This window comes from Ochrobactrum quorumnocens, assembly GCF_002278035.1.
GTDB classification, from domain to species: Bacteria; Pseudomonadota; Alphaproteobacteria; order Rhizobiales; family Rhizobiaceae; genus Brucella; species Brucella quorumnocens.
Genome location: NZ_CP022604.1, coordinates 2,242,501 through 2,473,186, shown reverse-complemented (window position 1 = coordinate 2,473,186; position 230,686 = coordinate 2,242,501). Strand labels below are relative to the sequence as shown.

Here is a 230,686-nt window from a genome sequence, read left to right as displayed (position 1 = left end):
CACGCGAGGCAGCAGCGTTGAAATCCTCTTCGAAATCCGGCAGCAGCTTTTTGACAGCAGCCGAGCCCACATAGGAGCCGGATTTGGCTTCACCAGTGGCTTTGAGGAAAGCTGCACGCAGCACAGCTTCCTTGTCGAAACCGCTTTTCACCTTCTCATATTGCTTGAGCTGCAACGCAAAATCATGCGCACGCGCTGCACCCTTCTGGATCGACAAGATGAGATCGAGCGCATCATCGGAAAACTCCGGCACCGGCCACATCTCGTCAAGCAGATCGGATTCGCGTGTGCCTGGCCTGAAACCAAAATGCCGATGAAGGGTCTCGCTCCGCTCCCCCGCATTGCCAAGCGCGGCAATATATTGCTGCAAGCCGTGACGACGGTTCACGGCTTCATCGAGCAGTGATTGCAGCCCCATTTCGCCAGCCGCCTGCATGACGTCAGCAAAAGCGCTCGCAAGCAGCTCGTCGCCACCACCATGCGCAGTCTCAAGCAAAGTGCGCCTCGCCTCGCCGACCAGCGCCATTTGCATGAGATCGTCCATCATCTCGAAATGACCGGCGATATTCGCCTCAAGCGGGAACTGATGCAGGATCGCTTCGCAAAATGCGTGAATGGTCTGGATTTTCAGCCCACCCGGCGTTTCAAGCGCACGCGCAAAAAGCCGCCTTGCGACTTTCAAACGATGTTCGCCCGCGCGCCTGCCTTCAAGCTTCCATAACCGATCCGCCAGATCCTGATCAGGCAACATTGCCCATTCGGACAATCGCGCAAAGACGCGGTTCTGCATGACGGCTGCTGCCGCTTTGGTATAGGTCAGACACAGAATTTTCGACGGGTCAGTGCCTTCGAGCAGCAAACGAATGACGCGCTCGGTCAGAACGTGAGTCTTGCCCGAACCGGCATTGGCCGACACCCAGACAGAGGCCAGCGGATTGGCAGCACTGGCCTGCGCGTCGATTGTTTCCTTTGGAATAATCCGTTGCTTTTTCATTCGCCGCCGTCCCCGCCCGCATCACCACCAGCGGACCATTCCAGCACGCGTGCCAGATGATCATAATCGCCCGAAAGCTCGGTTTCTTTGAACGGCAGCGCACGGGAAAGATAACCCTTAGCCGGATTCTGATATTCAGTAAGCAACTGCGCCAGTCGCTGCCATGCCTCTTCGCCAAGGGCTGGGGCGGTCTTTTCAGATGGTGGCCGACCGATTTTCAAAATCGATTCCGGCTTCACCTCACCACCTGCCCGCAATCGCACATAGGTCAGATCAGAAGCTCGAACAGAACCCAGTTCGCGGAACGCACCGCGCACGAGAAGAGCTGCTTCCAGCGCCAACTGTGGCGACAACAGCACATGCGCCTGCTTGGGCGATGGTGTGGAGCCGGTCTTGTAATCGATCACTTCCGCAGTTCCGTCGCGCATCAGATCAATACGGTCGGCACGGCCCGACAAGGTAATGCCAAGGCTTTCAACCTCGCGCTTATCCGATGAAATTTCGGCAAATCGGGTCTGAACATTATAAGCGCGTTCCCGCTCCCATTCGAGGAATTGCGGAATAAGTGCGGTAAAACGGGGCCACCAGACCGCTTCGATCTCCACAGGCAGGTCCATGTCGGCAAAGAAGTGCCGGCCGAACTCTTCCAGTTGCTGGGCTGCATCAGGCGCAAGCGGATCGATGCCTTCTTCTGTAAAATGTCCCAGAATATCGTGAAAAAGTGTCCCACGTTCTGCTGCTGCCGGATCGCGGATGAGCGGTTCCAGCGGGCGCAGTTTGAGAATTTTCTTTGCAAAGATCGCATAGGGATCGCGGCGCAGGGTTTCGATTTCTGTAACCGAGAAATGCTTGGGCCGTGCGCTCACAGGCGGTGCCGGTTCTGGCCGTTTGACGAAGGGTACATCGGGTGCCTGATCAATTTCGCGCGCCCAATGGATGAAACGCGCACCACGAGCACGCATATCCTTGGTCACATCGGCACCAAGCACAGTTTCAAGCCGCTGTAACCAGCGCGACGGAATGGTCGGCGCGTTATCCGAACGCTGCGAGCGCGACAACACGACATGATCCATGCCGAGCGCCATCTGAAAATCGTGCGCTGCAAGACCAGTGCGCCGCTCCGGTGGATCGAGTGCGATCATCGCCTTCATCGGGCGCGACATGAACGGATCATTGCGTGTCTTGGCGGGCCATGTGCCTTCGTTGAGACCACCGATCACAAGCGTATCCATCGTCTGCAAACGCGCTTCCAGCGCACCCCAGATGAAGACGCGCGGATGACCACCCGGATGCGGCTTGACGGTTTCACCCGACATCAAGGCTTCGAGAATGGCGGGCCATTCAATAGCTTCAAAATCCAGTTCCGCTTCGCTCGATACAAGCTGACGCAGGAAGGAAGCCAGCTTCTCTCCATGTTCACCAGAATAATAGCGCGTGACACTGCCGCTTTCATCGCGCGCCAGATTTTCGAGCGCCTCAACAGTTGCGCAGGTGATTTCGCCTATTTCCGTTCGCCGGTTAATGACTGCATAGGGTGCCAGCGGTGCGACCGCTTCAGACAGGCTCACACAAAGCGCGCGTGCGGCATCGATCATGTCCTGCGTGACAGTTGAATGCCATGCAGGTTGCCAGGGCTGGTTTGCGCTTTCTTCCATGCGTTGGTCGAAAAATGCAGGCAGATCAATGATCGATGCGCGTCCCGTACCACCACGGAAAGCCACCAGCTCAAGCGTTTCCGCAGCCAGTCTCCGTTCAATACGCTTGCTGCCAAGCCGCAACATCGGATGCTTGACGAGCGCCAACAACGCTACCGGATCACCGGGATTAAACACCGTTTCGACCATCAGACGCATCAGCGTTGCAGTCTCGATATCGCGCAAATGACGACCACCGGAATCATCGGCATCGATACCAAAACGGGCAAGCTCGCCGACCACGCGACGCGCCAGATTACGATCCGCCGTTACCAGTGCCGCAGTCTTGTTTTCATCGCTGATGGCATCACGCAGCGCGAGTGCTACTGCCAGCGCTTCCTCGCGCTCATTGGCGGTTTCGATCAGATCAATCTTGTGTGCGGTCTTTCGAAGTTCTTCGGGTTGCATATCCGGGTCGCGACTGAGCTCGCTCCACGCGTCGGTGGTCTCAGCCGGACGCAGCGCCTGGCTCACCACGCGCTCCAGCACGCGCTTCTTCGTCGGCATATTCTCGATATGCTCGACATCCTCGCGCAGAATGCCAATGGCCTGCAACAGCTTATGAAGACCGTATTGCGGATGCCCGAATGTGGAGGGGTTATCATCCGAAGCCCCCAGCAGGTTCCACGCACCTTCATCGAGATCGCGGTCCAAACCGGGCAGCACAACTGCACCATTGGGTAGATTGGCGATCACAGAAACCAGCTCTGCGGTCGCAGGAATAGAGCCTGTAGAACCGGCAGCAATCACGGGGCCCAAAGGCGGATGATCGCGCAGCCGCCGCACCTCGCCCCAGATCAGTTCGTTGCGGTGTGCAGCCGGATTGGAAAGCTTGCGTTCTTCAAGAATATCCGGCCAGATTTTCGTAACAATATCGAGAAAGCCAAGCGTGACTTGCCACCAATCGGCCAGATCATCTGGGGCGATGCTCGCAAGCTCACTCCATTTGGCATTGTCGGTTTCGACCTGATCCATCAGACCGGCGAGATCGCGAGCAAGCCAGATTGCATCTGAGGTCGTGGCTGGAACCGACACATCCTCGACACCAAACAGTGCGCGCACATGCGCAGGCAGGGACTCCCGCCACGGACGAATAAGCCGCGCCAGCAATAACAGGCGCTCGGCCTTGCCGATCGGCGGATTGAGATCGAAAATTCCCGACGTGCTGGCATTGAAAAAAGCTGCATCCTCGTCCACGTCACCCAGCGGTCGTATCGTAGGCAGGATCGCACTCTTTTTTTCCCACGCATTTTCGGACGCGAAACCGGTTCCCACTTTTGTTGAAAATGCTTCTGCCGAGATCATATCGACCAGAATGGAGCGAAGTGCGCGCGCCGCGCGCCGTGTCGGCACATAGATGGTGGCATTCGCGAGCGCCAGCGGATCAGCCGCATTGCCCGGAAAACCTTCAACCAAACGACCTTCCAAAAGCGCTTTTGCAAAGGCTGGCAAAAAGGGTGTACCGGAAGGAATGGAAAACAGTTTTGGCGTTCTCATATCGATTCCTTCTTCACGCCAAAGCGCACCCCGAAAAATGTGAAGCTGTTTTCGGGAAAGATGCAGGCCACAAAATGCTTAGAGCGCCGATAGTACGGCCTCCGCCTCGCCAATTGCTTCTGGCGTTCCCACTGTCAGCCAATGCCCACGCATTGGCATACCATACAATCGACCTGATGCAATCGCCGCATCGAAATAGCGATTGAGCGATGAAACACCCGGTTCGCTATCTGCAAAAATCCGCGGATGAATGATTGCGGCACCTGCATAGATGACCGGATCCCCCGCAACATCACGCAGGCGGCGCAAGCGCCCCTCATCATCTGCAACAAAGTCACCCTTGCCTTCGAATCCCGTCGCCTGATCAAGCTTTGCGGTCATCAAAAGGATGTCCATGGAGGCGCCGTCCCATGCATCACGAAGCGCTGAGATATTCGGCTTCGCTTCATCACCAACCCAAAACGTATCTGCATTGAGTACGTAGAAAGGCTGGTTCTTGAGTTCAGGCAGCACATTGATGATACCACCAGCGGAATCGAGTAACAGCGCCCGCTCATCCGAAATCACGATTTCAGGTGAGATACGATCATTAAGATAGGATATGAGTTGGTCGGCTAAGTAATGAACATTGACGATTGTCTTTTCGACATCAGCATTTGCCAGCGCGTCAAGACCCCAATCAATGAGCGGCTTACCCGCAACCTTAACCAGCGGCTTGGGCATGGTTTCGGTGATGGGACGCATGCGCTTTCCAAGGCCTGCCGCGAGCATAACCGCTGTATCAGGAACTGTCATTGTTTCTCCAGCAAAGCGAGATCATCAAACCAGCGAGCGACGGGCGTCATCACCGGATGCTGTAACACGCGGCTAAGATAGTCGTGAATGCGGGGCAAATGGGCGAGATAATGCGGCTTACCATCCCGCTCATCAAGCCTCACGAACAGGCCTAACAGCTTTGCATTGCGCTGTGCGCCCATCGCTGCATATGCCTTGCGGAAATTCTCTTCGTCGAACACATGACCGAGCTTGTGGCGCTCGTCGCAATAGGCGTCCACCACTGCTTTTTCGAGATTTGGCGTGATCGTCACACGGGCATCGAGCGCCAGAGAAGCCACGTCATAAGCAGCAGGCCCGATCATCGCATCCTGAAAATCGATAGTGCCGATTTTGTCGGCACCTTCGGCATCTTCAAACCAGAACAGGTTTGGTGAGTGATAATCGCGCAGAAGCAGGCTTTTCTCACACTCAGCGATGTCGTTCAGAACTACGTCCCACGCCGCCTCATAGGCTGCGATTTCGGTGTCGGTGAGCTTGCGACCCATGATGCGTGGCGCATACCATTGCCCCACGAGACTCACTTCCATGATCATCGCGTCGCGGTCAAAGCTCGCGATGATATGATCAAGATGGCCTGGAACCGGCGCGTGATCTGGCCATTGAACACCGTGGAGATGCGCCAGAAACCGTCCTGCTGCCTCATAGCGTTCGGCGACAGGTTCACCCGAGGGCATGCGGATGCCTTCTGTTCCCAGATCTTCAAGGATCAGAAACCCCGCATCTATATCCATTGCGCGCATCTCGGGCACCCGCAAACCATGTGCAGCAAGCAGACCGTCAATCGCCACGAAAGCCTGTATATTCTCAGCAATATGCGCAAACTGGCGATAGGATTTTCCATTGCGCAGCGGCGGATCATACGGCATCGCAGGCGCATTCATCAGAACTTCAACACCATAGGCGCTTGTGACGATCTCATATTTGCGTGGAGATGCATCGCCCTGCAAGTAGCGCCGCTTGGCCCCTTTGCGATTGTTCGTTTCAAGAAAACTACGGATTTCAAGCGACCGCTCAAGGCGTGCAATCGCAGCTTCGAAACCCGCAATCGCAATGCGCCGCCCTACCCCTTCATGAGTAAGCTGAACAGCAAAAGCTGGTTCTGGCAGAAAACCTTCAGCCTGTTCAGGCCATTCAGACAGCACCACGCCATCTTCGAGAAATTCGACGAGTCCCAGTTCGTCCAATTCCTCGCCATGCGAAATCCGATAGAGATCTGCATGCGCGACGGGGATACGCAAAGCCTCGTAGCTTTGGACCAGTGTGAAAGTCGGGCTTGGAACTTCAAAATCCTCATCGTCGGCTATCGCGCGGATAATCGCGCGGGCAAGCGAGGATTTGCCTGCGCCAAGATCGCCGGACAAGGTGACGAGATCACCTTTCATGAGCGCAAGGGCGAAGTCCTCACCAAAGCGTTGCGTGGCGGCCTCATCTGGCAGGAAAAACTCAAGAGTATTGATCGGGCTACTGATTGGGGTGCTCATGCAGCACCATTTACCTTATTCGGCGGCAACACGGAAGCTGCGCGCCTCCGATGGGAAGCGACAAATAACCGTGGTTCCAATGTCCGCACCTGTTTCAATCTCGACCCTGCCACCATGCAGCTCGACAAAGCTTTTTACGATGGAAAGTCCCAAACCTACGCCGCGTTTGCGTCCGCCATTCTGATAGGCCTGAAAACGCTTGAAAACCGTATCGAGCACATCGCTTGGCATGCCCGGGCCGTCATCATGCACGGCAAAGACAATATCCGTGCCATCGCGCGCCACTTGAAGCGCGACCGTCGAGCCTTCCGGTGCATAATTGGACGCATTGGAAAGGAGATTGAACAGAACCTGCCTTACGCGGTTGGCATCGGCCCTGAAAGTTTCGACATCATCGGCAATATCGATATCGAGCCCGATATCATGCTCTTGCAGACGCTCGCTGACGCGCTTTGCAGCAGCGGAAATTTCATCAGTCACCGACACATCATCAATATCGAGTTGCATAATACCAGCATCGACCGTCGCAAGATCGAGGATGTCGTTGACGATGGTCAGAAGGACTGCCGACGACGTGCCAATATGATCGAGATATTCAAGTTGACGTTCGTTGAGTGAACCGAAGGTCGGCGTTTGCAGCAGTTCGGTAAAGCCGATGATATTGGTCAACGGCGAGCGCAACTCATAGGAAACATGCTGCACAAAATCGTTCTTGATCTGATCGGCCAGCGAAAGCGCTTCGTTCTTTTCCTTCAAAGCTCGTTCAACACGCACCGTATCGGTTACATCAATGAAGGTGAGCATGGTCTGCCCCTTGGGCAACGGTACGACGGCATATGAAAGGATAATGCCGTCATTAAGCTCCACCTGCCCCATGCGTCCGTTGCGCTCGTCGAGGAAGCCAGCCACCGAAGAGACAAAATCCTCCCAAAGGCCATCGCCGCCACGCTGGCCGCAAAGCTTGGAGATTGTGGAAATGTGCGTGCCTTCAACAGTAATGGCTGCAGGCAGCGACCAGAGATCGGCAAAAGATGGATTGGAAAGGCGCAACCGGCCGTCGGAGCCAAACACCGCAACCGCTTCCGCCAGATGGTCGAGCGTTTCGCCCTGAACCTTGATAAGCGTGTTGTAGCGACCTTCAAGCTCGAACTTTTCGGTCATGTTCTCGAAGAACCAGGTCACGCCGCCTTGCGGGTGCGGATTGGCGACAACGCGCATGATACGCGTGTCCGGCAAATGCCACATATGTTCTTCCGGCTCGACCGAACGGTAGGCGGAAAGCAGAGAATCCTTCCACTTGCGCCATTCCGGCTGCTCCGGCAGCTTGCCTTCAGAGCGCAGGCGATCAAAAAGCAGCGTATTGCTCGGATGTGTTTCGAGCCATGCGGTATCCAGCGACCAGAGCGAAACGAAAGCCTGATTGAAGAATTGAAGCTTCATATCCGGATCGAAAATAGCCACAGCGGTCGAAAGCTGGTCAAGCGTCTCGGCGTGACTCTTCAAGGTGCGGCTCAGTTCTTCGCGCACCTGTTCCACTTCACTTAAATCAAATCCGAGGCCAGCAGAGCCTGCCTCAGCACTCACATCGGTGACATCATAGATACGGCGGTCGCCGCGGACCACGGCAGGCATTTGCTCACGCATATCCGGCTCGGCAAAGCGGTCGCGCTCCAGACGCTGACGGGCCTGTGCGCCAAACAGCTCCCGGCCTTCCGAGCTTGCCTGCGTGCCGTCAGCGGCATCCACGGCGCGCGCGTAGGCACCATTGACCCATTCGATGCGCCCATCAGACCCACGCACCCAGACGGGCTGTTCGATCCGGTCAAGCAGATGGCGTAATAGTGCAAGCTTTTCAGAGAGTTCTCGGTTCTGCGACTGTAGTGCTGCGCGCTCCGCCTGTACACCCTGGAGGCTCAGGAAGCGCACGACGGCGAAACTGCCCGACGTGCGCCCATAAACGTCCAGAAGCGTGCCGTTGACGGTTTCAACTGTGAGATCAAAAGCATGAGCCTGCTCGCGCAAAGCCGAAACCGCGCGTTCAAGCTCGGTTACGGATTGCGGGCGCAGCCAGCGACCAAAGGCCAGAAAATGCGAACGGTCCTGCGGTGCACCGCAATCAAACGGCAATTGTCCGACGACATCAGCGCGTGCGCCGTGGGCATCCCAGACAACGATCCGCTGATCTTTGAGGTTAAGCAGTGCGTCATTGCGCTGTGCCGCCAGCCCCATATCGGACAGGCGCGAACGCAATTCGTTGTTTTCATTGGCGATCTTGGAACGATCGCGGATCAGCCAGCCAGCCGACAAAAGGGCAGCCCCCATGGCGCCCAGAAAAATCGAAAACTGGATGACATCGAAAGCACCAACGCTGCCACCAAATGGCAGATCTATGCGTGTGGAGTTTTCCGTGCTTTGTGCAAATGCCGGAGCCGCCGCAACCAGTGCGGCAAAGGAAACTTTTGCTTTGAGGATGACCCGTTTAAGAGGGCTGAAGCCGAACGAAAGCGAACCTTTCAGGTGTCTGCCTGCGCTGAATGCGGATTTGCTCCGCAAGCTCCCCGATGAGCCGACCACTGGCATATTTCCCTTGTCTCCGCCACCGGCAGCACCGCCCAAAAGCGAGGCTGCCATATTTCAAAACACAGCAACTGCAATTTCTGTCCCAACTCTCCCGCATCGCCACAATACAAAGAGCCCGGACCAGCAAAGCCAGACATGTTTCGAGGATGAATAAGCCGCCCGTCTTTTGCCCTAAACCGGCAAAACACGCCCAACGCAAACACCCGTCAAAACACATTGATTCGTCTTCACAATACCCTTACCGCGAATCCACGTGAAGCGTGTTACGTGTAAAAATAAAGACCGGGCAACCTGATGCTGCCCGGCCTACAACATGTAGCAGTATGGTTAACGGATACTTAATACCTGTAGTGTTCCGACTTGAATGGGCCCTGTGGAGTGACACCGATATAAGCGGCCTGTTCCTCAGAAAGCACAGTCAGCTTCGCGCCAAGCTTGTCGAGATGCAGACGAGCAACCTTTTCGTCGAGATGCTTAGGCAGGACATAGACCTCATTCTTGTACTGATCTGTACGCGTGAAGAGTTCAATCTGACCGAGCACCTGATTGGTGAAAGATGCGGACATAACGAAGCTTGGATGGCCCGTTGCGTTGCCGAGATTGAGCAGGCGCCCTTCCGAAAGAAGGATAATCCGCTTGCCATCCGGGAACTCAACCAGATCAACCTGTGGCTTTACGTTGGTCCACTTGAGATTACGAAGACCTGCAACCTGAATTTCATTGTCGAAGTGACCGATATTGCCAACAATGGCCATATCCTTCAGCTTACGCATATGATCAAGCGTGATGACGTCCTTGTTGCCGGTCGTCGAGATCACGATATCGGCTGTTGAAGCCGCATCATCGAGCGTTACAACCTCAAAGCCATCCATAGCGGCCTGAAGGGCGCAAATCGGATCGACTTCCGTGACCTTGACGCGAGCGCCAGCGCCTGCGAGCGAAGCTGCAGAGCCTTTGCCAACGTCGCCATAACCACAGACGACTGCGACCTTGCCGGCCATCATGACGTCAGTGCCGCGACGGATACCGTCAACCAGCGATTCCTTGCAGCCATACTTGTTGTCGAACTTCGACTTGGTGACGCTGTCATTGACGTTGATTGCCGGGAAGGGCAGGAGGCCCTTCTTCTGCAGCTGGTAAAGACGGTTGACGCCAGTGGTGGTTTCTTCCGTCACGCCCTTGATCGCATCGCGCTGTTTGGTGAAGAAGCCTGGCGTTTCAGCCATGCGCTTCTTGATCTGCGCGAACAGCACTTCTTCTTCTTCGCTTTCAGGCTTGGAAAGAACGTCTTCGCCAGCCTCAGCGCGCGCGCCGATCAGGATGTACATGGTGGCATCGCCACCATCATCGAGGATCATATTGGATGGCTGACCATCCGACCACTGGAAGATCTTGTCGGTGTAGGTCCAATATTCTTCAAGCGTTTCGCCCTTGATGGCGAAAACCGGTGTGCCAGTGGCTGCAATTGCTGCAGCGGCATGGTCTTGCGTAGAGAAAATATTGCAGGAAGCCCAGCGCACATCGGCACCCAGAGCCTTCAGCGTCTCAATCAAGACAGCCGTCTGGATCGTCATATGCAGCGAGCCGGAAATGCGAGCGCCCTTGAGTGGCTGTGATTTGCCGAACTCTTCGCGCGCAGCCATCAGGCCCGGCATTTCGGTTTCAGCAATATCGAGTTCCTTGCGGCCCCAGTCAGCGAGGCTTAAATCCTTGACGACAAAATCCTGACTTGCGGTCATCATCTGCTCCAATCAAATTTGTTTAGAAGCCCAAAATAATGCGAAAGGGCTTCGGCTGGCGTCCTGATTAGCAGATCAGCCCGGCCAGCACAACGCAACATAAAGAAATCTTTATGTGTCTATATCAATCAATTGAGAGGGAAGCCCGAAGCTTGATAAAACTCAGCATTCCTCGCCGAATTTATCGGCAATAAGCGCCTGAAGCGCATCAAGAACTGCATCGGCCTGTTCGCCCGATGCACGGACATCGATGCAGCAGCCGGGTGAGGCTGCTAGCATCATCAAGCCCATGATGGATGTACCGCCCACCGTCATACCGTCCTTGCTAACGCGAACATGGGCATCATAACTGTCCACAAGCTGAACGAATTTTGCCGATGCGCGGGCATGAAGCCCACGCTTGTTGACGATCTCAAAGGACCGGGACAGAGCGCTATCGGCATCGTATTCGCCAGTAACGGCCACGGTGGGATGCATGATTACTTTCCTGTGAGGACCTGGCTTGCGACGTTGATATATTTGCGCCCGGCATCCTGCGCTTCACGCAAGGCCGTCTTAATGTCGCCAGCAATGCGAACGCTCGAAAGCTTGATAAGCATTGGCAGGTTAACACCTGCAATGACCTCGATCTTGCCTTCCTCCATTACCGAAATCGCCAGATTGGACGGCGTGCCACCAAACATATCCGTCAGAACGATGACACCTCTGCCACTATCGGCGCGCTCGACAGCATCGACGATATCCCGACGACGCTGTTCCATGTCATCTTCCGCACCGATACATACGGTCTCGAAATTGTCTTGCGGGCCAACTACATGCTCAACAGCATGGAGAAACTCCTCGGCCAGCCTTCCGTGCGTAACAAGCACGAGTCCGATCATACTTTAAAAGCTCCTGTCGCGTGCCCGCCGCTTCAACCCGCCAAAGGCGCAGATGGCACTAAAACCCTGCCGGACCTTAACCGACGAGTTGTGCATCTTGGCAGGGCAAATCTTGATAGCAAGTGAAAAATTTCAGCATTGCCTTGAAAAAAGCAAAATGCCGCAGCGTTAAGCACGCTTTTTGGACGTGACTTACAAAAAACGCCGGTGCCAGCACTTACGGCCAGGGTTTTAAAAACAAAGTAGCCTCAATCGCCCGCGAAAGTGCATTAGAATCGCCATTCGATGAAAGGGCAGGGAGCAGCAGACATGGAACTTCGACACCTTCGAAATGCCAGTTTTCGCCACTCGGATAGCGCTCGGCCCCGTCGCGATCGACCAGCCTGACCACAAGATCGAGCGGCGTCTGTTCCACATAAGCAACAGTGAAAAGGCCCGCGCCGCGGATTTCGACACCGCCAGCCAATGTTTGCGGCACACGCGCAATCAGCTTCCCGCTTTCCGCATGCAATAAAGTGCGGTCGTCGGCGACAAGTGAAGCCTGTTCATTGCGAGCAATCGCACGTTCGACAAGCGTAAGGGCTAGTTCTGTCTTCCCCGCGCCAGACTTACCCATCAGCATGACACCACGGCCCTGCAACTGCACAGTCGTTGCATGAAGGCCGCTTTTTTCCTCTTCGGGTGTCATCTCGGGATCACGCGCTGGCCGGAAGATCGACGATAAAGCGCGCGCCTTTCATATGATCAGGATCGGCTGGGTCGATGATGTTTTCCGCGGTCAGCGTTCCGCCATGTGCCTCGATAATCTGACGGCTGATCGAAAGGCCAAGACCAGAATTCTGGCCAAAAGCCTCAGAAGCCGGGCGATCAGTATAGAAGCGCTCAAAGATACGCTCGATATTTTCGATCGGAATACCAGGCCCGTTATCTTCGACCAGCACCCGCAAACGACCACCTTCGCCGTTCAGAGTGACAACGATACGCCCTGTATCTTCGGGAACGAAGGAACGCGCGTTTTCGATAAGATTGCTGATGACCTGTCCCAGACGCAAATCATGACCAGCAACAAAGAAGCCCTTTTTGCCGGACGGCAATTTGCCGGTATTAAATACGATCTCGGTGCCGATTTTGTTGCGGCGCACTTCGCGCGCGGCAGCCACCAGACTGTTCAACAGCGTCTTCATATCAACGCGATCAGAATGTTCGCGCGCCAGTTCCGCATCCAGACGTGAAGCATCCGAAATATCGGTAATCAGGCGGTCGAGGCGGCGGACATCGTGCTGAATGACGTCGAGCAAGCGTTTGCGCGAATCATCATTTTTGGCAAGTGGCAGAGTTTCGACCGCGCTTCGAAGCGAGGTGAGGGGATTTTTCAGCTCGTGGCTCACGTCGGCCGCAAAGCTCTCAATCGCTTCAATACGGGTATAAAGCGCATCGGTCATCGCACGAATAGAGGTCGACAAATGGCCAACCTCGTCCTGGCGTTCTGAGAAATCCGGGATTTCCTCGCGGCTTTTTACACCAAGACGCACACGGTCGGCAGCAGCAGCCAGCTTTCTGAGCGGGCTTGCAATGGTGGACGCTAGAAACAGCGACAAGATCACCATGACGGCAGCAACAACACCGAACACACGGAAAACGGCCATGCGCTCGCCTTGAACGATTTTATCGATGTCGTCGCCTTCGGTCGAAAGCAGAAGGACACCCAGAATGGCGCGCGATTGCTGGATTGGCACCGCAACCGACACCACCAGTTCACCTTGCTGGTTACGGCGCTGTGCCGTTTGTGGCGAGCCCGTCAGTGCGCGAACGATTTCCTGATAGGCGAGACCATTGCCGCCGGGTTGCTCCTGATAAAGCGGCAGACCGCCACCATAGAAAAGACGGGAGAACCAGCCGGTGAAACGCTCCCAGGCACTTGGCGTATCTTCTTCGATGGCTGGCAGATCATAGCGGTATACCGGACCACCGGAAGCAAAAGCCGGTGCGTAAAGTGAGCGGGAATCGAGCAGCAGGTTTGCGTAATGATCGTAAATGCGGGCACGCGTACTGGTTGGTGAAATCAACTGACGCAAGAGCGGCGATACTTTTTCCGGATTAATCGGGAACTCCCAATTATCGGGCGAATCAGGCGATGGCGTGATGCTCTGCCCGGCTTGAAGCTCCAAAAGCTTTTCCGGATCGATCATCAGCGAGTTGGTATCGACCGTGGCTGATGACGAAATAGCAGCCGCGATAATCTTGCCTTGTGTGAGCAGGCTTTCGATCTTGGCGTCAATCAGCCCCTCACGGAACTGGTTCATATAGAGGATGCCAGAAACCAGCACAGCAAGGGCGGCAAGATTGAGGAACAGTATGCGGCGCGTCAGGCTCGAGAACAGAAACTGACCGAGAAACCGGCTGAAAGGCGCAAAAAGACGACGCAGGAAGAGCGAACGTTGCCGCCGCGCCCTACGTTCTCTCATGGTAACGGCACTGTCTTTCCGGGTTTCGGCGACCATGTCGCTTCATTCTTACTTTCTTAATGAGCGCCGGGTCTCAAAAAAAACCGGCGCTCTGATACCTATATATTACGCTTCACGGAAGCGATAACCGACGCCATAGAGCGTTTCGATCATCTCAAAGTCGTCATCGACCGACTTGAACTTCTTGCGCAGACGCTTGATGTGGCTGTCGATAGTTCGATCATCCACGTAGACCTGCTCATCATAGGCCGCATCCATCAGCGCGTCACGGCTTTTCACAACACCGGGGCGCTGTGCCAGCGAATGCAAGATGAGGAACTCCGTCACGGTCAGCGTTACCGGTTCACCCTTCCAGGTACAGGTGTGGCGTTCCTGATCCATGACCAGCTGACCGCGTTCCAGCGACTTTGCCTGCTGACCTGTCGGCTTTGCAGTGCCGTCGCGCGCTGCGACGCGGCGCAGAACTGCCTTCACTCGCTCGACCAGAAGGCGTTGCGAGAAAGGCTTGGTAATAAAATCGTCGGCACCCATTTTGAGGCCGAACAATTCGTCGATCTCATCATCCTTGGAAGTCAGGAAGATCACCGGGAGATCGGACTTCTGGCGCAAACGGCGCAAGAGTTCCATACCATCCATGCGCGGCATCTTGATATCGAAGATCGCGAGGTTCGGTGGGCGCGCCATCAGGCCATCCAATGCGGAAGCCCCATCGGTATAGGTCTCCACGCGATAGCCTTCCGACTCCAGAGCAATGGAAACGGAGGTCAGAATGTTACGGTCATCGTCGACCAGCGCAATTGTCTGCGTTGCCGAAGCTTCCTTCATGCGGACCTTCTCCTTTTTTAACCGCCCCGATCACATCAGCGGCAGAAATTACCGAACGCCTTCTGGCGTCTCGACTTTAAACCCTCTTTGTCATCTCACTGGAATGTTGGCCCAGCGTCCTGACAAATCAATATTATAATAGTCGTCCCGCTTGTGCAGTACAAATTAGGTACAAAATGTGGCAACAGCTCAACTTGCCATCAATGCCCCAAAGCGAAACGTTTTTGCCGCTTAACGCAATCGAGAATTGTTCCAGACTGGAAATACACGCGATAACGTAAAGATTAAACGATTTAAAAAAGTTTCAATTTTTTTAAATCGATTAAATATTTGATTTGATTTAATTAATCTGTTTCTGACTGCCATCCCGGATTAAAATGAAATCGGGCCAACGCATTTTTGAACCAGATGGCGGAGAGACCATGAAAGAGATCGGCATTCACAATACTGCCGCTTCCATTGCCACTTCAGGATTGAAGGAACTGTCCGCAGTCTTTTATAATTTTGGACCGGCCCGGCTTTATGAAGAGACTATTCGCCGTGGCGAAGCAGAGCTTTCCGCGCAAGGAGCCCTTGTTGCTAAAACGGGCCAGCACACAGGCCGTTCGCCAAAAGACAAGTTCGTCGTTCGTGATGCAAACACCGAAGATCAGGTCTGGTGGGACAACAACAAGCCCATGACGCCGGAGGCTTTCGAGCTGCTTTATGCCGATTTCATCGAGCACGCGAAGGGCAAGGAGCTTTTCGTACAGGACCTGATCGGCGGCGCTGACGAAGATAACAAGATCAATGCGCGCATTGTCACCGAATATGCATGGCACTCGCTGTTCATCCGCAACCTGCTGATCCGCCCGGAAGAAGCAGCCCTTGCGTCTTATATACCTGAAATGACGATTATCGATCTGCCTTCCTTCAAGGCTGATCCTGCACGTTATGGTGTACGCACCGAAACGGTGATAGCGGTCGATCTTACCCGCAAGATCGTGTTGATCGGCGGGACATCCTATGCCGGTGAAATGAAGAAGTCGGTCTTCACCGCGCTCAACTATCTGCTGCCTGCCAAGGGCGTCATGCCAATGCATTGCTCGGCCAATGAAGGCCCGAACGGCGATACGGCTGTATTCTTCGGTCTTTCCGGCACCGGCAAGACCACGCTTTCTGCAGATCCGAGCCGCACACTGATCGGTGACGACGAGCATGGCTGGGGCGAAGATGGCATCTTCAATTTTGAAGGTGGCTGCTATGCCAAGACCATCCGCCTTTCGGCAGAAGCCGAACCCGAAATCTTTGCGACCACGCAACGTTTTGGCACCGTTCTGGAAAATGTCGTGCTGGATGAAAACCGCCAGCCGGATTTCGACGATGGCTCGCTCACGGAAAACACCCGCTGCGCCTATCCGCTCGATTTTATTCCGAATGCATCTGCCTCGGGCAAGGGTGGCCAGCCGAAAAACATCATCATGCTAACCGCCGACGCTTTCGGCGTAATGCCTCCGATTGCCAAACTGACGCCGGCACAGGCCATGTATCACTTCCTGTCTGGCTACACCGCGAAGGTTGCAGGCACCGAAAAAGGCGTGACGGAACCGGAAGCAACGTTTTCGACCTGCTTTGGCGCGCCATTCATGCCACGCCATCCATCGGAATACGGCAATCTTCTGCGCAAGCTGATCGCTGAACACAAGGTCGATTGCTGGCTGGTCAATACCGGCTGGACAGGCGGCGCTTATGGCACTGGCAAGCGTATGCCGATCAAGGCAACGCGTGCGCTTTTGTCAGCAGCTCTCGACGGCTCGCTCAACAATGCCGAGTTCCGCACCGATCCGAATTTCGGCTTTGCCGTTCCGGTTGAAGTGCCTGGCGTGGATGCGTCCATTCTCGATCCGCGTTCCACCTGGGCCGACAAGGCTGCTTACGACGCACAGGCCAAAAAGCTTGTCGATATGTTCGTAAACAATTTCGAGAAATTCGAAAGCCATGTCGATCACGATGTGAAGGATGCCGCCCCGGCAACCCAGATCGCTGCGGAATAACTCGCTTTTACGCATGTCTTTATCCAAAAACCGGTTCCCACTTTTTGGAGACATGCTTTTAGTATCCTGAGGAGGAGGGAAAGCCCGGTCGAAAGGCCGGGTTTTTCTTTTGTCTAATGGATAAAAAGCGGTGTATCACTTCGCATCATGGAAGAAAGCCGCAACATCATCCGCATCACCAACCGCCTGACCATCCACGAGGATGATCTGGAGGAGAGTTTTATTCGCTCATCCGGTCCCGGCGGTCAGAACGTCAACAAGGTTTCCACCGCTGTACAGCTGCGTTTTCATGCGGCGCGCTCAGGCTTACCGGAAGATGTGCTTTCCCGACTTTTCAAGCTAGCCGGTCAAAAAGGCACCAAGGATGGGGACATCCTGATCGAGGCCAATCGTTTCCGCACGCAGGAACGCAATCGCGAAGATGCACGCGAGCGGATGATTGCACTGATCGCCAAAGCGGCTGAACCGCCGCCGCCGCCACGCCGGAAGACAAAGCCGACCAAAGGCTCGGTCGAACGCCGCCTCAAGGCCAAGTCCGGTCGCTCGGATATCAAGAAGGGCCGCGGTAAGGTTTCTTATGATTAGAGCGCATCCCGAAAAGTGTGAACCGCCTACGCGGGGAAATCAGTCTGCCCGACTGATTTCTGGTTCCACTTCGATCGGAAAAAGATGCACGTAAAAACGAACAGATAGAGCATTTGGGAACAGACGACATGACGATCAATTATCACGAGCTTGAAACCAGCCATGGCCGCATTGCAGTACGCGAAAGCGAAGGTGAGGGCGCGTCTCTTCTGATGATCCACGGCAATTCGAGTTCGGGTGCCATTTTTGCGCCGCAGCTCGAAGGTGAAATCGGCAAGAAGTGGCGCGTGATCGCACCCGATCTTCCGGGCCATGGCAAATCTTCCGATGCGATTGATCCTGATCGCAGCTATTCGATGGAAGGCTATGCGGACGCAATGACCGAAGTGATGCAAAAGCTCGGAATTGCCGACGCGGTTGTTTTCGGCTGGTCGCTCGGCGGCCATATCGGTATCGAGATGATTGCGCGCTATCCGGCGATGCGTGGCCTTATGATTACCGGAACGCCACCCGTGGCGCGCGAAGAAGTAGGGCAGGGGTTCAAGAGCGGTCCTGATATGGCACTCGCCGGACAGGAAATCTTTTCGGAACGCGATGTGGAATCCTACGCTCGCAGCACTTGCGGCGAACCGTTTGAAACTTCGCTTCTCGACATTGTTGCACGCACCGACGGACGCGCACGCCGCATCATGTTTGAAAAATTTGGCAATGGAACCGGGGGCAATCAGCGCGACATCGTAGCGGAAGCAAAACTTCCCATCGCTGTCGTCAATGGACGTGACGAGCCATTTGTGGAACTCGACTTCGTGTCCAAAGTGAAGTTCGGCAATCTGTGGGACGGCAAAACCCATGTCATCGACAATTCAGGACATGCACCATTCCGCGAAGCGCCTGCGGAATTTGATGCCTATCTCGCGCGCTTTATTGGCGACTGCACAAAATAACTGTCCCATGTCAAACGGCATCGAATGATGCCGTTTGACAGCTTCCCACATCTGCCCAGCGCCCTAAGTTATCCTTCAGGAATACAAGAGTATCTTTTTATTCTACGCGCATCTTAGCCCGAAAACCGGTTCCCACTTTCGGGATGCGCTCAAAAGGGTGAAATAACCATGGGTATGACTGTTGCGGATCTTCTGGCTCAAACCTTGGCCGAAGCGGGTGTTAAGCGTATCTGGGGCGTTACGGGCGACAGCCTCAACGGACTGAATGACAGCCTCAGAAGACTTGGCAAGATCGACTGGATGCATGTCCGGCATGAGGAAACTGCGGCCTTTGCGGCAGGGGCCGAAGCGGCCATCACCGGCGAACTGGCTGTTTGTGCCGGAAGTTGCGGTCCCGGCAATCTTCACCTGATCAATGGGCTGTTTGATTGCCATCGCAATCATGAGCCGGTGCTGGCCATTGCAGCGCATATTCCTTCATCGGAAATTGGCCTCGATTATTTTCAGGAAACGCATCCGCAGGAACTGTTCCGCGAATGCAGCCATTTTGTCGAGCTGGTTTCCAATCCTGCGCAAATGCCCGAAGTGCTGAACCGCGCCATGCGTGCAGCCATCGGCAAGCGCGGCGTAGCGGTAATCGTCATTCCGGGCGATGTAGCGCTCAAACAAGCCCCCGAAGGTTCCAAGCAAAGCTGGACACCGATCTCGCTTCCACGCGTCATCCCAGCCGATGAGGACGTGGCGAAACTCGCAGATATTCTCAATGGCTCAGAGAAAATTACCATTCTTGCAGGCAGTGGCTGCGCAGGCGCACATGATGCGTTGGTCTCATTGGCCGAACGGCTTGAGGCGCCCGTTGTTCATGCGCTTCGCGGCAAAGAACATGTCGAATGGGACAATCCGTTCGACGTCGGCATGACAGGCCTGATCGGCTTTTCATCCGGCTACCACGCCATGCTCAACTGCGACACGCTGTTAATGCTCGGCACCAGTTTCCCTTATCGAAACTTCTATCCCGACAAGGCCAAGATCGTTCAGATCGACAATGATCCTTCGCAGCTTGGTCGCCGTGCACCGCTGACTTTTGGCGCGACGGGCAACGTTTCTGAAACGATCACAGCGCTCCTGCCCAAGCTTAAATCGGGTCGCAACACGAAATTTCTTGATGCAGCCAAGACCCATTATACCAAGGCGCGCGAGGCACTTGATGATCTGGCAGCGCCATCAAAGCCCGGCCAGCCAATCCACCCGCAATATCTCACGCGTCTCATTGATGAGATTGCCGACGAGAATGCGATTTTCACCGCCGATGTCGGGACGCCAACCGTCTGGGCAGCACGCTACCTCACCATGAATGGCAGGCGCCGCCTGCTTGGTTCGTTCAATCATGGCTCAATGGCCAATGCCATGCTTCAGGCGCTTGGGGCGAAGGCTGCAGCGCCGGAACGACAGGTGGTTTCGCTGTCAGGCGATGGCGGCTTCACGATGATGATGGGCGATTTCCTTTCGCTCAAGCAGCTTAATCTGCCCGCAAAAATCATTGTTTATAACAACGGCTCTCTTGGCTTCGTGGCGATGGAAATGAAGGCTGGCGGCTATCTGACCTCTGGAACCGACCTTGAAAACCCGAATTTTGCAGCAATGGCCGAAGCCATAGGCATCAAAGGTTTCAGGGTGGAGGAATCCGCTGATCTGCCAAATGTTTTGAAGCAAGCCTTTGCCCATGACGGCCCGGTTCTGGTTGATGTGGTGACGGCCAAGCAGGAGCTTGTCATGCCACCAAAGATCAAGGCCGAGCAGGCCAAGGGTTTCAGCCTTTATATGCTCAAAGCCATCATCAGTGGCCGTGGCGATGAAATCGTTGAACTCGCCCGTACCAATCTTGGACGGTAAGACGTGTCTTTTCCAACGGTTTTGCTAATTAAGTGTCCGTACCTATTGAGCAATTTCCGGAAATTCCTGCCTTGACCAATTTGAAAGGGGCTGTACTTTGTACCCCATTGATTGGCCGCAAGAAGCGCTGGCTCATCTCTGGTTCTGATATTTGATTGCATGCATCAATAAGTTAGCAACAACAGGGAGACTTGCCCCATGGGAATTTTCGATTTCGTGAAGTCGGTTGGAACCAAGCTTGGTTTCGGTGAAAATGAGCCCAAAGCCGATGATCTCAAGAAGGAACTCGACTCGCATAATCTCGGCACCGATGGCGTGCAGGTGAGCGTGCAGGGCGACAAGGCCGTCCTGACCGGCAATGTGAAGGATCAGTCGGCTTTTGAAAAAGCTATTATCGCAGTCGGCAATTCGCTGGGTGTTTCCAAAGTGGAAGCCTCGGAACTAAAAGTGGAAGGCGCTGGAACAACCGGTGCCGAGCCAGTCTTCTATACGGTGAAGAAGGGCGACAATCTCTGGAAAATCGCTGAAGCCCAGTATGGCAAAGGCAAGGGCGCAAAGAATGACATTATCTTTGAAGCCAACAAGCCAATGCTAACCCATCCGGACAAAATCTATCCGGGTCAGGTACTGCGTATTCCACCGCTTGCTTGATTAAGAACGCATCCCGGTAAGCCGAAAGCAGGCTTCCGAAACCGATAGGGGCGTCGAAGATTTCGGCGCCCTTATTTTTTTTGCTCTCATTAGTAAGCAGCTTTCAGGGGTGAGCGGATTACGGGATATAAATCTCGGCTTTCATGAATGTGACGGCTTTACCGGTGAGCAAGACACGGCCGCCTTTCAGCTCACATCCCAAATGTCCGCCACGGGCTGAAGCCTGATAAGCGGACATTTTGTTTTTCCCGATCTTTTGAGCCCAATAGGGAACAAGCGTCGCATGGATAGATCCTGTAACCGGGTCTTCCGGGATACCCGATCCCGCCGCAAAATAACGCGAAACAAAGTCGTGCGACGAACCTCGCGCGGTGATCACCAGGCCGACTGATCCAAGTTTTTCAATCTGGATATGATCGGGAACGAAAGCCCTGACCGCAGCCTCATCCTCAAGCTGCACATAGATATTTTCGAAGTTCCTGAAGAACGTGGCTCCGCTCTCATTCTCAAACAGAGGCGCTATGAACGCGGGCAGTTCGGCAAGCCGGTCCGGAGCAATGGACGGGACATCAAGCACATAATCGTCGCCCGCGCGCGAAACACTGATCTTGCCTATGCGGGTGTGAAAATGCAGTTCACCATCAATCTTGTGGTGCCAAGCCAGAACATGCGCCGTTGCTAAAGTCGCATGGCCGCAGAAATCGACCTCAAGTGTCGGCGTAAACCATCTGAGCTTCCAGCCATCCTCTGCAGGGCATGCAAAAGCAGTTTCCGCCAGATTATTTTCCGCAGCGATTGCCTGCATGGTCGCATCGCTCAGCCAGTCTTTCAGGATCAGAACTGCCGCAGGATTTCCGGCAAAGACGCGGTTGGTGAACGCATCCACCTGATACATTTCCAGCACTTGCGGCATTCAGGGTCCTTGAAATCTAAATCTTACGCAGCGCCACTTCTTCGATCAGATGGTCGCTGCCTTTGCGTAGAATGAGATCGGCGCGCGGACGCGTGGGCAGAATGTTTTCAAGCAGGTTTCTCATATTGATGTTGTTCCATAGGCCTTCGCCGATGGAGCGTGCCGCATCTTCCGAAAGTTGCGAATAGCGATGGAAGAAGGACTGCGGATTGACGAAGGCCGTCTCACGCAGACGCATGAAGCGATCAATATACCATTTGTGGATCAGCTCTGGCTCCGCATCGATATAGATCGAGAAATCGAAGAAATCGGAGACGAAAGGCACCATCTTGCCGTCTTCTGGCAGATCACGCACCTGCAGCACATTGATGCCTTCGAAAATCAGGATGTCGGGCTTGTCGACAAGCTGATATTCGCCCGGAAGCACATCATAGCTCAAATGCGAATAAAGTGGCGCCTGCACCTGGCTCATACCTGCCTTGATCGCCGACAAAAAGCGCAAGACTGCACCCACGTCATAGCTTTCAGGAAAGCCCTTGCGCTCCATCATATTCTCGGAGCGCAGAACCGCATTGGGGTAGAGGAAACCGTCCGTCGTCACCAGATCAACCTTCGGACTTGAAGGCCAGCGTGCCAAGAGCTCTTTCAGAATACGGGCAGTCGTGGATTTCCCCACAGCCACAGAGCCTGCAATGCCGATGATGAAGGGTGTCTTGAAGCTCTCCTCCATATTGAGGAACTGCTGGCGCTGGCGGAACAAAAGCTGGCTGGCTTCCACATGTGCATAGAGCAGGCGGGACAGCGACAGATAAATGCGCCGCACTTCGTCAAGATCAATCGGATCGCCCAGCGAGCGCAGCCGCTTCACTTCTTCATAGGTGAGGGTGAGGGGGGTATCAGCACGAAAGCCCGCCCATTCCTCTGCCGAAAAGAAACGGTACGGCGAATAGCGTGACGGCGTCAGCTGGTCCACTTTTTCCCACATATTGTCGCTGCTCTCCCTCAACGCCAATTCACGTATATCCTGTTTAATATGCATTCAGAGCATTTCCATTTTAATGCAGAGAAAATGCTCTGATCACTTATTCTCACGCATGTCTTTATCCAAAAAACCGGTTCCGACTTTTTGCAGACATGCTTTACACCTTCGGACGACCGGCCTTTTCCTCAAGGCCTGTCTGTGCCGTACGGCGTTGCAACTCTTGAAGAACCTCATCAAGCGGCACGTCAGCAATCTTGAGAACCACCAGCAGATGATAAAGAAGATCAGCGCTTTCGGTGACCACTTCCGAGCGGTCGCCATTAACCGCTGCAATGACCGTTTCTACGGCTTCTTCACCGAGCTTTTTTGCCGCCCGCGTTTGTCCCTTGGCAACAAGACTTGCAGTATAGGACGATCCATCCGTCGAACTCGCACGTTCCGCAACGATGCGCTCAAGATCGGAAAGTGTGAACTCAGTCATCGGATTTCCTTAAATCTTGTTTTCAACGGACCGGGTCAAGCCGCATCGGAATGCCAGCTTCGGCCATATAGCGCTTGGCTTCGCCAATCGTATAGGTGCCAAAGTGGAAGATCGACGCTGCGAGAACTGCCGTTGCATGACCATCACGGATGCCTGCAACCATGTGATCGAGATTGCCAACGCCGCCCGATGCGATCACCGGAACGCGCACACTGTCGGCAACAGCACGGGTTAAAGCCACGTCGTAGCCAGCCTTGGTGCCATCACGATCCATCGAAGTCAGCAGGATTTCACCAGCGCCAAGGCCCACGACTTTCTGCGCGAATTCCACTGCATCAATGCCGGTTGTCTGGCGACCGCCATGGGTAAAGATTTCCCAGCGGTCGCTTTCGCCTTCCCCTGAAACCTTCTTCGCGTCAATCGCAACAACGATGCACTGATTGCCAAACTTGTCGGCGGCTTCCGCAACAAATTCCGGGTTCTTCACTGCAGCCGTGTTGATCGAAACCTTATCGGCACCGGCAAGCAACAGCTTGCGAATGTCAGCGACCTGACGCACGCCACCGCCAACGGTGAGCGGCATGAAGCACTGTTCCGCTGTACGGGCAATGACGTCAAAAATTGTCTCGCGATTGTCCGAAGACGCCGTGATGTCGAGGAAGCATAATTCGTCTGCGCCTGCCGCATCATAGGCACGCGCTGCTTCAACCGGATCACCGGCATCGATCAGATCGACAAAGTTAACGCCCTTAACAACGCGGCCGTCTTTAACGTCCAAACAAGGAATTACGCGTGCTTTCAAGGTCATGCGGGAGTCCTCAGGAGAGCCAGTGCTTCGGCCGGATCGATACGACCATCATAAAGTGCACGACCGGAAATCGCACCTTCGAGCTTACGCGCGTCAAGAGCGGCGAGGCGCTTGATGTCATCCATGGAGGCAAGTCCGCCCGATGCGATCACCGGAATGGAAACGCTATCCGCGAGGCTGAGGGTCGAATCCCAGTTGATGCCAGCCAGAACGCCGTCGCGGTCGATATCGGTATAGATGATGGCTGCAACGCCCGCGCCTTCAAACTTTTTAGCGAGTTCGACCACGCCAAGCTCAGACGCTTCGGCCCAGCCTTCAACAGCGACATAGCCGCCCTTAGCATCGATGCCGACAGCAACCTGTCCCGGAAATTCCTTGCAAGCTTCGATCACCAGCGCCGGATCACGCACGGCAACAGTACCGAGGATCACGCGGCGCAGACCCTTGGAAAGCCAGCTTTCAATATGGGCGAGCGTGCGAATACCGCCGCCGAGCTGGACCGGATTCTTTGTGGCTTTGAGAATGGCTTCAACAGCCTTGCCGTTGACGCTTTCGCCAACAAAAGCACCGTTGAGATCGACCACATGCAGCCATTCAAAGCCCTGATCCTCAAAAGCTTTGGCCTGTGCTGCGGGGTCTTCATTGTAAACGGTCGCCTGATCCATGTCGCCAAGCTTCAGGCGCACGCATTGACCGTCTTTCAAATCGATGGCGGGAAAAAGGATCATGTCTTCAAGGCTTCCATTTCAGGAAATTGGCAATGAGCGAAAGGCCAAGCAGCTGGCTCTTTTCAGGATGGAACTGCGTGCCGATCATGTTGTCGCGACCGACGGTTGCCGTGACATCGCCACCGTAATCGGTGACGGCCAGCACTTCGGCTTTGTTCTTGGCGTCGAACATATAGGAATGCACGAAATAGGCATGCAAGCCGTTCTCGCCGGTCTCGATACCGGCAAAGACCGGGTGTGAATGTTTCACGTGAATCCTGTTCCAGCCGATCTGCGGAATCTTGAGCGATGGGTCAGACGGAACCATTTCGCGCACGTCACCCTCAATCCAGCCAAGCCCCTCAGTCACTTGCTTTTCAAGCCCGCGCTCGGACATCAACTGCATGCCCACGCAGATGCCGAGGAATGGATGCGCCTTTTTGAGAACCACATCTTCCAGCGCCTCCACCATGCCGGGAACAGCATGAAGGCCGCGGCGGCAATCGGCATAGGCACCGACGCCCGGAAGCACGATACGATCAGCTGTTGCCACCCGATCAGCATCAGCGGTCAGTTCGATTTCAGCATTCACACCGCTCTCATGGGCGGCACGCTCAAAGGCCTTGGTGGCCGAGCGAAGATTGCCGGAACCATAGTCGATAATTGCAACACGCATTTTCAGTTTTCTCCGCGATGACCGACAAATCCGATCGTCGAGCCAAAAGAGGAATAAGTGGGACGAGGGGCCTGCCCGGCCCATTCGGGTGCAGGCGCTTCCGCAGGGGCTGTTGCAGGCTGGATAGCTTTTTCGATGCCATAGAAGTAGCGAATTTCCGCTTCTTCCAGGTCAGCCGCGTCGATGACGGCTTTCTCGATAAAACCCTGACGCTTAAGCTTTGCGATCTTCCAGTTGACGCCTTCCAGCGCCACAAACAGCGAAAACAACAAAGTGATCAGGGGAACCGCATTGGAGATGCCGAGCATGGAGCCAGCAAATCCAAGCAGGATCGTCACACCGAGAGCGGCAATGGCTTCAAACCAGAGCCGCTGCAACAAAAGCCACAGAACCGGCAGGACAAGTGCCAAGGTGTAGAATCCGTCACGCACGAAAACCGCTTTTTCGGAACGTTGAGATCCGGCTGGTTCAAGAACGACGAATTGCGCCATGACACGTCCTTTCGGGAAAGACTTATCCCTTCAGCGACCCCTTGGTCGAGGGAATTGCATCCTTCTGGCGCGGGTCGGTTTCGAGCGCTGTGCGCAGAACCCGGGCCACGGCCTTGAAGATTGATTCTGCAATATGGTGATTGTTGGCACCATAGTGATTGTTGATATGCAGCGTAATGCCTGCATTCATCGCAAAAGCCTGGAAGAACTCGCGCACCAGCTCAGTATCGAAGGTGCCGATCTTGGCCGTCGTGAAATTCACGTTCCAGACCAGAAAGGCACGGCCCGAAACATCGACCGCCGCACCCGTCAGCGTGTCGTCCATGGCGAGATCCATCGACGCATAACGCACGATACCGCGACGCTCACCAAGCGCTTTCGCCACAGCCTGACCCAGCGCAATGCCGGTATCTTCCACCGTATGGTGATCATCGATATGCAGATCGCCCTTGGCCATCACGCGCATGTCGATGAGCGAATGTCGGGAAAGCTGCTCCAGCATATGATCGAAGAAGCCGACACCTGTTGTAATGTCGAACTTGCCGTTGCCATCCAGATCGACAGAAACGGCGATGCTCGTTTCTTTCGTTGAACGTTCGATACTTGCTTTGCGGGCGCTTTCAGCCGTCATAGCATTTCCTCTGTTGAAATCTTTTCGCGTTCTAGAACAGCTGGCCGCTTTTGCCAATGCTTTTAGCGCATGCACCAATATTCTGACTTTTCTCAATGCGCATTTGATCCAAAAACCGCTTCACGCTTTTTAGAATGCGCTTTTTCCTCACGCGCATTTAATCCAAAAACCGATTCCCACTTTTTTGAATGCGCGTGAACCCATTTGCATTTTGCCAGACGCTTCTTAAATATTCACAACGAAACCCGATTCAGTTAGCTCTTGAGCCGACGAACCGAGGCTTCCCCCATATCGGGGCCCATATCAGGGGCTTATGCGTTTGCCAGATGGAAACGTACAGGTCGCCAAAGGAGTGATCCATGATCGAACACAATCCCACGACAATTTACGGCACGACCATTGTCACCGTTCGCAAGGGCGGCAAGGTTGTTATTGCTGGTGACGGGCAGGTCTCGCTCGGCAACACCGTAATGAAGGGCAATGCGCGCAAAGTGCGCCGCATCGGCAAAGGCAACGTCATTGCCGGCTTCGCCGGTGCCACAGCTGATGCCTTCACACTGCTTGAGCGTCTTGAAGCCAAGCTCGAACAATATCCTGACCAGCTGATGCGCGCCTCTGTCGAGCTCGCCAAGGACTGGCGCACCGACCGTTATTTACGCCGCCTCGAAGCGATGATGCTGGTTGCTGACAGCAAGGTTACGCTGGCGCTGACCGGGACAGGCGACGTGCTTGAACCAGAACATGGCGTCATGGCCATCGGCTCGGGCGGTAATTACGCACTGGCCGCAGCGCGTGCACTGATCGACACAGACAAGGATGCCGAGGAAATCGCCCGCAAGGCGATGGAGATTGCAGCCGATATCTGCATCTATACCAATCATAGCATTCTTGTTGAAAGCCTCGACGCCGAATGAGCTCAATAGCGCAAGCCTCAACTTCTAAAACACAACGTTGGGGCTTAGGTGCTCTGATCGTCCTTGCCATTCTCGCGATACAGGCCTCCTGGCTTTATCTCGATGGACGGATACCCATGTGCGAATGCGGCATCATAAAATTATGGTCCGGTTCGCTGATGTCTGAGAACTCGCAGCATATAGCCGACTGGTATACGCTCTCGCACATCATTCACGGTTTTCTGTTCTATTGGCTTCTGAGCGTCATCGCACCCAAAGCCCCGCTTGGCTTGAGGCTTGCCATGGCAGTCGGCGTTGAAGCCGTCTGGGAACTGGTCGAAAACTCGAATTTCATTATCGAGCGCTATCGCGCCAATACGTCCTCGGTGGACTATTTCGGCGATAGCATTGTGAATTCGGTTTCCGATACCATCGCTGCCCTGATCGGCTTTTTGCTTGCTGCAAAGCTGCCAACAAAAATCACCGTCGCTTTAGCGCTGTTCTTCGAAGTTCTTGCGCTGATTATCATCCGCGACAACCTTACGCTCAACGTGATCATGCTGCTGCATCCGTTCGAGTTCATCAAGCAGTGGCAAACCGGGTTATAATCATGAGTAATTTTTCTCCCCGTGAAATCGTCTCCGAGCTTGACCGCTTCATCATCGGCCAGAACGACGCCAAGCGCGCCGTGGCTATTGCACTTCGCAATCGCTGGCGCCGCCAGCAGCTGGAAGGCCAGATGCGCGAAGAGGTCATGCCAAAGAACATCCTGATGATCGGACCGACTGGCGTTGGTAAGACGGAAATCTCCCGTCGTCTGGCCAAGCTTGCCGGTGCCCCTTTCATCAAGGTTGAAGCCACCAAGTTCACCGAGGTCGGCTATGTCGGTCGCGATGTCGAACAGATCATCCGTGATCTGGTGGAAGCTGCGATTGGCCTCGTGCGTGAAAAGAAGCGCGAGGAAGTGAAGGCCAAGGCGCATATCAATGCCGAAGAGCGTGTGCTCGACGGTCTTGTCGGCAAAACGGCCAGCCCCGCCACGCGTGACAGCTTCCGCAAGAAACTGCGTGAAGGCGAGCTGGACGACAAGGAAATCGAGATCGAAGTTGCCGATACGGGTGCTGGTCAGAATTTCGAAATCCCAGGTATGCCGGGCGCCAATATTGGCATGATCAATATCGGCGATATTTTCGGCAAGGCCATGGGCGGACGCACCAAGACGCGCAAGACCACGGTCAAGGAATCCTATGCAATCCTGATCAACGACGAATCCGACAAGCTGCTCGATCAGGATCAGCTTATTCAGGAAGCCCTGCGTTCGACCGAAAATGACGGTATCGTTTTCCTCGACGAAATCGACAAAATCGCTTCGCGCGAAGGCGGAATGGGGGCAGGTGTATCACGCGAAGGCGTGCAACGCGATCTGCTGCCGCTCGTTGAAGGTACGACCGTTGCAACAAAATATGGTCCGGTGAAAACCGATCATATCCTGTTTATTGCATCGGGCGCTTTCCACGTTTCCAAGCCTTCAGACCTTCTGCCGGAACTTCAGGGTCGTTTGCCGATCCGTGTGGAATTGAACGCTCTGACGCGTGAAGATTTCCGCCGAATTCTCACCGAAACCGAAGTCAGCCTGATCAAGCAATATATTGCCCTGATGGCGACGGAAGAAGTGAAGCTTGATATTACCGATGACGCGATTGACGCTTTGGCCGATATTGCCGTCGATCTGAATTCGACGGTCGAGAATATCGGTGCACGTCGCTTGCAGACGGTGATGGAACGGGTCCTGGACGACATTTCCTATAATGCACCCGATAAATCCGGCTCTGCTTTCAAGGTGGATGGCGATTATGTCCGCAAAACCGTTGGCGATCTTGCCAAGAATACGGACCTGTCGCGTTTCATTCTCTAAAAGCAGAAAGTGACCAGAAAGCCACGCTCGGGTCCCATAATCCTGAAACACAAAAATCCCCTCGACTTCATCGAGGGGGTTTTTTATTTTGCGCCAACTTTTACATGCTACTGCATAGTTTGAACTGATAGAGCGACCTTTGTGCGCCCACTGGGGCGCACGGCGCTCTATTAACCATATTGGGGCCGTTACCGCGCAATGACCAGCCGATTGAACCGTATTGCAGGCATCTGCCTTGCTATCGCTTTCTCCTGCCAGAGCGCCTTCGCAGCTGTTAGCGTGCCGCCGGGAAACCGCAATGACGATCAGCCGCCCATTCCCGGCGCTTCGGCCAAGCGCACCAAGGAACTGAGCACGACCTATGAAGCCAAGTATCGCAAGATTTATAATCTTCTGAAAAAAGATGCTTCGCTGCGCTCGAAAATCAAATCGACCGCTTCGGCTTACGGCATTGATCCGATCCATATCGTCGGCGCCATCGTTGGCGAACACACCTATAATGTCGACGTTTATGACAGGCTACAGACCTATTACGTCAAGGCTATGTCCTATGTGAACCAGGGCGTGAGTTTTGGCTATGATGGCGAAAGCATCGGCCAGTTCGTGAAGCGCCCGGAGTTTTCGGAGTGCCTCAAGTTCAAAGACAGCTATTCGCTGTGGGGTTGCCGTGAGACGGTCTGGAACAAGCAGTTTCGTGGAAAGTCCCTGGGTGGCAAAGCCTATCCGAACAACCGTTTCAGTGCGGTCTTCTTCCAGCCTTTCTATGCAGGTCAGACATTCGGCCTTGGCCAGATCAATCCGCTGACTGCACTGCAGATGTCGGACATGGTCAATCGTGTATCCGGCCTGCCGAAGCTGAACGCCGAGAACGGAAATGTGGTCTACAAAACCATCATGGACCCCGATCTCACGCTGCCATACATCGCGGCAACGCTTAAGCAATCGATCACTGCCTATCGCCAGATTGCCGATTTCGACATTTCTAAGAATCCCGGCCTGACCGCAACCCTTTATAATACCGGCGGTGCAGAAGTCCGCGCCCGTGCGCTTGCCAATGAAAATGCTCAGCGCAAAGCGTCCGGTCAGGCACCATTGATGCCGCAGGAAAACTATTATGGCTGGCTGGTCAACACCAAGCTCGACGAGCTGAAAGCGCTATTTTAGAGCCGATGGGGCTAATGGCTTAAAGCCGCGGCGGCGTTTGCGCGCGGCTTCTATTTCTTCGCTTAAATGTTTGATCGTCTCGCGATCAATGATGCGAATGTTGCGGGCGAGGAGATTGGCAAGCTCGGTCGCCTGTGGCGATAGTCCTGAGGTGTCGATCACCACGCGGGGATGCGAAACCGCCGCCAGATTTTGCAGCTCTTCGGCCTCGTCCCAGATAATATTGAAATAGGTGATGATGCGTTGCAGCAGATCCCAGGTCGGCTGTCCACGCCGTCCATGTTCAAGCGCTGAAAGGTAGGCAGGCGAAACGCGTAAGGCTGCCGCCATTTCCTTTTGCGTCACATTGCGCTCGTCACGCAATTCGCGCAGACGTTTGCCAAAAGGGGTCATCGGATCAGACTCCCGTTCTGCGTCTGCTTGCGCAGACGCACATAAAGCGCGCCGTGACCGCCATGATGATGGGCTGCATCTTCATAGGCGCTCACCAGAAGCCGGAACAACGGCGTCGAGAACCAGTGCGGCACGGCCTGTTTCAGCACGCCTTCGCTGCCAAATGAGCGGCCTTTTCCGGTAATGACCATCACGTGCTTGAGCCCGCGGGCATGTGCGCTCAGCAAAAATCCGTAAAGCAGCTCATAGGCATCGTTCTGCGTGAGCCCATGCAGATCGATACGCGCTTCGATATCCACACGTCCCTTGGAAATCTTGCGGTGCGTCGGCCGATCAAAGCTATGGATCGGCATTTCCTTGAGAGAGGTAAGCTTCTTTTTCGGCGTCGCTGGCTCGCTCGAAGGCGAGGGTGTTTTTTGCGAAGGCTTTTTATCAACCTCCTGCGCCATCACAGCTTTGAAATCCGGAAACTCTTCCTCTACAGCGGACTTTTTGCCCACCAGCGGTTTGGCCGTTTTAGCAACGGTTTCCCAGAGGATGCGATCTTCTGGTCTCAGACAATCTTTCGCGGGCTTTTCGGTTTTGGGCGACATCGATCAGTCCCGCCCCATAGGGCCTCGTGCCTGCTTCCCTAAAATCGTATTCGATTTTAGGGCCGATGCACTGGCGCGCGGAATAAGCGCATAAAAATCGGCCTTGTTCTTGATGCCACCGGCGATCTCGCCTGCGGCATCCCCCGATCCCGCAAAGAGATCACCACGCGCCGGACCGACAATCGCCGTGCCGGTATCCTGCGCAATCATGAGGCGCGAGAATGGGGCATTATCGAACGCTGTAACGCTTGGTGCATCGACATAAAAGGGCGTCCCGAACGTGTGCAAAAATCTATCGACCGCAATTGAACGTCCAGCGGTCAGCGGGACTTTGGCCGCAGCGATTTGCCCCACATTCAGATCATCAACAGGTGCTTCGCGGAAGAAAATATAGGAGCGGTTCTGCCAGATGAGATCGTCGGCCCGATCCGGGTACTCTCTCAACCATTGGCGGATCGTTTGCATGGAGATTTCATCTGCAGAAATCTCGCCTTCCGCCACCAGAATACGTCCGATTCCTGTAAAAGGATGGCCGGTTTTGGCCGCATAGGTGATACGCATAAAACTGCCATCGGTGAGTTTTAACCGCGCAGCCCCCTGCACATGGGCGAAGAAGGCATCAACACGGTCAGCCACGTAGGCAAGTTCAAGCCCATGTTCTTTAAGACTGCCCTGTTCGATTGCCCGGCGATCATCGTATTCCTCAATGCCTTGTAGCGTTTTGCGCGCGAAAGCGAAGGAGGCATCAAGCCCGGCAGGGCGGTTCTCATCCGTAACTTTCACCAGATCGTCGGGTTTTTTGAGAAACGGCACTATGAAATGCGCATCTGGCTTACGCGAAGCTTCAATTTCCGGTTCATAGAAGGCCGTCACAAAACCTTCGGCATCAATACGGCACGGGACGAAATGCTCTTCAAAGAAAGCCCGCGCCTGCGCAGTATCGGGTTTATCAAGGGAACGGGCAGCAGCAAAAGCCGGTGCAAGCGCCTCGAAACTGATACCGAGGCTGCCGCTGTTATAGCGATTATGTTCCGCATAATCGGCTGAACGGCGAAAAGCCGAAAAGGCGAGTGCCTGATCGTCGTGATCCCAGCCCGGGCAATCTGAAAAACTGACCGGTCGTATGATGTTCGCCAGATTATGCACAAGCCGCATCCGTCACTAATTAAAAGGGCCGCTAACTCAGCATTTCCAGCAAAAGTGCGGAGCGGTTTTGCGTCGGATAATGCGCAAGGTAAAAAAGTGCGGCCCTGAATCGTCAACTCTCTTTAGTCTTCGGCTTCGGTCGCGACAAGCTTCCAGTTTGGATCGCGCGAACGTGTATCGCGGGCAAAGGTCCAGAGGTCGCGGATCTCGACGACGTTTTCCTGATCGCCTTCGACGAGATTACCGTCCTTGTCGAGTGTGGAAGAAATCATCTGGCTCACGATATTGAGCGTGACGTGCGCCTCCGAGCCCTTCATTTCGGCATTGGCGATTTCTGCCTTATCAATGCCTACAAAGGTTGAGCGTGTGCTTTCACCGCGTGCTTCGCGCTCATCGATTGCCGAGACAAAGCCCTCATAGACGTCCTTAGACAAAAGGTTTTTCAAAACCTTACGGTCGCCGTCGGCAAAAGACATCACGATCATTTCATAAGCGATCTTCACGCCATCAACGAAACTTGCGGGGTCGAAAGTTGGATCGGCTGCCTGAATGGCACGGAGCCCATCATTAATAGGCGTACCAGCAGGCGCGACCTTGTCGATTGCGGTAAAATCCTTTTCACCGGGACGCTGCGGCAGGGAAACGACATTGTCGGTTTCGCCACTTGCAGTCTGGGCATCGGTATTACGTGCGGAAGTATATGGATCTATTGGCGGTTTTTCATTTCCCGTACGGCGGCCAAGAACATTCCTCAACTGAAGAAAGATTACCACCGCCGCAATGAAGAAGAATATCGTGCCAAAATCAAAAAATTCCATACCGCCTGCCACCAATGGACGTTTCAGGATTACGAATCCGTCTCACGTCGTCAATTTCGTTACATATACATATAGATCGGCTTCACTGATCATTCAAATCCCGATCACGCATACCTATCTGATATTGTATGATAGAGAGTTTCAATTTCGTAAGAATGCGAAGCATTTTTGCATGTATGTCATGAATAGAACAAGCGAATGAAGTTTGCTTCATTACAAACGCAAATCAACATAAGGTCATAATCGACGTGTCCTCTTCCCTTGCACCCCTTGCCATACTGGCAATGCCATTCATCGAGATTGCAGGTTTTGTGATCGTCGGCAGCGAAATCGGTGTGTTTGCTACGCTTGGTCTCATTATCCTTAGCGCCATGCTCGGCTTTTTCCTGCTGCGTGTACAGGGCTTCGGGCTGCTGCAGCGCATCCGCGCCGAAAGTGCTGCAGGACGCGTGCCGGACCGCGAAATGATGCATGGAGCGATGATCGTTGTCGCCGCTATCATGCTGATCGTGCCCGGCTTTGTCACAAGCGCCATCGGACTTCTGCTTTTCGTTCCGTTTATTCGCAATCTTGTCTGGAACCGGTTTGTGCGCAATCGGCTGGTCGTCGCGACCGCCTCGACACGCTATTCCGAAGCCTATCGTCCGTATGAACCCAGAGAAAACTCATATGAGCCTAAAGAAAACAACGTGATCGATCTGGACCCGGAAGATTATACCGCAAAGCCGGATGAAAACTCACCATGGAATCCCGATCGCAAGGATCGCTAATCGCGCAAATACTAACTTAAAAACGGTTTCTTGCCTCATCTACGCACACATGCTAGCCAAGCATCACTGCTTTTTGGGCAACAAGATAAATTATTAAAGAGAAGGCATACCGATAATGAGCGATAAGGCCGCTGCGGGCGAAGTAAAGAACGGCAATGGCGCAACCGCCCAGCCGTCCCTCAACATTCTGGCCCAGTACATCAAGGATCTTTCCTTTGAAAGCCCAGGCGCGCCTCTGTCGCTGCGCCCACGCGAAAAGGCTCCTTCGATCAACATCAATGTGAACGTAAACGCCAATCCGCTGTCCGAAACAGATTTCGACGTTGTTCTCACGCTCGAAGCCAAAGCTGTTGACGGCAAGGACGTTCTGTTCAACACCGAGCTGGTTTATGGCGGCGTTTTCCGCATTCAGGGCATCGCACAGGAGCACATGCTTCCGCTGCTGTTCATCGAATGCCCACGTCTGCTGTTCCCGTTTGCTCGTCAGATCATCGCTGATGCGACGCGCAATGGTGGCTACCCACCACTGATGATCGATCCGATCGATTTTGCTCAGATGTTCCAGAGCCGTATGGCCGAAGAAGAAGCCAAGAACGCTGTAAAGAGCTAATCTCTACACGCATCAAAAAAACCCCGCTCTTGCGGGGTTTTTATTTAGACGTCAGCTTACGTATTTTTTCCAGATTGCCTTGTCGCCCATTTTCGCAACAAGAGCATCATGCGCAGCGCGTTCCTTTTCACTGATACGTGGCGCCAATGGTTTCGGACGCTGGCGCAAGACAATATTGCCGCCATTCTCAGAGCGGTCATCACTACCGGAACCACCGGAAGAACTGAGTCCAAGAGCGGTTTGTTTACCGCCAATCAGCTCGATATAGACTTCGGCGAGAATTTCAGAATCGAGCAATGCGCCGTGCAATGTGCGGTGCGAATTATCGATGCCATAACGCTTGCAAAGCGCATCAAGCGAATTGGGGCCCATCGGATTTCGACGGCGCGCAAGCGCAAGCGTATCGACGATGCGATCAACGGCTATTTCCGGCTTTCCCAAGCGGCCCAATTCCGCATTGATGAAACCAAGATCGAACATCGCATTATGCGCGACAAGTTTTGCACCATCGAAAAATTCCATGAATTCATCGAGAATGTCGGCAAAGCTTGGCTCGGTGAGCAATTGCTCGTCCGTAATACCATGGACCGCGAGTGCATCGGGATGAACCTTGCGCCCCTGTGGATTGATGAATTTGTGGAACGTGCGACCCGTGGGAAAGCGGTTGATCATTTCCACACCACCGATTTCGATCACGCGGTCCTCAAGCCGTTCAAGGCCAGTGGTTTCCGTATCGAAAACGATCTCACGCATGGAAAAACCTCTTAGAGAGCATCCCGAAAAGTGCGAAGCGGTTTTCGGATAAGATGCGCGTTTAAACAAAAGGGTTAGAGCCCGATCTGATTCAATCAGATCGAAACGGCTCTAAATGATTTGGTACTTTATAGCACGCTATGCCAGCTCTCAGGGCCAGCTCTCAGGACTGATTGACAGGCTTTCCACGCAATTCAGCGATGATGGCTTTGATCTGCGCCCGCGTTTCCTCAAAGTCGCCCGAAGAATCGATGACGAAATCCGCACGCGCACGCTTTTCGCTGTCCTTGATCTGTCGGGCTAGAATGGCCTCGAACTTCGCTTCCGTCATGCCTGCGCGGGAAAGAACGCGCTCACGCTGAATGTCGGCAGGCGCAGACACAACAGCCACTTTATCCACGCGGCTTTCACCGCCCGTTTCAAACAGCAAAGGAATATCAATGAGGGCAATTTCGGCGCCGCCGGCGCGCGCATTCGCAAGAAAGGCTTTTTCTTCTTCGTGCACCAGTGGATGAATGATGGATTCAAGCTTTTTAAGCGCTTCCGGCTTGCCAAGCACGGCTGCTGATAGTTTTGTCCGGTCGACCGTGCCATCGACAACCGTTCCGGGGAAGGCGGCTTCGATCAGGGGAGCCGCCCGACCCGAATAAAGCTGGTGAACAGCATCGTCCGCGCTATAGACCGGCACACCATTGTCGGCAAACATGTTTGCCGCAGTGGTTTTTCCCATGCCTATAGAGCCGGTCAGTCCGAGGATGATCATAAAGCACCAGCCTTTTTCATATCATCCAGAATATAATTACGAAGTGCTTCTGTCACTTCTGGTCTTTTGCCAAACCAGCGTTCAAAACCCGGGACCGCCTGATGCAGCAACATGCCAAGCCCATCGACAGTTTTAAGACCCGCTGCTTCAGCGCTGGTGAGAAACGGCGTCCTGAGCGGAATATAGACAATATCGGTGGCAACGGCTGATTTCTGCGCCTCACTCAGATCAAGCGGAAACTCTGTCGCCTCGCCCCCACTGGTCATATGTCCGCTCATGCCGAGTGAAGTGGTGTTGACGATCAGACCCGCTTCTTTGACAAGACGCTGCGCTGCATCCCATCCATGCGCTGAAACGCCTTGGCCAAAATGGCTTGCCAGTTCTTCGGCCCGGCTTAGCGTGCGATTGATGATTGCGATGCGCGAGAAACCGCGCGTCTGCAAAGCGTGGACAATAGCGCGTCCCGCGCCGCCTGCGCCCAGAACCAGTGCCGTATCCGCATTGTCCCAACCGGGTGCCAGCGCATCCAGATTGGCCGCGAAACCATAAGCGTCGGTATTGCCGCCGCAAAGCCTGCCGTTGTCGAGCCAGAGCGTGTTGACTGCGCCAATGGCATTGGCTGCTTCATCGCGGATTTCCACAGCCGCAAAAGCCACTTCCTTATGTGGGATTGTGACATTACCCCCGACAAAGCCGTTTTGTTCAAGCGAGGTGGCAAATTCTGCAAAATTTTCAGGCGCGACCTCAATGGCTTCATAAGAGCCTTCGAGACCCAGCTCCCTGAGCCAGAAGCCGTGAATGAGCGGCGAGCGCGAATGCTTTATTGGAAAGCCGGTCACAAATGCCTTTTTAGCCATCGATCAGATTTTCCTTCCTCAATTCATTGAGCAGTGGCAACAGGGGCAATCCGACGATGGTGAAATAATCGCCTTCGATTTCTTCAAAGAGCTGAATGCCCGGACCCTCGACCTGATAAGCGCCGACACTTGAAAGGGCAATATCGCCAACGCGACCAAGATAGCGTCCGACAAAGCCCGGATCGAGATTGCGCATGGTCATGCGCGCCACCGAAACATGCCGCCACAGGGTCTTGCCATTTTTGACCAGCACGACAGCGCTATTAAGCTGATGCGTCTTGCCCGAAAACTGCAAAAGCTGGCGGCGCGCTGCATCCATATCCACAGGCTTGTGGAAAATCTGATCGCCCAAGGAAAGCGTCTGATCGCAACCAATCACCACGACATCGGGATGATTTTCACTGACAGATAAGGCTTTTGCTTCGGCCAGAACCTGCGCTACCTCTTGCGGTGTTGCACCGCTTTTATAGAGAGGAGCCTCAACCGCACGTTCATCGATATCCGCACTTTCGGTCGAAAACACGATGCCGGCATTTTTTAAAATTGCCGAACGGAACGGACTCTTCGAGGCGAGAATAAGTTTCGTGGTCATGACTGATCTTCCTTCTTGCCATCGCGCAGCAAGGCCATGATAGCGGCTGCGGTTTCCTCAATCGACCGGCGCGACACATCAATAATCGGCCAACCGTGCCGGTTGCACAGGTTGCGGGCATAAGCCAGTTCTTCGGAAATTGAAACGCGGTCTGTATAAAGACCCGTATCAAGAGACGGTACATTGCCAAGCGGGCGGTTCTGTCTGATCTGGGAAATACGTTCCGCAGTTGCCACCAGACCGACAATCAAGGGTCGCTTTGCCGTAAAAAGAACCTCCGGCACCGGAATACCCAATACAATCGGCACATTCGTCGCCTTGATACCGCGATTCGCCATATAGATGCTGGTTGGCGTCTTCGATGTGCGGGAAATACCCACCAGAATGACATCCGCCTCTTCTATATCGAGCGGCAATTGGCCGTCATCATGCTCCATGGTGAAATTAAGCGCGTCGATCCGGCGAAAATAGTCGGCATTGAGCACATGCTGGGCGCTTGCACGGCGATGCGCTGGCGCTCCGAGATAAGACTGAAACGTGTTGAGCACCGGCTCAAGTACCGAAACGCTCGGCACACCCATTTCCGCACAGGTGTCGTCGATGATGGCAGCGAGCTTCTGATCGACGATTGTATAGAGAACGATGCCGGGTTCAGCGTCGATATTCTCAAGCACTTTTCGCAGCTGCTTCTCTGTGCGGATGAGCGGATAGATATGCTCAATTGCCCGCGCATTGGCATATTGAGCGGCCGCAGCGCGGCCAGCCGCCAGGAGAGTCTCTCCCGTCGCATCAGAAATCAGATGAAGATGAAAGTAAGAAAGCGGTCTGGTCACAGTTTTCTCCCGCCCCTGTTGACGAGTGTGCGTAAAACACAGGTTTCATCCACAAGCCATGGCAGGCAGTGGGAAACTTGGCAAGTCATCCACAGCGAGCCCACATGTGAGAAGCTTCAGAAAGCCACTGTGGACAAGACTCGTAACATTTGGAAATCACAACAATATACCCAGCTTGTCCACAAAGAGGCCGAAACTGCGTCAATTGGTAACCCCTTCTATTCAATGAAAGATTTTAGTTTTCATTGCTTTTGTCCGAGCGATCGGTGAATTATCGCACAGGCTGAGATGGCCAGAGCGGAACTGTGGGGAAAAGACGGACAAACCTTAATCCCCGATTCCAACAGACTCTAAGAATCAAAAGATTCCTGAATCATCCTTTCTTTATGAGAGCCGGACGGGAAAACTTTCACACAGAACCACGGAAACAGATCAGACAGGGTGGAATGTAATGAAACGCAAGGTCCTGAAAGTGATAGACGGTGAGACAGTCTTTCCACCTCCAATCTGGATGATGCGTCAGGCCGGACGATACCTTCCCGAATATCGCGAAGTGCGCAAGAAAGCCGGAAGCTTCCTCGACCTCTGCTATTCACCCGATCTGGCAGTCGAAGTGACACTTCAGCCAATCCGCCGTTATGGCTTTGATGCAGCCATTTTGTTTTCAGATATCCTGGTTGTTCCTCACGCCCTTGGACGAGACCTTCGCTTTGAAGAAGGCAAGGGACCATTGATGACACCGATTGATGCCGATGAGATATTCTGGCTTGAGACTGAAGGTGTCGCCAAAAGGCTGGAGCCGGTCTATGAGACGGTTCGGCTGCTCCGCGAGCAACTCCCCGACGAAACAACGCTGCTGGGCTTCTGTGGCGCTCCCTGGACCGTTGCGACCTATATGATCGCCGGTCACGGCACGCCTGATCAGGCTCCCGCTCGTTTGTTTGCCTATCGTTTCCCGGAAGCGTTCGAAAAGCTTTTGAATGATCTGGCGGATGTTTCAGCCGAATATCTCATCGAACAGCTCGATGCAGGCGCTGATGCCGTGCAGATTTTCGATTCCTGGTCTGGCGTTCTCGATGAAGATTGCTTTGAACGTTTCTGTATCCGTCCGGTCGCCCGGATCGTCCAGAAGGTGAGGGCGATTTATCCCGACGCACGTATCATCGGGTTTCCGAAAGGAGCCGGAATGCTTTATGCGGGCTACCGTGAAAAGACCGGTGTTGATGTGCTCGGCCTTGACTGGTCTGTTCCAAACTCATTTGCGCAGGAATTGCAGAAGGAAGGCGCCATTCAGGGTAATCTCGATCCGCTGCGCGTTGTCGCTGGTGGCGAGGCTCTGGACGAAGGGGTTGATGCAATCCTGAAAAATCTCGGGCAGGGCCCGCTGATCTTCAATCTTGGCCACGGAATTACGCCACAGGCGCCAATTGAAAACGTTCAGCGCATGATTGATCGCGTTCGTGGAGGCTGATGATGAGTGCCTCCGATAAAGCAAACAGCGGCAAAGCCGCTCTGATCCGTACCGTCGTCGGTCTTGCGGTTGTGGTACTTGGTTTATGGGGATTGTTTCACGTGAATCCAGCTGACGCTTATCTTTGGGTCAAATCGATCCATGTCATTGCCGTAATCGCCTGGATGGCAGGCATGCTCTATCTGCCGCGTCTTTTCGTCTATCATTGCGCGACAACACCCGGTTCAGAAACCTCGGAAACCTTCAAGGTGATGGAACGGCGGTTGCTTCGTTTCATCATTAATCCTGCCATGGTTGTGACATGGATAGCCGGTCTTTGGATGGCTTGGGAGATTTTCGGGTTTCGGGGTGGCTGGTTGCATGCCAAGCTTTTGCTGGTCGTTCTGTTGTCTGGCCTTCACGGTTATCTGTCAAAGGCAACACGGCTCTTCGCAGAAGATCGTAACACCAAATCAGCCAAACACTGGAGAATCATCAATGAAGTTCCGACACTACTGATGATCTTCATCGTTATTCTTGTGATCGTGAAGCCATTCTAATTCTCTATATTTTTCAAAGAAGCCCGATAGTTTTTTCGCGATTTTTTCGGGCTTCTACCTTTTTCCTATTGCACTAACTTCCAGCAATCCTTAACTGAGACTTGCTCTTCATGCCGCAAACCGGTATGAGTGAGTCCTCTTCCCACCATGACAGCAGGCCTTCGATGCCGGTCACACTCCACGTGACCACCTTTCCGAACAACTGCATTTTCTCCTTATATTTCAAAAGAGTTCCTCACCCATGCAGGAAATGAAACTACAAGAACTTAAAAACAAAACCCCGGTTGAGCTGCTGGCATTTGCCGAAACGCTTGAGGTCGAAAATGCGAGCGCAATGCGCAAGCAGGAACTGATGTTCGCGATTCTCAAGAGCCTTGCTGCTCAGGACGTCGAAATTATCGGCGAGGGAGTTGTTGAAGTGCTGCAGGACGGATTTGGCTTCCTGCGCTCTGCCGATGCCAACTATCTGCCAGGCCCGGACGATATTTATATTTCTCCTTCCCAGCTTCGCCGCTTCTCGTTGAAGACCGGCGATACGGTTGAAGGTCCGATCCGTGGTCCTAAGGAAGGCGAACGTTATTTCGCACTCCTCAAGGTCAACACGATCAATTTTGAAGATCCGGAAAAGATCCGCCACAAGGTTCATTTTGATAACCTGACGCCGCTCTATCCAAATGAGCGCTTCAAGATGGAGCTGGAAGTTCCAACCTCAAAGGATCTTTCGTCCCGCGTTATCGATCTGGTTGCGCCACTCGGCAAAGGCCAGCGCGGTCTGATCGTCGCTCCGCCACGTACCGGTAAGACTGTTCTGTTGCAGAACATTGCGCATTCGATCACTGCGAACCATCCTGAATGCTATCTGATCGTTCTTCTGATTGACGAACGTCCGGAAGAAGTGACCGACATGCAGCGTTCGGTTAAGGGCGAAGTTGTTTCTTCGACCTTCGACGAACCGGCATCACGTCACGTTCAGGTCGCTGAAATGGTCATCGAAAAGGCAAAGCGCCTTGTTGAACATGGCCGTGACGTTGTGATCCTTCTCGACTCCATCACCCGTCTTGGACGCGCTTACAACACCGTTGTGCCTTCATCCGGCAAGGTTTTGACCGGTGGTGTCGATGCAAACGCACTCCAGCGGCCGAAGCGCTTCTTCGGTGCAGCCCGTAACATTGAAGAAGGTGGCTCGCTCACCATCATCGCCACCGCGCTGATCGATACCGGTTCGCGTATGGACGAAGTGATCTTCGAAGAATTCAAGGGCACGGGTAACTCGGAAATCGTTCTTGATCGTAAGGTTGCCGACAAACGTATCTTCCCTGCCATGGACATTCTCAAGTCCGGCACACGTAAGGAAGACCTGTTGGTGCCACGCGCCGATCTCCAGAAGATTTTCGTACTTCGCCGCATTCTTGCACCGATGGGGACTACCGATGCGATCGAGTTCCTTATCGACAAGCTCAAGCAGACCAAGAGCAATGGCGAGTTCTTCGATTCTATGAATACGTAATTTCGGTTTATCCGTATCCAAACAAAACGCCGCGTTGAGACATCAGCGCGGCGTTTCTATTTTCTGGTCTCAGAAATCGGCAGGCTTAGCCTCTCAGCAGGATTTCGAGTGCGGCAGGGGTCTCGACAGGCGCTAGGCAGACTTGCCCCTTGCAGAGCCAGGCTGACGGTTTATTGGCATGTGCAATGCCACCTGTCGGGAGCTCAATTTCTTTGCCTGCTTCAAATTGAACGAATTTATCAAGCCGCCTTGGATCGGTAATTCTTTCTGCCGTGGCAGCGAGTTCACCATCAGCACCTTCATCAGCAATTACCAAAGACAGCGGTTCGGCTGCAAAGCGGCACGCATTCAATATGCCGATCTGGCCATATTGCTGGACAAGCGCACGACCCATGGCCTGTTCAACCAGACGTTCATTCTGGATATAAAGGTGCATATCGCCTGTTGCGAGAAACAGCCGTGTGAAAGCTTCAATGATCTGGCTGGTGGCATTGGGGATCGCTTCGTCATAATCGCCATAACTATGCAGAATTACGTCCTCCGCATCGAGTGCGGAAAGTCGGTGATTGCCTGACGCGTCGCAATTGTTTGCATCAAGCGCGTCTTTGAGCGCAACCGCATCGCGAATGAATGTTCTGTCACCAGTTGCTTCAAACAGTGAAAGTGCGGCATTCATCATCGCGGCGTAATCTGTCGAGAGGGCAGGGTAGACCAGCACGTCATACATTCGGCAATGTGCGATGCGCCCATCCTGAAACGATGAACCTATTGAACGATAGGCCGAAACGGCGTAGTCAACCCAATCTGATCGCTTGAAACAACGGCCGGCCTCCGCCAGCGCGCGGATCATAAGAGCGTTCCAGTCGGTAAGAGCTTTTTCGTCGCGCCCCGGTTGAACACGAGCATTGCGATAATGGAGAAGCTTGTCTCTGGCCGCCGCGATATTCGACGGTACTAAACCGTCTTCATTGACGGCATGAAGACGGTTGAGAATATTCATGCCTTCAAAATTACCCTCGGGTTTCACACCATAATAGGTTTTGAAGTTTCCCGCCTGATCACCGAGGACGTTATCGATTTCCGCCTCTGAAAAGATATAGAACTTTCCTTCTTCGCCTTCACTGTCCGCATCGAGGCTTGATGCAAAACTGCCATCCGGCAAACGCATTTCTCGTATCAACCAATTGACTATCTCTTCGATTCGGACACGGAACAATTCATCCTTAGTCTCGGCATAGGCATAAGTCGCGTGCCTAATGACTTGAGCATTGTCATAAAGCATCTTTTCAAAATGTGGCACGAGCCAGTCTGCATCGACGCTATAGCGACAAAGTCCGCCACCCAAATGATCATAGATGCCGCCTTGCAACATCGTCTTCAATGAAAGCAGAAACATATCGCGATGGGTCGCTTGCCGATTATAGAGCCAGGATAACCAGAGGGCATCCATGAACGGCGTGTTCGGAAACTTCGGTGCGCCATTGATGCCGCCTCGAACCGGATCGAACATTTCATATATGCGATCTGCAACATCATCGAAGCGTGCAATCTCGTTCGCGCTGGCATCGTTCTGCGCCGCCAGCCGTGCTTCCAGATGATTAAACACAGCCTCGGCATTATGGTTAATTTTTTCTTTATTTCCCTGCCAGAGATTACTGACTGCCTTGAGCACGTCCAAAAAACCCGGCAAGTTATGTCGAGCCTGAGGTGGAAAATATGTACCACCCCAGAATGGCTTGCCATCAGGACGCAGAAACATCGTAAGCGGCCACCCGCCTTGCTGTCCCATGGCACTCAGCGCAGCCATATAGATCTGATCGATATCGGGTCGTTCCTCGCGGTCGACCTTAACATTGACGAACAGCGTGTTCATGACGCTGGCAACTTCCGGGTCTTCGAAAGACTCATGCGCCATGACGTGGCACCAGTGGCAGGCAGCATAACCAATCGATAGCAGGATAGGGCGGTTCAGCTCCTGCGCTGCATCAAGTGCATCTTTGCCCCAGGGCTGCCAATGAACCGGATTATCGGCGTGCTGACGCAGATAAGCGCTTGGTGCGGCTCCGAGTCTGTTGCTGCTGATATTGGTCATAAGTCTTTTCTTTCGTGGAGCGAATGAATATGCACGTGCTTACCAATATAGAACGGGAAATCAAATGAGCGAGCGGCAGCATCTTCAGGACACTATTTTTGCCTTGTCGAGTGGGCGCCTTCCATCGGGTGTTGCGGTCGTCAGGATATCAGGCCCGCAAGTTCGATTCGTAGTCGAAACGATTATTGAAAAGATGATTGAGCCGCGTTATGCAGCTTACAAGACGTTCCGCGCGCGGAATGGAGACGCCATTGACCGTGGGTTAGCATTGTTTTTTCCCGGTCCTAACAGCTTTACCGGCGAAGATTGTGCGGAGTTCCATCTTCATGGTGGTATTGCTGTCGTCGAAAAGCTGCTTGAGGAGTTGGGCAGCTTCCCAAACTGCCGGATAGCTGAAGCTGGAGAATTTACGCGCCGAGCTTTTACGAACGGCAAGATGGATTTGACCATCGCCGAAGGTCTGGCTGATCTCATTGCAGCGGAAACGGAAGGCCAACGCCGTCTTGCTTTGCAGGTCGCTTCAGGTGCGCAGCGTCAACTTTATACGGAATGGCGCCAAAGGCTGGTGCGTGCCCGGGCTTTGATAGAAGCGGAGCTGGATTTCGCGGATGAAAGCGACGTACCGGGTTCCGTTTCGGGACAGGTATGGGAAGAACTCAGGTCACTAAGAACAGCAATTCTACGACATATTGAAAGCGGAAAGCGCGCGGCAATGCTGCGCGATGGACTGCATGTCGTTATCACTGGTGCACCCAACGCAGGAAAATCCAGTCTTCTGAATTTCCTGGCTGGTCGCGAGGTTGCAATCATTTCAGAAGAGGCAGGCACAACGCGCGATCTTTTGGAAGTCAAACTCAATCTTGCAGGCATTCCCGTCTATGTAACTGATACTGCTGGACTTCGAGAGACTACCAGCAAGGTTGAGAAGATCGGCATCGAACGTGCGCTAGAACGCGCGGCCGAAGCTGATCTGGTCCTGTTGCTGGAAGATATGCAAAACCCCATCGCTGTCTCTCTTGATGAGAGCGAAGCTGATGTCTGGACGGTTGGCACCAAAGTTGACCTTAGTAATTCTGAGACCGGTGGATGGAAATATCGTATTTCCACCAAGACCAATGCAGGCCTCGTCGAATTGCTCGCCGCGCTGCAAGTATTTGCGGAAAATCGCATTGGGCAGATCAATGACGCGGTTCCGACACGGCAGCGTCACATCAATCTCCTGCAATCAACGGTTTCGGAAATTGAAACCGCGGCTAATCGCGACGATCTTCCATTGGAGTTACGCGCTGAGAATATGCGTCATGCCTCACAGTATCTTGGACGCATTACCGGTGACGTGGATGTTGAAGAGATATTGGACGTGATCTTCTCGCAATTCTGTATCGGGAAATGAGTGATTCACGTGAAACAGTGACGCTGGAGCGTAGGGCGGCATGAAAATTGTTTCACGTGAAACATCTGTGGAATCTGCCAGTTCGTATTGACTCCCAAACTCTTCCGTGAGTCGAGTTTCGTATCAACTTTATCAAAGAGTTGATCGACCTTCGCTATACTGCCTCTTCCGTTGAGCCGACAAACATGTCAAAGAGACTGCTTTCCAGAGTAGCTCTGATTTGAATTGAATCGCCCGGGCCGCTTTGTTCTTTCTTTTATGCATTATCCGAGACGGAGGGCCCGCCCACTTTGCCGGAAATGCGCTGGAACGGATTTGGACGTATCAGGATGAACATTTCAGGTTCTTCAGAAGTCACAGCTTATGACGTGATCGTCATTGGTGGCGGACATGCTGGCTGCGAGGCGGCGGCAGCATCGGCGCGGGCAGGCGCTCGCACGGCTCTCGTCACACATCGTTTTGATACGATTGGCGTCATGTCCTGTAACCCGGCCATTGGCGGTCTGGGGAAGGGCCATCTTGTTCGCGAGATTGATGCGCTTGACGGTCTTATGGGTCGTGTTGCCGATAAGGCTGGCATCCAGTTTCGCCTGCTCAATCGTCGCAAGGGCCCGGCGGTCCGCGGTCCTCGCACGCAGGCTGATCGTAAGCTTTATCGGCTGGCGATGCAGGCGCTTATTTCTGCCCAGGAGAACCTTACTGTCGTTGAAGGTGGGGCTTCCGACATTCGCATCACAGATGGCAGCATTTCAGGGGTCGTTCTGGGCGATGGACGCGAGCTTGCCTGTGCTGCAGTTGTGCTGACCACCGGTACATTCCTGAATGGTCTTATCCATATTGGCGAGAAGAAAATCCCCGCTGGACGTATGGGCGAGAAGCCTGCGCTGGGCCTTTCTGATACTTTGCGTGGCCTTGGTTTTGCCGTCGGTCGGTTGAAAACCGGTACTCCGCCGCGTCTTGATGGCCGCACTATCGATTGGCAGAGCCTGGATATGCAGTCGGCGGACGAAGACCCTGTGCCGTTTTCGCTGATGACGGATAAGATCACGACGCCGCAAATAGATTGCGGTATTACCCGCACGACACCTGAAACTCATGCGATCATCCGCGCCAATCTTCATCGTTCCGCAATGTATTCGGGTTCGATCGAGGGAATAGGTCCGCGCTACTGCCCATCGGTGGAAGACAAGATCGTCAAGTTTGGCGACCGTGATGGACATCAGATATTTCTGGAACCTGAAGGGCTGGATGACCACACCGTTTATCCAAACGGCATCTCCACGTCACTGCCAGAAGAGGTTCAGCTTGCCTACCTCGCGACCATTCCGGGTCTGGAGAAGGCGGTGATGCTTCAGCCGGGATATGCAATTGAGTATGACTTTATTGATCCGCAAGAGTTGAAACGCAGCCTGGAGACACGACGCGTCACCGGGCTTTTCCTTGCAGGGCAGATCAATGGCACCACCGGTTATGAAGAGGCCGCAGCGCAAGGACTTCTCGCAGGCCTGAATGCCGCCAAGCGTGCAGGGGGCAGCGATCCTATTATCATACAACGAACGGAAGCTTATATTGGCGTCATGGTCGATGACCTGACTGCTCGCGGCGTCAGCGAACCTTATCGTATGTTTACATCACGTGCGGAGTTCCGTCTGTCATTGCGTGCTGATAACGCCGATCAGCGGTTGACGCCTTTGGCTGATCAACTGGGCATTCTTGGCAATGATCGCCGCGAAAAGTTTACAGCGCGTCAGGATGCATTGTCGACCGCGCGTATGATGACCCAAGAGCTGACTATCACGCCAAATCAGGCCAGCCGATATGACCTTCATCTCAATCAGGATGGGGTACGTCGCTCTGCCTATGATCTGTTGTCTTATCCGGATATCGATTTGCAGAAGCTTCAGGCTATCTGGCCAGAACTGAATTCTATTGATTCAGCCACTAAAGAAGCGCTGGAAATTGAAGCGCAGTACTCGGTTTATATGGACCGCCAGCAGAGCGATATAGCAGTGATGGAACGCGAGGAGCGACTTTTCATTCCAGTGACATTGGACTTTGATGCAATTTCTGGCCTTTCAAACGAACTTAAAGCCAAGCTGAAACAGCGTAAACCAGAGACGATTGCCGAAGCGCAACGCGTTGAAGGTATTACACCGGCAGCACTTGCGCTGCTTATTACGCATATAAAGAAGCATGGCGCGCGCGAACGTGCAGCCGCTGTACTGGACGCCGAGAAGGGCGTGGCATGACTGTGGATAGACGTTATTCGAGCTTGAAAACTATCGTTCCTAATGTTTCACGTGAAACAACGGACCGCTTGATTGCGTTTGAAGAACTGTTCCGCAAGTGGTCATCGGCCATAAATCTGGCATCTCCTTCGACACTCGCTGATCTTTGGAACCGCCATATTCTCGATAGCGCGCAGATATTTCCGCTCGCACCGGAAGCGACGCGCTGGCTCGATTTGGGTTCGGGTGGTGGTTTCCCTGGCATCGTAACAGCCTGTTTTCTGAAAGACATTCCGGGTGCTTCGATTGATCTTGTTGAAAGTGCGGGAAAAAAGGCAGCTTTTCTACGCACTGCCGCAGGGCATGTCGGTGTTCCGGCGCGTGTCCATGCGGCGCGCATCGAGGCAATGTGGGATAAAATTGAGACGCCGCAGGTCATTACAGCCCGCGCACTTGCATCGCTGAACGTTCTTTTTGAGCTTGCCGGACCCTGGTTGTGCAGTGGTTCAAAGGCGCTTTTTCAAAAAGGTCGGGATTACCAGAGAGAAATCGATGAAAGCCGTGTCGACTGGAGTTTCGATCTGGTACAACATGAAAGTGCTATCGATAATAACTCGGTGATACTTGAGATCAGCAATCTACGACGCATCTTAAGTTAATCCGCCCCAGTTATTTCGGAATCGATATGACAGAAAGCAGCAGGGCGACGGTAATGAGCAAAAGATCCAGGATCATAACCATTGCAAATCAGAAGGGTGGCGTTGGTAAGACAACGACAGCTATCAACCTTGCGACAGCACTCGCTGCTATTGGCGAAACTGTGCTAATCGTTGACCTCGACCCGCAGGGCAATGCCAGTACTGGCCTCGGAATTGATCGCCTCAACCGTCCGCTTTCGTCCTACGACGTGCTGACGCAGGCAGCATCAGCGAATGATGCCGCCATGCAGAGCGACGTTCCAAACCTTTATATCGTGCCTTCAACGCTCGATCTTCTCGGCATTGAGATGGAAATAGCACAGGCTCCTGATCGCACACGTCGCTTGCGTGATGCGTTGCGATTTGATTCTGCTGTTGCTGATAAATTCTCGTATATTTTGGTTGATTGCCCTCCATCGTTGAACTTGCTGACGTTGAACGCGATGGCGGCAGCAGATTCGGTCATGGTTCCCCTGCAGTGCGAGTTCTTCGCACTGGAAGGCCTGAGCCAGCTCCTGCAGACGGTCGACCAAGTACGTTCAACCATCAATCCCGATCTGACGATACAGGGCATTGTTTTGACCATGTTCGACAGTCGCAACAACCTTGCCTCTCAGGTGGTGGACGATGTTCGCGCATTCATGGGTGAGAAGGTTTATCGTACTGTCATCCCACGCAATGTGCGGGTGTCAGAAGCGCCATCCCATGGCAAGCCAGCTATTCTTTATGATTTGAAATGCGCTGGCAGCCAGGCTTATTTGCAGCTCGCATCGGAAGTTATCCAGCGGGAGCGGCAGCTTAAAGCCGCATAATTAGCGAGTGTCGCAATTGCGATGCTTTGATCGATTCGACTACGTAACAATTGCAGGAACTGCCGACGATGAACGACGATCCTTCAAAAAAGCGCCTTGGCCGCGGCTTGGCCGCACTGATTGGTGAAATCGACCGCCCGGCGGAAGAGCGCAAGGTGCCGATCAGCAGCGAGCGTAACGTTCCGATTGAGTTCGTCACGCGCAATCCGCGCAATCCGCGACGCATGTTCTCGGAAGTAGAACTGGAAGATCTGGCGCAGTCGATTAAAGAACACGGCGTTGTTCAGCCAATCGTCGTGCGTCCGGCACCGGGTGAACCTGATCGTTTCGAGCTGATCGCCGGTGAGCGTCGCTGGCGCGCATCGCAGCGTGCAGGCGTCGATACGATCCCGGTTATCATTCGCGATGTGGATGATCGCGTTGCGCTTGAGATCGCAATTGTTGAAAACGTTCAGCGTGCCGACCTGAATGCTGTCGAAGAAGCGATGGGATATCAACAGCTTATCGACAATCATGACTACACGCAGAACGATCTGGCACAGGTGATCGGCAAAAGCCGAAGCCATGTTGCCAATACGCTGCGCCTTTTGAAACTACCGCAGCGCGTGCAGGATTTCATCTCGGATGGCGCTTTGTCTGCAGGTCATGCACGTAGCCTGATCACCATGGATGACCCAACCGCGCTTGCGGAGCGCGTGGTCAAGGAAGGTCTGTCTGTTCGTCAGGTTGAAGCGCTGTCACAAGCGCGCAATGGTGCTGAACCAAAGCCGGGCAAGAGCGTGCCGATTGAGAAAGATGCCGATACAAAGGCGCTTGAAAAGCTGCTTTCCGACGTCACTGGCATGAAGGTCGAAATCAATCACCGCGAGCGTGGTGGCGAGGTCAAAGTTCGTTACAGCTCTCTTGAGCAGCTCGACGAAATCTGCCGTCGTCTGCAAAGCTAGTGGTGTGATTCCGACATTTGCTTAGAAGTCTGAATTTGAAGCCGTGGAACATTTGTTTCACGGCTTTTTCGTTTTATCGACCGCGCGCTTTGATCAGCGAAAAGACGATAATTATCATCAGGATGATACCGATGATAACGCCGACCGCACTTCCCCAGAAGGCGCCGTAATTGCCGCCGATCAGCCAACCAAACAATGCACCGAGCATGAGCAGAAGAATTGGAGGTATGCAGCCGATCATTCTTATATTCCAATGACTTATAGTAAAATGGGGGCTTGAAAACTTGGGGTTGTCATTTCAGTTATGAAATCGAACCATATGGAATATTGCTGAATGCGCCAACAAGCTCAAGGTTGAGCGAGGCTACTCACGTGCTCTTGATCAATTGCTGAATTATTGCAGCTGTCTAACACCCAACGCGGTTTCTGCCGGACTTTCGCTAATACCAAAGTTCATTGAGTAAGACTCATCGGACGTTGGTTAAGCCCGTGTGGCGATTGAACATTTTCGAGGCGTGCTGCATCAGCATCTTAGCGCTTTGGTATAAGTCTTATACTATTGAGATATTGCTTTTAGAACACCGCGCCGGGGAGATATTGTTTCATGGAAATGCTCACTCAAATCATAATTCATACACCGATCTATGTTTGGGGGCTGCTCGCTTATCTCGTCATACAAGGGGTGAAAGGGCGTGAAACAAGCACGGTTTCGGTCTGGAGACTGCTATTCGTCCCCGTGATCTTCATTGCCGTCGGTTTCATGCACTTTGATAGCGGTTCGGATGGATTCAGTTCATTCCTGATTGCGTGGTTTGCAGGACTGTTCGTGCTGGCACCTGTTGGTTATCTCACAGGCCCGCGTGTTCTCGCAGTTGATCATCAGAACAAAACGGTCGAGCGGGCTGGGACGATACTTCCGCTGATCCGCAATCTGATTTTCTTTTGCGCTCAGTATGTTCTGGCAGTGCTCAATGCGTTCTATCCACAGGAGCATTCCACATTGATGCTGGTGACAGCCGTCGTATCAGGCGCATCAACGGGCTATTTCACAGGCTGGCTTGTATCGCTGTGGTGGAGGTATCGAGAAAGCCCTAGGCTAAACCTTAGCCGGTAGAGCTTATCTGCGTGCCAGCTTGGCAGCTTCGACAGCAATAGCAAGCAAGCACTGACGAATGATAGGCACGGAGAGTACCGCATTCTGACGGCTTTCCAGCACAGCGCGTTGCAGGCGCTCCATAACGCGCACGAGGTTCTCTGCCTTCCAGCGGTCAACAGCATTTTCGATCAGTTTCTTGCGATTGAAAAAGATCGGCGGACGCGCAGAGGCGACAACCACGGAAGCACTTTTGCGCTCGGTATCGGCGATATGGCGCAGGGTCTGAATTTGTTGGAATTGCCTCATGGCAGTATTAAGCAGGAGGAATGGGGCTGTGCCGGATTTCACAACCCGGTCAAAAGATATTTCAAAACGGGGCAGGTCTGCCGTCAACACAGCATCAATGACTTCATCTGTTGAAAGACCTGCTACATCGCCGACCGCTTCACGCACATCGTCTATATCGATACGTTCTTTGCCGCGCACATAAAGGCAAAGCTTTTCCAGTTCGCCACGCGTCGCAAGCCGATCACCGCCAAGGCTCGCGCGCAGCAGCTGACGCCCGTCCATGGTGATCTGCATCTTCCATTCAGCCAAAACGTCGTCAATCACGCCGTCAATGCCGCGCGCGTCGTCCGCATAGCAGGGAAGGGCCATGCCAGCGGTCGCGTTCTCGACAGCGCTACGCAGGCCTGCACCTTTCTTGAGGTCGCCGGCTTCCACCAGAATATAAGTTTCACGCGGTGGCTCATTTGCCAAAAGTTTCACGGCGTCGGCAAGCTTCTTCTGCCCGGCTGCGTTCTTGATCCAGATTAGCCGTTCACCACCGAACATAGAGATTGTACGCGCTTCATCGGCGAGTTTTGCAGGATCCGCATCGATCTCATCGGCTTCCATGCGAATGACCGCAAAGGGATCATCCAGCGGCAGTTTGGTGGCCTTTGCATAGCGGCGCGCACGTTCGCTCACCAGCCCCTTGTCTGGGCCATAAAGAAGCACGACCGGAAACGAGCTGCTCGGCCTGCCAATGAACTGATCTACTTCGTGTGCTTTTTTCTGCGCCATAAGGGATTAAGTAGCGCAATTCGTTTTCAAACGAAACAGCCGCCGGTCAAACTGAACGGCGGCTGTGAAACAAAGCTGTTTGCAAAGCTTAGAGCGTGTCGCGCTTAGTCGTACCCACTGCGCTCGCTCTATTTTCTGGTTTTGCGCATGCCGTTATCGGAAAACCGGTTCCCACTTTTCCGCGACATGCTTATTCGATCAGCAAAGCGTCATCATCGAGCGTCTGCCCACGCACTTTGCGGAACATCTCGATGAGGTCTTCAACGCCCAGCGTCTTGCGCTTGTCGCCGGTAACATCAAGCAGGATCTTGCCGCCATGCAGCATGATGGTGCGGTCGCCATAATCGAGCGCCTGACGCATGGAATGCGTGACCATCAATGCTGTGAGCTTGTTTTCCGAGATCAGCGTGCGGGTCAGTTCCATGACGAACTCAGCCATGCCCGGATCAAGGGCTGCGGTATGTTCGTCGAGCAGCAGAACTTCGGAACCGGCGAGAGTGGCCATGATCAGCGAGAGCGCCTGACGCTGACCGCCGGAGAGAAGCTCCATGCGATCCTGCATGCGGTTTTCGAGGCCGAGGTTGAGGCTTGCCACACGTTCGCGGAACCATTCGCGGCGCTTGGAATTGAGCGCATGGGTGAGGCCACGGCGCGTACCACGCGATGCGGCCAGTGCAAGATTTTCTTCAATCGTCAGCGTCCCGCAGCTGCCTGCGAGCGGGTCCTGAAACACGCGGGCCACAAGACCGGCACGTTCGGCTGTGGATTTGCGCGTTACATCCTGTCCGCTGATCACAACCTTGCCAGCGGTTGGGATGACATCGCCTGCCAGAACGCCGAGCATGGTCGATTTACCGGCACCGTTGGAGCCGATCACGGTGACGAACGAGCCCTGATCCATCGTCAGATTGATCTTGTTGAGCACCTGCTTTTCGAGCGGTGTCCCACGACCGAAAATGACCTCGAGATTGGAAACTTCGATCATGATGATGCTCCTCCACGGCGCAGGCGCGGCAAGATCAGTGCGAAGGTGACGAGAAGCGCTGTAGCGATATTGAGGTCGGAAGCCTGAAGCCCGACGATACTGCCATTGGAAAGCGCAAGCTGGATGGCGATACGATAGATGATCGAACCCAGGACGCAACCGATGAGAATGACAAGGATGAGACGCGTGCGCAGCAGTGTTTCACCGATGATCACAGCGGCCAGACCGACAACGATCGTGCCAACGCCCGATGTTACGTCTGCAAAGCCGTTTGTCTGGGCGAATAACGAGCCGCCAAGCGCCACGAGCGCGTTGGAGAGGGCCATGCCCAGATAAATCTGACGGTCGGTGCGTACGCCCTGCGCACGGGCCATTTTCGGATTGGCACCGGTTGCGCGCATGGCAAGGCCCATGTCGCTTTCAAGGAAACGCCAGACGAGGAAAACCGTGACAGCAACAAGCACGAAAAGGAATGCCGGACGCACATAATATTCAGGAATGCCATGACCGAAGAACGGTGAGAGCATCGTGTCCTGATTAATCAGGGCGATATTCGGACGTCCCATGACGCGCAGATTGACTGAAAACAGCGCGATCATTGTGAGAATGGAGGCCAGAAGATTGAGAATCTTGAAGCGCACATTGAGCGTTGCTGTCACAAGTCCTGCAAGCGAGCCTGCAATCATCGAAACAGCAGCTGAAAGCCAGGGGTTCCACCCAGCAATGATCAGAACGCCAGTCACGGCAGCACCAAGCGGGAAGGAGCCGTCCACGGTCAGATCGGGGAAATCGAGCACGCGGAAAGCCAGATAGACGCCGATGGCGACGAAAGAGAAGACGAGGCCCAATTCGACCGCACCCCAGAAGGCGATCTGACTCACATTGAGATTCCTTGTTCTTTGCCGTGGCTGAAAATGAAGATGCACCATTCAAGGCACATAGATTCACTGGCTTTCGCACATTCAGGCATTTGCCTTTTCATGTCCGAAAGACCTGTTTCAATCACGACCGGTTTTGATTTGAGTTTGTTCCAAACACATTTGCCTTTGGAACCATTCCCCGGTTTTTCATGCGCAATTTTATTGCTTGCGATTGTTCTGGCTCTGTCTTTTTCCCGATACAACCCAAAAGCTCCAATAAGCAAGCATTATCGCTGCAAATGCGCCAAAAAGCACCAGTCTGTGCGCCTGTTACAACATCCAGCTCACTCGGTTCTGATCACACTTCGCCGCGTGCATGCCACAGCTCCCAGGCAAACCGCGCGCGCACGCCTATATCGAGGAAGGGGCGCTGCGGTAGCTCAGTTGGGCTGCCCAGTTTCAGCATGTCGTCGATCAGTGGATTATCAATGTCACAGGCCATATCGGCTGCGAGAATGCCGCCAATGGTTCCTTTGGTTATGCCGACACCGTTCTGGCAGAGTGAGGTGAAAACATTCTTGGCAATCTGGCCAAAGCCTGGCGCACCGTTGCGCGATAGGCAGATAAAGCCCGTCCATGTGTGCTGCATCTCGACATTGGGTAACATTGGGAAACGCTCGTCGAACAGCCGCTTATGTTCGCGCTTTACGGTTTGGCGCTGCCCATCCGACTGACGGAGCGATGGACAAAAATGCACATTCTGCCTCATCAGAATGCGCCGATCCGATGTCAAACGCATGGTGATCCCGGCAAAGGAGTTCGCGGGCGTAAGCCCCCACGGATCCACCTCACCAATCGCTTTGTATTCATCGTCGGTCAGCTGACGGCTGAGGCTTGCATGGGCAGCAAAGTTCAGGAGCTTTCGTCTGAAAAAGCCGAACTGCTCGCCAAAACCGTTGACCGTCAGGATCATGGCGGGTGCCTGAATGCTACCCTTTGGCGTGATAATGTGAATGTGGTCGCCATAATCGATTTTGGTCACGGCAGAATTTTCATACAGCGTGACATTGTCGGGCAGGCAGTCGGCAAGGCCGCGTACTAATGCAGCCGGGTTCAACAGCGAGGTGCCATAGGTGAAGACAGCGGCCTTGAAATGGTTTGTTCCGAGCCGTTTGGCCAGCGCATCGCCTTCGAGCCAGTCGAATGGTTCGTTAAGGCGTTCGAGTTCTTTGACTGTCGGTTCAAGAACCTCACGCACACCCTGATCGGAAACCGCTGCGTGAAACTTTCCGTCCTGTCGCCAGTCACAGTCAATGCCGTGCCGGTCAATTTGCTGTTTAAGGTGGTCGATTGCTGCACGCGCCAGTGCTCGGTAGCTGTGCGACTTAGCCAGCTCCTCCATCGAAGAACTGACATTGTGCGGAAGATCAATGGCAAAACCCGCAGCGCGCCCAGATGTGCCTTTTCCGACCTCTTGCGCATCGATCAGTGCAATCTGGTCGTTGGGCCGGTTCTCGGACAGCCTTCGGGCGGCGGCTAAGCCTGCATATCCAGCGCCCAGCACGATCCAGTCGGCTTTGATATCACCTTTGAGCGCTGTACGCGGCGTGCGCGCAGGCAATATCTTGCTCCAGCCATTGGTGTTGTCGTCAGCGGGAAGGATACGAATGACAGGCATTTAAAAAGCTCAAATGTTGGAAAGTAGCTTCAAAGAAAAGGGCGGGAGATCATCCCGCCCTTTCTAATTACAATCTTGAGACCGATTATTCGACCTTGCTGGTCGCGCGGTCGATTACTGCCTGTGGAAATTCGACGCCCATCTTCTTGGCTGCAGAAAGATTGATGACGAGGTCGGTTCCCTTGGCGATGTCGACAGCGATATCACCTGGCTTTTCACCGTTGAGGATCTTGACCACGACAGCACCAGTCTGCTTGCCAACGTCGTAATAGTTGAAGCCGAGAGCAGCCAGCGCACCGCGCTTGACCGAATCCGTATCAGCGGTGAAGAGCGGAAGCTTGCTTTCCTCAGCAACGCCAACGGCACTTTCAAGAGCCGAAACGATGGTGTTGTCGGTTGGAACATACATGGCGTCCGCACGGCCCACGAGGGCACGCGCTGCACCCTGAACTTCTGCCGACTTGGTTGCAGCCGATTCAACGATTTCGATGCCTTCTGCGGAAGCGGCTTCTTTCAGCGCTGCCAGAAGCGAGACCGAGTTGGTTTCACCGGAATTATAGAGATAGCCGAGTTTCTTGATATTCGGCATCACTTCCTTGATGAGCTTGATGTGCTCGACAACTGGCGACATATCGGAAAGACCGGTCACGTTACCGCCCGGCTTTGTCATGTCCTTGACGAGCTGTGCGCCGACAGGATCGGAAACAGCGGTAAAGACAATCGGAATATCACGCGTTGCAGAAACAACAGCCTGCGCCGAAGGTGTCGAGATCGGGACGATGACATCCGGAGCTTCACCAACAAACTGGCGTGCGATCTGGGCGGCCGTTGCCGGATTGCCCTGAGCGGACTGATAGACGAATTTAAGATTTTCGCCTTCCTTGAAACCGGCTTCAGCCAGCGCATCCTTCACGCCGTCGCGTGCGGCATCAAGTGCCGGATGTTCAACGATAGCAGTAACGGCGACCGTTACATCCTTGGCCTGTGCGTGAGTGGCGATAGCCGTTGCGGCCAGCAAGGCCAGAAGCATAGAACGCATAAAAATCTCCCCTGTTTTAGTGCGTTGCCTGTTTGGGCATTTCGTGGACATTGACCTTTCATCCAATCTCAAACTCTATGTTGGGCCCAAAATCTATGTTGGGATGGAAGGTCAATCCGCCTCATATCGAGGCTTAATCTGGTCTGTTTGGGCTGTCAACGTGTCGTCATCGCGTTGTCAGCACGTTGTCGGCATCGGGCAATACTTTGCCCGTTATATTCCGTTTCATGAACACTGTGTTCAGGGCCCTTTCAATGACTATCGCCTGCCGCCATATTCTGACAAAACTGATGAAAAGTGCCACTGCACAACGTTTGAAGCATAAGCCTGCCGGTCCGCGTTTGACGGTGGTTGGATTGTGCTCTGAGGAACATAGTCATGAAAAAGATAGGCTTTCTGTCATTCGGCCACTGGTCGCCTTCGCCACAGTCCGGCACTCGTTCTGCGGGCGATGCGCTTCTGCAATCGATAGACCTTGCTGTTGCGGCCGAAGAGCTTGGCGCAGATGGCGCGTATTTCCGCGTCCATCATTTTGCGCGCCAGCTTGCTTCACCGTTTCCGTTGCTTGCAGCCGTTGGTGCCAAAACCAGCAAGATCGAGATTGGCACCGCTGTCATCGATATGCGGTATGAAAACCCGCTTTATATGGTTGAAGATGCAGGTGCTGCCGATCTTATCTCCAAGGGTCGACTGCAGCTCGGCATCAGCCGCGGTTCACCTGAACAGGTGATCGATGGCTGGCGCTATTTCGGTTATGAGCCTGAAGAGGGCATGACCGATGCCGATATGGGCCGCAAGCATGGTGAAGTGTTCTTTGAAGCGCTGAAAGGCGAAGGCTTTGCCCAGCCCAACCCACGGCCAATGTTTCCGAACCCTCCAGGGCTTCTGAAGATCGAGCCGCATTCGGAAGGCCTTCGCGATCGTATCTGGTGGGGCGCTGCATCGGATGCCACAGCAATCTGGGCTGCAAAGCTTGGTATGAACTTGCAAAGTTCTACCCTGAAAAAGGATGAATCCGGCGAGCCTTTGCATATTCAGCAGGCCAAGCAGATCCGTGCTTATCGCGACGCGTGGAAAGAAGCCGGGCACACCCGCACGCCACGTGTTTCGGTCAGCCGCAGCATCTTCGCGCTGGTTGATGACCGTGATCGGGCATATTTTGGTGGCGGTAGCAGCGAGCAGGATTCGATCGGCTACATTGAAGAGGATTTGCGCGCCGTCTTTGGCCGGTCCTATGCGGCTGAACCGGATAAGCTCATCAAGCAACTCGAGAAGGATGAGGCTATTGCCGAAGCCGATACGTTGCTTCTTACCGTGCCAAACCAGCTGGGTGTCGACTACAATGCGCATGTCATTGAATCGATCCTGAAGCATGTTGCGCCAGCCCTTGGCTGGCGGTGATATTGCACCATACGACTTGAAAAGCCTCGCGGCATGTTGTGCGCGAGGCTTTTTATTTCTAGGTCAGAACTTTCCAGAAACACGGACCATGGCTCCGAACGCATTGTCGCGCGACACAGTTCGGGCGACATAGGGCGTCAGGGAAAGATCGACAGCATCATTGAAGGCATAGCTCAGACTCGTCCATGCGGAGCCTCTGATATGAGAAAAGTCTGAGTTGAGCTTTAGCGCGCCGATGTAATCAGCCGTCGCGTTAAAAACCGGGTCTTTATGTGCAAGATCCTGCTCGATTTCCAGATTGATCAACCACCGGATCTTGTCGGTCAGAGGCATGCTGTAATTAGCACCCGCATAGACAGTGGTCAGCGCGAACTTCATATCGCTATAGCTGAACGGGAACAGCGCATTGCTTTCGGTATAGCCGTCCATCGACAGATTGCTGTAACGCAGACCGCCATAATAGCCGAGGCGGGCATTATGGAAATTCAGATTGTCTTTTCGTCCCAGCTCCAGTGCAGTGCTCCAGCCTTGCAGCCTGCTTTCGCCGGTTCCGACTTAGGTATAGGGGAGAATGGGCCGGGTGATATCTGTATCGTAGCGATTGGCTGCGAGACTTGCTCGCACGTACCAGTCCCCAATGGCGGTTTTGTCTTTCCACTGTGCATAGAGACCGCCACCGAAATTGTCTCTTCCCGTGTCAAAACCGTCAGGCTGGTCGCGCCAGAATGAATGGGCGACAGTGACGCCTGCTGAAAAGTTGTCGGTAAACCCGTGACCGAGCGTAAAGCCTGAAAGCAAATCTTTTTGGCCACCAAACCCACTGATATCGGTAAACATCGAATAGCAGGTCTGGCGTGCGCGCTCGACATCGCAAAAATTCTGCAATTTGTTGAGTGTCAAACGCTGTGCTTCCATGGCGGAGAAACTGTTGTTCGCCAGCAAGAAGACTGTAGTTGCAGTGTGGTCGAGGTCTATGACCGCCGGCGAGGTTTCAGGCTCTTTTGCAGGCGGATTTTCCCCCGATGGCGTTTCTGGACTGGAGCCGGGGTTATAGCCCGTTCCGGGATTGGTTTCAGGCTCTGTCGGTGGTGTTCCGGTATCCGGTTTTGGGAACTTCCATAATGTCGCGTGAAGTGCACCGTCAGCGGTTTCTGCGGTCCCGGCTATAACGCTACCATCATTGGAAATATCCCACGCGATAGCATTATTGCCTCCGATGGTGCCCAAATCGATCATACCGTCGCTTGCTGTCCACCGGAAAGCACGAAGCGCCATGCTGTCCGTGTAACTGTAGCCAACCACAGCCGAGCCGTCGTCGGACATACTCAGAGCATGGGAAAGCCCGCCGCCAAGCGAGTTCAGGCTGATCATGCCGGTTTCCTGTGTCCATCGGAAAGCCTGATTATCGCTGCTATTGAAAATGGCCGAACCCACGATAACAGTGCCATCATAGGACACGAGATTGGCAAGGCTTTCGTGGACATTTGTATGCGTGTTGATGTCGACCATACCGGTTTCCAGAGTCCATCGAAACGCATGTTGCTGGCTTGCAGCGGTGTCGCTGGCGCCAACAATCACAGAACCATCTGCTGAAACGCCGCGCGCTGTCGAATTGTTGCCGCCCAGTGTCTGCAGGCTGACCATGCCGGTGCTTTCAGTCCAGCGGAAAGCGTTTGTTTCAGAGGTGGCCATAGTGCTGTAACCGACAATCGTGCTGCCATCGGCGGAAATCGCATGAGAGAACGACGATGGTCCACCGAGAGTTCCAAGACCGGTTATGCCATCCTGTAAGGTCCAGCGGAAAGCATTGGTCTTGGTGTTTCCGACGAGATAGCTATCGCCCGCAACAACAGTCCCATTCGCCGAAACCCCAGTGGTATAGGACGCATTTCCTCCCAGAGTACCAATGTCGTGCATGCCTGTTTCATGCGTCCACCAGAATGCGTGCGATTCAAGCGGACTGGCAGAACTTACACCTATTGCTGCAAGGCCATTCGCTGATATTGCCTGAAGCGAAGCTTCATCGGAATCGCTTAGCGAACCAATATCGCTTATGCCATCCTTGGTGATGACAAAAGATTTGTCGAAAGAGTCGTTCGAAGACTGACGCCTTACGCCAAATACCTTGCCGTCAGCGGATATACTCACAGCATCGGCCCGTATGCCCCCGAAAGAGCCGTGGACTTCATAAACAGGGGTTTCCGCCCAAGATTGAGATCCGTAAAATGAAAGTATTATCGAATTTATAAATAGATTATATTTTTTCATTAAAGTATTAACTTTCTATAGAGCTTTATAAATTTAGAATAAATATTCTCTATCTATTATATATTGATTCCAACTAAACGAGTATTGGAATTTTATGCATAAAATTGGATTATTATTGAATTCGAAGGAATAATTCTGGACCTGTTTCGATCAGAAAAGAGGCGCGTTAAAACATTTCCAGCAAAACCGCTTCGCATCTCTGGCTCAAACGCTGTCGTTCAGGGCTAGTTTAGAGCGCATCCCGAAAAGTGTGAAACGGTTTTCGGACAAAGATGCGCGTTAAAACAGATAATTAGAGCGCCGATCTGGTCCAATCAGATCGAAACGCGCTCTAAGCCATAGACCGCGAGAAGATGTTTCATACGGGCGGTAGCCAGTTCCGGCAGATCGAGAACATTTGCTTGATCAGCAAGGCGGAAAATATCTGCATAATGGAGAATACTACGGGCTGATTGCATTCCTGCTGGCGTCGTGAAATGGCTCTGGTGGCCGTTGAGCCAGGCAAGGAAAACCACGCCAGCCTTGTAATATTGCGTTGGTGCCTCAAAGATTTTCCGCGACAGAGGAACTGTCGGCTTGATGATCGTGCGGAAACGCTCCGTGTCTCCATTGGCAAGATGTGCCAATGCGCTGGAAGCCTGTGGTGCGACCGCGTCGAAAATACCAAGCAGTGCATGGCTGTGCTTGTCGCCGTCGCCTTCGATCAGCGGTGCATAATTGAAATCATCGCCCGTGAAACACAGCACGCCTTCTGGGAGGCGGTTGCGGAGTGCGATTTCATAGCGTTCTTCGAGTAGTGAAATCTTGATGCCTTCAACCTTGTGGCGGTTGGCTTCTATGATGTTGATGACGGTATCAAGCGCGTCTTCAAACTTGTCCGAACCCCAATAGCCTTTGAGTTGTGGGTCGAACATATCGCCCAGCCAGTGCAGCACCACTTTTTCGCGCGCGTTGGTGAGGATTTGGTTGTAAACCTTGACGTAATCTTCAGGAGAGCGGGCGATACGCGCTAAGGCGCGGCTGGCCATGAGAATGAAACGACCGCCGTGTTTTTCGATGAATTCAGCCTGTGTTTCATAGGCTCTAATCACGTCATCAAGGCTCTTTGCGTCTACTGGGTCGAGATGATCAGTTCCGGCGCCGCAGGCGAGATCGGCACCCGCAACAGTCTTGCTTTCTGCAATCGAGCGGCGGATCAGTTCCTGCGCACCGGCCCAGTTAAGCCCCATTCCGCGCTGCGATGTATCCATCGCTTCCGCAATCCGGAAACCAAGGCTCCAAAGGTGATGGCGGAAAGCCATTGTCGCATCCCAATCAATGGCTGGACCACTCTGGGGATGAATATCTTTGAGCGGGTCTGAAACCACATGCGCCGCAGCATAGGCAATACGGTTGAAGCGGGGTGGTGAGGTGGGTCTTGGTGTCGGTGTGCCGATCAAGCGATAGGGTTTTACGCTGCCGTCAGCGAATGGCAGGGTCAGCACGTTTTCCGATGATGCGCTCATGTCAGTCCTCCAACTCCACGTTGGCATGAATAATTTAGATCGTTCCAAATTTCAAGATATAGCTGTAAAGGGAGGCTTGATGCTCTATTTTTTCATTTTAGCACTGCGAAATGCATTAAGAATTACGGCAAACTGACGTCAAAAATATGGCCATTTCGTGAAAACCGAAAGGCGTTGACAAATTTGGATCGTTCCAATTAACTTAAGAGCGCAGGAGACAGATATGAGCAAGAGCAGCATTACGGTCATTGATATCGCACGCGAAGCAGGCGTGTCGAAATCGACCGTGTCGCTTGTTCTGCGTGACAGTCCGCTTGTTCATGCCGAGACCCGCGCCAAGGTTCAGGATGCGATTAAGAAGCTCGGCTATGTTTATAATCGCTCAGCCGCCAATCTCCGTCAGTCGAAATCCAAGATCATCGGGCTGGTGGTTAATGATCTGACCAACAGCTTCTTTGCCGAGCTTGCGGTGGGGGTTGATCGTGTCATGCAATCGGCCGGTTATGTGCAGTTTCTGGCCAATACGGCTGAAAGCATTGATCGTCAGCGCGAGGTGATTGCTTCGATGCGCGAGCATGGCATTGCGGGGCTGATCGTTTCGCCTGCGCGTGGCACCGAGGCTAGTGATCTAAAACCATTGGCAAAAAGCGGCCTGCCGGTTGTTCAAATGGTGCGCGATGTGCCGGGATCGGGGGTTTCTTCTATCCTGTCCGATAATCGCGGCGGCGTGGCAAAAGCGGTGGAGCATCTGGTTTCCCTGGGGCATCGGACAATCGCTTTCATGGGCGGCTATGCCGATACAGCTGTTTTTGCTGAAAGAGTTGCTGGCTATCGTGCGGGTCTTGAGCAGGCTCAAATTGTGTTTGATGATGCACTGGTTTTCACAAGTGCGCCTTCACGTGCGGGCGGTGTCGAGGCTCTTGAGCATATGTTGCGGCACGGCATGAAACCGACGGCTGCTGTGTGCTTCAATGATGCTGTGGCTTTCGGTGTCTGCGATGGTTTGCGCGCTGCAAATCTTGAGCCGGGCCGGGATTTCGGAGTGGTGGGTTTTGACGATGTGATCGAAGCCAAGACGGCTGTTCCGGCGCTGACGACTGTGGCTGTTGACCCGCAAGGTTTGGGAGAACGTGCGGCACAGCTTTTGCTGAAACAAATTAATTCGGAACGGGTGGAGGCGGAGGCGCAGCGCTTGGCGGTGCGTCTTGCGGTGCGTGCAAGTTGCGGTACGCAATCGAAAAAGGAGGAGAAATTCGAATGGCAAAGTGGGGCCTTATAGGCGCAAGCACCATTGCAAAAGAATGGGTCATCGGTGCCATTCGCGCGCCAAATAAGTCAATTGTCGGCGAAGTTGTGTCCGTTTACAGCACCAATGCTGAGCGTGGCGAAACCTATGCCCGCGAGAACGGGATTGCCCGCTCGGTGACAAGCCTTGATGCGCTGTTGTCCGATCCGGAAATCGACGCTGTCTATATCTCCACTACCAATGAACTGCACCGCGATCAGGCGATTGCTGCCGCCAAAGCAGGCAAGCATATTCTGTGCGAAAAGCCGCTGGCACTGACGATTGGTGATGCCCACGAAATGCTGAAAGCCGTGCGTGAAGCGGGCGTTGTGGCGGGCACCAATCATCACTTGCGCAATGCTGCAAGCCACCGCGCCATGCGTGATGCTATCGCTCAAGGCAAGATCGGCAAGGTGCTTGCCGCGCGGGTTTTTCACGCGGTTTATCTGCCGCCGCATTTGCAGGGCTGGCGCATCGAACGATCCGATGCCGGCGGCGGCGTCATTCTCGATATTACCGTGCATGATGCCGATACGTTGCGTTTTGTGCTGGGTGAAAATCCGGTTGAGGCGGTGGCTTTCAGCCAGCAAGGCGGCTTAAGCGGTAAAGGCATCGAAGACGGCGTGATGGGCGCACTGCGTTTTCCTTCCGGCGCGATTGCCCAGTTCCACGATGCCTTCACCACCAAATATGCGGAAACCGGCTTTGAAGTGCATGGCAGCGAAGGCTCGCTCATTGCACGCAATGTCATGACGCAGAAGCCGGTCGGGATCGTCACCCTGCGGGACAAGGACGGCGAGCGCGAATTGCCGCTTGATCATAAGAACCTCTACGAAACTGCTCTGCTGGCCTTCCACGAGGCTATGGCTGGCAAAGGGCAGCCTTCCGCTACATTGGTTGACGGCATCTGGTCGCTCGCAACGGGGCTTGCCGTCGCTGACGCCGCAAAGACCGGCAAGGCCACAGCCGTTCATTCAGGACTTTGAGAACTATGAACAAACATATTTCAGTTGCGCAAGCAGCCGCACTCATTCCCGACAACGCTGTCGTCTCAGTTTCTTCATCGAGCGGTCTTGGCTGTCCCGATCTGATGCTGAAAGCCATCGGACAGCGTTTCGACGAGACAGGCCATCCGCAAAATATCACCACGCTGCACCCGATTGCGGCAGGCGATATGAGCGGCATCAAGGGAGTCGATTACATCGCCAAAAAAGGTCTTCTCAAAAAGATCATTGGCGGTTCTTATCCGTCCGGACCATCGAGCGCGGAGCCGCCGCTGATCTGGCAGATGATCACCAATAACGAGATTCCGGCCTATAATATCCCATCGGGCATTCTGTTCGACATGCATCGTGAGGCAGCTGCCAAGCGTCCCGGCGTGCTCACCAAAGTGGGGCTTGATACCTTCGTAGACCCAAAGCGCCAGGGATCGGCAATGAACGATAAGGCGCGTGAGGAGCCAGTTGTCAAACAGGTCAGTTTTGAAGGCGAAGACTGGCTCTATTTTCCCAATATCGTGCCGCATGTGACGATCATCCGCGCCACCACTGCCGATGAACGCGGCAATCTCACCTATGAACATGAGGGCGCATATCTTGGTGGGCTGGATCAGGCGCTGGCTGCGCGCAACAATGGCGGCATCGTCATTGCGCAGGTCAAGCGCATCGCCAAGGAAGGTACGCTGAAACCGCATGATGTGCGCGTGCCGGGCGTTCTGGTTGACTATATTGTGGTTGATCCCGACCAGAAGCAGACAACGCAGACACTTTACGATCCGGCAATTTCCGGCGAGATTTTCCGTCCGCTCGATACATTCCGCTTGGCCGAATTCAATATTCAGAAGGCGATTGCGAGGCGTGTCGCACAGGAGTTGCAGGCAGGTAGTGCGGTCAATCTTGGCTTCGGCATTTCCGCCAATGTGCCGCGCATTCTGCTGGAAGAGGGTTTGCATGGCGCGGTTACTTGGGTGATCGAACAGGGTGCCGTTGGTGGCGTGCCGCTTCTCGACTTTGCCTTTGGCTGCGCGTCGAATGCCGATGCCTATATGCCGTCACCCTATCAGTTTACCTATTTTCAGGGGGCGGGCTTCGACGCCTCGCTTCTGTCCTTCCTTGAGATCGGTCGCGACGGTTCGGTCAATGTCTCGAAGCTGTCATTCCGTCCGCATGTGACTGCTGGTGCCGGTGGCTTTGTCGATATCACTGCAAGGGCAAAGAAGATTGTATTTTCCGGTATGTTTAATGCAGGGGCGAAATTGTCGGTCGCTGACGGCAAGCTGGTGATCGAGAAGGAAGGCAAGCTCAAGAAGCTCGTGAATGAGGTCGAGCATGTCACTTTCTCAGGTCCGCGTGGTGTCGAGCAGGGGCAGGATATTACCTATGTCACTGAACGCGCGGTCTTGAAGCTGACGCCGGAAGGGATTGTGCTGACCGAGATTGCGCCGGGTGTGGATTTGCAGACGCATATTCTCGATCAGGCTGAGTTCCCGTTGATTGTTTCGGATAAGCTCAAGATGATGGATGAGGCACTGTTCCGTGACCAGCCGATCGGGCTTGAATTGCCGCAAAAGCCTGCGCGAAAGCTGGAGGCTTAACATGGCTGAACGAATTGATATCAATGTCGAGAACCACATTGCGGTCGTGACGATCAGGCGGCCAGAAAAGCTCAATGCGTTTGATATTGAGCTTTTGCAGGAATTGTCTGCCGCCTGTGATCGGGTGGAAGCGGATAACAGTGTGCGGGTTGCGATCCTGACCGGCGAAGGCAAGGCTTTTTCCGCAGGCGGCGACATTAAGGCTTGGGGCAGCATGGAACCGGCAGAATTCGGCCATGCCTGGGTGCGCTACGGTCATCGCGTGTTCGAGCGGCTTGCGACTTTGCGTGTGCCGCTGATCGCAGCGATGAACGGCCATGCGCTGGGCGGTGGTCTGGAACTGGCAGGTGCCGCCGATATCCGCATTGTTGAACGACAAGCAAAAATCGGCTTGCCGGAAACATCGCTTGGCATGATCCCCGGATGGTCGGGCACGCAGCGCCTTGTGCGCCGTTTCGGTGCGCAGATTGTACGCCGCATGGTGCTGGGCGGTGAAATGTTCACAGCGGACGAAGCACTGTCGCACGGGCTGGTCGATCATGTGGTGGAGACGGGTGCAGCCCTGCAGGCGGCGCAGGACTATGCGGCGCGGGTGGCCAAGCGCGGACCGGCCGCGCTGGTAATTTCCAAACTGATGCTTTCCGTCGCCAATGGCGAGGATAATGGCACGGCAGTTGAGGCGCTGGGTTCCATTCTGGTCGCCAAGACCGGCGATCTGAAAGAGGGCGTGCGCTCGTTTACCGAAAAGCGCGAAGCAAATTTTGAAGGAAAATGGTGATGAGCGTAGTCGTAAAACCGCAGCCGCTGAATGGGCTTGAAGTTCGTGAATTCTCGATGCTGATTGATGGTAAATGGGTTGGAAGCCAAAGCGGCGAGACTATTGAACGCGTAGCGCCCGGCCATGGCGTCACGGTAAGCCGCTATCCTGCTGGCAACAAGGCCGATGTGGAACGCGCGGTTGCGAGCGCGCGTAAGGCTTTCGATGACGGGCGCTGGTCGTCTAAAACCGCATCGCAGCGTTCGTTGATTTTGCTGAAGGCCGCCGATCTGATTGAAGCACGGGCGGAAGAGCTTGCCTATCTCGATGCGATTGAAGCCGGCAAACCAATTTCTCAGGTGCGCGGCGAAATTGCCGGTTCCGTGGATATCTGGCGCTATGCGGCAGCGCTTGCGCGCGATCTGCATGGTGAAAGCTATAACAATCTGGGCGATGGTACGCTGGGCGTCGTGCTGCGCGAGGCAATTGGCGTTGTTTCCATCATTACGCCTTGGAATTTCCCTTTCTTGATCGTAGGCCAAAAGCTGCCATTTGCGCTTGCAGCGGGTTGTACGGCGGTGGTGAAGCCTTCGGAACTCACATCGGGTTCGACGTTGTTACTCGGCGAAATTCTGACTGAGGCAGGGCTGCCGGATGGTGTCGTCAATATCATCACCGGAACGGGTGCCGAGGTTGGCCAGCATATGAGCACGCATCCGGATGTGGACATGGTGTCGTTCACCGGTTCCACTGGCGTCGGCAAACTGACTATAGCCAATGCGGCGCAGACGCTGAAGAAAGTATCGCTGGAGCTTGGCGGCAAAAATCCGCAAATCCTGTTCCCGGATGCGGATATGGATGCCTTTATCGACGCTGCGGTGTTCGGCGCATGGTTCAATGCGGGCGAGTGCTGCAATGCCGGTTCGCGGTTGATCGTGCATCGCTCGATTGTCGATGAGATCGTGGGGCGCGTCGCCGATCTATCGAAAAAGGTGATCGTTGGTGATCCGCTCGATGTCAGCACGCAAGTCGGCGCGATCATCACGCCACAGCATCTTGAAAAGGTCGGTGCCTATGTCGATCAGGCTAAAAAGGCCGGTGCTGCAATTGCTCATGGCGGCGATGTGCTGGATCTCGGCCTTGGCCAATATATGGGACCGACCATCATTGCAGGCGTGAAAGCCGATATGGCCGTGGCGCGTGAAGAAGTGTTCGGGCCGGTTCTGTCGGTGCTGTCTTTTGATACGGTGGATGAGGCAATTTCGATTGCCAATGCGGTTGAATATGGCTTGTCGGCTGGCGTGTGGAGCCGCGATTTCGATACTTGCATGAACATTGGTCGCAAGGTGCGGGCTGGTACGGTCTGGATGAACACCTTCATGGACGGCACGCCGGAACTGCCTTTTGGTGGTTATCGACAATCGGGTCTGGGCCGCGAGCTGGGCCGTCATGCGGTGGAGGATTATACCGAAACCAAGACGCTCAACATGCATATCGGCGCGCGCACCGGCTGGTGGATGCCGCAGGCTAAGTAGGGAGTGACGGCTTTGGGAGGACAGCCGGATATTGTCATCATCGGATCAGGTATCGGCGGCGCAACAATGGCCGTCGGTCTTGCCGCATCAGGTGCGGACATTCTGATTTTGGAGGCTGGTGAGCGGCTTGCTGACAGGCCGGAAAACCGCGACCCACGCGCCATTTTCCAGCGTGGTTTCTTTCGCCCGAAAGAATTCTGGTATGAGACGGACGGCACGCCGTTCAATCCCGGAAATTATTACAATGTCGGCGGCAATTCCAAATTCTATGGCGCAGTGCTGGTGCGCTATCGGCGCGAAGATTTTGAGGAGCTTGCGCATCTTGAAGGCGTGTCTCCGGCATGGCCTTTTGGCTATGATGAACTTGAGCCCTGGTATTGCAAGGCGGAAGCGCTTTTTCAGGTGCGCGGCGAGCTTGGCGATGACCCAACCGAGCCGTATCATTCAAAGCCTTATTCTTATCCTGCAATCAATGATGAACATCCGATTGCCGATGTACGTGAGCGGTTGAAAAAGGCAGGGCTGCATCCGGCTTCCTTGCCACTGGGTGTTGATATCGAGCGCTGGCTGGCAAAGGCCAAAACGCCGTGGGATGCGCATCCCAACAGCAATGACGGCAAGATGGATGCGGAAACCTGTCCGTTAGCACTCGCACTCAAACATCCAAATGTCCGGCTTGAAACATCCGCGCGGGTAACGAAGCTGGAAGCCGGGCCCGACGGAAAGACCATCACGGCAGTTCATTATGTGAAGAACGGCGAGGCGCTGGTCCTGCGTCCCAAACTGGTCATTCTATCTGCCGGTGCCGTGCAATCGGCGGCACTTCTGCTGCGTTCAGGACTGGCGAACGGTTCGGATCAGGTCGGTCGCAATTTCATGAACCACAATGCCAGTGCGGTGATCGGGTTTGATCCGCGCTATCGCAATGACAGCGTTTACCAAAAAACGTTTGGCTTCAATGATTATTATCTCTCGGATGGGGCTGGCGGGCCGCCCCTTGGCAATGTGCAATTGCTGGGGAGGGTTTCAGGCGCGATCCTGAAATCGAATATGCAGCGAGTGCCGGAATGGCTTTTGAACCGCATTGCCGGACACACCATTGATTTTTACGCGATGAGTGAGGACCTGCCATCGCCAGAAAGCCGCGTGAGCGTGGATGGTGATCGCATCATTCTGCATTGGGTGCGTTCCAACTGGAAAGCGCATCTGATGCTGGTTGATAAGCTCAAATCCGCGCTCAGGCAGGCGGGCTTTCCAATTGTGCTGTCGCGGGCCTTTGACCGGCGTACACCATCGCATCAGTGCGGCACGGTGCGTATTGGCAATGATTGCGCGACGGCGCCACTTGATCCCTGGTGCCGTGCTTATGACCACCCTAATTTCTATGTGGTCGATGCGTCGTTTCTGCCGACCTCGGCTGCGGTTAATCCGGCGCTAACCATTGCGGCGCAGGCTCTGCGCGTATCCGACCACATTCAAAGCGAGGTGCTGGCATGAACCGTCAAAGACCTGTGGCACTGGTAACCGGCGGCTGTCGCGGCATCGGGCTTGGGATAGCGCGTGCGCTTGCCGCCAAGGGTTTTGATCTCGCCATTACCGATCGCGAAAGCGACGACGCTGTCATTCGTGAACTACGGGAACTTGGCGGAAAAGTGGCTTTCTTTGAAAGCGATCTTGCCGCGGTTGATACACATGAGGCGGCTGTATCAGCTGTCGTGAGCGAACTCGGTGGCATTGATTGTCTGGTCAACAATGCAGGCATGGGCTCAATTGAGCGAGGCGATTTCCTTGGGCTGAAGCCCGAAAACTTCGACACGATCATGGATGTGAATCTGCGCGGTACGGTGTTTTTCACCCAGGCCGTGGTGAAGGCCATGGTGGCGGTGAACGAGGTGCGTTTTCCACGCAGCATTATAACAATCAGCTCCGTTTCGTCGGTGATGACCTCGCCCGAGCGGCTTGATTACTGCATCAGCAAAGCAGGGCTGACGGCATTCACGCAAGGACTGGCATTGCGTTTGGCTGAAGCGAGGATCGGCGTGTTCGAGGTCCGTCCCGGCATCATCCGCACCGATATGACGGCGAAAGTTGCTGAGCGTTATGACGGACTGATTGAAGCCGGTCTGGTGCCGATGAAGCGCTGGGGAGAGGCGGGCGATGTCGGCGCGATTGTGGCCGGACTTGCCGGTGGCGATTTCATTTTTGCGACGGGCTCGGCGATCAATGCCGATGGCGGCCTGTCGATTGCAAAATTATAAGGGTAAGGCGATGGATTACGATTATATCATCGTGGGTGGTGGGCCTGCCGGCTGCGTTCTCGCCAATCGTCTGAGCGAAGATGCTTCGGTAAAAGTGCTGTTGCTGGAAGCTGGTGGTAGCGACTGGAATCCGCTGTTTCACATGCCAGCCGGGTTTGCCAAGATGACCAAGGGTGTGGCGAGCTGGGGCTGGGAAACCGTTCCGCAGAAACACCTCAAAAATCGGGTGTTGCGCTATACGCAGGCAAAAGTCATCGGCGGCGGCTCCAGCATCAATGCGCAGATTTATACGCGCGGGAATGCAGCCGATTATGATCTTTGGGCCGGCGAAGACGGCTGTACCGGCTGGGACTACCGCCATGTGCTGCCCTATTTTAAACGCGCCGAAGACAATCAGCGTTTCAACGATGATTTCCATTCCTATGGCGGGCCGCTTGGTGTTTCGATGCCATCTGCGCCACTGCCGATCTGCGACGCCTATATCCGAGCGGGCCAGGAACTCGGCATTCCGTTTAATGCGGATTTCAACGGTCGCGAACAGGCAGGCGTCGGCTTTTATCAGCTCACCCAACGCAACCGCCGCCGCTCGTCTGCATCGCTTGCTTATCTGTCCACGATCAAGGGTCGCAAGAACCTGACGATCCGCATGAATGCACCGGTGCGCAGTATCGAAATGGAGAAGACGCGCGTCAACGGCGTAACGCTGATGAGCGGGGAGACTTTGCGCGCAAGCCGCGAGGTGATTGTATCGTCCGGCGCGATTGGTTCGCCGAAACTTCTGCTTCAATCCGGCATCGGCTCCGCGGATCATCTGAAAAAGGTCGGTGTCGCGGTCAAGCATGATCTGCCGGGTGTGGGCGAGAACATGCAGGACCATCTCGACCTGTTTGTTATTGCCGAATGCACAGGCGATCACACCTATGATGGCGTGGCAAAGTTGCATCGGACGCTGGGCGCGGGCCTGCAATATATCTTTCTGCGCTCTGGTCCGGTGGCGTCCAGCCTCTTTGAAACCGGCGGCTTCTGGTATGCTGATCCGGATGCCCGCTCACCGGATACCCAGTTTCATCTGGGGCTTGGTTCGGGCATCGAGGCAGGTGTTGAGAAGCTCAAAAATGCCGGTGTAACGCTCAACTCCGCCTATCTGCATCCGCGTTCGCGTGGAACCGTGCGGCTGGCATCCAGCGATCCGGCAGCTGCACCTCTGATCGATCCTAATTACTGGAGCGATCCGCATGATCGCAAGATGTCGCTTGAAGGTCTGAAGATCGCGCGCGAAATCATGAGCCAGGATGCATTGAAACCTTACGTGATGGCCGAGCGTCTGCCGGGGCCAAAGGTCGTCAGTGACGATGATCTGTTCGATTATGCTTGCGCCAATGCCAAGACCGATCACCATCCGGTCGGCACCTGCAGGATGGGGACGGATGCGATGGCTGTTGTCGATCTTGATTTGAAAGTGCGCGGTCTTGAAGGTCTGCGGGTTTGCGACAGCTCGATCATGCCGCGCGTTCCGTCGTGCAACACCAATGCGCCGACCATCATGGTCGGCGAAAAGGGGGCGGATATTATTCGCGGCTTCGATCCGCTGCCGCCGGTCGTGTTTTCATGGGAGAAAAACGAGCAGAAGCGGCGTGCAAGGATTTAGTCAGCCTTGGTTTCATCAAATGGTTCGAAACGCAGATAGCCAGCAATGCCGGAACCTTTGTAGTTGGGATTGTCGGATGGGTGGTTCACGCCGTCATTGACGGGAATAACCTTGAAGTCGAAGGGAGAAACGCCTTCGAGGCAGGCCGCATTCACGCCGAACTGGTGCGGGCTGGAGCGGCGCTGGTGGAAGGTGTAAATCCCGCATTTCGAGCAGAAGAAGTGCTTCGCGGCACCCGTATTAAACGTGTAGAGCGTCAGCGCATCTTCGCCTTCAAGAATTTCCAGTCCATCCAGATCGGCGGAGACGGCAACTGCACCGCGCATCCGGCAATAAGAGCAGGTGCAACGGCGCGCCGTGTTAAGGCCATCGGAAAGTTTGACGCGAAAGCGCACTGTTCCGCAGTGGCAGGCACCGTTGGCTACTTTGATATCGGGGTTCATGCTGGTCTCCTCTTTCAGGAAACTGATATTTCCATTTTCACAGCTTTACCATTGCCTGAAGTTGATTAAATTGCCTTTCGAGATCCTTTGGGAGGGAATTTTATGAGTGGGTTTGCGATTGTCACCGGTGGAAGCACCGGCATTGGACGGCATCTTGTTTCCGCATTTGCGGAAGCCGGATATGCGGTTGCTTTCAGCTTCAGAGGCGATGACGAGGCTGCAAATACACTTATGGAAGAAGTCGAAGCTGCGGGCGGACAGGCGTTGGGGATCGAATGCGATGTCGGTTCTGGAGTTGAGGTCGAAGAGTTCTTCGATGAAGTCTGCAGCTGGTATGGTGATGCACCGGACGTACTCGTCAACAATGCCGGTATCCAGACTTGGGCGCCGTTGCTGGAGCTTTCCGAGGAAGGCTGGGACGATGTGATCCGCACCAATATGAAAGGCTGCTTTCTGAACACGAAAGCCGCTGCCAAGAGGATGGTTGACGTCGGTAAAGGCGGAGCAATTATCAATATCGGTTCGGGCTGTAACAAGCTCGCATTCCCGAAGCTCGTTTCCTACACGGCGTCCAAGGGCGGGATTGAGCAGTTTACCAAAGTGTCTGCCGTGGAACTTGGGCCGCATGGTATTCGCGTCAATTGCGTGGCTCCCGGTGCGATTTACAATGAGCGTACTGCCCAGGAACAGCCTGACTATGCAGCAACATGGGGCCGGATCACGCCACTGCGACGGGTTGGAACCGTGGAAGACCTTTCCGGTCCGGTGCTGTTTCTGGCGTCTGATGCTGCGCTTTTTGTTTCGGGCCAGACTATCTGGGTCGATGGCGGCCTGTTTTCACAAGCCAACTGGCCTTATGGGGCGTGAGGAAAATTAGATCGGTTCCCACTTTTCGGAATGCGCTTTATCGTCCGCGCATTTGTGCGCCCGCGTCTTTCGAGAAGCGAAGGTTCCAGAAGGTGGCCGTCAGCGATATGCCGGTCACAATAAAGAAAGCCATAGAGAAATCCGATGTCAGCGGTACGTCGCGCTCATGCCAGGCCATGGACGTGTGAAGCGCGAGGGCGCCGATACAAACGCCGAAAGAAAGCATGAGTTGCTGGAAGGTTGAATAGAAGCTGTTGGCCGAGCTCATCTGCTTTTCATCAACCTTGTCATAGGCAACCGTATTATAGGCTGTGAACTGAAACGACATCGAAAAGCCGGACATGAACAGCACGGCAAAGATCAGCCAATGCGGCCATTCAGGGCTGAACAAACCGCAGATTGCGTAACTGCATGACGAGAATATGCCGTTTACAACCAGTGACGAGCGGAAGCCGAACCGGCGAATGATTTTAGGCGCAAAGGCTTTCATGGCCATGGAACCAAGTGCGGTCGCCAAAACCATATTGCCTGCGGATACAGCCGAAATGCCGAAGGCTACCTGCAGCATCAAAGGCAACAGGAATGGGTGCGCGCCTTGTGTGATGCGGGTGATAGAACCAGCGACCATCGAGGTGCCGAAGCTTTCAATCCGCATCAGTGAAAAATCGAGTAGCGGAGCCGGGTGGCGGCGCGAGTGAATGACGGTCGCAATCGCAAACACAATGCCAACCACAAAGAACTTGGCCGCCAAAGCGCTGGTGGTACTGGCACTTTCAAGTCCGAAAAGCAGCGCACCAAGCGCTATGCCCGACAGGATCAAACCGATAAAGTCAAAAGGTTCTTTGGTGTCGCTTTTATATTCTCCGATATAGAATGACACAAAGATCATGCCCAGAATGCCAATCGGCACATTGATGTAGAAGATCCAGCGCCAGTCGAGCCAGGTCACGAACAGGCCCCCAATGGGCGGTCCGAGGATTGGGCCCATAAGCGCAGGCACCAGCATCCACGACATTGCTGAGATGAGGTCCTTGCGCTCGACAGAACGGATTAGCACCAAACGTCCGACTGGCAGCATCATGGCGCCGCCACCGCCTTGCAACAGGCGGGCAAAGACCAGAAAGGGAAGGTTCGGCGCCTGTGCGCAGAGGATAGAGCCAGCGATGAAAATACTTATCGCGAAGCGGAACACGGTTCGGGTTCCGAAGCGATCAGCGATCTTTCCGCTTGCCGGAATGAAAATGGCGAGGCTCAGAAGATATGATGTGAGCGCGACACTCATCGAGGGTGCGGCGACATCGAAATCTTTGGCCATGGTCGGCAAAGCAGTTGCCAGGATCGTAGCATCGAGCTGTTCCATCAGCATAGCACTCGCGACGATGAGGGCGATGATCCGGAAATTGCTTTTCGCTTCCAGTGACGCGTTTTGTTCACTGGTCGACGTTTCAGTTTCCTGGATGATAGTCATGGCTGCTTCAGCTTTGCAAACGCGCCGACCTGTCTTTCAAAACGGCCAGCCTAAAGGGTCGATCATCTGTGACGATCTTTTTGGAATCAATCTTCGGTCTGGGGAATGTGTCAGGAACGGTTACAAACTCACTCAGAGGATACGCGCCCAGTTGTTGGCCAAAACGTCGGAGAGATGAGAAAGCTCGCCACAAGACCGCGAGCGGGTATAGCACAAATGGCTGGAAATCACAGGACTTCAAGATAATTTGAGCGAGATGGGATCGGCCGTTGCTGAGGGGTGAATGGTGATCCCGACTGGATTCGAACCAGTGGCCTCAAGATTAGGAATCTTGCGCTCTATCCTACTGAGCTACGGGACCAGTCATCAAAAACGCCCGGATATACCGGAGCATTTTCCGACACATACTGTTTTTCATGGCTTTCGCCAACCCCGCAAAAAGCGGGGCAGGCGCATTTCTTTGCATATCGAAAAGCGTCAGGCAGCGAGAGCGGTTTCAACCACTGACACGAAATAGCTAACGCCATATGGAATGGCTTCGTCGTTGAAATCATAGGCAGGGTGATGCAGGCCCGGTGTGTCGCCATTGCCAAGGAAGATATATGCGCCGGGACGCGCTTCCAGCATGTAGGAGAAGTCTTCCGCAGCCATCATTGGAGCCACATCAGTTTTCACCTTGCCTTCGCCTGCCACATTCTTTGCAACGCGGGCAGCAAAGTCGGTCTGGTCGTCATGATTATACGTGACTGGATAGTTGTTCTTGTAGCGCACGGTGATTTCCGCGCCGCTAACGGTTGCGATGCCCGCCGCCGCCTCGCGGATGCGACGTTCGGCATAGGCGCGCGTTTCCTTGCTCAGTGTACGCACGGTGCCTGAGAGTTTCGCCGTTTCCGGGATGACGTTATAGGCTTCGCCCGCATGAAACTTGGTGATGGAAATGACGAGTGAATCCAGTGGATCGATATTGCGTGCGACAATGCCCTGAATGGCAACATGCAGCTGCGAACCGGCTAGGATTGGATCAATCGTGCGGTGAGGCTGTGCGGCATGACCGCCGCGTCCCTTGATAAGCAGGTCGAACTCGTCGGTTGCGGCCATGATCGGGCCCTTGCACATGGCGAACTGGCCGACCGCAAGGCTCGGCAAATTGTGAACGCCATAGACTTCCGCAATGCCAAAGCGGTCCATCACGCCATCCTGAACCATGGCGAGAGCGCCTGCGCCGCCTTCTTCCGCTGGTTGGAAAAGCAACACGGCTGAACCGCGAAAATTACGGGTTTCAGCTAAGTATTGTGCAGCACCAAGCAGCATGGATGTGTGGCCATCATGACCGCAGGAGTGCGCTTTGCCAGGATTCTTGGAGGCCCATTCGACACCGCTGGTCTCGGTGATCGGCAGGGCATCCATATCGGCGCGTAGGCCGATGGCCGGACCATCGCCATGGCGTCCCTTGATGACCGCAACGACGCCTGAGCGCCCAACCCCGGTTTCAACAAGATCGCAACCGAATGATTTCAACTTTTCTTCGACAAAGCGTGCCGTTTCATGAACATCATAAAGAAGTTCGGGATTCTGATGCAGATGACGACGCCATGTGGCGATCTCCGCTTGAGTTTCGACGGCACGATTGAGCACTGGCATTTCGGAAATATCCTGCAGATTCTCTTTATTCAGAAGAAACGAGAATATGACGTTTCGGTGAAAGCGGGCAATCCCTATTTGCCTTTTCCTTGCCACATGGCATAGATAAGAGCAGTACAAATTCTCCTTTTTGACTGGTGTATTCGCAAGCCGTTACGGCTTTTCAAGGTCGATACAACAGGAAGCGGAACCGATAACCCGCAGGAATTGCGGCTCTTGTTGATTGGAACTACGAAATGATTTCGAAGTCGTTGAAAATCTGGTTTGCAACTGCGGCGATTTCTAGCCTGGCCTTAGCTGGTGCTTTATCTCCTGCTTTGGCAAATCCATCGATTGCGGTGGATGTTGCAAGTGGCAAGGTCTACTCCGCGCAGGATCCTTTCCAGCGCTGGTATCCGGCTTCGCTGACCAAGATGATGACGGCTTATGTCACCTTCCGCGCGATTGAAGCAGGGCAGCTGACGCTGGAATCTCCTGTGCGCATGACGGTCAACGCCTCGAAAGAGCCACCGAGCAAGATGGGTTATCGTCCCGGCTCGGTGATGACGCTCGATACTGCGCTCAAGATCATGCTGGTGAAATCTGCCAATGACGTGGCCGTTGCGGTCGCGGAAGCTGTTGGCGGTACGGAATCTGCTTTTGTGCAGCGCATGAATGCGGAAGCACAGCGCATCGGCATGAGTGGTTCGCATTTTGCCAATCCAAACGGTCTGCATGATCCGAACAATTATTCGACAGCGCACGACCTTGCCGTGCTTGGCGTGCAGTTGCGCCGCGAATTCCCGCAATATGCGCATTATTTCGGAACTGAGGCCATTGATACGGGCGACGGCAAGAAGCCACAGGCCAATTACAACATTCTGCTCGGTCGCTTTGATGGTGCCGATGGCATGAAGACCGGCTTTGTCTGTGCTTCTGGCTTCAATCTGGCCAGCTCCGCAACCCGCCAGGGACGCACCATTCTGGCTGTTGTGCTGGGCGCGGACCGTCAGGAAGTGCGCGCGATACAGGCGGCGCAATTGATGACCGATGCTTTCAGGAGCAACGGCGCCGGAGTGCCAACGCTTGGGAGCATGGTGCCGCCAGCAAGCAGCGCCGCCTATCAGGCTGTTGATATGCGTAAGACAATCTGCAGCCAGCAAGCCATGGCTGATCGCTGGGATGGCCGTGATGTCGAAGGACGTCTCCAGATCAATTCGCCTTATATCCATGCACTGACCCGTGAGCCGGTGCCGGTTCAGGTTGGACTTGTTTCCGCGCCGCCTGCAAAGGTCACCAAAGTCGGACAGCTCGATATTTCGCAGATCCCTGTGCCGATGCCACGCCCTCAGCGTGCTGCGGCAGGTGCCAATACAGCCACGATTAACTAAGAACAGAGCCATGCCGCATCCAATTCCTGTTTCTGTGCTGACCGGCTTTCTTGGCTCGGGTAAGACAACGCTGCTTAATCGTCTGCTGAAAGATCCGGCACTCACCGATACCGCAGTCATTATCAATGAATTTGGTGAGGTGAGCATCGACCACCTGCTGGTTGAAGAAGCCAGTGAAGGGGTTATCGAGCTTGCAGACGGCTGTCTGTGCTGCACGGTACGTGGCGAACTGGTGGACACACTGGCCGATCTGATCGACCGTATGCAGACGGGAAAGATCAAGGCGTTGAAGCGGATTATCATTGAGACGACCGGCCTTGCCGATCCGGCTCCGGTGCTGCATTCGATCATGGGCCATCCGGTTCTGATGCAGGCTTTGCGCCTTGATGGTGTGCTTGCGACTGTTGATGCGGTCAATGGCATGGCAACGCTCGACAATCACGAGGAAGCGGTCAAACAGGCGGCAATGGCTGACCGCATCATCATTACAAAAGCGGATATGCCGGAAGCGAAGCAGGGCTTAAACGCTCTGAAAGCAAGGCTGAAGCTGCTTAATCCGGCTGCGGATATACTGGAAGCTTCTGACACGCGCACGGGTTATGCAGCGTTGTTTGAATGTGGCCTGTATAATCCCGAAACCAAGACAGCTGACGTGCAACGCTGGCTGAAGGCAGAAGCCTACGAGGATGATCACGATCATCATCATCATCATCATCATGCTCATGCTCATGCTCATGACCATGACCACCATCATGGGCACCACCACCATCATGATGACGCAATCCGCTCCTTCTCGCTGCGGCACAAGGAGCCAATCCCGTTTTCGACATTCGAGATGTTTCTCGATCTGTTGCGGTCGACCCATGGCGAGAAGCTATTGCGTGTGAAGGGGATTGTGCAGATTGCCGAAGACCCTGATCGTCCACTGGTCATCCATGGAGTGCAGAAAATCTTTCATCCGCCAGCACGTTTGCCGAAATGGCCCAAGGATGAGCATGAAACGCTTCTCGTGCTGATCGTGAAGGATTTGCCGGAAACCTACGTGCGCGAGCTTTTCGATGCGTTTCTGGGCAAGGCGGGGATTGATCGTCCCGACCGCGCAGCGATGATGGACAATCCGCTGGCTATTCCGGGCTATTTCACGCGTTAAACTTATCTCTTCTGAATAAGAAAGCGATGCAGTTTTTCGTCACGCTCTTGCGAAAGCAGGGCGTGACCTTCCTGTGCGCAGAAATGTGGAAGATCAATACCAGACAGCGGATCAGTCGCTTCCACCCAGAGAAGCGCGCCGCTCGGCATATCTTGAAGGCGATTGCGCGTCTTTAAAACAGGAAGAGGGCACTTAAGCCCTCTCAGATCATAGACGGGAACGTCTTTAACCATCTGCTATTAATTACCGCCCAGTTTCCACCACGCCTTTTTCTTTTCAGGCGCAGGTGCCGCGACATTATCCACAACAGTATCTGCCACTGTGCTTGCAGTGGTCATCGGCGAAACAGCTGCAGGGTTTTCCTGCGGAACAGGAACGGCTGCGGCCTGAGCAGTGGCAGCGGGTGCTGCTGGAGCAGCGACTGCTGGCGTTGCCGCAATAGCAGTCGCTGGCTGTACCGAGATAGGCGTTGCCGCAGGCTGGATATCCGGTGCATTTGGCGTTTCAGCGGATGCTGGCGAAAGCGATGGCGGTTCGCGTGTTACCTTTTCACCGCGTGCACGCGCCGCACTCCAGGCGGAAACGAGCTTTGCTTCAGTAATGCCCTGAATGGAGGGTGCTGGCTTCTTCTGTGCCGCACTGAAAGCGGACTGGAATGTCTTTTCATAAGACGACGTGTAGGCCATGGATTCCGAGCCGGCCGAAGGCGGGCAGGCATCTGTTGCCGATAGCGGCTGACCGTCAGGTGTAGGCACGTTGAAGACGTAACGCTTCTCGCAGACGTCCACCTTCGGCGGCACCTTGGTGGTTTCAAAGGCGTCGTAGCCCTGCTTGAGCATCTTCCAGAAGCCGTAATTCGGATCGCTCTTGTAACGCGCCATGTTGGCTGCGGTCATACGGAACGGAAAGGCCTGAATCTGGAAATCACGCTGACCGCCCTTGAAGGCATCGCGACCAAACGCATAAATCTCGCTGACGCTGTCATCAGTCATCGAATAACAACCCGATGACGAGCAGGCGCCATGCACCATCAAATTCTGGCCGGTGCGGTTATGGGCACGGTCATAGGCATTCGGGAAGCCCATGTTGAAAGCAAGATGATATTGCGAATTCGGGTTCATCTGGGCGGGACGAACATTATAGAAGCCCTCTGGTGCCTGACGATCACCCTCTACGAATTTCGGCCCAAGCTTGCCAGACCATTTGCAGATTTCATAAGAAGCAATCTGGTCGTATTTGCCGTTGTTCTTCTGCTTCCAGACTTCGAGGACGCCTTCTTCCTTGAAAATACGAACCATCACCGGCGAAGTGCGCGTCATGCCCTTCGTTTTCATCTTGGCGACGATTTTTTCGGAAAGAGGTTTTTCAGCGCGTAAGCTGAGATCGGAAACGGACGAGCCTTGACAGCCCGCAAGCAGAGCGGATGCCAAGAGTGTTCCAAGAAGTGCGGTTCTGATCTTCATATCGCATCGAGCCTGTCAGAGCATTTCCAGCAAAAGTGCGAAGCGATTTTGCATCGGATAATGCGTAAAAACAAATAGGTAGAGCAACGAGTACTCAGCTTTAATCAGAGCCTGCCCGAAGCCGCGTCTTCTGACGCATTTGAGCAAACCTGACTTTTCGGTGCCCGGATATTAACAACTAAACCTTTCAGTATCGTTGATAAACCGTTGCTCAATTACCTAAAAAACACCGTGTCCGCAATATGGCGGAAATGACGGCATGATGCAAATCCGGCGCACATAGTGGTCTAATTCTGACATTTGCTTGCCAGTGATACGGACGCTGAGCAAATGTCGGAATTATCAAGATCACTCAAATGCTTAAGTTTCTAGTGGAGTGAATTTGACGTTTGAAACAGCATTTATGTCAGTCGGGATTCAAACGTCAAATTCACTCCACTAGAGCGCCGTGCGCCTTCTTGGGCGCACAAAGGTCGCTCTAACGCTTTATATTTACAGCTTAATTTTACCTTAAACTGATGCAAGTCTAAGGAATTATGCTGTAGTGGCGCGCCGGAGCCAAAAACCAGTTTTATAGTAAATTAAAGGTTACGACCGATATCGAGGAACTTCTGGCGGCGTTCCTGCTTCAGCGTCTCGCCATCAACATCCTTCATCGAACGCAGTGAGGCGGTAATAATGTCGCCTGCAGCTTCAATCGTGGATTCCTTGCCGCGATGTGCGCCGCCGAGCGGTTCCGGGATGATGCCATCGATGACTTTGAGATCGAACAGATCCTGCGCAGTGATGCGCATGTTGGAGGCGGCGTCCTTCGCACGAGTGGAATCGTGCCACAGGATCGAAGCTGCACCTTCTGGCGAAATCACCGAATAGATCGAATGTTCGAGCATGTAGACGCGGTTTGCGACAGCAATCGCGATCGCGCCGCCTGAACCACCTTCACCGATGATGATGGAGATGACAGGCACGCGCAGCTTGAGGCATTCTGCGGTGGAGCGCGCAATGGCTTCTGCCTGGCCGCGTTCTTCTGCACTTACGCCTGGATAAGCGCCTGCTGTATCAACGAAAGTAATCAACGGCAGCTGGAAACGGTCAGCCATTTCCATGATGCGGACGGCTTTGCGGTAGCCTTCAGGACGGGCCGAGCCGAAATTGTGCTTGAGGCGCGTCTTGGTGTCCGAGCCTTTTTCCTGACCGAGAATGGCAACAGGCTGACCATTGAAGCGGGCAAAGCCGCCCTGAATGGCTTCGTCGTTAGCAAACTGGCGGTCGCCGGCAAGCGGCGTGAACTCAGTGAACAGCCGGTTGATATATTCAAGGCAATGCGGACGATCCGGATGGCGGGCGATCTGTGCCTTCTGCCATGGCGTCAGCTTGCGATAGATATCTTTGAGCGCATCGGCCGATCGTTTCTCGAGACGGCTGATCTCGTCACTCATCTCGACGCTGCCCTGTTCCTGTGCGAGCTTTTTCAGCTCTAGGATCTGGCCTTCGAGGTCTGCGACGGGTTTTTCAAAATCGAGATAGTTATACATCGGGCCTGACTATTGTGCGTTTCCAGAGATGTTGGCCATAGAACAAGCCCAATAGAGGCTGTTTTACGACGCCTTACATATTTACTTCGCGCGCATCTTGCAAATTTTTCTGAAATTCTCTTACCCGCCGCGCGCTTAATCGGCAAGCGGATGATGTTCACTTACCAGCTTATGCAGTCTTTCTTCCAGAACATGTGTGTAGATCTGGGTCGTTGAAATGTCCGCATGACCAAGTAATTGCTGCACTGTCCTGAGGTCTGCGCCATTCTGTAAAAGGTGGCTGGCAAAGGCGTGACGCAGCACATGCGGCGAGATGGATGCGCTCGAAAGCCCGGCGCGGGCAGCAAGACTTTTGAGTTCACGACCGAAAACCTGTCGCGCCAGATGGCCGCTTTCAGAGAAAGCCGGAAACAGCCACGGGTTATCGTCGTAGCCCGGCAGGGAATCGCGCAATGAAAGAAAGACCTGCAAAGCTTCGCGCGCTTTTTGCGACAGGGGCACCATGCGATCCTTGGACCCTTTGCCGCGCACAATCAGAAAGCGATGGTCGGTGCGGGCGACACTGACGGGCAGGCCAACAAGCTCCGAAACACGTAATCCTGTGGCGTAAAGCGTTTCAAGCAGCGCGTGAAGGCGAAGCGCTTTGATACGGTCTGCTGGCTCAAGCGCCTCTTTTGCCTCAAGGTCGGCGCGATCAAGGAGGCGACCGACATTTTCAACGCTCATGATTTTCGGCAGCGGCTTCTGTTTTTTGGGTGCATCGATAACGCCGGTCGGATCGTCCTGCCTGTAGCCTTCTGAATAGAGAAAGCGAAAGAATTGTCTGATTGTTGAAAGGCGGCGCGCCTGCGATGTCGCAGCAAAGCCTTCATTGGCCATGCCATCAAGCACATGGCGTATATCGTCGGTTTTCGCCTCAGTCATATTGATGCCGCGTGCGGTCATGACGTCGGCTGCAGATTCCAGATCGCGGCGATAGGATTCAAGCGTGTTGTGCGCGGCCCCGCGTTCGGCGCTCATCATTTCGAGAAAATTCTCAATCGCCAAAGATGCCCGCATGTCTACTCCTGCTTGTCCGCCGCGTCGGGCCCATCGGTCTGGCCGTCTGTGACGGTTTCTGACGGCATCGTTGCCGGTGCCGACGCCGGAGGTGGGGCAACGACTGTTTGCTTCAGTTTTGACGCCGGGATTTCGACGGTGATCTCATGCGTGACGGGCTTCACGAAATTGGCGAGCGAGAACATTGCGCCGTAGACAATGGCAGCGATCACAGCAAGCAGGACAAGAATGCGCGTCAGCGTGGGCATGGTGCGTTTATGCTGTGCTATTGAGACGAAAGCAAGGACAGCCAAAGCGCGTGCATAAAAAGCCCTATTTGGTGCCGTTCAGGCGATGAAAGCGATTGACGCCGCGCGGTTTTTCATGTGGAACCGGAGGAAATGGATGAGGTTTATGAGCAGTACAACAAAACAGACAAATCTTAACGAGAAGGCGGACACTGTCCGTCAGCTTCTTGGTGCGAAAGTGGTTGTTCTTGTTGGGCTGATGGGCGCAGGCAAGTCGACAGTCGGTCGCAAGGTCGCAACAATGCTCGGCCTGCCTTTCCGCGATGCCGATAACGAGATTGAATCTGCCGCCCGCATGACGGTACCGGAACTGTTTGAAGCTTATGGCGAAGCTGAGTTTCGTGATCTGGAGCGCAGGGTTATCCTGCGGCTTCTTGAGGATGGTCCGATGGTGCTCGCAACCGGTGGCGGCGCTTACATGAATGCTGAAACTCGTGAGGCAATTGCCGCAAATGGTGTTTCTGTCTGGTTGAATGCGGAACTGGATGTGCTGATGGACCGCGTGTCTCGCCGCCAAAACCGTCCGCTTCTCAGGAATGATGATCCGCGCGGTGTGATGCGGCGGCTGATGAATGAGCGCTATCCGGTTTACGCGCTCGCCGATCTGCATGTGATGACGCGTGATGACAAGAAAGAAGTGATCGCCGGAGAACTGATTGACGTTCTGGCCGAGTATCTGGCCGAGCATCTGGATAAGAAGTAAGTTTAGACTGCTTTGGAGTGGATTATGACTGCTGCCGATACTGTTACGGTTCCCGTCTCGCTGGGCGACCGATCCTATGAGATCCTGATCGGCAAAGGTCTTATTGCCCGTGCAGGCGAAGAAGTTGCAAAGCGACTTCCAGGCATTCGTGTGGCAATTGTCACCGACGGGAATGTTGCAAAGGCACATCTTGAAGCACTGACCGACAGTTTTGCGCGCGCTGGCATTCAATCCACGCCCGTTATCGTGACACCCGGTGAAAAATCGAAATCTTTCTCGACACTCGAAACCGTAACAAATGCCGTACTTGCTGCAAGGCTTGAGCGTGGCGACGCAGTCGTGGCTTTTGGCGGTGGGGTCGTTGGCGATCTTTCCGGCTTTGTCGCAGGCATTGTGCGTCGAGGCATGAATTTCGTGCAGATGCCAACCTCGCTTCTAGCACAAGTGGATTCGTCGGTTGGCGGCAAGACAGGCATCAACACGCAATATGGCAAGAACCTTGTTGGTGTTTTCTATCAGCCGCAGCTGGTTCTGGCCGATACCGAAGTGCTCGATACGCTGAGCCCGCGCGAATTTCGTGCAGGCTATGCGGAAGTGGCAAAATACGGCCTCATTGACCGGCCGGATTTCTTCGCCTGGCTTGAGAAAAACTGGCAGGACATTTTTGCGGGCGGTACGGCACGCACAGAGGCGATTGCCGAATCCTGCCGCTCAAAGGCCGCAGTCGTGGCACGTGATGAACGCGAAACCGGCGACCGCGCACTGCTTAATCTCGGTCACACATTCGGACATGCGCTTGAGACGGCGACAGGCTACGATTCAAGCCGTCTGGTGCATGGTGAAGGCGTTGCCATCGGCATGGCTTTGGCGCATCGTTTCTCGGTCAAGATGAACCTTTGTGGTATTGAAGATGCGGAACGTGTGGAAGCGCATCTGAAGGCCGTCGGTCTTCCGATTTCGCTCAATGATGTGCCGGGCGGTTTGCCGGATGCTGAAAAGCTGATGGATTACATTGCGCAGGATAAGAAAGTAGCGCGCGGCGCGCTCACCTTCATTCTGACGCGCGGTATTGGCCAATCCTTCATAGCCAAGGATGTGCCACCTGCGGCTGTGCTTGAATTCCTGAAGGAACGCCTCTCCGTCTGAATCTGAAAGGATTACGAGAATGGGTTTCGAGCTATGGGTTATGTGCGGCATCATCCTGCTCTGCATCGTTTTTTCGGCGTTTTTTTCCGGTGCTGAAACGGCGCTGACGGCGGCTTCCCGCGCCCGCATGCTCACCTATGAGCATAATGGCGATCAGCGCGCCTCGGTCGTACAGCATTTGATCGGCAAGCGGGACCGACTGATCGGTGTGCTTCTCATCGGCAACAACCTTGCCAATATTCTTGCATCCTCAATCGCGGCCAGCATTTTTCTCACCCTGTTCGGCGATGCAGGTGTTGCCTATTCGACATTGGCAATGACGGTCATTCTGGTCATCTTTGCCGAAGTGCTGCCCAAGTCATGGGCCATTTCCAGTCCTGACCGGTTTTCTTTGAATGTTGCACGTCCGGTTTCAGCGGTGGTGACAGTGCTGGGTCCGGTTTCGGGGTTGGTAAACTGGATTGTTCGGGTGATCCTGCGACTGTTTGGGATTAATCTGGCAGCTGGCCGTTCGATGCTTTCGGCGCAGGAAGAATTGCGTGGCGCTGTTGAAGTGCTGCATCGCGATAAGTCGCTGATCAAGGAAGACCGCGACCAGCTGGGCGGTTTGCTTGATCTCAAAGAGCTGGAGGTCAGCGATGTCATGGTGCATCGCACCTCAATGGGCACCATCAATGCCGATGCTCCAGCAGAGCAGGTGGTGCGCGAAATTCTGGCAAGCCCGCACACGCGGATGCCAGTCTGGCGCGATGAGATCGATAATATTATCGGCATCATCCACACCAAGGATCTGCTGCGTACGCTTTATGACGTCGAAAATGATTTTAAGCGTATCGACATTATGAAGGTGGCACGCAAGCCATGGTTTGTGCCCGATACCACGACACTTCAGGATCAGCTCGACGCATTCCTCCGTCGCAAGGCGCATATTGCCATCGTCGTTGATGAATATGGTGATGTGCAGGGGCTGGTGACGCTTGAGGACATTCTCGAAGAGATTGTCGGCGATATTTCCGATGAACACGATCTCGACATGCAAGGCGTCAGACTGCAGCCGGATGGTTCGGTTCTGGTCGATGGTTCGCTGCCGATCCGTGATCTTAATCGTGCGCTGGGCTGGAACCTTCCCGATGAGGAAGCAACCACCATTGCCGGCCTTGTGATCCACGAAACCCAGACGATACCCGAAGTGAAGCAGGCCTTCACATTCCATGGAAAGCGCTTTTCCGTGCTGAAGAAGGAAAAGAACCGCCTGACACGTCTGCGCATTGTGCCGCTCGATGCCGACGGCAAACCCATATCAGGTGTTATCGCCGCGAAGGTTTCAAACTGATGGGGGTTCCAGCGAACAAGCAGGAACTCCTTACAGCGATCGAAACGAACTATGCCCGGCTGGCAATTGATCTTGCGCGCTTGTCGCCAGAGCAAGCCATGGAAAACACCATGGAAGGGCATGCGAAAGGCACGATGATGAGCGTACACAATCTCGTTTCCTATCTGGTCGGATGGAACGAGCTGGTTCTGAAATGGTGCCAGTTGCGCGATGAGAGGAAGCCGGTCGATTTTCCGGAAACGGGTTTCAAATGGAACGAACTCGGCAATCTGGCATCCAAATTCTACCACGATTACCAGAGCTTACCATTCGCAGAACTCCTGTCGCGCTTCGAAGCCGCGAAAGACGCGCTGGTTGAACTGATTGAGGCACGCAGCGATGCGCAGCTTTATGGAGTGGCTTGGTACGAAAAATATACGCTTGGGCGCATGATCCAGTTCAACACGTCTTCGCCTTACGCCAATGCGCGTGGTCGTCTGCGCAAATGGCTTAAAGCTCACGCGTAAGCAGATCAGCGCCGGGTTGGCTCGCCGGGAGCGGAAGGCTCGAGCGCCAGTGCATGAACGCCGCTGTTGAGCTCTTCTTTCAGAATATCGTTGATAGCACGATGGCGGGCAATGCGACTCAGTCCTTCGAACTTGCCCGATACAATGCGTACACGAAAATGTGTCTCGCCGGTGCCATCGTAAACTTCATGATGGCCACTATCTTCATGGTGATGACCGGCATGGAGGTGGCTTTCATTTATGATTTCAAGCTGTTCCGGCGCGAAAGCTGCCGTAAGCTTCGCTTCCATTGAAGATTGTTTGCTATTGTGAATGGACATTCGAGCCAGTTCTCCCCATATAGGTGCTGTGCTTCATATAGACGTCGCCTCGGCGACATTGGTGGGGCAAATCCGCACAGGAAATGCAGTCTGCATCAAAATTTCGCCCTGAAGAATGGCCAAAACCAGTCAGGACGAAATGTCAATTCTTGTTTAGTTCCTCTTAATTCGCATAATCCGATTCGATGACAACGAACTCAAAATTTTTCGACAGCATCCGCATCCGTCCCAAGAAGGAAGCGGAAAAGAAGTCCAGCGGTCCCTGCTGCCAGTGGGATGGTTGCGATAAGCCGGGCACACATCGTGCGCCGGTCGGGCGCATGCGCGAGGGCGAGTATCTTCATTTCTGTATCGATCACGTCCGGGAATATAATAAGACTTTCAATTATTTCTCGGGTTTGTCGGACAAAGATATCTCCAAATTCCAGAAGGACGCGATCACAGGAAATCGTCCGACCTGGTCGACCGCGTCCAATTCCACAGCCACAAAACACACTTCGCCCGATATGGCGCAGAAGCGTTCGGGTTCGGCTGCCTATCACAACCGTCTGCGCGATCCGTTCAATTTCGTGAAAGACGCGAAAGCAGCGCCTGCGGGTAAAACCGCGCTTCGCAAGCCACGAACCTTGGAAGTAAAAGCGCTCGCCACGCTCGGTCTTGAACCAAATTCAACTAGCGATAAGATCAAGGCGCGTTATAAAGAACTCGTGAAGCAACATCATCCCGATGCGAATGGTGGCGACCGCGGGTCCGAAGAAAGATTTCGCGACGTCATTCAGGCTTATCAATTGCTCAAGCAGGCAGGTTTTTGCTAAAGCCTGTTTGGGCTTTATGAGCCGGGTATCGGAGTGGTTGAGGCATGTCGCGAAAAACGGGAACTGGTTTCCCCATGCGCCATGTTTTAATGCTCTAATACCAATATCCGATGAGTGGGACTCATGGGATATTGGTTAAGCCCGTGTGGCGATTGAACATTTTCAAGGCGTGATGCGTCAGCATCTCAGCGCCTTGGTATAACGGACATTCATCTGCCGCGCATTTGCGCGGACGCAAGTACGGATGCCCGCAACTGAACAGAAGGGGCGTCATCTGGCTCGCCGGAACCTGGCTCCCTGATCGAATTTGAATGTCGCGGTGGGACAATCCTGCCGCCCTGGAGGCATGATGAACAAGGTTGAGCGGGATATAGCCAATTTGCCGGATACGACGGTTTCGGTACGTGAGGTGTTTGGAATTGATTCCGACATGCGCGTGCCAGCCTATGCGGCAGGCGATTCCTATGTGCCGGAAACGGATCCGGATTATATTTTCGACCGTCAGACGACGCTCGCCATTCTCGCAGGTTTTGCTTTTAACCGCCGCGTGATGGTTTCAGGCTATCACGGTACCGGTAAGTCGACGCATATCGAGCAGGTCGCAGCGCGCCTCAATTGGCCTTGCGTTCGCGTCAACCTCGACAGCCATGTCAGCCGTATCGATCTCGTCGGTAAGGATGCAATCGTCGTCAAGGACGGCATGCAGATTACCGAATTCAAGGACGGCATTCTGCCTTGGGCCTATCAGCACAATGTTGCGCTGGTCTTCGACGAATATGATGCGGGCCGCCCGGACGTGATGTTCGTGATCCAGCGTGTTCTGGAATCGTCGGGTCGCCTGACGCTTCTCGATCAGAGCCGCGTGATCCGTCCGCATCCGGCATTCCGCCTGTTTGCGACCGCCAACACGGTTGGTCTCGGCGACACCACGGGCCTTTACCACGGCACACAGCAGATCAATCAGGCGCAGATGGACCGTTGGTCAATCGTAACCACGCTCAATTATCTGCCGCATGACAACGAAGTGAACATCATTCTCGCCAAGGCCAAGCATTATCAGAATGCAGAAGGCCGTGAGATCGTGAACAAGATGGTCCGCGTTGCCGATATGACCCGTCAGGCGTTCATCAATGGCGATCTTTCGACCGTGATGAGCCCGCGTACGGTTATCACATGGTCCGAAAATGCCGCGATCTTCAACGACGTCGGCTTTGCATTCCGCCTGACCTTCCTCAATAAGTGCGATGAACTGGAACGCCAGACTGTGGCCGAGTTCTATCAGCGTGCCTTTGGTGAGGAACTTCCAGAATCTGCTGCCAATATCGTTTTGGCATAAGACTGGATGATGCCTGCCGCCCATTTCGGGCGGCAGCGCAATAAAGTCATGACAGTAAGTCAGGGCAGTGAAGTCAGGATAGGCAGATGTCGGGCCAGAAGTCAGCAATAGGCGATAATTCGCGTGAGCGTAAAAACGGGCCGGTAGATTCCGAACCGTTCAAGCGGGCAATGACGGCGACCATGCGCGCGATTTCCGGCGAGAACGAGCTGGAAGTCGCCTTCAGCAATGATCGCCCTGCGCTGACTGCTAATCGTGCTCGCCTGCCTGACCTGCCAAAGCGCCCAACTGCTCATGATGTTGCGGTTACGCGTGGCCTCGGCGATTCCATGGCGCTGCGTCAGGCACGCCACAATGCCCGTATCCATGCAAGCTTAGCACCAGAAGGCAAGCAGGCACGTGCGATCTACGATGCGGTCGAACAGGCTCGCGTTGAAGCCATCGGTGCCCGTGCCATGGCCGGTGTTGCAGACAATCTTGCCACCATGCTTGCGGATAAATATACCCGCGCCAATTTCGCTTCTGTCACAGATAAGGAAGACGCGCCGCTTGAAGAAGCGGTATCGCTGCTCTTGCGTGAAAAGCTGACCGGACGCGCGGCACCTGTCGAAGCGGGGCCTGTACTTGATCTCTGGCGCGAATGGATTGAGCAGAAAGCTGGTCCTGAACTGGCACGTCTTGGCGAAAATCTGGAAGATCAGCAAGCTTTTGCGCGCACGGTGCGCGATATGCTGGCCTCCATGGATATGGCCGAAGAGCTTTCTCAAGAAGAGCAGAGCGACGAACAGGATCAGGACAACGAACAGACGCCAGACTCCGATGAAAACGAGGACGGTGGCGAAGAAAGCCAGGAAGGTTCTGATTCAGCCGAAAGCGATGAATCAGACAGTTCCAGTGAAGAGGGCGAGCAGGGCGAAATGGACGCCGCTGATGCTGCCTCCGACGATATGGATGACAGCGAAGATGTCGACGCGGAAACGCCGGGCGATACACGCCGTCAGAACCAGCCTTTTGCCAATTTTTCCGAGCATGTCGATTACAATGTCTTCACGCGCGAATTCGATGAAGAGGTCGAAGCGACCGATCTTTGCGATGAGGCCGAGCTTGATCGTCTGCGCGGGTTTCTCGATAAACAGCTTTCCAATCTTCAGGGCGTGGTCGGACGACTTGCCAACCGGTTGCAGCGCCGCCTGATGGCGCAGCAGAACCGTTCGTGGGATTTCGATCTGGAAGAGGGTTATCTCGATTCGGCTCGTCTGGTGCGTATTGTCATCGATCCGACGCAGCCGCTTTCCTATAAGCAGGAACGCGATACGGATTTCCGCGATACGGTTGTAACGCTGGTGATTGATAATTCCGGTTCGATGCGTGGTCGCCCGATCACCGTTGCTGCAACTTGCGCCGACATTCTGGCTCGCACGCTGGAACGTTGCGGTGTGAAGGTCGAGATTCTCGGCTTTACCACCAAAGCCTGGAAGGGCGGCCAATCGCGTGAGGCATGGCTTGGTCGTGGCAAGCCTTCCAATCCCGGTCGTCTCAATGATCTGCGCCACATCATCTACAAGAGTGCCGACGCGCCATGGCGGCGTGCACGGCGCAATCTCGGCCTGATGATGCGCGAAGGGCTGCTCAAGGAGAATATCGACGGTGAAGCGCTGATCTGGGCGCATCATCGCTTGTTGGCGCGCCCCGAACAGCGCAAGATCCTGATGATGATTTCAGATGGCGCGCCGGTAGATGATTCGACGCTGTCGGTTAATCCGGGCAATTATCTGGAACGTCACTTGCGCGCAGTGATCGAAGAGATCGAAAATCGCTCGCCGGTGGAGCTGATCGCCATTGGTATCGGCCATGATGTCACGCGCTATTATCAGCGCGCTGTTACCATTGTGGATGCAGAAGAGCTGGCGGGTGCAATGACCGAACAGCTTGCTTCGTTGTTCGAGGAACAGGGTGCAGAGGCGTCTGGTAGAGGACGCCGCCGCGCTGGCAGGCGATAGAATAAAGGGGCCTTTTCGGCCCCTTTTTTAGGCTTGTTGGCGGGTTGCGGCCAGTACGATCTCACGAATGCATACGCCTTGCGGCTGATCATAAGCATAGACAATCGCCCGCGCCACATCATCTGCCGATAAGACTGGCGCGCCCATATCCTTTTTCCACGCCTCATAGCCTGCCTTGATGCCCGCATCATTGGTATGGCTGAGAAGTTCGGTTTCAACGGCACCTGGCGCAATCGTCACCACACGTACATCATGTGCAGACAGTTCTTCCCGCAGGTTTTCCGATAGGCCATGAACCGCGAATTTCGTGGCCGTATAGGCGACGTGGTTCGCGAATGTCTTGCGGCCGGCGACTGAACTGATGTTGATGATCGTGCCATGCTTGCGGGCAGCCATGCCGCTCGAGACGGCATGAATGCCATTCAGCAAGCCTTTGACATTGACCTCAAGCATACGATCCCACTCTTCCGGATTTTGTTTGGTTACGTCGCCCAACAGCATCACGCCAGCATTGTTGACGATGACATCAGCAGGGCCGAAATTTTCTTCAGCTGCCTGGACTGCCGCAAGCAGAGCTTGACGATCAGTCACATCAACGGATTTACAAAGCGTGTTCGGCAGCTTGAGCTTTTCCATCGCGTCCAGGCGCCGGGCAAGCAGCAGCAACGGGTGGCCGCGATCTGAAAACATTCGGGCTGTGGCAAGGCCGATTCCAGAGCTTGCCCCGGTAATAATGACAAGCGGAATCTTTTCTTTATTTTCTGACATCTAATTAACCTTTATCTAAATATAAAATATCAACAACAAGCATAAAATCCGCATTTGAAATAAATCAATGCGGATTATGCTCACTGTGAACAATATAGAAATCTAAACCAATAAAGAAAGTCGGCAGATTAATTCTGCCGGTTTATCGGAGCGCCGTATATAGAGGCCGAAGCACCTCAATGAAATCGATTTTTATTCAGATAAACCGATCGTGATGGGTGAAATCAACGCTTGTTCGTGTTCATCCGGTCGGGCGCATAAAGGGTTGGTGCGAAAATGGCCAGAATGGCTCCATAGGGCACCAGCATCAGCGTTCCCATGACAACTTTCACGAAGAAGTCGCCCGTTGCCAGCGAAGCCCACAGCGGCATTCCAAGACCGAGGAAGGCGGCAGGTTCGGCGAGAGATGAATCGGGCATGCCGGTGATCGCATCAATCCACGCGAAGCTTGCAGCAAAGGCAATGGAGAAGAACAGAATCGTATCGACGACCGATCCGAACATGGCGGCTGCAAATGGCGCCTTCCACCATGTCTGGCGACGCAGACGGTTGAAGACCGTGATGTCCATCAATTGTGCGACCAGAAATGCAGAGCCGGAGGCGATGGCGATACGCGGCGTTGCCAGCCAGATCGACATCAGTACGCCGAGCACAAAACCGGCATAGACAACCTTGCGCGCAGCCGAAGGGCCAAAGCGGCGGTTCGTCAGATCGTTGACGAGAAATGCCACCGGATAGGTGAAGGCACCATAGGTGAGCAGTTCACCAAGGCCAAAATGCTGAAAAGGATATTGGACAAGGATGTTGGAGGCCGCAACTGCCGCACACATCGCTATCACGGCCGGCCAGAGCCGGGCAAAAGAAGGACCTGTAATAGGCATTTTTTTATCCTGGGTGATGGAACCAGCAAAAAAGGCTGACGCGAGTCAGCCTTTTTTGTCAAACTTTAAAAAGCTGATTGCTTATGCAGCAACTTCAGCCTGCTTCTTCGCGATCTGACGCTTCAGCAGGCGGGCGCGCTGCGAGAGTTCCTTGTCGTCAGACTTGACGAGGAAAGCGTCGAGGCCACCGCGATGCTCAACCGAACGCAGAGCAGAAGCGGAAACGCGGAGACGGTAGCTCTGGCCGAGCACTTCGGACATAAGCGTAACGTTGCAGAGGTTTGGCAGGAAGCGGCGACGCGTTCTGTTGTTTGCGTGGCTCACATTGTTGCCGTACTGGACCGAGGTGCCGGTCAATTCACAAGCGCGGGACATTTTGGTCTCACCTTCAAATTTTTTGTTTCTCAGGCCCCGACCCGAATGTCCGAATTCAAAGCAATCATAGCAGTTTGCTGCTGCTGGCGCGCGATCTCGGACAGGCGGCCTATTGGGAAAGTCGCGTTTCTATAGTGACAGTAGCGAAAACAGTCAAGACAGATTCCGCTGTGAACCTCTAAAGGCGCGCATTTACAGCGTTTTGCATCCTCTGGTGGTCTGCCCGATCATAACTTCGCCGGTTTTTCCTGTTCGACAGAGAATGTAAAACGAGAATCTGGGGCCATTTATAGTCGGAAGCTTAAAGACAAACTAGAGCATGGGCCAGATAAACAGAATCGTTTTGCAGGCTCAATGCACGGATTTGGGCACGGATTTGGGCACGGACTTGGACATGGACTTGGGCATGGACTTGGTTTGCTGGAGCGCTGTTCATGCGGGTGTATGGTGCTCTCGAAGTAGATATCGCGAAAGGAAAATCTGGCATGATCAATCAATCGCATTTCTTCAAGCCGATTGAGAGCAAGTTGATCAGGAATGGGGCAAAGCGGCGGGCACTTGCACTTCTAACCGGATTGACGATTGCGAGTGTGGCCGCGGTGGGAACCGCAAAAGCAGACGCTTTATACCGAACCGAATATGAAATCTCGATGTTTGGCCTTTCCATCGCGCGCTCAGCGATTGAAACCATTGTCAAAGGCGCCAATTACGGCGTCAATGGTCGCTTCAAGACATCTGGTATTGCCCGCGTTTTCGACGATACGGACGGGACGGTCTATGTGGGCGGCAGTTCTGCCCCCGGTAAGGTAACACCCTCGGCCTTCGATCTTGCCTATAAGCATGGACGAAAGAACAAGAGCACAAAGATACGTTTTGCAGGTGGCAACGTAACAAGCGCTGAAAATTTGCCACCAGTGAAAAAGCGCGATCCCTGGGTGGAGACAACTCCAAACGATCTGGTCAATGTGAGCGATCCGCTAAGCGCACTTATGATTCCGACCCGAGACCCAAAAGCTGTTTGTAATCGCACACTGAGTGTCTTTGATGGTCAGACTCGTGCCGATATCCGATTGGATTTCAATGGCACTGAATCCTTCACTACCGAAGGCTTCACCGGCGAATCGGTCATCTGTTCGGCCAAGTTCACACCAATCTCGGGCTATCAAAAGGGCAAGAAGGCGATTGATTATCTGAGCACCCGCAGCAAGATCACGATCTCCTTTGCATCGCTTGGCGATTCCGGTATCTATGCGCCCGTCGTGGCACGCATCGGCACACAGCTGGGGACACTGAAGATCGAGGCGACGCGATTTGAAAAGATAAGATAACGGGACGCCAAAGACGGCTTGAGCCGCGCGAGCGATCCCGCAAATGGGGGATCAATCATGAAGCTGGCGACGCTGATCGGCTTTTCGGCCATAGCGATGTGGGCGCTTCTGGCGCTTTTTACTGCCGGTTCCGGTCAGGTTCCTCCATTCCAGCTGTCAGCCATGACGTTTTCAGTCGGCGCATCCATAGGCCTCATTTCCTGGCTGTGGCGCCCGAATGCCGTCAAACATCTGCGCCAACCGCCAATCGTCTGGTTTGTTGGTGTGGTTGGCCTTTTCGGCTACCATTTTCTCTATTTTACCGCGCTCCGAAATGCGCCTGCCGTTGATGCCAGCCTGATTGCCTATCTCTGGCCGCTGCTGATTGTGATTGGATCTGCCCTGATGCCGGGCGAACGGCTCCACTGGTATCATATCGCGGGCGCGCTTCTTGGTCTTGGCGGGACCGTGCTGATCGTGAGTAAAGGTGGTGGTTTCGGCTTTGAAGCCCGTTACAGCTTTGGTTACGCAATGGCCGCACTTTGCGCTTTGACGTGGTCGAGCTATTCGCTGCTCTCTCGCCGTTTTTCGAGCGTGCCGACGGATGCTGTAACCGGCTTCTGCGTGGCGACCGCTGTTCTGTCACTGATCTGCCATCTGGCACTTGAACAGACAGTGTGGCCGGAAACCGGAATGCAATGGCTTTGCGTTCTGGCACTTGGCCTGTTGCCTGTGGGAGCGGCGTTTTATGCCTGGGATTTTGGAGTGAAGCGCGGCAATATTCAGGTGCTGGGCGCAGCAAGTTATGCCGCCCCGCTTCTCTCCACGCTTGTTCTGATCTTAGCCGGTACGGCCCAGCCATCCATGCGCATTCTCGCCGCTTGCCTGTTGATTACGGCAGGTGCGACGCTGGCTGCAAAAGACATGATTTTTTCGCGGGGCAAAGAAGCGGTACCCGCCGAGTAATGTTAGAGCATGTCTCCCAAAAGTGGGAACCGATTTTGGGATGAAGACATGCGTAAAAACAAATAATGAGACGCATTTCTGGCGATTCATCTTAAACAGGAAATATTCTAGTGTCTGGGATGCAGGCATTCCTCGTGATTGCCGAGAATTTCGATAACCCGGCACTGATCGATGCGGCCATGTGCTGTGCAATCGAGCATGCGTAACAATTCCGTCTTCAAAGACATCAGTTTTGCAATACGGTGCTCGACATCAATCAGCCGCGCACGCGCAATAGAATCAGCCGCTGCGCAAGACTGGTCGGGATTGTCCTGAAGGTCGAGAAGCGTGCGGATCGCGTCCACTTCAAAGCCCAGATCGCGGGCGTGACGGATAAACAGAAGCCGCTGGACATCGCTGTTGTCGTAAAGACGGCGATTGCCTTCCGTGCGTGGCGGAACCGGAAGAAGCCCGATTTGCTCGTAATAACGGATTGTTGGCACTTTTACGCCACTGGCTTTTGATGCCTCGCCAATCGGAACATTGGTAATCATTTTTTCGCTTGCTCCTCTAGTCACTAGAGGATGTAGATCTTGTTTCAGATAATTCAAGGGCGTTCTGAAAAGGGCAAATCATGAACGAGATTCTGAAACAAAACCGATTTCGTGTGGAAGGCATGGATTGCGCTTCCTGTGCGACGAAGATCGATACCGCTGTGCGCCGCGTTGCAGGTGTGGAAGATGTGTCCGTATCGGTGACGACAGGCATGATGACGGTGCGCCATGATGGCAGCAGCGATCTGGAAAGCGTTGCCAAAAAGGTGCGCAGCCTTGGTTACAGTGTTGAGCCAGTAGCGGATGAAAAAGCTCCGGCCAAGCATGACCACGATCATGCAGGTTGCAGCGGTCACGATCACAAGCATGACCATCATGATCACGACCATGAGGAAGCAGAAGCAAAGCAGATTACTGCCGGAACCAATAGTTTCCGCTTTCAGGTGGATGGTATGGATTGCGCTTCTTGTGCAGCCAAGATCGATACGGCTGTGCGTCGCGTTGGTGGCGTGCAGGATGTTTCAGTTTCTGTGACCAATGGTACCATGACCGTCAATCATGATGGCTCGGCAAACCCCGCCGAGATTGCTGCAAAGGTGACGGGACTTGGCTATAAGGCCAGCGCGCAGCCAGCCGTTGGCAAGAAGGCATCGCCAACGGCTCCCGCAAAGCCCAAACGCTGGTGGCGGACCGGCAAAGGCCAGATGATGCTTGCCTGTGGCGGCGGTCTGGTGGTTGCCTACATTGTTGGCCATCTTTACCCGCCGATTGCCCTGTGGGCCTTCACGGCTGCGATGCTGATTGGTCTTATACCGATCGCAAAACGCGCTTATTCGGCAGCCATCAACGGCACTCCGTTCTCTATTGAAATGCTGATGACGATTGCCGCAATCGGTGCTGTTATCATCGGTGCCACTGAGGAAGCGGCAGCCGTCGTCTTCCTGTTCTTGGTTGGCGAACTGCTCGAAGGTGTTGCTGCCGGCAAGGCACGCGCAAGCATTCAGTCGCTGACAGCGCTGGTGCCCAAGACCGCATTTCTCGAAAGCAATGGTGGTTCGACAAGGGAAGTTTCAGCGGAAGACCTGAATGTTGGCGATGTAATCTCTGTGCGTCCAGGTGACCGTATGCCTGCCGATGGCGAAATTATATCGGGCGAAAGTGCTGTCGATGAAGCGCCGGTGACGGGCGAAAGCACGCCAGTTGGCAAGGTAGTGGGCGATAGTGTGTTTGCAGGCACCATCAATGGTGACGGTCTGCTTCGTGTGAAGGTAACGGCTGCGGCGCAAGACAACACCATTGCACGCGTTGTGCGGCTGGTGGAAGAAGCACAGGAAGCCAAGGCACCAACCGAGCGTTTCATCAATCGCTTTTCGACCTATTACACGCCGGGCGTTGTCCTGGTTGCAGCTTTGGTTGCGATCCTGCCGCCACTGATGGCGGGGGGCGCATGGGATGAATGGATCTACAAAGGTCTCGCCATTTTGCTGATCGGTTGCCCTTGCGCGCTGGTTATTTCGACGCCTGCTGCGATTGCAGCTTCGCTTTCTGCTGGCGCACGTCGGGGGCTTCTGTTGAAGGGCGGTGCGGTTCTTGAGACAATCGGTAAGATCACTACCGCTTGCTTCGATAAGACCGGCACGCTGACTGAAGGCAAGCCGCAGGTAACGGATGTTCTTCCTGCAGGGCTTTCAGAAGAGGAAGTTCTGCGCCTTGCTGCGTCGCTTGATGCGGGCTCAAGCCATCCTCTTGCACTGGCAATTGTCGGTGCAGCAGAAGCGCGCGGTCTGAAGCTATCCGAGGTTTCGACAGGCAAAGCCCATGGCGGTAAGGGTGTGTCAGGCAAGGCCAATGGCATTGAACTGTTCCTCGGTTCGCGTAGGGCTGCCAATGAAATCTCAGCCATTCCAGATGAACTTGCGGCCCGAATTACCGCATTCAACGATGAAGGCAAGACGGTTTCGGTACTGGTCGCGGACGGCAGGATTGCAGGTGCCATCGCCATGCGCGACGAACCTCGTGCTGATGCGATAGCCGGACTTAAGACGTTGAAAGATGCAGGCATTCGCACCGTGATGCTGACTGGCGACAATCGCCGTACTGCGGAAGCCATCGGCAAGGATCTCGGCATCGAGGTGCGTGCGGAACTTCTGCCGGAAGACAAACAGCGCATCGTCGGTGAGCTTCGTAATGAAGGTCAGGTCGTTGCCAAAGTTGGTGATGGTATCAACGATGCGCCAGCGCTGGCTGCGGCTGATGTCGGCATTGCCATGGGCGGCGGCACCGATGTGGCTCTGGAGACAGCGGATGCCGCAGTGCTGCATGGTCGGGTGGGAGACGTTGCAGCCATGGTCGATCTGTCTCAGCGGACCATGCGCAATATCCATCAGAACATCACAATTGCCCTTGGGCTGAAGGCTGTGTTTCTTGTAACGACCGTGCTGGGGATTACCGGCCTCTGGCCAGCCATTCTGGCCGATACGGGCGCGACCGTTCTGGTAACGATCAATGCGCTGCGTTTGTTAAGACAGCCAAGCTGATAAAAAAACCGGCGAAGAAACTTCGCCGGTTTTTTCTTGATGCATTACTCGCCGATCAATTCGCGAATGCGCTCGCCATATTGTTTGCCGAAGGCCACGTGCTCGGGATTGATCTGCTTCACTTCATCGACAAGCTGATCTTCTTCCTCAGCATCAGCCGCCGCAAGTGCGCTCATCATGGCGAAATAGCCAAGAAGATAATCGCGCGGCTCGATATTCTCAGCCTTCATCACAGCAACAACTTGCGGGCGCGATTCAATGCTCTTCACCATGGAATCCATGGAAGGCTGCGCATCTTGCCCTTCTTCGGCAGTAGGTGAGAGCTGCATGTCTTCAAGCTTGTTATGGATCTTTTCCATCCGCGCGAGAAGGTCTTCGGTCAGCTTGAAATTGTTGATGTCAGCAGGCGTTTGCGGCGGTGTTGCGATTGCCAGTATATCTTCCGCAACGGCCACTTTCACAGACTGCGGCAGGATCATAAGCGATAAGCCGAAGAGGGCTGCAGCATGGAGGCTTTTAAAGTGGGAAAAGTTCTTCATGATAACATCCTAAAATAGATCTTTACGCTTACGGATTTCTGCAAAAACCGCTTCATCGGTAGCTTCCTGCATACCAAGACGTGAGCGGATATAGCCGTCGTGCCAGCGCAGGAATGGATTTGTTGCCATTTCGAGCGCTATGCTGGAAGGCAGGGTCATCTTATCTGCCGCACGCAACCGCGCAATACCCTGTGCCCGCTCTTTGAGCGCTGAATTATCCGGGTCGATAGTCAATGCAAAGCGGGCATTGCTTTCGGTATATTCATGGCCGCAATAAACCGCCGTGTCACCGGGCAGAGCGACGAGCTTTTGCAACGACCGGAACATGGTTGCAGGCGTCCCTTCAAACAACCGTCCGCAGCCCAGCGCAAAAAGCGTGTCGCCAGTGAACACTACTTTCGCTTCCGGCAGATAGAATGAAATCTCACCGGACGTATGTCCGGGTGTCGAAATAACCTGAACCTTGAACAGACCGAAGGTAAATTCATCCCCATCCGCAACGGTGCGATCAATGCCGGGGATTTTGCTTTCCTCGGCCTTCGGACCAATGATGCTGACGCCGAATTTGGCTTTCAGCTGCTCATTGCCTTCGACATGGTCGAGGTGGTGGTGGGTCGTGAAGATGAAGTCCAGCGCCCAGCCACGGCGCTTAAGCGCCGCTTCGATGGCATTTGCGTCGGGCGCATCGATCGCCGCCGTCAGGGCGCTTTCAGGATCATGAATGAGAACGCCATAATTATCGCTACGGCAGATGAATTGCTCGATATCGAGCCTTTTGTCGATCTGGGGCATGGCGTCCTCCATTTTCATGCATTTGTTATTCGGCTTGCGCCCTAACCTTGCTTATTCGCCTCAGGCAAAGTGTGCTTCTGGATAAGCGGCATTTGTGAAAGCGTGAAGACAATGGTGATCGGCATGATGCCCCAGACCTTGAAGGAAACCCAGGCATCGGTTGAAAAATTCCGCCAGACAAGCTCATTCACAATCGCGAGGAAAACAAAGAACAGCCCCCAGCGGAAGGTGAGTTTGCGCCAGCCCTCGGCGTCCAGCTTGAAAGCAGAATCAAACACATAACCGAGCAGGGATTTGCCAAACAAAAGCCCACCCAGGAGGATCGCGCCAAACAGCGTGTTGACGATGGTCGGCTTCATCTTGATGAAGGTATCGTTGTGCAGCCAGAGTGTCAGCGCACCAAACACCAGAACCACGATGCCTGAAATGAGCGGCATCATCGGCAATGTGCGCGTCATCGACCATGACACAGCAAGTGCTATGACAGTTGCCACCATGAAAAGTGCGGTTGCGAGAAAGATCGGTTCACCGATCTGACCGAGCAAGGGAAAGCGCTCAATCAGGCTTTCGCCGCGTGCATTGGCGAAAAAGAACACCAGAAGAGGTCCAAGTTCCAATGCAAGCTTGAGCAGCGGCGGAACTTCCTTGCGTTCGGCTTCTGTCTTTTCCGACGGGTCGCGTTCGAAAACGGGATGCTGCATCAGGCAACTCCTGCGATGGCGCGGGCAAAATCCTTGGCCGCAAATGGTTCAAGATCGTCGACACCTTCGCCGACACCGATGAAGTAGATCGGTAGCTTATGTTTGGCTGAGATTGCCACCAGAATGCCGCCACGTGCCGTGCCGTCGAGTTTGGTCATGACGAGACCATTGACGCCAGCGATGTTCTTGAAAATCTCGACCTGATTGAGCGCGTTTTGCCCAGTAGTGGCATCAAGCGTCTGCAAAACAGTGTGCGGTGCCTCTGGATCGTGCTTGCCTAAAACGCGGACGATCTTGGCAAGTTCTTCCATCAGCTCGGCCTTGTTCTGCAAGCGGCCAGCAGTGTCGATGATGAGCACGTCGCTGCCCGCATCTTTTGCCTGTTTCCAGGCATCATAGGCGAGACCCGCCGCATCGGCACCGAGTTTGCTTGAGACAACCGGCGAGCCGGTGCGTTCACCCCAGATGTGGAGCTGTTCAATTGCAGCGGCGCGGAATGTGTCGCCTGCTGCCAGCATGACCTTGAGGCCACCTGCGGTAAGTTTTGCCGCCAGCTTGCCAATGGTCGTGGTCTTGCCGGTGCCGTTAACGCCGACAACCAGAATGACATGCGGCTTGTGCGAAAGATCAAGTTCCAGCGGTTTGGCAACAGGGCCCAGCACCTTCTCGATTTCCGCACCCATGATGTTGCGGACTTCTTCGCCGGTCACATCCTTGCCGTAACGACCCGATGAAAGGGCGTCCGTCACGCGCATTGCTGTTTCAAGTCCGAGATCGGCCTGAATGAGAACGTCTTCTAGGTCCTGCAACGTGTCTTCATCAAGTTTGCGCTTGGTGAAAATGCTACCGATGGAATCGCTCAGCGAATTCGATGAACGCAACAATCCGCGACGCAGACGCTCAAACCACGACAGCTTTGGCTCTGGAGCAGCTTCGACCGGCGTTTCGTCCTGATGTTCTTCAACAGCCTTTGCAACCTTGACCTTTTTAGGTTTCACCGGCTCAGGTTGAGGTGCAGGTTCGACCACTTCCTCGACAATCGGCGTCTCGATAAATTCCGGAACGTCTGCGATTTCGGGCTGTTTCAGCTCAACGACAGGTTCTGGCTCAGGTTCAACAACCGGCTCGATCGCTGGCACTTCAACGACGACGGGTTCGATTGCCCCAAACTCCATCACTGGAGGCTCCATGACAGGCGGCTGTTCGATAGGAATTTCGATCTCGGCAACCGGATGTTCCGGCTCAGCCTTTTCTTCTTCCACCGTTTGAGCCGCAGGTTCTTCAGCCGGCTCGGGCTCGGCTACGACCAAAGGCGTATCCGGTTCGGAGACCACCACTTCAGCGACAGTGATTTCCGTTTCTTTGGGTGCTTCGACGGCTTCAGGAAGCTGTGCTTCCACTGCAGTTTCAACAGTAGCTTCAGCAGTATCGGGGGCCGATTGTTCGACCGGCTTTTCTTCGACCTCCTTCTTGCCGAAGGAGAACATTTTCTTGATGAAGCCCATTGCCATAAATTTTGATGCCCTGTTTAGCTTTAAGCCGCTTGCGGCTCTGCCTGACGGGTAAGAAGTTTTTCTCCGTCATGACCCGTCACAATTCTATCGATGATTTCGCCGGGCTTGCCCTGATCGATCACGGCGAGCGTAAAGCCTTCCGTTCGCGCAATGCCTTCCTTCTCGATCAGCAGGCGCTGGTGAGTGCCGTTGAGAGAAGTGAGATGCTTTTCATAGGCGCGGTCGCCAACGGCACGCAGCCGTGCTGCACGTTCCTTGACGATTTCACGCCGAACCTGTGGCATGCGCGCGGCTGGTGTGCCTTCGCGGGCGCTATAGGGAAAGACGTGCAGATGCGTGAGCCCGCATTCCTCGACGATCTTCATCGAGTTTGCGAACATTTCTTCAGTCTCTGTCGGAAAACCGGCGATAATGTCGGCACCGAACACGATATCGGGACGCAACGCGCGTACATCCTCACAGAAGCGAATGGAGTCATCACGCAAATGGCGGCGCTTCATGCGCTTGAGGATCATGTCGTCGCCTGCCTGAAGCGACAGATGCAGATGCGGCATCAGGCGTTTTTCATTGGCGATGGCGTCCATAAGATCATCATCAGCTTCGATGGAATCAATGGATGAAAGACGCAGACGCTGCAAACCTGGCACCTGCGTCAGAACCGTCTTCACCAGTTTGCCGAGACGAAGGCTTCCCGGCAGATCAGGACCGTAAGAGGTCATGTCCACACCGGTCAAAACCACTTCGGCATAACCGTTATCGACGAGGCGTTTGACCTGATCGATGACACCGCCCATCGGCACGGAACGCGAATTGCCACGACCATAAGGAATAATGCAGAAGGTGCAGCGGTGATCGCAGCCGTTCTGTACCTGCACGAAAGCGCGCGCACGGCCTTCGATGGCATCAACCATGTGGCTTGCAGTTTCGCGCACTTCCATGATGTCATTGACGCGAACCTTCTCGAACTGGTTCACGCCGAAATCAGGCAGCATGCGGTAGGAATTGGACTTGAGCTTTTCCTCGTTGCCCAGAATGAGGTCGACTTCATCCATCGCTTCGAATTTGGCCGATTCAGTCTGCGCAGCACAACCGGTGACAATAATGCGCGCTTCCGGGTTGTCTCGACGCGCCTTGCGGATTGCCTGGCGCGCCTGACGCACGGCTTCCGATGTCACCGCGCAGGTGTTGAAAATGATCGCGCCGTCTTTCAGCTCGCCCAGACCAGCGGCATCTGCTTCTCGCTTCATCACCTCGGATTCATAGGTGTTGAGACGACATCCAAAGGTTACGACTTCCACGCTCATCAGGCAGCTCCCCGGTCTTGATTGGGGGCGTACTCCCATTCGCCGGTTGCAGGATCAAATGTGCCGTCGAACTCCCATTCGGCAGGGCCGGTCATCATGACGTGATCATCCTCGCGCCATTCGATTTTAAGCGGACCGCCGGGGACGTTCACTGTGACGCTGCGCTCTGTGCGTCCGGTTCGTGCGCCTGAAACGGCGGCAGCACAAGCGGCTGAACCGCAGGCAAGGGTGAGACCCGCACCGCGTTCCCATGTGCGCAGATTGATGCTTTCACGTGATGTCACTTGAGCGATGGAAATATTGGCGCGTTCCGGAAAGATCGGATCGTGCTCCAACCCCGGTCCATGTTGATCGAGCGCATAGGACCAGACGTCGTTTTCGACCCAGAAAATTGCATGCGGATTGCCCATGGAGGCAATCGAAGGTGATTGCAGGACGGGTGCGTCCACAGGGCCTGCAGAAAGGTTGATGGCCCGCGTGTCGGCAACTTCATGGGCGAGGGGGATTTCCTTCCAGCCGAAATGCGGCTTGCCCATATCGACCGTAATCAGCCCGTCTTCGTGCTCATTGGCGGTCAGGATGCCAGCCAGTGTCTGGAAAATGTAATCCTGTTTTCCGCTTTCGTTAGAAAGCCATTGCACCACGCAGCGAGTGCCATTGCCGCAAGCCTGCGCCTGTGTGCCATCGCAATTGATGATCTCGATATAATGATCGGTGCCAGGCGTCTTGGGGTCATGGATGGCCATGATCTGATCAAATGAGGTTGCCTCATCTCCGGCCAAACGGATGGCAGCAGTCGGAGCGATACGATCGCTACGTCCGCGCATATCGGCAACAATGATCTTGTTGCCCAGTCCGTTCATTTTGGAGAAGACTGCCTTGCTCATTGCTGGTTCCGGGTCCCGTTCATCTGGCCGTTCATGTTGGAAAGGCTCTATATGGCGGAAAAGCCCACAAATTGCCAGTACCGGCGCGCGTTTGGCCGCACCGGTATCGGTTCATCATCTTTATGGATCGCAGATTACTCAGAAACTGTGTCCTTCCTGCGCCATTCTGAAAATTTCTAAGCTATTTCAAGCGTTCTTGATGCCATCTCACCCACATTTGCGCCATTGCACAGTTGATTTTTTAACCATATCGCCATTTTATCGGTGCAATATTGTTTTTAGGTCGAGTCTTCATGCTCGATGGTGCGAGGGGCACTCCCCCAATTAGTCAGGCCCCAGATCACGCCCCAAGTACACGAAGGAATTGGAGAACCAGATGGGAATTTCAAAAGCAAGTTTGCTCAGCATTGCTGCAGCGGGCGTCATTTTGGCCGGTTGCCAAAGCTCCCGAGTTGGAGGCTTTGACAACAATGCATCGCCGCCGCCGCCAGCACCACTGAGATCTGCTCCCGTCAGTTCCGTACAGTCTGGTAATCTCAACGCTCCAAATTCCTTCCCAACCGCGCCGACGACCAGCACTGCTCCACAGGACGGGAATACGCAGGTTGCAAGCCTTCCACCCGAATCAGCACCTGATCTGACACCGGGTACGGTCGCAGGTGTTTGGAATGCATCGCTTGCCGGTCAGAACTGTAAGATCGCAACGCCGCAGACCAAGTATGGTCAGGGTTTCCGCGCGGGTCCGCTGCGCTGCCCCGGCGAACTTGGAAGCCTTGCTTCGTGGTCGGTCAGCGGCAAGCAGCTTTCGCTCTATGATGCGAATGGCGGAACAGTCGCGACGCTCTATTCCTCGGGTCAGGGCCGTTTCGATGGTCAGACCACAGGCGGTCAGGCAGTTTCGCTGTCGCGCTGATAAGTCATTAACGTTTAAAACAGGCGGAGCAGTCGCAAGACGCTCCGCCGTTTTTGCAATTAGAGCGTTTCCATTTTTGACGGAATTGGAAGAAATGCTCTAGTGGTTTGTTTTCAAGCATGTCTTTGTCCCCAAACCGGTTCCCGCTTTTGGGAGGCATGCTCTAAGCGGTGAACGGAAGCAATCATGTCTTTCGACGGTAATCTGAAAGCGTTTCCTTCGGTCAGCGAGCATTATGATGCGCTGGTGAGAGCAGGCGAAGTTGAAGTCGATCCAGCGCAGCTTGAGCTCACCAAACGCTATGATCGCCTGATCGAAGAAGTTTGCACCAAGCGTCTGTCGCGCAAATCAAGCGCCCTTGGCTGGCTGTTCGGCAAGCGCAAGGAAGTCGCAATCGTCAAGGGACTTTACGTGCACGGCGAAGTCGGGCGCGGCAAGACCATGCTGATGGACATGTTCTTTCAGCTTCTGCCAGTTGAACGCAAACGCCGTGCGCATTTCAATGATTTCATGGCTGATGCGCATGAGCGCATCAACGCCCACCGTCAAGCCTTGAAACGGGGTGAAACCAAGCAGGAAGACCCGATCCCGCCAGTCGCAGAAGCGCTGGCCGAGCAGGCATGGGTGCTTTGCTTTGATGAGTTTACCGTGACTGATATTGCCGATGCGATGATCCTGTCGCGTCTGTTCAGCGCCTTGTTCGCTCGCGGCGTGGTACTGATCGCAACATCCAATGTTGCGCCCGACAATCTCTACCGCGACGGGTTAAACCGCCAGCTCTTCCTGCCATTCGTCAATATCCTCAAGCAGCATGTCGATGTGATCAATCTCGATTCGCGCACCGATTACCGTCTGGAAAAACTTGATCGCCAGCCGGTTTATCTGACGCCGCTCGGTTCGGAGACGACCAAACGCATGGATGCCGCATGGACTGCCCATAAAAATGGTGCGGAAGAAAAGCCGGATGTGATCCACATCAAAGGGCGCGACATTCCCGTGCGCCATGCAGTGGCAGGAGCGGCACGGTTCACTTTCAATGAGCTTTGCGCGCAGCCGCTTGCTGCATCCGATTATATTGCTATCGTCACACGATATCAGACGTTGTTTATCGATGATGTGCCGATACTCGATTATTCACGCCGCAATGAGGCCAAACGCTTTATTCTGCTGATCGACGTGCTTTATGATCATCATGCGCGGTTATTCATCTCTGCCGAAGCGCAGCCTGAAAAGCTTTATGAAGCAAGACAAGGCGTGGAAGCCTTCGAATTTGACCGCACAGCTTCGCGCCTGTTTGAAATGCAGAGCGCTGAATATCTCGATGCATTTTCCGAGAAAGCAGAAAGCTGAGACAGGGCTTATACACTTTCCTTCGCGTATCATTGAACTGCCACAGACTCGACTTATAGGAACTACGGGCTATGTTGCTCTGGCAGGAGCTTGGGTTGAATGCGGTTGTTTCCTAATCGTGTGTCCTTGCCTGTAAAACTAATCTGCGGCCCGGCTGACGCATTATGAGCAATGCGAAACAGCCGGACGACGGCAGCGAATTGCCTTGAATTTGCCAAAATATCTTACGTTTACGTAAGAACATATAATTCTAAACGATTGAAAACATTAGTCGCAAAATAATGAGTTGAGTTTTTTTGCAAAGAGTCCTATCGAACCCTCGCAGCGCAGACGCGTTTTCCGGGAGGAAACCGGATAGCTTCATGCGTTTCTGGATCAAACTTGAGGAAAGAAACAATCATGGCACGCAACAAGATTGCCCTCATCGGCTCCGGCATGATCGGCGGCACGCTCGCTCATCTTGCTGGTCTGAAGGAACTCGGCGACGTCGTCCTTTTCGACATTGCGGAAGGCACTCCGCAGGGTAAGGGACTGGATATTGCAGAATCTTCACCGGTTGACGGTTTTGATGCGAAGTTCACCGGTGCAAACGACTATGCCGCAATCGAAGGCGCAGACGTTGTCATCGTTACCGCAGGCGTGCCGCGTAAGCCGGGCATGAGCCGCGATGATCTTCTGGGTATCAACCTGAAGGTCATGGAACAGGTCGGCGCAGGCATCAAGAAATATGCTCCTGAAGCTTTCGTCATCTGCATCACCAACCCGCTCGATGCGATGGTCTGGGCTTTGCAGAAGTTCTCCGGTCTGCCAGCACACAAGGTTGTCGGCATGGCTGGCGTTTTGGACAGCGCCCGTTTCCGCTACTTCCTGTCAGAAGAATTCAACGTGTCGGTCGAAGACGTCACTGCATTCGTGCTTGGTGGCCACGGCGACAGCATGGTTCCGCTCGCTCGTTACTCGACTGTTGCCGGTATCCCGCTGCCAGACCTCGTCAAGATGGGCTGGACCAGCCAGGAAAAGCTCGACAAGATCATTCAGCGCACCCGCGATGGCGGCGCAGAAATTGTCGGCCTGCTCAAGACCGGTTCCGCTTTCTACGCACCGGCAGCGTCCGCCATTCAGATGGCTGAATCCTACCTCAAGGACAAGAAGCGCGTTCTGCCTGTCGCAGCACAACTTTCCGGTCAGTATGGCGTCAAGGACATGTATGTCGGCGTTCCAACCGTGATCGGTGCCAATGGCGTTGAACGTATTATCGAGATCGATCTCGATAAGGACGAAAAGGCCGAGTTCGAAAAGTCGGTCGCATCTGTTGCCGGTCTTTGCGAGGCCTGCATCGGCATTGCTCCGTCACTGAAATAAGTTCCAGACAAGGCCGGATCGCTGCGAGATACGCAGTCCCGGCCTTTTCCGGCTGTCAATTATCGGTCGAAGATTCGGGCCGTACCGGCTCAGTTGAAAGGGCCGGGAATCCGTAGAGGACAACCAGATGAATATTCATGAATACCAGGCCAAGCGCCTGCTTCACACCTTCGGCGCCCCGATCGCCAATGGTGTGGCTGTCTATTCCGTCGAACAGGCGGAAGAATGGGCAAAGACGCTTCCAGGACCGCTTTATGTCGTCAAGAGCCAGATCCACGCTGGTGGCCGCGGCAAGGGCAAGTTCAAGGAACTCGGTCCTGATGCCAAGGGCGGCGTGCGCCTTGCAAAGTCGATCGAAGAAGTGGTTTCCCACGCAAAGGAAATGCTCGGCAACACACTCGTTACCAAGCAGACCGGCGACGCTGGCAAGCAGGTCAACCGTCTTTACATCGAAGATGGTGCAGACATCGAGCGCGAGCTCTATCTCTCGATCCTGATCGACCGCACCGTCGGCCGTCCGGCTTTCGTCGTTTCGACTGAAGGCGGCATGGATATCGAAGCTGTTGCTGAAGAAACCCCTGAGAAGATCATCACGGTCGCAATCGATCCTGCCAAGGGCGTGACCGATGCAGACGCCAACAAGCTCGCCGATGCGCTGAAGCTTGAAGGTGAAGCCCGTGAAGACGGCCTCAAGCTGTTCCCGATCCTCTATAAAGCCTTCACCGAGAAGGACATGAGCCTTCTGGAAATCAACCCGCTGATCGTCATGACCAATGGTCGCGTGCGCGTTCTCGATGCCAAGGTATCGTTCGACGGCAATGCACTGTTCCGTCATCCTGACATTCAGGAACTGCGCGATCTGTCGGAAGAAGACGAAAAGGAAATCGAAGCTTCCAAGCACGATCTCGCTTACGTCGCTCTTGATGGCAACATCGGCTGCATGGTCAATGGCGCAGGCCTTGCCATGGCGACCATGGATATCATCAAGCTCTACGGTGCAGAGCCAGCTAACTTCCTCGACGTTGGTGGCGGCGCTACCAAGGAGAAGGTAACGTCGGCGTTCAAGATCATCACCGCTGATCCGGCTGTCCAGGGCATTTTGGTCAACATCTTCGGTGGCATCATGAAGTGCGACGTGATCGCTGAAGGCGTTATCGCTGCGGTCAAGGAAGTCGGCCTCAAGGTTCCATTGGTTGTCCGTCTTGAAGGCACCAATGTTGAGCTTGGCAAGAAGATCATCAACGAGAGCGGCCTGAATGTTATTTCGGCTGACGATCTCGACGATGCTGCGCAGAAAATCGTCGCTGCAGTGAAGGGAAACTAAGGCATGTCCATTCTCGTTAACAAGGACACCAAGGTTCTCGTACAGGGCCTGACCGGCAAGACCGGCACTTTCCACACCGAACAGGCGCTTGCTTATTATGGCACGCAGATGGTCGGCGGTATCAACCCTAAGAAGGGTGGCGAGACCTGGGAAGGTTCCAAGGGCGAAAAGCTTCCGATTTTCGCAACTGTTGCAGAAGCCAAGGAACGCACAGGTGCAGACGCATCGGTGATCTACGTTCCGCCAGCAGGTGCTGCGGCTGCAATCATCGAAGCGATTGAAGCTGAAGTCAGCTTCATCGTCTGCATCACCGAAGGCATTCCGGTCATGGACATGGTTCGCGTCAAGGAGCGTCTGGAACGCTCGAAGTCGCGCCTGCTCGGACCAAACTGCCCAGGCATCCTGACTCCTGAAGAATGCAAGATCGGCATCATGCCGGGCAATATCTTCAAGAAGGGTTCGGTGGGTGTTGTTTCCCGCTCCGGCACACTTACCTATGAGGCAGTGTTCCAGACCTCGAACGAAGGTCTTGGCCAGACAACCGCTGTCGGTATCGGCGGCGATCCGGTCAAGGGCACTGAGTTCATCGACGTGTTGGAAATGTTCCTCGCCGATGATGAAACCAAGTCGATCGTCATGATCGGTGAAATCGGTGGCTCCGCTGAAGAAGAAGCAGCGCAGTTCCTGAAGGACGAAGCAAAGCGCGGTCGCAAGAAGCCAATGGTTGGTTTCATCGCTGGCCGTACAGCTCCTGCCGGACGCACCATGGGCCATGCTGGCGCCGTGATCTCGGGCGGCAAGGGCGGCGCAGAAGACAAGATTGCAGCCATGGAATCGGCTGGCATTCGCGTGTCTCCTTCGCCAGCACAGCTTGGCAAGACGCTGGTCGAAGTCCTCAAGGGCTGAGATCGCATTGCTGATTGAAATGCCCCGGCAGTGGCGAAAGCTGCTGCCGGGTTTAATACAGATACCGGAGACGGCCGGTTTAAGGGCCGATTTAAGAGAATGTCAGGCTTTGGCCATCATTCTTCTGCAGGACCATCATTCTTCTGCAGGAATTGAGTTTTGTTATCGAGTTATGCCGGGGTCTGTTGTGGTTCCTCCCCGGCGGCGTGAGGGATGAAGTTGAGAGAGCTTCCGGCCCGCGCATGATGAGCTACTACAAGGAGACGGAGCGGAGGCTCCGGATTAGGTTATGGCAAGGCAAGAACAAGCCAACGACGTTTTCGCCCTTACCTCGTTCCTCTATGGCGGCAATGCCGATTATATCGAGGAGCTTTACGCCAAGTATGAGGATGATCCCAACTCGGTCGATGCTGAGTGGCGCGATTTCTTCGCGCAGCTGAAAGACGACGCCGATGATGTGCGCAAGAATGCGCAGGGTGCATCCTGGACAAAGCCGAACTGGCCCATTCCTGCGAATGGCGAGCTGGTATCCGCGCTTGATGGCAACTGGGCTGACGTTGAAAAGCACGTTACCGACAAGCTGAAGGGTAAAGCCGGAAAAGGCGATGCCAAAAGTGCGGCAGCTGCTGCCCTGACAGCCGAAGAGATTGCACAGGCTGCACGCGACAGCGTTCGCGCCATCATGATGATCCGTGCCTATCGCATGCGCGGCCATCTGCATGCCAATCTCGATCCGCTCGGTCTTGCTGAAAAGCCAAATGATTTCAGCGAACTCGATCCATCGAGCTATGGGTTTACGCCTGCTGACTACACACGCAAGATCTTCATCGACAACGTACTCGGTCTCGAATATGCGACCGTTCCGCAGATGCTTGAAATCCTCAAGCGCACCTATTGCGGCAATATCGGCGTCGAGTTCATGCATATTTCCGATCCAGTTGAAAAGGCTTGGATTCAGGAACGCATCGAAGGTCCAGACAAAGGCTATGCTTTCACTGCTGAAGGCAAGAAGGCCATTCTGTCGAAGCTGATCGAAGCCGAAGGTTTCGAGCAGTTCATTGACGTGAAGTATAAGGGCACCAAGCGTTTTGGTCTTGATGGCGGTGAATCTCTGATTCCGGCACTGGAACAGATCGTCAAGCGTGGCGGCCAGATGGGCCTCAAGGAAGTCGTGCTCGGCATGGCGCACCGTGGTCGTCTGAACGTGCTTTCCCAGGTTATGGGCAAGCCGCATCGCGCTATCTTCCACGAGTTCAAGGGCGGTTCTTACGCACCGGACGATGTGGAAGGTTCGGGCGACGTGAAGTATCACCTTGGTGCTTCATCGGACCGTGAGTTCGATGGCAACAAGGTTCACCTTTCGCTGACCGCAAATCCGTCGCATCTTGAAATCGTCAACCCGGTTGTCATGGGTAAGGCGCGCGCCAAGCAGGACCTGCTTGTTGGCCGCACCCGCGATGACATGGTGCCATTGAGCGAACGCGCAAAGGTTCTGCCGCTGCTGCTGCACGGTGATGCTGCATTCGCTGGTCAGGGCGTTGTAGCTGAGTGCCTTGGTCTTTCGGGCCTTAAGGGTCACCGCGTCGGCGGTACGCTGCACTTCATCATCAACAACCAGATCGGTTTCACCACCAATCCGGCCTTCTCGCGTTCATCGCCTTATCCATCGGATGTGGCAAAGATGATTGAAGCGCCGATCTTCCACGTCAATGGTGACGATCCGGAAGCTGTGGTTTTTGCAGCCAAGGTTGCAATGGAATTCCGCATGACCTTCCACAAGCCGGTGGTCATCGACATGTTCTGCTACCGTCGCTTCGGCCACAATGAAGGTGACGAACCTTCATTCACCCAGCCGTTGATGTACAAGGAAATCCGCGCTCATAAGACCACTGTTCAGCTCTACAGCGAAAAGCTGCTTGGCGAAGGTCTTGTAACGCAGGCTGACATCGACAAGATGAAGGCGGACTGGCGTGAGCGGCTTGAACAGGAATTTGAAGCTGGTCAGAGTTATAAGCCAAACAAGGCTGACTGGCTGGACGGTGCCTGGGCTGGCCTGCGCACAGCAGACAATGCAGACGAACAGCGCCGCGGCAAGACCGGTGTACCGATCAAGACGCTCAAGGAAATCGGTAAGAAGCTTGTTGAAGTGCCGAAGGATTTCAACGTCCATCGCACCATCCAGCGCTTCCTTGATAACCGCGCCAAGATGATCGAAACCGGTGAAGGCATCGATTGGGCAACCGCTGAATCGCTGGCGTTTGGTTCGCTGGTTGCTGAAGGCAGCCCGATCCGCCTGTCGGGTCAGGACGTTGAACGCGGCACTTTCTCGCAGCGTCACACGGTTCTCTACGATCAGGAAACCCAGAACCGCTATACGCCCCTGAACAACATTCAGAAGGGGCAGGCGATCTACGAAGCCATCAACTCGATGCTTTCGGAAGAAGCAGTGCTCGGCTACGAATATGGTTATTCGCTGTCCGATCCGCGTGCTCTGGTCCTCTGGGAAGCTCAGTTCGGCGATTTCGCCAACGGTGCACAGGTCGTTTTCGATCAGTTCATCTCGTCGGGTGAGCGCAAGTGGCTTCGTATGTCCGGTCTTGTCTGCCTTCTGCCGCATGGTTTTGAAGGTCAAGGTCCTGAGCATTCCTCGGCACGTCTGGAGCGCTGGTTGCAGATGTGTGCGGAAGATAACATGCAGGTCGCCAACGTTACGACGCCGGCTAACTACTTCCACATTCTGCGCCGTCAGATGAAGCGTGACTTCCGTAAGCCGCTCATCATGATGACGCCGAAATCGCTGCTGCGCCACAAGCGTGCTGTTTCGACCCTCAACGAACTGTCGGGCGATTCTTCGTTCCACCGTCTGCTATGGGATGATGCCCAGTACAACAAGGGCGATGGGATCAAGCTTCAGAAGGATGCCAAGATCCGTCGCGTCGTTCTGTGCTCGGGCAAGGTCTATTACGATCTGTATGAAGAGCGCGAAAAGCGTGGCATCGATGATGTCTACCTGCTGCGTGTGGAACAGCTTTATCCGTTCCCGGCTAAGGCGCTCATCAATGAGCTCTCGCGCTTCCGTCATGCGGAAATCGTCTGGTGTCAGGAAGAACCAAAGAACATGGGTGCGTGGTCGTTCATCGATCCGTATCTGGAATGGGTTCTTGCACATATCGACGCCAAGCATCAGCGCGTTCGCTACACCGGTCGTCCGGCAGCAGCTTCGCCTGCGACGGGTCTGATGTCGAAGCATCTTGCACAGCTCGAGGCTTTCCTCGAGGATGCGCTTGGAAACTAATTTAATTTTCGGCTTGGAGCGGTTTGGAAAAATCGCTTCCAGCTTGAATTGAACGTAAAATCTAAAGATCGAAGATCACGGAAGAAGAAACCATGGCCACCGAAATTCGCGTTCCCACGCTTGGGGAGTCCGTTACTGAGGCAACCATCGGAAAGTGGTTCAAGAAGGTTGGCGACGCTATCGCTGCTGACGAACCGCTGGTGGAACTGGAAACCGACAAGGTGACGATTGAAGTTCCGGCAGCGGCTGCTGGCGTTCTCGCTGAAATCGTGGCGCAGGAAGGTGACACCGTTGAAGTCAACGCACTGCTCGGCCAGATTTCGGGCGCGGGTTCCGCTCCTGCTCCTAAGAAGGAAGAAGCCAAGCCAGCGGCTGCCGCTCCGACCGCCGCTGCTTCTGCCCCGGCTGCTTCAACCTCGGGACCTGCAATGCAGCCAGCCCCTGCTGCCTCCAAGATCCTTTCTGAAAATGGCCTTTCGGCTGATCAGGTTGAAGGTTCGGGCAAGCGCGGTCAGGTTCTCAAGGGCGATGTTCTTGATGCGATTGCAAAGGGCGTTTCGGCCGCTCCGGCTGCCGCCGCAGCACCTGCTGCTGCCCGTCCGGCATCATCAGCTGGCGACGCATCGCGCGAAGAACGCGTGAAGATGACCCGCCTGCGTCAGACGATTGCACGTCGTCTGAAAGACGCACAGAACACCGCTGCAATGCTGACGACTTACAACGAAGTCGACATGTCTGCTGTGATGGAACTGCGTTCGCGTTATAAGGACATCTTTGAAAAGAAGCACGGCGTGAAGCTTGGCTTCATGGGTTTCTTCACGAAGGCTGTAACCCATGCGCTCAAGGAAATCCCGGCTGTTAACGCCGAGATCGACGGCACCGACATCATCTACAAGAACTTTGCGCATGTTGGCATGGCTGTCGGCACCGACAAGGGTCTTGTTGTTCCTGTCATCCGTGATGCAGATCAGCTTTCGATCGCTGGCGTTGAAAAAGAACTGGGACGTCTTGCCAAGGCAGCACGCGACGGTTCGCTTTCGGTTGGCGACATGCAGGGCGGCACCTTCACCATCACCAATGGTGGTGTTTACGGCTCGCTGATGTCCTCGCCGATCCTCAATGCGCCGCAGTCGGGTATTCTCGGTATGCACAAGATCCAGGATCGCCCGGTTGTTGTTGGCGGTCAGATCGTTATCCGTCCGATGATGTATCTGGCACTGAGCTACGATCACCGCATCGTTGACGGCAAGGAAGCCGTAACCTTCCTCGTCCGCGTCAAGGAAAGCCTCGAAGATCCGGAACGTCTCGTTCTCGACCTGTAAGATGCGATACCCCTGAAGGCACGGCTTTCAGGGGACGCGTACAACGGTTTCAGTTAAGACTGAATCGTTGGAGCCGCTGTAACTATTTGTTTTTGCGCATTATCCAACGCCAAACGGCTTCGCAGTTTTTGGTTCAAATGCTTTAACAAGGAATTACGTGATGGAGCCGGGTTTATTTTCCGCGTCACCTTTTCTCCCGCTGATTGGCTGGAGTGTTGTCCTGCTGGTGTTTCATATCCTCCTGCAGGGCTGGACAGTGACGAAGGAACTCGGCTCTCAATGGAATGCGGGTCCGCGCGACAATGGGTTGAAACCCACCGGCCATCTTGCCGGTCGCGCGGAACGTGCCTCCAATAATTTCCGCGAAACCTATCCCGCATTTATCGCTTTGGCGCTTGCACTTGTGTTCAAGGGCGATGCTCACGGATGGGGGCTTTACGGTGCGTGGATCTGGTTTGCATGCCGCATTGTCTATATTCCGCTTTATCTTGCGGGTATTCCCTATATCCGCTCGCTCGTCTGGATCGGTTCGCTGGTCGGGCTTGCGCTCATGTTTTTCAATCTGGTTTTTTGACGGTTGTCCGCATCTGACGGGTGCGGAGCGAAGGAAAAGTGATGCATCCCTATCTGTTTGAACTTGCATCTCTGATGGCGATTTTCGTCTTTGCTATCGTTTCGCCGGGTGCTGATCTTGCGATGGTGATCCGTCAGTCGTTGATGCAGGGACGTCGCGAAGCGATCATCACCAGCTTCGGCATTGGTGCTGCCTTCATGATGCATGTCACCTATACGGTGCTTGGCCTGGGGCTGATCATTTCTCAGTCGATCTATCTCTTCAACATCGTCAAATGGTGTGGCGTCGCCTATCTGATCTATATCGGCATCAAGGCGTTGCGCGCAGGTGCCACCAAGATCGATGTCGATATGACCGCGCAGGAGCCGAGCCGCAAGCAAAGTGCACTCAAGGCTTTCAGCCTGGGCTTTGCCGCTAATGCGCTTAATCCGAAGGCGGTCTTCTTCTTCCTCTCCATCTTTTCGACGGTTATCAGCGTTCATACGCCAACCGAAGTCAAACTTGGTTACGGTGTGGTTATGGCCACGACTTTGATTTCGTGGTTTATCGGTGTCAGCCTTTTCATGACGACGCCTAAGATGCGTGCCGTTTTCTCGCGCGCTTCAAAATGGATCGACAGAACAAGCGGCGTGGTTTTCATTGCTCTTGGTCTGAAACTTGCCATCGTGAAAGCGCAGTAGCGCGAACTGCCGGACAACCGAGGAGAACCGACAGATGCATGATGTGAAGAAGCTCTTCAAGGTGGTGGCTGCATCGGCGCTGGCCGTGACGGTTTTTTCAAGCGCCGTTCAGGCCGCTTGTACGCAGAACCGCGCTGTTTATCGCGATCAGGGTGACGCCTACACGCTGACTTTTCATGCCGCGCAGTCCAATGCGCTCAAGATGAGCCCGGCACCGACCAACGAATTCACAATCACTGCCGATGATAAGCCAGAGTTCAAACTCTCCGGCCTCGTCATTTGGCCGGAAGAGGGGGTTGCACGCCCCTATGCGCTCATTACCTATAACTGCAAGAATGGTGGCACCGATCCGGAGGACCTCGATGATTGCAGCCTCTGGCAAAGCGTTGTCTACGCGCTGAAGGAAGGTGCAGAAGCGGATGTGCTGCCGAAGGCCGATGAGCCAGCAGCGCAGGCCATCCTGTTTCCCGATCTGGCAACGGCGCTGGACGGGTATGATTTTGGTGCAGCGAAGCCTGAAAAGCCGCTGCAATTTGAAACGTTCCGTTTCAAATCGTGCTCGCCTGAAGAAGAATGACCGGATTACCGGTCGTATGAAAGTTTAAGGGTCTTAGAACGACCCATTCTGGATCAGACTGAAGAAGGATAGTTCAATGTCTTACGATGTGGTTGTCATCGGTACCGGCCCTGGCGGTTATGTCGCCGCAATCAAGGCCGCACAGCTCGGCCTTTCCGTGGCTGTTGTGGAAAAGCGCAAGACCTTTGGCGGCACTTGTCTCAATGTTGGCTGCATTCCTTCCAAGGCGCTGCTGCACGCATCCGAAGTGTTTGCTGAAGCCGGTCATTCCTTCGACACGCTGGGCGTTGAAATCGGTAAGCCGAAGCTCAACCTCGAAAAAATGCTGGCTCACAAGGACGCGACGGTAAAGTCGAACGTCACTGGCGTTGAATTCCTGTTCAAGAAAAACAAGATCACGCCTTTTATCGGCACCGGCAAGATCGTTGCCAAGGGCAAGGTTTCCGTGACCGCTGAAGACGGAACTGTTCAGGAAATCGAAGCTAAGAACATCATCATCGCAACCGGTTCAGACGTTGCTGGCATTCCTGGCGTCAAGGTCGACATTGATGAAAAAATCATTGTGTCCTCGACCGGCGCAATCGCTTTCGACAAGGTTCCGGGTCATTTAGTTGTCGTTGGCGGCGGCGTAATTGGTCTCGAACTTGGTTCGGTCTGGGCACGTCTGGGAGCGAAAGTGACCGTTGTCGAATATCTCGACAAGGTGCTTGGCGCGATGGATGGCGAAGTATCCAAGCAGTTCCAGCGTCTTCTCGAAAAGCAGGGTATTGTTTTCAAGCTGAACGCAAAGGTTACTGGCGTTGAAAAGGCCGGTAAGGGTGCGAAAGTGACCTTTGAACCAGTCAAGGGTGGCGATGCCGAAACCATTGACGCTGATGCCGTTCTGATTTCCACGGGTCGCCGTCCTTACACGGATGGTCTTGGCCTTGCGGAAGCAGGCGTGAATGTCGACGATCGCGGTCGCATTGCAATCGACGGTCACTGGCGCACCAATGTCGAAGGCATCTATGCCATCGGCGACGTTGTGCAGGGCCCGATGCTTGCGCACAAGGCCGAGGACGAAGGCATCGCGGTTGCTGAAATCATTGCCGGTCAGGCTGGACACGTAAACTTTGACGTTATTCCAAGCGTTGTTTACACGCAGCCAGAAGTAGCGTCTGTCGGCAAGACCGAAGAAGAGCTGAAAGCCGCAGGCATCGAATACAAGATCGGCAAGTTCCCGTTCACGGCAAACGGTCGCGCACGCGCCATGCTGCACACGGATGGTTTCGTGAAGATCCTCGCCGACAAGGCAACTGATCGCGTATTGGGTGCTCATATCCTTGGTTATAATGCTGGTGAAATGATCCACGAACTGGCTGTTCTGATGGAGTTTGGTGGTTCGTCTGAAGATCTCGCACGTACCTGCCATGCGCATCCAACCATGTCGGAAGCTGTTCGTGAATCGGCACTGGCGACCTTCGCCAAGCCGATCCATATGTAATTGTTGTTTAAGCTCGGTATGCAAAAGGCCCGCGAAAGCGGGCCTTTTTTAGGATTAGTTTTGTGCTGGCGGTGTGGCTGGTGGAGTTGCAGGCGGTGCTGCGGGCGGCATCGTGGTTTCGCCCTGTGCAGCAGGCGGCGCCGGTGCTGCCGTATCCGTGCTACTGCCGCCGCGATAAAAGAAATAGCCGAGTATCAGAATGGCCGCTACCAGAATAACAGCCAGCATAAGGCCGTTGCTTCCTCTGGGCTGTGGCGGCCTTCCGACGGGGTTGGCGAGCGGGTCGGCATGACGCGGACTGTTCAGCGGATCATTACGGGGATCGAGTGGGTCAACCATTAGCTCTCCTCCAGTTGGTTGTATCCATTGGAGAGTTAACGCAAAGAAGTTCCGATTGTTCCGTCTTACATTGCCGAGACGCGATAACCCTCATTGCGTAACAATTCGACCAGACCTTCTTTGCCGGGCAAATGTAGCGCACCAACAGCAATGAACATCCCGCCTTTCTCAAGAAGTGGGGCTGCACGTTCCGCCATGGTGTGATTGCGGTCGGTGAGCATGACTTTCTGGAAAAGATCATAGTCTTCATCGGTCAGATCACCGGGAACAATTTTGCGTAGAGCGGGCATGATCATTCCGGCTTCGCCCTGAAGATAAAGGGCGATCATTGTCTCTGTGGTGTCTTCGATTGCGTCGCCGAAATCAGCGGTGGCAATCAGATTGCGCATATGAAAATCGAGCGGAAGCTTGTTCATGGCGCCTAGTTGTTCGGCTGCTGTCTCCAATCCTTCCACGGGGCGTCCTTCTTCTTCGGCGTCCCCTGCAAGTTGACCATCGAGAAACGCTTCGCCGCGCAGCTTTCGTTCCCGCTCACATTTGGGAAGTGCCAGCAGGCTGCTGACGATCCACGGCTTCATTTTGGCGACAGCGCCAAGAACAATACCGCGCGCCTCAAGCTTTTGGGTGATTTCGGCAAGGCGATCGGGTGGCAGATGCGATTGTAGCGTCGTACCATCGGTAAAAAGCATCAGCTCCGGCTGTTCCAACTTGAGCCGAAAAAGAGCTTTCTGATCAAGAACGTCGGTGGCTTCGATCACGATGGTGTCGGCAGACGCATAAGCCTTTGCAGCAGTATCCGGTAATTTCATCACACGAGGGTCGCTGAGATGAATGGTGCCGAAAAGATAAGACGGTGCCAGTCCGTCCTTTTCTATCTTCCAGATAATGCCTTTGTGATTGGGAATGGTCTCTGTTTCTGCGCGTAGCTCGTCCCAGAGTTTTGGGTCTTTCTTGTCCAGATCGTCGAGCAGATTGACACCACGTGTGGTGCAGGTCGTGGAAGCCTCTTCCGCGCGAACATGGATCGAGCTTGCAAAGAGGGCACAGGCAAACAGGAGAAACAGCTTTTTCATAAAGAGAATATAGGTGGTCGGGCGCGATATTAAATGCCAATTTTCAGGCGCGCGGATGCGCCTTGTCATAAACTTCGAGAAGTCGCGCCGTATCGACGCCGGTATAGACCTGCGTGGTCGACAGGCTCGCATGGCCCAGCAATTCCTGAATGGTGCGCAGATCACCACCGCGACCCAAAAGATGCGTGGCAAAAGAATGGCGCAGCGCATGTGGCGTTGCAGTATCCGGCAGACCAAGACCGGCACGGAGCTTTTGCATTTCTCGCTGGATGATTGCCGAATGCAGTATCCCTCCCTTGGCACCGCGGAACAGCGGCTTTTCGACGGAAAGATCAAACGGACAAAGCGCGCGATATTGTGCGACCGCACGATGCACCGCCGGAAGCAGTGGCACTATGCGTGCCTTGCCGCCCTTACCAGTGATTGAGATCGAGAGGGCGGAAGCGTCATTGAGCGCGTCACCGGCAAGCCCAAGCGCTTCCGAGATACGCAGACCACAGCCATAGAGAAGCGTCAGGACCGCAGCATTGCGTGCTGCAATCCACGGCTCCTCTGCCATCTGTCCATCAGCTGCAACAACACGGCACGCATCTTCTGCGGTGAGGGGCTTTGGCAGCGATTTTGGCTGGCGGGGCGCACGTATCGCAGCCGCACCAGCCGCATTGACCAGACCACGTTTTTCCAGATGCCGCAGCAGTGACCGTACACCGGCAAGACCACGACCAAGCGTGCGCGCACCCACGCCATCATTGCGGCGATTGGCAAGAAACGAACGCAGATCAGCAACACGCAGATTACCGACATCCTTGATTGAGGGCGGTTCTCCCAGATGATGGGTTAGAAAATGCAGAAACTGGCGCGTGTCGCGTTCATAGGCTTCAAGCGTGTTTTCGGAAAGACGGCGCATATCTTTCAGCGTTTTCAGCCATTCTTCGCGCGCGGCCGCAAGATCGGCGCGGGCCGGGATCAGGATTTCGCTCTGTGTCGTCATGGCCGGGTTTCACTGCTTCCATTACAATCTACCCAGTTTGCCATTGATAGGTTGCCCAGCCGTAAAGATGCGAAATTGTATTTTTCTTGGCGTTTTTACAGGAAATTGAGTAAGCGGTATAAAACAGCCCTTAATTACGGAAATTTTCATGTCGCGCCCAGAGAACCCTATTCAGCTTGCCGTTATTGGAGCCGCCCATGGCATACGCGGCGAAGTCCGGGTCAAGACATATACCGACGACCCGCTGGCGATTGCCGACTATGGCCAGCTCTATGATGCACAGGGCAAAGCCTATGAGGTGCTTGAGGCACGTTCGGCCAAGACTGTGGTGGTTGTACGCTTTAAAGGTGTTAATGATCGCAATGCTGCCGAAGCGTTGAACGGAACCGAGCTTTTTATCGATCGTTCGCAATTGTCGGATGATGATCTTGATGAGGATGAGTTTTTTCAAACTGATCTGATTGGCCTTGAAGCACTTGATGCTGACGGCAAGTCTTATGGCGTTGTCAGTGCCGTTTTCGATTTTGGCGGTGGCGATCTGATTGAACTGAGCCTCAAGGGCAAGCGCCCCATGCTGATCCCTTTCACGGAAGCAGCAGTACCGGAGATCAATTTTGAGGAAGGCACGATACGTGTCGATCCGCATGCGGCGGGGTTGATCGCGGACGAAGACGACAATCCACTTCGTGAAGATAACAAGCCCCAGAGCGAAAAGAAGCGGCCGAAGAAATCATGATCGATCTGCCTGAGACGGATAGAGCCGAGCAGACATTTCATGCTTCCGTTCTGACGCTTTATCCCGAAATGTTTCCCGGACCATTGGGTATTTCTCTGGCTGGCAAAGCACTCGCCGAAAGCACATGGTCGCTTGATACGGTGCAGATCCGTGATTTTACCGAGGGCAAGCACCGCATGGTTGACGACACACCTTCCGGTGGCGGGGCAGGCATGGTGATGAAGCCGGATGTTGTGGCGCGTGCGCTTGATTCGGTCGCGGATAATCGCCCTATGCTGTTGATGAGCCCGCGCGGTGCGCCACTGACGCAGAAGCGCGTGCGTGAACTGGCGGACGGTCCGGGTGCTATTATCCTTTGCGGACGCTTTGAGGGCGTGGACGAGCGGGTGATCGAAGGGCGTGAGCTCGAAGAAATATCGATCGGTGATTATATCCTTTCGGGTGGCGAGACAGCGGCAATCGTATTGCTCGACGCTATTGTGCGTCTTCTTCCGGGCGTCATGGGCAATCGCGAATCGGGCGAAACGGAAAGCTTCGAGACCGGACTTCTAGAGCATCCGCATTATACGCGCCCGCAGGTTTGGGAAGGGCGATCCATCCCTGAAATCCTGACATCCGGGAATCATGGCGCGATTGATAAATGGCGGCATACTGAGGCTCTACGCATCACAAAGGAACGGCGTCCTGATCTTTGGGAAGCCTATCGAGAGGCCAAACGCAAATGAACCTGATCCAGCGGCTTGAAAGTCTTTCGTTAGCGCTGCTGGCGCTCGGCGCTTACTGGATCAGTGGCGTGAGCTGGTGGCTTTTCGCGATCCTTATTCTCGCGCCGGATCTGTCGTTCTTTGCCTATCTGAAAGGCCCACGCACAGGTGCGGTGGTTTATAATATAGCGCATAGCTGGATTGGCGTGGTGCTGCTGTCTGTGCTGGGCTGGGTGATGAGCTGGCCGCTTTGCTTTGCGATTGCTCTTATCTGGGCCGTACATATTGGCGTGGATCGTGCGCTTGGGTTTGGTCTCAAATACGGGACCGGCTTTAATGATACCCATCTTGGGCGTATTGGCAGTTGAATAAAAATGCCCGGTGAATGCCGGGCATTTTTTGTTTAACGATCAGGCCATGTGGGGCTTTGCCACGGACTGTTGTTGTGCAGCGGATTTACGGAGCACAAAATAGACGCCACCACCAATTGCGACACCAAAGAACCAACCATAGGTCGCCCACCATGCAGGCAGGATATTGGTCGTCATCGGCAGGATCGATGAGAATAGTGCGCCAATTCCAAAAGCGATAAACGCTTTGATGTGCCAGCCATTTTGGAAACGGAATTCTCCATTCTCCTGATAAAGGTCGGCAACGTTTATCTTGCCACGGCGCAACAGATAATAATCGACCATCATGATGCCGAAAATCGGACCCATGGTGGAGCCTAGGAAGTTCACAAAATGTGCTGCACCCGTTTCCCATGGTGCGAACGGATAGAGAATAAGCGCGATCAAGGCCGCAATTACACCACCGCGTTTGAATGACACTTTCTGTGGGAAGGTGTTGGAAAAATCGAATGAAGCTGACACGAAGTTTGCAACCACGTTGATACCCAGCGTCGCTACTGTGAAGGTCAAAGCTGCTAGAAGCGCAAGGAACCAGCTGTCAAATTTCGCAGAAATCTGGTCAGGATGGAGAAGCACTTCACCATAAACCGTAAAGGCGGCGGTGGTCGTTACGCCTGCGACGAGACAGAATGCCAGAAGGTTGACGGGCAAGCCCCAAAGATTGCCACGGCGCAGAGAAGCCTCATCCTTCGCGTAGCGCGAGAAGTCGCAGAAGTTGAGATAAAGTGCTGCAAAATAGGTGATCCAGGTTGCCGAAACAGCAGCAAGCGCTGCAAAGGAGCCAGGTTCGCCGGTGACACCCGCATCCTTGGTCTTTTCAAGAAGGATATCGCGTGGAATTTCGCTGCCGAACGAGAATGTGCCCGACTTGATAAGAAGATAGATCGCAAGGATCAGCATCATTATCCAGACCGCGGGGCCTGCCCAATCCTGAAATTTACGTACCGTTTCCATGCCACGCTGGATGATGAGAAGCTGGGCTGCCCAGACCAGAACGTAGCACATGACTTCCAGTGTCGAATGGCCAAGCATGTGGCTGTTCTGATGGAAGGCGAGAACGCTTTCATTGCGAATGAGGAGGGCGACGATCGCCCCGGATGCGGCGGCAGTCTGCGCACCATACCAGAAACAGGCGACGATGCCGCGTACGAGTGCTGGAAAGTTTGCGCCGAAAGTTCCAAACGATGCGCGCGCCAAGACCGGAAATGGCACGCCCGTTCGCACACCGGCATTGCCCACGAGGCTCATCAGAAAGAAAATCACCAACGATCCGATCCCAATGGCGATCACAAAATTCAGGAAGCTGCCGCAAAGAAGAAAGAGACTTGCGGCAAGATAATAGCCCCAGAGGCTATGCACGTCCGATGTCCAGACGTTGAAAATGCTGAATGCGCCCCATTTTCGGTCTTCAGCCGGTGCTAAGTCCTCATTATACAATGAGGGTGATGGATTTTTGATAGTCATTTTGTCCCCATTTTAGTAGTAGCTTATTGAGATTGTTTGCAATTTAAGCTCTTATTGTTGACAATAAGAGTGGCACAGTCTTGGACTACTGGCTACGAAAATTTCTGACAGGGCGTGACAAGTTGATGGCGATGCTGTATGAGCCTGCCAGTTCGGGGAAATCCGACATCGTAATATCCGGTTCGGGCAAAGCCCGAGACGTCCGTAAACCAATAAATGGTGTACCGCTCCTGCCTGATTCTTTGGGCATAGCCGCAAGGCCAAGGTTGCTTGGCGGCAAGTGCAGAGCGCTCTGACTGTTTGAGAAGAATTCAGAAGGAGTCAGACGATGACCGACATCATTCGTCAGCTTGAAGCCGAACAGGCAGCAAAGATCGCTGAAAAGCGCACACTTCCAGATTTCCAGCCAGGCGACACCGTTCGCGTTCAGGTTCGCGTTACCGAAGGTACACGTACCCGTGTGCAGGCCTATGAAGGCGTTTGCATTGCCCGTTCCGGCGCTGGCATCAACGAAAATTTCACCGTTCGTAAGATTTCTTACGGCGAAGGCGTAGAGCGCGTATTCCCTGTTTATTCGCCAATCGTAGAAGGCGTTGAACTGGTTCGCCGCGGTAAAGTCCGTCGCGCGAAGCTTTACTACCTCCGTGGCCTCACCGGTAAGGCTGCTCGTATTGCTGAAAAGAAAGACAACCGCACCAAGGCCGAGCGTGAAGCTGACAAGCTAGCCGCAGCTGCCCAGGCGCAGGCTGCCAAGACCGCTGCTGAATAAGTTTTGAAGCAGAGATCTTTAAAAAGGCGGCCATTGGCCGCCTTTTTTGTTTGCCAAAATCAAAATGCTTCGCATAATATCGCGCATAATTTTGCCTAAATCACGCAAGATTATTACTGCGACACCCTGTTGCGGTTTCGCTTTCTTGACGAAACGCCAAGGTGAGTGCATATGACAGCTCAATTAAGAACTATTCAAAGGAACTCTCGCAATGAGCGCGCCGCGTACACTTTATGACAAGATCTGGGACGACCATGTAGTGGATCAGCAGGACGATGGTACCTGCCTCCTTTATATTGATCGCCATCTTGTGCACGAAGTGACAAGCCCGCAGGCTTTTGAAGGTCTGCGCTTGACCGGCCGCAAGGTGCGCCATCCAGAGAGAACACTGGCTGTTGTCGACCACAACGTGCCGACCTCGCCTGACCGTATCAACGGCATCAAGAACGAGGAAAGCCGTATTCAGGTCGAAGCTCTGGCCAAGAACGCTGCTGATTTCGGCGTTGAATATTATTCCGAGCGCGACAAGCGTCAGGGCGTCGTCCATATTGTTGGACCTGAGCAGGGCTTTACACTGCCGGGTATGACGATTGTCTGCGGCGACAGCCACACGTCGACGCATGGTGCTTTCGGTTCGCTTGCACACGGTATCGGCACTTCGGAAGTCGAACATGTTCTGGCCACCCAGACACTGATCCAGAAAAAAGCCAAGAACATGCTGGTGCGTGTTGATGGTGAGCTGGCCCCAGGCGTCACCGCCAAGGATATCACGCTTGCGATCATTGGTGAGATCGGCACGGCTGGCGGCACAGGCTATGTGATCGAATATGCCGGTAGCGCCATTCGCTCGCTGTCGATGGAAGGCCGCATGACGGTCTGCAATATGTCGATTGAAGGCGGCGCACGCGCCGGTCTGATCGCACCTGATGAGACGACCTTCGCTTACATCACAGGCAAGCCACGTGCACCAAAGGGCGAAACCCTTGATCAGGCGATTGGCTACTGGAAGACTCTGCATTCGGATGAAGGTGCACATTTCGACAAGATAGTCGAACTGGATGCTGCCAAAATCTCGCCAGTTGTTTCCTGGGGCTCATCCCCGGAAGACGTGGTGTTCGTCACCGATATCGTACCTAATCCTGATGAGATCAAGGACGAAACCAAGCGTGCATCGAAGTGGCGTGCGCTCGACTATATGGGCCTGAAGCCAGGCACCAAGATGACCGACATTACGATTGACCGCGTCTTTATCGGTTCCTGCACCAATGGCCGTATCGAAGATCTGCGTGACGCTGCACGTATGGCGAAGGGCAAGAAAGTTGCCGCTGGCGTAAGCGCAATGATTGTTCCGGGTTCGGGTCTTGTGAAGGAACAGGCAGAAGCCGAAGGTCTCGACAAAGTCTTCATCGAAGCTGGTTTCGACTGGCGTGAGCCGGGCTGCTCCATGTGCCTTGCCATGAATGATGATCGGCTTAAGCCGGGCGAACGTTGCGCATCGACCTCAAACCGCAACTTTGAAGGCCGTCAAGGCTTCAAGGGACGCACGCATCTGGTTTCGCCTGCGATGGCTGCTGCCGCTGCTATTGCTGGTCATTTCGTGGATATCCGCGACTGGAACTAAAGCATGTCGCAGTTAAATGGATTCATTTAACGTTCGCGAACATGCGGCAATTAAATGAATCTAGAGCGAGCACCATGGGTGCAATAAAACGCGACACGTTCTAATCGTTCTTTCGAGAGATTTTGAACAAATTTGAAAAAAGCCGCCGGAGTAATCCGTCGGCTTTTTGTGCTTAGGGCACTGTCTGAAATGAAAGGTTTACGTGCTAAATTAGCTGCATTTTTATGCTTTGAATGTATAATGCGTTAGAGCGCCGTGCGCCCTCGTGGCGTACAGAGGACGTTCTACTTTATTTAATCTATGCATCGGTCCAAGAGTATATATCGATTTCTGGAAAACGCGATGCGTGGGGTTGGCAAATGCTTCTTCAGTTTGGCTGAAACGAGCGGTCTTGTCGGGTAATCGGATCGGGGAATGCGGACCTATAGGAATGGTCCGTAGGCGTATGCCGGAAAGCGCGGATGGACGGAGCAGAGTTCATACTCCTGATCAATATGACCGTTTCGGGTCTGTTTGTGTTTACCTTTCTCGGTATTGCGGCCTTTGCGCGCGACAATGCTGCTGCACCGGTTTTTGCAATGGGCTTCGTTTTCGCGATGCTCTACTTCCTCACAGAACTGCTGATCCCATCGATCCCAAATCAGAAACTTGGCTATATGCTGGCCTTTGGCGCTTATTTCATGACGCTGGCCTGTCTGGTGATTGGACTTGCGCGCATGTACTCCTCGACGGTTCCATGGTGGCCGCTCGGGTTGCTGCTGATCGGATCACTGTCGCTGGTCTATGGCATTTACGACATTGCACGCAGCGAGATGGTTGGCCAAGTTCTGTATCAGTCGCCTTATTTCCTGACATTGATGCTTGCCGTCTGGGTGATCATGCGCGGGCGCTCAAACACGCGTGCACAAAATCGACCGTTTGGACGGTCCTGGGGCGCGCTTGATGGGCTCATGGCGGGGCTGTTTACGATCAGCGCCATTCATTTTCTGATCAAGCCAGTCTTGGCCTCGCTGGTGGGTGGGGTTGGTGTTGATCCGAACGACTATGTTCGCACTGACTATGCGCTGCTGGTGCAATCAATTGGAGCAGGGCTCTCGGTTGCGGCGGGTTTGCTACTTTTGCTGAGTCTCATGGGTGAATTGATTTCCGACGTCACGTTGCGCTCGGAAACCGATCAGCTTTCGAGCCTTCTTAATCGACGGGGGTTTGAGTTCCGGGCAGAAGCTGCAATTGATAAATCAAAGCGTGTTCGACAGGCACTCTCGCTCATTGTCTGCGATATTGATTACTTCAAGTCGATCAACGACACCCATGGACATGCGCTGGGCGACCGGGTGATTGCGGCTTTTGCCGATGAATTGCGCCGTTCGGCGGCCTCCAAAGGTGGGATTGCTGCGCGCATGGGCGGCGAGGAGTTTGCTGTTCTGCTTCCCGGCCATACGATCCAATCGGCATGGCGGTTTGCAGAAAGGGCGCGCCTGGCCTGTGCCGATATCACACTTCCCGGTGTTTCGGGCGATGTTGCCTTCGCAGTGAGTTTTGGTGTTACGGAAATGGAGTTTGATGACTACTTTTCCGATGTTTACAAGCGGGCCGACGGCGCGCTCTACGAAGCCAAGAAGAATGGCCGTAATTGTGTTCGCACAGCGCTACCGATGATGCTCGATGACAATGTGGTCGAGTTTCGGGGCATCAACAATGGCCGCAGGCTGAGCTGATTTCGCATGCAATGGGCTTTACTTTTATACCAAGGCGCTAAGACGCTAACCCATCACGCCTTGATAAAGTTCAAGCGCCACTCGGGCTTAATCAAAGCCTAATGAGTTTCACTCGATGCACTTTGGTATGGGCAGGGCTCTTGTCTACGCCCAGCACTTGTTTAACATTGAGATGTTTCCGATTTCAGGAAATATATTTTGAGGGAAAGATTGCTCATGACCGTAGATCATGCCGTCGATATAGCGCTTCTTCATCTGCGCGATGCCCACGAGTTCGCGCCGCTGCTTGCAAGCTATGCGCAGGCATTGAAGCGCGGCGCGCCGCGTCGTCCGGACGAGTTTTACGCGGAGCATTTGTTGCAGGACCGTGCTACCGAAATTCTGGGCGCTCGCGTTGACGGCGATCTCGTTGGTTTTGTGATCTTCTATGATCTCCCCGAGCCGGTATCGGGGCTTCGTGCAGGGCAGGTGGATCATATCTATGTGCATCACGATCACCGCGGCAAAGGCATCGCCAAGGCGCTCATCGATTTGCTGGCCGACAAGGCAGAAGAACGCAGCTGGTCGAAGCTGGTGCTCAATGCGCCGCGTGTACCCGAAGATGGTCGTAAGCTTTATGAGCAGATCGCAACTGCTGCCGACTGGTCGAGCTATGTGATTCGCTTCGGCAACTAGGCTTCATCCGCAAAAGTGGATGAAATTACACATGTTTTTGGGAATCCCGGTCTTCAATCGTTTAAATTCCCAAATCACGCGAAAGTGTCGTCCGGGTGCGACCAATTGTTAGTCTTTTCGTGAAAAAGCTTCTTTGACGTGATGGTAAAAGCGCAGTAGAAAGCGCCACATAGGGTCGTGCGACACGATCAAGCCACATTTTCTGGGTCGTGCCGGCGCAGGATCGAAAATTCTGTTCCCTGCGTTGTGAGCGACATCGAACTCGGTTTTGAAAAACCGGCCATTCGTTTCATTATGCCAAATAAAACTCCGGCACTATGAAATGGGTAGAAACGTCAGGGAAGCCCACGAGAGCCATGACACAACCGACCGTTACGCGTCAGCGTCCTTTGTCGCCACATCTGTCGATTTATCGACCGAAAGTCACGATGACGATGTCCATCATTCATCGTATCACTGGTGGCGCGCTTTATTTTGGAACCCTTCTGCTTGCTGCATGGCTGATCGCTGCTGCAATCGGCGAAGATGCATTCAACACGGTGAGCTGGGTTTATAATTCCTGGATCGGCTATCTGGTGCTGTTTGGCTATACGTGGGCGCTGCTGCACCATCTGGCTGGCGGCATACGCCATTTCATCTGGGACATGGGTGCCGGACTTGAAAAGCACACGGCCAGCAAGATTGCATGGCTGACGCTGGCCTTCTCGCTGCCTGCGACGATCCTTGTCTGGGTTGTTGCCTTCGCGGTGCGCTGAAAGGAATTCTGACATGAGCGATATGCGTACGCCTCTCGGCAAGGTTCGCGGTCTGGGGTCGGCCAAGGAAGGCACCGGCCATTTCTGGTTTCAGCGTATGAGTGCTGTCGCGCTCGTGCCGCTTGTTTTGTTTTTCATTGGTCTGGTTATCTCGCTCAATGGCGCGAGCTATGCGGAAGTGAAGGCCGTTCTGGCACATCCTTTCACAGCGCTCGTGATGGCGCTGTTCGTGCTGACCGGTGTCTACCACATGCGACTTGGCATGCAGGTCATTATTGAAGATTACATTCACGGCGAAGGCCTGAAGGTCCTGCTGGTTATGCTCAACACCTTCTTCACGGTTGTTGTTGGCGTTGCCTGCGTTTACGCGATCCTCAAGCTGAGCTTCGGAGGTTGAGAGCCTGATGGCTAGTGCAGAAAACAATGCAGCCAGTGCTGCGGGCGAAAAGTCCTATACGTTCGTCGATCACAAGTTCGATGTCGTCGTCGTTGGTGCCGGTGGTGCCGGACTGCGTGCAACGCTTGGCATGGCCGAACAGGGTCTGAAGACGGCTTGCATCACCAAGGTTTTCCCGACGCGCTCCCATACGGTTGCGGCGCAGGGTGGTATTGCGGCTTCGCTCAAGAATATGGGTCCGGATAGCTGGCAGTGGCACATGTACGATACCGTTAAGGGATCGGACTGGCTGGGCGATACTGATGCCATGGAATATCTGGCGCGTGAAGCGCCTGCCGCGGTCTATGAGCTGGAACATTACGGCGTTCCTTTCTCGCGTACCGAAGAAGGTAAGATTTATCAGCGCCCATTCGGTGGCCACATGCAGAACTTTGGTGATGGTCCGCCGGTACAGCGCACCTGCGCTGCTGCTGACCGTACCGGCCACGCCATCCTGCACACGCTTTATGGCCAGTCGCTTAAGAATAATGCGCAGTTTTTCATCGAATATTTTGCGCTCGATCTGATCATGACTGACGGCGTCTGCACCGGTGTTGTTGCCTGGAACCTCGACGACGGTACGATCCATCGCTTTTCCGCCAAGATGGTGGTTCTGGCGACCGGTGGTTACGGACGTTCCTATTTTTCGGCTACTTCTGCTCACACCTGCACCGGTGACGGTGGCGGTATGGCGGCACGTGCTGGTCTGCCACTTCAGGATATGGAATTTGTTCAGTTCCACCCAACCGGTATTTATGGCGCAGGTTGCCTGATTACTGAAGGCGCACGCGGTGAAGGCGGCTATCTCGTCAATTCCGAAGGTGAGCGCTTCATGGAGCGTTATGCGCCTTCCGCCAAGGATCTTGCTTCGCGTGACGTTGTCTCGCGCTGCATGACCATGGAAATCCGCGCTGGTCGCGGCGTTGGCAAGAACAAGGACCACATCTATCTGCATCTTGACCATCTCGATCCGGCTGTTCTGCATGAACGTCTGCCGGGTATTTCCGAGTCGGCCAAGATTTTCGCAGGCGTCGATGTGACCAAGGAACCGATCCCGGTTCTGCCGACAGTTCACTATAATATGGGTGGCATTCCAACCAATTATTGGGGTGAAGTGCTGAACCCAACCTCGGAAGATCCAGACCGCGTTCAGCCGGGCCTGATGGCTGTTGGCGAAGCAGGCTGCGCATCAGTACATGGTGCCAACCGTCTCGGCTCCAACTCGCTGATCGATCTGGTGGTGTTTGGCCGTGCGGCTGCGATCCGTGCAGGCGAGGTCATCGACCGCGCCGCCAAGATCCCTGATATCAACGAAGCCGCTGTTGAAAAGATCATGGATCGTTTCCATCGCCTTCGTTATGCCAACGGCTCGACGCCGACCGCAGAACTGCGCGAGAAGATGCAGCGCACCATGCAGGAAGATGCTGCCGTGTTCCGCACGGATGAGTCGCTTAAGCAGGGTGTCGCGCGCATGTCGACAATCTGGAAAGAACTGCCCGACATTAAGGTCAGCGACCGTTCGATGATCTGGAACTCCGATCTGGTTGAGACACTGGAGCTGGAAAACCTGATGGCGAACGCGATGGTGACAGTCGTTTCGGCTGAAGCCCGTCACGAAAGCCGCGGTGCACATGCACACGAGGATTTCCCTGACCGTAACGACGCCGAATGGCGTAAACACACCCTGTCGTGGCTGTCGCCAGATGGCGAAGTGAAGCTTGATTACCGCCCAGTTCATCTCGATCCGCTGACGACCGAGGATGAAGGCGGCATCAGCTTGGCCAAGATTGCGCCCAAGAAGCGCGTTTATTGATCGAGGGAATGAGCAATGGTTGAACTCGCACTTCCCAAAAACTCCCGTATGCAGGAAGGCAAGACCTGGCCGCGTCCAGATGGTGCCAAGAATGTAACGGAGTTCCGTATTTATCGCTGGTCGCCGGATGATGACGCAAATCCAAGCATCGATACCTATTATATCGATCGCGATGATTGCGGCCCGATGGTGCTCGATGGTCTGCTCTATATCAAGAACAAGATCGATCCGACGCTGACGCTGCGCCGTTCGTGCCGTGAAGGCATTTGCGGTTCCTGCGCAATGAACATCGATGGCGCAAACACGCTCGCCTGCACCAAGGGCATGGACGAGATCAAGGGCTCCATCAAGGTTTATCCGCTGCCGCATATGCCGGTGGTGAAGGACCTTGTGCCGGATCTGAGCAACTTCTACGCCCAGCACCGTTCGATTGAGCCTTGGCTCAAGACGGTTTCGCCTGAGCCACAGAAGGAATGGCTGCAGAGCCACGAAGATCGCCAGAAGCTTGACGGTCTTTACGAGTGCATTCTCTGCGCTTGTTGCTCGACCTCGTGCCCAAGCTACTGGTGGAACGGCGACCGCTATCTCGGTCCAGCTGTACTGCTTCAGGCCTATCGCTGGCTGATCGACAGCCGCGATGAAGCCAAGGGCGAACGTCTCGACAACCTCGAAGATCCGTTCCGTCTCTATCGCTGCCACACGATCATGAACTGTGCGCAGACTTGCCCGAAGGGTCTCAACCCTGCCAAGGCGATTGCCGAGATTAAGAAGATGATGGTCGAGCGCCGGGTCTAAATCCTGCTCTGATAAACGAATACGAAGGGAGGCTTAGCCTCCCTTTTCTTTTATTGATCTATTGGCAGAGACTTGATCTTTGCCGTTTCGCCGATATCTGATCTATTCAGTAGAGTTCACCGCTGCTTTGAAGGTCTTTCATGCTCGATCATATCGGTTTCAACATTTCCAGCATGCCTAAATCCCGTGCATTTTACGATGCGGCTTTGTCGCCGTTGGGCATCACTCGGGCGATGGAATTCGGTGAGTGGGTCGGTTATGGCCGCAACGGCAAGCCGGAATTCTGGATCGGCAAGCAAAAAGGCTCAAAACTTGAAGGCGTGTTGCATGTAGCTTTTTCGGCTGGCACGCGATCTGAGGTTGATCGCTTCTATGAGTCAGCACTTGCAGCAGGCGGTCGTGACAATGGTAAGCCCGGGCTGCGTGAGCACTACCATCCGGACTATTACGCGGCCTTCGTGATTGATCCCGATGGGCACAATATTGAGGCTGTCTGTCATTTGCCGGAGTAAAAAAGCGGCATAGCGCGCCGTGCGCCCGGCTGGGCGCACAAAGGTCACTCTGCAGTTTAGAGCGCATCCCGAAAAGTGTGAAACGATTTTCGGATAAAGATGCGCGTTAAAACAGATAATTAGAGCGGCCGATCTGATCCAATCAGATCGAAACGCGCTCTAAACTATAGAGTGGCCTGCTTTTTGTGGAGTGATCGCTCAGACGAGCTTCGCATCCAAAGTTACTTCAATCGCGCCCAGTGCCTTGGAAAGAGGGCAGGATTCCTTTGCTTTCTTGGCAAGGCTCGCAAAGTCGTCTGCTGAAATACCGGGTATGGTGGCGCTGAGTGTTAAAGCGCTGCGCGAGATTGAAAAACCACCGCCGGAGGCAGGGCCAACCGTTACAGCAGCGGTGGCTTCCAGCTTCTCAGGTGGCGTGCCGTGCTCTGTCAGAAGTGCGGAAAGCTGCATTGCGAAGCAGCCTGCATGTGCCGCTCCAAGCAGTTCTTCAGGATTGGTGCCAGCGCGCCCGCTTTCGTCTTCAAAGCGTGCCTTGAAATCGTAAGGCAAATCTTTCAACGCGCCGCTTTGCGTGTTGAGCGTGCCTTTGCCGTCCTTGAGTGTACCTTTCCAGACCGCCGTTGCTTTTCTGTCCATGGGAAACTCCTCTGTTTGGGGTAACACCTCACATAGGGCGTCTTGCCATCGCTTCCAGTGCTGGCTTCAGACGATCTTCCTGTTTGTGTGTGTGGCCCATGCGAGGGACAGCATCAACACCATTGTTATGAGCATATTGAAAAAGAAGCGGTCATAGGGCATCGGAAAATAGACGAACTTGCCGAGCATTCCGATGAACATGGCGAAGATAATGCCATTGAGCCGCGGAATCGTCGTGTTGATCCCGGCTCTCGCCATTGCCGCCCAAGCAACCAGCGATACCAAAAGGATTGAAGGCCAGCTTTCAAGATACAGAGCCAAAATGATCCCGCGAACATAGGCTTTGACGAGAAGCGCGAGTGAGAAGTCTGGCTTGAAGCCAGCCATTGAATGCTGCATTTCGATGCAGGTGAAATAGAGATGCGCCCACCAGCCGGTATGCCCGGTGTGACTTGATATAACGAGGCCTATGATCACCGATGCGACGAATGCTGCGAGCAAGGGGAGTTTGCGCCAGCCAAAGAGCACCGCAGCAATCAGCAGGGCAAAAATCATAATTATATTATCGGGCCTGATCGTGAATGACAGAACGAGCAGAATAGATGCGAGCCAGTCGCGCTCTTTCAACAGAGCAAAAATGGCTGCAAAGGAAAATGCGGCGAGAACGATGTCCGGAAAGACTGCCGAGGTCATTGGTCCAAAGCCTGCCAACAGAAGGGCAGGTCCGACTAGAAGACCGGCTTGAAGGGCGTTATAATAGGCAAGGATCGCGAGGATAATCAGACCAGAAGCAATGGCTGCTGCAAGACTGATGAGATGTCCTCCCAGGACGAGTCCTGTATAGGGTTCGATCAGACGCAACATTTGCACGTAACCGACCTTGACCCTGTACATGATGAGTTGTGACTGAAAGTTATCGGGACTTTCCCATTGGGCGCGACGGTAATCACCGGCGTATTTCAGAGCGTTGATCTCGTTTTGCGAGGTCGCAGCTGCGACCAGTCGCCATGTTTCGTCATGAAGCGCTACGGCATCAGGATAACGATCCTCTATCGCGGTGGCGATATAGGGGATCATGTCCCAGTTGTTGTCCGGTTTCGAGATGGAATAAATCACGGTGACAGCGATGGCCACCAAAACAGCAAGCGCGCCTGCAACCTTGGATAATCGGTGCAGCAATTCTGCTGAAAATAAGCCGCTCTGCATGCGGACGGCTTTGTCGATCAATCTGTCATCCGTATGCATATGCTCGCGAGTCCCCCGACGCCTAAGCTCGTGCGTGCTTTTTTCTAGCAGACGTTGAAGCCTTTGCCATCAGGAAGCATTGCGTTATTCCCGAAAAGTGAGGGTCCTTTTTCTGGACAGACTCTATCTATTTGTTTTGACGCATTTCTGAACGCAAAACCGGTTCCCAATTTTGCTGGAAATGCTCTAGGGTCCAGACTCAATTGAGCCACCATGTGACGATGGCAGCGATATAGCATGTGGCTGTAAAGTTCAGCATGAGCTTGTCATATCGTGTCGCGACCCTCCTCCAGTCCTTGAGGCGGCAAAAGGTGCGTTCGATGATGTTTCGGCGGCGGTAGGCAATTGGGTTGAAAGGTTTGATCCGCTTACGGGTCGGATTATTTGGAATGACCGGTTCAGTGCCGCGAGCTTTGAGAAAATCGCGTAACGCGTTGCTATCGTAAGCCGTATCGGCAGCGCACAGGTTGCTTGGCGGCAGTGGCTCAAGCAGTGGGATGGCAATGGGAGCGTCACCGCGCTGCCCAGGGGTTATTCTCAGTGCGACTGGGCGGCCACAACCATCGACAACAGCATGTATTTTTGTCGATCTGCCGCCTCGCGATCGACCGATGGCTTGAGCTTCCGCCCCCCTTTTCCGCCAGCAGCAGATCGGTGCGCCTTTGCGGTGGTGCTGTCGATCATGTGAATGTCGCGATTGGTCGTCTGCACCAGTGCTTCGAATAGTTGCCGCCATATGCCTTTGGCAGACCAACGATGGAAACGATTGTAGATGGTTGTCGAGGGACCGTAGACAGCGGGGCAATCCTGCCACCGACAGCCAGTGCGCAGCACATGGATGATGCCGCTAATCACCCGGCGGTCGTCAGTTCGATGCGCGCCGGGTTGGTTCGTTGGAAGCAAAGGAGCGATCACTGCCCATTGCCGATCATCAAGCCAGAATTCTCCTGCCATGCTCCAAAACTCCCGTTATCAGGAGAGTGAATCATGAAGAAGTAATTTGATCAAATGTTTAATTGGGTTTGGAGCCTAAATCGCTTCGCCCTGCAAAAGACGTGGCGTATCGCCTGAAAGGCCAGCTGCCTGCTTGATGAAGAAGGATTTGAGGCTTGGCACGCGGTCAACAAGGCCAAGGCCGATGTCGCGGATCGTGCGAATAGCGGGATTGTCGTTGGAGAACAACTTGGTCAATACATCGGTCGTGACACCCATCTGCACGGTGTCGAAGCGACGCCAAGCCTGATAGCGTTCAAGGGCCGCAAAGGAGCCAATATCGAGCCCAAGCCGATCTGTTTCGACAATCACTTCGGCAATGGCTGCAGCATCGCGGAAGCCAAGATTGAGGCCTTGGCCGGCAATCGGATGGATGCGGTGCGCAGCGTCACCGACCAGCGCAAATCGTGGCTTCACGAATTCACGCGCCAGTGTCAGTCCGAGCGGGAATGCGCGGCGCGGGCCTTCGACTGTCAGTGCACCAAGGCGATGGCCGAAACGCCGCTCAAGTTCGGCTTCGAAAATGAAATCGTCTTCACGAATCAGCCGTTCGGCATCTGCCGTGCGTTCTGTCCAGACGAGCGAACTGCGGTTGCCGGTAAGGGGGAGAATTGCGAACGGACCGGCAGGCAGGAAATGTTCATCGGCGCGGCCCCCATGCGGACGTTCATGAGCGACGTTGCAGACAATGCCAGACTGGTCATAATCCCAGTTGACCGTCTTGATGCCAGCGATGTCACGCAGGCGCGACTTTGCGCCGTCGGCTGCAATCAGCAGGCGTGTGATGAGCGTTTCGCCATTTGCCAGCTTGACAGTGACGGATTCGGGATTGGTTTCGAAATTCTCGACACTCATGCCTTCGATAAAGGTGATGCCGAGTTTATCTGCCTGTTTGTGAAGTGCGGTGTTGAGAACACGGTTTTCAACCATATGCGCGAACGGCTCACCGGGGTTAACGTCGCCTGCAAAGGTGAGGTACACAGGGCGGACAGGATCGGATGTACGGGAATCGGTGACAACCATTTCGGTGATGGGCTGGGCGTCGGTGACGATTTCCTGCCAGCAGCCAAGCTTGTCGAGCATCCGAGAGGCAGCGGCAGCAATGGATGACGCGCGTGGATCTTTTTTCCATGCGCCAGCTGGGGCGCCGTCAATAACCGTCACAGAAAGATGAGGAGCGGCAGACTTGACGGCAACAGCAGTCACAAGCCCGACATAGCCGCCACCTGCGATGATGAGATCGTTCTTGTCGGTTGTCTTTTGATTGCTATCTGCAGACATCGCTCGTTCCTTTCGGATATTCAGATCAGCCTTCGGTGAAGCAAAGGCTTCCACTTGACAGTTTCTCTTGTGCAGGCACAAACAGTTCACCGAGAATATATTGCCTATATAGGATTTCAGGAGACAGGCTGTCCATGTCCGATAATGAAAAGACTGGGTCCAATAATGAAAAGACCAACAATGAAAAACCGGGTGTATTGAAAAGCGAACAAACCGCGGCCATGCAGCAGCTGCTTGTAACGCTTGATCTTGAAACGCTTGAAATGGATCTTTTCCGCGGCAACAGCCCGCAGGTTGGCTGGCAGCGTGTTTTCGGCGGGCAGGTGATCGGTCAGGCGCTGATTGCTGCACAGCGCACGGTCGAGCCTGATCGGCAGGTCCATTCGCTGCACGGATATTTCGTGCGCCCCGGCGACCCGTCCATTCCGATTGTCTATGAGGTCGACCGTATTCGCGACGGCTCCAGCTTCAATACCCGCCGTGTGCTGGCCAAGCAGCACGGCAAGGCGATATTCACCTTGTCTGCGTCCTTCCAGATCGATGAAGAAGGTTTGAGCCATCAGATCGATATGCCGAAAGACCTGCCGATGCCGGAGCAATTGGTGGGCGATCATGATCTGAAAGAAAAGTATCTCCATCTGGCCCCTGCAGGCGTGCGCAAATACTGGGAGCAAGAGCGGCCGATTGAAATCAAGCCGGTTTCGCTCAAGCATTATTTTTCACGCGAAAAACTCCCACCCAGCCAGCATGTATGGGTGCGGGCGCGCGGCATCGTGCCCGACGATCGCGCATTACAGGCGGCAATTCTTGCCTATCTGTCAGATATGACGCTGCTCGATACGTCGCTGCATCCGCATGGGCGCACTATTTTCGACCGCGATTTGCAGGTGGCGAGCCTTGATCACGCGATGTGGTTCCATCGCCCTTGTCGGCTCGATGACTGGCTGCTGTACACGCAAGATACGCCAAGTGCTTCCGGTGCGCGCGGTTTCAATCGCGGCGCGCTTTATACGCGTGACGGTCTTTTGATTGCGTCGGTTGCTCAGGAAGGGCTTATTCGCGTGCACGAAAAAGATAAATGATTATATTTTAATCATCGATAAAGTCGACGATTAAATTTTACGCATTTGCGAAGTGGCTTGATCCAGCATGAAAAGCAAAAGCTGAATCCGATGAATCACTTAGAGCGGTTTTTCTGTCATCAGGAAGCCGTTCAATTTTTTTATGCTGATATTTTTTGCGAACTCGGTGCAACTTCCAAGCTTCACCAAAAAGCCCGGACTTTGGGCGAAAACTCCGTAATCAGCGCCATGTTTCCATCCGTTGTTGCGCAGTGAATACAAGAAAAAACGTATTTGAGCGGGGCTGCCCAGCGCAACTGGCACGATTTTTGTTTCTCTCAGTCTGAACCGGTCTTTTCAGCGCAGACGCGTTTGAAGCCGCCATTCGACGGAGATACTCGATGCTCATAACAGGAAGATTCAAGCAAATGGCTTTGGCCACCTTGCCAGCACTGCTCGTTCTTGCAGGAACGGCACTGGCGCAGGATGCAGCCGCAACCGCTCCGACCCCGACCCCGACCCCGACCCTTGATACCGGCGATACGGCCTGGATGCTGACTTCAACCGCGCTCGTGTTGATGATGACCATCCCGGGTCTGGCGCTGTTCTACGGCGGTATGGTGCGCAAGAAAAACGTACTTTCGACGGTCATGCAGAGCTTTGCCGTCACCTGCCTTATGTCGGTTCTATGGATGGTCGCGGGTTATTCGCTGGCCTTCACGGATGGCGGCTCCATGAACCCTTATATTGGTGGTCTCTCCAAGGCATTCTTCTCCGGCGTGACGATGGACTCGCTCACGGGTACCATTCCGGAATATCTCTTCATCGTCTTCCAGATGACCTTCGCGATCATCACGCCAGCACTTATTGCTGGCTCGTTTGCTGAACGCATGAAGTTTTCGTCCATGCTCGTCTTCCTGACGCTGTGGCTCTTCATCGTATATATCCCAGTGGCTCACTGGGTTTGGGGCGGCGGCTTCCTCGGTTCTGACGGCGTTCTCGACTTTGCCGGCGGTACGGTTGTTCACATCAATGCCGGTGTTGCTGGCCTTGTTGCAGCGCTCATCATTGGCAAGCGCGATGGTTACGGACAAACCAATATGGCGCCGCATAATCTCGTTCTCTCGGTTATCGGTGCAGCCCTTCTGTGGGTTGGTTGGTTCGGCTTCAATGCGGGTTCAGCTGCCGGTGCAAACTCCCTTGCAGCTGTTGCCATGCTCAACACGCAGGTTGCGACCGCTGGTGCGGCTCTCGCCTGGATGTTTGCGGAATGGGCGATTGCCGGTAAGCCAAGTGTTCTTGGCATTATTTCGGGTGCTGTTGCAGGCCTGGTTGCGGTTACCCCTGCTGCTGGCTTCGTCAATCCAACGGGTGCGCTCATTCTGGGCGTCATCGCAGGTGCCGTCTGTTATGTTGCAGCCGTCAAGATCAAGCATGCGCTTGGCTATGACGACTCGCTTGATGCATTCGGTGTCCATGGCGTCGGCGGTTTTGTCGGTGCGATCCTGACGGGTGTCTTTGCTGACGCGACGATCAATGCAGCCGGTGAAGGTGCAACCGTTGGCAAGCAGTTCTTTGGCGCTGCGATCACCGTTGTCTACACAGCAGTTGCAACGGCAATCATCCTTTATGTGGTCAAGGCCGTTATGGGGCTGCGTCCAAGTAAGCAGGCCGAAATGGAAGGCCTCGATATCGCTTTGCACGGCGAGTCTGTTCAGTAGAACAGGTTTGTCTCAACAGGAAAAAGGCGCGGGAAACCGCGCCTTTTTCATTTCCACTTTTTGTTCTCTCGCATCTCTCCTGTTATTTCTTTGTGTGGAAGCCTGCATGGTTAATGGGGAATTAACCATCGCCCCGTTAGGATCGCCCCGATTCATTGCGCCCGAGGCTTAACAACCAGACGGCAATAAAACATGGTTCGGGACAGGCTTTATGCGGCAAGGATATTCGCCCTCATACCCGCTGCGTGACGAGCGGATTTCGGAAGACAGGCTGAAACTGGCCAACATCTTCCGCAGGCAGTTCTATATCCTCTTTGGGCTGGGGTTGCTTTCGCTGACCGCTGCGGCTGTGGGTGCGCTTGCGACATGGAATGTTGCTGACCCCAGTCTTAGTCATGCCACGGATAATCCCGTAACCAACGCGCTTGGCTATCCCGGTGCCGTATTTTCCGATCTCGCAATGCAGTTCTTCGGCCTTGCGAGTGTTCCGGTTTTGCTTCCTCTGGTCATCTGGTCGCTGCTGCTCATGACGCGCGGCGGTATAAGCCGGGTTGTGAAGCGCAGCTTTGCATGGATGGGTGCTGCTTTGCTGTTTGCAGCCATCGCGAGCTGCTTTGCCGTGCCGGAAAGTTGGCCAATGCCTATTGGTCTTGGCGGCGTGTTTGGTGATATGATGTTGCGTCTGCCTGGGGTGTTTCTCGGTGCATTCCCGCAAGGTGCCATCGCATCGGGAATCGCGCTGGTGCTTGCTTTGCCTGCTTTGTGGCTTTGCCTGTTTGCAAGTGGAATTGTGGGGCGTCGTGAGGCACTGCTCAACACACGGGCTTCGCACGGCGCACCTGTTGAAGATGATTTTGCAGATAATGACGATGACGAGGACGAAAGCTCTTCAGGCGGTCTGTCGCAGTATGTTGGTGCTCTGACACATACGGTGCTCAGTGTATCCGCGACTTTCAAGCGACTCACTGGCCTCAACCGTCGTAAGCCGCGCGAAGACGTATATGGTGATATGCGCAGCGTACGCCGCACCGCTGAAACCCGAAACAGTGCACGTCGCGAGCCGGGCTTTGGCGGCGCTTCTTCCGAGCAACCACCATTCGATACCGATGACGACTTTGATGGCGGCATGGAAGCTGCCCCGCTTGCAGGTGAAGAATGGCATGATACGCCGCCACAACGCTCCAAGGCGCGCGTTGGCGAACGTGCGCCTGCACCGAAGAGCGGTGCGCGTATTCAGCGCGAAGCACAGCCCTCATTTCTGAAGGAAGGCGGCGCGTTTGAAATGCCGTCCCTGCACTATCTGGCTGAACCCAAATTGGTTCAGCGCGATGCATCGCTTTCCAAGGATGCGCTCGAACAGAATGCGCGTCTGCTTGAAGGTGTGCTGGAAGATTTTGGCGTGCGCGGCGAGATCATCAATGTGAAACCGGGGCCTGTTGTTACGCTTTATGAACTTGAACCGGCACCCGGTATCAAATCGTCCCGCGTGATTGGCCTGGCTGATGATATCGCTCGCTCGATGAGCGCGATTGCTGCCCGCGTCGCTGTTGTCCCGGGTCGCAATGTCATCGGCATCGAGTTGCCGAACCAGAAGCGTGAAATGGTTTATCTGCGCGAGATGCTGGCAAGCCGCGACTTTGAGCAATCCAAATCCAAGCTGGCACTTGCGCTCGGTAAGACCATCAATGGCGAGCCGGTGATTGCCGATATTGCCAAGATGCCGCACTTGCTGGTGGCCGGCACGACGGGTTCCGGCAAATCGGTCGCGATCAACACTATGATCCTGTCGCTGCTCTATCGTATGACGCCGCAGGAATGCCGTCTGATCATGATCGATCCGAAGATGCTGGAACTCTCCATCTATGATGGTATTCCGCATCTCTTGACCCCGGTCGTGACCGATCCGAAAAAGGCCGTTGTCGCGCTCAAATGGACCGTGCGCGAAATGGAAGACCGCTATCGCAAGATGTCCAAAGTCGGCGTCCGTAATATTGACGGCTTCAACCAGCGTGTCGGTCAGGCGCAGAAGAAGGGCGAGCAGATCGCCCGCACGGTGCAGACCGGTTTTGACCGCAATACAGGCGAAGCGATCTACGAAACCGAACAGCTCGATCTCGAACCAATGCCGTATATCGTCGTGATTATCGACGAAATGGCTGACTTGATGATGGTTGCAGGCAAGGACATCGAAGGTACGGTGCAGCGTCTTGCACAGATGGCGCGTGCGGCTGGTATTCACGTCATCATGGCAACACAGCGTCCGTCGGTCGACGTTATCACCGGTACGATCAAGGCAAACTTCCCGACCCGAATTTCCTTCCAGGTGACGTCCAAGATCGACAGCCGTACGATTCTTGGTGAGCAGGGTGCCGAGCAATTGCTTGGTCAGGGCGATATGCTGTTCATGGCAGGCGGCGGACGCATTCAGCGTGTGCATGGCCCATTTGTCGGCGACGATGAAGTTGAACGCGTTGTCCAGCACCTCAAGCTTCAGGGCGTGCCGGAATATCTCGATGCTATCACCGAAGATGACGATGAAGATGAAGGCGGTGGTCCGGCTGGAACGTCGAACCTTGAAAATTCCGACGATCCATATGATCAGGCAGTTGCAGTCGTATTGCGCGATAAGAAGGCTTCGACTTCCTATATCCAGCGTCGCCTCGGCATTGGCTATAACCGTGCGGCTTCGATCATCGAACGGATGGAGGAAGAAGGCATTGTGGGGCCTGCCAATCACGCAGGCAAGCGCGAGATACTGGTGCCAACGGAAGACGACTACTAAGGCCGAGGTATTTCGGCTTATCAGTTGCCACACTGGTGCCTAACTGCCGGATTATTTTAAGAAGATGATGAAAACAGAGAGTTTGCTGATGATGTTCTCCCGCATTTCCGTATTTGCGAAAGCCAGCCGTTTCGCAGCCTTCCTCGGATTGGGAGCATTGGTTCTTGGTGCAGCTGTGCCAGCGTTTGTGCCAGCTGCAGCGCAGGCGCAAGGTGCGGGAAACGCCGCCGCAGCTCAGCAGATTGCGGATCATTTTTCGTCGGTTCGTACAATGACTGGTGAGTTCGTGCAGTTTGGTCCCAAAGGCGACCAGACCGGCGGCACTTTCTATATCGAGCGTCCGGGCAAAATCCGTTTCAATTACAACAACTCGCCAGTGCGGGTAATTTCGGATGGCAATCAGGTTGTCATCAACAATCGCAAGCTCGACACTTGGGATATGTATGCGCTTGGCACAACGCCGCTAAAACTGCTTCTTTCTGACAAGATCGATCTTGGTGGCGGTCGCCTTCAGAGCGTCAAGCAAGACCCGGATATGACTACACTGGTTATAGGCGACAAAAAAGTTTTCGGCAGCTCCAAGATCACGCTGATGTTCGAGCCAAAGACCTACGAGCTCAAGCAGTGGACCATTACCGATGCGCAGGGGCTTGATACGACGGTGATGATCTTCAATCTGCGTACGGGTGTACGTTTCACCGATGATATGTTCAAGATCGACTATCAGCGCATCGCGATGAAACGAAAAGGTCAGTAATAGTCAGCTTAGAGCGGTTCCAGTTAAAATTGAATCGTTGGATTCGCTCTATCTGCCTGTTTTTGCGCGCATCTTATCCGAAAACCGTTTCACACTTTTCGAGATGCGCTTTAGTTGCTGCCTGATGTTTGCATTTTTTGGATAAATGGTTAGGTTCGCGACCATCTTTTGATGACCGCGAGTCTTTTTCCCATGACCTTTTCTGTTGCTACCTGGAACATCAATTCCGTTCGCCTGCGCATGCCGCTGGTCGAGCAGTTCTTGAGCGATTATCAGCCTGATGTTCTGTGTCTGCAGGAAACCAAATGCCCGGACGATCAATTCCCTTCCAAGGGTTTTCGTGCGCTTGGTTATGAGCATATCGCGATCAGTGGTCAGAAGGGCTATCATGGCGTTGCAACTATTTCCAAGCGCCCGCTGAGCGATGTCGAGAAGATCGGCTTTTGCGAAATGGGCGACTGCCGCCATCTCAGCGCGGTTGTTTCAGCCGGCGACAAAAAGCTGCGTATCCATAATTTCTACGTGCCTGCGGGCGGTGATGAGCCGGACCCGGTAATTAATCCAAAATTTGCGCATAAGCTCGGTTTTCTTGAGGAAATGCGAGCGATTGTGGCAGACAGGCAGGACGGAAATTCGTCGATCCTGGTGGGCGATCTCAATATCGCGCCACTCGAAAACGATGTCTGGTCGCACAAACAGCTTCTCAAGATCGTCAGTCACACACCGATTGAGACCACAACGCTGGAAGATCTGCGTGTGAAGGGTGGCTGGAGCGATCTGATGCGTCAGGTCATTCCAGCAGACCAGAAGATTTATACATGGTGGAGTTATCGCGCCAAGGATTGGGACGCCGCTGACCGTGGTCGCAGACTTGACCACATCTGGGGCTCTGCTGATCTCGAAGCTCATATGAAGGAGCTGCAAATTCTGCGTGAGGCGCGCGGCTGGGAGCGTCCTTCGGACCACGTGCCTGTCATCGCGACATTTGATCTGGATTAAGATCAATGGTAATAAGCTATTACAGAGCAACGGCTCTGTAATCTGACGCTAGTGAACAATGTTTGGCCGCGTATACCTATTATTAAGGCGGCGAACGAATATCAGAGCGGTTCAAGTTAAGACTTAGTCGTTGGAACCGCTCTATCTATTTTCTTTCGCATTATCCTATGCAAAACCGCTTCGCACTTTTTCTATAAATGCTTTAATAGGAGCTCAAATCGATGAACCAGAACACACTGTTTCTCATAACCAGTGTCTTCAATGTTTCTATGGTTCGTCATGATGGCTCTATTCACAATTCACGATATTTCCTGCGCAACGACTGACGGTCGTCTTCTTTTTCAATCCATCGATCTCAGCATTGATGCAGAGCGTATTGGTCTTGTCGGACGCAACGGTGTCGGCAAGTCTACGCTTCTGCATATAATTAGCGGTGCCGTGCCGCCAATGAGCGGCTCTGTAAGTGCGAATTGCACGGTTGGTGTTCTTCGACAAGACATCTTGTCTGGACTTGCAGATACGCTGGTCGATCTCTTCTGCGTGCGCGATGAGTTTGATATACTTGCCCGCATAGAGGCGGGCGTTGCCAGCGATGATGATATCAGCACCGCGGATTGGTTGCTTCCGCAACGTTTTCACCGCGCACTGAAACAGTTAGGTCTGCCGGATATAATTCCTGAAACAAGACTTGCTGCGTTGAGTGGCGGGCAACAAACACGTGCGGCACTGGCAGCTTTGATATTTCAGAGCCCTGATCTGATTTTGCTGGATGAACCGACAAACAATCTTGATCGTGACGGACGGCAGGCCGTGATTGGTCTGCTGCGCGGTTGGCGTGGCGGCGCTGTTGTGGTTAGCCATGATCGCGAATTGCTGCGCGAGATGGATCGGATTGCAGAACTGACGTCATTGGGAATGAATTTTTATGGCGGAAACTGGGACTTTTACGCGGCCCGGAAAGCCGCAGAGCTAGAGGTTGTGAAACGCGACCTGAATTTTGCCCAGCACCAAGAAAAGCAGATTGAAAAAGAAGCGCAGCGCAAACTTCAAACGCGTGTGCATGGGTCTGTCCGCTCCGTTGCTCAAGGATTGAAGAGTGGCGCGGATCGGGGCGCAATCCACGCCTTGAAGAACCGCGCTGCTGGTGCGCGGAATATGGATGCAAGCACGATCTCATCGCGCCAGCTTGATAAGGCGAAACAATTTGTTCAGGCTGCTGAGAAACAGATTGAGCGGCTGACCCCGTTTGGTTTTGAGATAAAGTCAGCCGAAGTGCCTGCGAGTAAGGTACTGCTGAAACTTGATAAGCTGACGGGAGGTCCGGCACCGGATTTCCCGATTATCCAGAAGCTTTCGCTGACAATTATGGGGCCAGAACGGATCGCAGTTACAGGGCGTAACGGGACCGGTAAGACCTCATTGTTGCGGTTGATCGCAGGCGAGCTAAGGCCTCTGGAGGGCGAGATTGAAAGAAACGCGCATATCATCTTTCTCGATCAGCAGCTTAAGCTTCTCGACCGGACGAAAAGCCTGTTCTGGAACTATCGCAACCTCAATCCAAGCTGCAATGATAATGATGCTCGTGCGGCTTTGGCGCGATTTGCTTTTCGAGGAGATGTGGCCCTTCGTTTGGCTAAAGAGTTAAGCGGTGGCGAGTTGCTGAGGGCCGGGCTTGCAGCAACACTTGGGGGAACAGAGCCGCCACAGTTGCTCATACTGGACGAGCCAACCAACCATCTCGATATTGCGTCTATCGAAACGATGGAAACTGCGCTCAACGCTTTCGATGGCGCGCTTCTGGTGGTCAGCCATGATCAGGCATTTCTTGATACGATAGGTATTCAGCGCGTCATCGCGCTCTAAAAAACTATTCGAGAAAAATGAAGTTCAGAAAAGGACAAAAGAGCAATGGATCATACGGCACTTTTTCAAACGATCAGATTTATCAGTTTTTACAGGGCTTGCGATGTCTTCTCTTCTTACTCTTCAGGATGTTTCCTGCGTCACGGCTGATGGCCGTAGTCTTTTTTCCGGTATTAATTTCAGCGTCACCGAAGGCCGCATCGGCCTTGTCGGGCGCAATGGTATCGGTAAATCCACGCTTCTGAAAATCATGAGCGGTGATTTGAAGTCCACAAGCGGAACTGTTACTCGAAGCGGCAGGATTGGCGTGCTCGCGCAAAATATCGGCAGCAATGGCGAGCGTACTCTGGCCGATCTGTTTGGTGCGTGCGATGCTTTTGATAGGCTAGCGCGTATTGAAGCGGGCGCGGGCACGGATACGGATTTCGAACAGGCAGACTGGTTGTTGTCGCATCGCTTTGATGAAGCTTTGCAGATGTTCGGGCTATCGCTTGAACCGCAAACCTCGCTCTCCGAATTAAGCGGTGGGCAGCAGACGCGCGCAGCACTTGCAGCCCTTTTGTTTCAAGAACCCGATCTCATATTGCTGGATGAACCGACCAATAATCTTGATCGTGATGGGCGTCAGGCGGTAGCCGACATGCTTGCAAAGTGGCAGGGCGCTGCAGTCGTCGTCAGTCATGATCGTGAATTGTTGCGAACCATTGATACGATAGCTGAGCTTTCGCAAGGTGCTCTAACGCTCTATGGAGGCAATTGGGATTTTTACCACGCACGCAAGGACCAGGAACGGGAAGGGGCTGCTCGCGATCTGGAGGTTGCTCAGCGCGATTTAAAGCAGGTCAGGCTCAAGGCGCAGGAAGCTGCAGAACGGCAGGCGAAGAGCGATGCACGAGGGCGCAAGTCGCGTGCTGATGCAGGCATGAGCAAGTTGCTGCTTGATGCCCGAGAGGATCGTGCACAGAAAACCGGCGGCCGCGGCGATGTGCTTGCTGAACGCAATGCAGATCGTGCTCAAAACCAGTTGCGCGAAGCGGAAGCAAAGGCCGAACGCGTCAAGCCCATGCGTTTTGACATCGAGGCATCGCTTTCACCCTCCGGGCGTGTGGTTCTGGAAATGCAGAACGTTTTTGGCGGGCCGGTACGGGAACACCCGGTCATTCATGATTTCTCGCTCAAGATTGTCGGACCGGAGCGTATCGTCATTCGTGGCGCAAATGGTGCAGGCAAAACCTCGTTGCTACGTTTGATTACCGGGGATTTGCAACCCATTGCGGGGGAGATCCGGCGCTTTGTGCGCATTGCGATGTTTGATCAGCAGATGAGCCTGATAGATCGCGATGCGACGCTTTATGAGAATTTCCGACGATTAAACAAAGGGGCCAGCGATAATGATGCCCATGCAGCACTTGCGCGGTTTTCGTTTCGTGGTGAAAGTGTATCGCGTCTTGCAGGAGGCTTAAGCGGTGGCGAATTGCTACGCGCAGCTCTTGCTTGTGTTCTGGGCGGTACGCTCAAACCTGAACTGTTGATTCTCGATGAACCGACCAACCACCTTGATCTCGATTCCACAGAAGCGCTGGAAGCGGCCTTGAATGACTATGAGGGCGGGTTGCTGTTGGTGAGCCACGATCAGGCCTTCCTTGACGCCATCGGCATCGAGCGGGAGCTACAGTTATAATTTGAGCGGTTCCGGTTAAGACTGAATCGTTGGAACCGCTCTAACTGTTGTTTCTACGCATTATCCTCACGCAAAACCGGTTCCCACTTTCGGGATAAAAACATGCGTATAAATAAAGACTTAAAGCGCGCCGCGCTTTAGTCGTCGCTGCCAAGGCGCGGGCCCACTTTTTCAATATCGCTGATCAATTGCAGCAGATTTTGGCTGATATGTGCATGCAGCGAGGCTGCAGCTTCCGGATATTCTTCCAGAATGCGCCGGAAAATGGCGCGGCTGATGCGGATAACTTCCGTCTCCTCTTCAGCCATGGCACCGGTAAGGCGTGTGGTTTGCGCAATCAGCGCCATTTCGCCCAGCATCGCACCGGGGCCGACGGGGCGGATCGTGATCCGCCCTTCGTCTGCATCGTGAAACAAGGTGATGTTGCCAGATACGACGATATAGCCGCAGTCAGCGCTTTGGCCTTCGCGGAAGAGCTCACGACCGGCGCGCAGCACCAGTCGTTCTGCTCCAAAGGCGAGCAGACGCAACTGTTCGGGAGTGAATGACTCGAACAGGCCTACTGAGCCGAGAATGCGAATATCGTCATCGAGCGCCATAGCTTGTCAATACACCCGCATCAGGCGCTGTCCATCATGGGACAAGTTTGTATCCCCCGCTTTCTGTAACCAGAAGCGACGCATTTGACGGATCCTTCTCGATTTTCTGGCGCAGGCGGTAGACATGGGTTTCCAGTGTGTGGGTCGTGACACCGGAATTATAGCCCCACACTTCCTCAAGCAGCACATCGCGGCCGATAACCTTGTCACCTGCACGATAGAGATACTTGATGATCGCCGCTTCCTTTTCAGTCAGGCGGATCTTGCTGCCCTTCTCATCAAGAAGCAGCTTCTGGCCCGGCTTGAAGGTGTAAGGTCCGACGATGAAAGTCGCGTCTTCGCTCTGCTCGTGCTGGCGCAACTGCGCACGGATACGAGCAAGGAGTACAGCAAACTTGAAAGGCTTGGTGACATAATCATTCGCGCCCGATTCAAGGCCGAGGATCGTGTCCGATTCCGTATCGTGACCGGTCAACATGATGATCGGGGCCTTGAAGCCGCCTTTGCGCAGAAGCTTTACCGCTTCGCGACCGTCCATATCCGGCAGACCGACATCCATGATCAGCAAATCGACGACGCCATTGCGAGCGGTCTGAATGCCTTTTGTGGCGTTGTCTTCCTGAACGATCTGGAACTCTTCGCACAGCTCCAGCTGTTCGACGAGGATGGAGCGGAGATCTTCGTCATCGTCCACAACCAGTATTGTACGACCTGTCATGCCTGTCCTCGTTACTCTTTGATTCAAATAGTTGTTCGTGTTTTATGACATTTAATGGCGATAAGTTGAAGCCGTGAAAAAACGCGAGAGCTTTTCGGGTATAGCACCAAAAGTTTTCAAGCAGTCAGCATTTGAGGAGGCAGGCTTGACCAGAAATCAAAAAAGCCGCGGAATTGGCATCATCGACGTACGGGCAAAGCCCGGCCATAAGACGCGCGGCCTGCTTGCTGCTGGCAATTTGGTGCTCGAATGTGCGCTTGGCAAGGGGGGAATCAGTGCTTTTAAGCGCGAGGGCGACGGCGCAACGCCGCTTTCGTCCATGCGATTGCTTTACGGCTATCGACGCGGGGATGCAGGGCAGCTGCCTTCATCCCGTCTGCCCTTGAGACGTGTCCGCAAACTGGATGGCTGGTGCGATGCGCCAAATGACGCCAATTATAATCGTCCCGTCAATCTGCCCTTCAAGGCAAGTCATGAGAAGATGTGGCGCAATGACGATGTCTATGATGTCTGTATTGTCATGGACTGGAACATCAACCCGCGCAGGCGTGGCTGCGGCAGCGCGATTTTCTTCCATCTCAGTCGTTCAGGCTTCAGCCCGACTGAAGGCTGTATAGCATTGAAGCGCGCCGACATGACGCGCCTCTTGCCGCATTTGACCAACAGAACTGTTATCCGCGTCCTGCGCTGATTAGAGCGCGATGCGCTCTAATTTTTATCTTATGCATTATCAACGCAAACCCGCTTCGCACTTTTGGCACAAATGCTTTAGTGCGCCGCCGCAGGCACGATCTTCACTTCATTGCCCTCGGCATCGTAGAGCTTACCATTGAGGATGTAATCGCCGTCATGCAGCTCTGCGATTTGATGGTGGCGAATGATGCGTTCGGTGCCTTCAGCAAAAACTGACATCTGGTCTGAATTGCCGCCTTTGAATTCGTTGAACATCAGGTTGAGTGCGATTGCCATCAAAGCGGCGGAGCTGATACCTGAATGGAAAATGGTTTCAAACCAAGCCGGGAACTGATGGTAGAATTCCGGCGCTGCAATCGGGATCATTCCGAAACCGATGGAGGTCGCCACAATGATCAGATTGATGTTGTTCTGATAATCGACCTTTGAAAGCGTACGGATGCCGCTTGCAGCGACTGTACCAAACAGCACGATACCGGCACCACCCAGCACCGCAGGCGGCACACAGGCAATCACGCGTCCCATCACAGGCAGAAGACCTAGCGTGATCAGAATGAGACCACCCGTTGCCACCACATAACGACTTTTCACACCGGTTACGGCCACAAGGCCAACATTCTGTGCGAAAGCACTTTGTGTGAACGAGCCGACCACAGGTGCAAGAATGCTTGATGCCATATCGGCACGCAGACCATCGCCCAGACGGCGCGAATCGACCTTGGTTTCCAGAATATCGCCTACCGCCAGAATATCGGCAGATGTTTCCACCAGCGTAACGATGATGACGATGAACATCGACAGTGTCGCAGCAATGCTGAAAATCGGCCATCCAAAGTGGAAGATCTCGGGCAGTGCCATCACGGGCCCTTCCGATACACGGGAAAAATCGGTCATGCCGAGCGCCCAAGCAATGCCCGTACCAATAACCATGGCGAGCAGGATTGAAAGGCGTGAAATCGTGGCATTGCCGATCTTGCTCAACAGCAGCACGATCAGAAGCGTAAGCCCGGCAAGGCCGATATTGCCCATGCTGCCGAAGTCTGGCGCTTTGCTGTTCCCACCCATTGCCCAGCGTGCGGCAACCGGCATCAATGTGAGGCCGATGGTTGTAATCACAATGCCGGTGACAAGCGGTGGAAAGAAGCGTGTGACGCGCGAGAATATCGGCGTAATGAGAAAGCCGATCAGAGATGCAGCCATCACCGCACCGAGTACCACTTGAAGCCCGGCTTCTCCTGTTTGGGCAGATGTGACGATGGCGACCATTGTTGCGACACCGGCGAATGATACGCCCTGAACCAGCGGAAGCTGGCAGCCGAAAAACGGAATGCCGATGGTTTGCAGAACGGTTGCCACACCGCCCGCAAACAGCGAGGCGGTAATCAGCAGACCGATCTCACTGGGGCTGAGGCCCGCTGCCTGACCGATAATGAGCGGCACCGCAACGATACCGCCATACATGGTCAGAACATGCTGGAAGCCATAAGCGAGATTGGCCGCAACAGATAGTTTTTCATCTTCGGGACGTGGACTGGCCACCATCCCTGTTGGGTGTGTATTCACGTTTATCCCTCCCGATGTCTCTCCTCAAAGACAGGGGGCGAGTATATCCTTCACGGGTCAACTGACTGCATTGCTTTTGGTTGAAGTTGTTTTCGATGTGAGCGGGTGAATGCAATCACCTCGACGCTTCGCGCATCGCATCGCTCAGAACGGCAAAGATATAGGGTTCAGTTGATTGTGCAACATTGAAACGCAGATAGCGTGTCGCACTGCGGGATGGGCTGAAGACATCGCCTGGTGCGAGAACAACACCCTTTTGGAGCGCATAGCGGGCGATCTGTCCCGAATCCGTACCTTCGGGCAATTGCGCCCATAGAAAAACGCCACCTTGCGGTTCTGTCCAGAGTTCAAGTCCGGTTGCTTTGAGCCGTTTTGCAGTCATGGTCATCGCGTCAGCGAGTTTCGCACGCAGATTGTCGATGTGGCGACGGTAGGTGCCGTCGGTCAGAAGTGCATGTACTATCTGCGCTGACAAAACATTGCTGCTAAAGGATGTGGCTAGCTTGAGGTCTGTGAGGCCATCGATCCAGTCACGGCGAGCGGCAATATAGCCGACGCGCGCTGCAGCCGAGAGCGTTTTCGAGAAGCTGCCGATATGCAGCACACGATCAAAGCCGTCGAGTTCAGCCAGAAGCGGTGTGGGCGAGGAATGAAAATCACCAAAGATATTGTCTTCCACCAGCTTGATGTCGTGCACTTCCGCAAGCTTCAGCAAACGATGTGCCGTGGAGGGTGTCATGGTGCCGCCTGTTGGATTGTGCAGACCCGCATTGGAAATATAGAGCTTTGGCGCGTGCTCGGCGGCTGCCTGTGCGAAAGCCTCAAGATCAGGTCCTGTATGGGTATAAGGAATGCCAATGAGTTTGACGCGATGCGAAAGCAGCGACGCCTGAAAATTGAAATAACAAGGATCGTCGACCAGCACCGTATCACCGGGCTGCAACAGGAAGCGGCAGATGAGATCGATGGCATGAGTGCCGGAATCGGTCAGCAATATATCGCCGCCCGAAATATCGATGCCCTGCTCGGATAATTTTCGCGCCAGATGATTGCGCAACGGGCGAAAGCCTAGAGGCTCGCCATAGGCGACGAGATTGCTGTCCTCATCACGCGCGATGGTGCGCATGGCACGGCGAATGCCTTCGAGCGGTAGCCATTCATCCGGTAACCAGCCGCAGCCGGGCTTATAGGTCTTGTCATCTGCTTCAAGCGACTGACGCATGACCCAGAAAGGATCAATCTGCCGGTCCTTATGGGGAGCGGCGCTTGCCAGCGTAAAGGGCTGGCGCCCACGCTCGGAAACATAAAAGCCAGCACCACGACGCGACTGGATGATGCCTTCAGCGACCAGTCGGTCATAGGCTTCTACAACAGTTGATTTGGAAACATGCATGGTTTCAGCCAGACGACGTATCGATGGCAGCCGGGCACCGGGAGCAAGGCTCATGGCCCCAATACGATCCCGGATGATGGTCATGACCTTTTCGACAAGCGGCATCTTCTCAGACGCGGCCTTTTCATCGCTGCGCTTGCTTTGTCCGCCGAGATAGGCGGCCTCTACAGCCTCGAGGCTGCGCAATAGGCCTGTCGAAATCATCTGTACTATTCCTTGTATCAGTACAGTTTACCAAAATTGTCCGGTAATTGTCTCTGATTATTTGGCCGACTTCACGGCACTGTACCGGAATCATCTAAAGCGGTTTCGGTTCGAACGGAATTGTCGGAACTGCTTTAATTGTTTGTTTTTACGCATTATCCAACACAAACCGCCACGCAGTTTTGCTGGGAAATGCACAATACGATTACGAAGAAGGTCGAAAAGACAGAATGAACAAGACTGCGGGTTGGATTAACGGATTTCTGGGGGTTCTCATTTTTAGCGGGTCGTTGCCTGCAACGCGTCTGGCGGTAATCGATATCGACCCGACCTTCCTGACCATGGCGCGAGCGACGATTGCCGGCCTTCTGGGCCTGATACTTTTGCTAGCCTTTCGCGAGCCTTTACCACGTCGCAAGGACGTTATGTCGTTGATCGTTGTCGCCTTGGGTGTCGTTGTTGGATTTCCATTACTAACCGGTATTGCGCTGCAATACATGACATCGGCGCATGCAATTGTCTTTATCGGTTTGCTGCCACTGTCTACGGCTCTGTTTGCCGTGTTGCGCGGTGGTGAAAATCCGCGCCCTCTGTTCTGGCTGTTTTCCGTCGCAGGGGGCCTCATCGTTGCATCCTACGCTTATGGGCAAGGCAGCCAGTCCACACTGCTCGGCGATGTCTTGATGCTCGGTGCAATCATTGTTTGTGGACTTGGTTATGCAGAAGGTGCGAGCCTTTCGCGCAGGCTGGGTGGTTGGCAGGTGATCTGCTGGGCGCTGGTCTTCTCACTGCCGGTGATGATGCCACTCAGCATCCTGACGCGTCCTGAAACTTGGTCCGGTATCGGTGCGATGGCATGGGGCGGGCTTGCCTATGTCACGCTGTTTTCGATGCTGATAGGCTTTTTCTTCTGGTATCGCGGGCTTGCACAGGGCGGTGCTGCGGCAGTCGGACAGCTTCAGTTGCTGCAACCGTTCTTCGGTTTGATGTTGGCCGCATCCATTGCCGGTGAACCGGTGAGCATGGGCATGGTGTTGACCGCTGGTGTGGTTGTGCTGTGCGTGGCGGGTGCAAAGAGGTTTGCTTAGCTAAATAAACGCCCAGACCGTCGTGCGCTTGACCTCTGCATCCTCAAGCGCACGCGTGACAGGCACCGTATAGACGGCAAGCTGTTCGAGCCGCTCCTTCGGCAGATAGGCGCGGCCGGGATCACCGACGATGATGCGGGCACCACGCGCTGAGAGCTGTGAAAACCATGGGGTCAGACGATCAGCGAGCGGTTTGTCATAAAACACGTCGCCCGCAAGCACCACGTCCCAGCCGTGATCCTGATCGATCAAATCGATGAGTGCCGGTGTGATGACAACACTGTTTGCTGCTGCATTGATTTCGATGGCTGGAAGCGCAAAGGGGTCAATGTCTGAAGCCAAAACCCTTGTAGCGCCCACTTTCATTGCCGCAATGGCAACAAGACCTGAGCCGGATGCGAAATCCAGTACGGTTTTGCCTGCGACTGCATGCGGATGGTCGAGAATATAGCGCGCAACACCCTGACCGCCCGCCCAGGCAAAAGCCCAGAAGGGAGGCGGCAGGCCGATGGTTGCCAGTTCTTCCTCGGTTCGATGCCAGAGGTCGTGAGCTTCGTCGGCCAGATAGAGCTGGATTTCCGGCACATGGGGCGGCGTTTGCAGACCAGTATTGGCCAGTATGAAATCGCGCGCGCCCTTCTTTGCCGGATCAAGCATCAAGCATGTCTCCCAAAAGTGGAAACCGGTTTTGGGAGAAAGACATGCATCAGATGTCTTTGGCGTCCAGCCCACCCATGCGGCAAACTTCGATCCATTCGTCTTCGGTCACTGGTTGAACCGAAAGGCGCATGGAAGTGACAAGCGCCATCTTCTCGAGCTTGGGATTGGCTTTCACATCTTTCAGCGTGACGGGCTTCGGCACATCGCGCACAGCCTTGATATCCACGCAGTCCCAGCGCGGATCATCGGTGGTGCTGTCAGGATGCGAAAGAGCACAGATTTCGACAATGCCCACCACTTCCAGACCTTCGTTGGAATGGTAGAAGAAACCTCTGTCGCCAATTTTCATGGCGCGCATGTTGTTACGTGCCAGATAGTTGCGCACGCCGTCCCACTGCTCGCCTTTTTCGCCACGGGCTTTCTGCATTTCCCATGACCATTTGAACGGTTCGGACTTGAACAGCCAGTAAGCCATCATGTTACCTTCAAGCGTTTGCGGGATTGTTGATGGCCCAATTCCATGGACGAACGGCCACATCGGCAAACAGGCCTGCCAGCGCATAGGGATCATTGGCGGCGATCTTTTCGGCTTCTGCCTTGTCCGCTGTTTCAACGACAACGAGGCTGCCATTTGGTTTGCCATCTTCACCAAGGAAGGGGCCTGCGAATTTCAATCCATCGCCAAGGCCCTTGAGATAGTCGAGATGGGCTGGGCGCGTATCAAGGCGCACCTGCAGATGGTCGGGCTTGTCGTTGCATAGAAGAGCAAAAAGCATCGTTCGCTAACCTTTTTGTTTGAGCATTATCCTACACAAAACCGCTTCGCACTTTTGGCTCAAATGCTTAATCCTCGGTCTTGAGTGGTCTGTTGAGAAGGGCCGTCACGGCCTCATCGATGGTGATTTTTCCAGCAAGAAGCGCTGCAACCGCTGTTATAATCGGGGCAGGGACCTCATGTTTTTTGCAGAGTTCGGCAGCGATTGGGGCTGTAGCCACGCCTTCGGCCAGTGGGCGATTGGTAAGGTCTTCACCGCGACCGATAGCAAGCCCGTATGAATAATTGCGCGATTGTGACGAAGAACAGGTCAGCATCAGATCGCCTAGGCCTGAAAGCCCCATGATGGTTTCAGGCTTTGCACCCATAGCCTGCGCAACACGGCGCAATTCGGCAAAGCCGCGGGTTACGAGTGCTGCCTGAGCGCTGGCACCATAGCCGCGCCCGATGGCAGCGCCTGCGGCCAAAGCCAGAACGTTTTTAAGCGCACCGCCGATTTCAACGCCCTTGAGATCCGTGGTGGAGTAGCAGCGAAAAGCTGGGCCGGAAAGCGTTGCCGCAAGCTGGTCTGCAATCGCAGCATCTTCGCAAGCGATAGTCACAGCTGTTGGCAGGCCTCGCGCCACATCGGTTGCGAAACTCGGGCCGGAAAGAGCGCCGATTGTGTGATTGGGCAGAACTTCAGCCACTACTTCCGACATAAGGCGCCCGGTCTCGCGCTCAATGCCCTTGGCGCAGAGAATGACGGGTGCTGATTGCGGAATAAGGGGGCTTAGTTCCTGCAGCCCTTTACGCATTACCTGTGCCGGTACAACGACTAGAACGATGTCGGCATCTTGGAAAACCGCTTTGGCGTCCGTGCTGGCGCGAATGCCTTCCGGCAATTCGATCTCGCCCAGATAAGCAGGGTTGCGGCGCTCATTGTTTACATGTTCAACCGTTTTGGTATCACGGGCATAAAGCCATGTATCGTGGCGGCTGATGGCTGCCATGGCTGCAAGTGCCGTTCCCCATGCGCCGCCACCAAGGACGGCAATCTTAGCGCGCTCACTCATGCTTTTGCCCCACGACGTCCAGTGCCAAACATGGGCGCAGATTTCTCATCAAGTGGCCAGCGCGAGCGTGGTGCGAGACTGAGCGAATCGGGGCCCTTCGTTGCGGCACGTTCCGCACCTGCCCAGGCGATCATCGCCGCATTGTCGGTACAAAGATTGAGCGGAGGCGCTATGAAGCTGAAACCATACTTGCTGCAAAGCGCTTCAAGCGACGCGCGTAATGTCTTGTTGGCGGCGACACCGCCTGCAACGATCAGGGAAGGTGTTGCGCAGTCGGGAAACTCTTGCTTGAACCGTTCCAGCGACCGCTTGACGCGATCCGACAAAGTGTCTGCGACCGCATCCTGAAAAGATGCGCAGATGTCGGCCACGTCCCGATCAGAAAGCGGAGCCAGCTCTGTTGCGGTCTGGCGCACAGCGGTCTTGAGGCCCGAGAAGGAGAAGTCGAGCCGTGCTTCGCCCTTAAGCGGCCTTGGCAATGGAAAACGCTTGGGGTTGCCTTGCAATGCCATGCGTTCAACAGCAGGACCACCCGGATAAGGCAGGCCGAGCAATTTGGCCGTCTTGTCGAAGGCCTCGCCTAGCGCATCATCGATTGTCGTGCCGAGGCGCGAATAATCACCCAAACCACGCACGAGAACCATTTGCGTGTGGCCACCGGAAACCAAGAGTAGCAGATAGGGAAACGGAAGATTGTCGGTCAATCGTGCGGTAAGCGCGTGGCCTTCCAGATGATTGACCGCATAGAATGGCTTGTTTGCAGCCATGGCCATGGCTTTGGCGGTCATCAGACCGACAATCAACCCGCCAATGAGACCGGGACCGGCTGTTGCGGCAATCGCATCGACTTCATCGAGAGTTAGGTTGGCGTCTTTGAGTGCGCGTTCTACCAGCTGATCAAGCGCTTCGACATGGGCGCGTGCGGCGATCTCTGGCACCACGCCGCCATAGGGTTCGTGTTCGGCGATCTGGCTGAGCACCACATTGGACAAAATATGGCCTTTACCGTTTTCGTCGCGTTCAACGATGGCGGCGGCTGTTTCGTCGCAACTTGTCTCTATTCCAAGAATGCGCATTTGCGGTTAGACCCTGCCTGTCTCATAATTTCACGTAATATTTTCCGGAAACCCGGTATCATGGACGGCACGATATGCAAACAGCATCCTTGAAGATTGGCAGCTTGAAGATCGGCACTCGGGGCAGCAAGCTTGCTCTCGCTCAGGCCTATGAAACACGCTCCCGGCTGATTGAAGCGCATGGTTTCACCGAAGACGCCATCGAAATCGTACCAATGTCCACTGCTGGTGATCGCATTCAGGATCGCTCCTTGTCGCAGATCGGTGGCAAGGGCCTGTTTACCGAAGAGATTGAATCGGCACTGAAAGATGGTCGCATCGATCTTGCTGTCCATTCTACCAAGGATATGCCGACTGTTCTGCCGGAAGGTCTTCATCTTTCTGCATTTCTTGAGCGCGAAGATCCGCGCGATGCTTTTGTTGGCCGCACATCAAAGCGCTTTCTCGATCTGCCGCAGGGTGCGGTTGTGGGTTCGTCGTCGCTGCGTCGTCAGGCAATGATCAAGCGCCTGCGTCCTGACATTCAAGTGGTGATGTTCCGTGGCAATGTCCAGACGCGTCTTCGCAAGCTTGAAGAAGGCGAAGTGGATGGCACATTGCTCGCTTGTGCCGGATTGAAGCGACTGGACCTCGCCGATGTGATTACCGATATTCTGGACCCTGAAACTTTCCTGCCTGCACCCGGGCAGGGCGCTATAGGCATCGAAAGCCGTATTGGCGACGAAAAGATCGATACATTGCTGAAGCCGCTGGCGCATCGTGACACGCATGTAGCACTTGCCTGTGAACGCGCATTTCTGGCGACCCTTGATGGTTCCTGCCGCACGCCGATAGCGGGCCTTGCGATTGTTGACGGCGACAAAGTCTCTTTCCGTGGAATTATCCTGACACCTGATGGTCGCGAGGCGCATGAAGTGACGGCAGAAGGTTCTGCCGCCGATGCCGCTGAACTTGGATCGGATGCGGCCAAGCGCGTGCGGGCGCAGGCCGGTGCAAAGTTCTTTGAGGGCTGGGAGTAACATTGGCGGAACAGCGGAAGACTATGACCGGGGGGCGTGTTTTGATCACACGGCCAGAACCGTCGGCGTCATTGACCGCGGCAAAGCTTGCCGATCTTGGGTTTTCGCCTGTTTCTCTGCCGGTTAGCCGTACGGTCGCGCTTGAATTTTCGATCAAGAATCAGCTGTTTGACGCGCTTGTCGTGACGAGTGCCAATGCGTTTCGGCATGTGCCAAATGAACAACTTCAACCGTTGAAAACTTTACCATTGTTTGCTGTTGGTGAGGGTACAGCGCGTGCCGCACAGGAAGCAGGTTTTCGGACTGTGATTGAAGGCGGCGGTGATGCTGTACGCCTGGCTGCGAAGATGGCGGAAGTTTTGCCGAAAGGCGCAGAGGTTCTTTATCTCGCAGGACGTGTGCGCCAGCCCGTCTTCGAACATCAGGTGTCGAAGACGGACCTTACTATGATAGTCCGCGATGTCTATGGCATCGAGACAATCGACTATTCAGTCAATGAAATCAAAACCGCCCTCGACCAAGGTCCTTTTGTCGCGGTGCTGGTTTATTCTGCTGTCGCTGCAAAATTGTTTGTTGAACTGATGCAGAAAGCTGGCGCGCAGTTTGACGTAAAAACGCGGTTTCTATGCATTTCGGGGCGTGTTGCCGATTGCTTGCCAGAGGAATGGCGCGCGCAGGCACTGATTGCGGATCATCCTGATGAGAGCGGTATTTTTCGTTTGTTTTCCAAACTTTGACTCTTTTGCGCGCAACCTTCCTTCATCTCGTGATTTTATCTGATAAGCTTTAGAGACATTCTTTGCACTACGAGAGGACCCATGGCGAAATCCGGCACTCCGCGACATTCCAAACCGGCCCGTCAGCCCGTGACGATCAATCTCGATCCGTCAGATGTTAAACGCGTTGACGAAGCGGCAAAACCACAGGCGACACTTCAGGCGACACCGGCAGCCGAGCCAGTAGGGGATTTCTCGAAGATGACCGATCCAAAACCCGCCGCCGCTGCTACTCCAAAATTTGAACCCAAAGTGGAAAAGCCTCCCTTTAGAGCCGGTGTTAAGCCTGAAGGCTCAAGGGAAGCCCCGCGCACCACTGCATCAGTGCCGCCAGTGTCGGAAAAGAAATCTGGCTCAAGCGGCGCTTATCTTCTGGCGGGTGTCGCTGGTGGCGTGATCGCTCTTGGGGGACTTCTTGCTTTGCAATGGGGCAATGTGGTGCCTTCGCCGGGATCTCGCGTAACTGCCGAACAATTGGCGCGTATGGAACAACAGATTGCGGATCTGCGTACCAATCCAGCGCCAGCGCCTTTGGATGATGCCAGCAAGACGCAACTTGCCGATTTGCAGAAGAATGTCGAAGCGGCAGAAATCAAAGCGGAAGCTGTTGCCGGAAGCCTCACCGAAATTCAACAGCAGTTTGCGGCGCTGCCAAAGGCAGGGGAAGGCGGTTCTGCTCCCGCTGATGTTTCAGCGTTGACCGAACGTCTCATATCGCTTGAGCAGCAACTGAGTGATGCGAAGAATCAGGCCGATCAGGCCGCAGCGGGAGTTTCGGGCAATAGCGGCACGATCTCCAGCCTTGAGCAAAAACTCGTCTCGCTTCAGGACAAGGTGAGCGAGAGTGCGCGCCAACCCGATGCATCGGCGCTTATTGCGGCCAATGCACTGAAGACAGCGATTGATCGCGGTGGTTCGTTCAAGGCCGAACTTGAGACTTATGCATCTGTGGCACAGCAGGATAAGTCGGTCGAAGGATTGCGTAGTTTTGCTGATAGAGGTGTTCCGACCATTGCCGATCTCAACGCATGGTTCGGGCCTGTTGCAAACAACATAATCGCCACAGAAAACAAGCTACCTGCCGATGCAGGCGTTTGGGATCAACTGGTGGCCAGCGCCAAAGGTCTCGTTAGCGTGCGCCCTGTCGCGGGAAATGTGAGCGGCATCGGCGTTGGCCCCACCACAGCACGTATGGAGGCGGCACTTCATGCCGGTGATCTTGAACGGGCAATCTCCGAATGGGAGCAGCTGCCTGCTGATGCGAAGGCTGCGTCAGAAGAGTTCGCAAGCCAGATGAAAGCGCGGCACAATGCCGATGCATTGATCCAGCGTCTTGTGACCGACAGCCTCAAGCCAAAAACCGCAACAGACGCCACGGCGCCAAACTAAGGAGGCGTCGTCCATGCTGCGTGTGATATTTTACTTCGCTATTGTCGTCGTTCTTGGATTTGGCTTTTCGTGGCTCGCAGATCGTCCGGGTGAGCTCGACGTCACTTTTGCAGGCAATCATTACAATGTGCCGCTGATCACGGCCGCTGCCGGTGTGGTGGCGATTGTTGCTGTTATTCTGATCCTTTGGTGGCTCATCAAGAGCATCATCCAGTCGCCTTATACACTGCGCCGTCATTTCCGTGCCCGCAAACGCGACCGGGGTTATCAGTCCCTGTCGACCGGATTGATTGCGGCCGGTGCAGGTGACGCGGAAGCGGCACGCCGCATGAACAAGCAAGCAGCCAAGCTTTTGAACTCTGATCAGGAGCCATTGATCAAGCTTCTTGAAGCCCAGACAGCAATGCTCGAAGGCCGCACCGATGACGCCCGCAAGGGCTTTGAAGCCATGATTGAAGACCCGGAAACCAAGCTGCTTGGTCTGCGCGGTCTTTATATCGAAGCGCAACGCGTCGGCGCGCGCGAGGCCGCTCGTCATTATGCGGCAGAAGCTGCAAAAGACGCACCACAGCTTGAATGGGCATCCTCTGCCGTCATGGGCCAGCTTTGCTCTGAAGGCGATTGGGACGGTGCATTGAAATTGGTGGATGCCCGTAAACAGGCACTCGCTCACAGCAAAGATGTGGTGAAGAAGGAGCGCGCAGCGCTTCTCACAGCCAAGGCGATGGCGACGGTTGATGTGGATCATGCACATGCTAAGGCCATCGCGCTTGAAGCCAATAAGCTTGCGCCTGACCTTGTGCCTGCGGCCATTGTTGCTGCACGCGCGCTGTTTGCCGACGGCGAAGTGCGCAAAGGCTCGAAAATTCTTGAAGCCGCGTGGAAGCGTTCACCGCATCCTGATATTGCCTCGACCTATGTTTATGGTCGCGCAGGCGACACGGTGCAGGACCGTTTGAAACGAGCGAAACATCTGGTGACGTTGCGTTCAAACAATGCTGAAGGCAGTCTGGCACTGGCGCGTGCTGCTTACGAGGCAGGTGAATATCGTCTTGCGCGTGACAATGCAGAACAGGTATTGCGTGGCTCTCCGCGTGAAAGCGCTTATCTGCTGCTTGCGGACATTGAAGAGGCTGAGACAGGCGATCAGGGCAAGGTACGGCAGTGGCTTGCGCAGGCTGTTAAAGCGCCGCGCGATCCTGCATGGACGGCAGATGGTTATGTTTCTGAGCAATGGTCGCCGGTGTCTCCGGTAACAGGTCGTCTCAACAGCTTTGAATGGAAAGTGCCAGTAGAGCAGCTCTCGCCATTGATCGAAGTGGGAAAGCCGGAAATCGCTAAAGCGGTGGCTGATCACGTTGGGGAAAGCCGGGCAATCGTGCCGGTGGAGAAACCTCAGCCAAAATTCGAAGATGTTGTCGAGGCGGAAGTGGTTGTGCCGGAAGCCGAGCCGGTAAAGGTGAAAACCGCACCGTCGCCACCAAAAATCGCTGAGGTCGAAAAGTCAGCTGTGATTGATGCCGTTTCACCAGAACGTGCTGAAGACGATACCGACACTGTGAAAAACCGCACAGCGCATATCATTGTCGATGATCCCGGTGTGGATGAAAGCAAGTCATCCCAGAAGACACAGAACGGGCTGCGACTGTTCTAAAGCATTAGTCTGAAATGTGGAAACCGCCGTCGTTGGGAAATCCGTTCACTGGCTGATTTATGATTCAGCTTTGATGGGAAGACGGAGTGCGTAACGCCGATATGATAAACACGGGCACTTTCGGTGCTTTTAGGGGGGCAAAATGTTGCCTAAAGACCACGGCGACACCGCCTTGAGCTGTTGAAACGCGGCTAAGTCGGTTTGTTGTCTTGTGCCTTGTGACCAGCTCGCTACTTTCAATGCTTCTAAAGAGCGTCGGCTTGCCGATGTATAAGTGTTTCTGTGGCGAGGGTGAATGTTCGAGCGTTTGCTGGATTTTCTGAAAGAATTGCCGGGCAACGGTTTTCGTGAGCGTGGCGAGAAATTTTCCGATACCGATCCAAGACTTGCGGCTGCTGCCCTGCTGTTTCACATCATGGATGCGGACGGTGAAACGCGTGAAAGCGAGCGCGCAAAACTCTCGGCTATGCTTTCGCAGAAATATGGCCTCAAAGGCGATGCGCTTAAAAAACTGATCAAGGCTGCGGAAGAAGCTGATCAGGAATCGATCAGCCTCTCAGATTTCACTTCCGTGCTGAAGCGCCATCTCGATTATCAGGCCCGCGTCGATTTCGTGGCCTTAATGTGGGAGCTTGTTTACGCGGATGGGATCGTCAGTGAAGTGGAAGCCGATGTGATGTGGCGCATTGCCCATCTCATTGGCATCACCGAACAAGATCGCAATATGATCGAAGCGCGTGTCCATGCAGCCAATAAGAGCGTGCCAGAGGTCTGACACGCTCAGAAAATCAAGTTCTGCCCTGAAGATTGCGTGCTTTACGCAATTGCGGGAACATCACGGCCCAGGCCGCTGCGACGGCGATCGACCCAACGCCGCCAATCACCACCGCAGGAACTGCGCCAATGGCGGCAGCCATCAAGCCAGCACGGAATTCACCCAACTCGTTTGAAGCGCCCACAAACACCATGTTGACCGCGTTGACACGACCGCGCACATGGTCGGGCGTCCATAGCTGCATCAGGGTTTCACGGATATAGACGCTGATCATATCAGCAGCACCCGCCAAGGCGAGAGCGACGATCGAAAGCCATGTCAGTGTCGAAACGCCAAAGATGATGTTGAACAAGCCGAACAGAGCGACAAAGACGAACATTACACGTCCGGCATGATCGCGAATCGGATGGCCAGCAAGCCAGATTGCCGTGAGAACGGCACCAATGCCTGGAGCGGAGCGCAGAAGACCAAGCCCCCAAGGGCCGAGGTCCAGAATATCGCGGGCATAGATCGGTAGAAGCGCAACAGTGCCCCCAAGCAGAACCGCAAAGAGATCGAGCGAGATGGCACCGAGAACGATCTTCTCTTTCCAGATATAGCGGAAGCCTGCAAGCATGGTGGAGAGCGAGCGTTCTTCTGTGGTTGTATGCTGTTTGGGCTTCGGGATGGAGAAGATCAGGATAGAACCAGCGATCAGGAATACGGTCGCCACGCTATAGGCAGCGAAGTGTGAGACGCCATAGAGCAATCCACCTGCAACCGGGCCGACAATGGTCGCCACTTGCCATGCCGATGCATTCCAAGAAACGGCATTGGCGAAATCCTCAGTCGGAACCAGGTTGACCACGAGGGAGGCAGACGATGGTCCGAGGAACGCGCGAGCAACGCCAAAGATCAGCAAGGCTGCAAAGACGGTCAGCGGTTCAAACAGTCCGGTGAGCGTCAGGACGAGCAATATTGCTGTGACCACGCTTTCAAGAATGAGCGAAAGCCCCATGACGAGCCGTCGGCCAAAGCGATCGGCTGCGGCACCTGTGAACAGCACAAGCAGCAATGCGGGCAGGAACTGTACCAGCCCGACCATACCGAGATTGAAAGCATCGCGGGTCTGATCATAAATTTGCCAACCGACAGAAACACTAACGATCTGGACAGCGAACGCGCTCAGAAAGCGTGCGGCCCAATATTTCTTGAATGAAGTATGGCGGAATGCGGCATAGCGGTCCGCATGGGAAGCATCGGTGCTGGGGGACATTGCTCAGGACATCTGTAAAAGGGAATTTCTTCTTACCGCAATTTTTAGCGGGCAATGATCACTTTTTCTTGGAGAATCCCACGGTTCTGCAACATAAGCGGAGTATTTTCCGTCTGTTACTGATCGGGAAAAGCAAAAAGGCCGATATAAACCGGCCTTTTCGATGATTGTGTATTGTGTTTGCTGATCAGTCTTTACCGAGCAGACCTTTCCAGATGATGGCGCCAATCGCTGCACCAACAAGTGGAGCCACCCAGAACAGCCAGAGCTGACCAAGAGCGCCAGTTTCTGCAAACAGGGCCGCAGCTGCAGAACGGGCTGGATTGACCGATGTATTGCTGATCGGGATCGAGATCAGGTGGATCAGGGTCAGAGAAAGACCGATGGCAATCGGTGCAAAGCCCGATGGTGCGGTTGATGAAGTCGAACCGAGAATGACGATGAGGAAGAACGCCGTCAGTACGATTTCAGCAATCAATGCCGCTGTGAGGCTATAGCCGCCGGGTGATAGCTCACCATAGCCGTTGGACGCAAAGCCACCCGCTGTGAAGCCAGTCTTGCCAGTTGCTATGAGATAAAGAACCGCTGCCGCAGCAACGCCGCCAAGAACCTGTGCAACCCAGTAAGGAATGAGGTCTTTTGCTGGGAAACGTCCGGCAACCAGAAGGCCGAGCGAGACGGCTGGATTGAAGTGGCCGCCGGAAATGCCGCCGACGGCATAAGCCATCGTCAGAACGGTCAGACCGAAGGCGAGAGCAACGCCAGCAAAGCCAATGCCCAATTCAGGATAGGCCGCAGCGAAGATCGCGCTGCCGCAACCACCGAAGACGAGCCAGAATGTTCCGAAAAATTCCGCAGACAGTTTGTTCAACATGGAAGTCCCCAGTGTTGGTGTAGTGATAAATGCCAGTGCGAATCAGATGACTAAATATACAGTCGAGTTTTTCTTACATCAATCGTGCATAATTGGGCGATAGGATTGTGATATTTGTCAGATATTGCAATGATCACAGTAAATTTCACGTTGATTTCAATTTGTATTAGAATGTTCTTTTAAATGGTTCCAAACTTTCAAAACGACCCGAAAAGCCCATAAATTGGACGCTTTTTGGCCTTAATTTAAATCATGCTTGGTTTTGTCTTGTATATTGCGGCCGCAGCGCCACGCGCGTTATAAGAAACTTGTTCATGCAAATAATTGCGATGAGAACGATCTCGGCAAAGTGGGTGTTTCGTGGGGCATTATAGGGAGTTGCCAGCCTTGAATATTCAGATTGAGGCGCGAACATGCAGGTCGATTCTGCAATCCGTGATGATCGTCGCCGTTGGTGCGGTATTATCCGGTTGCACGGCCACAGCATGGTCTGAAACCGTCAGGATCGATAGCGCTCCGCCTATGCCGAAGGAATGTGCCGGCTGGCAAAGGATCGACCTCAAGCAGCGCACGACAATGGTTCTGCTGCGTGAAGATGCGCGCCTCGTGACTGATATCGATTCCCACAATCTGAAAGGCCGCAATCTCGGCTGCTGGGAGTAGCATTCGTTCACGTTAGAGCGGTTCCAATTCAGAGTAAATCGTTAGAGCCGCTCTAACTATTTGTTTTTTAATAATTTCGATAAGCAAAGCCGTTTTTCTTTTGTGGCTCACATGCTTTAATTTTTTCAATCAGGATGCAGCCGATTTGGCACTTGTCGGATCGCAGCGGGCTTTGTTGCGCTCATTCCAACAATTGCCTGAATGTTCTGCGTTATAAAAACACAATGCTCGCGCAATTTTTATAGATGATTGTGCCTGAAATAACCGCACATTAACCTCACATTAACCATGGAGGTTAAAGGTCATCTTGATATCGATTTCATCCGTAGCCCCAATCGGAATGCGGACAATTTAGAGAAGCACACCGGTGATACGTTTCGAGAATGTCGGCCTGAGATATGGAATGGGGCCAGAGATCCTCAAGGATGTCAGCTTTCATATTCCGCCGCGCTCATTCCAGTTCCTGACCGGCCCCTCGGGTGCAGGCAAGACATCATTGCTGCGTCTGCTGTTTATGGCGCTGAAGCCGACGCGCGGGCTGATCAATATTTTCGGTAAGGACGTTGCGCGGCTCGATCATAAGGAAGTGCCGCTTTTGCGTCGGCGAATCGGGATTGTATTCCAGGATTTCCGGCTGCTCGATCATATGACGACCTATGAGAATGTAGCGCTTCCGCTGCGTGTACGTGGCAAGGAAGAGGCGACTTATCGGCATGAGGTTGAGGAACTGCTGCACTGGGTCGGGCTTGGCGACCGTATGAATGTGCTGCCGCCGGTACTTTCTGGCGGTGAAAAACAGCGCGCAGCCATCGCACGCGCATTGATCGACCAACCCGAACTGTTGCTCGCGGATGAGCCGACAGGCAATGTCGATCCGCCGCTGGCGAAACGCTTGTTGCGGCTTTTTGCCGAGCTTAACCGCTCAGGCACCGCTGTCATCATTGCGACGCATGATCTTTCCTTGATGGACCAGGTCAATGCACGGCGCATGGTCCTCGAACATGGGCGGCTCGACATCTATGATTGAAGCTGACAAAGACTGGCAAAGAGCTCTCCGGAAGGTCATGGACGACCTGTACATACGCTTTGAAGACCTCAAGGATATGCTGATGGTCCGCATCGGTAAGCGCAGGAAGCGGCAAGGTCCAAGTCCAATCGTGCCTGATGGAAGCGTGACGGGTACGGCGCTGGTGATTGTGATCGCGATCATGACATTTCTTGCCTGTCTCACCCTTGGTGGCGTGACTTTGGTGCGTGCTTCGGCGGCCCAATGGCAAAGCCAGATTGCGCGCGAGGCGACCATCCAAATCCGTCCGGTTGACGGACTTGATATGGACAAGGCACTGCAGGACGCGAGCGGCATTGCGCGCGGCTTTGCGGGCGTGAAAGATACCAGCATCATCGACAAGGATGCGACCGCACGCTTGCTTGAGCCATGGCTTGGCAGTGGCCTTAACATTGATGAATTGCCGGTTCCGCGTCTGGTCGTTGTCACCATCGACGAGAACACACCGCCCGATTTTGAAACCATGCGCGCTGAAATTACCCGCGCCATTCCGAGCGCAAGTTTTGACGACCATCGCACATGGGTCGACAGACTTGTTTCGATGGCCAATACGACGGTGCTGATTGGTACAGGCGTCTTGTCGCTTGTGGTGGCAGCAACCGTTCTGACAGTTATCTTTGCCACCCGGGGCGCCATGTCCGGTAACGGTCATATCATCGAGGTTCTTCATTTCATTGGCGCAGAATCGAAATTCGTCGCGCGCGAATTTGAATGGCATTTCTTCCGCACAGCTCTTAAAGGCGCGCTGTTTGGTGGCATGGCTGCCATGTTTGTGTTTTTCGTCTTCTCATGGTGGGCGTCGCGACATATGGGGACCCCGGCTGCGGATCAGGCCGCTGCGATGTTTGGCAATTTTGCCATTGGACGTGACGGCTATATTGGCGCGGCTGCGATCATCATTCTGGTGAGTGTGCTGACGATGCTCACAAGCCGTCTGACAGTTATTCGCCAGCTTTCTACGATGGATGGCCCGGGAGTGCGGGCCGAATGACCGCTTTATTTGCTAATACCGATCGGAAATCACGAATTTCCGGCAACTTTCCGAGTTATCGCCGCAATGATGGCTATGATAACAAGGTGAGTGAACGCAAGGTTCAGCAAACGGTATCGGCGGGGCGTTCGGAAAGCGTTGATGCAGTGGCAGGCAGAGAAGCAAAGGCTGAAGCGCATATTGGCGCTGTGGTGTGGCGCCGCAGCCGCACAACGGATGCGCCGTCGGTACTTTCGCCATCCCTGCTTGCCTTGGTCGTTGGTAAATTCTTATGGTCTGTCCTAATGCGTGTATTTCGACGACTCCAGCCTATTTCCATTGTGCTTTTTCTGGCTCTTGTCGCCTTTCTGATTGGCTTTGTGGCCTTCAGCGAGAAGGTAACCAGTATGCAGTCGCCTGTGTTGGGTGAGCCTGCTGACGCGATTGTCGTGCTGACAGGCGGACAGTCGCGCATACAGGCAGCGCTTGATCTTCTAAAAGGAAAACAGGGCAAGCGTTTGTTGATCAGTGGCGTTCATCCGTCCACCACGGAAAAATCGCTACAACGTGCCACACATACCGAACAAAGCCTGTTCGACTGTTGCGTCGATCTTGACCGTTCCGCGCTCAATACAGTGGGAAATGCGACTGAAAGCGAACGCTGGATCCGCGCAAACAACTATCATCGTGTGATCGTCGTTACCAATAATTACCATATCCCGCGCAGCATTCTTGAGATGTCATACCGGATGCAGGATGTAGAATTTGTGCCTTATCCTGTGGTGAATGGCGAAAAGCGCGCTCATAGCTGGGTGGCAGAAGGCGATACGCTCAGGGTTCTTTTCATTGAGTATGTCAAATATCTGGGGGCTGCTCTTCGCGTTGGGGGAGCCAAGATTTTCGGAAGCACATTCGAATCCTCCTAATAAAGTGACGCTGAATTGATCGTCGGGCGTTGAGATTTCCTTATGGAAAATGCTCAGCTTCCTGATATATCGGTGCCGCTGCTTTCTTGGAAAAGCTCCCAGTTTCTTTTACCTGATCTATGCGCCTCAAACTGATGCGTTGAACAGGCATAACCAAGGTTTTCGCCGATACGATGCTTCTCTATCTGCGCTCCATCCTGTTCAATATCGCCTTCTACATCGGCACTCTCGTGCAAATGATCCTCTATACGCCGTTCTATTTTCTGCTTCCCCGCAAGAAGGCCTGGATTGTTCCCAAAACCTGGGCACGGGTTAATTTGTGGCTTCAGAAATATATTGCAGGCACCGATTATGTGATCGAGGGCCTAGAGAATATTCCTGAGGGTGCTTATATCGTAGCGCCCAAGCATCAGTCGGCCTGGGACACTTATGCTTTTTTGCCGCAGCTCGATGATCCGGTTTTGATCCTCAAGCGTGAGCTGATGCGGATACCGCTCTTTGGCTGGTATGTCGCGAAGATGGAAATGATCCCAGTTGATCGCGGGTCGCGCGTCAAGGCGCTGCATTCCATTACGAAAGGCGCGCAGAAGGCCATTGCCGAAGGTCGGCAGATTCTCATCTATCCTGAAGGAACGCGCCGTTCGCCGGGCGCACCACCGCAGTATAAATATGGCATCGTGCATCTCTATGAAGCGCTGAACCTTCCGGTTCTGCCGATAGCGCACAATGCCGGGCTTTACTGGCCACGTCGTAAGTTCCTGCGTTTTCCGGGAACTATTCGTTGCCGTGTGCTGCCGCTTATTCCGGCAGGACTCGAAAAGGAAGAATTCTTACGTCGCTTGATCGATACAACGGAAACGGCCTGTGACGAACTTCTGGTAGCAGCAAGTCGTGACACCAACGCACCGCCCATGCCACCAACAGCTGTTCAACGGCTGAAAGAACTGGGTGAATAATCACTAAAACGAACAAATAACCTGATCGCGCTCTATTCCATTCAAGAGAACGACAATTCGTCGCGTTTTGTTGAACTTTCGTTTTTCTTGCGCGGAAACATGAAACCCGTTATCAGAGCGCGACACGAAAGGACCCATCATGAATATTGATGCTATCTCCATCGGCAACAATCCGCCAGAAGACGTCAACGTTATTATCGAAGTGCCGGTCGGTGGACAGCCGATCAAGTACGAGATGGACAAGAAGGCTGGCGCCCTGATTGTGGACCGCTTCCTCTACACTCCTATGACCTATCCGGGTAATTACGGCTTCGTGCCGCACACACTTTCGGAAGATGGCGATCCGATTGACGTTCTGGTTTGCAACACCCGTCCGCTGGTTCCTGGCTGCGTGATCAATGTTCGCCCAATCGGCGTTCTGGTCATGGAAGACAATTCGGGCAAGGACGAGAAGATCATTGCAGTTCCTTCGCCAAACCTGACTCAGCGTTATGCAAAGGTACATGATTATTCCGATCTTCCGGAAATCACCTTGAAGCAGATCGCGCACTTCTTTGAGCACTACAAGGATCTGGAACCCGGCAAGTGGGTTAAGATCGGTGACTGGGGCGATGAAGATTACGCACGCAAGTTCATCGTTGAAGCGATTGAACGCGCCAAGGGCAAGTAATCTGTCTTATATGTTTAAACAAAAACGCCCGGATGAAAGTCCGGGCGTTTGTGTTTGTCTGGTTAGGTATGGGCTTCTTACAGAAGTGCAGGAAGCAGCGTCGTCCACATGAACTGACGGATGAAGAAGATAATCAGCAGGACGACGATAGGCGAAATATCGATGCCGCCGAGATTGGGCAGGATATTGCGGAGCGGGCGCAGGACCGGTTCAGTTACCTTGTAAAGAAACTCGCCGATTGAAGCCACGAAACGGTTGGAAGAATTGACGACGTTGAACGCATAGAGCCATGAGAAAACGGCACTAGCGATAATAATCCAAGTATAGATATCGAGCGCCAGATCAATGGTGCGAAACAATGCGATCATAAAGGTCTCCTTGGCAATCGGAGCGGCACAGATCTTAAACTGACCCAGGAAAACCGCTCCAACCCTTTGAATCTTTGCATCGTACTGTCCTAATCCAGTCAGGCTCCGGAGCGATGCTTTAGCCGAGATGTAGCGGTTGCTTTGGGCAAGAACAAGGGCAAGCCGTGCAAGCAATGCAACTTTAATATCTCCTGTCTGCTTGCAGGAGAAATCAGGGGCAGTTTGCTACAGTTGCCGCTAGAGTTTTTCGCTATATCCGTTCAGGCACCGATTTGCCTGCGATATTCGTCGGGGGTGATACCCATCAATTTGCGGAACATGGCGATGAAAGCCGATGCGCTGGCATAGCCAAGGTCAAGCGCCACATGTTCGACTTTTGCCCCCTTTTCGAGCAGCGGCATGGCTTTCAACGTCCTTAAACGCTGTTTCCATTCAGGGAAGCTCATGCCCAGCTCTTGTTTGCAGCGACGCATCAGTGTTCTTTCGGACGTATTGGCGATCTTCGCAAGAGTGTGAAGGGTGCGATTGTCACTTGGATCATCTTCAAGGATCGACAATATCTTTTGGAGGGCTGGGTCCGTGCTCGAAGGCAGATAGGAACCCGCACATGGAGCAATCGCCAGCTGGTCGAGCAGCGTATGCAGCAGTCGTGTTTCCTGCGGTTGCTGTGGTTGCGATGGCTTCTTCATACGCAGATGTTCAAGCAAAGTGCGGATCAGTGGATTGAGGTTGAGCGCGCAGGCCTTGGCTGGAAGATCGGCGCAAAGCTCTTCGGTCACATAGAGCGAGCAGTAGCATACTTCCTGACGATTGAGCCCTTGATGCTCGATATGCGGTGGAAGCCATATTCCATATTGCGGCGGGGCGAGCAGATGGCTGTCGCCAATACGCACTTCCATTACTCCAGTGAAGGAATAGACGAACTCTCCCCAATCGTGGCGATGCATGGGATAGCGAGCAGCCGGTGGCATGCAGGCTGTGCGAAAGAACAGCCGTTCCGGCAAGGTTTCCGTAAAGGGAGGTTGATGCGTGGCTTCGAGAGCTATTACCGCCATTATGGCAATCCTGCGCTAAGGTTTGTCAGTTTCAAGCTATATGCTCTATACATGACAAGCGTACACCCATTGTTCGGATTAATCACGAGGATTCGGACAATGGAGCGTAAGCCCGTCGACACGCACGCGTTTGGAATGATGCTTCTTGTTGGTATCAGCCTCGGCTTGCAGCAGGTGCTGTTGAAGTTGACGGCTGCGGATATTTCGCCACTGTTCCAGATCGCTTTGCGGTCGGGCGTAGGGGCTACATTAATCGCCGCTATTATGATCGCGCGGCGTGAAACATTGACCATTACCAATGGGATCTGGAAACCGGGTCTGCTGGTCGGTTTGCTGTTTGCGCTTGAATATCTGTTTCTAGGGGAGGGGTTGCGACTAACCTCAGCCGCTCATGCCGTGGTTTTGCTTTATACGGCACCACTCTTCGCGGCACTCGGTTTGCATCTTCTGGTGCCATCAGAGCGCCTGACGACCATACAATGGGGCGGCATCGGCATTGCCTTTGCAGGCATCGCGATAGCATTCCTTGTTCGTGGTGAGGCCGTCCATGGTGATTTCCACGCCATGGTTATTGGCGATGGGCTTTGCCTGCTCGCGGGAGTGGCGTGGGGCGCAACGACTGTTGTGGTGCGTGGTTCACGTCTTGCAGCACTGCCAGCGAAGCAGACCTTGCTCTATCAGCTTCTAACCGCCTTCGTGACCCTGTCGGTTGCCGCATTCCTCATGGGGCAAGTGAAGATCAACTGGACCACTATGCTGATGGGCAGCTTCGCGTTTCAGTCCGTCATTGTGTCTTTTGCGGTGTTTCTGATCTGGTTTCAGCTCTTGCGGATTTACCGCGCATCCCAACTGGGTTCGCTCTCCTTCATGACACCCATTTTCGGAGTGATCTTTGGCGCGATCATTTTGGGTGAGCCGATTGAAATCAGTTTCGTGGTGGGCACGGCATTTGTGATAACGGGCATCATGATCGTGAACGGCAAAGAGGCACTGGTCGATCACTTTCGTCGATCCAGACAGAGTTGATCAGGCTGCGTCGTGCTTTTGCCTGTTCACTTTGTTGCAGATCAGATCGTTGACATGTTCAAGCGCATGATCCCGCACACGCATATTGCGCAGATGCTCAAGCGTGTTGGAAACATAGTCAACATTGGCACCGGAATCGCCCTGTGCGGAAGCAACGATTGCTGCAGCATCCTCGGCTTTGAGCGAACCGGCATATTGGATATGCCGTCGGTCGGCGACATAGGTTACAGCCTGCACATCGCGCCCGTCCGCTAGCCGAAGGCGAAGCCATTTTTCGTGATAGACCTGGTTGGACATTTCGCGTTCGCGCAAATAGACCATGACTTCGTCTGTCATATCGCCGGGTACACGGAAGGCGATGCCGAGGCAGGAGCCGCCAGCGTCCAGACCCAGCACAAGGCCAGGATGGTCAGGCGTTCCGCGATGGACATGGGAATAAATACAAAGGCTGCGACGATATCCATGCAGGCGCGCGCGCATGGTTTCGACATGGGCAAAACCGGGCCGCCACATGAGTGAGCCGTAACCGAATACCCAGAAGTCGTTCATTCGCTGATCGTCAGTGCGCCTTGTCATGATGGGAATCAATATATGTTCAATTATGGCGAGTTTTTATCGGTAATCTCAGGATATCCCGCATTTTTTGATCGACGGAACTTCACAAGACTCAATCCTGCCATAATATAGCCACCTGTTGGGGACAGCAGAACAGATGATGATGGTTTGGGCCCGAAAATGCCCCGTGCTTTGTCAACGCAACCAAGTATCTGATTGAAAGAGGCTTTTTCAATGGCGCATGCTGGAATTGAACCCATGAAATCCAGAAAGCGCCCAATTACCATCGCGGTTATCGCTCTGGTGCTTATTGCAGCCTATACGGCCGGCTGGTTCTACGTTGCGGACAAGGTCGAAGCGCGCGCTAAGGCCGATATGGCTAAGCTTGCATCGCAAGGGATCGGTGTTCAATGCGAAAACCTGCATACCGGCGGTTATCCGCTGCGCGTAAATGTGGTTTGCGCCAGCATTTCATGGCGAAAGCCTTCCGAAGGCATGTCGCTGCGTGCAGGCCGCTTTACGTCGGGTTCTCCGGTTTATGCACCACGTTCGCTGAGCAACGAATTATCTGGCCCGGCCTTTGTAGAGTTTCCCGGTATCCAGCCTCTTGAGGTCAACTGGAGCAAGTTCACCTCCAACACGCGTCTCGCACGTCCATTTCCGACCGAGATCGAGTTGAATGCGCGGGACGTCAGCGTCGGTGTGCGCACGGAAACGACAACTACAGAGCTGGTCAGCAAGCTTGAGCAGATGAACTTCCGCATGAGCAGCGAAGACAACCAACTCAAGATCAATGGACGCTTTGCAGCCCTAAAGCTTGAACCCTATGTGATTGGCAATGCCAAAAGCCCAGAGATTGACGGACTGGTCGATATAGAGATTGCCAATGCTGCGACCTTCCTCGCGCCGAGCCCTTCGCAATTCAATGAACGGATGCGCGGTCATAACGGTGTGATCAATCAAGCGTTCCTGTCTATGCCAAACGGGGCAGTGCTTTCGGTCGCGGGTCCGTTTTCGGTCGATATGGAAGGGGAGATTGATGCGGACCTGAAGGTTACGATGATCAATCCGCAATCCTTCGCACAGGCTGGACAGACGGTTTTCCCTGAGCAGGGCGGTAATATCGCCACCGTTCTTTTTGCTCTTTCCGCTATGCCGAAAGACGAAAACGGCAATCCCGTTCTCGAGATTGCCGTTCGTAAGGGAAGAGCCAGTGCTGGATTTATTCCGCTCGGTCGAGTGCCCAGCCTATAAAGCCCAGTGGATTGAATTTGACGTTTGAATCCCAACTGACACATACGCTGTTTCAAACGTCAAATTCGAAAAATCCACTAGATTCATAAACTTGCTAGTGGTCTTCTTGATTCCGACATTTGTCCAATGCCTGTATCCGAGGGATGCAAATGTCGGAATCAGACCACTAGTTCCTACTTCTGTTCGCTTGGATGTGCGGCTGCCTGACGACCGAAGTCCGGCGCATCGACTTCCTGACCCGCGTCGATAATGCCACGACGCACAGCACGCGTGCGGGTGAAGAGGTCAAACAGAGCCTCGCCGTCGCCCCAGCGGATTGAGCGCTGCAGGGATGCCAGATCTTCCGAGAACCGTGCCAGCATTTCAAGAATCGCGTCCTTGTTGTGCAGGCAGACATCACGCCACATGGTTGGATCGGAAGCAGCCAGACGCGTGAAATCACGGAAACCGGAAGCCGAATATTTGATGACTTCTGATTTCGTCACCTGTTCCAGATCGCTGGCTGTGCCGACGATATTATAGGCGATGATATGCGGCAGGTGCGAGACGATGGCCAGCACCAGATCGTGATGCTGTGGGTCCATCTGATCAAGACGCGAACCGCAAGCCGTCCAGAAGGCAGAAAGCTTATCGATGGCTGCCTGATCGGTGTCGGGCAAGGGCGTAAGAATGCACCAGCGATTGGTGAACAGCTCAGCAAAGCCTGCATCAGGGCCCGAATATTCAGTTCCTGCCAGTGGATGGCCCGGAATGAAATGCACATTCTCCGGCAGCACCGGCTGCATCTGCGCAATGACCGATGCTTTGGTCGAGCCGACATCGGTGACGATAGCGCCTGGCTTCAGGTTGCCTGCAATCTGCTTGGCAACTGTGCCAGACGAGCCGACCGGCACCGACACGATGACCAGATCGGCATCTTTGACTGCTTCCGCACTATCGGTTGAATAGCTGTCGCCGAGGTTTAGTTCCTCGGCGCGCTTCAATGTTTCGGCACTGCGCGTGGCGATGGCGATATGACTGGCCAAGCCTTCGCGACGGATAACGCGCGCCAACGATGAGCCTATAAGGCCGATACCGATGAGCGCGACTTTATCAAAATGGATTGTGGACATCGTCTTATTTCAAAAACTCGGTAAGAGCGTCCACAACGCCACGATTGGCTTCTTCAGTGCCCACCGTCATGCGCAGCGCATTCGGGAAGCCATAGCCGCCGACACGACGCAGGATATAGCCGCGCCTGGAAAGCCATTCATCCGCCTTGTCTGCCGAATGGTCAGCATCGTCGGGGAAATGCATGAGAAGGAAGTTCGTTACCGATGGCGTGACACGAAGCCCAAGCTTGGTGAATTCATCGGTCAGCCACGACAGCCACTTCTCGTTATATTCAACCGATTTCACGACATGGGCGCGGTCGCGGATTGCGGCAGCACCTGCAGCAATCGCCGCCGAGTTCATGTTGAACGGGCCGCGTATGCGGTTGACTGCATCAATGACGTGCAGTGGTGCATACATCCAGCCGATGCGCAGACCCGGCAGACCATGAATCTTCGAGAAGGTACGGGTCATTACGACGTTTTCGTTCGACGAAACCAGTTCAAGGCCGGATTCGTAATCGTTGCGGCGCACATATTCAGCATAAGCAGCATCAAGCACCAGCAGGACGTGCTTTGGCAGACCAGCATGGAGGCGACGCACTTCCTCAAACGGCAGATAGGTGCCGGTCGGGTTTGCTGGATTGGCGATGAACACGATCTTGGTGCGCGGTGTAACACCAGCAAGGATAGCATCGACATCGATGCGTTCGTCCTTTTCCCTGACGGTTACAGGTGTTGCGCCTGCGCCCAGCGTCTGGATCTTATAGACCGCAAAGCCATGTTCAGTGATGATCGCTTCATCGCCCGGTGCCAGATAGGTCTGACAGATGAGGCCGAGTAGTTCATCCGAACCATTGCCGCAGATGATGTTGCCGATGTTGAGGCCCTGAGATTCAGCGATTGCTTCACGCAGCGCTATGGCCTGACCGTCGGGATATGCCGCGAGATGCTCGGCCCAGTGTCGATAGGCCTCGACCGCATGTGGGCTGGGGCCGATGGGGGTCTCGTTGGATGAGAGCTTATAGACCTTTGCGACGCCTTCAACATGTTCCTTGCCGGGCACATAGGCTGCGATATCGAGCAGGCCTGCCTTGGGCTGGGGACGGGAGAGGTTCTGCATATTGGTCATGATTTTGGCTCCGCCAAAAGGACTGTGTTTAAGGTTACGCAGCGGGCATAAACCGCCGCCGCGTTCAAGTCGAGAAAAACCTTCGCTCGAAAGGCTGCAGAGTTATTTTTTGAGTTCTTTTGATGAGGCTTTTCTCAAGCCGCTGACCGGCGAGCCATGCGGTGCAAGCACAGGCACAAAGACACGCCGCGAAGAGCGCTGGGCGACGGGCAGGCCCTGATAGAGCCGCTTCTGCGCCTCCACCACCAGAACGCCTGAAAAAAGCGGCCAGAGCTTCCGCCCCAAACCTTCAATCGCCATACAGGGGCGCATCATCCATCGACGCTTTACAGGTGGAAAGTGCAGCGCATTGCTGATGGTGTTCACGGTGAAGTTGGCTTCGCGCAGCAAGGCCGTCAGCTGTGTGCGGCTATAGGGGCGACCGCTACCAAACGGTGTTCGGTCAAGACGTGCCCAGACGCCACGCCGGTTTGGCACCACGATCACCAACCTGCCGTTGGGTGCAAGCACCCGCCACATCTCTTTAAGTGTTTCAGCGGCATTTTCTGCATACTCCAGAGCGTGGACCATCAGAATGCGATCGATGGAGGAATCAGGCAAAGGCAGTTCTTCATCAAAAACCAAGGCCGTTGTCGATTTTTCCGAGGAGGGCCAGGCTATCGCGCCTTGCCCGGCAGGCATGAAGGCAAAGCTGCGTTCCGTATCAGTGCTGAAACGATCCAGATAGGGCAGGCTATAACCAAGGCCAATAAGCCGCTCACCCGGCACACGTCCCCAAAGTGCGGCCAGCGCCATGCGGATGGATCGCTCGGTCAGATGGCCAAGCGTTGTGTCGTAAAAGGAGCGCAGTTCGATAATGTCTGGATGCATGATGGCCACGCTATAACAAATCGATGAAATGGCAAATGCTTATGCTTCGTTTGATTGTTCTGGAAGGGTACAATCCAAAATGGTGCATTTCTCTGAAAGCATGATATAGAGCGTGCCTTTCAAAGCTATGTTAGGCTTATTTAGCAGGAGAAGCGGTAGATGCCTGAAGTCGGCGGCAAAACAATCGATGTGTTGTTCAGCTCGGAAGAAATTGCCGCGCGCAATCTCGAGCTTGCGAAGGATATCGCCGGTCACAAGTTTCATAATCTGCTAACAATTTCGATCCTTAAAGGCTCGTTCATTTTCGCAGCTGATCTCATTCGTGCGATGCACGATGCCGGAGTTGAACCGGATGTCGAATTCATCACCGTTTCAAGCTACGGCAAGGGCACGACCAGCACCGAAGTGCGCCTGTTGCGCGACATCGACAGCGATGTGCATGATCGCGATGTGCTGCTGATCGACGATATTCTCGAATCGGGCAAGACGCTCAAATTCGTGCGTGAACTGATGCTTGAGCGCGGTGCGCGCAGCGTCAGCATTGCTGTGTTGCTCGACAAAAGCGTGCGTCGCAAGGTTGATCTCAATGCGGATTTTGTTGCCTTTGAATGCCCCGACTATTTTGTCGTCGGCTACGGTATGGACGTAGCGCATTCATTCCGGCAGCTGCCCTATGTGGGCCATGTGAAGGAATGACCGCGATATTCACGTGCATTTTTACGCAGAACCGCTTCGCACTTTTGGCTCAAATGCTTTAGAGCGCGTTTCGATCTGATTGGATCAGATCGGCGCTCTAATATATGTTTTAACGCGCATCTTTGTCCGAAAACCGTTTCACACTTTTCGGGATGCGCTCTAGTCGAACTGCAAGAGGCGCTGGAGATATTCCTTCTCCATCTGTGGCGTCAGTGCATTGCCAAGCTTGCGGCGGATTTCATCGAGAATTTCACGGGCGCGCTGGATATCGATTTCACCCGGAATCTTGACACCATCTTCGTCTGACATGCCATTGCCTTGCTGGCGGCCAAGCGGATCGCGACCGTTCTGGCCATTCTGCCCGCTTTGTCCCTGACCCTCCTGACCCATGGCTTGCTGCATTTTTTGCATCATGTCGCGGCCACCCCGGCGTAGAGCATCGAGCGCGCTGCCCTGCTGATCGCTCGCTTCCGAGCCTTCGCTACGGCCAAGCGCATCGGCGGCGTTGCCCATCGATTTCCCCGCGTCAGAGAAATCCTGATTAGGATCTATGCCCATGCCTTTGAGGTCTTCATTGAACTTCTGCAATTCCTGCTGGAGCTGTTGCTGCTGCTGTTGAAGCTTGCGCATGGCCTCCGCCATTTCGGACGGTGTTCCGCCCTGCTGGCCATTTTGCTGCGATTCGCCCTGCTGTGATTCACCTTGTTGTGATTCACCGCGCCCCATCGTGCCATCATCGCCCGGCATCTGGTCTTCGTCGCCAAACTCGCCTTCGCTGTTGTTATACTGCTGCTGCATCTTCTGATCGAGATTGAAAGTCTCGTTCATCATCTGCTGCTGGCGCCGCATCAGATCGCCGAGCTTGTTCATCTGCTGCTGCATCTGATTGGCCTGCCCCTGACCCTGGCCTTGCTGGCTCGGTTGCCCCGGCTGGCCCTGTTGCAGATTATTCATCATATCCTGCAACTGCGACAGAAGCTGTTCCGCCTGATCACGCGATCCCTGACGTGCCAGATTTTCAATCTGATCCATCATGCGCTGCAAGTCTTTTTCGGTCAGCACACGTGCATTTGGATCGAGAGGCGCATTGCGAGCATTGGGATTTTGCTGTTGACGCTGGGCAAATTCACGCAGGAAATCCTGCATTGCCTTGCGCAGTTCTGCGGAAAGTTTAGCAATTTCTTCCTGCGAAGCGCCATTCTGCAGCGCATTGCGCAGCGCTTCCTGTGCCCGGCGCAGACGCTTCTCAGCTGCCGACAAATTGCCGTCTTCAATGCCAAGTGCTACCTGCCACATATAATCCGCTGTATCGCGCAGCGCATCGTCGCCAGTCGCAAGACGAAGTCGCGTGCCGATCGTCACAAGACCCAGAAAATGGGCGCTGTTCTTGATCGTTTCCTCGGGGCGCAGCATGAGGGCCGAAAGCATGTCCCGGACATGGTCACGCTGGGTGCCATCGAATGCGAGTATGCGCCGTTGCTCCACAACAGCTTTTGCAAGCGGATTGGAGAAGGGGCGCTCCGGCAGCTTCATGATCTTGGTTTCACTGCGACCAGACTTGCCGTTTGCATCTGTCACAACAAGCGTGAGCGCCACTTCCTGACCAGCCCACGGATGCTCGGTTAGATCTTTGGCAGTGGTTGCTTCTTTCGTTCCGCGACGCGGTAATGCGAGCGGCAGATCCGGCGCATCGTAGAGAGGGGCGACTTCCTCGTCTTCGTGATCCATATCGAGAGGAACGATTTCACCATAGGCCTTGGCCGGACCGTAATCGTCGGTGATTTCATAGGAAAGCTGCAACGTGCCATTTAGCGCATGGCCCGGTTCTTTGGTAAACCGAATGGTCGGCGCATTGTCTGGTGTGACTGCAAAGGTCCAGCGCGCATCGGTGCCGGATAAGCTCAGCGTCTGGTCCTGTTGCAAATCATAGCGGAAGTTGCGGCTGCCATCGACAAGTGCCTGCTGCTCTGTCGCAACCGTCTCGCCCTCTTTAGGCTCGTTCTGAGGTGCGACGGGTTGTATCTCGCTGCGATGGCCGGTGGAATCCGTTGTGGTCAATCGTTCCGAACTGCCGCCAATAACGCGGATATTGACGATACTGCCTTGCGGAACGGTGATCGGTTTTCCGACATTCGCTTCATCAATGGTTGTGCTCAGAAACACCGGCGCACGGCCGGTATAGCGTGGCGGCGTTACCCAGGCGTCGACGCGTGCAACGGCTGTAGGGCTACCCGCGCGGATATGAAACGCATCGGCAATGCGCCCGCTGTTTGGGCTAAGACTATAAGCGGAAGCGGTCACAAACAGCAGAGCAACAATAGAGCGGAGCGCAAATGGATCACGTTCTGGAATGTGCGGACGTGGTAAGCCTGATTGCAGGTTTTTCAGGCGCTCAGCCATGCGGCGCTTGTGTTCCTGCCAAAGAGCGACAGCAAAGGGATCGTTGGTGCCAGTTGCCATTTGTCCGGTTTGGACTGCCAGCGGCTCGTGGATCAGACCGTTCACGTCCTCAATACGAGTCGTGATGTCGTCTTCATTGGGTAAGCGAAAACGGAAAGGCAGATAAAGGGCAACAAGACCAGCTAGAGCAAAGAGCCCCAGTACGCCGATATGCAGCCAACGTGGCATCAGCGAAAAAAGTCCAAACCAGCTCAGGCTTGCAAAAAGGGCAATCAGCAGAATCAGGGGAAGCAAAAGAGGCCAGAGCCTCTCGAAGCTGATCGTCAGAAAGCTTTTCAGGTGAAGGCGGCGCAAAGCAGCACCTTCGCCGGAAAACAGGCGGAAAAACGCATCGCGCTTGCGGACCGGCAAGTCTTCGCTGTTTTTTTTCTGCTGTGTCATCTGGACTTTCTGATGCGTGTAACGCCTATGGATTGTTCATAGAATAACACGCATCATGGCAAAGACGAGGCTTAAGCCCTATTTTATAGCCACTCGGGCACGGAATCGAGCGCAAGAAGTTCTTCATAGGTCCGGCGTGGACGAATGACGTGATAGCGATCACCATCGACCAGCACTTCGGGGATCAGAAGGCGGCTGTTGTAGGTGCTCGACAGAACTGCGCCATAGGCGCCCGTCGTGCAAACAGCAATCAGATCTCCTGGAGCAGGCTTCGCCACTTCACGGTCAAGGCCGAGATAATCGCCCGTTTCGCAAACAGGGCCGACAAAGTCGGCACGAATGCGTGGGGCGTTATCCTTGGTTTCTTTGACTGGCTTGATGTCGTGGAAAGCTTCGTAAAGGGTCGGGCGAATGAGATCGTTCATAGCCGCATCGACGATCACGAAGTTCTTGGCATCGCCTTCCTTCACGAAAATCACCTCCGTCACCAGAAGGCCAGCATTGCCGACAATCAGTCGACCCGGCTCAAACACGGTTTTGAGGCCCAGCGGCTTGATATGTTTTGCGACGATTTCTGCATAGGCCACCGGCAGTGGCGGCGGGTTGTTATCGGTGCGATAAGGAATGCCCAAACCACCACCGACATCGACATGGCGAATATTATGACCGTCGGCCTGCAGTTCTTTCACGATCTGAGCCATCAGAGCAAAAGCATTGTCGAAAGGTTCGAGATCAATGATTTGGCTGCCGATATGCATATCGATGCCGACCACATCGATACCGGGCAGGCTTGCAGCACGTGCATAGGCCTGACGGGCTTTGACGCGTGGAATGCCGAACTTGTTTTCGGACTTTCCGGTCGAAATCTTTGCATGGGTCTTGGCATCGACATCCGGATTGATACGCAAGGATACAGATGCAATTTTGCCAGCCTTGACGGCGCGCGCTGAAAGAATTTCCAGCTCAGGTTCGGACTCGACGTTGAAGCAATAGATGCCAGCTTCGAGCGCGAAATCCATTTCATGCGGCGTTTTGCCAACGCCTGAAAACACGATCTTGTTTGCCGGAATGCCTGCGGCCAGCGCACGGCGAATTTCACCTTCGGAAACCGTGTCGGCACCGGCGCCAAGCTTGGCGAGGGTTTTGAGAACCGCCAGATTGGAATTGGCTTTCAACGCATAGGTCACCAGCGTTTCCATATCCGCAAAAGCTTCGCTGAAGACGCGGAAATGGCGCTCGATGGTGGCACGGGAATAGACATAGAAAGGCGTGCCGACCTCTTTAGCGATTTCAGGCAGGCTTACGTTTTCAGCGTGAAGAACGCCGTCGCGATATTCAAAATGATTCACGGGAAACAGTCCCAGCTTGATCAGAGGTTAGAGCATAATTGGACCCCTGTGAAACGAGGATCGATAAAATTATGCTTCGTGTAAAAGACTTTAGAGCGCCGATCTGTAAAAATCAGATCGAAATGTGAACTAAAGAATTTTGTCGAGGATGAAGGGCTTGTCTTCCTTCGGTTTCTCGACTGTGCGGCCCTGTTCATTGGTGATGAGCTGCGCAGGCGGTGGCTCAAGTGGGCCTTTGCGTCCGCAAGCAGCAAGTGTGACTGCAAGGGCTACGATCAGAAGCACGGAGGAAGTGGCGGAGCGGCCTGTCATCAGCTTTGGTTCCCGGAATTTGTACTATGGGTCAGGTCTAACCCAAAATATCTGAAAGTGAAATCACTCCTTCAAGAGTGATGTCACTAAGATCGTATCGCTTATGCCTTGGTGATGCGCTTTTTCCAGTAACGGATCTGACGGCGCACTTCCTGGGGCGCGGTTCCGCCGAAGGACTGGCGGCTCTTGACTGACTTTTCAACCGTCAGATAACCGAAGATCGCATCGGTAATGCCCGGATTGATCGATTGCAGGTCTTCAAGCGAAAGCTTCGAGAGATCGACCTTTTTGCTTTCAGCCAGAGCCACGGCGCGGCCAGTGACGTGGTGAGCATCGCGGAATGGAAGGCCAAGCTCTCGCACCAGCCAGTCAGCCAGATCGGTTGCGGTCGAATAACCCGAGCCTGCGGCCTTCTTCATGCTTGCAACATTGATGGTTAGGTCGCGCACCATGCCGCTCATTGCAGCAATTGCGAGTTCCAGATTTTCAGCAGCGTCGAAAACCTGTTCCTTGTCTTCCTGCATATCTTTGGAATAGGCGAGCGGCAGACCCTTCATGATGGTGAGAAGTGCAACAAGCGAGCCGTTGATACGGCCGGTCTTGGCGCGGACCAGTTCGGCCGCGTCCGGGTTTTTCTTCTGCGGCATGATCGACGAGCCGGTCGAGAAAGCATCGGACAGGCGAACGAAATTGAACTGTGGCGTCGACCAGATGACGATTTCTTCGGCAAGGCGTGACAAGTGACCCGCGCAGATGGCTGCGAGTGACAGGAATTCCAGAGCGTAGTCACGGTCGGAAACACTATCGAGCGAGTTGCGGGTTGGCTCACGGAAACCGAGTTCTTTCGCCGTCATATGACGATCAATCGGGAAGCCGGTTCCAGCAAGCGCTGCCGCACCCAAAGGCGATTCGTCCATGCGTTCAATCGCATCGCGCACGCGGGATAAATCGCGACCAAACATTTCCACATAGGCCATGCAATGATGACCGAAAGTCACGGGCTGCGCTGTCTGAAGATGCGTGAAGCCCGGCATGACGGTTGCGGCATGTTCTTCTGCACGCTCAAGGAAAGCTTCGATCAGACCTTTAAGAGCCACAGCAGTCTTCTGCATTTCCTGCTTGACCCAGAGGCGGAAATCAACCGCCACCTGATCGTTGCGCGAGCGAGCCGTGTGCAGACGCCCTGCAGATGCGCCAATCAGATCGGCAAGGCGCGCTTCGATATTCATGTGAATGTCTTCAAGCTTGCGCGAGAAGGTGAATTTGCCGTCCTCGATTTCCTTGAGGATGGTTTTCAGGCCTTCTTCAATCTTTTTATGGTCGTCTGCCGCAATGATGCCAGTCTTTGCAAGCATGGCAGCATGGGCGAGCGAGCCCTGAATATCCTGCGCATAGAGCTTGCGGTCAAAGCCGATCGATGCATTGATCTCTTCCATGATCGCATCGGGTCCTGAGGCAAAACGGCCGCCCCACATCTGATTGCTTGATTTTTGTTCGCTCATGCTCGTATGCCTCGGATACATGACTTAAGGAAAAGTGACGCGAGATGGCAGAAAACAACGATAAGGCAAAGCCAGGAAATCGGAAGATCGTCCTTCTTGCAGCTCTTGCCGGTGTCATTGCCGGTATCGGGGCGGTATACGTGATGGAACGGCCTTCTGGCAATGCATCTGATAGCAATGTTTCAGCCGCAAGCTCTGTTTCTGCTCAAAGTGATGAGGCTTCCGCACAATGTGCGTTGAAAGCAGATTCGCTCAAGAGCCTTGATGCCGCCGCAACTGGAAGTGTCGCTGCCATGCGTGCGGCGGAAAAGCCGATTTCGGTTGCCCATATCGCTTTCACCGGACCTGACGGCAAACAAATGACGCTTGGTGATTATAAGGGCAAAACGCTTCTTGTTAATCTGTGGGCGACGTGGTGCGCGCCATGCCGTGAAGAAATGCCGGAACTCGACAATCTTCAGGCAGCAAAGGGCGGCAGCGATTTTGATGTCGTTGCCATCAATATCGATACAGGTTCCGACGAAAAGCCGAAAAAGTTTCTTGAAGAGATCGGCATCAAGAGCCTGAGCCTGAACCGTGACGCGACCATGTCGAGCTTCAATGAGTTGAAGCGCAAGAATCTGGCATTTGGCCTTCCGGTGACACTGCTGGTCGATAAGGAAGGTTGTCAGATTGCCTCCATGAACGGGCCTGCGCCTTGGGATAGTCCCGACGCAATCAAGTTGATCGAGGCTGCACAGAAACTTTAGATAGACAAGTATCGCATTCAGTGGCTTCCTCTTTTTAAGAAAGAGGAAGTTGCTCATGAGCGTTGAAGTCTGGCTGGCATTTTCTGCCGCATCTGTCGTGCTTCTTATTATTCCGGGACCCACGGTTTTGCTGGTAGTGTCCTATGCGCTTGGGCAAGGCTGGAAAGCAGCACTTCCTATGGCTATCGGTGTCGCTCTTGGTGATTTCACCGCTATGACGCTTTCAATGCTGGGGGTTGGTGCATTGCTTGCAGCATCAGCCACGATTTTTACCGCCGTCAAATGGGCTGGCGCTGCCTATCTCATCTGGCTCGGCATAAAGCTGTTTCGCGCTGGCGGAACCATGGACGCCAAAGCGCGACATGATCAGGTAAAGCCAGTAAAAATGCTGCTCCATGCGTGGCTGGTGACAGCACTTAATCCTAAAAGCATCACGTTTTTTGTGGCTTTCCTGCCGCAGTTCCTCAGCCCGCATGCCGCTTTCATGACGCAGATGCTGGTCTTTGAAAGCACGTTCCTCGTGCTCGCATTTCTCAATGCCTTCGCTTATGCGCTGGTCGCCACACGGGCGCGGCACTTCTTTGCAAATGAGCGTGCCTTGCGCATCTTCAACCGTGCTGGCGGAACTATGCTCGTCGGTGCCGGCATTGCGACCGCTTCCATACGGTCAAGCTGATTTGAATCCCGAACGCTTGAGCTGGACGATGACCAGTTCGAGCGCCGACAGGAATGCCGAGCGATCTTTTGGTGAAAATGGTGCCGGGCCACGCGTGATTTCGCCTGCGGAACGCAGCGAATCCATCAAGTTACGGGTGGCGAGCGTATTGCCGATGGTGCTTGTCGTGTGCACTTTTCCATTAGGCGCAATAACCGCCGCACCCATTGCAATCGACCGGCTCGCGAGCGGGATATCCGCAGTGATCACAACCGTGCCCGGTCGGGAATTTTCTGCAATCCAGTCATCGGCTGCATCAAGCTTGTCGGAAACCACCACACGCTCAACGCGTTCTGCGTCGCGCGGGATGGCGATATAGCTGTTGGCGACGAGAACCACGGGCAAGCCATGGCGTTCGGCAACACGATAGATTTCAGCCTTCACCGGGCAGGCGTCGGCATCAACGAGAATGCGGATTGTGTCGTTTTGAGCGTCCATGCCGTTTCATAGGTCGGTGAGAAGCATTTGGCAAATTGATCGCAGCAATCAGATTTATGTGATGGTCTAATAGCGCCAAGAAGACTATTGCAGGCCGCAAACAAGAAAGTCTGCATTATGGCCACCCGCTTTTTTCCCATCATGTTTGTCCTGCTCTGGGCTACCGGCTTTATCGGTGCCGGGCTCTCAATGCCCTATGCGGAGCCGTTCACTTTCATGGCGGTGCGGTTTTCCATTGCAGCCGCCATCATGATCCTCTGGGCATCGGCAAGCCACAGCGTCTGGCCAAGAGGCAAGGTTTTGATGCACGCCGCCATTACCGGTTGCCTTATTCATGGCGTTTATCTTTCAGCGCTTTTTTGGGCTGTGCATCACGGATTGCCCGCAGGCATGTCCGGACTTGTTGCAGGTCTGCAGCCCATGCTGACCACGCTGATTGCAGCGCTTCTTCTGGGAGAGCGTGCGAGCGGGCGGCAATGGCTGGGCCTTCTCGTTGGCTTTCTGGGCGTTGCCATGGTGGTTTGGCCGAAGTTTTCTGCCGGTAATGGCGTTGATCCGCAAAGCCTGTTCGCGGCCTTTGTGGCTGTTCTGGCTATCAGCACAGGTACGGTTTGGCAAAAGCGCTTTGGAACTGCAGGCGATCTTAAGGCTGGCACTGCTGTGCAATATATCGCAGCAGCGGCTTTGACCGCGATCGGGGCTTTCGCATTTGAAACACGCGTGATGATCTGGTCGCCGGAGCTTATCTTTGCGTTGGTCTGGCTGACACTTGCCATTTCCATAGGTGCCATTCTGGCGCTTCTGGTGATGATCCGCGAAGGTGCCATGTCGAAGGTGGCATCGCTGTTTTATCTCGTACCAGGCACGGCTGCGATCATGGCCTATCTGATTTTCGGTGAAACGCTTGGCCCGATCCAGATTGCAGGCATGGTGGTAACCACGCTCGGCGTGGCTCTGACTACTTTGCGTCGATAAGATCGGGCTGCTGCTCGCGTTTGCGGAAATTCATGATCGCGGCATTGATTTCTGCGCCGATGATGAAGATGGCCGAGAGCATGTAGAGAAAGACGATCGCCACCATGATCGAGGCAAGGCCCGCATAGGTGGTGACGTAGCTTGCAAATGTTTCGAGATACTTTGCGAAGGCGGTTGCGGCAGCAAGCCATGCAACGAGTGTGATCCCAATGCCCGGCAGAATGTCGCTCAGACGTCGGCGCCCGGCAGGCAACCAGATGTGCACGATAAAGAGCGCAAGCACCAGAACAATCACGGCAATCGTATAGCGCCATATTGCAATCGTGCCTGTGAAGGGTGCGATATCTGGAAACCATTGCTCGGCAAGGCGCACGGCCAGCGGTGCCAGAACCAGCAGAAAGCTGATCGCCATGAGACTGATTGTGCCAAGGAGTACAAAGCCCAGGCTTTGCAGGCGGCAGAAAATGATCGAGCGCTGGTCAGTTACGCGATAGGCGCGATTGAGTGACATGCGCAGTGCTTCCACGCCATTGGAGGCAAAATAGGCGGCAGCGATCACACTGACCGTCAACAATCCACCGCGCTGCACTGTCAGAACGTTCGTCACCTCATTGGCGATAGGGCCGGCAATGTTGGATGGCCACATGTCAAAAACGACGTGTACCGCCGTATTGGCGAATTCTTTAGTGCCGAGAAAGCTGGCGAGTGAGGTTGCAAAGATCAGAAACGGGAACAGAGCCATAAGGCCCGAAAGGGCGATATGCGAGGCGAATGCCCAGCCATCGTCTGTGCTGAAATGCCCATAAACATCGAAAGTGATCTGACGGATAAAACGTCTGATTTTTCGCATCCGCAGATTTTTCCCTTCGGTAAACCGACAAACGACCCAAGCGCCCTTAAATCTAGTATTAGATTCGACATTGCAAGGGCATAGAGCGCCTCGCGCCCTCTTTGGGCACACAAAGGTCGCTCTGTGCTATTGAATCTACGCATCGTGCTTCCATAAAATCGATTCCGATTTTATGGCCGATGCTGTAGCGATTTTAAACCGGGCACGAATCAAGCACTGTTGCGAAAACGCGACCGCGAGGAACAGGTTGATGGCTCCAGAGAGCGAAAAGCGCAGCATTATCATCACCGGCTGCTCTTCCGGTATCGGTGCCTATTGTGCCGAGGCTTTACATAAGGCCGGATGGCGCGTGTTTGCGACTGCACGCAAGGATGAAGATATTGCGGCACTCACAGCCAAGGGGCTTGAGGCTTTCTATCTTGATTACACCGAGCCGCAGTCGATTGAAGTGCTGGTCGATGAAGTTTTGCGTGCGACGGATGGCAAGCTGGACGCTCTTTTCAACAATGGTGCCTATGCGCAGCCGGGGGCAATTGAGGATCTGCCGGTTGAAGCATTACGTGCGCAGTTTGAAGCAAATTTCTTCGGCTGGCATGATCTGACACGTCGTATCGTTCCAGTGATGCGGGCACAGGGGTATGGCCGCATTGTGCATTGTTCTTCCATTCTTGGGCTTGTGCCGATGAAATGGCGCGGTGCTTATGTGGCATCAAAATTTGCGCTTGAGGGTTTGATGCTCGCGCAGCGGATGGAACTGGAAGGCTCCGGTATTGAGGTTTCGATGATTGAACCGGGGCCGATTGCCTCGCAGTTCACCTATAATGCAGCCATGCATGCGCGCGCCAATATTGATCTCGAGCATTCCGTGCATCGCGAGCTTTATCAGCGTCAGATGGCGAAACTCGATGAAGGCGGTACGAAGTCTAAAAACAAGCTTGGCCCAGAGGCGGTTTACGCGGTACTTGTGCATGCTTTGGAGGCGCCTAAGCCGCGTCCGCATTACGCGGTTACACGACCTGCGAAACTGGGTATTCTGGCACGACGCCTGCTGCCGTCGCGCTGGCTCTATCGAATGCTGTCCGACCAGTCTTGAAACAAACAAGCCCAGTCTTAAAAACAGAGATGGCGGATTATGGGAGAGAAATAAATGGACTTTCTGTTCAAGGCTGCGGCCATGGTGGCCATGTTCGCGGTGGCAATTGTGCTGATTATCGGCCTGCGTAATATGATGCGCGGCGGTGACGGCAACTTCTCCAACAAAATGATGCAGCTGCGAGTCTTTTTGCAGTTCGTCGCGATCGTGCTGATCGTCGCAGCCGTTTATTTCGCGCGCCAGACGAGTGGGCAGTAAAAATGGTCAAACTCAACAAGATTTATACACGCACAGGCGATGATGGAACAACAGGCCTGACCTCGGGTCCGCGCAGGCTGAAATCCGATCTGCGCGTTGAATCCTACGGCACGGTTGACGAAACCAATGCCTGTATTGGCCTGGTTCGGCTTCATACGACTGGTGCAGAGCATGGGCATATCGATGTGATGCTTATGCGCATCCAGAATGACCTGTTCGATCTTGGTGCCGATCTTTCAACGCCCGATGACGGTCAGCCACCTGCTTATGAGCCGCTGCGTATCGCTGCATCGCAGGTTACACGGCTTGAATCAGATATTGATTATCTGAATGCGGATATTCCTCCGCTGCGTTCGTTCATTCTGCCGGGTGGTTCGCCTGCTTCTGCGGCACTGCATCTGGCACGCACGGTTTCGCGTCGTGCTGAGAGGCTGATGGTACAGCTTGCAAAGACTGAGGGCGAGGTGGTCTCGAAAGAAGCGCTGCAGTATATCAACCGCCTCTCCGATTTCCTCTTTGTCGCCGCCCGCGCCGTCAATGATAACGGCGCGAGTGATGTGCTGTGGGTGCCCGGCGCTAACCGCTGATTTTTAAACGCCGCGTTTGTTGCCCCAGATCAATACATGAAGCTGGGGCAGGACGTGCGCCTCGAACCAGCGATCCTGCATCACCTTGTCGATCAGCCATTCCATGCGGCGCATGATGCCGTCCATATCGATCCGTGCATCGTCATCCTCGGGCGGCGGCGGCGTGTGATTGCCTGGTTGAAGATAAACTGCCAAATGCGGATGACGAGCCGATGCAGCTTTTGCAAAAGCATAATCCGCATCATCGAAGATAACGAATTTAAGCACAGTCGTCGGCTTTGAGCCTGCCGCATCGATGGAAGCGGCAAGCGCATCCCAATCCGTCTCCATGCCGCTTGAAGGCGGTTTTGGGCTCAGAACAAGCGTGTCGAGCCTTGAAAACCAGTCCTTTGCTACCGATCCCTGTGTTTCGAGTGCAAAGCGATAACCTTGCGTGTGACCATGATCGATCAGTGGTCCCAAAGGCTGAATAGCTGGGTTGCCGCCAGAAAGTGACACTGTTATTGGTTTTTTTCCAGAAAGTATCGTCACTTCATGCCAGATGGCGTCAACGCTCATCGGTTTCCAGTCATGGCGAAAGCGGCTTTCAACAGCGTGCAGACTATCACACCATACGCAGCGGTAGTCGCAGCCGCCCGTGCGCACGAAAACAGTCGGCTCACCGCTCAACAAGCCTTCGCCCTGAATGGTTGGACCGAATATCTCGCTGATGCGGATTTCGGTATCGGTCTTCATGGCCGATACTCGGGCCGATATTCTGCCCATGTCTTTGGCGTTTCGCTGACCCTTACAGCTGTGACTTCCTGCCAGCGGACCTTGCACCAGTCGTAAAGATGGCGCGCCAGAAACTCCGCCGTCACACGATGATGCCCGAGCACATCATTGAGATGGCGGTGATCGAGTTCACCATCAATATAGCGCTTGAGTGGGGCCAACTCGTGATAATCGCGCACAAAACCATATGCGTTGAGATCGGCGGCGGAGAGTTCGACTTCAACGATGTAGTTGTGCCCATGCAGCCGCGCACATTGATGATCGGCAGGAAGTTCGGTCAATTGATGCGAAGCGGAGAAATGGAATTCCTTGGTGATGCGAAACATCAGCCGTTCCTCTTCTCAATTGCTGCGCGCCAGAAGTTGGCATCCTCATAGTGTGTGGGGTCGTTGATGCAAGCCAGATGGAATGCCTCGCGACGTTCGACACAGGTGCCGCAACGCCCGCAATGATGCTCGCCGCCCTTATAGCAGGACCATGTCGCTTCAAATGGCGCCCTGTATTTTGCACCATCAAGAACGATGTCGCTTTTTGACTTGTGCACATAGGGCGCAAGCACCCGAATATCGGCATAACCTTCCAGCGCATGGTTTTGCATGCTCTGAAAAGCGTCGATAAATCCCGGACGACAATCGGGATAGATAAAATGATCGCCACCGTGAACGGCAAGCGCCACGGCATCGGCTTTCTGTGCTGCTGCCACACCGAAGGCGATGGCCAGCATGATGGCATTGCGGTTGGGAACGACGGTTACTTTCATCGTTTCCTCGGCATAATGACCGTCGGGCACATCGATATCGTCTGTCAGGGCCGAACCGGTGAGGCTCGCGCCAATGGGGCGAATATCGATGATCTGATGGGGCACGTTGAGCCGCTTTGCGCAGGCTTCCGCAAAGTTCAGTTCTTTTTTGTGCCGCTGGCCATAATCGAAGGAGATGAGGCCAGTGAGTTGATGTTCCGCCGCGATTTTATGCGCAAGCGAAACGGAGTCCAATCCGCCGGAGCAGATGACAAGCGTCTTCATAGTTTGAGTCCTTGTTTTGACCGGGTAGGCTGCGACCGGATGTTTACACGGCTCTCCTAGCGCATGAGTCCGGGCTTGTAAACGCGACGAAAATGCGAGGAGAGCGCGTAAAAGAAAAGTATCAAAGGGCATCAGACGAACAAGACAAGACCTGACAAACGTTAGTGCAAAAACGGAATGACTATCTGTCAGAATAAATTCATTTAAATCGATATTGCCGCCCATCCGCGATTGACGTGCACGTCAACCGTCTTTAGGTTTCGTGCCGGTTCCTGATGTTGCGGGGGAGTGCTGGTTTCGCGGCGTTTCTGTCAGCAACGTTTTCATGTCGGATTCTGACATGCGGGCAAAGATTCACGGCGGCATAGTCGTGCCGCAAAAGTCATTGAAGAGGTAATCGCGGATGAAAGTCCTTGTCGCAGTAAAGCGGGTTGTAGATTACAACGTAAAGATCCGTGTTAAGGGTGATGGTTCGGGCGTTGAGCTATCGAACGTGAAGATGTCGATGAACCCTTTTGACGAGATTGCAGTTGAAGAAGCGATCCGTCTTAAGGAAGCAGGCAAGGTGACGGAAATCATCGCGGTTTCGGTTGGCCCGGCACAGGCACAGGAAACGCTGCGCACGGCGCTTGCCATGGGTGCGGATCGTGCCATTCTGGTCAAGGTTGATGAAGCTGTCGAGCCGCTTGGTGTTGCCAAGGTGCTGAAAGGCGTTGTCGAGGCTGAACAGCCAGACCTCGTGTTCCTGGGCAAGCAGGCGATTGATGACGACGCCAACCAGACTGGTCAGATGCTTTCGGCGCTTCTCAACTGGAGCCAGGCAACTTTTGCATCGAAAGTTGAACTGGGTGACGGTTCGGCCAAGGTGACCCGCGAAGTTGACGGCGGTCTTCAGACCATTGATGTGAAGCTTCCAGCCATTGTGACAGTTGATCTTCGTTTGAACCAGCCGCGTTATGCATCGCTGCCAAACATCATGAAGGCCAAGAAGAAGCCACTTGATGAAAAGTCGCCTGCCGATTTCGGTGCTGATATTGCGCCGCGTCTTAAGGTCTTGAAGACTGAAGAACCGGGTGGCCGCAAGGCGGGCGTCAAGGTCGGTTCGGTTTCCGAACTGGTCGAGAAGCTCAAGGCCGATGGCGTATTGTAAGAAATCGGAAGGGACAAGATAAATGGCTATTCTTCTTATTGCCGAACATGACAATGCAAGCCTTTCCGATCAGACCGCAAAGGCACTGACGGCTGCCGGTAAAATCGGTGGCGATGTGGACGTGCTGGTTGCAGGCAAGGGTGCGAAAGCTGCAGCTGACGCAGCTGCAAAGCTTTCCGGTGTGCGCAAGGTTCTGCTGGCTGAAAGCGATGCGCTGGAAAACCGTCTGGCTGAGCCATTGGCAGCACTCATTGTTGAACTTGCAGGCCAGTACGACACGATCATCGCACCAGCAACCACTTCGGCCAAGAACGTGCTTCCACGCGTTGCAGCACTTCTCGATGTGATGCAGCTTTCTGAAATCATGGAAGTGGTGTCCGCTGACACTTTCAAGCGTCCGATCTATGCAGGCAATGCAATCCAGACTGTGCAGTCAACTGATGCCAAGAAGGTCATCACCGTTCGTACGGCTTCGTTCCAGGCTACCGGCGAAGGTGGTTCGGCTGCAGTTGAAAGCGTGAATGCTGCGAGCGATCCGGCACTGTCGAGCTTTGTTGAGAACGCGCTTTCGGGTGGTGATCGTCCGGAGCTGACCTCTGCCAAGATCATTATCTCGGGCGGTCGTGCACTTGGTTCATCGGAAAAATTCCAGGAAGTGATCCTGCCTGTTGCTGACAAGCTTGGTGCTGCGGTTGGTGCCAGCCGTGCGGCAGTTGATGCGGGCTATGCACCAAACGACTGGCAGGTTGGTCAGACCGGCAAGGTGGTTGCACCTGATCTTTACATCGCAGTTGGTATCTCGGGCGCGATCCAGCATCTTGCAGGCATGAAAGACAGCCGCGTGATTGTTGCGATCAACAAGGACGAGGAAGCTCCGATCTTCCAGGTTGCCGATTACGGCCTCGTCGGGGATCTCTTCACCGTGTTGCCGGAGCTCGAAAAAGCGCTCTGATCATAAGAAAGGCGGCAGGGAAATCTGCCGCCTAGTGGATTGAATTTGACGTTTGAAACCCGACTGACACACATGCTGTTTCAAACGTCAAATTCAATCCACTAGCTCATTTGTTGCCCGTCCTTTGCGTCGACTTTTTGCCGGCGTTCGGGCGGGTTCTTTATAAGTGCTGCGTAATACTCGGCTTGAAGTTTAGGATTGCATTTTGACAGGCAAGCTGTCTTGTTAACCGGGCTTTCAAGCGATGTCAGATACAAAGCTTGACATGGGCCGCATGCCGGCCGGGTAAGACCCAGATACAGGTACTCTGTATTTGAAGAATGGATATACTCAAGCAGATCTCCGCTATTGGGCGAGAGCATGAAGGAGTTGAGACTGTGGCGATCAAGACGGTAGGCATTGTTGGCGCAGGACAGATGGGAAGCGGAATTGCCCATGTGTGTGCGTTGGCAGGATACGACGTGCTTTTGCATGATGCGGCGGCGGACCGGCTGGAAAAGGGTATTGCCACAGTTAATGGCAACATGGCGCGACAGGTGTCATCCGGTAAGCTGGAAGAAAAACAGCGCGCCGATGCCATGAAGCTGATCCGCGCAGCGAATTCCATGGAAGATCTAGCGGGTGTCGATCTGGCCATTGAGGCCGCGACCGAAGACGAGACTGTCAAGCGCAAGATTTTCGCGCAGCTTTGTCCGATCCTGAACCCGGAAGCGATTGTCGCAACCAACACGTCGTCGATTTCCATCACGCGACTTGCTTCGACCACAGATCGTCCGGAGCGTTTCATCGGTATTCACTTCATGAATCCGGTACCGCTCATGAAGCTGGTTGAGTTGGTGCGCGGTATTGCGACTGAAGAAGATACGTTCCGCAAATCAAAGGATTTTGTAACGGCGCTCGGCAAGACCGTAACGGTTGCCGAAGATTTCCCGGCTTTCATCGTTAATCGTATTTTGCTGCCGATGATCAATGAGGCGATCTACACGCTTTATGAAGGTGTGGGCAGTGTCGAGGCCATCGATACGGCGATGAAGCTTGGCGCCAACCATCCTATGGGGCCGTTGCAGCTTGCTGATTTCATCGGTCTCGACACGTGTCTTTCGATCATGCAGGTGCTGCATGACGGGCTGGCCGACTCCAAGTATCGCCCATGCCCGCTTTTGGTCAAATATGTTGAGGCGGGATGGCTTGGTCGCAAGACGGGTCGCGGTTTCTATGACTATCGTGGCGAACATCCGGTTCCGACGCGCTAACCCCTCTAAATTTTCCCGACAAAGCCGGTGTATTCACGCCGGCTTTTTTAATTGTGTCTAATTTCTCACGCCTGTGGAAAACCTGAATATCGTTACCATTAACTTACTGTTAACTCTGACGATTCAGGAGTTATTCATCTTTAATCGTTAAAGTTTTCATTAAGATGTTCGGAAGCTAAAAAGCATTCAACTCGACCCCCGTGGTTGCGTGGCGAGCATCACTTTCGAGCAGAAAATTCTTGATGAGGTGAAGGCGATGAACATTATCGTTCAGCTACGTGACAGTGTTAATGTCATCCGTGAGTTCGTCGCACCGAGCTACAGGCCCGAGCGCCATTACATGCGCGGCCCGGGTCCGGCTTGCGCGGCACGCACGGCAAACTAAATACTGAGCTTCGGTTCTCATTTTCAGAGACAAAGCCTGTCAGGCTCTTGTTGAAAATGGCTAAGTTCACGCAACAGAAAAGCCAGAGCGGATGACCGCTCTGGCTTTTTGTTTTGTCGAACCGACGCTCGCTTATTCCAAACCTTCAAACAGCGCTGTCGAAAGATAGCGTTCTGCAAAGGATGGAATGATGATGACGATATTCTTGCCCTTGTTTTCCGGGCGCTTGCCGACTTCGATGGCGGCTGTAAGCGCCGCACCCGATGAGATGCCGACAGGAATGCCTTCAAGACGCGCAATCAGGCGTGCATTGGCAAAGGAATCCTCGTTGGAGACAGTCACCACTTCATCATAGATTTCGGTGTCGAGCGTCTTTGGTGCAAAGCCTGCGCCGATGCCCTGGATCTTGTGCGGGCCGGGTGTGCCACCTGAAAGAACCGGGGAATCCTTAGGCTCAACAGCGATCACTTTGAACGATGGCTTGCGTGACTTGATGACCTGACCGACGCCGGTAATAGTGCCGCCGGTGCCGATGCCGGAAATCAGAATGTCAGCTTCGCCATTAGTGTCATTCCAGATTTCCTCAGCCGTTGTGCGGCGATGAATTTCGGGATTGGCCGGGTTTTCGAACTGCTGAGGAATGATCGCATTCGGATTGCCTTCTGCGATTTCCTCAGCCTTGGCGATAGCGCCCTTCATGCCTTTCGGGCCTTCTGTCAGCACGAGTTCAGCACCGAGCAACTTGAGAAGCTTGCGACGCTCGATCGACATGGTTTCAGGCATGGTCAGCACAAGGCGATAGCCCTTGGCAGCCGCAGCAAATGCAAGTGCAATACCGGTGTTGCCGGAGGTTGGCTCTACAAATACGGTCTTGCCAGGAACAGCTTTGCCCTGCGCTTCAAGCGCTTCGATAAGCGCAAGACCGATACGATCCTTGACGCTTGCCAACGGGTTGAAGAATTCCAGCTTCACCAGAAGATTGGCTTCGACGCCGTTTTCCTTGGCGAACTTGTCGATACGGACCAGTGGCGTATTGCCGATGGTATCGAGAATGGAATCATAGATTCGACCGCGTCCTACGGTTTCACCGTCTTTTGCGCCAAGGGGCTTGCTCATGGAATAATCTCCTTCTGTTTGAAGCGAAGTTTATGAGGAAATGGCGCAAAAGCATAGCTGGGACCATGCTTCGGATTGCATAAAATTAGAATTATATTCTTTAAAGATTTGGTTCTTAGTAGATAATTCCAAGTAATTGGGTATCAACAGAGTACACGATCATTTGTGCAAAAATTGGTCCTTCCCGACACAGAAACATTGTCCCCGATCTTTCGATAAGCTTCTCGTGTCTATAAGCTTTTGCTGTCTTAGAGCGGTCCCAGTTAAGGTTGAGTCGTCGGAACCGCTTCGCACTTTTGGCTCAAATGCTTCATTGATCCGCATCAATGCTCTTTCCGTCAGGACAGGCATGATCGGATGACCATCACAATCTGGAGGTCCGAACTGTGTATAAGTCTATTTTGATCGCAACCGATGGATCTGAACTCGCCGATAAGGGCGTGGACCAGGGGCTTACTCTTGCAAAGCAACTTGGGTCAAAGGTGTTGTTTGTTTCGGTGACCGAACTTCTGCCGTCCTATGGCATTGTTGTTGCTGCGGAATGGGCATCGAGCCCGGCAGCTTTTCAGGAGTATCGTGAGGCAATCACCCAAGCTGCCGCCGAGCTTCTCGCAAAGGCCAAGGCAAAAGCCGAGAGCGTGGATGTTCCTGCCGAGGTTCTGCACATTGAGAACCAGTCACCAGCACAAGGGATTATCGAGGCGGCCAAGCACAAGCAGTGTGATCTGATAGTTATTGCATCGCATGGTCGTCGTGGCGTCAACAAATTGCTTCTGGGCAGTCAGGCAGCAGAAGTGTTGTCGCTCAGTGCTGTTCCTGTTCTGGTGGTTAAATAAGTCGCGCAATCTGCGTGACGATATCGATGGAATATTTTTCGTTGCCGCTCGCTTGAGCGGTCAACAACGCAAGAAGATTCCCGAACGTCTCTGGTAAGCTGTTCCCGCTCACCTTGTTGAGCGGGAGGATCTTTTACAGGAGACAAACATGACCGCGCCTCGTCCAAATAAGACCAGCATCGGCAATCATGTACTTCATCCAGAAACCCAGATGCTCAATTATGGCTATGATCCTGAGCTTTCCGAGGGCGCGGTCAAGCCGCCGGTGTTTCTGACCTCAACATTCGTTTTTAAGACTGCCGAAGACGGGCGCGATTTCTTTGATTTCGTTTCCGGTCGTAAAGAGCCGCCCGCAGGCGTTGGTGCGGGCCTTGTCTATTCACGCTTCAATCATCCCAACAGCGAGATCGTGGAAGATCGCCTTGCTGTCTATGAAGGGACCGATAGTTGCGCGTTGTTTTCGTCCGGCATGTCGGCAATTGCGACAACCTTGTTGGCTTTCGCGCGTCCCGGGGATGTAATCCTGCATTCTCAGCCGCTTTACGGCGGCACCGAAACATTGCTCGCGAAGACTTTCCATAATTTCAACGTTGCGGCTGTGGCGTTTGCCGATGGTGTGCATGAGACCTTGATTGAAAAGGCCGCTGATGAAGCGACAAACAAGGGGCGCGTCTCGGTCATCTTGATTGAAACGCCCGCCAATCCGACCAACAGTCTGGTCGACATCGCAGCCATCCGGCGCGTTGCCGAGAAGATTGCGGCAAAGCAGGAAGGGCTACGCCCTGTCATCGTTTGCGATAACACTTTGTTGGGCCCTGTTTTCCAGAAGCCGCTCGAACACGGTGCAGATATCTCGCTTTACTCGCTGACGAAATATGTCGGCGGTCATTCCGATCTGATTGCTGGCGCTGTTCTCGGTGCCAAGGCCGTGGTCAAACAGGTAAAGGCGTTGCGGGGGGCAATTGGAACGCAGCTCGATCCGCATTCCTGCTGGATGCTTGGGCGCTCGCTTGAAACCCTCGGCATTCGTATGGATCGTGCTGACAAGAATGCGCTTGCAACCGCTGAGTTCTTGCGCGAGCACCCGAAAGTCGAGAAGCTGCATTATCTGCCGTTTTCAGATGAAGCCTCCGCTGTCGGACAATTGTTCAAACGCCAGTGCACAGGTGCAGGCTCCACCTTCTCATTCGATATCAAAGGGGGGCAGGCGGCAGCTTTCCGTTTCCTGAATGCTTTGCAGATCATCAAACTCGCTGTCAGCCTTGGTGGAACAGAATCGCTGGCAAGTCACCCGGCAGCCATGACGCATTCTGGTGTTCCGATTGAGGTGCGTGAGAAGATCGGTGTGCTCGAATCGACGATCCGTCTGTCGATTGGCATTGAGCATCCGGATGATTTGATTGCAGATCTCGCACAGGCGCTGGAAGCAGCGTGAATAATGGGTGGTGGGACAAATGGTGCGGGTGGTCGGAATCGAACCGACACTCCTTGCGGAACCGGATTTTGAGTCCGGCGCGTCTACCAGTTCCACCACACCCGCACATGACTGCCAATGCAGTCTGACATGGTCCAAAAACGGACAGCGGGGAGGGATATACCGGCTAAACGAAACAAGGTCAATCGCCCTCAAGCGGCTTGACCGATTATACTTTCAAGTTAAGCCGCGAAGTCGGCGAGACAGGCGATTTGGCTTGAACAAAGCGCTCACCCGTCAGTCCAAAAGACCTTTTCAAAGCTGTTTAGAGTGCCGTGCGCTCTCTTGGGTGGACAAAGCAAGCTCCAAATTACTGAGTCTACGCATCGTTCTTTCCAAAAATCTAATCCGATTTTTGGGCCGATGCTTAGAGCAAAATCCGGACTGAGTGAAACTGGGATCTACAAGATTGTGATTCTGGTAAAAGACCTGAGCGCATATCCCGAAAGGTGTAGAGCGCCTAAGCGGGATCAGACAAAACACAAATTAAACCAGATCTGGGAGCGCAGATCTCAGTCAGTCAAATCGGAATACTCTCTACATCATAATTCCTTAAACTTGAATCAGTTTAAGGTAAAATTATGCTGTAAATATAAAGTATTAGAGCGACCTTTGTGCGCCCAAGAGGGCGCACGGCGCTCTAGGGTCCAGACTCAATTGAGCCACCATGTGACGATGGCAGCGATATAGCATGTGGCTGTAAAGTTCAGCATGAGCTTGTCATATCGTGTCGCGACCCTCCTCCAGTCCTTGAGGCGGCAAAAGGTGCGTTCGATGATGTTTCGGCGGCGGTAGGCAATTGGGTTGAAAGGTTTGATCCGCTTACGGGTCGGATTATTTGGAATGACCGGTTCAGTGCCGCGAGCTTTGAGAAAATCGCGTAACGCGTTGCTATCGTAAGCCGTATCGGCAGCGCACAGGTTGCTTGGCGGCAGTGGCTCAAGCAGTGGGATGGCAATGGGAGCGTCACCGCGCTGCCCAGGGGTTATTCTCAGTGCGACTGGGCGGCCACAACCATCGACAACAGCATGTATTTTTGTCGATCTGCCGCCTCGCGATCGACCGATGGCTTGAGCTTCCGCCCCCCTTTTCCGCCAGCAGCAGATCGGTGCGCCTTTGCGGTGGTGCTGTCGATCATGTGAATGTCGCGATTGGTCGTCTGCACCAGTGCTTCGAATAGTTGCCGCCATATGCCTTTGGCAGACCAACGATGGAAACGATTGTAGATGGTTGTCGAGGGACCGTAGACAGCGGGGCAATCCTGCCACCGACAGCCAGTGCGCAGCACATGGATGATGCCGCTAATCACCCGGCGGTCGTCAGTTCGATGCGCGCCGGGTTGGTTCGTTGGAAGCAAAGGAGCGATCACTGCCCATTGCCGATCATCAAGCCAGAATTCTCCTGCCATGCTCCAAAACTCCCGTTATCAGGAGAGTGAATCATGAAGAAGTAATTTGATCAAATGTTTAATTGGGTTTGGAGCCTAGAGCGTGTAGCGCATAATCGCACCCATGGCGCTCGTCTTGAATCCCTTTAATTGTCGCATGTTCGCTAACGCTAAATGTGTCCATTTAGCTGTGGCATGCGTTAGCCTCAGCGGCGCAGATTGTACTCGACGATATTCCAGCAGACCAGAAAGGCAATAAATCCGAGCACTATCAGGTCGAGGGTTTTCAGATAAGTGAGATATTCAAACATAGCGCATCTCCTTCCCAAGGGAGGCGCTTTGGTGTTTGTGAGCGGCGAAAGATGGTCGTGTTTATCGGTTTACTTAATCGCAATTGAGTAAAACTCAATGCCAAGCAAATCAGACCCTCATTTTTCGCCTGCCAATTTTGATTTCAGGCGCTCTCCCAAAAACAATGATAGCACAGCTTCCGATTATCTCAAGTAATCGCATCTTTTTTCTTTTGTCTTGGCTACCTGTTATTTGCGCTCGGTAAAGTTGCGGATGCGATTTCGGATAATGCGCGTGAGATTGCGCGTCCGCTGATAGAGGTGGATTTGCGATGCTGCCTGCCGAACATTCTTGTCAGCTCCCGGGCGAAGACCAACCACCAGAGTTTCAATGGTTCCGTGTTCTTTAAACAGACGAGACATAACCGGATGATCAGGCACAGCGCACGAATCCGTGCGTGTGATGTTCGTATCCTCAAGATGATTTTTAACCACCTCAATCATTAACAACATGCCCGGTGAATAGGTTTGAAGCGTTTCGTCATAGGCTGTTTTCCAGGTCCATGCTTCGCCTGAGACAGTGAAAACAATCAGGATGGCTACCACACGACCAGCGAGTTCCAATGTGTGGATGCGAACGCAGTCGCGCTCTGCAAGATTGTTGACGGCTTCACGGGCAAAGGCCGCGCGAAAGCGGTCAACAGCCATGGCAGTTCCACGTCGGCCTTTCCAGCCACTGGCTTCCAATGTCAGGAAATGCTCGAACGCATGGCGGACTTCATCTGGCGTTCTTGCAATACGGTGTGCGAGTTCGCCTTTTTCTGCAAGGCGGCGCCATAGACGACTATATTCGCGACGATGATGCGCATCGATAGCCTGCTTGACGTAGTCTTCCCCATCCAGGTTGCTTTCCAGGAACGGACGCTCTTTCTGCTCGATTGAAACGATGGGCAATTGTCGACCCACCGCTACCGAGCGGATTAGTTTTGCGACCGAACCATTGGCCCGCATTTCGGGAAGCACCAGGACTTCCGGCATTTTGATATGATCGCGTGCAAGAATATCGAACAGGTCTTCCAGAACGCCAACGGGGTCATCATGGTCGATAAGCGGCGTGCCCTGCGGACCAAATGGCGTTGCCCAGGCACGAATGACAGGTGCAGAAAGCGGTAGCCCGGGGCGCTCGATGGTATAGGGCATGACGAAACGCAGCCGGCTACGAACTTCGTTTTCATCGCGCATGACCATGAAGCGCACTTCGCGGTCCTCCAGACGCGGCATGGCTGGGGCGAGAAAACGTGCGTTGAAAAAGATGTTCGGCTCAATCGTGCGATTGCTCAGGTGGTCAAGCTCGTCACGCAATTCAAAGCCTGCCGATGCACCGTAGATTGCAAGCTTGCGTGGGATATCGCGGCTATGCAGGCTTTCCTCCAGTCGTTTAGTCGCATCCATAGCTGGCAGATTTTCGGACAATTGCGAAATGATGCGGGCTGTGTGTCCGCCTGCGGATTCTTCAAGCAAAGGTTTCGCGGCCATTACAAGGTCTCCTCAGAGCTATTGCTGCGGGCATCTCGGGTGCGCTTTTGGGGAATAAGAATAAACATCGTAATCTGCATGGTGCGGTGCACAGCGGTTGAAAGCAGAACCGCCTCAAGCAACATCGAGATGGCTGTCGAGAAGGCGGCCCCCATCAGACCAAAGCGCGGAATGAGAATAAGGTTGAGCGCGACGTTAACGGCAAGCGTCACTGCATAGAGCAGAGCACAGATATTCTGCTTGCCAGACATGTTGAGCAGGCTTTCGGCAGGTCCGACGCTTGCGCGTGCAATCACGCCGATGATCAGAATGAACAAAAGCGGATAGCCTTGCGCGAAGGCGCTGCCGAAGAGCATCAACAGCGGATAGCCCATGGCAAGGATGACAATGCCGAGAAACAATGTCGGCCAGAAGGTCCAGCGGGTCGATGCTTCTGCAAAGGCTGCAAATTCCGCACGGTCGCCGCTGTGCAGCAGATCAGAATAGCGTTGTGCGACGCTTGCCTTGACCGCGAAATAAACAAAATGGGCCAGCGCCATGATTTTTGTTGTCGCGAAATAGATCGCCACATGCTGCGGGTCCATGATGTGGCCAACCATTAGCACATCGACATTGATCAGAAGGAAGAAAAAACCTTCGACAAAGAAAATCGGCAGGGCAACTTTCATCCATGCCGCCAAATGGATTTCCTTTGGTCCATATGAGATATCTTTTGCAAGTGACCGATCAAGGGTCAGCAATTGCCCGATCGTGGTCACCCAGGTTGCGGCGATGGAAACAGCGAGTGCATTTGTAGCAGTTGATGGCAATCCTGCGGCGTGAGCTGCAACCATGAAAATGAGAACGAGCAGCGGACGGATGATGTAGCTCGGCGTCAGTGCCAACATGATCCATGTACGCGACCGGGCAATGCCATCGAGCATATCGCCAAGCGCAATCATTGGCAGGCACACGAAGCCGAGAATGAACGGAATGAGATAATAGCTCTCGATACGGTCTTTCAGGAGTGCCAACAGCACGACGCCTAACAAGGCGATCGCAGTTGCTGATCCGAGCGCGAAAAGCCGTCCGGTATAAAGAATACCGCGTAGCGGATTAAGCAGGTTGCGCTGAATATATTCAGGCACATAGCGGATGATTGTTGTATGCAATCCGAAACAGGCGAGATCACCGATAATGATCATGGTTAGCCAGACGAGAACGAAAATGCCATACTGGAATTCACCCATCCAGCGGGCGAGGATAACCTGTGAAAGCAGAGCTATTGCCGCACTTGCTGCACGCACAGAAAAGGCCAGCAGCGACGAGCGCTGGGCACTTGCCTGCGGGCCTGCTCCCATTAAGACAGCATCAACCCGCTCCGTCATGGGACGAAGTCTGGCTGCGATCTTGCCAGGCAAAAACTGGCTCGCTGCTCTCGTTGCCGAAAAACCCACTCGTTGCCAACCCTGTTTATCGCGGAGCTTAAAGCGCGTCGCGTTTTAAGTCTTTGTTCTTACCGCGGCTCCAGTTAAGACTGAATCGTTGGAACCGCAGTAACTATTTGTTTTTACGCATTATCCTACGCAAAACCGCTTCGCACTTTTTGCTGGAAATGCTTTAAGCATGTCGTTATCGGAAAACCGGATCCCAATTTTCCGCGACAGGCTTTAGTTCAAGGCTCCGCTATTTTTGCTGATCTTCTTAAGGACCATCTTTTATACGCATCCGAAACTGTTTCGGTTTTGCAATGGCTGATCATTAGATGGCAGTTCTTTAAAAAGGTAAAAAGAAAAGATCTTTGCTGTCAAAGCGGAGCCAAATTGAAAGAGATGGTAATTACTTTCTGAAGATATCAGTTTTTAAGCAATTGCTGAAATTGAAGTGTATGGCGATCTATGTCTTCTTCACTCGTTTCTGGTGTGTCGCTTTGATGTTTAAAATATGCGGGCAGCGGCACCAAGTGTACAAAGAAAAACCCCGGCGATTTCACGCCGGGGTTTTGTATGAGACAACACTTTTCGGTATGCGCTTAATCAAACGCTCCGTGGCAGTGCTTGTACTTCTTTCCTGATCCGCAAGGGCAGGATTCATTACGGCTGACCTTACCCCATGTCGTCGGATCTGCCGGGTCACGCTCGCCAGCCGGGATGACACGTTCATCCTGCTGATGCTCTGCCCATGCGTTCTCATCAAAGTCATTCTCGCCGGTGGTGCCGTCGATATGGCGACCGGTCATTGGCGGAAGCTCCGGCTCTGGTGGAGCTTCACGAACGATTTCAACGCGCGAGAGCTGTGTTATGACCACTTCACGCAAATTCGCGAGCATGGACTGGAACAGCTCAAAGCCTTCCGTCTTGTACTCGTTGAGCGGATCACGCTGAGCATAGCCACGGAAGCCGACAACCGAACGCAGATGATCGAGATTGACCAGATGTTCGCGCCACAGATTGTCGAGCGACTGCATGATCACCGACTTTTCGATGTAAGTCATGATCTGCGGGCCGAAGCGCTCTGCCTTCTCGGCAGCGGCCTTGTCGGCAGCTTCCTTGATGCGGGCTTCAAACTCTTCTTCGGCGATGCCTTCTTCCTTGGCCCAATCTTCAATCGGCAGGACAAGGTTGAGCTTGGTAAGAACGTCGTCTTTCAGGCCCGCAATGTCCCACTTTTCAGCGTAAGCATCTTTAGGGATGCGCAGAGTGACCATGTCCTCTATGACCTCATGGCGCATTTCCGCCACGGTCTCAGTCAGGTCTTCTTCGTCCATCATTTCAAGGCGCTGCTCGAAGATCACCTTACGCTGATCGTTCATGACGTCGTCGTACTTGAGCAGATTCTTGCGGATTTCGAAGTTACGCGCCTCAACCTTGGTCTGCGCCTTTTCAAGCGCCTTGTTGATCCATGGGTGGACGATGGCTTCGTCTTCCTTGAGGCCGAGCTTCTGCAGCATGCCGTCCATACGGTCGGAGCCGAAGATGCGCATCAGATCATCCTGAAGCGACAGGAAGAATTTCGAACGGCCCGGATCGCCCTGACGACCGGAACGGCCACGCAGCTGGTTGTCGATACGGCGGCTTTCGTGACGTTCGGTCGCCAGAACGTAAAGGCCACCGGCAGCGAGAGCTTTTTCTTTCAGCCGCGCGATATCAGCCTTGATCTCGGTGATCTTCGCATCGCGCTCTGGGCCTTCAGGCACATCCGAAAGCTCTTCACGCACGCGCATTTCAAGGTTGCCGCCGAGCTGAATATCCGTACCGCGACCCGCCATGTTGGTGGCGATGGTCACGGCACCCGGCACGCCAGCTTGCGCGATGATGAAAGCTTCCTGCTCGTGGTAGCGGGCGTTGAGGACCTGGAAGTCCTTCACACCTTCCTTGCGCAGACGCTCAGCCAGAAGCTCTGACTTTTCAATCGAGGTTGTGCCGACGAGGACCGGCTGTCCCTTTGCATGCGATGCGTGAATGTCCTTGACGATGGCTTTGTATTTTTCTTCGACCGTGCGATAGACTTCATCGTCTTCGTCAATACGCTTGACGGGAAGATTGGTCGGAATTTCCAGAACTTCGAGACCGTAAATATTGCCGAACTCTTCCGCTTCCGTTGCAGCCGTACCGGTCATGCCGGAGAGCTTGGTATACATGCGGAAATAGTTCTGGAAAGTGATCGAAGCCAGTGTCTGGTTTTCAGGCTGGATCGTAACCTTTTCCTTCGCTTCCAGTGCCTGATGGAGACCTTCCGAATAACGGCGGCCCGGCATCATGCGACCAGTAAACTCGTCAATGATGACGATTTCGTCATTGCGGACGATATAGTCTTTGTCGCGCTGGAACAATTTATGCGCCCGCAGCGCGTTGTTCAGGTGATGGACGATCGCGACATTCTCGATGTCGTACAGGCTTTCGCCTTTCAGATGTCCCGCAGCGTCGAGAAGCTGCTCGACCTTTTCGGTGCCGACTTCGGTGAAGATGGCTGTCTTCTGCTTCTCGTCGATCTCAAAATCTTCCGGCTCAAGAGCTGGAATGAAAGTGTCGATGAGGTTGTAGAAGTCGGAGCGATCTTCGAGCGGGCCGGAAATGATCAGCGGCGTACGCGCTTCGTCAATGAGGATTGAATCCACTTCGTCGACGATGGCGTAGTTGTGACCGCGCTGTACCATCTGGCCGCGCTCATACTTCATATTATCGCGCAGATAATCGAAGCCGAGCTCGTTATTGGTGCCGTAGGTAATGTCGCAGCCGTAAGCGGCTTGCCGCTCGTTGTCATCAAGGCCGTGCTTGATGACGCCCACGGTGAGACCGAGGAAGTTATAAAGCTTGCCCATGGTTTCGGCATCGCGGCTGGCGAGGTAATCATTGACCGTCACCACATGCACGCCCTTGCCTTCAAGCGCGTTGAGGTAAACAGGCAGCGTCGCCATCAGCGTCTTGCCTTCACCCGTGCGCATTTCAGCAATGCCGCGTTCATGCAGGACCATGCCGCCGATCAGCTGTACGTCGAAAGGACGCATACCGAGCACGCGCTTGGCGGCTTCACGCGCCGTTGCAAAAGCGTCCGGCAGCAGGTCGTCGAGCTTCTTGCCTTCTGCGAGTGCTGCGCGAAATTCCGCAGTCTTCGCCTGAAGCTGTTCGTCGGTGATTCCTTCGTAATTCTTCTCAAGCGCAGTAATCTGTTCCGCACGAGCCCGCAGTGATTTCACTTGGCGGTCGTTGGATGAACCAAATATCTTGCGGGCGAGGCCGCCAAAGCTGACCATTCCTGGTCCTTTCCTGTCCGTTCAGCCGGAAGCGCTTCCGGCAATGTCGAATGCTTTATTCACGCGTATTGAAACAAATGCAAGAAAACTGCGCTTTAAAAGCCGCCAGATACGGCGCATTTTTCGCGTAATTCCCCCGGTCGCTTACTGGACGACAAGTCGAAGGACAGATAAGAGGGGCTTCAAGCGATGTCAACGTTGCTCGACAGGCCGGAAATCCTGTCTTTTATAGCGGACAACAGTCCTCCCGGGCCAAATTCCGCCGCATTCATGGGGCCGGTAGGCGGTCTCGAAGGAGAGAATCTCATATGAAAGCCATTCTCAAAGCCCCGTACCGCAAGGCTCTTGCCATTCTTGCCACGTCTGTTGCACTGGCAGGTTTTTCGGGCACCGTTGTCTTTGCGCAGGATGCTGCACCAAAGCCAGCTGAAGCCACCCAGTCCGAAGCAACACAGTCTGCAGCTGCTTCCGAAGATCCTGCAAAGGTTCTTGCGACTGTAAACGGTAAAGATATCACCGTAGGTGAAGTTGATCAGGCCGCTGGTGATCTTGATCCGCAGTTTGCACGCCTTCCGGCTGAACAGCGCCGTCTGGCCGCTCTCGCAGCTCTCATCGACATCAAGGCGATGGCTGATGAAGCCGCGAAGGAAAAGCTCGATCAGAGCGATGAATTCAAAAGCCGTATGGAATTCCTGCGTGAACGCGCACTCCATAACGAATATTTCAAGGATGCGGTTGTCGACAAGATTTCTGACGCCGATGTTCGTGCGCGTTACGACAAGGAAATCGCAGCTATTCCGCCGCAGGTCGAAGTGCGTGCACGTCACATTCTTGTGAAGACCAAGGAAGAAGCTGAAGCGATCATCAAGAAGCTCGAAGGTGGCGCGAAGTTTGAAGATCTCGCCAAGGAAAGCTCGACCGATGGCACTGCTGCTAATGGCGGCGATCTCGGTTACTTCTCCGAAGGACAGATGGTTCCGGAATTCGAAAAAGCAGCTTTTGCATTGAAGCCAGGTGAATATACCAAGGAACCAGTGCAGTCGCAGTTTGGCTTCCACGTGATCCAGCTAGAAGATCGCCGTACAAAACAGCCACCAGCATTCGATCAGGTTTCTGAGCAGATCCGTTCGATCATCATGCGTGAGCGTTATGTCGAAATGGTCAAGAAGCTGCGCGATGGCATGAAGATCGAATATAAGGATCCGGCTGTCGATAAAGCCATGAAAGAAGCCGCAGCGGCGCAGGAACAAGGCGATGAGGGCGATGCCCCAGCCGCTACCCAGCCGCAGCAGTAAGCCTTGAAAGAAATACAGACGCCCCGGATTTCCGGGGCGTTTTTCATTGTCGCTCAGAGCGTTTCAATTTTCCCTGTATCAGGGGAAACGCTCCAAATATTTGCTTTGGCGCGCATCTTGTCCAAAAACCGCTTCGCACTTTTCGGGATGCGCTCCAGTTAATACTTGATTTTACGCCGCAAACATTTCCAATGCGCCAGAATCAAATCGCATCTCTTCAGAGGCAATCATGTCCGCTTCCGTATCACCGCTCGCCCCTAAACATTATCCATCCATGCCGGTTATTCACGGTGTGCGCATTGCAACCGCCGCTGCCGGTATCAAGTATAAGGGCCGCACGGATGTCATGCTGATGGTGTTCGACAAACCAGCAGAAGTGGCAGGCGTTTTCACGCGTTCGCTCTGCCCGTCAGCGCCGGTTGATTTCTGCCGTGGCAATCTCGCACACGGCAAGGCGCGCGCAGTCGTGGTCAATTCGGGCAATGCCAATGCTTTTACTGGTCTGAAGGGCCGTGCAGCCACGGAAGCAACGGCTCAAGCGGCAGCTAAGGCTGTCGGTTGCAATACGACCGATGTGTTTCTTGCCTCTACCGGTGTTATCGGCGAGCCGCTGGATGCGTCCAAGTTCTCCGGACTACTCGATGATATGGCGAAATCCGCCAGCGACGATTTCTGGACTGAGGCCGCCAAGGCCATCATGACGACCGACACTTATCCGAAAGTGGCGACCGAAACGGTGTTGCTCGGTCAGGTTCCGGTCACGATCAATGGGATTTCCAAGGGCGCGGGCATGATCGCGCCTGATATGGCGACCATGCTTTCATTCGTCGTCACCGATGCACCGATCAAGTCGGATGTCCTGCAAAGCTTGTTGTCGAAGGGCGTTGGCTCGACCTTCAATGCAGTCACAGTCGATAGCGACACCTCCACTTCAGACACGCTGATGTTGTTTGCAACAGGTTCTGCTGCTGAACGCGGCGCCCCTGAAATTACAGACGCCTCAGACAAGCGCCTTGGCGAATTCAAGAAGGCGCTGGCACGCGTCCTGAAATCGCTAGCGCTTCAGGTTGTGCGGGATGGTGAAGGCGCGCGCAAGATGGTCGAAGTTGAAGTGACGGGTGCAAAATCCGCAGCTTCCGCCAAGAAAATCGCGCTTTCCATTGCCAATTCACCGCTGGTCAAGACCGCCGTTGCCGGTGAAGACGCCAATTGGGGCCGTGTGGTCATGGCTGTCGGCAAAGCCGGAGAACCGGCTGATCGCGATCTGCTGGCAATCTGGTTCGGCGATATTCGTGTTGCATATCAGGGCGAACGCGACCCGGCCTATTCCGAAGAGGCAACCTCGACCTATATGCAGGGCGAGGATATCCTCATCCGAGTTGATCTCGGGATCGGTAACGGCAAGGCGACAGTCTGGACCTGCGATCTGACGAAAGAATATGTGGCTATTAATGGCGACTACAGAAGCTGAGTTTACGGAGTTGACTGTGACAAAGCCCGGTTCCGCGCAAAATCTAGCTATTGTTCGCCAGCTTGAAGCTGTGGGCTTTCGTGCATGGCCTGCCACGTCCGTTCATTATGACGGGACATGGGCGATACGCATGACGGCTGCACATCCTTCAAAGCGCCTCAACTCGGTCAATCCGCTCGATCCGGGTGATACGCGTGATATTCCGGCGCGTATCGAACTGGCTTCACAGCGCTTTCGCGCTTACGGACGTGTGCCATGTTTCCGGCTTTCGCCGCTCGCGCCGGTCGAACTTGAAGATTATCTCGAAGGTCTGGGATGGAAGCGTCAGGACGAAACCATCGTCATGACCTCCAATCTGGAAGAGCTGGATCTGTCGCAGGAACGGGATCAGATACCTCTCAAAGATATCGGGCGGTTTGTCGAGGCATCCGTGGCGATCCACGGACGCCCCAAAGAACTTCGTCCGGGGTTCTCTGAGCTGCTCGACGGCATTCGTCCCAACAAGGGCATGTTTGTTCTCGAAGATGGCGGACGCGCTGTTTCCAATGTGCTTTGTGTGCAGGACGGTGTTATGGCCGGTCTTTTCGATGTAGGCACATTGCCCGATGCCCGTCGCAATGGATATGGGCGCGCCATAATCGGGTCAACGCTTAAATGGGCCGCGAGCCTCGGTGCTAAAAAGGCATGGCTTCAAATTGAAGCGGACAATGTGGCGGGGCTTGCGCTTTACAAGCGCTTTGGCTTTCAGGAAGCCTATCGTTACGCTTACCGGGAGAGCAATGAAAAATGAGTGAGAGTAAATCCCGCCGTATCGTGCTGGTTGCGGCCTGCGCGCTTGTGGATGCTGATGGACGCGTTCTTCTGGCGCAACGGCCGGAAGGAAAATCGCTTGCCGGTCTCTGGGAGTTTCCCGGTGGCAAGGTTGAACAGGGTGAAACTCCCGAAGAAACACTGATCCGCGAGTTGCAGGAAGAAGTTGGCATTACGACAAAGGTAGCGTGTCTTGCGCCGCTGACCTTTGCCAGCCACACCTATGACGACTTTCATTTGCTGATGCCACTCTATGTCTGCCGCCGGTTTGAGGGCGTTGCACAGGGGCTGGAAGGACAGGCGCTGAAATGGGTCCGGCCAAAGGATATGCGGGACTATCCGATGCCACCTGCCGATGAGCCGCTGATACCGTTTTTGATCGATCTTTTATGAGCTGTGGAAAGTCTAAAAATAGCTGACAATTCCTTACGATTTACAGCCCGCGTTAATCGATGATTCACTCCACTGCGGCATTCTCTGGGACAAGTCCCCGGAGTTTGCCTCATGAGTTTCGATAATAATTATTTCAGTGCAGATCATAATGAATATACGCCGGGACCACTCTCGAAAGCTGGTCGTGGCATTTTGCGCGTCGTGCTTCTTTTTGGTTCCGCCGCTGTTGCCCTCGCGCTGATTATTGTGCCGGTTTTAAATGATCAGGCTAATAAGGTTGCAGCCCAATCCGTGCTGCCGGATGGTATTGATCGCACCATGACCGGTTCGATCAAACGCGATCCAGTCGTCGCGCGTAAAGCACCTGTACGCCCGATCTGTGTCATTGACCCAGACGGCAGCCATACGGGCGACTGCTAGAGCATTTCCTGTTTAAGATGAATCGTAGAAAATGCTCTATCTGTTTGTTTTTAAGCAGGTCTTTACCTCAAAAACGGTTCCCATTTTTAGGAGAGATGCTCTAAGAGTTTATTCGACATTTTTCAACGCATCAGCCAGTGAAACCTTGGCAGAGCCGGGCTTGAGTGGCTTTTGCTGCGATTCGTGTGGTGCCCAGCCCGATAACCAGATTGTCGAGAACGTGGCACGGATACGCCCGTCAGGATCGCTGAAGCGTTCGGCATAAATTTCGGCTGCGCGCAGGAAAAGTCGCCGCGATACCGGCTTGCGCGAACGGTCACGCAATACATTCTGCATGCCCATGGCACGCAGATCGGTCATCAGGTTGAAGAGACTATCGTAGCGCACGGTGACGTTTTCTACGTCCGTTACTGGAAGCGCAAAACCTGCACGTTGCAAAAGGCCACCTACATCACGCACATCCGCAAATGGAAAGACGCGTGGAGAAGCGCCGCCAGTCAGTTCAATTTCGGCCTGTAAAAGACTTTCGCGCAATTCGCCCAAGGTCCCATTGCCGCTGAATGCTGCGAGGAAAAGACCATCGGGCTTAAGTGCACGCGCGATCTGCACCATTGTGCCCGGCGTATCATTGGTTGCGTGCAAAGACATGAGCGAAACGATAAGATCGACGCTACCGGGCTTGAGCGGCAGAATCTCTTCATCGGCAACAATCGCTGCAAAAGGGCCTTTCAAGAACGCTTCATCGCGTTCGATGCGCAGGATCAGATCGGCTTTGCCTGATCGGCCAATGGCTGCTGCGGCGGATCCATTATGACCTGCAAGATCGACAGCAACAGGAAAGCGGCGTTTGACTGCATCCAGACGGTCTTCCAGATCTTCGGCAACACGATGCAAGAGAAAATCCGCGCCCGGCTCAGCGCGTCTGAATGCGCGTCGACGGAAGGCAAGCAAAAGATCGCGATCAAAAATCGCGCTTTCGTGTGCGGGGGCAGATGAGGAAGCAGCCATTTCGATTACGTCTTCTCTTTCGAGCATGCTGAGATAAAGTAGAAGCATTTCCAGCAAAAGTGTGAAGCGATTTTGCGTAGGATAATGCGTAAGAGCAAATGATTAGATGCATTCGAACGGGGGCGAATGCAATGGCAGATGACGACAGATCGCATCAAAGCTTGTTGTTCAGGATCAAAACGAACACGCTGATCGTCGTTCGTGGCGGCTTGCGCTATTCTTCGGATATTTTGTTTCCAGCAAGTTGTATCGGTTGCCGGACGCAGGTTTCCGAACCCGGAACATTGTGCCCGCAATGCTGGTCCCAATTGCGCTTTATTGAAAAGCCCTATTGTCCGGTGCTGGGCATTCCGTTCAATCATGATTTTGGCGAGAACTTCATGAGTGCGGAAGCGATTGCCGATCCACCGCCATTTCGACGTCTGCGTTCAGCTGTTTTGCATAGAGGTGCGGCGCAGCGCATGGCAGTGGCACTTAAGTTTCATGACCGAACCGATCTTGCGCCGTGGATGGCACGCTGGATGCTGCGGGCAGGGCGAGAATTGCTGGATGAATGCGATGTTATTCTGCCTGTGCCTTTGCACAGGTGGCGCTTCTGGTCGCGACGGTTCAATCAATCGGCAGAATTGGCCCGAACATTATCGGAGCTAAGCGACAAGCCTTTTGCACCGCAAGCGATCAAGCGAATTCGCCGTACCGATCAGCAGATCGGTCTTGGGTTGAAAGAGCGAAAGCGGAATGTTGACGGCGCGTTCTGCGTCCCCAAAGAACATAACATTCATGTGCGTGGGCGGCGGGTTTTGCTGATCGATGATGTCTATACAACCGGATCGACCGTGAAAGCTGCGACCCGCGCCCTGCTGCGCGGCGGAGCGAAGAGTGTGGATGTATTGACGTTTAGTCGCGTCCTACCCGACACGTAAATACAGTTTCGTGAATGCATGAGGGGCTTCCAGATCAGGTCGTTGCCACTTATATAGTGGGCAACGAATGGAGTTTTTCATGGTTGATGTTACCGTTTATACCCGCCCTGGCTGCCCTTATTGCACGCGCGCAGTGGGCCTTCTCAATGACAAGGGCGTTAAGTTCAACGAAATTAATGCGGCTGCCACACCTGAACTGCGTGCAGAAATGCAGGAACGTTCGGGCCGCAATACTTTTCCGCAGATTTTTGTGGGCTCGGTTCATGTCGGCGGTTGCGATGATCTTTTTGCACTCGACAGTCAGGGCAAGCTTGACGGTCTGCTTGCAACCGGCGCATTGAGCTAAGTTGGAATAAGGGAGATACCAATGAGCACTTTTCGCGCCGCCGCTGTCCAGATGCGTTCAGGCACCGATATTGTTCGCAATGTCGAGGCTTTGGAAAAACTGGTTTCCGATGCTGTGGCTCAGGGTGCTCATTATGTGCAAACCCCTGAAATGACCGGCGCGATGATGCGCGACCGTGCTGTGTTCGCAGCAAGCCTGCGCGATGAAAGCAATGACCTTGTGTTCAATGCAGCATCGGCACTTGCAAAAAAGCATGGCATCTTTCTGCATATCGGCTCGACGGCCATTGATGTCGGTGACGGCAAAATTGCCAATCGTGGCAGCATCTTCGCGCCTTCCGGCGACAAGATTACGACTTATGACAAGGTGCATATGTTCGATGTCGATCTCGACAATGGTGAAAGCTGGCGCGAATCGGCAACCTATGAGCCGGGCAAAGAAACTGTTATTGCCGAATTGCCCTTTGCCAATGTCGGCATGGCTGTCTGCTACGATATTCGTTTCCCGCAGCTTTTCCGTGCACAGGCACTTGCCGGTGCCAATGTGATCACCGCACCTGCTGCTTTCACCAGGCAGACAGGTGAAGCCCATTGGCATGTTTTGCAGCGTGCACGTGCCATCGAAAACGGTGCGTTCCTGATTTCGGCAGCACAAGGCGGTCTGCATGAGGATGGTCGCGAGACCTACGGCCATTCGCTGATCGTCTCGCCTTGGGGCAAGGTTCTGGCGGAAGCAGCCCACGATGAGCCAGCTGTGATTGTTGCAGATATTGATATTGCGGAAAGTGCGAGTGCACGTGCCAAAGTGCCCAACCTCAAGAATGCACGCGAGTTCTCGGTTAAGATTGCTTCAGCAAAAGAGAAAGAGGACGCATAATCCATGATCCGCTTTTCGCTTCATTGCGATCACGGCCATGAGTTTGAGGGCTGGTTTCGCGACAATGCCGATTTTGATCGGCAGTCGGAACGTAAACTTGTCTCCTGTCCTGTCTGCAATTCACCAGACATTCAGAAATCACTGATGGCGCCAGCAGTCTCCACCAGCCGCTCGAAAGAGCAGGTGGCGATTGCCATGGGTGAGGCGCAGAAGCAGGTGCTTGAGCAAATGCGGGAGCTGAGCCGCACGGTTCGCGAAAATGCGGATTATGTTGGCGATCAGTTTGCTGAGGAAGCGCGCAAGATCCACTTTGGTGAGACTGAAGTGCGTGGCATTTACGGCGAAGCGTCCAAGGAAGAAGTTCATTCTCTTATCGAAGATGGTGTCGATGTGATGCCGCTGCCGGTGTTTCCAGAAGATAAAAACTGATTTTCTAAAAATATTGATTGCGTAAGGGGACAGGCGCATGAAACTGATGGATTCGGCGCCTTTTCTGCTGATCACTACTGGAACGCTGCTGGGGTTAATTCTTCCCCTCGGGAAAATTGCTGCAGAAGCTGGTGTTCCGCCTGCAATGTGGACATTCCTGTTCTCAGCAAGTGCCGGGACTATCCTGCTGCTTGTGATGCTTTTGAGTAAAAAGCGGGTCGGTTTTTCAGGCGGCAGGCTGCGTTATTACATTTGCACCGCTGGAATTTCCTATGCGCTGCCCAATTTCCTCATCCTGTCTGCTATCCCGCGGCTTGGCGCTGGTTTCACGGGAATCATGTACACGCTGTCGCCGGTTATGACGCTGGTGATCTCAATGGGGTTTGGTCTGCGCCGCCCCAACGGGCTTGGGATTGCGGGGATTACGGCTGGTTTCATCGGTGCAATCATGGTGGCAGTGACGCGCGGGGAAGTGGGTAAACCTGCTGATCCGTTGTGGATCGGGCTTGCGCTTCTCATCCCGGTCTTGCTTGCGATGGGAAACGTCTATCGCACACTCGACTGGCCGAAAAATGCTGACCCGACTGAACTCGCCGCAGGCAGCCATCTGGCTGCGGCCGGGATGCTTTTTATCGGCATTTTCCTGTTTAACGGTAATTTCCCAATTGAGACACTCGCTCTGGCACCGATGACGGCAGTTGTACAAGCTATTGCTTCGGCGGGCATGTTCGCGCTTTTTTTCAGGCTACAGGCAGTCGGCGGACCGGTTTATCTCAGCCAGATAGGTTATGTTGCAGCGGCTCTCGGTCTGATTTCCGGAACTTTGTTTTTAGGCGAAAGCTATCCACCGCTCACTTGGATTGGCGCGGTCGTCATAGCCTTTGGTGTGGCGCTGACGACGAAGGCACAGAAGCGCTGACAATCGAATGTTTATACGGGCCGTTCGGCGAGAACCATGTAGTTCACGTCGGTGTCGCGTGAACGGCTCCAGCTATCGGCAAGTGGATTATAAGTGACGCCGAGCTTGTCGATGAGGCTGAGGCCAGCCTTGGAAAAGGCAGCTTCCAACTCTTCCGGGCGCACCAGCTTTTCATATTGATGCGTGCCGCGAGGTAGCCAACGCAGTACATATTCAGCACCGATGATTGCAAGGCCATAGGCTTTGAGCGTGCGATTGATGGTGGCAACGAACATAAGTCCACCCGGCTTCACCATTTCGCTCGTGGCAGACATGAACAGATCAACGTCTGAAACGTGTTCAACCACTTCCATGTTGAGAACAACGTCGAACTTCTCACCAGCCTCAGCCAAGGCTTCGGCAGTGGTAGCGCGATAATCGACCTCGACACCGCTTTGGGCGGCGTGGATTTTTGCAACTTCGATATTGGTTTCGGATGCGTCCGCGCCAACCACTGTTGCCCCAAGCCGTGACATCGGTTCACACAGTAGACCACCACCGCAGCCGATATCGAGAAAGCGCAGACCTTCAAACGGGCGAGGGCTGTTCGGATCGAGTTTGAACTTCTCGCAGACCTTTTCCTTGATATAGGTGAGCCGCGTTGGATTGAACTTGTGAAGCGGACGGAACTTACCCTGCGGGTCCCACCACTGCGCAGCAATGCGCGAAAAATGCTCGATTTCGGAAGCATCGATTGTGGTACGGGCAGTCTCGGTCATGTCATTCTCCAGCGGACGCAGCATGCAGTCCTGCTCTCAAGGTAGCGTGTTAAAGTCAAGGATCAAATCAAATTCCCGAATCCGAAGTGCTGATTATTGTTTCACGGGAATCATACTCTTGCGGAAGCGCGACATTTTAGCTATGTGACCCCGGGTTTGTCTGTCGCAAGAAAATAAGGTTTCGGCAGGCGTTAGTGTAATTTTTCAAAAGACGGGACGTATCCTTAAATGGCGCGCATCGTGATGAAATTCGGCGGCACTTCTGTGGCCGATCTGGAACGCATCTCTAATGTGGCGCGCCACGTCAAACGTGAAGTCGATGCCGGCAATCAGGTTGCCGTCGTTGTCTCCGCCATGTCGGGTAAGACCAACGAACTGGTCAACTGGGTGCAGAGCATGCCCAAGGTCGCCGGCGGCACCTCACCTTTTTACGACGCACGCGAGTATGATGCGATCGTTGCTTCTGGCGAACAGGTAACAAGCGGCCTTCTGGCAATTGCGCTTCAGGCGATCGGGATTGACGCTCGTTCTTGGCAGGGGTGGCAGATTCCTATCAAGACCGACAATGCGCATGGCGCTGCTCGTATTCAGGAAATCGACGGTTCGGAAATTATCCGTCGCATGGAAATGGGTCAGGTTGCGGTCGTTGCCGGTTTCCAAGGTATCGGCCCTGACAATCGTATAGCGACGCTGGGCCGTGGTGGTTCGGATACGTCGGCTGTGGCGATTGCAGCTGGTGTGAAGGCTGACCGTTGCGATATTTATACGGATGTTGATGGAGTCTATACGACCGACCCGCGCATCGAACCCAAGGCAAAGCGCCTTTCCCGCATTACATTTGAAGAAATGCTGGAAATGGCTTCGCTTGGTGCCAAGGTTCTGCAGGTGCGCTCGGTCGAGCTTGCCATGGTACACAAAGTTCGCACCTTCGTGCGCTCAAGTTTTACGGACCCCAATGCACCGGGCATGGATGATCCGATCAACCCGCCCGGAACGCTCATTTGCGACGAGGAAGAAATCGTGGAACAGCAGGTCGTAACAGGTATCGCCTATGCGAAGGATGAGGCTCAGATTTCGCTCCGACGCGTGGCCGACCGGCCAGGCATCTCGGCTGCGATTTTCGGACCTCTGGCCGAAGAGCACATTAATGTCGATATGATCGTACAGAACGTGTCGGAAGACGGTTCGAAGACCGACATGACGTTCACGATCCCGACCGGCGATATCGATAAGGCACTGCGTGTTCTCGATAAAGTGAAGGCAGAAATCGGCTCCGATCATATCCAGTCGGAAACCGGACTTGCCAAGATTTCGGTGATCGGTATCGGCATGCGCAGCCATGCGGGTGTTGCAGCAACAGCCTTCAAGGCGCTGGCTGAAAAGGGCATCAATATCCGTGCTATCACCACGTCGGAAATTAAGATTTCTATCCTGATAGACGGCCCTTACGCTGAACTCGCTGTACGCACACTACATGGCGTCTATGGACTTGATAAATAGTCGATCCTTAGCCGGCTGTGATGCCGAGATCTAAAGTCGCATGTAAAGACCCGTTTTGAAACAATGCCGCTCACCGCGTTTGGGAGCGGCATTGTCTTATTATAGAAGTTGTCAGATTTTCTGACGAAGAGACTAGACGCGCGTGTCAAAAATGCTCACAAAGGATTTGGCGTAACGCTTCGCAGGCGGGTAATGGGAACTGGCTTTGCGACAAGCTGAGCCTGTACCAGAATGAGGAGCCCCCGACGATCATGCGTGATCTGACAACCGGTCCCCGCGTGCTGTTGAAGCGGCTGCGCGAATTGATGGCGGAGCCGCTGGAGCCGCAGGAGCGTCTTGACCGGATTGTCCGTGAAATCGCGCAAAATATGGTTGCGGAAGTCTGCTCCTTTTACATTCTTCGCGCCGATGGCGTGCTTGAGCTCTACGCCACCGAAGGTCTTAATCCACAATCCGTTCACCTGGCGCAGTTGCGTTTGGGGCAGGGTCTTGTCGGCACCATTGCAGCCAGTGCTCGTCCTTTGAACCTGACAGACGCACAGAGCCATCCGGCTTTTGCTTATCTGCCGGAAACGGGCGAAGAAGCCTATAATTCATTCCTCGGTGTGCCTGTGCTACGCGCTGGCCGCACTTTGGGCGTTCTTGTTGTCCAGAATCAGACCAAGCGCGCTTATCGTGAGGACGAGGTAGAAGCACTTGAAACGACAGCCATGGTTCTGGCCGAAATCATTGCGACGGGAGATGGTCTGCGTTTCGCGCGTCCAGGTATTGAACTGGATCTTGGTCGTCCTATGAGTGTGACTGGCAATGCGCTCAACGATGGCATCGGCCTTGGTCATGTCGTGCTGCACGAGCCGCGTATCGTCGTAACCAACCTTTTCAATGAAGACAGCCAAGCTGAGCTGATCCGACTGGAAGAAGCGCTGGGGTCTCTGCGCATTTCGATTGATGACATGCTTTCACGCCGCGATGTGGCTGTGGAAGGCGAGCATCGTGAAGTGCTCGAAGCCTATCGCATGTTTGCGCATGATCGTGGCTGGGTGCGTCGTCTCGAAGAAGCTGTGCACAATGGTTTGACCGCTGAAGCCGCTGTCGAAAAAGTTCAGAGCGACACACGTGCGCGCATGGTGCATCTGACCGATCCGTATATGCGTGAGCGCTTGTCTGATTTCGATGATCTGGCCAATCGTTTGCTGCGTCAGCTTATGGGGCGCGATGCCAAGACAATGGCCGAATCGCTCGCCAAGGATTCGATCATTGTCGCCCGTTCAATGGGTGCAGCAGAGCTCCTTGATTACCCGCGTGAGCGCTTACGCGGCGTGGTGCTCGAAGACGGTGCCGCGACGAGCCATGTTGTGATCGTTGCGCGCGCCATGGGGATTCCGGTTGTGGGACAGGCCAAAGGCGCTGTTTCCATGGCTGAAAACAATGATGCGGCGATTGTCGATGGCGATGAAGGCATCGTGCATCTGCGTCCGCAGGCCGATGTTGAAGCTGCCTATGCAGAAAAGGTTCGTTTCCGGGCCCGTCGTCAGGCGCTTTATCGCGAATCGCGTGACAAGCCCGCTCTGACGAAAGACGGGGTCGATATCTCGTTGCTGATGAATGCTGGTCTGCTGGTGGATCTGCCGCAACTTTCGGCATCAGGCGCTGCAGGTATCGGCCTGTTCCGTACCGAACTTCAGTTCATGGTGGCATCGACCTTCCCACGCGCGGAACAGCAAGAACGGCTTTATCGCTCGGTAATCGAGGCGGCAGGCAATAAGCCTGTCACCTTCCGGACGCTCGATATTGGCGGCGACAAGGTGCTCCCCTATTTCCGTGCCACAGCGCAGGAAGAAAATCCGGCTCTCGGCTGGCGTGCAATCCGTTTGACATTGGATCGTCCCGGCTTGCTGCGGACACAGTTGCGCGCGTTGCTGAAAGCTGCGGGCGGGCGTGAACTTAAAATCATGCTACCGATGGTAACCGAGGTTAGCGAAGTGAAGGCCGCGCGCGAGATCATTGATCGCGAAGTCCGTCATCTTTCCCGCTTTGCCCATACGCTGCCGCTCAATCTGAAGCTCGGGGCCATGGTTGAAGTGCCAGCACTGCTGTGGCAGCTCGATGAGTTGATGTCGATTGTGGACTTTGTCTCGGTCGGTTCCAATGATCTATTCCAGTTCCTGATGGCGGTCGATCGCGGAAATTCGCTGATTTCCGGTCGCTTCGATCAGCTTTCGCCAGCCTTCCTGCGCACACTTCGACATATTGTCGATGCTGGAAATCGTCACGGAAAGCCGGTCACATTGTGCGGTGAAATGGCGGGCCGTCCGCTGACTGCGATGGCGCTACTCGGCCTTGGCTTCCGTTCGATTTCCATGTCGGCGGCCAATATCGGACCAGTGAAGGCGATGCTTGGTGCGCTTGATGTAAGCAAGCTCAATGCATTGTTGAACGAGAAGCTGGACAAGCCCAATGGCGCACATTCGATGCGTGAATTGCTGCTTCAGTTTGCCGAAGACAACGATATTCCGTTATAGCGTAGCAAATTGCATGGAATGTTTGGGTGCCGCGCATTGCGCGCGGCGCTCAATACTGCTTATTCGCGTAACAGCTATAGATACCAGGACATACCAATGATCGCATTGCCACAGGACCGGATGGACCAGCTTCTCAAGCGGTTCTCGATGATTGAAAGCCAGATGGCGAACAATCCGGATTCGGAAACCTATGTAAAGCTTGCGTCGGAATATTCCGAGCTTCAGGACGTCGTGGGCAAAATCCGTGAACTGACCGATGCGCGTAGTGAAGCGCGGGACCTCGCTTCCATGCGCGATGACGCATCGACCGATGCTGAGATGCGGGCGCTGGCTGTGGAAGAACTGCCAGGTGTGCTTGAACGGATCGAGGGGCTGGAGCAGGAAGTGCAGATTCTTCTTCTGCCGAAAGACGCGGCAGACGAGAAGAACGCGATCCTTGAAATCCGCGCCGGTACGGGTGGGCTGGAAGCAGCGCTTTTCGCAGGTGATCTTTTCCGCATGTATGAGCGTTTTGCAGCTGAAAAAGGCTGGCGCGTTGAGCTGGTATCATCCAGCGAAGGTGACGCAGGCGGTTATAAGGAAATCATTGCCACGGTTTCGGGCAAGGGTGTTTTCTCCAAGCTCAAATTCGAATCAGGTGTGCATCGTGTGCAGCGCGTCCCGGAAACTGAAGCAGGTGGACGTATTCATACATCCGCTGCAACCGTTGCGGTGTTGCCGGAAGCCGAAGATATCGACATTGAAATCCGCAATGAGGATATCCGCATCGATACGATGCGTGCGTCTGGTGCCGGCGGACAGCACGTCAACACGACTGACTCGGCTGTGCGTATCACCCATATTCCTACCGGCATCATGGTGGTGCAGGCCGAAAAATCGCAGCACCAGAACCGCGCCCGGGCAATGCAGATTTTGCGTGCGCGTCTTTATGATATGGAGCGGCAAAAGGCCGATAGTGAACGTTCGGAATCGCGTCGCAGCCAGGTTGGCTCGGGGGATCGTTCAGAGCGCATCCGCACCTATAACTTTCCGCAGGGGCGCGTTACCGATCACCGTATTAATCTGACCCTCTACAAACTCGACCGAGTGATGATGGGTGAACTCGACGAACTGGTCGATGCATTGATCTCCGATCATCAGACAGCACTTCTGATGGAACTGGGCGAAAACACGTGAGTGGCGAACGTCTTGATAGCTTGACGGCATCAAGCCGCGCACGACTTCGTGCGGCACACCTCGATACCCCCGATCTCGACGCGCAGCTTCTTGTCGAGTGGATCACTGGCGCAACGCGGCTTGATCTGATTTCCGCGCCGGAAAAGCTCATTGATGAAGCGCAGGTTGCGCAATTGAATGACGCATTGGAGCGTCGGATAGCGGGCGAGCCTGTGCATCGCATTATCGGAATGCGCGAGTTTTATGGTTTGCCATTCCGGCTTTCGCCCGAAACACTAGAACCGCGACCCGATACCGAAGCACTCGTTGAGCTGATTTCACCTTATATCGAAAAGCTAATCGCACAGCACGGTCGGGCAACGATGCTCGATATGGGCACGGGTACGGGTGCCATCGTGATTTCACTGCTGCATCAGTTTGAAAAGCTGCACGGTATTGGACTGGACGTCGCGGAAGGTGCACTGGCCATGGCACGGATCAATGCGGCCATGAATGGTGTTAGCGATAGATTTGCGGCGCTGAAAAGCGATTGGTTTTCCAATGTGCGCGGTCGGTTTCATCTTATTGTTTCAAATCCCCCCTATATTCCGCATAAAGACATCGCGGATCTGTCACGAGAAGTCCGTGAGCATGATCCGATGGCGGCCCTCGATGGGGGAATGGATGGACTGGATTTTTATCGTGCTCTTGCAAAGCATGCAGCAGAGTACCTATATAAGGATGGAATAGTTGCCGTCGAAATTGGCGCAGGCCAGTTTGACGATGTGAGCGCGGTTTTTAAAAGCGCTGATTTCCATTTGATCAACAGTGCGAGCGATTTCGGTGGCCATAGAAGGGCCATGGTTTTCACGCAGAAAGATGCAACGGGCTTTTAATAGAACGAGTGTCGGAGTTGTGTTTGGTCTGATTGAAACAGATTGACACTCCAACGATGTTTTCAGTGTGCATCATGTCCAAAAACCATTTCACAGTTTTCGGGATACGCTGTAAAAAACGCTCGATGTTGCTAAAAAAGCGCTTGGAATTTACGGCGAAGCCGTTTAGTTTCCAGCCACCGTATACAGCCAGAATGGTTTTGCCCGCTTGAGGGCGGTGGCGGAAATGCTCCATGACGACTTTAGGTCATGCTCCCATGTGGATTTTTCTCATGGGATGGTTTGTACGGAAGTGCACGACTTTCAAAAATAGTTCCGAGAAGTTCGTCTTTTCGGATCGGGTCTTGCAAAGTGCCAACCCGAAAGGTTCGTGTTGTCTTTGATAGACGACGCGGAACTCAGAACCATTCGATGTGTGGGAAGTTTTAGGGTGTGCTTCCTCCATGGCTCGATAATGCGAAGCCGGTGGCTTTACGCTACAGGAATTTTACGCCCTTTAATCTGAAAAGAGATGACTATGAGGCCAGCACAGCAGAACAGGCGCATGCGCGGACGGGGGAATAACAATAATAATAACAACAATAACCGCAAGGGCCCCAATCCTCTGTCGCGTAATTATGAAAGCAATGGTCCGGACGTAAAAATCCGCGGCAATGCTCAACATATTGCAGAAAAATATACGACACTGGCTCGTGACGCGCAGGCGTCCGGTGATCGTGTCATCGCTGAAAATTATCTTCAGCACGCAGAACATTACAATCGCATCATCATGGCTGCCATGGCGCAGCAGAACATTCCGTATCAGCGCGAAGAAAACTTCGACAATGACGGTGGTGATGAAGATGAAAATGAAAACGGCTTTGTTCAAGCCGCTTCCGCACCGCAGCCAGTGAACGGTTCGGGTCCGCAGCCTGTTATTGAAGGCACGCCCGCTGAAGTCGTCTATGGCGAACAAGGCAGCGAGAACCGTTCGGAAAGTCGCTCGCAGTCACGTGATGGACGCGATCAGCGTCGTCTTGGTCGCGGTCGTCGCCCACAGCGCGAACGTTTCAATGCGGACGATAGTTCGGAACAGCCTTCAGTAGACGTACAGGTTGCTGCAGCTGACGAACAACCAGCCGCAGTATCAGCGCCCGTATCGGCACCGGTTGTTGAAAAGCCGCCTCGCGCTGAAAAGCCTGCCAAGGTTGTAGAGGAAGCTGCCCCTGTCGTGGAAAAGGCCGCTCCTGCGGCTGAAGCGCCGGTCGAAGCTTCGGCTGAAGAAGAAGCTCCAGTCCGTCGCACACGTCGTCCGGGTCGTCCGCGCCGTGTTGCCAAGGATGAAGGTGCTGGCGATACGTCGGTCGCAGAAACTGCGGATTCCGACGCTTAATTTTCAAAACTACAACTGATTGATATTTAAAGATGGCGCGGTTCTCCGCGCCATCTTTTATTTGTGCGTTTGTAGTGATTACGGTCTTGCCGAAAACGTCCTATCTTCCCATATGACTTTACGGATAGGGAGCCTGCCGAATTCGGGGGCTCCGTCACCCAATATCTTTCGATGCCAGAATGGGTCGGAAGGAAAAGGAGACATCATGAATATTGAAAAATACACTGAACGGGTTCGGGGTTTTATTCAGTCGGCTCAGACCTTTGCTCTTTCATCGGGCAACCAGCAGTTCACGCCTGAGCATCTTTTGAAAGTACTCGTCGATGACGAAGAAGGCTTGGCTGCATCTTTGATTGAACGTGCGGGCGGCCGCATCGCTGATGTGCGTCTTGGATTACAAAATGCGCTAGAGAAACTTCCGAAAGTAAGCGGTGGCAATGATCAGCTTTATCTTGCGCAGCCATTGGCAAAGGTTTTCACCTTGGCCGAAGAGCTTGCGAGCAAGGCAGGCGACAGCTTTGTCACGGTCGAACGACTACTCACGGCACTTGCGATTGAGAAATCTGCTAAAACATCCGAAATTATGGCCGCTGCTGGTGTAACGCCGACGGCGCTCAACAAGGTCATCAACGATATGCGTAAGGGTCGTACCGCCGATTCGGCTTCCGCTGAAAGTAACTACGATGCGCTCAAGAAATATGCGCGCGATCTGACGGAAGATGCGCGTGCGGGTAAGCTCGATCCGGTTATCGGTCGTGACGAAGAAATTCGTCGCACGATTCAAGTGCTGTCACGCCGTACCAAGAACAATCCCGTTCTGATTGGTGAGCCAGGCGTGGGCAAAACCGCGATTGCAGAAGGTCTGGCACTTCGTATTGTCAATGGCGACGTGCCTGAATCGCTTAAAGACAAGCAGTTGATGGCGCTCGACATGGGGTCGCTGATCGCTGGTGCAAAATATCGTGGCGAGTTTGAAGAACGTCTGAAGGCAGTGCTTTCGGAAGTGCAGACGGCTGCGGGTCAGATCATTCTGTTCATTGATGAAATGCACACGCTTGTCGGCGCTGGTAAATCAGACGGTGCGATGGATGCATCGAACCTTCTCAAGCCAGCACTTGCTCGTGGCGAATTGCACTGCGTTGGCGCGACCACGCTTGAGGAATATCGCAAATATGTTGAGAAGGACGCTGCCCTTGCTCGTCGCTTCCAGCCGGTGTTTGTCGATGAGCCGACGGTTGAAGATACTATCTCGATCCTGCGTGGGCTGAAGGAAAAGTACGAGCAGCACCATAAAGTTCGCGTCTCTGACTCGGCACTTGTGGCAGCCGCTACGCTTTCAAACCGCTACATCACGGATCGCTTCCTGCCGGATAAGGCGATCGATCTCGTCGATGAAGCCGCATCACGTTTGCGGATGCAGGTGGATTCCAAGCCTGAAGAACTCGACGAAATCGACCGCCGTGCAATGCAGCTCAAAATAGAGCGTGAAGCGCTGAAGGTTGAAACCGATGCGGCCTCCTTAGATCGTTTGCAGCGTCTTGAGAAAGAGCTGTCCGATCTCGAAGAAGAGTCGGCTGAACTGACGGCGAAGTGGCAAGCTGAAAAGCAAAAGCTCGGACTTGCGGCGGATTTGAAGCGTCAGCTCGAAGAAGCTCGCAATGCTTTGGCCATCGCGCAGCGCAGCGGCGAGTTCCAGAAGGCAGGTGAACTTGCCTATGGCACGATCCCGCAGCTCGAAAAGCAGCTGGTCGATGCTGAAAGCAGTGAGAACAAAGGCTCGTTGCTGGAGGAAACCGTGACGCCTGAACATGTCGGGCAGATCGTTGCTCGCTGGACTGGCATTCCGGTCGAACGGATGCTGGAAGGTGAGCGTGAGAAGCTTCTGCGTATGGAAGATGAAATCGGCAAACGGGTTGTCGGTCAGGGTGAAGCCGTTCAGGCGGTTTCAAGAGCTGTCCGCCGTGCACGTGCCGGTCTTCAGGATCCGAACCGGCCAATCGGCTCGTTCATTTTCCTCGGACCAACCGGCGTAGGCAAGACTGAGCTGACCAAGGCACTGGCTTCGTTCCTTTTCCAGGACGACACGGCAATGGTGCGTATCGATATGTCGGAATTCATGGAGAAGCATTCCGTGAGCCGTCTGATCGGTGCACCTCCCGGCTATGTTGGTTACGAAGAAGGTGGTGTTCTGACGGAAGCCGTGCGTCGCAGACCTTATCAGGTGATCCTGTTCGACGAGATCGAAAAGGCGCATCCAGATGTTTTCAACGTGCTGCTTCAGGTACTCGATGATGGTCGTCTGACTGATGGTCAGGGCCGTACGGTTGATTTCCGCAATACGGTCATCATCATGACTTCCAACCTTGGCGCTGAATATCTTGTCAATCTTGGCGAGAAGGAAGATGTCGAAAGCGTTCGTGATGAGGTGATGGGTGTCGTACGGGCTGCGTTCCGTCCGGAATTCCTAAACCGCGTCGATGAAATCATCCTGTTCCACAGGCTTCGTCGCGACGATATGGGTTCGATTGTCGACATCCAGATGAAGCGGTTGCAGGCTCTTCTGCATGATCGCAAGATCACGTTGGAGCTTGAAGACGATGCCCGCGAATGGCTGGCAAACAAGGGGTATGATCCAGCTTATGGCGCGCGTCCGTTGAAGCGCGTCATCCAGAAGGAAGTTCAGGACCCATTGGCCGAGCGTATTCTGCTTGGCGATATTCTTGACGGTTCCATCGTCAAGATACTGCCCGGCTCAGATCGCCTCAACTTCCGCTCGATTCGCGTCGCAGTTGAAGGTGAGCCTGTGAAGGAAAACGCAGACGCGTAAAGCCCGACGTGTGATTTTGAAAAGCGCCGCACTCATTCGATTGTGGCGCTTTTTCTTTTTTCTGTAGGCGCGAACGGTATTTATGGCCATCTTCATGTCCAGTTCATCTGGCATTTGCTGTTATTGAATAAACAATTGTTAACCATATAACTGCATCCATACGGCCTAAGATCATTCAGGGTTTCCTACATGTCGCATCTCTTACGCATGCTTTGCTTCGGATTGTTCGGTTCTGCAATCATTCTTGCAGCGGGGGCGGCAGCTCATGCGGAAGAGCGCGATGCGACGAGCAATGTTTCGCAGCCCGTGCAGATGGCTCAGCTTTTCGACTGGGGTCGCGAGCGCAGTCCCGATCAAGGCGGTGGTCGGGGAGTGCGGGTTTACACCGATGAATATGGGCGTCAGGTAACGCTCGACCGCCGCGGACGTGTCATCAATATTGAAGATCCGCGCGAATCCGACCGTTATGCGCGTGGTGGTCAGCAGGGCGGGAACTGGTCTGAAGGCCCAGTTGGTGGCGGTGCACCCTATGATGGCTTTGGTAATGTGCCAGAGGATCCGAACTATTATCCAGATGCGCCTTCCGCACCAGCTTATGATTATAACCGCGACGGACAGGTGCAGCGCTCGGAGTTGCCGCCAGCCGGCACCGAATATCCTGACACTGAGTCGCCAACAGCCAGCATTAATCGTGATCCGGGATATGAGCAGCCGTCGATGCAACCGCATGCTGTACCCAATCCTGATGACATGACTCCAGCTATAGAAATGCCGAAAGGGCAGGGAGCCAAGGAAAAGATCGCGGCCTATCAGATTCTGCTTGATCGGGCTGGTGCATCGCCGGGCGTCATTGATGGTCGTTCGGGCAGCAATGTCGATAAGGCTGCTGCAGCTTTTGGTGAGATGACTGGCAAGATTCTCAATCCGAAGGATGACGCTGCGATCAATGCTGAGCTGGAAGCGACCGGCGGCGCAGCCTTCACCGAATACACGATCACCAACGAAGATGTAGGGCGTCAGTATGTTGCGTCCATTCCTGACGACTATGCCCACAAGGCGCAACTTCCGGCCATGGCCTATACGTCGGTCACGGAAATGCTCGGTGAGAAGTTTCATATAGACGAGGCTTATCTCAAAGAGATCAACCCGGGCGTCAACTTCAATCAGCCGGGCTCTGTCGTCAAAGTTCCTAATCTGGGAAAGCCGGTTCGCACGAAGGTTGCCCGAATCATCGCCGACAAAGGCCGTAAGCAAGTGCGCGGCTATGATGAAACCGGCAAACTCGTTGTGGCCTATCCTTCGACAATCGGTTCATCGGATACGCCATCACCGTCGGGCATTGTGCAGGTGCAGCGTATCGCCATCAATCCAAACTACACCTACAATCCGAAGATCAACTTCAAGCAAGGCAGCAATGACAAGGTTTTGACCATCCCTCCTGGCCCCAACGGTCCTGTTGGTACTGTCTGGATTGCGCTTTCCAAGCCGACATACGGTATTCATGGAACGCCTGAGCCTTCGCGGATTGGTAAAACATCAAGCCATGGCTGCGTGCGGTTGACCAATTGGGATGCTGAAGAACTGGCCAAACTTGTAAAAGCAGGCGTGACCGTCGAGTTCACGGAATAAACACGGCGAAAGCTTCCTAATAAAGACAAAGCGCGGTGCATTTTGAAAGATGCGCCGCGCTTTCGTGTTTTGTGGGGTCTGAGATAAACCAATATGCGAAGGAAGAATTATTAGCTCTTTGTCGATCCGCTGGAGGCAAGCTTAGTGCCATTACCCGCATCGTCTGTATCCAGAAGCGTATCGATACGGTCCCGTTCTTGCTTGAAAGCTTCAAGCTCTTTGCCCTTGAGCGCTTTATTGTCTGGTAGGCGGATACGAAGCGGATCAACTTTGGTGCCGTTGACAATCAGCTCGTAGTGAAGATGAGGACCGGTTGATAGCCCGGTTGATCCGACATAACCTATAACTTGGCCCTGACGTACGCGCGAACCCGCAGTTACGCCACGCGCAATCGCGTTCTGATGACTGTAGCTACTGACATAGCCATTGGCATGACGAATCAAGGTCTGATTACCGTAGCCATTGGTCCATCCAGCCTTTTCCACCACACCGTTACCCGATGAGATGATCGGCGTACCGCGTGGGGCCGCCCAGTCGACACCTGTATGCATTCGGCTGTAGCCAAGAATTGGATGCCGGCGCATACCAAAAGGAGAACGGAACACACCGTTTGGAACGGGATTACGCAATAAAAACTGCTTTGCGCTTTTGCCGTCTTCATTGAAATAGTCGACGGCCCCGTCCGGCGCTTGATAGCGATAGAATTTACGTGTCGTACCGCTGAAGGTCGCTGAAACGAAAAGGAGTTGCGAATCACCCTCAATCTTCTCTGGATCCTCTGGAAGCGAGAAGAAGGCATCAATATTATCACTCTGCGAAAGTCGGGCCTGAAGGTCGACGTCTGTTGCAAGCATTTTGACGAGCTGCTCGCGCATGGTTTCGGTCATGCCATAAGCAAGTGCTGCGCGGCTTATGCCATCATAGACACTTGGGAGATTGCCACGAATCGCACTCGGTGGCGCATCACCATCAAAGGCCGATGCGAGAA

Annotated in this window: 216 protein-coding genes, 2 tRNA genes and 2 pseudogenes (2 of these 220 running past the window's edge); 118 read left to right on the top strand and 102 right to left on the bottom strand. The window is 54.0% G+C overall.

Annotated elements, in window-relative coordinates; translation table 11 throughout:
* The 11 genes from addA to CES85_RS21485 form a co-directional block, all read right to left on the bottom strand.
* On the bottom strand, positions 1–994 hold the beginning of the coding sequence (gene addA, locus CES85_RS21535; RefSeq protein WP_095447719.1) for a double-strand break repair helicase AddA. Its footprint begins 2,549 nt before the window's first position; the window shows 994 of its 3,543 coding nt (coding positions 1–994); the start codon lies at positions 992–994; its stop codon lies off the left edge, out of view.
* Positions 991–4,185 carry a double-strand break repair protein AddB gene (addB, locus tag CES85_RS21530; protein ID WP_095447718.1) on the bottom strand — a complete coding sequence of 1,065 codons (3,195 nt, stop codon included), beginning with the start codon at positions 4,183–4,185 and terminating at the stop codon, positions 991–993. Before addB ends, addA begins: the two co-directional genes overlap by 4 nt.
* 78 nt (positions 4,186–4,263) lie before the next feature.
* A complete protein-coding gene (locus tag CES85_RS21525; protein ID WP_095447717.1) occupies positions 4,264–4,980 on the bottom strand; it encodes a nucleotidyltransferase family protein in 717 nt (238 codons plus the stop codon).
* Complete coding sequence (tsaE, locus tag CES85_RS21520; RefSeq protein ID WP_210318324.1) at positions 4,977–6,503, bottom strand: tRNA (adenosine(37)-N6)-threonylcarbamoyltransferase complex ATPase subunit type 1 TsaE; 1,527 nt, start codon at positions 6,501–6,503, stop codon at positions 4,977–4,979. The genes CES85_RS21525 and tsaE overlap by 4 nt, the downstream gene beginning before the upstream one ends.
* 15 nt (positions 6,504–6,518) lie before the next feature.
* Positions 6,519–9,134, bottom strand: coding sequence for a sensor histidine kinase (locus tag CES85_RS21515; RefSeq protein WP_434063358.1), 2,616 nt, complete (start codon positions 9,132–9,134; stop codon positions 6,519–6,521).
* A gap of 287 nt (positions 9,135–9,421) precedes the next feature.
* Positions 9,422–10,822, bottom strand: a complete 1,401-nt coding sequence (ahcY, locus tag CES85_RS21510; RefSeq protein WP_095447716.1) for an adenosylhomocysteinase — start codon at positions 10,820–10,822, stop codon at positions 9,422–9,424.
* A 162-nt stretch (positions 10,823–10,984) separates the two neighbouring features.
* Positions 10,985–11,299: an HPr family phosphocarrier protein gene (locus CES85_RS21505; protein WP_024898423.1), complete on the bottom strand. Its 315-nt coding sequence runs from the start codon at positions 11,297–11,299 to the stop codon at positions 10,985–10,987.
* Between the two features lie 2 nt (positions 11,300–11,301).
* Positions 11,302–11,703 (bottom strand): PTS sugar transporter subunit IIA, encoded by a 402-nt coding sequence (locus tag CES85_RS21500; RefSeq protein ID WP_024898424.1) that lies wholly within the window; start codon positions 11,701–11,703, stop codon positions 11,302–11,304.
* Between the two features lie 217 nt (positions 11,704–11,920).
* Positions 11,921–12,391 (bottom strand): HPr kinase/phosphorylase, encoded by a 471-nt coding sequence (locus CES85_RS21495; RefSeq protein ID WP_095447715.1) that lies wholly within the window; start codon positions 12,389–12,391, stop codon positions 11,921–11,923.
* A 7-nt stretch (positions 12,392–12,398) separates the two neighbouring features.
* Entirely contained in the window at positions 12,399–14,204 is a 1,806-nt protein-coding gene (locus CES85_RS21490) for a stimulus-sensing domain-containing protein (protein ID WP_095447714.1), read from the bottom strand.
* Positions 14,205–14,273: 69 nt separating this feature from the next.
* Positions 14,274–14,993 (bottom strand): response regulator transcription factor, encoded by a 720-nt coding sequence (locus CES85_RS21485; protein WP_024898427.1) that lies wholly within the window; start codon positions 14,991–14,993, stop codon positions 14,274–14,276.
* 422 nt (positions 14,994–15,415) lie between these two features.
* Between CES85_RS21485 and CES85_RS21480 the strand changes: the two genes are divergently transcribed.
* The 5 genes from CES85_RS21480 (at position 15,416) to lysM (ending at position 21,099) form a co-directional block, all read left to right on the top strand.
* Positions 15,416–17,026, top strand: a complete 1,611-nt coding sequence (locus tag CES85_RS21480) for a phosphoenolpyruvate carboxykinase (protein WP_095448010.1) — start codon at positions 15,416–15,418, stop codon at positions 17,024–17,026.
* A 147-nt stretch (positions 17,027–17,173) separates the two neighbouring features.
* Positions 17,174–17,611, top strand: coding sequence for an alternative ribosome rescue aminoacyl-tRNA hydrolase ArfB (gene arfB / locus CES85_RS21475; protein ID WP_095447713.1), 438 nt, complete (start codon positions 17,174–17,176; stop codon positions 17,609–17,611).
* Between the two features lie 128 nt (positions 17,612–17,739).
* Positions 17,740–18,555 carry an alpha/beta fold hydrolase gene (locus CES85_RS21470; protein WP_095447712.1) on the top strand — a complete coding sequence of 272 codons (816 nt, stop codon included), beginning with the start codon at positions 17,740–17,742 and terminating at the stop codon, positions 18,553–18,555.
* Positions 18,556–18,723: 168 nt separating this feature from the next.
* Positions 18,724–20,448, top strand: a complete 1,725-nt coding sequence (gene poxB, locus CES85_RS21465) for a ubiquinone-dependent pyruvate dehydrogenase (protein WP_095447711.1) — start codon at positions 18,724–18,726, stop codon at positions 20,446–20,448.
* A gap of 198 nt (positions 20,449–20,646) precedes the next feature.
* Positions 20,647–21,099 carry a peptidoglycan-binding protein LysM gene (lysM, locus tag CES85_RS21460; protein ID WP_095447710.1) on the top strand — a complete coding sequence of 151 codons (453 nt, stop codon included), beginning with the start codon at positions 20,647–20,649 and terminating at the stop codon, positions 21,097–21,099.
* Between the two features lie 118 nt (positions 21,100–21,217).
* Here lysM and CES85_RS21455 read toward each other — a convergent pair whose 3' ends face one another.
* The 8 genes from CES85_RS21455 to hisB form a co-directional block, all read right to left on the bottom strand.
* Positions 21,218–22,012, bottom strand: coding sequence for a PhzF family phenazine biosynthesis protein (locus CES85_RS21455; RefSeq protein WP_095447709.1), 795 nt, complete (start codon positions 22,010–22,012; stop codon positions 21,218–21,220).
* A gap of 16 nt (positions 22,013–22,028) precedes the next feature.
* Complete coding sequence (coaA, locus tag CES85_RS21450) at positions 22,029–22,997, bottom strand: type I pantothenate kinase (RefSeq protein WP_095447708.1); 969 nt, start codon at positions 22,995–22,997, stop codon at positions 22,029–22,031.
* A 154-nt stretch (positions 22,998–23,151) separates the two neighbouring features.
* The gene (locus tag CES85_RS21445) at positions 23,152–23,475 is read right to left on the bottom strand and encodes a phosphoribosyl-ATP diphosphatase (protein WP_095447707.1); all 324 of its coding nucleotides are present in this window, start codon (positions 23,473–23,475) and stop codon (positions 23,152–23,154) included.
* Between the two features lie 22 nt (positions 23,476–23,497).
* Complete coding sequence (gene hisF, locus CES85_RS21440; RefSeq protein WP_095447706.1) at positions 23,498–24,283, bottom strand: imidazole glycerol phosphate synthase subunit HisF; 786 nt, start codon at positions 24,281–24,283, stop codon at positions 23,498–23,500.
* The gene (hisA, locus tag CES85_RS21435; protein ID WP_095447705.1) at positions 24,280–25,011 is read right to left on the bottom strand and encodes a 1-(5-phosphoribosyl)-5-[(5-phosphoribosylamino)methylideneamino]imidazole-4-carboxamide isomerase; all 732 of its coding nucleotides are present in this window, start codon (positions 25,009–25,011) and stop codon (positions 24,280–24,282) included. The genes hisF and hisA overlap by 4 nt, the downstream gene beginning before the upstream one ends.
* A gap of 4 nt (positions 25,012–25,015) precedes the next feature.
* The gene (gene hisH / locus CES85_RS21430) at positions 25,016–25,666 is read right to left on the bottom strand and encodes an imidazole glycerol phosphate synthase subunit HisH (RefSeq protein ID WP_095447704.1); all 651 of its coding nucleotides are present in this window, start codon (positions 25,664–25,666) and stop codon (positions 25,016–25,018) included.
* Between the two features lie 2 nt (positions 25,667–25,668).
* Positions 25,669–26,157, bottom strand: coding sequence for a DUF2628 domain-containing protein (locus CES85_RS21425; protein WP_095447703.1), 489 nt, complete (start codon positions 26,155–26,157; stop codon positions 25,669–25,671).
* A gap of 22 nt (positions 26,158–26,179) precedes the next feature.
* Positions 26,180–26,788 carry an imidazoleglycerol-phosphate dehydratase HisB gene (gene hisB / locus CES85_RS21420; RefSeq protein WP_007872453.1) on the bottom strand — a complete coding sequence of 203 codons (609 nt, stop codon included), beginning with the start codon at positions 26,786–26,788 and terminating at the stop codon, positions 26,180–26,182.
* 359 nt (positions 26,789–27,147) lie between these two features.
* On the opposite strand from hisB, the gene hslV reads away from it, so the two are divergent.
* The 4 genes from hslV to CES85_RS21400 all read left to right on the top strand — a co-directional run bounded on the left by hslV (position 27,148) and on the right by CES85_RS21400 (position 30,760).
* Complete coding sequence (gene hslV, locus CES85_RS21415) at positions 27,148–27,702, top strand: ATP-dependent protease subunit HslV (protein WP_095447702.1); 555 nt, start codon at positions 27,148–27,150, stop codon at positions 27,700–27,702.
* Complete coding sequence (locus tag CES85_RS21410; RefSeq protein ID WP_095447701.1) at positions 27,699–28,289, top strand: DUF2585 domain-containing protein; 591 nt, start codon at positions 27,699–27,701, stop codon at positions 28,287–28,289. Before hslV ends, CES85_RS21410 begins: the two co-directional genes overlap by 4 nt.
* Positions 28,290–28,291: 2 nt before the next feature.
* Positions 28,292–29,596, top strand: a complete 1,305-nt coding sequence (hslU, locus tag CES85_RS21405) for an ATP-dependent protease ATPase subunit HslU (RefSeq protein WP_095447700.1) — start codon at positions 28,292–28,294, stop codon at positions 29,594–29,596.
* A gap of 198 nt (positions 29,597–29,794) precedes the next feature.
* Positions 29,795–30,760, top strand: a complete 966-nt coding sequence (locus tag CES85_RS21400; protein ID WP_095447699.1) for a DUF1402 family protein — start codon at positions 29,795–29,797, stop codon at positions 30,758–30,760.
* Here the strand turns inward: CES85_RS21400 and CES85_RS21395 are convergent.
* The 4 genes from CES85_RS21395 to CES85_RS21380 all read right to left on the bottom strand — a co-directional run bounded on the left by CES85_RS21395 (position 30,752) and on the right by CES85_RS21380 (position 33,710).
* Positions 30,752–31,153 (bottom strand): helix-turn-helix domain-containing protein, encoded by a 402-nt coding sequence (locus tag CES85_RS21395; RefSeq protein ID WP_095447698.1) that lies wholly within the window; start codon positions 31,151–31,153, stop codon positions 30,752–30,754. The genes CES85_RS21400 and CES85_RS21395 overlap by 9 nt on opposite strands.
* Positions 31,150–31,746 (bottom strand): Smr/MutS family protein, encoded by a 597-nt coding sequence (locus CES85_RS21390; protein WP_095447697.1) that lies wholly within the window; start codon positions 31,744–31,746, stop codon positions 31,150–31,152. The genes CES85_RS21395 and CES85_RS21390 overlap by 4 nt, the downstream gene beginning before the upstream one ends.
* 3 nt (positions 31,747–31,749) lie before the next feature.
* Positions 31,750–32,901 (bottom strand): murein transglycosylase A, encoded by a 1,152-nt coding sequence (gene mltA, locus CES85_RS21385; protein ID WP_095447696.1) that lies wholly within the window; start codon positions 32,899–32,901, stop codon positions 31,750–31,752.
* A 113-nt stretch (positions 32,902–33,014) separates the two neighbouring features.
* Positions 33,015–33,710, bottom strand: coding sequence for a Tim44/TimA family putative adaptor protein (locus CES85_RS21380; protein WP_095447695.1), 696 nt, complete (start codon positions 33,708–33,710; stop codon positions 33,015–33,017).
* Positions 33,711–33,958: 248 nt separating this feature from the next.
* Here CES85_RS21380 and CES85_RS21375 point away from each other — a divergent pair, with 248 nt between their 5' ends.
* Complete coding sequence (locus CES85_RS21375; RefSeq protein ID WP_095447694.1) at positions 33,959–34,480, top strand: FxsA family protein; 522 nt, start codon at positions 33,959–33,961, stop codon at positions 34,478–34,480.
* A 115-nt stretch (positions 34,481–34,595) separates the two neighbouring features.
* Complete coding sequence (secB, locus tag CES85_RS21370) at positions 34,596–35,090, top strand: protein-export chaperone SecB (protein ID WP_095447693.1); 495 nt, start codon at positions 34,596–34,598, stop codon at positions 35,088–35,090.
* A gap of 51 nt (positions 35,091–35,141) precedes the next feature.
* Here the strand turns inward: secB and dnaQ are convergent, their stop codons facing one another.
* The 5 genes from dnaQ to CES85_RS21345 form a co-directional block, all read right to left on the bottom strand.
* Positions 35,142–35,843 carry a DNA polymerase III subunit epsilon gene (dnaQ, locus tag CES85_RS21365; RefSeq protein WP_095447692.1) on the bottom strand — a complete coding sequence of 234 codons (702 nt, stop codon included), beginning with the start codon at positions 35,841–35,843 and terminating at the stop codon, positions 35,142–35,144.
* 163 nt (positions 35,844–36,006) lie between these two features.
* Complete coding sequence (gene coaE, locus CES85_RS21360) at positions 36,007–36,606, bottom strand: dephospho-CoA kinase (RefSeq protein ID WP_095447691.1); 600 nt, start codon at positions 36,604–36,606, stop codon at positions 36,007–36,009.
* Positions 36,603–37,463 carry a shikimate dehydrogenase gene (locus CES85_RS21355; protein WP_095447690.1) on the bottom strand — a complete coding sequence of 287 codons (861 nt, stop codon included), beginning with the start codon at positions 37,461–37,463 and terminating at the stop codon, positions 36,603–36,605. The genes coaE and CES85_RS21355 overlap by 4 nt, the downstream gene beginning before the upstream one ends.
* Positions 37,456–38,055, bottom strand: coding sequence for a Maf-like protein (locus CES85_RS21350; protein WP_095447689.1), 600 nt, complete (start codon positions 38,053–38,055; stop codon positions 37,456–37,458). Before CES85_RS21350 ends, CES85_RS21355 begins: the two co-directional genes overlap by 8 nt.
* A complete protein-coding gene (locus tag CES85_RS21345) occupies positions 38,052–38,888 on the bottom strand; it encodes a pyruvate, water dikinase regulatory protein (protein WP_095447688.1) in 837 nt (278 codons plus the stop codon). Before CES85_RS21345 ends, CES85_RS21350 begins: the two co-directional genes overlap by 4 nt.
* Positions 38,889–39,339: 451 nt before the next feature.
* On the opposite strand from CES85_RS21345, the gene hemE reads away from it, so the two are divergent.
* The 3 genes from hemE (at position 39,340) to rho (ending at position 42,405) form a co-directional block, all read left to right on the top strand.
* A complete protein-coding gene (gene hemE / locus CES85_RS21335) occupies positions 39,340–40,359 on the top strand; it encodes a uroporphyrinogen decarboxylase (RefSeq protein WP_095447687.1) in 1,020 nt (339 codons plus the stop codon).
* Between the two features lie 2 nt (positions 40,360–40,361).
* A complete protein-coding gene (gene hemJ, locus CES85_RS21330) occupies positions 40,362–40,898 on the top strand; it encodes a protoporphyrinogen oxidase HemJ (protein WP_095447686.1) in 537 nt (178 codons plus the stop codon).
* A gap of 241 nt (positions 40,899–41,139) precedes the next feature.
* Entirely contained in the window at positions 41,140–42,405 is a 1,266-nt protein-coding gene (gene rho / locus CES85_RS21325) for a transcription termination factor Rho (RefSeq protein ID WP_024898458.1), read from the top strand.
* 85 nt (positions 42,406–42,490) lie between these two features.
* Here rho and CES85_RS21320 read toward each other — a convergent pair whose 3' ends face one another.
* Positions 42,491–44,497 carry a thioredoxin domain-containing protein gene (locus CES85_RS21320; RefSeq protein ID WP_095447685.1) on the bottom strand — a complete coding sequence of 669 codons (2,007 nt, stop codon included), beginning with the start codon at positions 44,495–44,497 and terminating at the stop codon, positions 42,491–42,493.
* Between the two features lie 64 nt (positions 44,498–44,561).
* Here CES85_RS21320 and mnmE point away from each other — a divergent pair, with 64 nt between their 5' ends.
* From mnmE to CES85_RS21295, 5 genes are all read left to right on the top strand, one after another.
* Positions 44,562–45,890 (top strand): tRNA uridine-5-carboxymethylaminomethyl(34) synthesis GTPase MnmE, encoded by a 1,329-nt coding sequence (gene mnmE, locus CES85_RS21315; protein ID WP_095447684.1) that lies wholly within the window; start codon positions 44,562–44,564, stop codon positions 45,888–45,890.
* A 329-nt stretch (positions 45,891–46,219) separates the two neighbouring features.
* The gene (gene mnmG / locus CES85_RS21310) at positions 46,220–48,139 is read left to right on the top strand and encodes a tRNA uridine-5-carboxymethylaminomethyl(34) synthesis enzyme MnmG (RefSeq protein ID WP_095447683.1); all 1,920 of its coding nucleotides are present in this window, start codon (positions 46,220–46,222) and stop codon (positions 48,137–48,139) included.
* The gene (gene rsmG / locus CES85_RS21305) at positions 48,136–48,777 is read left to right on the top strand and encodes a 16S rRNA (guanine(527)-N(7))-methyltransferase RsmG (RefSeq protein WP_095447682.1); all 642 of its coding nucleotides are present in this window, start codon (positions 48,136–48,138) and stop codon (positions 48,775–48,777) included. Before mnmG ends, rsmG begins: the two co-directional genes overlap by 4 nt.
* 53 nt (positions 48,778–48,830) lie before the next feature.
* Positions 48,831–49,628 (top strand): ParA family protein, encoded by a 798-nt coding sequence (locus tag CES85_RS21300; RefSeq protein ID WP_094578485.1) that lies wholly within the window; start codon positions 48,831–48,833, stop codon positions 49,626–49,628.
* Between the two features lie 68 nt (positions 49,629–49,696).
* Positions 49,697–50,572 (top strand): ParB/RepB/Spo0J family partition protein, encoded by an 876-nt coding sequence (locus CES85_RS21295; protein WP_095447681.1) that lies wholly within the window; start codon positions 49,697–49,699, stop codon positions 50,570–50,572.
* Positions 50,573–50,645: 73 nt separating this feature from the next.
* Here CES85_RS21295 and CES85_RS27220 read toward each other — a convergent pair whose 3' ends face one another.
* The gene (locus CES85_RS27220) at positions 50,646–50,813 is read right to left on the bottom strand and encodes a hypothetical protein (RefSeq protein ID WP_157743478.1); all 168 of its coding nucleotides are present in this window, start codon (positions 50,811–50,813) and stop codon (positions 50,646–50,648) included.
* A 363-nt stretch (positions 50,814–51,176) separates the two neighbouring features.
* Between CES85_RS27220 and CES85_RS21290 the strand changes: the two genes are divergently transcribed.
* A complete protein-coding gene (locus CES85_RS21290) occupies positions 51,177–51,686 on the top strand; it encodes a hypothetical protein (RefSeq protein WP_095447680.1) in 510 nt (169 codons plus the stop codon).
* Between the two features lie 3 nt (positions 51,687–51,689).
* On the opposite strand, the gene holA is transcribed toward CES85_RS21290, so the two are convergent.
* The 6 genes from holA to CES85_RS21260 form a co-directional block, all read right to left on the bottom strand.
* Positions 51,690–52,733, bottom strand: a complete 1,044-nt coding sequence (gene holA / locus CES85_RS21285) for a DNA polymerase III subunit delta (protein WP_095447679.1) — start codon at positions 52,731–52,733, stop codon at positions 51,690–51,692.
* Between the two features lie 190 nt (positions 52,734–52,923).
* Entirely contained in the window at positions 52,924–53,718 is a 795-nt protein-coding gene (locus CES85_RS21280; RefSeq protein ID WP_095447678.1) for an ABC transporter ATP-binding protein, read from the bottom strand.
* Positions 53,715–54,599, bottom strand: coding sequence for an ABC transporter permease (locus tag CES85_RS21275; RefSeq protein ID WP_095447677.1), 885 nt, complete (start codon positions 54,597–54,599; stop codon positions 53,715–53,717). Before CES85_RS21275 ends, CES85_RS21280 begins: the two co-directional genes overlap by 4 nt.
* Positions 54,596–54,862, bottom strand: a complete 267-nt coding sequence (locus CES85_RS21270; protein ID WP_151092463.1) for a hypothetical protein — start codon at positions 54,860–54,862, stop codon at positions 54,596–54,598. The genes CES85_RS21275 and CES85_RS21270 overlap by 4 nt, the downstream gene beginning before the upstream one ends.
* Before the next feature lie 74 nt (positions 54,863–54,936).
* Positions 54,937–56,256 carry an NAD(P)/FAD-dependent oxidoreductase gene (locus CES85_RS21265; protein ID WP_095447675.1) on the bottom strand — a complete coding sequence of 440 codons (1,320 nt, stop codon included), beginning with the start codon at positions 56,254–56,256 and terminating at the stop codon, positions 54,937–54,939.
* Between the two features lie 85 nt (positions 56,257–56,341).
* Positions 56,342–57,295, bottom strand: a complete 954-nt coding sequence (locus tag CES85_RS21260) for an ABC transporter substrate-binding protein (protein ID WP_095447674.1) — start codon at positions 57,293–57,295, stop codon at positions 56,342–56,344.
* A gap of 378 nt (positions 57,296–57,673) precedes the next feature.
* Between CES85_RS21260 and CES85_RS21250 the strand changes: the two genes are divergently transcribed.
* Entirely contained in the window at positions 57,674–58,696 is a 1,023-nt protein-coding gene (locus CES85_RS21250) for an LLM class flavin-dependent oxidoreductase (protein ID WP_095447672.1), read from the top strand.
* Between the two features lie 63 nt (positions 58,697–58,759).
* Here CES85_RS21250 and CES85_RS21245 read toward each other — a convergent pair whose 3' ends face one another.
* From CES85_RS21245 to CES85_RS21235, 3 genes are all read right to left on the bottom strand, one after another.
* Positions 58,760–59,185 carry an autotransporter domain-containing protein gene (locus CES85_RS21245; RefSeq protein ID WP_235901783.1) on the bottom strand — a complete coding sequence of 142 codons (426 nt, stop codon included), beginning with the start codon at positions 59,183–59,185 and terminating at the stop codon, positions 58,760–58,762.
* Between the two features lie 66 nt (positions 59,186–59,251).
* Positions 59,252–60,844: a hypothetical protein gene (locus CES85_RS21240; protein WP_167388307.1), complete on the bottom strand. Its 1,593-nt coding sequence runs from the start codon at positions 60,842–60,844 to the stop codon at positions 59,252–59,254.
* Positions 60,845–61,278: 434 nt separating this feature from the next.
* Positions 61,279–62,469: a dihydrodipicolinate synthase family protein gene (locus tag CES85_RS21235; protein WP_095447669.1), complete on the bottom strand. Its 1,191-nt coding sequence runs from the start codon at positions 62,467–62,469 to the stop codon at positions 61,279–61,281.
* A 223-nt stretch (positions 62,470–62,692) separates the two neighbouring features.
* On the opposite strand from CES85_RS21235, the gene CES85_RS21230 reads away from it, so the two are divergent.
* The 8 genes from CES85_RS21230 to CES85_RS21195 are packed head-to-tail and all read left to right on the top strand — an operon-like array spanning position 62,693 to position 72,545.
* Positions 62,693–63,748, top strand: a complete 1,056-nt coding sequence (locus CES85_RS21230; RefSeq protein ID WP_095447668.1) for a LacI family DNA-binding transcriptional regulator — start codon at positions 62,693–62,695, stop codon at positions 63,746–63,748.
* Positions 63,727–64,740: a Gfo/Idh/MocA family protein gene (locus tag CES85_RS21225; protein ID WP_095447667.1), complete on the top strand. Its 1,014-nt coding sequence runs from the start codon at positions 63,727–63,729 to the stop codon at positions 64,738–64,740. The genes CES85_RS21230 and CES85_RS21225 overlap by 22 nt, the downstream gene beginning before the upstream one ends.
* Positions 64,741–64,745: 5 nt before the next feature.
* On the top strand, positions 64,746–66,347 hold the full coding sequence (locus CES85_RS21220; RefSeq protein ID WP_095447666.1) for an acyl CoA:acetate/3-ketoacid CoA transferase: 1,602 nt from the start codon (positions 64,746–64,748) through the stop codon (positions 66,345–66,347).
* Between the two features lies 1 nt (position 66,348).
* Positions 66,349–67,125 (top strand): enoyl-CoA hydratase/isomerase family protein, encoded by a 777-nt coding sequence (locus tag CES85_RS21215; RefSeq protein WP_095447665.1) that lies wholly within the window; start codon positions 66,349–66,351, stop codon positions 67,123–67,125.
* Positions 67,119–68,639, top strand: coding sequence for an aldehyde dehydrogenase family protein (locus CES85_RS21210; protein WP_095447664.1), 1,521 nt, complete (start codon positions 67,119–67,121; stop codon positions 68,637–68,639). The genes CES85_RS21215 and CES85_RS21210 overlap by 7 nt, the downstream gene beginning before the upstream one ends.
* A 12-nt stretch (positions 68,640–68,651) precedes the next feature.
* Entirely contained in the window at positions 68,652–70,136 is a 1,485-nt protein-coding gene (locus tag CES85_RS21205; RefSeq protein WP_095447663.1) for a GMC oxidoreductase, read from the top strand.
* A complete protein-coding gene (locus tag CES85_RS21200) occupies positions 70,133–70,897 on the top strand; it encodes a 3-ketoacyl-ACP reductase (protein WP_095447662.1) in 765 nt (254 codons plus the stop codon). The genes CES85_RS21205 and CES85_RS21200 overlap by 4 nt, the downstream gene beginning before the upstream one ends.
* 10 nt (positions 70,898–70,907) lie before the next feature.
* Positions 70,908–72,545 (top strand): GMC family oxidoreductase, encoded by a 1,638-nt coding sequence (locus CES85_RS21195; RefSeq protein ID WP_095447661.1) that lies wholly within the window; start codon positions 70,908–70,910, stop codon positions 72,543–72,545.
* On the opposite strand, the gene CES85_RS21190 is transcribed toward CES85_RS21195, so the two are convergent.
* Positions 72,542–72,988 (bottom strand): GFA family protein, encoded by a 447-nt coding sequence (locus CES85_RS21190; protein WP_095447660.1) that lies wholly within the window; start codon positions 72,986–72,988, stop codon positions 72,542–72,544. The genes CES85_RS21195 and CES85_RS21190 overlap by 4 nt on opposite strands.
* A gap of 102 nt (positions 72,989–73,090) precedes the next feature.
* Here CES85_RS21190 and CES85_RS21185 point away from each other — a divergent pair, with 102 nt between their 5' ends.
* Positions 73,091–73,855 carry an SDR family NAD(P)-dependent oxidoreductase gene (locus tag CES85_RS21185; RefSeq protein WP_095447659.1) on the top strand — a complete coding sequence of 255 codons (765 nt, stop codon included), beginning with the start codon at positions 73,091–73,093 and terminating at the stop codon, positions 73,853–73,855.
* Positions 73,856–73,892: 37 nt separating this feature from the next.
* Here the strand turns inward: CES85_RS21185 and CES85_RS21180 are convergent, their stop codons facing one another.
* From CES85_RS21180 to CES85_RS21165, 3 genes are all read right to left on the bottom strand, one after another.
* On the bottom strand, positions 73,893–75,323 hold the full coding sequence (locus tag CES85_RS21180; RefSeq protein ID WP_095447658.1) for a DHA2 family efflux MFS transporter permease subunit: 1,431 nt from the start codon (positions 75,321–75,323) through the stop codon (positions 73,893–73,895).
* Positions 75,324–75,607: 284 nt separating this feature from the next.
* A tRNA-Arg gene (locus CES85_RS21170) sits at positions 75,608–75,684 on the bottom strand.
* 116 nt (positions 75,685–75,800) lie between these two features.
* Positions 75,801–76,964 (bottom strand): M20 aminoacylase family protein, encoded by a 1,164-nt coding sequence (locus CES85_RS21165; RefSeq protein WP_095448008.1) that lies wholly within the window; start codon positions 76,962–76,964, stop codon positions 75,801–75,803.
* Between the two features lie 236 nt (positions 76,965–77,200).
* Between CES85_RS21165 and CES85_RS21160 the strand changes: the two genes are divergently transcribed.
* Entirely contained in the window at positions 77,201–78,334 is a 1,134-nt protein-coding gene (locus tag CES85_RS21160; protein ID WP_095447656.1) for a D-alanyl-D-alanine carboxypeptidase family protein, read from the top strand.
* Positions 78,335–78,344: 10 nt separating this feature from the next.
* A complete protein-coding gene (locus CES85_RS21155) occupies positions 78,345–79,484 on the top strand; it encodes a CobW family GTP-binding protein (RefSeq protein ID WP_095447655.1) in 1,140 nt (379 codons plus the stop codon).
* A gap of 2 nt (positions 79,485–79,486) precedes the next feature.
* On the opposite strand, the gene CES85_RS21150 is transcribed toward CES85_RS21155, so the two are convergent.
* From CES85_RS21150 to CES85_RS21130, 5 genes are all read right to left on the bottom strand, one after another.
* Positions 79,487–79,717 carry a sulfurtransferase TusA family protein gene (locus tag CES85_RS21150; RefSeq protein ID WP_095447654.1) on the bottom strand — a complete coding sequence of 77 codons (231 nt, stop codon included), beginning with the start codon at positions 79,715–79,717 and terminating at the stop codon, positions 79,487–79,489.
* 6 nt (positions 79,718–79,723) lie between these two features.
* Positions 79,724–80,947 carry a L,D-transpeptidase family protein gene (locus CES85_RS21145; RefSeq protein WP_095447653.1) on the bottom strand — a complete coding sequence of 408 codons (1,224 nt, stop codon included), beginning with the start codon at positions 80,945–80,947 and terminating at the stop codon, positions 79,724–79,726.
* Positions 80,948–81,528: 581 nt separating this feature from the next.
* On the bottom strand, positions 81,529–82,482 hold the full coding sequence (locus CES85_RS21140) for an acetyl-CoA carboxylase carboxyltransferase subunit alpha (RefSeq protein ID WP_095447652.1): 954 nt from the start codon (positions 82,480–82,482) through the stop codon (positions 81,529–81,531).
* A gap of 135 nt (positions 82,483–82,617) precedes the next feature.
* Positions 82,618–83,541 (bottom strand): site-specific tyrosine recombinase XerD, encoded by a 924-nt coding sequence (xerD, locus tag CES85_RS21135; protein ID WP_095447651.1) that lies wholly within the window; start codon positions 83,539–83,541, stop codon positions 82,618–82,620.
* A gap of 2 nt (positions 83,542–83,543) precedes the next feature.
* Positions 83,544–83,789, bottom strand: coding sequence for a hypothetical protein (locus CES85_RS21130; RefSeq protein ID WP_095447650.1), 246 nt, complete (start codon positions 83,787–83,789; stop codon positions 83,544–83,546).
* Between the two features lie 145 nt (positions 83,790–83,934).
* On the opposite strand from CES85_RS21130, the gene CES85_RS21125 reads away from it, so the two are divergent.
* From CES85_RS21125 to CES85_RS21110, 4 genes are read left to right on the top strand one after another with little or no spacing between them, the layout of a single operon-like run.
* Positions 83,935–84,531 carry a shikimate kinase gene (locus CES85_RS21125; protein WP_095447649.1) on the top strand — a complete coding sequence of 199 codons (597 nt, stop codon included), beginning with the start codon at positions 83,935–83,937 and terminating at the stop codon, positions 84,529–84,531.
* A gap of 24 nt (positions 84,532–84,555) precedes the next feature.
* Positions 84,556–85,677 carry a 3-dehydroquinate synthase gene (aroB, locus tag CES85_RS21120; RefSeq protein ID WP_095447648.1) on the top strand — a complete coding sequence of 374 codons (1,122 nt, stop codon included), beginning with the start codon at positions 84,556–84,558 and terminating at the stop codon, positions 85,675–85,677.
* A gap of 19 nt (positions 85,678–85,696) precedes the next feature.
* Complete coding sequence (locus CES85_RS21115) at positions 85,697–87,010, top strand: HlyC/CorC family transporter (protein WP_095447647.1); 1,314 nt, start codon at positions 85,697–85,699, stop codon at positions 87,008–87,010.
* Complete coding sequence (locus tag CES85_RS21110) at positions 87,010–87,516, top strand: ClbS/DfsB family four-helix bundle protein (RefSeq protein WP_095447646.1); 507 nt, start codon at positions 87,010–87,012, stop codon at positions 87,514–87,516. The genes CES85_RS21115 and CES85_RS21110 overlap by 1 nt, the downstream gene beginning before the upstream one ends.
* Before the next feature lie 5 nt (positions 87,517–87,521).
* On the opposite strand, the gene CES85_RS21105 is transcribed toward CES85_RS21110, so the two are convergent.
* Positions 87,522–87,836 (bottom strand): BolA family protein, encoded by a 315-nt coding sequence (locus CES85_RS21105; protein ID WP_095447645.1) that lies wholly within the window; start codon positions 87,834–87,836, stop codon positions 87,522–87,524.
* A 185-nt stretch (positions 87,837–88,021) separates the two neighbouring features.
* On the opposite strand from CES85_RS21105, the gene CES85_RS21100 reads away from it, so the two are divergent.
* The 3 genes from CES85_RS21100 to cobT all read left to right on the top strand — a co-directional run bounded on the left by CES85_RS21100 (position 88,022) and on the right by cobT (position 91,987).
* On the top strand, positions 88,022–88,651 hold the full coding sequence (locus CES85_RS21100) for a J domain-containing protein (protein ID WP_095447644.1): 630 nt from the start codon (positions 88,022–88,024) through the stop codon (positions 88,649–88,651).
* Between the two features lie 349 nt (positions 88,652–89,000).
* Positions 89,001–89,987 (top strand): cobaltochelatase subunit CobS, encoded by a 987-nt coding sequence (gene cobS, locus CES85_RS21095; protein ID WP_095447643.1) that lies wholly within the window; start codon positions 89,001–89,003, stop codon positions 89,985–89,987.
* 86 nt (positions 89,988–90,073) lie between these two features.
* The gene (gene cobT / locus CES85_RS21090) at positions 90,074–91,987 is read left to right on the top strand and encodes a cobaltochelatase subunit CobT (RefSeq protein ID WP_095447642.1); all 1,914 of its coding nucleotides are present in this window, start codon (positions 90,074–90,076) and stop codon (positions 91,985–91,987) included.
* Positions 91,988–92,014: 27 nt separating this feature from the next.
* Here cobT and CES85_RS21085 read toward each other — a convergent pair whose 3' ends face one another.
* The 3 genes from CES85_RS21085 to rpmB form a co-directional block, all read right to left on the bottom strand.
* Positions 92,015–92,755, bottom strand: a complete 741-nt coding sequence (locus CES85_RS21085; protein ID WP_095447641.1) for an SDR family oxidoreductase — start codon at positions 92,753–92,755, stop codon at positions 92,015–92,017.
* Between the two features lie 224 nt (positions 92,756–92,979).
* Entirely contained in the window at positions 92,980–93,636 is a 657-nt protein-coding gene (locus CES85_RS21080; protein WP_095447640.1) for a queuosine precursor transporter, read from the bottom strand.
* A gap of 81 nt (positions 93,637–93,717) precedes the next feature.
* Positions 93,718–94,011 carry a 50S ribosomal protein L28 gene (rpmB, locus tag CES85_RS21075; protein ID WP_024898504.1) on the bottom strand — a complete coding sequence of 98 codons (294 nt, stop codon included), beginning with the start codon at positions 94,009–94,011 and terminating at the stop codon, positions 93,718–93,720.
* Positions 94,012–94,496: 485 nt separating this feature from the next.
* Between rpmB and CES85_RS21070 the strand changes: the two genes are divergently transcribed.
* Positions 94,497–95,339, top strand: a complete 843-nt coding sequence (locus CES85_RS21070; protein ID WP_095448007.1) for a DUF3108 domain-containing protein — start codon at positions 94,497–94,499, stop codon at positions 95,337–95,339.
* A 57-nt stretch (positions 95,340–95,396) separates the two neighbouring features.
* Entirely contained in the window at positions 95,397–96,284 is an 888-nt protein-coding gene (gene yddG / locus CES85_RS21065; protein WP_095447639.1) for an aromatic amino acid exporter YddG, read from the top strand.
* Between the two features lie 107 nt (positions 96,285–96,391).
* Here yddG and CES85_RS21060 read toward each other — a convergent pair whose 3' ends face one another.
* Complete coding sequence (locus tag CES85_RS21060; RefSeq protein ID WP_208636312.1) at positions 96,392–96,814, bottom strand: MerR family transcriptional regulator; 423 nt, start codon at positions 96,812–96,814, stop codon at positions 96,392–96,394.
* Positions 96,815–96,909: 95 nt separating this feature from the next.
* On the opposite strand from CES85_RS21060, the gene CES85_RS21055 reads away from it, so the two are divergent.
* Positions 96,910–99,354 (top strand): heavy metal translocating P-type ATPase, encoded by a 2,445-nt coding sequence (locus CES85_RS21055; RefSeq protein WP_434063365.1) that lies wholly within the window; start codon positions 96,910–96,912, stop codon positions 99,352–99,354.
* 44 nt (positions 99,355–99,398) lie between these two features.
* On the opposite strand, the gene CES85_RS21050 is transcribed toward CES85_RS21055, so the two are convergent.
* From CES85_RS21050 to dapF, 6 genes are read right to left on the bottom strand one after another with little or no spacing between them, the layout of a single operon-like run.
* A complete protein-coding gene (locus tag CES85_RS21050) occupies positions 99,399–99,893 on the bottom strand; it encodes a hypothetical protein (protein WP_095447636.1) in 495 nt (164 codons plus the stop codon).
* 9 nt (positions 99,894–99,902) lie between these two features.
* Positions 99,903–100,685 (bottom strand): hydroxyacylglutathione hydrolase, encoded by a 783-nt coding sequence (gene gloB, locus CES85_RS21045; RefSeq protein ID WP_095447635.1) that lies wholly within the window; start codon positions 100,683–100,685, stop codon positions 99,903–99,905.
* Positions 100,686–100,726: 41 nt separating this feature from the next.
* Positions 100,727–101,386, bottom strand: coding sequence for a septation protein A (locus tag CES85_RS21040; protein ID WP_095447634.1), 660 nt, complete (start codon positions 101,384–101,386; stop codon positions 100,727–100,729).
* Complete coding sequence (ftsY, locus tag CES85_RS21035) at positions 101,386–102,897, bottom strand: signal recognition particle-docking protein FtsY (RefSeq protein WP_095447633.1); 1,512 nt, start codon at positions 102,895–102,897, stop codon at positions 101,386–101,388. The genes CES85_RS21040 and ftsY overlap by 1 nt, the downstream gene beginning before the upstream one ends.
* Before the next feature lie 23 nt (positions 102,898–102,920).
* The gene (mtaB, locus tag CES85_RS21030; RefSeq protein ID WP_095447632.1) at positions 102,921–104,204 is read right to left on the bottom strand and encodes a tRNA (N(6)-L-threonylcarbamoyladenosine(37)-C(2))-methylthiotransferase MtaB; all 1,284 of its coding nucleotides are present in this window, start codon (positions 104,202–104,204) and stop codon (positions 102,921–102,923) included.
* Entirely contained in the window at positions 104,204–105,091 is an 888-nt protein-coding gene (dapF, locus tag CES85_RS21025; RefSeq protein WP_095447631.1) for a diaminopimelate epimerase, read from the bottom strand. The genes mtaB and dapF overlap by 1 nt, the downstream gene beginning before the upstream one ends.
* A gap of 376 nt (positions 105,092–105,467) precedes the next feature.
* Between dapF and CES85_RS21020 the strand changes: the two genes are divergently transcribed.
* The 11 genes from CES85_RS21020 to lpdA all read left to right on the top strand — a co-directional run bounded on the left by CES85_RS21020 (position 105,468) and on the right by lpdA (position 118,877).
* On the top strand, positions 105,468–106,004 hold the full coding sequence (locus CES85_RS21020) for a protease inhibitor Inh/omp19 family protein (RefSeq protein ID WP_095447630.1): 537 nt from the start codon (positions 105,468–105,470) through the stop codon (positions 106,002–106,004).
* Between the two features lie 186 nt (positions 106,005–106,190).
* A complete protein-coding gene (gene zapE / locus CES85_RS21015; RefSeq protein ID WP_095447629.1) occupies positions 106,191–107,354 on the top strand; it encodes a cell division protein ZapE in 1,164 nt (387 codons plus the stop codon).
* A 399-nt stretch (positions 107,355–107,753) separates the two neighbouring features.
* The gene (gene mdh / locus CES85_RS21010) at positions 107,754–108,716 is read left to right on the top strand and encodes a malate dehydrogenase (RefSeq protein ID WP_095447628.1); all 963 of its coding nucleotides are present in this window, start codon (positions 107,754–107,756) and stop codon (positions 108,714–108,716) included.
* A 127-nt stretch (positions 108,717–108,843) separates the two neighbouring features.
* On the top strand, positions 108,844–110,040 hold the full coding sequence (sucC, locus tag CES85_RS21005) for an ADP-forming succinate--CoA ligase subunit beta (protein WP_095447627.1): 1,197 nt from the start codon (positions 108,844–108,846) through the stop codon (positions 110,038–110,040).
* A gap of 3 nt (positions 110,041–110,043) precedes the next feature.
* Positions 110,044–110,946 carry a succinate--CoA ligase subunit alpha gene (sucD, locus tag CES85_RS21000; protein WP_095447626.1) on the top strand — a complete coding sequence of 301 codons (903 nt, stop codon included), beginning with the start codon at positions 110,044–110,046 and terminating at the stop codon, positions 110,944–110,946.
* A gap of 289 nt (positions 110,947–111,235) precedes the next feature.
* A complete protein-coding gene (locus tag CES85_RS20995; RefSeq protein ID WP_095447625.1) occupies positions 111,236–114,241 on the top strand; it encodes a 2-oxoglutarate dehydrogenase E1 component in 3,006 nt (1,001 codons plus the stop codon).
* A 92-nt stretch (positions 114,242–114,333) separates the two neighbouring features.
* A complete protein-coding gene (gene odhB, locus CES85_RS20990; protein ID WP_095447624.1) occupies positions 114,334–115,563 on the top strand; it encodes a 2-oxoglutarate dehydrogenase complex dihydrolipoyllysine-residue succinyltransferase in 1,230 nt (409 codons plus the stop codon).
* Between the two features lie 160 nt (positions 115,564–115,723).
* Positions 115,724–116,137 (top strand): MAPEG family protein, encoded by a 414-nt coding sequence (locus CES85_RS20985; RefSeq protein ID WP_095447623.1) that lies wholly within the window; start codon positions 115,724–115,726, stop codon positions 116,135–116,137.
* Positions 116,138–116,178: 41 nt separating this feature from the next.
* Complete coding sequence (locus CES85_RS20980; RefSeq protein ID WP_095447622.1) at positions 116,179–116,817, top strand: LysE family translocator; 639 nt, start codon at positions 116,179–116,181, stop codon at positions 116,815–116,817.
* Between the two features lie 34 nt (positions 116,818–116,851).
* On the top strand, positions 116,852–117,394 hold the full coding sequence (locus CES85_RS20975; RefSeq protein WP_095447621.1) for a hypothetical protein: 543 nt from the start codon (positions 116,852–116,854) through the stop codon (positions 117,392–117,394).
* A gap of 76 nt (positions 117,395–117,470) precedes the next feature.
* On the top strand, positions 117,471–118,877 hold the full coding sequence (lpdA, locus tag CES85_RS20970; protein ID WP_095447620.1) for a dihydrolipoyl dehydrogenase: 1,407 nt from the start codon (positions 117,471–117,473) through the stop codon (positions 118,875–118,877).
* A 54-nt stretch (positions 118,878–118,931) separates the two neighbouring features.
* On the opposite strand, the gene CES85_RS20965 is transcribed toward lpdA, so the two are convergent.
* The 3 genes from CES85_RS20965 to CES85_RS20955 form a co-directional block, all read right to left on the bottom strand.
* Positions 118,932–119,216 (bottom strand): hypothetical protein, encoded by a 285-nt coding sequence (locus CES85_RS20965; protein WP_095447619.1) that lies wholly within the window; start codon positions 119,214–119,216, stop codon positions 118,932–118,934.
* Between the two features lie 65 nt (positions 119,217–119,281).
* Positions 119,282–120,289, bottom strand: a complete 1,008-nt coding sequence (locus CES85_RS20960; protein ID WP_095448006.1) for a TraB/GumN family protein — start codon at positions 120,287–120,289, stop codon at positions 119,282–119,284.
* A 43-nt stretch (positions 120,290–120,332) separates the two neighbouring features.
* A complete protein-coding gene (locus tag CES85_RS20955; protein ID WP_095447618.1) occupies positions 120,333–121,280 on the bottom strand; it encodes a tyrosine recombinase XerC in 948 nt (315 codons plus the stop codon).
* A gap of 148 nt (positions 121,281–121,428) precedes the next feature.
* Here CES85_RS20955 and rimM point away from each other — a divergent pair, with 148 nt between their 5' ends.
* Genes rimM through CES85_RS20940 form a run of 3 tightly spaced genes read left to right on the top strand, consistent with a single transcriptional unit; the run spans position 121,429 to position 123,088 of the window.
* Positions 121,429–122,016 carry a ribosome maturation factor RimM gene (rimM, locus tag CES85_RS20950; RefSeq protein WP_095447617.1) on the top strand — a complete coding sequence of 196 codons (588 nt, stop codon included), beginning with the start codon at positions 121,429–121,431 and terminating at the stop codon, positions 122,014–122,016.
* A complete protein-coding gene (gene trmD, locus CES85_RS20945; RefSeq protein WP_095447616.1) occupies positions 122,013–122,741 on the top strand; it encodes a tRNA (guanosine(37)-N1)-methyltransferase TrmD in 729 nt (242 codons plus the stop codon). The genes rimM and trmD overlap by 4 nt, the downstream gene beginning before the upstream one ends.
* The gene (locus CES85_RS20940) at positions 122,738–123,088 is read left to right on the top strand and encodes a DUF4260 domain-containing protein (protein ID WP_095447615.1); all 351 of its coding nucleotides are present in this window, start codon (positions 122,738–122,740) and stop codon (positions 123,086–123,088) included. Before trmD ends, CES85_RS20940 begins: the two co-directional genes overlap by 4 nt.
* Before the next feature lie 42 nt (positions 123,089–123,130).
* On the opposite strand, the gene CES85_RS20935 is transcribed toward CES85_RS20940, so the two are convergent.
* Positions 123,131–124,594: an NCS1 family nucleobase:cation symporter-1 gene (locus CES85_RS20935; protein WP_095447614.1), complete on the bottom strand. Its 1,464-nt coding sequence runs from the start codon at positions 124,592–124,594 to the stop codon at positions 123,131–123,133.
* 328 nt (positions 124,595–124,922) lie between these two features.
* Here CES85_RS20935 and rplS point away from each other — a divergent pair, with 328 nt between their 5' ends.
* The 9 genes from rplS to CES85_RS20885 all read left to right on the top strand — a co-directional run bounded on the left by rplS (position 124,923) and on the right by CES85_RS20885 (position 133,688).
* The gene (rplS, locus tag CES85_RS20930) at positions 124,923–125,363 is read left to right on the top strand and encodes a 50S ribosomal protein L19 (protein ID WP_095447613.1); all 441 of its coding nucleotides are present in this window, start codon (positions 124,923–124,925) and stop codon (positions 125,361–125,363) included.
* A 211-nt stretch (positions 125,364–125,574) separates the two neighbouring features.
* A complete protein-coding gene (leuC, locus tag CES85_RS20925) occupies positions 125,575–126,984 on the top strand; it encodes a 3-isopropylmalate dehydratase large subunit (RefSeq protein ID WP_095447612.1) in 1,410 nt (469 codons plus the stop codon).
* A 461-nt stretch (positions 126,985–127,445) separates the two neighbouring features.
* The gene (locus tag CES85_RS20920) at positions 127,446–128,702 is read left to right on the top strand and encodes a GGDEF domain-containing protein (RefSeq protein ID WP_095447611.1); all 1,257 of its coding nucleotides are present in this window, start codon (positions 127,446–127,448) and stop codon (positions 128,700–128,702) included.
* A gap of 216 nt (positions 128,703–128,918) precedes the next feature.
* Positions 128,919–129,377 (top strand): GNAT family N-acetyltransferase, encoded by a 459-nt coding sequence (locus tag CES85_RS20915; protein ID WP_024898536.1) that lies wholly within the window; start codon positions 128,919–128,921, stop codon positions 129,375–129,377.
* 356 nt (positions 129,378–129,733) lie between these two features.
* Positions 129,734–130,132 carry a succinate dehydrogenase, cytochrome b556 subunit gene (gene sdhC / locus CES85_RS20905; protein WP_095447609.1) on the top strand — a complete coding sequence of 133 codons (399 nt, stop codon included), beginning with the start codon at positions 129,734–129,736 and terminating at the stop codon, positions 130,130–130,132.
* Positions 130,133–130,145: 13 nt separating this feature from the next.
* Complete coding sequence (gene sdhD, locus CES85_RS20900) at positions 130,146–130,529, top strand: succinate dehydrogenase, hydrophobic membrane anchor protein (RefSeq protein ID WP_095447608.1); 384 nt, start codon at positions 130,146–130,148, stop codon at positions 130,527–130,529.
* A 7-nt stretch (positions 130,530–130,536) separates the two neighbouring features.
* A complete protein-coding gene (sdhA, locus tag CES85_RS20895; protein WP_095447607.1) occupies positions 130,537–132,381 on the top strand; it encodes a succinate dehydrogenase flavoprotein subunit in 1,845 nt (614 codons plus the stop codon).
* Between the two features lie 15 nt (positions 132,382–132,396).
* Positions 132,397–133,176, top strand: coding sequence for a succinate dehydrogenase iron-sulfur subunit (locus CES85_RS20890; protein ID WP_007872174.1), 780 nt, complete (start codon positions 132,397–132,399; stop codon positions 133,174–133,176).
* A gap of 140 nt (positions 133,177–133,316) precedes the next feature.
* Positions 133,317–133,688, top strand: a complete 372-nt coding sequence (locus tag CES85_RS20885) for a VOC family protein (RefSeq protein WP_095447606.1) — start codon at positions 133,317–133,319, stop codon at positions 133,686–133,688.
* 198 nt (positions 133,689–133,886) lie between these two features.
* Here CES85_RS20885 and CES85_RS20880 read toward each other — a convergent pair whose 3' ends face one another.
* From CES85_RS20880 to CES85_RS20865, 4 genes and pseudogenes are all read right to left on the bottom strand, one after another.
* A complete protein-coding gene (locus CES85_RS20880) occupies positions 133,887–134,324 on the bottom strand; it encodes an OsmC family protein (RefSeq protein ID WP_095447605.1) in 438 nt (145 codons plus the stop codon).
* Between the two features lie 66 nt (positions 134,325–134,390).
* Positions 134,391–135,551: a hypothetical protein gene (locus CES85_RS20875; RefSeq protein WP_095447604.1), complete on the bottom strand. Its 1,161-nt coding sequence runs from the start codon at positions 135,549–135,551 to the stop codon at positions 134,391–134,393.
* Between the two features lie 286 nt (positions 135,552–135,837).
* Positions 135,838–136,523: pseudogene (locus CES85_RS20870) on the bottom strand (IS5 family transposase); the annotation flags it as partial.
* A 75-nt stretch (positions 136,524–136,598) separates the two neighbouring features.
* The gene (locus CES85_RS20865; RefSeq protein ID WP_095448005.1) at positions 136,599–137,843 is read right to left on the bottom strand and encodes a ubiquinone biosynthesis hydroxylase; all 1,245 of its coding nucleotides are present in this window, start codon (positions 137,841–137,843) and stop codon (positions 136,599–136,601) included.
* Between the two features lie 134 nt (positions 137,844–137,977).
* Here CES85_RS20865 and tesB point away from each other — a divergent pair, with 134 nt between their 5' ends.
* The 8 genes from tesB to CES85_RS20825 all read left to right on the top strand — a co-directional run bounded on the left by tesB (position 137,978) and on the right by CES85_RS20825 (position 148,707).
* Positions 137,978–138,925: an acyl-CoA thioesterase II gene (gene tesB / locus CES85_RS20860; RefSeq protein ID WP_095447603.1), complete on the top strand. Its 948-nt coding sequence runs from the start codon at positions 137,978–137,980 to the stop codon at positions 138,923–138,925.
* A 57-nt stretch (positions 138,926–138,982) separates the two neighbouring features.
* Complete coding sequence (locus CES85_RS20855; RefSeq protein ID WP_095447602.1) at positions 138,983–139,180, top strand: hypothetical protein; 198 nt, start codon at positions 138,983–138,985, stop codon at positions 139,178–139,180.
* 125 nt (positions 139,181–139,305) lie between these two features.
* Complete coding sequence (locus CES85_RS20850) at positions 139,306–140,625, top strand: ammonium transporter (RefSeq protein WP_095447601.1); 1,320 nt, start codon at positions 139,306–139,308, stop codon at positions 140,623–140,625.
* 211 nt (positions 140,626–140,836) lie between these two features.
* Complete coding sequence (locus tag CES85_RS20845; RefSeq protein ID WP_095447600.1) at positions 140,837–143,407, top strand: DNA translocase FtsK; 2,571 nt, start codon at positions 140,837–140,839, stop codon at positions 143,405–143,407.
* A gap of 88 nt (positions 143,408–143,495) precedes the next feature.
* Positions 143,496–144,164 (top strand): outer membrane lipoprotein carrier protein LolA, encoded by a 669-nt coding sequence (locus tag CES85_RS20840; RefSeq protein WP_191793336.1) that lies wholly within the window; start codon positions 143,496–143,498, stop codon positions 144,162–144,164.
* A gap of 192 nt (positions 144,165–144,356) precedes the next feature.
* Positions 144,357–145,163, top strand: coding sequence for an exodeoxyribonuclease III (gene xth / locus CES85_RS20835; RefSeq protein WP_095448004.1), 807 nt, complete (start codon positions 144,357–144,359; stop codon positions 145,161–145,163).
* A gap of 279 nt (positions 145,164–145,442) precedes the next feature.
* On the top strand, positions 145,443–147,026 hold the full coding sequence (locus CES85_RS20830) for an ABC-F family ATP-binding cassette domain-containing protein (RefSeq protein WP_095448003.1): 1,584 nt from the start codon (positions 145,443–145,445) through the stop codon (positions 147,024–147,026).
* Positions 147,027–147,129: 103 nt separating this feature from the next.
* Positions 147,130–148,707, top strand: a complete 1,578-nt coding sequence (locus tag CES85_RS20825; protein WP_095447598.1) for an ABC-F family ATP-binding cassette domain-containing protein — start codon at positions 147,130–147,132, stop codon at positions 148,705–148,707.
* A 137-nt stretch (positions 148,708–148,844) separates the two neighbouring features.
* Here the strand turns inward: CES85_RS20825 and CES85_RS20820 are convergent, their stop codons facing one another.
* Both CES85_RS20820 and optR read right to left on the bottom strand, forming a co-directional pair.
* Positions 148,845–149,306, bottom strand: a complete 462-nt coding sequence (locus CES85_RS20820) for a cyclic nucleotide-binding domain-containing protein (protein WP_095447597.1) — start codon at positions 149,304–149,306, stop codon at positions 148,845–148,847.
* 34 nt (positions 149,307–149,340) lie between these two features.
* Positions 149,341–150,024: a response regulator OptR gene (gene optR, locus CES85_RS20815; RefSeq protein WP_095447596.1), complete on the bottom strand. Its 684-nt coding sequence runs from the start codon at positions 150,022–150,024 to the stop codon at positions 149,341–149,343.
* A gap of 145 nt (positions 150,025–150,169) precedes the next feature.
* On the opposite strand from optR, the gene CES85_RS20810 reads away from it, so the two are divergent.
* Positions 150,170–150,715, top strand: coding sequence for a L,D-transpeptidase family protein (locus tag CES85_RS20810; protein WP_095448002.1), 546 nt, complete (start codon positions 150,170–150,172; stop codon positions 150,713–150,715).
* A gap of 77 nt (positions 150,716–150,792) precedes the next feature.
* Here the strand turns inward: CES85_RS20810 and CES85_RS20805 are convergent, their stop codons facing one another.
* Both CES85_RS20805 and CES85_RS20800 read right to left on the bottom strand, forming a co-directional pair.
* Complete coding sequence (locus CES85_RS20805) at positions 150,793–152,259, bottom strand: nucleobase:cation symporter-2 family protein (RefSeq protein ID WP_095447595.1); 1,467 nt, start codon at positions 152,257–152,259, stop codon at positions 150,793–150,795.
* A 136-nt stretch (positions 152,260–152,395) separates the two neighbouring features.
* Positions 152,396–153,877 (bottom strand): aminotransferase-like domain-containing protein, encoded by a 1,482-nt coding sequence (locus CES85_RS20800; protein WP_095447594.1) that lies wholly within the window; start codon positions 153,875–153,877, stop codon positions 152,396–152,398.
* Between the two features lie 230 nt (positions 153,878–154,107).
* On the opposite strand from CES85_RS20800, the gene CES85_RS20795 reads away from it, so the two are divergent.
* Positions 154,108–154,965: a DMT family transporter gene (locus tag CES85_RS20795; RefSeq protein WP_095447593.1), complete on the top strand. Its 858-nt coding sequence runs from the start codon at positions 154,108–154,110 to the stop codon at positions 154,963–154,965.
* On the opposite strand, the gene CES85_RS20790 is transcribed toward CES85_RS20795, so the two are convergent.
* The 5 genes from CES85_RS20790 to tsaD form a co-directional block, all read right to left on the bottom strand.
* Positions 154,966–155,622: a class I SAM-dependent methyltransferase gene (locus CES85_RS20790; protein ID WP_095447592.1), complete on the bottom strand. Its 657-nt coding sequence runs from the start codon at positions 155,620–155,622 to the stop codon at positions 154,966–154,968.
* 49 nt (positions 155,623–155,671) lie between these two features.
* Entirely contained in the window at positions 155,672–156,100 is a 429-nt protein-coding gene (locus CES85_RS20785) for an EVE domain-containing protein (protein ID WP_095448001.1), read from the bottom strand.
* A 10-nt stretch (positions 156,101–156,110) separates the two neighbouring features.
* Positions 156,111–156,401, bottom strand: coding sequence for a YciI-like protein (locus tag CES85_RS20780; RefSeq protein WP_095447591.1), 291 nt, complete (start codon positions 156,399–156,401; stop codon positions 156,111–156,113).
* 67 nt (positions 156,402–156,468) lie between these two features.
* The gene (locus CES85_RS20775) at positions 156,469–157,455 is read right to left on the bottom strand and encodes an NAD(P)H-dependent glycerol-3-phosphate dehydrogenase (protein ID WP_095447590.1); all 987 of its coding nucleotides are present in this window, start codon (positions 157,453–157,455) and stop codon (positions 156,469–156,471) included.
* On the bottom strand, positions 157,452–158,531 hold the full coding sequence (gene tsaD, locus CES85_RS20770) for a tRNA (adenosine(37)-N6)-threonylcarbamoyltransferase complex transferase subunit TsaD (protein WP_095447589.1): 1,080 nt from the start codon (positions 158,529–158,531) through the stop codon (positions 157,452–157,454). The genes CES85_RS20775 and tsaD overlap by 4 nt, the downstream gene beginning before the upstream one ends.
* Positions 158,532–158,605: 74 nt before the next feature.
* Between tsaD and hemC the strand changes: the two genes are divergently transcribed.
* From hemC to CES85_RS20745, 5 genes are all read left to right on the top strand, one after another.
* Positions 158,606–159,550 (top strand): hydroxymethylbilane synthase, encoded by a 945-nt coding sequence (gene hemC / locus CES85_RS20765; protein WP_095447588.1) that lies wholly within the window; start codon positions 158,606–158,608, stop codon positions 159,548–159,550.
* Positions 159,551–159,573: 23 nt separating this feature from the next.
* Complete coding sequence (locus CES85_RS20760) at positions 159,574–160,287, top strand: uroporphyrinogen-III synthase (protein ID WP_095447587.1); 714 nt, start codon at positions 159,574–159,576, stop codon at positions 160,285–160,287.
* Positions 160,288–160,368: 81 nt separating this feature from the next.
* Positions 160,369–161,715, top strand: coding sequence for a COG4223 family protein (locus CES85_RS20755; protein WP_095447586.1), 1,347 nt, complete (start codon positions 160,369–160,371; stop codon positions 161,713–161,715).
* 13 nt (positions 161,716–161,728) lie between these two features.
* Positions 161,729–163,369 carry a heme biosynthesis protein HemY gene (locus CES85_RS20750; protein ID WP_095447585.1) on the top strand — a complete coding sequence of 547 codons (1,641 nt, stop codon included), beginning with the start codon at positions 161,729–161,731 and terminating at the stop codon, positions 163,367–163,369.
* Between the two features lie 295 nt (positions 163,370–163,664).
* Positions 163,665–164,144, top strand: coding sequence for a tellurite resistance TerB family protein (locus tag CES85_RS20745; protein WP_095447584.1), 480 nt, complete (start codon positions 163,665–163,667; stop codon positions 164,142–164,144).
* 13 nt (positions 164,145–164,157) lie between these two features.
* Here CES85_RS20745 and CES85_RS20740 read toward each other — a convergent pair whose 3' ends face one another.
* Together CES85_RS20740 and aqpZ are read right to left on the bottom strand one after the other, a co-directional pair.
* Positions 164,158–165,399, bottom strand: a complete 1,242-nt coding sequence (locus CES85_RS20740) for an MFS transporter (protein ID WP_095447583.1) — start codon at positions 165,397–165,399, stop codon at positions 164,158–164,160.
* Positions 165,400–165,586: 187 nt separating this feature from the next.
* Entirely contained in the window at positions 165,587–166,273 is a 687-nt protein-coding gene (gene aqpZ, locus CES85_RS20735; protein WP_095447582.1) for an aquaporin Z, read from the bottom strand.
* A 387-nt stretch (positions 166,274–166,660) separates the two neighbouring features.
* On the opposite strand from aqpZ, the gene CES85_RS20730 reads away from it, so the two are divergent.
* The 6 genes from CES85_RS20730 (at position 166,661) to ppa (ending at position 171,524) form a co-directional block, all read left to right on the top strand.
* Positions 166,661–166,936 (top strand): hypothetical protein, encoded by a 276-nt coding sequence (locus tag CES85_RS20730; RefSeq protein WP_095447581.1) that lies wholly within the window; start codon positions 166,661–166,663, stop codon positions 166,934–166,936.
* Between the two features lie 403 nt (positions 166,937–167,339).
* On the top strand, positions 167,340–167,963 hold the full coding sequence (gene ftsE / locus CES85_RS20725) for a cell division ATP-binding protein FtsE (protein WP_024898570.1): 624 nt from the start codon (positions 167,340–167,342) through the stop codon (positions 167,961–167,963).
* A gap of 37 nt (positions 167,964–168,000) precedes the next feature.
* Positions 168,001–168,993 carry a cell division protein FtsX gene (locus CES85_RS20720; RefSeq protein ID WP_404901673.1) on the top strand — a complete coding sequence of 331 codons (993 nt, stop codon included), beginning with the start codon at positions 168,001–168,003 and terminating at the stop codon, positions 168,991–168,993.
* Positions 168,990–169,898, top strand: coding sequence for a YdcF family protein (locus tag CES85_RS20715; protein WP_095447579.1), 909 nt, complete (start codon positions 168,990–168,992; stop codon positions 169,896–169,898). Before CES85_RS20720 ends, CES85_RS20715 begins: the two co-directional genes overlap by 4 nt.
* 173 nt (positions 169,899–170,071) lie before the next feature.
* Positions 170,072–170,854: a lysophospholipid acyltransferase family protein gene (locus CES85_RS20710; RefSeq protein ID WP_095447578.1), complete on the top strand. Its 783-nt coding sequence runs from the start codon at positions 170,072–170,074 to the stop codon at positions 170,852–170,854.
* Between the two features lie 139 nt (positions 170,855–170,993).
* Complete coding sequence (gene ppa / locus CES85_RS20705; protein ID WP_007872105.1) at positions 170,994–171,524, top strand: inorganic diphosphatase; 531 nt, start codon at positions 170,994–170,996, stop codon at positions 171,522–171,524.
* A 77-nt stretch (positions 171,525–171,601) separates the two neighbouring features.
* Here ppa and CES85_RS20700 read toward each other — a convergent pair whose 3' ends face one another.
* Both CES85_RS20700 and CES85_RS20695 read right to left on the bottom strand, forming a co-directional pair.
* Positions 171,602–171,892, bottom strand: coding sequence for a YggT family protein (locus CES85_RS20700; RefSeq protein ID WP_007872091.1), 291 nt, complete (start codon positions 171,890–171,892; stop codon positions 171,602–171,604).
* 260 nt (positions 171,893–172,152) lie between these two features.
* Positions 172,153–172,947 (bottom strand): AraC family transcriptional regulator, encoded by a 795-nt coding sequence (locus tag CES85_RS20695; protein ID WP_095447577.1) that lies wholly within the window; start codon positions 172,945–172,947, stop codon positions 172,153–172,155.
* A gap of 99 nt (positions 172,948–173,046) precedes the next feature.
* Between CES85_RS20695 and CES85_RS20690 the strand changes: the two genes are divergently transcribed.
* Positions 173,047–173,973, top strand: coding sequence for a DMT family transporter (locus tag CES85_RS20690; protein WP_095447576.1), 927 nt, complete (start codon positions 173,047–173,049; stop codon positions 173,971–173,973).
* On the opposite strand, the gene CES85_RS20685 is transcribed toward CES85_RS20690, so the two are convergent.
* Positions 173,974–174,549, bottom strand: coding sequence for a gamma-glutamylcyclotransferase (locus tag CES85_RS20685; RefSeq protein WP_095448000.1), 576 nt, complete (start codon positions 174,547–174,549; stop codon positions 173,974–173,976). It lies immediately after the preceding gene.
* A gap of 213 nt (positions 174,550–174,762) precedes the next feature.
* On the opposite strand from CES85_RS20685, the gene CES85_RS20680 reads away from it, so the two are divergent.
* Positions 174,763–175,782 (top strand): DUF2125 domain-containing protein, encoded by a 1,020-nt coding sequence (locus CES85_RS20680; protein WP_095447575.1) that lies wholly within the window; start codon positions 174,763–174,765, stop codon positions 175,780–175,782.
* 173 nt (positions 175,783–175,955) lie between these two features.
* Here the strand turns inward: CES85_RS20680 and CES85_RS20675 are convergent, their stop codons facing one another.
* The 3 genes from CES85_RS20675 to CES85_RS20665 form a co-directional block, all read right to left on the bottom strand.
* Positions 175,956–176,894: a prephenate/arogenate dehydrogenase family protein gene (locus tag CES85_RS20675; protein WP_095447574.1), complete on the bottom strand. Its 939-nt coding sequence runs from the start codon at positions 176,892–176,894 to the stop codon at positions 175,956–175,958.
* Positions 176,895–176,898: 4 nt separating this feature from the next.
* Positions 176,899–178,005 carry a histidinol-phosphate transaminase gene (gene hisC / locus CES85_RS20670; RefSeq protein WP_095447573.1) on the bottom strand — a complete coding sequence of 369 codons (1,107 nt, stop codon included), beginning with the start codon at positions 178,003–178,005 and terminating at the stop codon, positions 176,899–176,901.
* A gap of 102 nt (positions 178,006–178,107) precedes the next feature.
* Positions 178,108–178,875 (bottom strand): class I SAM-dependent methyltransferase, encoded by a 768-nt coding sequence (locus tag CES85_RS20665; RefSeq protein WP_095447999.1) that lies wholly within the window; start codon positions 178,873–178,875, stop codon positions 178,108–178,110.
* A gap of 159 nt (positions 178,876–179,034) precedes the next feature.
* Between CES85_RS20665 and hpt the strand changes: the two genes are divergently transcribed.
* The gene (gene hpt / locus CES85_RS20660; RefSeq protein ID WP_095447572.1) at positions 179,035–179,571 is read left to right on the top strand and encodes a hypoxanthine phosphoribosyltransferase; all 537 of its coding nucleotides are present in this window, start codon (positions 179,035–179,037) and stop codon (positions 179,569–179,571) included.
* 159 nt (positions 179,572–179,730) lie between these two features.
* Here the strand turns inward: hpt and CES85_RS20655 are convergent, their stop codons facing one another.
* From CES85_RS20655 to argH, 4 genes are all read right to left on the bottom strand, one after another.
* Entirely contained in the window at positions 179,731–182,412 is a 2,682-nt protein-coding gene (locus CES85_RS20655) for a TIGR02302 family protein (RefSeq protein WP_095447571.1), read from the bottom strand.
* Between the two features lie 83 nt (positions 182,413–182,495).
* Positions 182,496–183,761: a diaminopimelate decarboxylase gene (lysA, locus tag CES85_RS20650; protein ID WP_095447570.1), complete on the bottom strand. Its 1,266-nt coding sequence runs from the start codon at positions 183,759–183,761 to the stop codon at positions 182,496–182,498.
* 129 nt (positions 183,762–183,890) lie between these two features.
* Positions 183,891–184,073, bottom strand: coding sequence for an LPS translocon maturation chaperone LptM (gene lptM / locus CES85_RS20645; protein WP_095447569.1), 183 nt, complete (start codon positions 184,071–184,073; stop codon positions 183,891–183,893).
* 101 nt (positions 184,074–184,174) lie between these two features.
* Complete coding sequence (gene argH, locus CES85_RS20640) at positions 184,175–185,575, bottom strand: argininosuccinate lyase (protein WP_095447568.1); 1,401 nt, start codon at positions 185,573–185,575, stop codon at positions 184,175–184,177.
* A gap of 44 nt (positions 185,576–185,619) precedes the next feature.
* Between argH and tlpA the strand changes: the two genes are divergently transcribed.
* Positions 185,620–186,324, top strand: coding sequence for a thiol:disulfide interchange protein TlpA (gene tlpA / locus CES85_RS20635; protein ID WP_095447567.1), 705 nt, complete (start codon positions 185,620–185,622; stop codon positions 186,322–186,324).
* A gap of 55 nt (positions 186,325–186,379) precedes the next feature.
* The gene (locus CES85_RS20630) at positions 186,380–187,000 is read left to right on the top strand and encodes a LysE family translocator (RefSeq protein ID WP_095447566.1); all 621 of its coding nucleotides are present in this window, start codon (positions 186,380–186,382) and stop codon (positions 186,998–187,000) included.
* Here CES85_RS20630 and CES85_RS20625 read toward each other — a convergent pair.
* Positions 186,992–187,477 carry a YaiI/YqxD family protein gene (locus CES85_RS20625; RefSeq protein WP_095447565.1) on the bottom strand — a complete coding sequence of 162 codons (486 nt, stop codon included), beginning with the start codon at positions 187,475–187,477 and terminating at the stop codon, positions 186,992–186,994. The genes CES85_RS20630 and CES85_RS20625 overlap by 9 nt on opposite strands.
* A gap of 117 nt (positions 187,478–187,594) precedes the next feature.
* Between CES85_RS20625 and CES85_RS20620 the strand changes: the two genes are divergently transcribed.
* Entirely contained in the window at positions 187,595–188,452 is an 858-nt protein-coding gene (locus tag CES85_RS20620; protein WP_095447564.1) for a DMT family transporter, read from the top strand.
* Here CES85_RS20620 and CES85_RS20615 read toward each other — a convergent pair.
* On the bottom strand, positions 188,436–189,302 hold the full coding sequence (locus CES85_RS20615; RefSeq protein ID WP_095447563.1) for a YihY/virulence factor BrkB family protein: 867 nt from the start codon (positions 189,300–189,302) through the stop codon (positions 188,436–188,438). The two genes, CES85_RS20620 and CES85_RS20615, sit on opposite strands and share 17 nt — an antisense overlap.
* Before the next feature lie 250 nt (positions 189,303–189,552).
* Here CES85_RS20615 and CES85_RS20610 point away from each other — a divergent pair, with 250 nt between their 5' ends.
* The 3 genes from CES85_RS20610 to CES85_RS20600 are packed head-to-tail and all read left to right on the top strand — an operon-like array spanning position 189,553 to position 191,240.
* Entirely contained in the window at positions 189,553–190,395 is an 843-nt protein-coding gene (locus CES85_RS20610) for an SDR family oxidoreductase (protein WP_095447562.1), read from the top strand.
* A gap of 54 nt (positions 190,396–190,449) precedes the next feature.
* Positions 190,450–190,653: a twin transmembrane helix small protein gene (locus CES85_RS20605; RefSeq protein ID WP_024898593.1), complete on the top strand. Its 204-nt coding sequence runs from the start codon at positions 190,450–190,452 to the stop codon at positions 190,651–190,653.
* Between the two features lie 2 nt (positions 190,654–190,655).
* Entirely contained in the window at positions 190,656–191,240 is a 585-nt protein-coding gene (locus tag CES85_RS20600; protein WP_095447561.1) for a cob(I)yrinic acid a,c-diamide adenosyltransferase, read from the top strand.
* Positions 191,241–191,243: 3 nt separating this feature from the next.
* Here the strand turns inward: CES85_RS20600 and queE are convergent, their stop codons facing one another.
* Genes queE through queC form a run of 3 tightly spaced genes read right to left on the bottom strand, consistent with a single transcriptional unit; the run spans position 191,244 to position 193,038 of the window.
* Positions 191,244–191,975 carry a 7-carboxy-7-deazaguanine synthase QueE gene (gene queE / locus CES85_RS20595; RefSeq protein WP_095447560.1) on the bottom strand — a complete coding sequence of 244 codons (732 nt, stop codon included), beginning with the start codon at positions 191,973–191,975 and terminating at the stop codon, positions 191,244–191,246.
* Complete coding sequence (queD, locus tag CES85_RS20590; RefSeq protein WP_095447559.1) at positions 191,972–192,340, bottom strand: 6-carboxytetrahydropterin synthase QueD; 369 nt, start codon at positions 192,338–192,340, stop codon at positions 191,972–191,974. The genes queE and queD overlap by 4 nt, the downstream gene beginning before the upstream one ends.
* Positions 192,340–193,038 carry a 7-cyano-7-deazaguanine synthase QueC gene (queC, locus tag CES85_RS20585; protein ID WP_095447558.1) on the bottom strand — a complete coding sequence of 233 codons (699 nt, stop codon included), beginning with the start codon at positions 193,036–193,038 and terminating at the stop codon, positions 192,340–192,342. Before queC ends, queD begins: the two co-directional genes overlap by 1 nt.
* A 403-nt stretch (positions 193,039–193,441) precedes the next feature.
* Here queC and CES85_RS20580 point away from each other — a divergent pair, with 403 nt between their 5' ends.
* From CES85_RS20580 to CES85_RS27465, 4 genes are all read left to right on the top strand, one after another.
* The gene (locus tag CES85_RS20580; RefSeq protein ID WP_095447557.1) at positions 193,442–194,188 is read left to right on the top strand and encodes an electron transfer flavoprotein subunit beta/FixA family protein; all 747 of its coding nucleotides are present in this window, start codon (positions 193,442–193,444) and stop codon (positions 194,186–194,188) included.
* A 22-nt stretch (positions 194,189–194,210) separates the two neighbouring features.
* Positions 194,211–195,140, top strand: a complete 930-nt coding sequence (locus CES85_RS20575; protein WP_095447556.1) for an electron transfer flavoprotein subunit alpha/FixB family protein — start codon at positions 194,211–194,213, stop codon at positions 195,138–195,140.
* A gap of 377 nt (positions 195,141–195,517) precedes the next feature.
* Positions 195,518–196,393, top strand: a complete 876-nt coding sequence (locus tag CES85_RS20570; RefSeq protein ID WP_024896859.1) for a 3-hydroxybutyryl-CoA dehydrogenase — start codon at positions 195,518–195,520, stop codon at positions 196,391–196,393.
* Between the two features lie 208 nt (positions 196,394–196,601).
* Entirely contained in the window at positions 196,602–196,778 is a 177-nt protein-coding gene (locus CES85_RS27465; RefSeq protein ID WP_167388288.1) for a hypothetical protein, read from the top strand.
* A gap of 132 nt (positions 196,779–196,910) precedes the next feature.
* Here CES85_RS27465 and cysK read toward each other — a convergent pair whose 3' ends face one another.
* Complete coding sequence (gene cysK / locus CES85_RS20565; protein ID WP_095447555.1) at positions 196,911–197,894, bottom strand: cysteine synthase A; 984 nt, start codon at positions 197,892–197,894, stop codon at positions 196,911–196,913.
* Positions 197,895–198,280: 386 nt separating this feature from the next.
* Between cysK and CES85_RS20560 the strand changes: the two genes are divergently transcribed.
* The gene (locus CES85_RS20560) at positions 198,281–198,730 is read left to right on the top strand and encodes a universal stress protein (RefSeq protein ID WP_095447554.1); all 450 of its coding nucleotides are present in this window, start codon (positions 198,281–198,283) and stop codon (positions 198,728–198,730) included.
* A 148-nt stretch (positions 198,731–198,878) separates the two neighbouring features.
* Entirely contained in the window at positions 198,879–200,165 is a 1,287-nt protein-coding gene (locus CES85_RS20555; RefSeq protein WP_095447553.1) for a cystathionine gamma-synthase family protein, read from the top strand.
* A 20-nt stretch (positions 200,166–200,185) separates the two neighbouring features.
* Here CES85_RS20555 and CES85_RS20550 read toward each other — a convergent pair.
* The 5 genes and pseudogenes from CES85_RS20550 to secA form a co-directional block, all read right to left on the bottom strand.
* Positions 200,186–200,270: transfer RNA gene (locus CES85_RS20550), tRNA-Leu, on the bottom strand.
* A 656-nt stretch (positions 200,271–200,926) separates the two neighbouring features.
* Positions 200,927–201,612, bottom strand: a pseudogene (locus tag CES85_RS20545) (IS5 family transposase); the annotation flags it as partial.
* A 518-nt stretch (positions 201,613–202,130) separates the two neighbouring features.
* Complete coding sequence (bspF, locus tag CES85_RS20540) at positions 202,131–203,417, bottom strand: type IV secretion system effector crotonyl transferase BspF (protein ID WP_095447552.1); 1,287 nt, start codon at positions 203,415–203,417, stop codon at positions 202,131–202,133.
* The gene (locus CES85_RS20535) at positions 203,417–204,853 is read right to left on the bottom strand and encodes a lipopolysaccharide biosynthesis protein (RefSeq protein ID WP_095447551.1); all 1,437 of its coding nucleotides are present in this window, start codon (positions 204,851–204,853) and stop codon (positions 203,417–203,419) included. Before CES85_RS20535 ends, bspF begins: the two co-directional genes overlap by 1 nt.
* A 575-nt stretch (positions 204,854–205,428) precedes the next feature.
* Positions 205,429–208,149, bottom strand: a complete 2,721-nt coding sequence (gene secA / locus CES85_RS20530; protein ID WP_095447550.1) for a preprotein translocase subunit SecA — start codon at positions 208,147–208,149, stop codon at positions 205,429–205,431.
* A gap of 308 nt (positions 208,150–208,457) precedes the next feature.
* Here secA and CES85_RS20520 point away from each other — a divergent pair, with 308 nt between their 5' ends.
* The 5 genes from CES85_RS20520 to CES85_RS20500 all read left to right on the top strand — a co-directional run bounded on the left by CES85_RS20520 (position 208,458) and on the right by CES85_RS20500 (position 212,538).
* Complete coding sequence (locus tag CES85_RS20520) at positions 208,458–209,444, top strand: peptidylprolyl isomerase (protein WP_095447998.1); 987 nt, start codon at positions 208,458–208,460, stop codon at positions 209,442–209,444.
* Positions 209,445–209,673: 229 nt separating this feature from the next.
* The gene (gene argJ, locus CES85_RS20515) at positions 209,674–210,915 is read left to right on the top strand and encodes a bifunctional glutamate N-acetyltransferase/amino-acid acetyltransferase ArgJ (RefSeq protein WP_095447549.1); all 1,242 of its coding nucleotides are present in this window, start codon (positions 209,674–209,676) and stop codon (positions 210,913–210,915) included.
* A complete protein-coding gene (locus CES85_RS20510; RefSeq protein ID WP_095447548.1) occupies positions 210,896–211,705 on the top strand; it encodes a GNAT family N-acetyltransferase in 810 nt (269 codons plus the stop codon). The genes argJ and CES85_RS20510 overlap by 20 nt, the downstream gene beginning before the upstream one ends.
* The gene (gene mutT / locus CES85_RS20505) at positions 211,702–212,118 is read left to right on the top strand and encodes an 8-oxo-dGTP diphosphatase MutT (RefSeq protein WP_095447547.1); all 417 of its coding nucleotides are present in this window, start codon (positions 211,702–211,704) and stop codon (positions 212,116–212,118) included. The genes CES85_RS20510 and mutT overlap by 4 nt, the downstream gene beginning before the upstream one ends.
* A 111-nt stretch (positions 212,119–212,229) precedes the next feature.
* Positions 212,230–212,538, top strand: a complete 309-nt coding sequence (locus CES85_RS20500; RefSeq protein WP_095447546.1) for a hypothetical protein — start codon at positions 212,230–212,232, stop codon at positions 212,536–212,538.
* A 108-nt stretch (positions 212,539–212,646) separates the two neighbouring features.
* Here CES85_RS20500 and CES85_RS20495 read toward each other — a convergent pair whose 3' ends face one another.
* On the bottom strand, positions 212,647–213,546 hold the full coding sequence (locus tag CES85_RS20495) for a methyltransferase domain-containing protein (RefSeq protein ID WP_095447997.1): 900 nt from the start codon (positions 213,544–213,546) through the stop codon (positions 212,647–212,649).
* A 131-nt stretch (positions 213,547–213,677) separates the two neighbouring features.
* Here CES85_RS20495 and CES85_RS20490 point away from each other — a divergent pair, with 131 nt between their 5' ends.
* From CES85_RS20490 to CES85_RS20470, 5 genes are all read left to right on the top strand, one after another.
* Positions 213,678–214,469 (top strand): ComF family protein, encoded by a 792-nt coding sequence (locus CES85_RS20490; RefSeq protein ID WP_095447545.1) that lies wholly within the window; start codon positions 213,678–213,680, stop codon positions 214,467–214,469.
* Between the two features lie 79 nt (positions 214,470–214,548).
* Positions 214,549–214,815 carry a glutaredoxin 3 gene (gene grxC, locus CES85_RS20485; protein WP_095447544.1) on the top strand — a complete coding sequence of 89 codons (267 nt, stop codon included), beginning with the start codon at positions 214,549–214,551 and terminating at the stop codon, positions 214,813–214,815.
* Positions 214,816–214,836: 21 nt separating this feature from the next.
* Entirely contained in the window at positions 214,837–215,691 is an 855-nt protein-coding gene (locus CES85_RS20480) for a carbon-nitrogen hydrolase family protein (RefSeq protein ID WP_095447543.1), read from the top strand.
* A 3-nt stretch (positions 215,692–215,694) separates the two neighbouring features.
* On the top strand, positions 215,695–216,120 hold the full coding sequence (locus CES85_RS20475; protein ID WP_095447542.1) for a DUF1178 family protein: 426 nt from the start codon (positions 215,695–215,697) through the stop codon (positions 216,118–216,120).
* A gap of 37 nt (positions 216,121–216,157) precedes the next feature.
* On the top strand, positions 216,158–217,039 hold the full coding sequence (locus CES85_RS20470) for a DMT family transporter (RefSeq protein ID WP_095447541.1): 882 nt from the start codon (positions 216,158–216,160) through the stop codon (positions 217,037–217,039).
* Between the two features lie 11 nt (positions 217,040–217,050).
* Here CES85_RS20470 and ubiG read toward each other — a convergent pair whose 3' ends face one another.
* Positions 217,051–217,797, bottom strand: coding sequence for a bifunctional 2-polyprenyl-6-hydroxyphenol methylase/3-demethylubiquinol 3-O-methyltransferase UbiG (gene ubiG, locus CES85_RS20465; RefSeq protein WP_095447996.1), 747 nt, complete (start codon positions 217,795–217,797; stop codon positions 217,051–217,053).
* Positions 217,798–218,025: 228 nt separating this feature from the next.
* Between ubiG and CES85_RS20460 the strand changes: the two genes are divergently transcribed.
* From CES85_RS20460 to CES85_RS20420, 7 genes are all read left to right on the top strand, one after another.
* Positions 218,026–219,297 (top strand): aspartate kinase, encoded by a 1,272-nt coding sequence (locus CES85_RS20460; RefSeq protein WP_095447540.1) that lies wholly within the window; start codon positions 218,026–218,028, stop codon positions 219,295–219,297.
* 251 nt (positions 219,298–219,548) lie between these two features.
* Complete coding sequence (gene ptsP, locus CES85_RS20455; protein WP_095447539.1) at positions 219,549–221,819, top strand: phosphoenolpyruvate--protein phosphotransferase; 2,271 nt, start codon at positions 219,549–219,551, stop codon at positions 221,817–221,819.
* A 96-nt stretch (positions 221,820–221,915) separates the two neighbouring features.
* Entirely contained in the window at positions 221,916–222,995 is a 1,080-nt protein-coding gene (prfA, locus tag CES85_RS20450) for a peptide chain release factor 1 (protein ID WP_095447995.1), read from the top strand.
* Positions 222,992–223,870: a peptide chain release factor N(5)-glutamine methyltransferase gene (gene prmC, locus CES85_RS20445; RefSeq protein ID WP_095447538.1), complete on the top strand. Its 879-nt coding sequence runs from the start codon at positions 222,992–222,994 to the stop codon at positions 223,868–223,870. Before prfA ends, prmC begins: the two co-directional genes overlap by 4 nt.
* A gap of 517 nt (positions 223,871–224,387) precedes the next feature.
* Positions 224,388–225,242 carry a DUF4167 domain-containing protein gene (locus CES85_RS20430; protein WP_095447536.1) on the top strand — a complete coding sequence of 285 codons (855 nt, stop codon included), beginning with the start codon at positions 224,388–224,390 and terminating at the stop codon, positions 225,240–225,242.
* A gap of 205 nt (positions 225,243–225,447) precedes the next feature.
* Positions 225,448–228,069 (top strand): ATP-dependent chaperone ClpB, encoded by a 2,622-nt coding sequence (clpB, locus tag CES85_RS20425; protein ID WP_095447535.1) that lies wholly within the window; start codon positions 225,448–225,450, stop codon positions 228,067–228,069.
* A 189-nt stretch (positions 228,070–228,258) separates the two neighbouring features.
* Positions 228,259–229,698 carry a L,D-transpeptidase gene (locus CES85_RS20420; RefSeq protein ID WP_095447534.1) on the top strand — a complete coding sequence of 480 codons (1,440 nt, stop codon included), beginning with the start codon at positions 228,259–228,261 and terminating at the stop codon, positions 229,696–229,698.
* Positions 229,699–229,808: 110 nt separating this feature from the next.
* Here the strand turns inward: CES85_RS20420 and CES85_RS20415 are convergent, their stop codons facing one another.
* Positions 229,809–230,686, bottom strand: partial view of a M23 family metallopeptidase gene (locus tag CES85_RS20415; protein ID WP_095447533.1) — the end only. The gene runs 1,084 nt beyond the window's last position; the window shows 878 of its 1,962 coding nt (coding positions 1,085–1,962); its start codon lies off the right edge, out of view — the gene reads right to left on this strand; it ends in the stop codon at positions 229,809–229,811.

Coding starts and splice junctions, on each gene's coding strand:
- addB (WP_095447718.1), bottom strand. CDS start 4,185: ATGAGAACGCCAAAACTGTTTTCCATTCCTTCCGGTACACCCTTTTTG.
- CES85_RS21525 (WP_095447717.1), bottom strand. CDS start 4,980: ATGACAGTTCCTGATACAGCGGTTATGCTCGCGGCAGGCCTTGGAAAG.
- tsaE (WP_210318324.1), bottom strand. CDS start 6,503: ATGAGCACCCCAATCAGTAGCCCGATCAATACTCTTGAGTTTTTCCTG.
- CES85_RS21515 (WP_434063358.1), bottom strand. CDS start 9,134: ATGGCAGCCTCGCTTTTGGGCGGTGCTGCCGGTGGCGGAGACAAGGGA.
- ahcY (WP_095447716.1), bottom strand. CDS start 10,822: ATGACCGCAAGTCAGGATTTTGTCGTCAAGGATTTAAGCCTCGCTGAC.
- CES85_RS21505 (WP_024898423.1), bottom strand. CDS start 11,299: ATGCATCCCACCGTGGCCGTTACTGGCGAATACGATGCCGATAGCGCT.
- CES85_RS21500 (WP_024898424.1), bottom strand. CDS start 11,703: ATGATCGGACTCGTGCTTGTTACGCACGGAAGGCTGGCCGAGGAGTTT.
- CES85_RS21495 (WP_095447715.1), bottom strand. CDS start 12,391: ATGACACCCGAAGAGGAAAAAAGCGGCCTTCATGCAACGACTGTGCAG.
- CES85_RS21490 (WP_095447714.1), bottom strand. CDS start 14,204: ATGGTCGCCGAAACCCGGAAAGACAGTGCCGTTACCATGAGAGAACGT.
- CES85_RS21485 (WP_024898427.1), bottom strand. CDS start 14,993: ATGAAGGAAGCTTCGGCAACGCAGACAATTGCGCTGGTCGACGATGAC.
- CES85_RS21480 (WP_095448010.1), top strand. CDS start 15,416: ATGAAAGAGATCGGCATTCACAATACTGCCGCTTCCATTGCCACTTCA.
- arfB (WP_095447713.1), top strand. CDS start 17,174: ATGGAAGAAAGCCGCAACATCATCCGCATCACCAACCGCCTGACCATC.
- CES85_RS21470 (WP_095447712.1), top strand. CDS start 17,740: ATGACGATCAATTATCACGAGCTTGAAACCAGCCATGGCCGCATTGCA.
- poxB (WP_095447711.1), top strand. CDS start 18,724: ATGGGTATGACTGTTGCGGATCTTCTGGCTCAAACCTTGGCCGAAGCG.
- lysM (WP_095447710.1), top strand. CDS start 20,647: ATGGGAATTTTCGATTTCGTGAAGTCGGTTGGAACCAAGCTTGGTTTC.
- CES85_RS21455 (WP_095447709.1), bottom strand. CDS start 22,012: ATGCCGCAAGTGCTGGAAATGTATCAGGTGGATGCGTTCACCAACCGC.
- coaA (WP_095447708.1), bottom strand. CDS start 22,997: ATGTGGGAAAAAGTGGACCAGCTGACGCCGTCACGCTATTCGCCGTAC.
- CES85_RS21445 (WP_095447707.1), bottom strand. CDS start 23,475: ATGACTGAGTTCACACTTTCCGATCTTGAGCGCATCGTTGCGGAACGT.
- hisF (WP_095447706.1), bottom strand. CDS start 24,283: ATGACCTTGAAAGCACGCGTAATTCCTTGTTTGGACGTTAAAGACGGC.
- hisA (WP_095447705.1), bottom strand. CDS start 25,011: ATGATCCTTTTTCCCGCCATCGATTTGAAAGACGGTCAATGCGTGCGC.
- hisH (WP_095447704.1), bottom strand. CDS start 25,666: ATGCGTGTTGCAATTATCGACTATGGTTCCGGCAATCTTCGCTCGGCC.
- CES85_RS21425 (WP_095447703.1), bottom strand. CDS start 26,157: ATGGCGCAATTCGTCGTTCTTGAACCAGCCGGATCTCAACGTTCCGAA.
- hisB (WP_007872453.1), bottom strand. CDS start 26,788: ATGACGGCTGAAAGCGCCCGCAAAGCAAGTATCGAACGTTCAACGAAA.
- hslV (WP_095447702.1), top strand. CDS start 27,148: ATGATCGAACACAATCCCACGACAATTTACGGCACGACCATTGTCACC.
- CES85_RS21410 (WP_095447701.1), top strand. CDS start 27,699: ATGAGCTCAATAGCGCAAGCCTCAACTTCTAAAACACAACGTTGGGGC.
- hslU (WP_095447700.1), top strand. CDS start 28,292: ATGAGTAATTTTTCTCCCCGTGAAATCGTCTCCGAGCTTGACCGCTTC.
- CES85_RS21400 (WP_095447699.1), top strand. CDS start 29,795: ATGACCAGCCGATTGAACCGTATTGCAGGCATCTGCCTTGCTATCGCT.
- CES85_RS21395 (WP_095447698.1), bottom strand. CDS start 31,153: ATGACCCCTTTTGGCAAACGTCTGCGCGAATTGCGTGACGAGCGCAAT.
- CES85_RS21390 (WP_095447697.1), bottom strand. CDS start 31,746: ATGTCGCCCAAAACCGAAAAGCCCGCGAAAGATTGTCTGAGACCAGAA.
- mltA (WP_095447696.1), bottom strand. CDS start 32,901: ATGCGGCTTGTGCATAATCTGGCGAACATCATACGACCGGTCAGTTTT.
- CES85_RS21380 (WP_095447695.1), bottom strand. CDS start 33,710: ATGGAATTTTTTGATTTTGGCACGATATTCTTCTTCATTGCGGCGGTG.
- secB (WP_095447693.1), top strand. CDS start 34,596: ATGAGCGATAAGGCCGCTGCGGGCGAAGTAAAGAACGGCAATGGCGCA.
- dnaQ (WP_095447692.1), bottom strand. CDS start 35,843: ATGCGTGAGATCGTTTTCGATACGGAAACCACTGGCCTTGAACGGCTT.
- coaE (WP_095447691.1), bottom strand. CDS start 36,606: ATGATCATCCTCGGACTGACCGGCTCTATAGGCATGGGAAAAACCACT.
- CES85_RS21355 (WP_095447690.1), bottom strand. CDS start 37,463: ATGGCTAAAAAGGCATTTGTGACCGGCTTTCCAATAAAGCATTCGCGC.
- CES85_RS21350 (WP_095447689.1), bottom strand. CDS start 38,055: ATGACCACGAAACTTATTCTCGCCTCGAAGAGTCCGTTCCGTTCGGCA.
- hemE (WP_095447687.1), top strand. CDS start 39,340: ATGAAACGCAAGGTCCTGAAAGTGATAGACGGTGAGACAGTCTTTCCA.
- hemJ (WP_095447686.1), top strand. CDS start 40,362: ATGAGTGCCTCCGATAAAGCAAACAGCGGCAAAGCCGCTCTGATCCGT.
- rho (WP_024898458.1), top strand. CDS start 41,140: ATGCAGGAAATGAAACTACAAGAACTTAAAAACAAAACCCCGGTTGAG.
- CES85_RS21320 (WP_095447685.1), bottom strand. CDS start 44,497: ATGACCAATATCAGCAGCAACAGACTCGGAGCCGCACCAAGCGCTTAT.
- mnmE (WP_095447684.1), top strand. CDS start 44,562: ATGAGCGAGCGGCAGCATCTTCAGGACACTATTTTTGCCTTGTCGAGT.
- mnmG (WP_095447683.1), top strand. CDS start 46,220: ATGAACATTTCAGGTTCTTCAGAAGTCACAGCTTATGACGTGATCGTC.
- rsmG (WP_095447682.1), top strand. CDS start 48,136: ATGACTGTGGATAGACGTTATTCGAGCTTGAAAACTATCGTTCCTAAT.
- CES85_RS21300 (WP_094578485.1), top strand. CDS start 48,831: ATGAGCAAAAGATCCAGGATCATAACCATTGCAAATCAGAAGGGTGGC.
- CES85_RS21295 (WP_095447681.1), top strand. CDS start 49,697: ATGAACGACGATCCTTCAAAAAAGCGCCTTGGCCGCGGCTTGGCCGCA.
- CES85_RS27220 (WP_157743478.1), bottom strand. CDS start 50,813: ATGATCGGCTGCATACCTCCAATTCTTCTGCTCATGCTCGGTGCATTG.
- CES85_RS21290 (WP_095447680.1), top strand. CDS start 51,177: ATGGAAATGCTCACTCAAATCATAATTCATACACCGATCTATGTTTGG.
- holA (WP_095447679.1), bottom strand. CDS start 52,733: ATGGCGCAGAAAAAAGCACACGAAGTAGATCAGTTCATTGGCAGGCCG.
- CES85_RS21280 (WP_095447678.1), bottom strand. CDS start 53,718: ATGATCGAAGTTTCCAATCTCGAGGTCATTTTCGGTCGTGGGACACCG.
- CES85_RS21265 (WP_095447675.1), bottom strand. CDS start 56,256: ATGCCTGTCATTCGTATCCTTCCCGCTGACGACAACACCAATGGCTGG.
- CES85_RS21260 (WP_095447674.1), bottom strand. CDS start 57,295: ATGCGTTCTATGCTTCTGGCCTTGCTGGCCGCAACGGCTATCGCCACT.
- CES85_RS21250 (WP_095447672.1), top strand. CDS start 57,674: ATGAAAAAGATAGGCTTTCTGTCATTCGGCCACTGGTCGCCTTCGCCA.
- CES85_RS21235 (WP_095447669.1), bottom strand. CDS start 62,469: ATGAGCGCATCATCGGAAAACGTGCTGACCCTGCCATTCGCTGACGGC.
- CES85_RS21230 (WP_095447668.1), top strand. CDS start 62,693: ATGAGCAAGAGCAGCATTACGGTCATTGATATCGCACGCGAAGCAGGC.
- CES85_RS21225 (WP_095447667.1), top strand. CDS start 63,727: ATGGCAAAGTGGGGCCTTATAGGCGCAAGCACCATTGCAAAAGAATGG.
- CES85_RS21220 (WP_095447666.1), top strand. CDS start 64,746: ATGAACAAACATATTTCAGTTGCGCAAGCAGCCGCACTCATTCCCGAC.
- CES85_RS21215 (WP_095447665.1), top strand. CDS start 66,349: ATGGCTGAACGAATTGATATCAATGTCGAGAACCACATTGCGGTCGTG.
- CES85_RS21210 (WP_095447664.1), top strand. CDS start 67,119: ATGGTGATGAGCGTAGTCGTAAAACCGCAGCCGCTGAATGGGCTTGAA.
- CES85_RS21200 (WP_095447662.1), top strand. CDS start 70,133: ATGAACCGTCAAAGACCTGTGGCACTGGTAACCGGCGGCTGTCGCGGC.
- CES85_RS21195 (WP_095447661.1), top strand. CDS start 70,908: ATGGATTACGATTATATCATCGTGGGTGGTGGGCCTGCCGGCTGCGTT.
- CES85_RS21190 (WP_095447660.1), bottom strand. CDS start 72,988: ATGAACCCCGATATCAAAGTAGCCAACGGTGCCTGCCACTGCGGAACA.
- CES85_RS21185 (WP_095447659.1), top strand. CDS start 73,091: ATGAGTGGGTTTGCGATTGTCACCGGTGGAAGCACCGGCATTGGACGG.
- CES85_RS21180 (WP_095447658.1), bottom strand. CDS start 75,323: ATGACTATCATCCAGGAAACTGAAACGTCGACCAGTGAACAAAACGCG.
- CES85_RS21165 (WP_095448008.1), bottom strand. CDS start 76,964: ATGCCAGTGCTCAATCGTGCCGTCGAAACTCAAGCGGAGATCGCCACA.
- CES85_RS21160 (WP_095447656.1), top strand. CDS start 77,201: ATGATTTCGAAGTCGTTGAAAATCTGGTTTGCAACTGCGGCGATTTCT.
- CES85_RS21155 (WP_095447655.1), top strand. CDS start 78,345: ATGCCGCATCCAATTCCTGTTTCTGTGCTGACCGGCTTTCTTGGCTCG.
- CES85_RS21150 (WP_095447654.1), bottom strand. CDS start 79,717: ATGGTTAAAGACGTTCCCGTCTATGATCTGAGAGGGCTTAAGTGCCCT.
- CES85_RS21145 (WP_095447653.1), bottom strand. CDS start 80,947: ATGAAGATCAGAACCGCACTTCTTGGAACACTCTTGGCATCCGCTCTG.
- CES85_RS21140 (WP_095447652.1), bottom strand. CDS start 82,482: ATGTATAACTATCTCGATTTTGAAAAACCCGTCGCAGACCTCGAAGGC.
- xerD (WP_095447651.1), bottom strand. CDS start 83,541: ATGCGGGCATCTTTGGCGATTGAGAATTTTCTCGAAATGATGAGCGCC.
- CES85_RS21130 (WP_095447650.1), bottom strand. CDS start 83,789: ATGCCCACGCTGACGCGCATTCTTGTCCTGCTTGCTGTGATCGCTGCC.
- CES85_RS21125 (WP_095447649.1), top strand. CDS start 83,935: ATGAGCAGTACAACAAAACAGACAAATCTTAACGAGAAGGCGGACACT.
- aroB (WP_095447648.1), top strand. CDS start 84,556: ATGACTGCTGCCGATACTGTTACGGTTCCCGTCTCGCTGGGCGACCGA.
- CES85_RS21115 (WP_095447647.1), top strand. CDS start 85,697: ATGGGTTTCGAGCTATGGGTTATGTGCGGCATCATCCTGCTCTGCATC.
- CES85_RS21110 (WP_095447646.1), top strand. CDS start 87,010: ATGGGGGTTCCAGCGAACAAGCAGGAACTCCTTACAGCGATCGAAACG.
- CES85_RS21105 (WP_095447645.1), bottom strand. CDS start 87,836: ATGTCCATTCACAATAGCAAACAATCTTCAATGGAAGCGAAGCTTACG.
- CES85_RS21100 (WP_095447644.1), top strand. CDS start 88,022: ATGACAACGAACTCAAAATTTTTCGACAGCATCCGCATCCGTCCCAAG.
- cobS (WP_095447643.1), top strand. CDS start 89,001: ATGAACAAGGTTGAGCGGGATATAGCCAATTTGCCGGATACGACGGTT.
- cobT (WP_095447642.1), top strand. CDS start 90,074: ATGTCGGGCCAGAAGTCAGCAATAGGCGATAATTCGCGTGAGCGTAAA.
- CES85_RS21085 (WP_095447641.1), bottom strand. CDS start 92,755: ATGTCAGAAAATAAAGAAAAGATTCCGCTTGTCATTATTACCGGGGCA.
- CES85_RS21080 (WP_095447640.1), bottom strand. CDS start 93,636: ATGCCTATTACAGGTCCTTCTTTTGCCCGGCTCTGGCCGGCCGTGATA.
- rpmB (WP_024898504.1), bottom strand. CDS start 94,011: ATGTCCCGCGCTTGTGAATTGACCGGCACCTCGGTCCAGTACGGCAAC.
- CES85_RS21070 (WP_095448007.1), top strand. CDS start 94,497: ATGATCAATCAATCGCATTTCTTCAAGCCGATTGAGAGCAAGTTGATC.
- yddG (WP_095447639.1), top strand. CDS start 95,397: ATGAAGCTGGCGACGCTGATCGGCTTTTCGGCCATAGCGATGTGGGCG.
- CES85_RS21050 (WP_095447636.1), bottom strand. CDS start 99,893: ATGAAGAACTTTTCCCACTTTAAAAGCCTCCATGCTGCAGCCCTCTTC.
- gloB (WP_095447635.1), bottom strand. CDS start 100,685: ATGCCCCAGATCGACAAAAGGCTCGATATCGAGCAATTCATCTGCCGT.
- CES85_RS21040 (WP_095447634.1), bottom strand. CDS start 101,386: ATGCAGCATCCCGTTTTCGAACGCGACCCGTCGGAAAAGACAGAAGCC.
- ftsY (WP_095447633.1), bottom strand. CDS start 102,897: ATGGCAATGGGCTTCATCAAGAAAATGTTCTCCTTCGGCAAGAAGGAG.
- mtaB (WP_095447632.1), bottom strand. CDS start 104,204: ATGAGCGTGGAAGTCGTAACCTTTGGATGTCGTCTCAACACCTATGAA.
- dapF (WP_095447631.1), bottom strand. CDS start 105,091: ATGAGCAAGGCAGTCTTCTCCAAAATGAACGGACTGGGCAACAAGATC.
- CES85_RS21020 (WP_095447630.1), top strand. CDS start 105,468: ATGGGAATTTCAAAAGCAAGTTTGCTCAGCATTGCTGCAGCGGGCGTC.
- zapE (WP_095447629.1), top strand. CDS start 106,191: ATGTCTTTCGACGGTAATCTGAAAGCGTTTCCTTCGGTCAGCGAGCAT.
- mdh (WP_095447628.1), top strand. CDS start 107,754: ATGGCACGCAACAAGATTGCCCTCATCGGCTCCGGCATGATCGGCGGC.
- sucC (WP_095447627.1), top strand. CDS start 108,844: ATGAATATTCATGAATACCAGGCCAAGCGCCTGCTTCACACCTTCGGC.
- sucD (WP_095447626.1), top strand. CDS start 110,044: ATGTCCATTCTCGTTAACAAGGACACCAAGGTTCTCGTACAGGGCCTG.
- CES85_RS20995 (WP_095447625.1), top strand. CDS start 111,236: ATGGCAAGGCAAGAACAAGCCAACGACGTTTTCGCCCTTACCTCGTTC.
- odhB (WP_095447624.1), top strand. CDS start 114,334: ATGGCCACCGAAATTCGCGTTCCCACGCTTGGGGAGTCCGTTACTGAG.
- CES85_RS20985 (WP_095447623.1), top strand. CDS start 115,724: ATGGAGCCGGGTTTATTTTCCGCGTCACCTTTTCTCCCGCTGATTGGC.
- CES85_RS20980 (WP_095447622.1), top strand. CDS start 116,179: ATGCATCCCTATCTGTTTGAACTTGCATCTCTGATGGCGATTTTCGTC.
- CES85_RS20975 (WP_095447621.1), top strand. CDS start 116,852: ATGCATGATGTGAAGAAGCTCTTCAAGGTGGTGGCTGCATCGGCGCTG.
- lpdA (WP_095447620.1), top strand. CDS start 117,471: ATGTCTTACGATGTGGTTGTCATCGGTACCGGCCCTGGCGGTTATGTC.
- CES85_RS20965 (WP_095447619.1), bottom strand. CDS start 119,216: ATGGTTGACCCACTCGATCCCCGTAATGATCCGCTGAACAGTCCGCGT.
- CES85_RS20960 (WP_095448006.1), bottom strand. CDS start 120,289: ATGAAAAAGCTGTTTCTCCTGTTTGCCTGTGCCCTCTTTGCAAGCTCG.
- CES85_RS20955 (WP_095447618.1), bottom strand. CDS start 121,280: ATGACGACACAGAGCGAAATCCTGATCCCGGCCCGCGCCGATCTTGCG.
- rimM (WP_095447617.1), top strand. CDS start 121,429: ATGTCGCGCCCAGAGAACCCTATTCAGCTTGCCGTTATTGGAGCCGCC.
- trmD (WP_095447616.1), top strand. CDS start 122,013: ATGATCGATCTGCCTGAGACGGATAGAGCCGAGCAGACATTTCATGCT.
- CES85_RS20940 (WP_095447615.1), top strand. CDS start 122,738: ATGAACCTGATCCAGCGGCTTGAAAGTCTTTCGTTAGCGCTGCTGGCG.
- CES85_RS20935 (WP_095447614.1), bottom strand. CDS start 124,594: ATGACTATCAAAAATCCATCACCCTCATTGTATAATGAGGACTTAGCA.
- rplS (WP_095447613.1), top strand. CDS start 124,923: ATGACCGACATCATTCGTCAGCTTGAAGCCGAACAGGCAGCAAAGATC.
- leuC (WP_095447612.1), top strand. CDS start 125,575: ATGAGCGCGCCGCGTACACTTTATGACAAGATCTGGGACGACCATGTA.
- CES85_RS20920 (WP_095447611.1), top strand. CDS start 127,446: ATGGACGGAGCAGAGTTCATACTCCTGATCAATATGACCGTTTCGGGT.
- CES85_RS20915 (WP_024898536.1), top strand. CDS start 128,919: ATGACCGTAGATCATGCCGTCGATATAGCGCTTCTTCATCTGCGCGAT.
- sdhC (WP_095447609.1), top strand. CDS start 129,734: ATGACACAACCGACCGTTACGCGTCAGCGTCCTTTGTCGCCACATCTG.
- sdhD (WP_095447608.1), top strand. CDS start 130,146: ATGAGCGATATGCGTACGCCTCTCGGCAAGGTTCGCGGTCTGGGGTCG.
- sdhA (WP_095447607.1), top strand. CDS start 130,537: ATGGCTAGTGCAGAAAACAATGCAGCCAGTGCTGCGGGCGAAAAGTCC.
- CES85_RS20890 (WP_007872174.1), top strand. CDS start 132,397: ATGGTTGAACTCGCACTTCCCAAAAACTCCCGTATGCAGGAAGGCAAG.
- CES85_RS20885 (WP_095447606.1), top strand. CDS start 133,317: ATGCTCGATCATATCGGTTTCAACATTTCCAGCATGCCTAAATCCCGT.
- CES85_RS20880 (WP_095447605.1), bottom strand. CDS start 134,324: ATGGACAGAAAAGCAACGGCGGTCTGGAAAGGTACACTCAAGGACGGC.
- CES85_RS20865 (WP_095448005.1), bottom strand. CDS start 137,843: ATGTCTGCAGATAGCAATCAAAAGACAACCGACAAGAACGATCTCATC.
- tesB (WP_095447603.1), top strand. CDS start 137,978: ATGTCCGATAATGAAAAGACTGGGTCCAATAATGAAAAGACCAACAAT.
- CES85_RS20850 (WP_095447601.1), top strand. CDS start 139,306: ATGCTCATAACAGGAAGATTCAAGCAAATGGCTTTGGCCACCTTGCCA.
- CES85_RS20845 (WP_095447600.1), top strand. CDS start 140,837: ATGCGGCAAGGATATTCGCCCTCATACCCGCTGCGTGACGAGCGGATT.
- CES85_RS20840 (WP_191793336.1), top strand. CDS start 143,496: ATGATGTTCTCCCGCATTTCCGTATTTGCGAAAGCCAGCCGTTTCGCA.
- xth (WP_095448004.1), top strand. CDS start 144,357: ATGACCTTTTCTGTTGCTACCTGGAACATCAATTCCGTTCGCCTGCGC.
- CES85_RS20830 (WP_095448003.1), top strand. CDS start 145,443: ATGATGGCTCTATTCACAATTCACGATATTTCCTGCGCAACGACTGAC.
- CES85_RS20825 (WP_095447598.1), top strand. CDS start 147,130: ATGTCTTCTCTTCTTACTCTTCAGGATGTTTCCTGCGTCACGGCTGAT.
- CES85_RS20820 (WP_095447597.1), bottom strand. CDS start 149,306: ATGGCGCTCGATGACGATATTCGCATTCTCGGCTCAGTAGGCCTGTTC.
- optR (WP_095447596.1), bottom strand. CDS start 150,024: ATGACAGGTCGTACAATACTGGTTGTGGACGATGACGAAGATCTCCGC.
- CES85_RS20805 (WP_095447595.1), bottom strand. CDS start 152,259: ATGGTGGCCAGTCCACGTCCCGAAGATGAAAAACTATCTGTTGCGGCC.
- CES85_RS20800 (WP_095447594.1), bottom strand. CDS start 153,877: ATGATTTCGACAGGCCTATTGCGCAGCCTCGAGGCTGTAGAGGCCGCC.
- CES85_RS20795 (WP_095447593.1), top strand. CDS start 154,108: ATGAACAAGACTGCGGGTTGGATTAACGGATTTCTGGGGGTTCTCATT.
- CES85_RS20790 (WP_095447592.1), bottom strand. CDS start 155,622: ATGCTTGATCCGGCAAAGAAGGGCGCGCGCGATTTCATACTGGCCAAT.
- CES85_RS20785 (WP_095448001.1), bottom strand. CDS start 156,100: ATGGCTTACTGGCTGTTCAAGTCCGAACCGTTCAAATGGTCATGGGAA.
- CES85_RS20780 (WP_095447591.1), bottom strand. CDS start 156,401: ATGCTTTTTGCTCTTCTATGCAACGACAAGCCCGACCATCTGCAGGTG.
- CES85_RS20775 (WP_095447590.1), bottom strand. CDS start 157,455: ATGAGTGAGCGCGCTAAGATTGCCGTCCTTGGTGGCGGCGCATGGGGA.
- tsaD (WP_095447589.1), bottom strand. CDS start 158,531: ATGCGCATTCTTGGAATAGAGACAAGTTGCGACGAAACAGCCGCCGCC.
- hemC (WP_095447588.1), top strand. CDS start 158,606: ATGCAAACAGCATCCTTGAAGATTGGCAGCTTGAAGATCGGCACTCGG.
- CES85_RS20760 (WP_095447587.1), top strand. CDS start 159,574: ATGACCGGGGGGCGTGTTTTGATCACACGGCCAGAACCGTCGGCGTCA.
- CES85_RS20755 (WP_095447586.1), top strand. CDS start 160,369: ATGGCGAAATCCGGCACTCCGCGACATTCCAAACCGGCCCGTCAGCCC.
- CES85_RS20750 (WP_095447585.1), top strand. CDS start 161,729: ATGCTGCGTGTGATATTTTACTTCGCTATTGTCGTCGTTCTTGGATTT.
- CES85_RS20745 (WP_095447584.1), top strand. CDS start 163,665: ATGTTCGAGCGTTTGCTGGATTTTCTGAAAGAATTGCCGGGCAACGGT.
- CES85_RS20740 (WP_095447583.1), bottom strand. CDS start 165,399: ATGTCCCCCAGCACCGATGCTTCCCATGCGGACCGCTATGCCGCATTC.
- aqpZ (WP_095447582.1), bottom strand. CDS start 166,273: ATGTTGAACAAACTGTCTGCGGAATTTTTCGGAACATTCTGGCTCGTC.
- ftsE (WP_024898570.1), top strand. CDS start 167,340: ATGGGGCCAGAGATCCTCAAGGATGTCAGCTTTCATATTCCGCCGCGC.
- CES85_RS20720 (WP_404901673.1), top strand. CDS start 168,001: ATGGACGACCTGTACATACGCTTTGAAGACCTCAAGGATATGCTGATG.
- CES85_RS20715 (WP_095447579.1), top strand. CDS start 168,990: ATGACCGCTTTATTTGCTAATACCGATCGGAAATCACGAATTTCCGGC.
- CES85_RS20710 (WP_095447578.1), top strand. CDS start 170,072: ATGCTTCTCTATCTGCGCTCCATCCTGTTCAATATCGCCTTCTACATC.
- ppa (WP_007872105.1), top strand. CDS start 170,994: ATGAATATTGATGCTATCTCCATCGGCAACAATCCGCCAGAAGACGTC.
- CES85_RS20700 (WP_007872091.1), bottom strand. CDS start 171,892: ATGATCGCATTGTTTCGCACCATTGATCTGGCGCTCGATATCTATACT.
- CES85_RS20695 (WP_095447577.1), bottom strand. CDS start 172,947: ATGGCGGTAATAGCTCTCGAAGCCACGCATCAACCTCCCTTTACGGAA.
- CES85_RS20690 (WP_095447576.1), top strand. CDS start 173,047: ATGGAGCGTAAGCCCGTCGACACGCACGCGTTTGGAATGATGCTTCTT.
- CES85_RS20685 (WP_095448000.1), bottom strand. CDS start 174,549: ATGACAAGGCGCACTGACGATCAGCGAATGAACGACTTCTGGGTATTC.
- CES85_RS20680 (WP_095447575.1), top strand. CDS start 174,763: ATGGCGCATGCTGGAATTGAACCCATGAAATCCAGAAAGCGCCCAATT.
- CES85_RS20675 (WP_095447574.1), bottom strand. CDS start 176,894: ATGTCCACAATCCATTTTGATAAAGTCGCGCTCATCGGTATCGGCCTT.
- hisC (WP_095447573.1), bottom strand. CDS start 178,005: ATGACCAATATGCAGAACCTCTCCCGTCCCCAGCCCAAGGCAGGCCTG.
- CES85_RS20665 (WP_095447999.1), bottom strand. CDS start 178,875: ATGCATCCAGACATTATCGAACTGCGCTCCTTTTACGACACAACGCTT.
- hpt (WP_095447572.1), top strand. CDS start 179,035: ATGCCTGAAGTCGGCGGCAAAACAATCGATGTGTTGTTCAGCTCGGAA.
- CES85_RS20655 (WP_095447571.1), bottom strand. CDS start 182,412: ATGACACAGCAGAAAAAAAACAGCGAAGACTTGCCGGTCCGCAAGCGC.
- lptM (WP_095447569.1), bottom strand. CDS start 184,073: ATGACAGGCCGCTCCGCCACTTCCTCCGTGCTTCTGATCGTAGCCCTT.
- argH (WP_095447568.1), bottom strand. CDS start 185,575: ATGAGCGAACAAAAATCAAGCAATCAGATGTGGGGCGGCCGTTTTGCC.
- tlpA (WP_095447567.1), top strand. CDS start 185,620: ATGGCAGAAAACAACGATAAGGCAAAGCCAGGAAATCGGAAGATCGTC.
- CES85_RS20630 (WP_095447566.1), top strand. CDS start 186,380: ATGAGCGTTGAAGTCTGGCTGGCATTTTCTGCCGCATCTGTCGTGCTT.
- CES85_RS20625 (WP_095447565.1), bottom strand. CDS start 187,477: ATGGACGCTCAAAACGACACAATCCGCATTCTCGTTGATGCCGACGCC.
- CES85_RS20620 (WP_095447564.1), top strand. CDS start 187,595: ATGGCCACCCGCTTTTTTCCCATCATGTTTGTCCTGCTCTGGGCTACC.
- CES85_RS20615 (WP_095447563.1), bottom strand. CDS start 189,302: ATGCGAAAAATCAGACGTTTTATCCGTCAGATCACTTTCGATGTTTAT.
- CES85_RS20610 (WP_095447562.1), top strand. CDS start 189,553: ATGGCTCCAGAGAGCGAAAAGCGCAGCATTATCATCACCGGCTGCTCT.
- CES85_RS20605 (WP_024898593.1), top strand. CDS start 190,450: ATGGACTTTCTGTTCAAGGCTGCGGCCATGGTGGCCATGTTCGCGGTG.
- CES85_RS20600 (WP_095447561.1), top strand. CDS start 190,656: ATGGTCAAACTCAACAAGATTTATACACGCACAGGCGATGATGGAACA.
- queE (WP_095447560.1), bottom strand. CDS start 191,975: ATGAAGACCGATACCGAAATCCGCATCAGCGAGATATTCGGTCCAACC.
- queD (WP_095447559.1), bottom strand. CDS start 192,340: ATGTTTCGCATCACCAAGGAATTCCATTTCTCCGCTTCGCATCAATTG.
- queC (WP_095447558.1), bottom strand. CDS start 193,038: ATGAAGACGCTTGTCATCTGCTCCGGCGGATTGGACTCCGTTTCGCTT.
- CES85_RS20580 (WP_095447557.1), top strand. CDS start 193,442: ATGAAAGTCCTTGTCGCAGTAAAGCGGGTTGTAGATTACAACGTAAAG.
- CES85_RS20575 (WP_095447556.1), top strand. CDS start 194,211: ATGGCTATTCTTCTTATTGCCGAACATGACAATGCAAGCCTTTCCGAT.
- cysK (WP_095447555.1), bottom strand. CDS start 197,894: ATGAGCAAGCCCCTTGGCGCAAAAGACGGTGAAACCGTAGGACGCGGT.
- CES85_RS20555 (WP_095447553.1), top strand. CDS start 198,879: ATGACCGCGCCTCGTCCAAATAAGACCAGCATCGGCAATCATGTACTT.
- bspF (WP_095447552.1), bottom strand. CDS start 203,417: ATGGCCGCGAAACCTTTGCTTGAAGAATCCGCAGGCGGACACACAGCC.
- secA (WP_095447550.1), bottom strand. CDS start 208,149: ATGGTCAGCTTTGGCGGCCTCGCCCGCAAGATATTTGGTTCATCCAAC.
- CES85_RS20520 (WP_095447998.1), top strand. CDS start 208,458: ATGAAAGCCATTCTCAAAGCCCCGTACCGCAAGGCTCTTGCCATTCTT.
- argJ (WP_095447549.1), top strand. CDS start 209,674: ATGTCCGCTTCCGTATCACCGCTCGCCCCTAAACATTATCCATCCATG.
- CES85_RS20510 (WP_095447548.1), top strand. CDS start 210,896: ATGGCGACTACAGAAGCTGAGTTTACGGAGTTGACTGTGACAAAGCCC.
- mutT (WP_095447547.1), top strand. CDS start 211,702: ATGAGTGAGAGTAAATCCCGCCGTATCGTGCTGGTTGCGGCCTGCGCG.
- CES85_RS20500 (WP_095447546.1), top strand. CDS start 212,230: ATGAGTTTCGATAATAATTATTTCAGTGCAGATCATAATGAATATACG.
- CES85_RS20495 (WP_095447997.1), bottom strand. CDS start 213,546: ATGGCTGCTTCCTCATCTGCCCCCGCACACGAAAGCGCGATTTTTGAT.
- CES85_RS20490 (WP_095447545.1), top strand. CDS start 213,678: ATGGCAGATGACGACAGATCGCATCAAAGCTTGTTGTTCAGGATCAAA.
- grxC (WP_095447544.1), top strand. CDS start 214,549: ATGGTTGATGTTACCGTTTATACCCGCCCTGGCTGCCCTTATTGCACG.
- CES85_RS20480 (WP_095447543.1), top strand. CDS start 214,837: ATGAGCACTTTTCGCGCCGCCGCTGTCCAGATGCGTTCAGGCACCGAT.
- CES85_RS20475 (WP_095447542.1), top strand. CDS start 215,695: ATGATCCGCTTTTCGCTTCATTGCGATCACGGCCATGAGTTTGAGGGC.
- CES85_RS20470 (WP_095447541.1), top strand. CDS start 216,158: ATGAAACTGATGGATTCGGCGCCTTTTCTGCTGATCACTACTGGAACG.
- ubiG (WP_095447996.1), bottom strand. CDS start 217,797: ATGACCGAGACTGCCCGTACCACAATCGATGCTTCCGAAATCGAGCAT.
- CES85_RS20460 (WP_095447540.1), top strand. CDS start 218,026: ATGGCGCGCATCGTGATGAAATTCGGCGGCACTTCTGTGGCCGATCTG.
- ptsP (WP_095447539.1), top strand. CDS start 219,549: ATGCGTGATCTGACAACCGGTCCCCGCGTGCTGTTGAAGCGGCTGCGC.
- prfA (WP_095447995.1), top strand. CDS start 221,916: ATGATCGCATTGCCACAGGACCGGATGGACCAGCTTCTCAAGCGGTTC.
- CES85_RS20430 (WP_095447536.1), top strand. CDS start 224,388: ATGAGGCCAGCACAGCAGAACAGGCGCATGCGCGGACGGGGGAATAAC.
- clpB (WP_095447535.1), top strand. CDS start 225,448: ATGAATATTGAAAAATACACTGAACGGGTTCGGGGTTTTATTCAGTCG.
- CES85_RS20420 (WP_095447534.1), top strand. CDS start 228,259: ATGTCGCATCTCTTACGCATGCTTTGCTTCGGATTGTTCGGTTCTGCA.